This is a genomic window from Lysinibacillus sp. GW821-FHT14F06, assembly GCF_058803665.1.
This window is the reverse complement of record NZ_JBXAPF010000004.1, coordinates 1-230,686: the sequence shown is the minus strand read 5'-3', so window position 1 is coordinate 230,686 and position 230,686 is coordinate 1. Positions and strand designations below refer to the sequence as shown.

Below are 230,686 nucleotides of genomic sequence, written 5' to 3'. Positions count from 1 at the left end.
ATTCTCTCCAATTATTGCTGTAAAAGGTTTCAAAGGGATAGTAAACTCCTTTTCACCTAGACTCAGATAAGGTGTTAATATTCATACCACGTTCTAGTCGCTGTTTAAGGGCTTCTAAAGGTGTTATATTAGATAATCCAAAATGAGGTGTAGTGTTGTATTCCGCAATCAGTACATCCACCAGTTCTTCAATATGTTCTACAGATATATTATATTTAACTGCAATTTTTTCATTATTTTTTAACTTTTTAGGATCTTGAGGATTATTTCCAGTAGTAGACACTATACGTTGAAAACCATTTTGTTCAAGTGTTCTAAAAAACCTTTCAATGTGAGGTCGACTAATCGGAGTAGCAACTGATCCCATATTAATTGAACAACCTATAAAATTATTTAATTGATCTTGTACAATTTTAGCTAGATTGGCTTTCGCATTGTCATAGAAAAATTCATCCCAAATTCCATATGCAGCTTCATGTATAAGATATGAGGGGAAACCTGCACTTTCACAATATTTTAAGTTGGGTATAGTAAGTTCTTTTGGTTTCCATGGTTTTATAGCATTCCTAATACACATTAAAACATCATCCGAAGAATATTCTTTATTTAGACATAAGTGATAGCCTAATATACAGCGGGTAGCAACATCTATTATTGATAAAATCCAAATTCTATTTAAGGATTTCGATACTTTAGACAAGAACTTTTAGACGTTTTATTTTAAGTATAGATGTAGGTTATGATCGATTTTATAAAATCCCCCTTAGGCATTGCGGATTTTGTAATCACTAACTAAAAAATTTGAAGTATCTCTTTACGATAAGCATATTAGACAGACATAAGCACTCTTAGTTAATTGTGCTTATGTCTGTCTTGTTATTTTAAACTAGTGTGTTTTAATAATTCCTCTCTAATCTCATTATTTATAGGTATAGATTTCTTCTCCTCAAAATTAAAATTAACTAAAACAGCCTTTCCACGAGCAATACAATTTTTATTTTCATCTTCAATTGAATGTTCTACATCAAAGCTAGATTTACCGATTCGGCTAACCCATGTATATACTTTAATTTTTTGAGCATATCCAATTTCCTGAAGAAAATCACAATTAGTTGATGCAACAATAAGGTTCCACGATTCTATACTCAAATTATGATTGAAAATTTGAAATAGTCCCTTTCTGGCTTCTTCAAAATAAGTAAAATAAACAGAATTGTTAACATGTCCTAAAGAATCACAGTCATTAAAGCGAACATTCAAATTAGTTTCAAACATATTATCACTCCTTTTTAAATTATTGAATAGTACTCCGCCCTTTTTCCTCCAGAGTCTTTTGCTCAGGAAGTAAAAAGGTGAAAGTTGCACCAATTAATAAAATAATTATCGATAGATAAAAAGAAGAATTATAATTGGCATGGAAATTATACATTAGACCTGGAACATATGCCCCTAATGCAGATCCAATTTGATGACTAAGAAATAGCCAGCCTATAATAAAACCTATTGAATAGTTTTTAAAATGTTGGGTTGCTAATAATTGAGTAGGAGCTACAGTTGCAAAATCAACTAAACCAAAAATCATAGCAAATATTATGAATAGATAAGGATTACTATTATCTAAAAGTATTAGAAGAGAAAGTGGCCGGACTATATATAATACAATTAGAAACTTACGACTACTCCATCGATCAGCTATAACACCTGATATTAATATTCCAATTATATTAAATGCGGCCAAAACACTGACTGCAATTCCTGTTATGCTTGTTGAAAAACCGCATAACTGTGCAATAGGGATTAAGTGAGTGTCCATTAATCCTGTAGTAGTAAAACCACAAATTGCAAAAGGTAAAATAATGAACCAAAATTGTTTTTTTCGATAAACTTCCCAATTAGAGAATGTGTTGCTTTTTTTCTTTTTACTATTTGTAAATTCTTTATTACGATGGCCTCCTATAGGTTCTAGCTCTTTATCTTCAGGATTATTTCGTATTAAAAACAAAACTATAGGAAAGATTACTATGGCCAAAATTAAGCCTAATACACTAACAGTTCCTTTCCAACCAATCCAATGTATTAAAGCAAGAGACCCTGGTACAAGTATCATTTGCCCTGCACCAAACCCAGTTTCTACTATCGCTAAAGCAAGTCCCCGTTTTTTATGAAACCAGTTTGTAACAATTACAGTTGCAGCTACATTTGATGCTCCTCCAACCCCAACTGATACAAAAAGTCCGTAAATAATCAACAATTGCCAAAAATCATTAACAAAAGCCATCAATAAAAAGCTAATTGCCACTAGAATAGTACTTAATGAAAGTATTAAACGTGGACCAAACTTATCAACTAATGTTCCAATAAATGGTTGAGATACCCCATAAACAATAAAGCTAATTGTTGAGATAAGTGAAATTGTTCCTCTGTCCAATTGAAAGTCATTTTCCCATGGCTCTATAAATGCACCAAATGATAAACGAACACCTTGAACAGCTAATAGGTTTATAAATATGACTAGTACAATTATCCACGCATAATGAATTTTCAATTTCATATTTTCACTTCTTTTCTGTTGTATAAATATTTTATGAAATATCCTTATCTATGAATCTTTTAATTCGTTGCATGGCTTCTTGTAACAGTTCAAAACGAGTAACATAACTACATCTTATATACCCTTCACCACCTTTACCGAATACTGAACCTGGTACCACAGCAACTTGTTCATCTATTAGTAATTTTTCAGCAAATTCTTCGCTTGATAAGCCTGTAGATGAAATGTCTGGGAATACATAAAAAGCTCCTCCTGGTAAATGGCATGAAAGTCCCATTTCATTGAATTCATTAACAATATAATGTCTACGGTCGTTATAACTTTGCACCATTTTTCTAACTTGCTCCTGACCATTTTTTAAAGCTTCTATTGCTGCAAATTGAGACATTGTAGGAGCGCACATTATGGAATATTGATGTACTTTCAACATTCCTTGAATAATTTCTGATGGTCCACAAGCAAATCCTAATCTCCCTCCTGTCATAGCAAAACCTTTTGAAAATCCATTCATTAAAATGGTCCTTTCCTGCATACCTGGGATGGAAACCATGCTTGTAAAGGATTCATCATAAGAAATTTCTGAATAAATTTCATCGGAAAGGACCAGTAAATTATGTTTTGCTATTACCTCAGCTATTTTTTCAAGGTCTCTCCTATTTAAGACAGTTCCAGTGGGATTATTAGGTGAGCAAATGATTATTCCTTTTGTTTTATCTGTTATAACTTTTTCTAATTGCTCGGGTTGGAGTTTAAAATCAAAATTAGCCAATGCTTGGATCGTTACTACTTTTCCACCCGCCATTTCAATTATTGGAGAGTACGATACATAGCTAGGTTCTATCACTATTATTTCATCACCAGGGTTAACGATAGTTCTTATAGCAATATCAAGTGCTTCAGAAGATCCTACAGTTACTAAAATTTCATTTTCAGATGAATATTTGGCATTAAATTTATTGTATAAATAATCAGAAATTTCTTTTCGAAGTTGAATAAGCCCTGCATTAGGAGAATAAGCAGTATAACCTTTCTCTAGTGATAAAATGCTTGCTTCACGAAAATTTAATGGAGTTACATAATCAGGCTCACCTACTCCCAGAGATATAACATTGTTCATTTGATAAGCTAAATCGAAAAAGCGTCTAATACCTGATGGCTTAATTGTTTGAATATGATTTGATAAAAATTTTTTGGGGTCAAAGTCTTTGGTATTCATAGTTTAAAATCACCATTCTTATCTTTTACAATCTTAAAAATTGTTATTTTTTAAAGTGTTTTCCCTTTTATAATTGTAGATCCGCAATTGAATATAAGACAGCTGAACCACTAATCTTTACTCTAACATCGTCGTATTTACAGTATAGTGTTCCACCACGTTTAGATAGCTGTCTAGCGATCATTTCATTTTTTCCTAGCCGTTTTGCCCATAATGGAATTAAACTACAATGTGCTGAACCACAAACTGGATCTTCATTTACATTTAGTTTTGGCCAAAAGGCTCTAGAAACAAAATCAACCTCATTACCTTTTGCAGTCACAATAACAGCAAGTCCTTCTGGAAATTGCGCTAATTTAGTAAAATCAGGAGACAAGTTAAGTACATCTTCTTCTTTTTCAAGTACAAACACTAAATCTCTACCTAAAAAAGTTTCTACAGGTTTTATACCGAGTGCTTCCACCATCTGTTTTGTCAAGTCATATTCGTTAAGCTTTATACTTGGGAAATCTAATTCATAAAGATCATTTTTTTTCGAAACAATCAGTTCTCCACTCTTTGTTTGAAATCTGATTTTTTTAAGTTCTTTGTCATAAAAATTTGTGATAATATAAGCAGTTGCTATAGTTGCATGTCCACAAAGATCAATTTCTCCTCCAGGTGTAAACCATCTTAAATGATAACTGTCTCTATCTTTTTCTTTTACAGCAAATGCTGTTTCAGAAAGATTATTTTCAATAGCTATATTCTCCATCATTTTTTCAGGCAGCCATTCATCCATAATACAAACACCAGCAGGATTACCCTCAAATATTTTTTCCGCAAAAGCATCCACTACATAATATTTCATTAAAAAAACCTCCTGTTTACCTTTATTCAGAACTATTTAAACAGTACTTAATTCTATTTCAATATAAACTCACCCACCCACTCTATACATAGCAAAGCATCCTCCTTGATGTTATAATGTGTTCATTTGAATCACCTTATTTTATAACTAAACTAGGTATAACACTCAATACACTTCTATAACACTTTATGGAGGATAGACATGCATATTGAAATTCAACGAAAATCAGAGACTTCTCTTTCTAAACAAATTTTCCAATCAATAGTTGACCATATACGATCAGGCCTATTACCAGAAGGAAGCCAGTTACCTTCTGTCCGGGAATTATCTAAAAAATTAGAAGTTAGTTTTGTTACTGTGGTCAAAGCATATAAAGAACTCGAAAAAGAAAATTATATTATTTCTATTCAAGGAAAAGGAACATTTGTGAATATTGGCGAAACAGATATAAGAAATTCAAAAACAGATGAACCACCGTTTAATTGGCAGTTATCTATACAAGATTATCTACCAAGAGCTCAGTTTTCTCGCTTTCATCACATTCAAGGCGAAATTCAACTCTCTTCATCAATGATTGACCCAGGGCTTCTCCCTAATCAATATTTAGAAAAAGAAATTCATAAAATGCTTTCTGAAAACCCAAGGATATTATCTCGATATAGTGAAATTCAAGGTGAGTATGAACTAAGAGAAGCAATGTCTAACTATTTAAAACAGTTTGATGTACCTACTACACCTGAAAACCTTTTAGTTACAAATGGATCCCAACAAGGAATAGATCTTATCGCTCGTACATTTATTGGTCCAAATGATGTGGTGATAATGGAAAGTCCTACGTATCCAGGAGCGATAGACGTTTTTAGAGGAAGAGGTGCTACCATACTTACTGTTCCAGTAGATAGAGAAGGTATGAATTTAAATATACTTCAAAATTTGTGTGATAAATACAAACCAAAGATTATTTATACAATACCTACCTTCCATAACCCCACTGGTGTAGTTATGTCACAAAAGCGCCGTAGACAAATTTTAGAGATCGCAAAAAGTATTCAATGTATTGTTGTAGAAGATGATCCATGGAGTGAGATTTATTTTGATAAAAAGCCACCTGCCCCTATTAAAAGTATGGATAATGATGGTCATGTAATTTATTTAAAAGGGTTAAGTAAAACGCTAGCTCCAAGTTGCAGAATTGGAATTCTCTCAGCATCAGGTTCGATTTTCAATCGTCTATTGGCTGCTAAATCTAATGCAGATTTGGGTAGTCCTTTATTAACACAGAAATCATTATTACCCTTTATTACTTCAAAGAAAATGATAGATCATATGAAAAAATTAAGAACAGCATTAAAAGTAAGACGGGATTTGTCACTCGAATTACTATCAAAATACTCTCCTGAAGGGATTACGTGGATGATACCTAATGGGGGATTAAACTTATGGATTACACTTCCGATTTGGATAGATACAAATCAACTTCTGATAGAAGCAAAAAAAAATCTTGTATCATTTTTACCAGGTTCTGTTTGTTTTCCAGTAGAACAAGAAAAATGTCATTTACGATTAAGTTTTTCATTTATGAGTGAACAACAATTACAACAGGGAATTAAAACTTTATGTATGATTTTTAATGCTGAAATATCTTCGAAAAAAAATAACACTCCAGATTTTTGAGATTATTCTAATGAGTAAAAAAAGGTTCTTTTAATATAGAAAAGGATTTCCAGAAAGAAACATTTACTGAAGTCTGAAGTTTGATTTTATGGTTATATTAAATAAGCCAGAAAATTTTAGAAATAACGCTATGAGGCGTATCGATATTCAGTTACACGTACCGTTGCCCATCTCGATCGCTCTCACAGTGCATAATAAAAGCCTTCCACAATGATGTTGAAATTTATGATTGCTTGTGATTTTGTTCAACTTCAGTTAATTAAACCTTTATTTAACAGCTTGAATAATAGCTGAGACAATATAATTTTCTAAATCATAATAAGGTTCTTATTCACGGTTAAATTCTTTGGTATCATTTTTGGTTCAATTGAGATATTTGAAAGCCTGCATCTTTTAAAAGTACTATCTTTCCCATAAATCTTTAGGATTTTATTATATGCACTTATACTATTTCCTTTTAAAAACAGAGAATGGATATATAAAACGGATTCTATTAATAAATTCTTTGAACTTTTATCTAGAAAATCACTTATTAAATTAATACTATAAAGCATAATATAACAAGAATATTTGATACGAATCATACATATATTGATTTTAGTATTTCATTATAACAGAAGTCTATTATTATCCTAAGATGGATTTATAATATATGCGAAAATTATCTATAAAGATAGGATGATGACAATTATTGAAAAATCGGTTCTTGCTATGGTTATTTTACGTGTATTGTCTGGAAGTATTGAAGTAAGTGCTGGATTGTTGATGCTAAAGTTGAATAATTTAGAAAAAGCATTCTATATTAATACAATGCTTGCATTGGTTGGCCCAACAGTTTTAATCGTAACGACAGCAATTGCATTATTTGGACTAGCTGATAAAATTCCTGTGACGAGAATCATTTGCCTATTTACGGGAATAACACTTATTATTATTAGCTCACATATTAAGTAATATGGACATACCATTCTTAATACTTGTTAAAACCTTTATTTTAAACCTCACATTTATTAGCCATAATTTTTTGTCCTTTCTGAACAATATCTTTTGGATTATTCATCCTAATAATAATGTTCATTAGTTTGCTGTAGCCTGTGACGACACTGCGCCTGCAGACTGTCGCACTTAAAGGGATAGTCAGATAAACTCCCCCAATCATAACTAATCTATACTATTAAAAAAGATGTTCAAAAAGGCTCTCCTTTTTGAACATCTTTACTTTATTGTAGTGGAATCTTCAGTTCTATATTCTTTCCAATAGGATTGAAGAAATAGTTGATATATATTTTTGCTTTGCCATCATAATCCTCAAATTGCGTCGTTTCAATATTGTACTGTTCATCTTGTGAAACAGTGATACCTTTAACGTCTAACTCCGTACCATCTTCTTTTACAGCATCAGTTAGCAATACAAATCTACTTTCAGCCTGTTTATTAATAGCAACTGATACATCTTGTTGCGTTACGGAAATGTCCATATCGAAATAATCGGGCTTCGTAAGTACTTCTTTTGTGCCAAAATCAACTTCGATAAAATCCTTACCCTTTGGAACGGCATGAACAGCTCCAATTATAATTTTGAGTGCATCAGGATTATAGAAATAATTGCTCTCCAAATATAGCGTAAATTTGCCGTCACGAATATTTTTGGATATTGGTCGATGTCTACTGCTTTCTCTTCGCTCTCCATCTTGCATCTCGACCGCAATATCATCAAACGATAATATTTCCATCGTATTCGCTTTGTCTACTTCAATATCGAGAGCCATTTCTAATGGGGAACGACGAATTTGTGTAATCGTAAATTTCTGACCATCAACATTTACAGTACGATTTAGAGTGAAAATTTTCTCCTTTGCGATTTCATTTTGTAGTGTAAACGGTACCGTAATTTCAATGTTCCCCTTATCTTTATCATTAAAATGAAAAACTGCTTTAAAATCTTTTGAAATATACGCGAAAGACTCTAAAAAATCAAATTCTACTGAAGAAGAGATGTGCGTTTGATTTCTTATGCTTTGAAATGAACCATTACCAATAATTTCGTCCCCTTGGAACAACTGAATTTCCTCTAGGTTTAATTTCGGACTATCATATGAGGCATCGGCGTCATAGAAAAGTACTAATCCAGTACGATCTGCTATCACGCCTTGCAATGTAAGCGATAGACCCTTTTTAGACTTCGTCACATTGATTTCTTCATAGTATGCATTGTCGACAATATCTTGTATCCCTTTATCTCTTGCAACCGCTGATACAAGTACTTCAAAGCCAGGTATTTTTGCGACTTGGCTAGCAATGGTAGGAGAAACGCGAATTGAAAATAAAAAGCTTAGGCAAAACAAAGAAACTATTGCAACCGAAAAAATGCGCTTCTTTGTTCTTTTTTCTCGTTGAACTTTACGAAACATATCCATCCGAATTTGTTGAAGTTTCTCCTTTGGAACATCAATAGGTAGTTTACTCATAGCCAGTCCTCCTTTTCTCCAGCGAAGTTTCTAAGCTTCTTTAGTATGTGATGAAGCTTAGACTTTACAGTACCCTCAGGAATTTGATTTAGCTCTGCAATTTCTTTGTTTCTTAGTTGCTGAAAATATTTCATATAGACGAGTTGCTGCTCTGACAAGGATAAATGTTCCAATAACTTCTCTATATCAGAGTAGATGACCCAATCAACTAGATGATGTTCCTCAATTGAAACGGTTGGTTGGCGTTTTCGTAAATGGTCTTTACAACAATTGATTAAGACGCGCACGAGCCATGTTCTGGCATATTCGTGCTGTTGAACGGTATGCATTTTTTTCAGTGCCTTGTAAACCAGCTCCTGCATCACGTCTAAAGCGTCTTGCTCATTTTTCAAGTATGTAAAAGCCATGCGATATAAAATTTCTTCATCCATTTCAATAAGAGAAAGTATCGCTTGATGATCCCCACGAATAGCACGCTGTACGATTTCAAATTCCATCCATTTCGCCTCCTTCCTTAATTAGACTCAACGTTGCTCCGTTTCGTTCAAAAATTTTAAAATTATTTAGGAAGCCGTCATAAAAAATATAAACTTCAGGAAACATATGACGATTAGATGTAGCTGTTGGATTATTTGCATGTATCATGACTTACTTCGAGGCGTTTTCTTAGAGGAAATGGGGTACGTAGAATAAGTACAAACAAAATTAACCAATTCTAAATGATTCTATGGAATACTCTGAATCTGGCTATAATTGTATGAGCAAAGCACCTTTAGATGATGCTGTTAGACATCAAATCCACATCATTGTATTGTAGGAGTACAATCGTCTTTACTTGTTGATGCTGCAGGAAATCGTTGGAATGGCTTGAGGGTGTATGCACATGGAAACCTCATCGTAGATTTATTAGATAATTTAGTTCTTGAGTTAACTGGTGTACTTCAAAGAACAAGCATTTATAAAATGAGCTGTAATCATACATTAGGTAAAGCATTAGAAACCTAAGACGTAGATTGGAGCAAACTATTCCCTGTACCAAACTACGATATCAATAAATATCCTGAGTGTAGGAAGTTCGTTGAAATAGGCTATCATGCTCAATTTAACTTTAGATTAGATCGAACATGTAACGGTGAAATCTAAAAAAGAACAAACTCCAAGTAGCAATGGCGGAGGACTAAATGAGACTCCTACACCACCAGAAGGATTCCTAGTACCAGTTGTATCCAATTTACATCTAAGCTGTATCATGTGAAAAAGATTTGGTATATAAAAATTTACATACTAAAAGCACCTTCTGGACAAACTAATTTCAGGAGGTGATTTTCAATGGCTAACAACAATCAAAATTTAAACTCAAATATTCCCAATGCAACACCAAATGCAATGAACGAAGAATTTGGAAATGAGACTGATGTTAATCAAATTAGACAACAAATTCAACAAGCGGAAGCTAACAAAAAATTTGCTTCTGGTTCACTAAACTCCATGAATGAAGAATTCGGGACCGAGACTGATGTTAATCAAATTAGACAACAAATCCAACAAGCAGAGGCTAACAAAAAATTTGCTTCTGGTCGATTTGCAAACGAAAACAATACAAAATAATTTTACTACCACCCCCAACCGGCAATCTTTTTTGTCGGTTTTTCCCAATTCACTCATCTTACCCTAACTTAGGTTAACCCTGCATTCGCTTCAACGGTGTAGCCATCCTGCACAGTGATTAAAATTCAATGGCTACCTTTCTACTTAAATTGATTTCTCCTATAGCTTTTCTAGCTGTAGTTCTTGGACCAAAGCCAGGCTGAATGGTAATTTGATTTTTATATTCTCCAAGTATCCTCTGACAAGCTTCATCATTTTTGGCTAGTGAGAATTTCATTTTGCAATCTTCTTGCAAAACGCACCTGGTTATTGCTCAAATAGATATAATATTGGAAGCAAAATTAAGCCTAATAGAAAAAGCATTGGAATCGAGGAAACAATTAAAGCAAAAATTCGTAATTTACCCTTTTGGCTAAAAAATGCAGTTAGAAATGATGCTACAATTAATGAAATGACCACAATGTCCCCAATTTCCGAGGTTCCATTCACTACGATTGGTGTAATAAAAGCAAATATAATGAACAAAGTAAACAATAACAATGAAATAATACTCAAATATCTTTTTATCACAATTACTCCCCCTCTTCTCTCTTTTCTACAATTGACTATATTTAACATAAAAAGTTTCCTTTTGTTAAATTAAACTTCATTTTTAGTTTAGTACGTTTCTCTACAATTTGAAAATCACCTCACCACTAAGAAATCAATAGAGGTAAGATGATTTTGATCAAACTTTATAATATTTTATAAATAACACATAATTAAGCTGCTGTTTCTAACATTGCTTCAAATCAATCGTATCTTGGATTTCTTCATTAGCTAGGCTTTTTAGTGCATTTGTAAATCGATTTTTTGAGCATTGGCATTTCACATCAAATAACTAGATTTTTGTTTTATGCATTAAAAGCTACAATTATACTCTCTCATTATTGAGTTCGTAACGTTTGTATTTGACCATCGAGAAAATTCCTAGAATAGGTCCAATTGCTAAAATTGAAAAACCCCACTCCCAACCAAGGAGCTTCTGAATAATAGGGATGAGATTGATAGAAAATATAGTAATTAGGAAACCAATGCACATTTGAAAAGTTAGTGCTGTACCTACATATTCAACTTCTGCTATTTCTGAAACTGCTGCAGAAAATTGGGCGGAATCGGATATGACAGACATCCCCCAAATCATAGAAATGATTAGTGTGAACCAAATAGATTGTCCAAATGTAAAGCCTATTACTATAGAACAGCTAGCACTGATTATCATAGAAATAATCGTTAAATTGGCTCTTCCGATTTTATCTGAGATCAGTCCACCTACCACACACCCTATCCCTCCTGCAATTCCTATTGAAATAAATGACGATAATGCAATGAACCAATGCGGAGTTTCTGAAGAATAGGTTAAAAAACTAGCTGTCAAAAAAGCGGGAAGCCATGTCCACATCGCGTATAATTCCCACATATGGCCGAAATAGCCGTAGTTTGCAAGCATTACTGGTTTATTCACTACTACCTTTTTTATTAATTGAAACGAGAAAGGCACTTTTTGTGATATTACTGGAGCATCGTCTAAAATAGTAGTGATGATAATAGCTGATAATAGAGCCAAAACTGAACTACAAACTATCACGAATTTCCAACTTAATGAAGAAAAGAACATCACAACAAAGTGGGGTAATGATGAGCCTAATGTTAAAGCTGCTATTAAAATTCCAATTGCCAAACCACGTTTTTGGGGAAACCATTGGGATAAAATCTTTACAGCTATTGGGTATACACCAGCAAGGGTTATGCCAGTTAAAATCCTTAATAGAATACCAAAGAAGCTGGAATTGACTAGAATGAGTAGGGCATTCAATATTGCACCTAGAAATGCTGATATTGCAAAAACTTTTCTTGGATTAAAGCGATCAGCAATCCCAAAGTATGAACTAAATAATGCTCCTATTACAAATCCAATAGGAACAGATGCAGAAAGCCATGCTTCCGAATTTGAGCTCAGATTCCAAATTGTAATTAACTCAGGCGCAATCACTGATGCACTATACCATAAGCTTAAAGCACATAATTCTGATAAACCTATCCATAACAATGCTCTCCAAGAACCTCGAACCATCATATCCCCCCTTGAAGAATAAATTCTTTTGATTCATTTTTTGGAGCACTTATATTGTTGAAAAATGGAATATAATCCTTTGCTTAGATAAGCCATTTTAAACTTTGCATTTATCTGTCTATATTAAATTTAGACCTTTAGTGAGCCACGGAAGCCCCTAGCCGCATAGTAGGAATCTGCTCCATTATGGTATACAAAGACAGTGTCGTAACGATAATCACAAAATATGGCCCCACCGAGATTTCTAATATTTTCAGGTGTTTGGACCCAGCTAGACGTTTTCATATCGAAGTTTTCAAGTTTCTGCAACTCCCGGTATTGTTCTTCTGTTAAAAGTTCTATGCCCATGGCAGTTGCCATATCAATAGCATTATTTTCTGGTTTGTGTTTTTTCCTTGACTCCAATGCTTCACGATCATAACAAACACTTCTGCGTCCTTTAGGACTTTCCACTGAACAATCATAAAAAATGTATTCGTCCGTCTTATTATCATGGCCAACTACATCTGGTTCTCCACCAGTTACTTCCATTTCATTGAGTGACCATAGTTTTTCAGTATTTGCTTCAAGCCTAGCTTGTATTTTAGCCCATTCAAGTCCTTTATGGCGATTCATGTTTTTCTCAAAACGGGCTTCCAAAGTTCTTAGTAGTTCCTCTCGTTGTTCTAGTGACAACTCCATCTTGCTCTTTGTCATGTAATTTCCCCCTTATTGTTTTTCCTCATAAAATTCCGATAGCAAAAGAAAATTCTAGTTTTTTCAGTTACCTCTCTTCAATATTACATTATTTTATTTTGGAGATTCAGTGTTTTCTTTAAAAATAATAAATTTCTATGATGAACGTACATGAGAACAACTAAAAATCAATTCATCAATACAGAAACTTTCCTTTTTATAATAATTTTAATCAATTCCTACTATTATTAATCACAATAAATTTGTTCTGAAATGCTTCACATTTTTAAAATACGAATAAGGGATTATGGATTTAATACTAAAAAACTCCTCTTCTTGACCCTTTGCCTACTATAAAATTTATTAAGATTCTAGTTAATTCTGTTTTCAAATTTTCAATTTATGTTACTCATTTGTTTTTTTAACAGCCTGAATAATAGCTGAGACAATATAATTTTCTAAATCATAATGAGGTTCCCATTCACGAATAAATTCTTTTGACTCATCTTTTAGTATGATTGTGATATTTGTAAAGCCTGCATCTTTTAATAGTGCCTCGTACTCTTCAATCGAAATGGCACCAGAGACACAGCCCGAATATAGATTCATATCTGATAAATAACTCTCTGGTAAGGCTACCGTTAACACTACATCTGAAATTGCTAAACGACCGTCTGTTTTTAAAATACGGTAGGCCTCTTTAAATACCTGAGGTTTGTTTGGCGATAGATTGATCACACAATTTGAAATGATAATATCAGCGGTATGATCTGCAACAGGCATATGCTCAATTTCACCTAAACGAAATTCTACTTGTTCATATCCAGGCTTTTCCGCATTACGACGTGCCTTGAAAATCATTTCAGGTGTCATATCAATGCCAATTACCCGACCGTCTTTCCCTACCTTTTGGGCAGCCAAGAAGCAATCGAAGCCACCACCTGACCCTAAATCAACAACAATTTCTCCAGGCTTCAAGTCCGCGATAGCTTGTGGATTGCCACAGCTAAGCCCCATATTAGCCCCGTTTGGGATAGAAGCTAGTTCCTCTTTTGTATAGCCCATTTTTTGCGAAATCTCTTCAATGGAAACATTTTTATTCTCTTTTGGATTACAGCAGCTAGGAGCTGGCGTACAGCATCCCTGTGTACTTTCTAATTTCAATGCTACCTTCGTATAACTTTCACGTACATTTGCACGAATATCATCTTCTCTTTTCATTTAAAAACCTCCCTTAATGGTTTTAAAATATTTTTTCTGCCAGCGTAATGCAACCCATACAAGTCCAATGAGTACTGGTACTTCAACAAGAGGTCCAATAACAGCAGCAAAAGCCACACCACTGTGGAGTCCAAAAACACCTACAGCTACTGCAATGGCTAACTCAAAATTGTTACTAGCTGCTGTAAAAGATAGGGCTGCTGTAACAGGATAAGATGCACCTGCTTTACGAGAAGAGAAGAATGAAACAGCGAACATCACCACAAAGTAAATAAATAATGGAATAGCAATTCGTATTACATCGAGTGGTAGTTCAACTAATTGCTCACCCTTTAATGCAAACATCATCACAATTGTGAATAGAAGTGCTATTAAAGTAAGTGGTGAAATTTTTGGTAAAAACTTTTCCTCATACCACTGTTTTCCTTTTGTTTTCATACTGATCCATCGTGTGAGGAACCCAGCAGCAAATGGTATGCCTAAGTAAATAAGTACACTCTTGGTAATCTCCCACATGGAGATGGATACATTAATTTTCTCTAAACCAAACCAACCAGGTAATATATTTAAGAAAAAGTAAGCAAAAATCGAATACGTCACGATTTGAAAAATGGAGTTAAAAGCAACTAAACCAGCTACATATTCACGGTCTCCACGAGCCAGATCATTCCATACAATCACCATTGCAATACAGCGAGCTAATCCAATCATGATGAGCCCAGCCATATACTCTGGATAATCACGTAAGAAGATGATCGCTAAAAAGAACATCAAAAATGGTCCAAGTAACCAGTTTTGAAAAAGTGAAAGTAGAAGCACCTTCCAATCCTTAAACACTCGCCACATTTCCTCATATTTCACTTTCGCCAATGGTGGATACATCATCACAATTAACCCTATAGCAATCGGTATCGATGTTGTGCCAATAGACATGGACTCTAATGCTTCACCAATATCGGGCATGATGACACTTAATAAAACCCCTATTCCCATTGAAAGGAATATCCAAAGCGTGAGGTAACGATCTAGAAAAGATAGCTGTTTAGTTAAGGGTTCATTATTCATTTATTTCTCTCCTTCATGGCAACAATCAGAAACACAATTACACCCATTTAAAGGCTGAATTTGGTCTAAAATCCCCTTCATCAGTGGGGTTTGATCTTCCACTAGACGATAATGCTTCCAAGTCCCTACTTTTCGCTCAGTAATAATGCCTGCCTCCTTTAATTTTCGTAGATGCTGACTAACTGCGGGTTGTGAAATGCCTAGAACATCTACAAAATCACATACACATACCTCCCCATGTTTCATACATGCAAGTAATTTAATGCGATTTAAGTCAGCTGCTGCTTTTAATTGTTTTTCAATGAGTATATTGTCCATGTTCTTCCTCCATTTATATAATCATTTACTTATATACGATTTAAAAAAACACCACATAGTATTGTTTGTTAAATATGTATATAACTATATACTTATATTATGAGCCGGAAATCAAAATTGCAATAGGAAATTAATTTTAATGATAATACCAATTAGCTACTTAATGTACCAGACTTCCTGTAAGTTAGCAAATCAGGTTAAATATATCATTGACAGCTATTCAAACCCATCTCAGAAAAGGTTTAAGGTATGATTTATCCCCTCCTCTCAAGCTATAAGTTTTGTTTCTGACAGTAAATAAGTTATCTAAAAGTATCATTCAGAAAAAATATTGGGATTTGTCTTTGCCTCCCCTCACTTATAAAGAGATTGTGCCACTGCAACTAACCTTTTTACCCCTTCCCTTAGTTGTTTTTCATTTACATAAGAATAGCTTAAACGCATCCAGGATGATAGTTGTTTTAATGGATCACAAACTTGACCTGGCACAAAGGATATAGATTGCTCGATACTTTTGGTTAATAATAATTCAGTTGGAAGTGTATCTGGGAGCTGCACCCATAAATTAAGACCACCTTTCGGACTGATCCATTTCCAATCTGTTACTGCTAGCTCTTTCTCCATGATTTCCTTTCGGATCTGTAGGGCAATCCGAATTTTCTCCAAGTGCTGCTGCAATCTTAGTGATGAAAAGTAATGGAGAAAAATTTTTTGATTGAGAAGCGGTGAACCATTATCAGCTAACGATTTTACTGCTAGTAGTGAATTCATTAATGATGATGATTGACAAATAACAGCCGCAATTCTCAAACCAGGTGAGATATATTTGCAAAAGCTCCGGATATAAATGACTGTCCCAGTAGTATCATATGTGTAAATTGGTGGTGGCGGGGCATGATCAAAATAGATGTCGTGATAGGCATCGTCCTCAATTAATAGACATCGATACTGTTCAGCTAATTCTACTAATTTTTTGCGCTGCTCGACTGAAACAGTATAACCAGTCGGGTTATGGAATGTGGGATTGAGATAAAATAGGCGTGGCTTGTATTGTTTAATATAGTATTCAACCTGCTCTAAATCGTACCCGTCTGGATGGATATCAATCGTTACAATCTGTGCTCCCTGTGCTTTAAAAATATCAATCGCAGCACTATAGCTTGGACGTTCGAATAAAACGACATCTCTTGGCTTAATAAAGGTTTGAGCGATTAAGTGAATCGCTTGCTGTGAGCCAGAAGTGATTAACAGATCGTCTGCACCCAGATGAGTTTTATACTGATTGATAAAATATTGAGTGAGTGTTTCACGTAGCTCTAAATCACCTTGCACAGTTGAGTAGGTTGCAAGTACTTTTGGATAAAGATCAAACACTTTCTTCACGTAATCTGAAAAATAATGATTAGGCAAAAGATTTGGATCAATTAACGCCTGAGAAAAATGATAGGAAACAGGTAATTGATGGATTTCAGATAAATGATTATTCTGTACGTATGCAGAAATAATTGGATTGTCCAGATCTAGATATTCAAGGTTTTTCGTCACATTTGATTGGACAAAATAGCCTGCTTTATCTTTTACATAAACTTTGTCATGCTGTTTCAGTAATTGATAAGCCTTTAAGACAGTTAATCGATGAACATTCATTTCAGATGCTAATTGCCGAACGGAGGGAATTTTTTCATGTTCTTTCCATTCTTTACATTCTATTCTGTGAAGTACATAATCGTATACTTTCTTAAAAAGATAGTCCCCATTTTGAATCGCTTTGCTCACATCAATTCCTCCTATTCAAAACGATTGTACCATGATCCATCTAATCTGTTCTATCTTTTTCAATCTGTTCTACTGTCTGTCTTTTATGATAGAAAAAGAGGAGGAGTTTTATATGGTTATTATTAATTATTTCTTTATGTGTTTGATTTTTGGAACGACATTTTTAGCGATTAAAATTGGTGTTGATGCAGGCGTGCCCCCATTTTTATCAGCTGGACTTCGTTTTTTCATTGCTGGTTTGCTGCTATTTAGTTTTATGGTTTGGAGAGAAAAAACGACAATAGGGTTACTATTTCGGAAAGAGATGTTTTTTACAGGAATAGGTTTAACCTTTGGGACGTTTGCCACATTATACTGGGCAGAACAATATGTGACATCAGGGGTCGCAGCTGTCTTATCTGCTACAGGTCCAATGATGATTATCGTTATTCAGACATTCATCTTGAAGCAAAAAGGAAATCGGAAATCATTTATTGGTTGTGTCGTCGGAGTCATTGGTGTCACGCTCTTGATCTTACCTAGTTTTTCAATTGAGATTAGTCCCTTCTGGATGGTTGGTTGTTTCGCGATTATATTGGGTGAAGTTTTTTACGCATCTGGAACGATTTATACCAAGTATGTCATCCGAAAATTTGAAACGACATCACCGATTGCTTTAAATGCAGCGCAAATGATGCATGGTGGGATTTTATTAATCATTTTGTCACTTTTTACCGAGAGCATTCAGCTTGAGTATCTTTTAAGCCCAGCTTCAATTGGCTCTCTACTTTATTTAACTATTATTGGTTCAATGATTGGGCATAGCATTTATTATTGGCTTGTTTCACGGACAAATCCTATTTTTCCTTCTACATGGCTGTATATCTCACCATTAATTGCCGTTATACTAGGTGTTACCTTCTATCATGAATATATTTCTTGGGTAACAAGCATAGGAACTTTGACGATTATTGTAGGAACGGTTTTAGTCAATTTCGAAACATTACAGAAGCTGTTTTGGGGGAAGAAGACTGTTCTTCAGGATATTAAAAATTAATCTGCTAGATTTTGTTCTGGTAAATTATGTGAGTTTAATATTAAATAGGATAGCATAAAATCTCGGAATTGGACCAGATTGTCAAAGGACAGCAGTAACTTTTATGAAGCAAGTCAATGTTAATAGCATGTTTATGCTATTCAATTAATTTGTGGTTAGTGTGTTAATGAGTAATTAGTGTACTACGTAATTTATTATATTACGTACTAAATAAGCTTTATTCTTTCGACTTTCTTATATAACTAATTATATCAATAAAATTTAATTTTAAAGGAGACTAAAATTATGGAAATTTCTAAGGGAGTAGAGATGCTTCAGCTTGATTTTCACGGAAATATTATTCATCCCACTCTTTTATGGGATCAAGAAATGGCTGTATTAATAGACACTGGGTTTCCTAGTCAATTTGAAGATTTACGCGCAGCAATGGAAAAGGTAGGAGTGTCGTTTGACAAACTAAAGGTTATCATTTTGACGCATCAGGATATAGATCATATAGGTAGCCTTCCTGAGATATTACAGGAGTGTGGAAGGCATATTAAAGTTTATGCTCACGAACTAGATAAGCCCTATATTCAAGGAGACTTACCTCTTTTGAAAGATGGGCACATAGAGAATCCACCAAAGGGAAAAGTGAATGATACCTTGATTGACGGTCAAGAACTGCCGTATTGTGGCGGAATTCGTGTCATTCATACTCCGGGGCATACTCCAGGCCATATTAGTCTCTATTTGAAACAAAGTAAAACACTGATTGCCGGGGATTCGATGTACAGTGTCAACGGAATAATTGAGGGAATTCATGTCCCAACCGTACTGGATTTAAAAGAGGCTCAACTCTCTTTGAAGAAATACCTAGACCTCGACATTGAATCTGTGGTTTGTTACCATGGGGGATTAAGTATGATAAATATTAATGATCAGATACAAAAAGTAATTTCATATTAAGTTAAGGGGTATTCAATAATGAAAAATGGCGAGACAAGACCTAGATGGTTAATGATTCAACTAATTCGTCGTCTTGAAACTACCTTATTCTGCTTTACCAGTTCTTTTTTATTTTACGTGTCTTGTAATTATTACGGCTTTGTTTGAAGATGACATAAATAGCCACTTGTAACTTGGCTTCTTGTGCTGGTTTTTAATCCAATGATCCATTGCAGATGGTGTAATATCATACTCTCTCGCAATATCTGCATGAGAATTAAAATAGAGGTTTAATCTACACTATTCATAGATTAAACCTCTATTCTTATTTTACATCTTAATAGCAACAGCCTTTTTTAAAAAAAGGATTACTTTATCGCATCGGTTTATCTTCATTCAGCAAAAGTTGTTTGTATCGAAAGCATAGTGGCAGATGTTTTATGCACGTAAGCGTAGCGGCAGCGGCAGATGTTTTATGCGCGTAAGCGTAGCAGCAGCAGATACAGAAGACTCCCCCCTTTACAGCTGGTGAGATGAATGCAGTTTTGGTTCCTTTTCAGTGGGCGTCCAAGTTCTTTGATAAAAACAGTATGTTCTTTTTCTTGGTGTATCCAAAATTCGGCTTCATCCTCTTTTTAATTTCTTCTACATCTCTTTCTAAGAGGCTCTCCCCCATGATTTTTCATAAATAATTGTAAAATATGTTGACCTATAAACATATGAAACTTATTCATCTAAAGTTGGAGGAAATATAAAAAATAAACCATATTTCCCTGTATATCTATTTATTTCATATATTTTTAGTAAATTTACCCATGATTATTGCAGATATTTTACACAGATAAAATTAAGGTTTCAAATTCACTATGAAGGAATAATCAGTAATATTAATGAAAAATCATACTTATATTTTTCATGTTATTCTTACTCTAGTCAAAAGCAAAAGCTATTTGAAAGGAGTAAATTTAATTGAAGAAAAAATGGTTACTACCAATTTTTGCTTCCTTTGCACTCTTTACAGGAATGGGTATAAATGACGCAAAAGCAGCGACAATAACAGATTTATCGAATACAGCAAAAGCATATATTGGCACTCCCTATAAATATGGAGGTACAGATATTAAGACAGGTGTAGATTGCTCAGCATATACACAATTGGTTTTTTCTAAGTTAGGAATTTCATTAGAACGTACATCAAAAGCTCAGTATCAACAAGGTTCTTCTATATCAAAAGACAATTTACAGACGGGTGATCTTGTATTTTTTAATACATCAGGAGACGGTGTTTCACATGTTGGAATATACATAGGTGATAGCAATTTTATCTCTGCAACTACAAGTTCTGGGGTTAAAATAGATAAAATTAATGACCCATACTACTGGGGATCTCGTTACATAGGGGCAAAACGTATTGCAAGCTTCTCTGAAAATGACAATGGTGAAGTAAAAAACGCAGAAATAGACTTTAGTATTTATGCGTCACGCGGAGAGGTTGCTCTTCGATTAGCTGAAATATTACATTTAGATACAAGTGATACAAATTCAAGTTTCCCTGATGTTAAACCATCATCTAAATATGCAGGTGCTGCTGGAGCATTAAAGAAAATTGGCGTCTTTACTGGTGATGAAAATGGAAAATTTAATCCAAGCTCCTCTATTACACGTGGTCAATTATCAAAAGTTTTAGTGGAAGCTTTTAAACTAAAACAACAAGGAAATGCACAGGAATTCGCAGATGTTCTCAGTACACATTGGGCCTCTAATTATGTAGCTATACTTTCTTCTAATAAAATTACAGTAGGTAAGGGGGATGGTACTTTTGGGGTAAATGATAATGTAACATTGGTTCAATTAGATACTTTTATCCAACGATTAGACAAATAATTTATAAAATGGCGACTCATGTATGAATGAGACGCCATTTCCTTTAGTATTATACTTTCTAATTTGTTTATAATTTTAAACTTGTTACTCCCATACAATATAAAATGATTGCTTGTTGCACATAAATCAAGTTCTTTTTAAATTGATATCCAACAAAATAATCTGATGCAATAGCGTCCTCACTAACCTCTTCATTCCTAAAAAATGGAGGACAAGGGTTTAAAATTGCATGTGGTTTAGCATCTTTCATTCTCTCTAAAGTAATTTGATAGTTATTTATATAATCATCTGTCCTTAAATCTTCTGGTAATGAATCCGTCAATATTACATCACTTGTTACTAATACATTGTCTAGCTCTGTAAAAAATTTATAATTAGGGGAATCCTTACATATTTCGTATCCAGATTTACAAACATGTTTGAATTTTAGGTTCATTACTTTTGCAATACTCACCCATGATTTTGAGATATTACTTGCAGGTCCAACGAATGTATATACTAAATCTTTGGGATTTTCCTTTAACTCACTTATAGAATAGAAGTCAGCTAATATTTCACAAGGATGATTTTGAGTCGTCATAGCATTTATTATGGGTATAGATGAATAGGTTGATAATTCGTAGATTTTAGAGAAATCAGTATGTCTTACAATGACACCGTCCACCCAATTTTCGATATAATTAATAACATCTTCTAATGCCTCTCGTTTATCAAGACTTTCTGGAGGAAATAAAATACACTCTCCCCCAAAATCTTTTATCCCTTTCTCAAAGGTAATTCTCGTTCTAATACTCGATGCAGGAAAAAATAACACAAAAGTTTTTCCTTTTAAAGGTTTTATCCCTTTGTTTTTTATAAGCTGATCTGTTAAATGAAAAATCTCGGTTATTTGAGATTCTGACAAATCATCGATACTTAGTAAGTTCAAAATAATCCTCCCTACTTCAATCTTTTTGTATAATTATACATATTTAATAATTGTTATGCAATGAAGTTCTATAAGAAAAAACCTCCAAAGAGAAAAAATGGAGGCTTCTTTATTCAACATCTTACATATTTACGTTTGAAACCCAGTCTCCCCTTATCTACTTCTTTCTGTATACTTTCGTATGCGTGTAGAATAGTGCTTTTTTTCTTGTCTCGTTTGAGTTCAACTGGACCTACTGCTTTGGCAATTTCGAGCGCTAAACCATGTAGTGGCACATATGAAATCCCAACAGTGTATAGAAAATTATTCATAGCTGATTTCGTTCGCTCTGGAGCATCGTGAATCGTATTTTTCACTATTTCAAGCATGCTGGCAATTTTATTCTCTGAGAATTCAACATCTGAGCGATTTCCTAAAAGCCAACAATAGCAGCTCCAGCCAGCTGACATTCTTAGCTCTTCCCCACTAACAATCCATTTATCTGCAACTTCTTGCGCAATATCTGCTTCTGCCAATGTTACTGCTACCACGTAATCAGATAGCATATAAAAATATGCCGAATCCATCCAACGATTAAAATCTGACGCAGTCATGGCTTTTGGATCTGCAATAATGCCTGCAAAGTACATCGCATCGTAGTTGCCTGAGGCATAAAGCTCTTCTGCTAAAGCTTGATCAATTTTTATTTTCTTTGCTATCGGCTTCATTGCACCTGTTGCCACGCCAAAAAGTGGTTCATGTGCACCATTGGACATATACATTTTTTTAGTCCGTTCCTTACCGAGGGCTTCAAGCTCTTGCATAATCATTTCTACATTCATCTTTTAGCACTTCCTTTTTTATGATTATCCTTAGTGCCTCATTCTTACTAAAATGAGCGTTAGGATGAACTCGTCAACATCTTCGCCACATGCTTTATCCCCTTTATTTTAAAGAAGATATTTTCTGACTTCAATGAATTTGTAGATTCTAAATCCTTTCTCTAATTCAATAAGACTTCTTGTCCTCGAGTAAATTTTCCATTTATTATTTCAATATTTATAAAGTCAGTACTAATTGTCCTGAATTAAAAATACACTTGCTGTTTCATCCTTTTTTAGATGGAACAAATAACGTTAAAACAAATGCAATAATTGCTAAGATGGTCATGAAGTAATAAGCATCACTTGAACCTAATATTGAAGCAAGTGTGCGGATAGTTTCAACCGCAGCATTTGGTGTTTCAACAAGCAATGTTTTCGCATGATTTGTCGTTTGTGCTGTAAAAATGGTAATGACTACAGCAGCTCCAATTGCACCTGAAATTTGGCGCAAGGTATTATTGACTGCTGTACCATGTGTTACAAGTGTTTTCGGTAATGCATTCAAACCAGCTGTGTTCAATGGCATTGTGATAAAGCTTAATCCAATACGTAGGAAAATAGTGCGTAGCATTAAAAAGCTAAAGGAAGTTGTTTCCGATAAATCTGTAACTACCCACATGGAAGGAATAATAAAAATCAAACCGATAATAAATAATGGCCTTGCGCCAAAGCGATCATACATTTTTCCTGTAACAGGTGACATAAAGGCATTTACGAGAGCACCAGGTAATAATAATAAACCAGCGTCTAATGCAGTGAATCCTCTACCGTTTTGTAAATAAATTGGTAATAAAATCATATCCGCGTACATCATCATTGTGACAATCATATTGATGGTAGACGTTAACGTGAATACTTTATTTTGAAAAACAGATAAGTTTAGAAGCGGATCACTGGATTTAATTTGTCGAAGGCAGAATATAGCTATTGTCACAATTCCCACAATTATAGAAACGATGACGACTTTATCATCCCAACCATGGCTTCCTGCATTACTAAAACCATATAAAATAAGACCAAAGCCAATGGTTGATAAAATAACACTTACTATATCTAGCTTAATTTTTGCTGTTTCTGAGACATTGATTAAATATTTCCATGCCATAAAAATGATTATTACAACAAAGGGGATGAGTCCGATAAATAACCAACGCCATGAATAATAGTCGATAATAAAGCCTGCAAATGTTGGTGCTATTGCTGGAGCGAAAATCATGGCAAGACCTATTAAACCCATCATACTACCTCTTCTTTCTGGTGGGAAAATAAACATTACGATACTCATTAGCAAGGGCATAATAATTCCTGCTCCAATCGCTTGAATCATACGACCAATTAATAAAGTGGCGAAGTTTGGTGCTACTGCACAAAAAATAGAGCCTATTAATAAAAATAGCATGGAGCTGATAAATAATTGGCGTGTAGAAAAGCGTTTCATTAAATAGGCAGTGATAGGGACTAGCACCCCGTTTACCAACATAAAGCCAGTCGATAACCACTGAACAGTTGTAGCAGAAACAGAAAATACAGCCATTAAATTACTTAAGGCAACGTTTAACAGTGTTTGATTTAATGTAGATAAAAAACATCCTAAAATTAAGACTGTTAATAATACTTTTTTATTGATTGATTCTGACATTACATAATTCCTCTTTCTACTTGTTTTATTAACACCGTGTCAATAAAATAGATAATAACATTTTAATTTTTTGATGCCTATTTACAATTTCTCAAGAAGTGTTAATTAAACAACAGATTTAAAACAACTATTAATGAAGTTTATATTTAATAGATAAAGGAGAATGAAATTGACCACACATAAAAAACAAGATCCACGAGCTATTCGCTCAAAACGGGTGTTTAAAGAAGCTGTTGTAGAAATATTAATTGAAGACCCGGATATTTCAAAACTGACTGTACAAAAGATTGCTAAGCGTGCTGAGCTAAATCGAGCAACTTTTTATTTACATTTTATAGATATAAATGATTTATTAAAGCAGGTAGTTTACGACATTTTCGACGACCTGTCGTTAAAATTATCTCCAACATTACAAATTGATGATATTAGTAACCAAGAGCAATTAATGACGTTTTTAGATTATTTTTATAAGCATCGAAAGATTTTAGCTGTTCTCTTTGAACACCCTGGTTTCAAAAGAAAATTTCATATGATGTTAACGGATTTGATTGTCATTCGTCGTGACAGGATTTCTGCGGAAATAACCTTATCAATGGATATTCTCGCATCTTCAGTACTGGGAATTATTATGTGGTGGCTTAAAGATGGGATTCATTTTAGCTCTGAATATATCGCTGATCAAATTATTGAGCTATATCGATAATTATTCATATACCAACAAAAAACGTTCATCATTTTTAGATGAACGTTTTTACGTATTTATTCTATCATTCAATTGATTTATGTTAGTGTACTAAAGAATGGTATTACTTCACTTCAATACCCCTTTTTTTAGACTAACAATTTTTCTATTCCCCTTGAACGTCTATCCCTTGATTAGGTTTGACTCTTTTAATAAAGAAAGCAAGAATAAGAGCAATCACAGTAATCAATGTTGAAATAAAGAAGGTAATATTAATACCATGTAGCATCGCTTCATTCATAATTTGTTGTTGTACTTCTGCTGCAGCCTGTGTAGATGATTGAGTTGCATTGGCACTCATATTGTTCATTGCTTTAGCAGCTAATTCCTCTGCTTTTACAGTTGTTATATTGTTCATGACGGTAATCAAAACCGCGGAACCTATAGCACCAGATACCTGCTGTAGTGTATTGTTCATCGCTGTTCCATGTGGATTATTATAGGCTGGTAACTGATTTAGACCATTCGTCATTACTGGCATCATGACCATTGACATCCCAAACATACGTAAAGTATAGAGCAGAACAAGAGTAGAATAAGCAGTATGCAAACCGATTTTGCTAAAGTAATAAGTTGTTATAATGGTAATGATCAATCCAATTACGGCCAAGGTTCTTGCACCATATTTATCAAAGAGTTTTCCGGTAATTGGAGACATAATTCCCATGACAATAGCGCCTGGAAGCATTAACAAGCCAGAATCCATTGGTGAAATTCCACGAATGGTTTGGACATAAATTGGCATTAGGATCATGGCTGAGAACATTGCAACCGAAATAACGATTGAAATGGTCGTTGATAAGGCGAACATTGGATATTTGAAAATACGAAACTCAAGCATGGGCTCATCCATTCGTAATTGACGAAGGATAAAGGTAATTAAAGCTAGTGCACCAATAATAATCGTACCGTAGACGAGTATATTATCCCATCCTTTTTCCCCTGCTGAGCTGAAGCCATAAAGCAAGCCACCAAATCCAATACTAGATAATACAAGAGACAGTACATCCAGCTTTATAGGACGTTGTGGTGTGACATTCTTTAATTTAAACGCTGCAAAAATTAAGGTTAAAATGGCAATTGGCAGTACAAGATCAAATAACATTCTCCAGCTATAATGCTCGATCAACCAACCAGAAAGTGTCGGTCCAATCGCTGGAGCTGTAATCATTACAAGACCAAACATCCCCATTGCCGCCCCTCGTTTTTCAACTGGAAATGCAGTTAGCATAACATTCATTAATAACGGCATCATAATTGCAGATCCTGCAGCTTGAATCATACGAGCCCCTAATAACACGCCAAATGTAGGTGCAATACTAGCTAAAAATGTTCCCAAAGTAAACAAGGCCATTGCGATAATAAATAGCTTTTTATCAGTAAAGCGTTGAATGAAGAACGCACTTGCAGGTATTAAAATCCCATTAATCAGCATATAGCCTGTTGAAAGCCATTGTACTGCAGTGGCATTGACCTTGAATTCTTCCATAATAGCTGGAAGAGCAATATTTAGTAATGTTTCATTCAAAATAGCAACAAATGCCCCGATAAATAAAATGGCAATCATGCCGTATGGCGGTTTTGTCTGAACAGAAATTGTTTTCTCTGACATGTAGTTTCAGTCCTACTTTCTTTCTCTTTTTCAGTTACATTCACATCTAAATAAAACTTTTCGATTGCCTTTTTAGATTTGAGCTACTTCACCAATGTGCTGAGTAGTCTTTTCCCCCAATCCGTTGTAGTGCCCCTTGTGATTTCATAGCAACCACCCCTTTAAATAAAAATGTTGACGAAAGAATAGAATGTATTGTATAATTAGAATAGGGATAATACGCGTTTTATAAATTATACAATGTCTATCCATATAAATTTATCATAAGACATTTTTTATTTCAATGTGTTCTACATAATTTTTTGCAAAAAAAGTCGATTCCTTCACTACAGGAGCTCGACTTTTTCTTTGCCTATTTTTTCGTTAATCCTTCACTAGTTAATTCATAAATGGTTGATGCTACTTCTTTTAGGTAGCGTCGATCATGTGAAACACTAATAATGGCTCCACCATATTGTGCTAAAGCCTGACACAGAACAGGCGTTGTCAAAGGGCTGAAATTTCTCGTTGGTTCATCTAATATCAATATTTCGCAACCATCCATAATCATTTTTAACAACAGTAGCTTTGCTTTTTGACCCCCACTCAAATGTCCAATTGTCTGCTGCATTTCATCACTAGTAAATTTCATACTGCCCAAAAGTGTGAAAGCTTTTGTCATGGCTTCCTTATCACCACTTATCTCTAGAAAACTAATGGGTGATTGAGCTGGGTCCAATAGATCCTCATAATTTTGTGGCATGTATCCTATCTTTAATGAAGAATATTCTTTTATCTTCTCCATAATTATTTTTAATAATGTTGATTTTCCTACTCCATTTTCCCCAATAATTGCTACTTTTTCTGGTCCAATAATAGATAACGTTATATTTTGGGAAAGTTGTTTATTTGCTATTTCAAGCGTTTCTAATGATAGCTCTAGAATTTTTTTATGTCGATGAACATGTATAGAGGAATCAAAGCTAAATTCGCTTGCCTCCTCTACAGTAGGTATCTCTAAAAAATCCTCTGTAGCTTTGTCCATACGTTTCTTTTGATTTTTTAATGATTTTATTTTCTTTTGTAATCTGGGGTCTGAGCGAGACACATTTTGATGCTGATGCTCAGCCTTATTCCATACCTCATGCCACCTACTAATCTGTTTTTTATAATCAGATGCTTGCTTTCTCGCCATCTGTTCTTGCTTTTGCAAATTGTTTTCTCGATGAAAAAGGTACGTTTCATAAGGCTCTCTTGTAAAGGTGTATTTAGGTATTTGCTTGCGATTGGTAAGCTCAATATGAATAATTGCGTTTGCCGTATTATTTATAAATGTTTCATCATGTGATACAAAAATAACAGGTATCGATGTTTGCAGAATAAATGTTTCCAGCCATTCGATTGTGTCTATGTCCAAATCATTTGTCGGTTCATCTAATAAAAGAATATCAGGACTCATGGCGAGTAGCTTTAAAAAACGATACTTAAATCGCTCCCCTCCCGAAAAATCACCTATCTTTTTATCTGAAACAAATGAATCAATTCTAAAATCATCCATTGCCTTTAACAATTCTTTGTTCCAATTGTTTTCTGAAAATAACTCAGTGATGGTCAACTTTTTTTCTTGAGCCGATAGTTCCTGTGATAGATATCCGAGTGAATAATCATTTTTAAGAATTTTTCCTTCATAAGTACAATAATCAACAATCAATTGATCATTGTAAATGCATTTTAATAATGTACTTTTGCCATTGCCCTCCTCCCCTATTATGACAATCTTATCTCCTTTTTGGGTACTCAGCTGAAGATGTTCTATTAACGTTCGATTATCTTTTATCGTTTTGATGGTAAGATTGTGTATTTCTATCATGTAATTTCCCCTTCCTTTTTCATGATGTAACTGTTTAATGTTAGTTGTTCATATCCATCACCCTAAAATTTGATAAAAGCAAAAAAAGATGCCTCTGTTTATAAACAGAAGCATCTTCTCGCACAACGAAAAAGTTTTCACCCTATGTGTAAAATCATAGAGTGGTAGAATTAAAATATGATAGGTGAAAATTAGCTTCTTGTTTATTTATTATGAGATTAGCTTTTTTAATAAATAAACAATTGCTCAAATTCTTCACCCTCCGTTCGTTCAAATTGTATTTTTAATTTAACATTTAATTCTATTTATTGTCAATTGTAATTGTATATTAGCGATTATTAATAAAAGATAAATACTCAAAAGCTGTTGTCCCAAAAATACTTTTAAATTGTTTGTTTAAATGAGGTAAATCAACATATCCACATTGTGCTACTGCGGCATAAATATCACCAGTTTGCTCAATGATGGATTTTGCCCGTTCAATTTTGCAATTTAAGAAGTATTGATAAGGTGTAATACCAGTATGTTTTTTAAAATAACGAATGAATTGGAATGTTGTGAAATCTATTTCCTGACATATATCCTCTATTTTTAGTACGTTTTCGAGATGTGAATGGATGATTTCTTTAGCTTTTTTAATAACGAAACCATCTTTTTTCATTGATGAACTAAAATCTTGTTTAACTAAGCTGTCTGTTAACTGTAAAAACAACTCGTGGCATAATGAAGAGTTTTCTTCTGTTAAAACAGCTTGCGATAGCTTTAGTATATGTTGCTTTAGCATATTATTATAGATAATAGGCTTCTCAAAACAGATTATATCCTTTTTTTGAATCGCCTCTAAAAATAAAGAGGGTTCTATATAGAGCATAACATACTCAAGACCTTCTCGATTAAAAGCCATCCCATCATGGACCTGTTCGGGATTAAAAAACATGACGCCGTTTTGATGAGATAGCTGTAGATTCCCATCTAAATAGTAATGTTGAATTCCTTTTAACGTGACACCAAAAGCATATTCTTGATGAGCATGTTTTTTGTATTTAAAATCTGTAAAACTAGCCTTTAATGCTGTAATTCCATCCATTTTTCTATATGTAAAACTTTGCATGTTTTCACCTCTCACTTCCCATTAAATCCAGATCATCACGGCTGCATAAATCAAGCATAGTGCCATAAATACATTGACGACTTTTTTATGTTCTAGTAAAAATTGTTTAAAGATAGCCCCAAACAATACCCATAATAAGAAAGCAATTAGACCAATAATGGTAATAGTTATTACACTTAATGATAACGCTAAAAACGAATTATAATAAGGTAAGATAAAGCTTGGAATTACCGTCATTGTAAATAATACTACTTTAGGATTTAAAAACTGCAACAAAAACCCTGAAGAAAAATTTCCCGTTTTATTATTGCTATCACTGGAAGTATCCATTTTGTAAATTTGGTATGCAAGGTATATCATATATGTCGTACCAATAATTTGCATAATCAGCAACACTCTTGGAATCCATGTTGAAAAAAGAGTATTTAGAAACGCTGATAATACAAGTAATATAAAGAATGCAATCGTAGAACCGTAAGAAAAATGTAAGCCTCTTTTTATACCAAAATGCTGTGTTGTTGATAAAATTACGATATTTGTCGGTCCTGGTGTAACCGTAATAATAAAGCAGTACATTAAAAAAGATGTAATATTCACGAAGTGAGCTCCCTTTCAAGTTGATCTCTGTGAATTATTACATCTATTATTTAAATCATAATAGTACAAAATTGCACATTTACTTTGTCCAATTAAATGGTTTCCACTTCTCTTTCATCCATTTGGGGATTGGTGCTTCATATGGAGCTGTTGCTTTTAATTTGTCTTGGTGCCATGTAGCAGCCTTAGATCGAATCATTTCATCCAGTAAAGGCTGTACAAATTCCTTGGGCTCTAAGCGGAAAGAGTGGACAGCGAAATCGTAAAACCAGCCACAACTTAGTAAATAAGGTGTGATTTCCTTGCTCGATAGTCCATCTCTAATCATCAGTGTAAAAGAAAAAATTCTTTTACATGCATGCCAAGCCATTTTTTCTGGAGACAACATCCATGTCTCGAGGCGTGTTCTCGCTTTATCAATCATTATCAAGGGGTCATCAATAACTCTACCGTGACCTGGGTATGCTCTTTTTATAGATAATTTAGAGAGTCTCTCTAAACTATCATAGGATCTTCTTAAGCTGTTAGTGCCTTCTCGGTAAATATTCAACCATCCCAAATCGTTATAATGAAATAAATCACCACAAATTAATATCTGCTGTTTTGGCTCATATAAAGCTATATGCCCTAAGGTATGTCCTGGTGTATGTAAAACCTGTAAAGCACTATGCCCAGTAGTAATCTCTTGTTCATCAACAAGTAAATGCTGAACGTTATATTGTTCAACAGGCTGATCTAAATAATGTGCACAGCAAGATTCTAAATCGCATCTATTTACCATTTCTCCCTCCCAAAGATGGGTAGCAATCGGTAGGCCATACTGTTTTTGAAAATAATGATTTCCTCCAACATGGTCACTATGATAATGTGTATTGATGATGCCATTTAACTGTTTTGGTAATATCCCAATATCGGTTAAAAGTTTCTCAGTTCGTATAACATCACTTCCAAAGCCAGAATCCACTAAAAATGTTTGCTCGTCTCGAATAACAATACTATTAGCACTTGGAAATGAACGTTCAAAAAACAGAATTTCAGTTTTCATATGCTACCCCCTCTATTTATAAAATAATTCCAGAAAAACTCCCTTTTAATACCACCTTGTCTAGTTGATTTATACATGTAAATGCTGCAGTAATGGCCATTCGATTTTTTTCATCTGGTTCATATTGCTCAATTATTACATCACAGCGGATTGTATCATCACTAAACACAGGACGTAAAAACTCGAAATTCATTTTGCGGGCTAATACGTTATTGTCACCACCCACCTTTGTAGGAAGTGTTGCTGTTAAAAGCCCTTGAACCACAAATCGACCTTGTTCGTCTGGTGAGATATGATGAATGCCTTCATCTCTCGATATCTTCGTAAATAATTCAACATCTTCCACTGTAAACGTACGTTCAAACGTGATTTTTTCACCTACTTGTAATCCCATCAATATCCCCCTTTGAAGAGTACAAAATACTACTATAATCAGAATATTAAAACTTATTATCCTATTACTCAACTATTAAATAAAATATCTATATTACTGTATAAAAAAACCAGCCACCTAGCGCGATTGAATATCGAAACTAGGTGGCTTGATGGTGTTTTTGACTAAGGTTTAATTGTGTATATAAGAAGTGCCTATTTTACTTATATACTGTTTTGGGAAACTTAAAATATAATAAGAAGTGACTGCCTTGATTTATTTCATCAGCAGTAAAAGCTAAAAAAATGAGATTGTTAGAACAGGTAAAACATAGAGACGAAATTAACGATACTTGTTGTGAATGATAAAACCTCTTTTTCAAAAAGTGGGTTTCTTACATGTAGCTTTTTTAATGACCCCATTAACATTTATCCACACTGAATTAGATAACTACCTCTTACCTAATGAAAAAATGGGTTTGTCCTATCACCTTCCCTACAATTTACAGATTTCATTACCTGTGTGAATAATTGTGAATCAATCCACACTTCAATGATAGTAGATAGCCTTTATGGATTTTTTTTGATCCATGTCCTTATCATAAATAGTTTACGTATATTTTTAACCATCCACTTTACCACTATTTTAGTCATCCACTTGTCTATAATTTACAAAAATTCTTCTTCTTACTTAAAAACTATTCAGAGCTTGTGCAAATCTTTTAATTCCTTCATCGATTGAATCCACATCTTCTCTAGCATAAGTAAAACGGACAAAGCCATTTTGGGATCCCATTGTGGAACCAGGAACATAAATGACGCCTCGTTTAATCGATTCTTCCAGTAATTGTGTTTCACTATAATTTTTCAGCACTTTACACCAAATGTGGATACCCCCTTGTGGAATAGAAAACTCCACCTGATTTTTTAAATAAGTATCAAGGCTTTGCACAATTGTATTTCGTCTTTTCTCTAATTCTCTAATTAAGCTTTTGATATGCAAATTAAAGTTTATTGACTCTAAAAAATCATTAGCTATCCACTGTGTAAAGCTAGAATGACCAAAGTCAATTTGTTGCTTTGCATCAGATAACCTTTCAATAACGGATGTGGGACCAACAATCCAGCCTATGCGTAATCCTGAGGCAACAATCTTGGATAAAGAGCTAATGTATAATACATTTCCGTTTTTATCTAGTGATTTCAGGGTAGGAATTTTATCCCCTGAAAATGATGTCAGGCTATAGGGATCATCTTCTACTACTGGAATACCAAGCTTTGAGGATATGTCTAAAATAGCCTCTCTTCGCTTAATATTTAACGAAGAGCCTGTTGGATTGTGAAAATCAGGATTTAAAAAAATCATCTTAATACGATGTTTTTTATATAGTGTTTGTAAATCCTCTGGGTCGATACCATCCTTATCAACAGATAAATAATGAAGTTGTAAGCCTGCTGATTTAAAAATGGGCAGATTATAATTGTAAGAAGGATCTTCTATTGCGATTGTATCCCCAGGCTTTAATAAGCATTGGACAATCAAATGTAAGGCTTGCTGCGCCCCTGATGTAATTAGTATGGAAGAAGGTTTTGTATCAATCCCTCTACTATTTTTAATATGCTTCGTAAGGGTAGTTCGAAGTATTTCACTCCCCTGTGGATGATCGTATCCAAGGCTGCCGATAAAGGAGCGAGTTGCTGTGATTTCTCTTAATGCGCTTTTAGGGAAAAGGTCTTCTGATAATTCTCCTGTTGCTAAATTTATTAATTTATGTTCAACTGCCTCTTTTCTTATTTTTTGTGTGACAGGTAGATTTGGTAAAAAGGAGCCCGCCTCAATATATCGATTCCAGCTAGGAATTCGCTTCCTTGTGATCCCCCAAATATCTTTGCTAATGCTCGTACCACTGCCTCTATTTCGTTCAATAAGCCCCATTGCTTCCAATTCGTCATATGCACTAACAACTGTACTTCTATTTACGTTCAGAGCATTTGCTAAGTATCGCTCTGATGGTAAAGGTTTATCGGGTGGAAATGTCCCATCCGCAATACCTTTTTCAATATATTCTGCGAGTTGTTTATAGATAGCCTTTTTTGCATGTCGATCGGGTTTCCAATCCATATATACTCACCTCAATTGAGCATAATAATTTTTTTAGCAGCATCAGATAAGCTAAAAAATCAATCATAATATAACATCTTCTGTAGCTAACCATCCACTTTATTATTACTTTCGCCATCCACTTTAACATTCAACCACTATCATCCTATGAAAACCCTTACTCTACGCGTATTTAACTCGATAAAGTTATACTGAAATTATTTTTCTCGTTTTAGAACATTCTGTGTTATCTTGCAAAACACCTTGTCTTTCAAAGGATGTGCCACTATGATAAAAATCAATTGTGAATCAAAATCCATACAAACCCATAGTAGCCGATAGCACTTCAAAGAATCAGTTAAAGGGGTTTGTTTATGAAAAAAAGTTGGCTTAAATTAGTAGGTCTTTTCACTATTGTCACTATGTTAACCGGTTGTGACCCGTTATTAGTATTAGATCCAAAAGGTCCTCAAGCTCAAGTACAAGCCAAAGATATTATGCTATCGATAGGGATTATGTCCTTTATCGTACTAACCGTTTTTGTGATTTTAGCTTATATGTTAATGAAATATCGTGCTTCTAAGCAAAGTCCCGACTATAAGCCTCCCCACATTAAAGGGAGTACCATGGTTGAAATAATTTGTGTAGGCATACCTGTTTTAATTGTTGCGTACATGTCTATTATTTCTGTTCAAAGTAATTATAAGGTGGAATCGACGCCAGAAAAATATAAAAATGAGAAGCCATTGGTCATTTATGCTTCAACCTCTAACTGGAAATGGCATTTTAGTTATCCAGAAGAAGATATTGAAACAGTAAATTATTTGTATATCCCTGCTGAGCGTCCAATTGAGTTCAAACTTTACTCGTATGGACCGATTACTAGCTTCTGGATTCCTCAGCTTGGTGGTCAAAAATATGCGATGGCTGATATGGTGAATACTTTGCATTTGGCTGCGGATATGCCTGGAGAGTTTATGGGGAGAAATGCAAACTTTAATGGCAAGGGGTTCGCCGAAAACACGTTTAATGTGACAGCGGTGACTCATGATGAATTTGATGATTGGGTAAAGGAAGTAAAAGAAACAGCAGATCTATTAACGGAGGAAAAATTTAATTCGTTACTAAAACCAGGACATGTAGGACAGTCCACTTACAATGGAACACATTTAACATTTCTACCAGCACCAGAGGGTGAAAATGGTGGACATCAGCATGGTTCTTCGCACGTAAAAGATCATGCATCTCAATAAAAAAATCTTGAAATTCTCGAAATGAACTAGTTTACGATAAGGTTTATGTCGAAAGGAGACATAGTCAGATGGATTACTTTGAAAGATTTGCAATACCCCATCCAAGCCCAGCTATTTATGCCTCAATGGTCGCTATTGGTCTTACGGTGATAGCGATGATTGTAGGATTAACCTATTTTAAAAAATGGGGCTACCTTTGGCGTGAATGGTTAACAACAGTTGATCATAAACGAATCGGTATTATGTATTTAATTTCAGCCATTCTTATGCTTTTCCGTGGTGGTGCAGATGCGATTATGATGCGAGCACAAATGGCAGTACCTGACAATAAATTACTAGATGCACAGCATTATAATGAAATATTTACGACACACGGAACTGTGATGATTATATTTATGGCCATGCCGTTTATTATGGCCTTTATGAACTACATTGTGCCACTTCAAATTGGCGCAAGAGATGTAGCCTTCCCACGTTTGAATGCTTTAAGCTTTTGGCTATTTTTCATGGGGGCCATGCTATTAAATATTTCCTTTGTTATTGGCGGCTCTCCTGATGCTGGCTGGACGAATTATTTCCCTCTAGCTAGTAATGAATTTAGTCAATCTGTAGGGACGAACTATTACTTGTTTGCTCTACAAATTTCAGGTCTCGGCACATTAATTACTGGTATTAACATGATTGTTACGATTCTCAAAATGCGAGCACCGGGTATGACATTAATGAAAATGCCAATGTTTACGTGGTCTTCATTCGTCGCAAACGTTATTATCGTTTTTGCCTTTCCAGTATTAACGGTTGCACTTGTCATGGGAACATTCGACCGCCTATTTGCTACGAATTTCTTCACAACATCCAACGGCGGTATGGATATGCTGTGGGCGAATTTCTTCTGGGTCTGGGGACACCCTGAGGTTTATATTCTAATTTTACCTGCCTTTGGGTTATACAGTGAGATTATTTCTACTTTCTCTGGGCGCAATCTCTATGGTTATAAATCGATGGTCGGCTCAATGGTAATTATCTCCTTCCTTTCGTTTTTAGTTTGGACCCATCATTTCTTTACGATGGGACAAGGTGCTTTAACAAACAGTATATTCTCGATTACAACGATGGCCATTGCCGTTCCGACTGGAGTTAAGATCTTTAACTGGTTATTCACCCTGTGGAAAGGAAAAATTGTCTTCACAACGCCAATGCTATATTCTATGTTGTTTATCCCTACGTTTACAATAGGTGGCGTAACGGGGGTGATGCTTGGTATGTCAGCAGCTGACTACCAATACCATAATACAATGTTTTTAGTAGCACACTTCCATATGGTGATTATTCCTGGTGTTGTATTTGCGATGTTAGCAGGCTTACATTACTATTGGCCAAAAATGTTTGGCTTTATGTTAAATGAAAAAATCGGCAAAGTGACGGCTTGGATTATTGCAATTAGTACCATGCTAGCCTTTATGCCTATGTTCTTCTCTGGCTTAGATGGACAAGCACGCCGTATGTACACTTACTCGGCCTCAACAGGTTTTGGTATGTGGAATATGATTTCTTTTGTTGGTGCAATTGGCCTTACGATTGGCTTTATCTTAATTGTATACAATGTTTATTATAGCATTCGTTATGCACCAAGAAACGTTGGCTCAGATCCATGGGATGCACGTACTTTAGAATGGGCTACACCAAGTCCTGTACCGTACTATAATTTTGCAAAGGTGCCACATGTAATTTCAACTGAGGCACTATGGGATGCAAAATATCGTCAGCATGATTTGTTCCCAGAGAAATATGAAAACATTCATATGCCAAATAACAGTGGTGTACCTTTCATTTTAGGCTGTATCTTCTTTGCATGGGGCTTCTCATTTGTATTTGGTATGTGGATTCCAACCATTGTTACAACGATCGGTATTTTTGTTTGTATGGCTCACCGTTCGTTGGAAAAAGATCCAGGACATTATGTTTCTGTTGAAAAAGTGAAAGCAACGGAATCGAAATTGCGAGGTAGTCAATCATGAAAATCGATCAATCACTTCCTTTAGAATATAGTACACAGCAAAACCAATTGAATATTTTAGGCTTTTGGGTTTTTATCGGTGCTGAAATCATGCTCTTTGGGACGCTGTTCGCAGCTTACTTTGTTTTGGTAGATCGTACTGGAAATGGCCCTACAGGAGCTGACATTTTTGAAATTACACCTGTTTTATTTGAAACTTTTATTCTTCTAACAAGTAGCTTTACCATTGGCTTAGGGATACACGCCATGCGCAAAGGCAACACGAAAGCGATGATTACATTCTTTGTCGTGACGCTACTGCTTGGTGTAACATTCATAGGCTATGAGGTTTATGAATTTATTCACTATGTCCATGTTGGTGCAGGATTGCAAACAAGTGCCTTTACGGCTACCCTTTTGACAACATTAGGGACACATGGTGCTCATGTAACATTTGGTGTGTTCTGGGGGCTGTTTATTGTTTACCAATTAAAACAACGTGGATTAACACCAGAAACAGCCAATAAGTCTTTCATCTTCTCCTTATACTGGCACTTTTTAGATGTGGTCTGGATCTTTATCTTCAGTTTCATTTACTTGAAAGGAATGGTATGAAATGAGTGATTTATTCCCACTAAAACAAGTTATGGGGTTTGCCCTGTCGATTATCCTTACGATCATTGCGGCGAGTGTGTATTTTTTTGGTGTATCACTCCCCATTACAATGACGATACTTTTAGTCACAGCATTTATTCAAGCTGGCCTACAGTTAGTCGTCTTTATGCACGCCAGTGAAACAAAGGATAAACCTGCGATCTATACAAATATCTACTATGCTTTAATAATTGCTCTCGTAACCATTTTCGGGACTTTATTATGTATGATTTGGGGCTATCTCTAGAAGAGAGTATGAAAAAAATCGTCCTTTACTTGATGAGTAAGGACGATTTTTTTTATGACAAAACTATCGAGTTGTATAGCTTAACGAGAGCATCAAATGTACTTTTTCGTTGGAACGATTGGTGTATGTGTGAAGCTCTTCGCCATTAAATTTAATGACATCCCATTGATTTAATTGGTGAATTTTTTCTCCTACCTTCATCTCCAATTGACCGTTTAACACAAGAACAATTTCTTCTGATCCCGCTAAGTGACATTCACTGTACTCACTATTTGGCTCGATACACCCTCTATACCATTCCGTTCCATGTGTATTAAATAATGGCTCGACAAACCAGTCATTATTATTATTACCTGAAAATTGGTAATCTGATCCAAACCGATGCACTTCTATATTTTCTTTAAATGATAATAAAGAGACGAGTGGAATATTAAGTCCTCTACATATTTTCCAAAGGATATTGACGGTTGGATTCGTTTCCCCTCTTTCAATTTTCCCTAACGTTAATTTACTAACACTACTTACATTTGCTAATTCATCAAGACTCATCCTTTTACTTTTTCGAATTTCTCTTAGATTAAGCCCAACTTGACTAGATAAGTCAATATTTTCCTCATTCAATGTGTCGCACCCCTTCCATTGACTTTGTACACTAAGTATATTATAGTATACAAATCGGTTAATTATAGTTTGTTTTACATATAAAAAGTTAACTATAGTATATCAAAAATTGATTAAAAGAGGTGTTTTTAGTGATGGTGAAATCAAAAAACTTTCCGATTATTTGGAGCATTTTTTCTTTGTTTATACTTTCTATGAATCTACGAGCTTCGATAACATCTATCTCGCCAGTATTGAAAAATATTCAAATGGATTTGCAGATGACGAGCGTTGTAGTCAGTTTACTAACGGCTCTACCTGTGTTTTGTATGGGGGTATTTGCACCATTGGCTGGTAAGCTGAGTGAGCGATGGGGCATAGAATTGACGATTGGGGTATCCGTTTTATTAATTGGTGTATCAACAGCGTTGCGCTTAGTAGCAACCTTTCCTTTGCTTTTATTACTAACAGCTATTCTCAGTGGGATAGGTATTGCCATTACAGGGCCACTAATCTCCGGTTATATCAAAAAAGAATTTCCTAAATATTCTTCTACCATGATTGGTGTATATTCAGCTGGGATGGGAATTGGAGCATCTTTAAGCGCCGGTTTAGTCGTGCCCGCCATGCATGCTTTTCATCAATCTTGGAACGCAGCTTTAGCAATATGGTCGGTATTCGCTCTTGTGGGTTTCATTGTTTGGATTCCTATTATCAAAAAATCAAAGCAAACTCAAGAGGCAATAGAGAAATCCGTCAGTCAAAAAAGCCGATTACCTTGGAGGAATCGATATGTTTGGCTCCTTATGGTCATGTTCGGTTTACAATCAGGTGTTTATTATTCCCTTGCGACCTGGCTCGCTCCAAAAGTACAGGACATCGGTTATAGTGACGCCTACGCCGCAACAACGGTAACTATTTTTTCCGTTATGCAAATGATCTGTAGCTTTATTATCCCAATCTTAATTAATAATAGTGTGAAAAGAAAACCTTGGATTCTACTATGTGCTTTAAGCTCCTTTATAGGCATTCTATTATTAATTGGCGGGATCTCCCCCATTCTCTGTGCCACATTAATGGGGATTGGTGCTGGCGGATTATTTCCATTGGCCATGATTCTACCCTTAGATGCAACTGCTACACCAAAAGAAGCAAGCGAATGGACAGCCATTATACAATTTGGTGGCTATATAATAAGTGGCATAATTCCGATGCTTGTTGGGGTCATTAAAGATATAACAAACACCTTTGATGTTGCCCTTTTCGCCTTATTATTTATTTTAATTGTCATCATGTTGCTAACTTCAAAAGTTAAAACAAAAATCGAATCAACTATTCGCATTCTTTCATAGCAGGCTTTTGTACAAAAAATATGCGAGTATCACTATATTTAAAATGCTCCATCTAAAGAAAGGCGCTGTTCTTTTTTCAGTCGGTGAGTCAAAGACGACACTGTTTCAATTTCAATGGAAAATGTTCAACAGAAAGAAAAACTCATTTGCAGTGCATCACTACAAATGAGTTTATTCTCAAATTAATTATTCTGAACAAGGTATTGATAAATCGCCATCATCTCTTGTTTATTTAGCTCTCTGATGCGATTGAAAATAGGAATATCGACAACAGCCTCAAGATGTGAGCCTTCTGTAACAACATCACTTACTGTACCAGTTAACCAAGTTTGTACGTCAACTCCATCGACGATTTCCTGCCTCCCTTCTTCATTGATGCCACTTGCTTCACAACTCACACAAGAAACAGATAATTTAAATACACCATCATGAAGATTATCTTCTGAAATAACCTTCTTCCCTTTACAGAAAGGGCATGGATGACTTGCTTTTACCTTGTTAATTTGCGTTACGATTTTTTTATAGCCAAATGCCTCATAGACATACGTTAGTTTTTTGAATTTTCCATTGGTGAAATATTTATCGATAATGGCTTCTCTAGTTTCATTTATAGTAGCAAAATCACAGATGGTAATTAGATTTTTATTGCTTATTGCTTTAATGTTGCCTTTAATGCGATCCCAGAATGGTAGCACGTTTTGCAAGACGATTTCATATCCAACAAAGCTTGCCAGCTCTAATTCAAGCAGTTTCAACGATACCTTTGTTTCCCTAGGTAGTAAGGAAACATCGGTTGTAAGAGATATATCTCCCCCAACAATTGCTTTGATTTTTTCTAGCTGTGGTAATGACCCTACTGTTTTTATGACTTCATCAATCGGTTGATGAATAATTTCACGGATATCTATATCACCGTATCTTAATTTCTTTTGGTGGTTGAGGACAGAGCCATGACAGATTGGGCAAGGCATCATCTCTCTAGTTTCTTTCATTTGCTCTTTAATGATTGATTTAGAGATCACGATATAGCGACCAATGATAAAATTAAAGCCTTCCCATTTTTTTGAGGATTTTGTTGCTTTATCATAAAAAGATTTATCCCAATAACCATATAAAAATGTATGCTTTTCATCTTCTGTCATGTCATTATAGCTTTTACTGATATCTTGACCAAGTTCATTTTTTATCTCTGCAAAGAGGAACTCCAGTTTCGAATGTTGATAGTATTTTAAGACCTCCATCACATCTGGATGTAGTAACCCATCCCAAAATGGCACGCTTTTATCTTGAATGACAAGGTCAAAATCAAATTTTTCAATTTCTAAACGGCCAGAACAGCTTGGGCAATGATTTTCTTGGCTAAAGAAATCGAAGCTTCTTGTATCCTTATTCGTAGGGTGTGCAGCGACAATATGATTGATAAGGCCACCGATTTCATACAAAAAACTATACTGGCTATACAGATGTCTTTCAAGGTCAATAGCAATGACGGGGGCTATCTTGTTTGATTCATATTCACTGTAAATAAGACGGGCCATTGAGGATAAGCTTTTTAAGATGCCACCTTTATAAATATTTTCTGCATTTTTAAAATAACTTATAGGATGGTTTTCTAAGTATTGAATGCCGTTTCTTGATTCGAGCGTTGATGCGATTTGTAATGGGGCTGTGTCCGTTGAATGGTTATCCTGATCAAAATAGTCTTCATGGCTAACCACCTCAAGGTGTGTCACAGGCTCCTGCTGTCTTTTACCAAAGTCAACAATAAAATCTGAACTTTCTAACATATAGGCATTGTGCTCTATCATAATGATGGATATGGATTCATCTTGTAGGATGTCTCTAATACTATCTATAAATTGATTTAAAATGTTTTGAGATAGCCCTTTTGAAGGCTCATCAAAGATAAAGAGTGTATGTGGGTTTCGAGAATTCGCAAACAACTCAGACACTAAATGCACACATTGGAATTCACCAGTTGATAGGGATTGTGTTTTTCTTTCCAGCGTTAAATAACCAAGTCCAAGCTTAATGAGCAAGCTTAAACGCTTATGGGCAATATCTTCATTCGGAAGCTCGTCAATAATATCCTCAATCGAGCGTTGAAAAATATCATCAATTTCCTCACTATATTTTGTCAGTTTCCTTTTAATATCAAGGAAGGTTGCAACAGTGGATCGGCTAGTAATCGATTGATTGCGATCCTGTCCTACCATCACTAGTTTATCTTTTGGATAGCGCTTCACAAAGTCCTTAGCGATACATTCATTGACAAGCGTTGATTTTCCACAGCCAGACTCTCCTGTAAAGGTTACCAGTCGGTTTTGAGGAATTTCTATTTCATCCATTTGAATATTTCGGCAATGTAGATCACGGAATTGATAGAAGGTAGTTGGTATAACCTGATTCCGTTCCCAAAAGATTGGTTGTGGTCGAGGGGATTCTTCGACAATTTCCCCACCATATTTTCCACTACCTGGTCCAAAGAATATAGGCTGATCAGCTGTGTCTAACACTGTATCCGAATGATCGATAAGCCAAATTTGATTTTTAGAACCTAATTGCTGTATTTGCTCTAAAATTTTTAATAAGGTATTATGATCTAAACCAACGGAGATTTCATCGACAATAATCACTGTATTTTCGCTCGTTGCCATAAATTCTGCTAAGTAAAGTCTAGTTAATTCCCCACCTGACAATGTCCCCATAATGCGATTTAATGTTAAATAGCCAATATTCATCTGGATAATATTTTGAAGAATATGTTGTTTCTCTTCACTAATATTTAATTCCTTTGACAGAGAATAGATCGTTTCGATACTTAAATTGTGGATGTCAGATATACTATATTGGTCATTCCATAAAGTTATTTTATGTTGTTCTACTTCCTGACTATAGCGCTTGCCCCCACATTTTTTACATTCTACATTTTTGGTTGTACCACGACCTTTACAAGTTGGACACCAGCCTAATGCATTGTTAAAGGAAAAAACCTCAGGAGATAGATGAAATTCATCCCCCAGTCGATCACGAATCTCCTTAAAAACACCCGTATGCGTGCCAATAGTAGAGCGTGGATTTGTGGAAATGGATGATTTCCCTAAAAAAAGTACTAAGGGCATATCTTCCATTTTAATGGCGCTGAAATTTGTTTCCATAATATCTGAAAATAAATATTGATATTCAGCCTTTGGTAATAAAGAAACAAGGCGTTTTTTTGATTCTTCTCCAATTGTTTGACAAAATGTAGTTTTTCCAGACCCGGATAAACCTGCAATACCTAGTGATAGATCTTCTGGTAAGACGACATCTAAACGGTTAATATTGTTGGCAATTAGTTGATTGATCTTCATTATGTTATCCTTCCATTTACTAAATTTAGAGGGTGCTTAAGGTTTTTAGGATGCCCCTTTCTTATCTTAGAAGAGTGCCCTTCAGAAAATGAAAGAACACAATTCTTGCTAAGGAATTGCGCTCTCATTTGTCTTAATTTTATTTGAACTAAGCTAATACTTTTTCAAGCTGTGAACTCATATTTGTCCAAGCGTATTTAGCCCCTTCAATGGCTCCTTGACGAGCTTTTGTTTCTTCACTAAATCCATCTTGATCAAGATGCAGCTGCGTAGTACCGTCTGATGCTTGTGTTAACGTCCAAGTAACTGTTGTAGTTTCTCCAGCACTTGTCCAAGTGTATGATAATTTATGAGGCTCTTCTATTTCAAGAACCTCACAATCGACAATACCATTCCACCATTCGTTTGGCTCAGCTCGGAACTGAAATTTATGGCCTACAATTGGTTGAAAATCATTGCTCCAAATCCATTTTGCAAGTGTATCCGAATCTGTTAGAGCATGCCAGACTTGCTCGATTGAACTTGTAAATTTAAAATCTAATGATACATCTGGTTTCATTTATTTTCCTCCAATAGTAAATGTAATTTTGATATTCTATCTTTCCAAAAGCCTTCATAAATTGATACCCAATCTTGAATTTCTTTCAACGGAGCTGCATTCAGCCGATATCTCGTTTCTCTTCCTTCTTTTCGAGCAATGACAAGACTAGCCTCTTTTAGGATGGCTAAATGTTTAGATACAGCCGTACGCCCCATTTCAAATTGAGCCGTTAATTCGTGTAGCGGTAACTCATCTGCATTAGCTAACAAATTTAGCAATTGACGTCTTGTTGGGTCAGCGATGGCTGCATAGACATCACGCTCTTGGTTAGTGTTATTCAAAACCACCACCCTTTCTAATAGGACACTAAATGGTGTCTTAATTATATGACACCATTTAGTGTCTAGTCAATTTTTATTTTGGGCAAAATGATATTGATTTTATACCTTTGAAAAACCCTAAATTAATGCTTGAAATGCAAAAAAGTACAGAGGTTTAACCCTTTGTACTTTTTTGCATTATCATTTAAAATGGACCTCCAGCCTTTGGAGCTACAGAAGGGCACTTCACCATGCGTTCATAAGCGATTTTTTTAAGGAAAGGCAAAATTTACTTTCGATAATTTAAAGGCTGATCGATAGGTTGGGCATTTAAATTGAGCATTCTTTGTTCGCAATTCAATATATTTGTAATAGAGTATAAAGATGAAAGCCATTATAATCAATGTCTGGAATAATCCTAGAATTGGGCTCATTGATTGACCTGCTTTACGAGTGACTTTTATGCAAGTTCCAAAGGTAAAAATGCGTATTCCCCATCTCTAATAATGGGACATTTACGAACAGTTATGGGATACTGGAAAAGAGGACCATCAATGACGGTTGTATGGAATTCTCCACCTTCACCGCAAGGATCAATGTTACGAGCTTCGAGTTCCTTTACATATTCAGGGGTAAGTACTCGTCCTAAATCTTCCTCTATCATGCCTAATGATAAATTGACAGTGACAATAACCGTAACAAATCCTAAGTGAATAAATTCATCGACAGCTTCTCGATGATTCATCTCCCATAATGGCATGCCGAGCTTTAATCCAACTCTTTTTGTGACCTCGTCATGCCAGCAGCCTTGTGCAGGAATATCTAAATCACCTGTAACTAATACCTCTGCCCCTTGATTTTTAGCATTTTCTAAAAGACCTAAAAATACACTTTCGTAATCTGCCCAACTTGCCGCAGCTGTATAGACGGGTAAACCAATCGAGTCAGCTTGTGCCCGTATAAGCTCAGGTGGCATTCCATGTGATCTAGAACGTTGGCCCTCTTCCTCGAACATCACGATAAGTCCAATCGCTCTTCCTACTTGTGATGCTTTATAAATTGCTAGGACACTATCCTTTCCTCCACTAAAGGAGGCTATAAATTTGTGTCCTTTAGCACTATTTTTCCAATTGATTAATTCTACCATTTATATTTTCTCCTTTTTCTTATTTTTAATCGTCTAAAAATAATTGTGCACTATCATCCACAAGCACACTATGTTCAAAGTCGTGCGAATGTAGAGCTAGTAATCTCTGTTGAATTTTATAGGAATATATTCATTGTATAGGTATTGAAGATTCATAGATATAGCCTCGATATCCACTTTAATTATGGTTATAACCAAACTGAATTGTTTGAAGCTTTTGTTTAAAATTGTTTTCGATCTCAATGGCCTCTAAGGCTGTGATATCTTTTGGTAGTACTTTTAAAATTGTATATTGGAATTGTAAATGTGCATTAGCGTTTTGTTGACCTAACTGTTCAAATGCTAGGTTGCCTCCATTGATTGTCGAGGCATATTCTGACCAACGTCCGAGCAAGCCATTTTTATTGTAGGAGGAGCCAATATAAATTTTTCCATTAGATCGATCAGTGATGGCGTAAATTCCATTGATTGCGCTTAATGCGATATGCCAATCTGCATATGGTTGAGGATTATCTATGATTTGTTTCAGCTCTTGAAACGTTAACAGGACATTTTCGTATCCTGGAAAGTCAAATTGACTCGTATTGACGAGCTGGGTAATGATTTTTTTATTGGTAGCTTTTTGATACCATCGTACAGCTGCCTTGCCCCATTCAATAAATAATTTATTTTCATAGGGCTGTAATGGATCATTTGGGATTTCGAACAAAGGATGCATAATTTCACCTTTATAAGGTTCTAGCAAAAATGGTGAGCAATCAGGGGATACGAGTGGTGACGTCCCATGTCTTACTTCATACGATGTTAAGTATTTCGCTGTCGTACTTTCATCCGCTGAAAAGACAATGACATGATCATAGGCAGCATAAAAATCGGGCATTTGTTTTTGTGTATATTCCCGTAGAAAGCCGTCACGATACGCTTTAATAAATCGTTCATGCTTTAAAGAATGGCGAATAAGTAAAGTTCTATTGACATTATAATTACAGCGGGTTAATAAATCAGATAAATAAAGATGAACCATTTTTAATCTCCTTTTTTAGACGATACTCTTTTTTTGATAAGACACATTTATCGTACTACATTTGTGAATATTCATAACCAAAAATTAGCATTATTTGATTTGATGGAGATGAAGTGTATTAGTGTCTGTTAGAAGCCTATCAATCCAAAGTTATGTAATAAAACACCCTCTTATTCGTTTTTCATAAGAGGGTGTTTGGGCACAGCCTTTTAATATGCTTGAGCAAACCAAACCGTATGCTTTGCCTCGTTTCCACAGCAAATACAAGAAGTCTTTGTTGTCGGCGGATTAAATGGAATATTACGAGTCGTATATTTTGTCTCTTCTTTCACTTTTTCCTCGCATGCATCATTCCCACACCATCCAGCAAGAACCCAGCCTGGAATAGTGCCGTTATCTTTGGCTGTTTTAATGTGCTGTTGTAATTGTAGTAGAGTGTCAATCATTGTATGAGCGTTTGCCTCACGGAATTGACGTGCTTTTTCCAATAAACGGGTTTGCATGGTTGTTAATTCTTCTTCAATGGCTGTAATGACATTAGCTAAGTCAATTGTTTGTTTATCTTCTTCATCACGTGCTTTCAATAAAGCTTGATTGTTTTCAAGGTCACGAGGTCCTAGTTCAATACGAACTGGCACACCCTTTAGTTCCCATTCATTAAACTTAAAGCCTGGCGATTGGTCTGAATCATCAAGACGTACTCGAATACCTTTCGCTTTTAGAGCAGCAAAAATCTCATCCAGATGCTCCATAATTTGAGGATTCTTTTTCCAAGGACCAACAGGAATCAATACTACTTGGGTTGGTGCAATTTTAGGTGGTAAAATAAGACCTTGCTCATCCCCATGCACCATTATGACAGAACCAATTAAACGAGTAGAAGTACCCCAAGACGTTGTGTGTACATATTCATGCTGGTTCGCTTTATTTAAATACTTAATATTAAAGGCTTCAGCAAATTTTGTACCTAAATAATGGGATGTACCAGCTTGAACTGCCTTGCCATTTTTCATCATCGCCTCAATTGAATACGTATCAATTGCACCTGCAAAACGTTCAGAAGGTGTTTTTTGTCCATCATAGACAGGAATTGCCAATACTTGCTCCACAACCTCCTTATAAATCTCTAGCATTTGCATCGTTTCCTTACGAGCATCTTCTTCATCTACGTGAGCCGTATGCCCCTCCTGCCATAAAAATTCAGATGTACGAATAAAAGGAAGTGTTTTCTTTTCCCAGCGGAAGACATTTGCCCATTGATTAATAAGTACTGGCAGGTCACGGTAGCTTTTGATCCAATTTGAGTAAAGATGGCCAATCATCGTTTCCGATGTTGGGCGAAGCGCTAAGCGTTCCTCTAATTGCTCTCCAGCAGCCTCTGTCACCCAAGGAAGCTCAGGTGAAAATCCTTCAATATGGTCCTTTTCCTTTTGGAAAAAAGATTCAGGAATTAACATTGGGAAGTAGGCATTACGATGCCCCGTTTCTTTAAAACGACGGTCCATCTCCTCTTGAATATGCTCCCAAATTTCATAGCCATCCGGTTTAAAGGCAATACAGCCACGAACAGGTGTATAATCCATTAAATCTGCCTTTTGGATGGTTTCGATATACCATTTCGAAAAATCTTCTAGTTGTTTTGACATATGTGTTTTCCTCCATTTTTTTTAAAATAAAAAGCACAAAGCTGTCCTCTGAACAAGGACGTCTTTGTGCTGGATAGACGTGGTACCACCTTTAATTTAGTTTTAAGTTGTCAATTTAAAACCCTTTAACGTTTGGTAACGAAAACGACTCGGTTATGTTTGTTGCATAACATCTCCGTGGTAGGTTTTCAGATAAGAAGCGGTGATATAGCTCTCAGCAGCTGCTATATTTTCTGGTTCACAATTCTTTCTTACTTGGCCACATCATCAATTGTATATTTTCAATAACTTTAGCAAAACAGTTAAAAAATATCAATCATTTTACTTAAAAATCTGATTTATTCACTGATACACTATCATTAATTAGTTTTGTGAAGTCTTCTACCGATAGTGGTTTACTGAAATAATAGCCCTGTACATATTCACAGCCATGCTCACGAAGCACTTTTAACTCAGCTTCTTCCTCTACACCCTCTGCCACTACCTCAAGGTTTAGTGCATGCGCTAAAGAAATCATCGCGGAAATCATGGCAATTCCTGATTTTTCTGGGACAATATCACGGACAAATGCACGATCTATTTTTAAAACATCTACAGGGAATTTCTTTAAGTAATTTAGCGATGAATAACCAGTTCCGAAATCATCTAATGAAATCGTTATTCCTAGGGCTCTTAATTGCTTAATTGTATCAATTAAATCCTCTGTGTAATCCAACATGCTCATTTCTGTAATTTCAATTTCTAAAAAATGTGGATTTATTCCTGTTTCTGCAATAACGTCTCGAACCATTTCGACAAAGCCTGTTGTACTAATATGGATAGGAGAAATATTGACAGCCACTCGTAAGTTTAAATGGTAGTTTTCGTTCCAAGCACGTGCTTGTGCGGATGCTTTTCGTAACACCCAAACACCGATATCATTTATAAGTCCACATTCCTCTGCGAAAGGAATAAAGCGGTCAGGTGGCATTTGACCTAAATCAGGATCATACCAGCGTAATAGTGCCTCCATTCCAATTACTTTATCTGTTTTTAAATCAATTTTTGGTTGATAATGTAGTTCTAAAATATCTTTTTTTAATGCTTGATGTAATTTTGTTTCGAGTAATAGCCATTTATCATTTGCTTCTTCCATATTTGGACGATATAAGCGATATTGATTGCCACGGGTAGATTTTGCTGCATACATTGCTATATCAGCATTTTTTAATAGCTCTTCAATAGAACTTGCGTGATCTGGGAAAATACTAATGCCAATACTAATGCTAGCATAGAACTCATACGTATCAACAATAAAGCTATCATTAAATACACCCATGATTTCCTTGGCCATTTCCTCAATGCGGCTAACATCGTTAAGAATCATCACAAATTCATCACTATTGTGACGGTAGAAGGAATTAGATGTATGATCAATATTTCGCAGTCGATTCGCCATCTCTACTAGAAACATATCCCCAATAATATGACCAAGTTCATCGTTAATGTTTTTAAAACGATTCACATCAATGAAAAACAACGCAAACTTTTCTTCTGTACGTCGAGATTGATGGAATTCATTTTCTAAACGCTGCTCTAATTTACGACGGTTTGGTAGCCCTGTCAATTCATCGTGATAAGCGATATGGGTAATTTTTTTTATATCCTTCTGAGCAGTAATATCAACTCGTATAGCAATATATTGGTATGGCTTTCCGTTATCATCAAGGAATGGAATAATTGTCGTTTTTACCCAATACAGGCTACCATCCTTTGCGCGATTACATACCTCGCCATTCCACATATTTCCCTTACCGATTGTTTTCCACATTTCTCTGAAGAAAGATTTTGGATGGAAGCCCGAATTAAGCAAACGGTGATCCTGGCCTAATAATTCTTCACGCGTATATTTTGATATTTTGCAAAAATGATCATTAACAAAAGTGATTTTTCCAGTTCGGTCTGTAATCGCTACGATGATTGAACTATTCATGGCTGAAAAAATATCTTGTAATTCTTTCAAACTGTAGTTAACTTGATTGATACTACTAGGCGTGATATTCATCATTTTCATTCTCCGTTCATTAAAATAAGAAGGGTTTGGTACTTTTGCTTTATCTTATCGCGAGGTATAAAGTTGTGGTATAGTGCCCTTTTTTATGTAATTATATTATAGTCCTAGAAAAGCAGTTAATTCAACCCAAATATCAAAAACATTCAAATCTAGATTTGATAAATTTCAAGGAAATCGACAAAATTTAGGTGTATTAAACATACATAGTTTCTCTTATTTTATAGATATACATTACTATAGTACTACTCGTAATGCTATCTTTAGGCTTTTTATCTTTAGAATATATGATTTTGCTGTTAATTTTACGATACTTAAATAAATTCTTCTTTTATGTTACATTCAAAAAATGCCTTACTGTCACATACAGGCAGTAAGGCATTTCATGAGCTAAGAGATTTCATATTCTATTCTGCCTCCCAATGCTTTGGCTTGTTCATTGTATGCATCTAACTGCTCCTGAGATAAATTTAAAATATAATAATGAAAATTGATTGGTTCAAGACCATGTTTCTCACATACTTGTTTATAAAATTCATAGCCTTCACGATAATCTGTCATCTTAATAACTTCCTTTCAAATGTGCAGCTTGTAAAAATAGTTTGATTGTTCTATAACAGAAACATTATTTTAAAAATAATATATAACAGTCGTGCTCTCAAGTCAATAAATTATCTGATATTTCTTTCAACAATTTTAAAGCCCAATCCATATGATTTAGTATGGCTGGGCTTTCATAAAATATTCACATCGGCTTCCGTAATAATCACATCCTTAAACGCCTAATTGTTTGGCTTGCATGTTATAAGCAGAAAGTTGTTGTTGAGATAACTGTAATACATAATAACGGAAAGAGATAGGTTCTAATCCATAACGTTCACACATTTCACAATAAAATTCATAGCCATCACGATACTTTGACATAAAAATTCCTCCTCTAGTTAAAACTGTTTTATAACAGTTGTTTTTATTTTTATTTAATATATAACAGTTTGCTTTACTCGTCAAGTATTTGCTTATAAAATAAATACATTTGTATGGAGGACAATAAAAAACCAATATCCCCATCTACAAATGGAGATATTGGATATTCTATTAAGTGTTAGAGGTAGACTCTAATGCACCTTTAATCTCTTTTATTTGTTCAATATGTCGCTGTTCATGTAAATATATTTGTTCAATCCATTGATCAAGTGGCAATTCACCAAGAGCTGGGTGCTTCACGGATTTTTCTGATAATATAGATGTATCCTCAATTGTATCAAGGAAAGTAATCAATTGTTTTCTTGACTCGTCCAATAAATGCATTATTTGCTGAACAGTAAATAGGTCCTCAGCCGGTTCAACAATTTTAGGCGCTGTAATTTTATTGGATCTGTCGACAATTAATTGAACATTTTTTCTATTTGTTTTTTTGTGATCTGTTTGCTTTAATCCCCATGTGATTGCTTTAATAGATGATTCCTCCACTAAGACTAAGTGATGGCAAATTTGAGCTATACTCCAACTGTTTGCTTCGTGCTTACCGTTCAATTGACTATTATTTAACAGTTCGATTTCAGCTACTAAATTATTTCTAGTTTCCATTAGTTGATTTGTTATAAATTGATTCAAAAGCCTCTCCCCTTACTTTGTGTTTATTGAACTCTATTCTGCATATGTTCTATTATGACATATTCTCTTAAGCGACTTAGAATTCCTTTAATTTTATAAGATGACTAACCTTTTATCTGTCACGGACGATATTAAATGGGTTATTTTCGAGAACCTGTTGAAGCTGTTCATCTTCAATATGCGTATAAATTTGCGTCGTCGCAACACTCGAGTGCCCCAGTATATGCTGAAGGCTGCGGATGTCTGCCCCTGCTTTATACATCATGGTAGCAGAAGTATGACGTAGTTTATGCGGTGTCAGTCTTTCTTTTTGAAGTCCTGATTGCTGATTAATCTGTTTTACTATTTTAGCTACGGTTTGCCGAGTAAAGCGTGTGCCCTTTTGGGAAACAAATAGCGGCTCATCCCCCTCTCCTTTATAGGCTGTCTTTCCACAAGCTTCATAGTCTGTGAGTGCCTGCATACAGCTGTCATTTAAATAAACTGTCCGTTCCTTATTTCCTTTACCAACAACAGTTAAATATCGACCTTGTATGGATGATTTATTTAACTGACAAAGCTCTGATACACGAATTCCTAAATTCAAGAAAAACATCATCATGCAATAATTTCTAGGGGAGGCATGATTCGATTGAATGCCGTCGATAAATTGCCTAGCTTCCTCAATATTCATATAAATCGGTCGTTTTCGTCCAATCTTTGGTGTTTCTAATTCATCGGCAGGATTTTCTTCGAGAAGGCGACGTTTACCTTTTAAGTATTTAAAAAATGATTTTAAAGTAGCAACCTTCCTTGCTCTTGCAGATGCAGAGTTTCCACGCTGCACCTCACAATATTCCATAAATAAATAGAGATCTTCCAGTGTGATGTCACGTATTTCTTCTATTGTAATGGTAGAAATATCGATAGAGGTAATGTTGCGTATATCTAAATCGTGTTGGACAGCTAAATGAAATCTGAAAAATAGTGTCAGATCATATTCATATTCTTTTCTTGTGCGCTGAGACTTTCCTCTAATGGTTGTTAAATAAACAAGGAAGTCCTTCATAAATTTTGGCAGCTTGGTCTTTTGCATCAAATCCCCCCTATTTGCTCTATTTTACCATGAAAAAACGTTCCCAAATATAAATTTGGGAACTTTATAATGAAAAAAATGCCCTTTTTTAGCATTCAGAACATACGTTCTTATATAAAACGTTAAAAAAAGATGATTCTCTACAGAAAGAAAATCATCTTTAAAAAATGTTTTTTTGAAAGTTCCCTGTTTCATGCATAAAGCGTTAGAAAAATGAATATTTAAATCTAGTATACTTAATTGCAATGAGACGATTTTAAAAAAGTCGATATGGGGTATTATACATGTCGATTCGTCTCACAGTGCGCATGGAATTATTTGGTTTTTTTGTTTGAGTAGGGCATTTCTTCTACTTAACGAATATGCTGTATGTTCCATCTACATGCTTTGACATTGTCCAATTCGTTGATAGCATTTGTTGAAGCTTAGCGATGGTTTCTTCATGACAATTTAAATACTGAATGCCTGTTTCTATCAATTGATAGTCCTTCCCTTCTTCTAATTGAAAACGAAGATGGAGTAAACGTTGAATACCTGGCAATGTTACATATTTAATACGATAGTTACCATGTAAGGCATCTAAGAACAAATGTTCCCCATCTTGAAAAAGTGCTATTGTTTCTAAAAATTCGTAGTTTGGTACCTTTTCTTTCCAAACCGACACATCCCCTGTGTGCAATGTTTGTACAATTTCCTCATCTGTAAAATCTAATTTTGAAAGCTTATCTAGCTCATATGCTTGCATTAAGTTAATGATTGTCATTTTACCTGCTCCTTTTATGTATTCGCTATTAGTTTAACATTTTTTCTTTATTACTTAAATTCGGAGGCGATCCATATGATGAATTTATATGAATCTGGTGTGTTTTTTGATGAAATGTTAGATGGCAATCAGCCGAAGCCCCATTATCGGTCTTTTTATCAAAAGCTGAATGCTTTTTCGAAGGCGCAGTTAGACGAAAAATACCAGCAAGCCCAATCCAGTTTTTTAAGACAAGGAATTACCTTTACTGTTTATGGAGCTCAAGGTGGAACGGAGCGTACAATGCCCTTTGATTTTGTCCCCATTATCATTCCCTACAAACAATGGGAAATAATTGAAGCAGGTGTTAAGCAACGTGTGCAGGCCTTAAATTGCTTTTTACACGACATCTATCATCAACAGACCATTATTAATGATGGATTAATTCCAAGGCAGCTCATAGAGAATAATCCTTATTATTATGACCAAATGCTTGGAGTAAAGGTCCCAATCAATAATCATATTTTTTTAGCTGGAATCGATTTAATTCGAGATGAGCATGGCACTTATTTTGTGCTGGAAGATAATTTACGTAATCCATCAGGTATATCGTATGTTTTTCAAAATCGATATGTGATGAAGGAAGTGTATCCTGAATTTTTCTCAAAGCATGCTATTCAGTCTCTTGATAAACAAATGGCCTATATGAAAAAGGCACTTCTCGCTCATCAACCACGTTGCTTGCCGCCTGATGCTGAGCCTAGGGCAGTCTTATTGACAGCTGGGATGTACAATTCAGCTTATTACGATCATGTTTTTTTAGCGCAGCAACTCAATATTCAGCTTGTAGAGGGTCGTGATTTAGTTGTTCAAAATGATAAAGTGTATAAAAAAACGATCTATGGTCTAGAGAAGATTGATATAATTTATCGTCGAATTGATGATGATTTTTTAGATCCCAGTGTTTTTCGAGAGGACTCATTACTTGGTGTTCCACATCTAATGGCTGCTTATAAAGCGGGGAATATTGCTATTTTAAATGCTGTTGGGAATGGTGTTGCTGATGATAAGGCCATGTATGCCTATGTACCTGATATGATTCGCTACTATTTAAAAGAAGAGCCTATTTTACAAAATGTCACGACCTATCACTTAAGTGATGACAGTCAGCGGACTTGGGTTCTGGAGCATATGAATGAGCTAGTGATTAAAAATGTGAGCGCTTCTGGTGGCTATGACATGCTTATTGGTCCTCATGCAAGTGAGGAAGAAATTGCTAGATTTAAACAAAAAATTAATGAAAAACCATCTCAATATATTGCACAGCCAACCATTAAATTATCCAGGGCTCCAGCCTTTCAGGATAGTAGGTTCTATCCTTGCCATGTAGACTTACGTGTATATGTGATGAAGGGTGAGGATATGAATGTGCTACCTGGCGGTTTATCTCGTGTAGCTCTTAAGGAAGGCTCGCTAGTGGTGAATTCGTCTCAGGGCGGTGGAGCAAAAGATACATGGATATTAAAGGAGGAATGGCAGCATGCTAAGCCGAGTAGCCGACGCACTATACTGGATGGCAAGATATAGTGAACGAACGCAAACAAACGCACATATATTACAGGGACAGCTGTTGAATATGTTGGAGCAATCTGGAAAAGAGCATGAATATATTGATCATTGGGAAGCTATATTAAATATTTGTGCGTCAAAGGAAGAATATTTGTCCTGCTTTGAAATAATTCGAGTAAATCCTCTTATTGAATATTTACTTTTTTCAGAAAAGAATTGTAACGCACTTTTAGCAACTGTGAGTGCTATTCGAGAAAATGCACGTGTTACTCGTGATAGTATCCCTACTGAACTTTGGGAATTGCAAAATGCATTTTATTTGTCTCTTAAAGAGGAAATAATGGGAAGGCAAAAGCCTATTCCTATTATTGTGCTGAATTCTTTTTTGCAAAATGTTCGTAGGACTTCTTTAACGGTTACAGGATTGATTGAGGGCTCCATGGATCGTGATTTACCTTTTTACTTTATGCAAGTTGGGAAATGGATGGAACGGGCAGAAAAAACGATTCGAATGATATTAATCGTAATGGAGCAACATAAACACGTTACAATACCAATTCATGAAGTGGATGGTACCTTTCTACTTGAATTATCAGAGGCAACAGAATCGTATTTACGCAAGCATCGTCAAACAAATTTGCTCTGTGTTATTCAATATTTATTACAGGATATACATTTCCCGCGATCTTTCATGTTTTGCCTACAAAAATTAGAGGAAGCGTTTATCCATATAGAAAAGGATTCTCTTTCAGGAAGATTTTTAGAGCTTCATCCTCCTTTGAAAAGTTCAGTCTTGTCCATGACGAATATGGATTTATGGAATTTTAGTATGGAGGATATTATTTTATTAATGGAGGAAAGATTGCGCCAATGTATTGAATTTAGTCATACATTCGCGACAGTTTATTATTTATATGAACCCAGCATACAACCTTGAAGGGAATCAAATACAGCTCCCTTTCAACAAGCAAGTCAGTAAACAAAAGGAAGCGGACACAATGAAATTTGAAATTCAACATACTAATAAGTTTCAATATGAGTCTGAAGTTGACCAAAGCTTAAATACAATCCGCTTAAAGCCGAGAAGCGATGAGCGTCAGCGCTTATTATCTTATCGAATTGCAATTGCCCCCTCATCCCTAACACGTGAGCATACGGATATTTGGGGTAATACTGTTGGTACTTTCTATATTCCTGAGCAGCATCAGGAATTAGAAATTCAAACTACTTCTATCGTTAGTATTCAGCGTGCGCCATTTATTCATCGCATTCAATATTCACCAGAAATGCAAACGATATTTCATTCTCAGCTATTTTATGAACATTATCTTCCTTATTTAAAATTCACCCATTTTACGTATATGACAGAAAATCAATTAGAGGAAGTGTATCATGCCATTGGTCACGCTGAAAACCCTGTCCTTTTTTCACTTAATTTAATGCAATATTTATATTCAACATTTGAGTATGACCCTGGTGCAACAGATGTGACAACAACCGCAAATGAAGCCTTTGTACTTAAACGTGGTGTATGTCAGGATTTCACCCATGTCATGCTTGCAGTATTGCGGGCTAAAGGGATTCCAGCTCGTTATGTAAGCGGCTATCTATACGTTGATGAACACTCAGCTTTAGTCGGTGATATTGCTACACATGCCTGGGTGGAAGTAATGATCCCAGGCATCGGATGGATTGGCCTTGATCCAACGAATAATGTAGAAGTGCTGGAAAATCACATTATTTTATGTATTGGTAGAGATTATTCAGATATTAGTCCTGTAGAAGGTGTTTATACGGGAGGAAAGCATGACTTAACTGTTAAAGTAAATGTCAGAGCATTAAATCATCTATGAGAAACCGTGCAGTAAAAATACTGCGCGGTTTATTCAAAACGGCCCTGTCTTTCTGTTAACACCCATTTTCGTACATAGCCCATTGTTTGCTGAATATGTTCAATTGTTTTTTCACTCTGAAACGCTTTCTGCATGACTGTATAGCGTAAATCTGTTGCTCTGACATTCATGCCAATATCCTTTGAAATAACCTGAAAAATTCGTTCAACGGTCTTTGTTGATATAGATTTTGATTGGCTAGCCTCACTGACCCACATCCACTCCCCTGCCTCTTGCTGATGCAGCTCTTCGGTTGCTACTTTATAATGCTTCAGCATGTCCACTAAAATTGGAGAAAGTTTAATTTCTCTACGACCATTATGATTAGCAATATAGATGAACGTTGAATCAGTGTGCAGATGCGTCCATTTCATACGCACAATCTCAGCTGGCTTACAACCTGTTTCCAGCAGCATTTGCACAATGCAACCATTACGTCTTGCCAGCCAAGTATGCTCTTGAGTCTTCGCATATTGAAAATAGGTTGGCCAGACATTTGCAATGTTCATCAATTGCTTCGTTGTCAGTAATTTTAATGCCTCTTTTTGTCTCTTCTTTGGCTGTAAAATAACCTCATAATCAAACGGCTCCACCCACTCTCGTAAAAAAACAAAATCAACAAAGCCTCGTAATGTAGCAATTTTATGATTAAACGTGTTGATATTTACATACGTTTCCCTTAAGTAATTACTATATATAAATAACAATTCTTTTAACTGGTGATCCACATTCAAGTAGTTTTTCTCATGGGCAAATGCTAAAAATTGTTTCCCATCTAAATTATACTGTTTTTTTGTGGCAGTACTTTTCTTTAAAGAATTTAAGAGTAATAAATAGCTGTTCCATGCCTCCTCTAATGTGACCAAGTTAACTCCCTCCTTATTAGCTGTGCGTGGTTAGTTTTATTTTACTATATTATGGGTGCGTAGGTTATATTTATTTTTATAAATGATAATGTCGGATAATCTGTAATAAACATACAAAATACCGCTTCTCGAACTAAAATGCCTTTTTTTACATAGAAAACAAACGTTCTATAGTTGCAGCCTCTATCTTTTACTTTCTTACAATAGCAACTCCTCTTTTTCCTGTTGTAGTACAATTTCTTTAAAATGCCATTATTCTTGTAACACAAAGCAAATTTACATGAAAATTCGTATAATTTAGTGTTTATCACTGTTTGTGTTATATAATAAACGTATGAACTTATCATGTAGGGGGCGTTTCGAGGATGCAAGTGAAAACAACTCGATTAGAGGCAGAAGATGCAAAAATAATTTATCAAGAAACAGCAGGACTAGCGATTATTACAATTCATCGGCCACAGGCGAAGAATGCACTAACTGCAAATATGTGGGATCAATTGGCTAAGATTGCTTTACAAGTTTTAGACAATCCTAAAAACAAAGTATTAATTTTACGCGGGTCCGGTGAAAATTTTACGGCTGGCTCCGATATTAAAGAATTTAATGCTATTTCTCTCGAAAAAGCCGAGGAAGCCTTTGTACATATGGAAAAAACCATCTCTACGATTGAACGTTTACCGATTCCAACAATTGGCGTTATTAATGGACCAGCAATGGGGGCAGGCTTAGAACTGGCATTAGCCTGCGATATTCGCATCGGCTCAGAAAAAGCAAAACTTGGAATCCCTGTTGGCAAGTTAGGAATTACTTTAAATAACAAATTTGCACAGCGTTTAGTTCAACTTGTTGGGCCTTCTACAACGAAGGATCTAGTCTTTACAGGCCGTATGTTTAAAGCAGAGGAAGCGTTTAAGCTCGGTATGCTTAATTATTTAGTTGCTGCAAAAGATATTAATAAATACATGATTCGAATGGGTAAGCTTGTGGCAGGAATGTCACCCGAATCGTTATTAGCGGTTAAACAATCTGTTCAAGAATGCGTAGACAGTGTACCAGCATTGTGGAAAGGCTCTACACCATTTGTTGGAAACGATTTTTCAGAGGGCTGCCGTGCATTCGTTGAAAAACGTCAGCCTCACTTTACACGTCAATCGAAATAAAAAACAGGTACTCTATACGCGTAAAGGCGAGTAGAGTGCCTGTTTTTTATGTTCTTCTCTTTATTATGGCTAATTTTATGTGAAGATGAATGGCATCTAGCTCATAACCAAAATGCTGATAAAAATCGACCTGCACATTCTTTTGTAGTGCATATAATTGATCTGGTAATGAATAATCAATTGGTACCTTAAGCTGTAATGTGATTGTGGTAAACGCTTGCTCCCCTAATGTTAATTGCACTTGCTCAACCTTGTGAACAATGTCATGCTGTGAACAACAATACGTCAAAAGCTGCACGTAGACATGCTTACCAATTTCTATATATTCCTGTTGGAAATCAGGACGAACAATCGTTGTCTCCCCTATTTTTTCACGCTTTGACGAAAAAATTTCCATTCCTCTTTGAACTAAGCGCTTAAAAAAGTTTTGCTCTACTTGGCGATATGGTATAGGCATTACATGTTTGCCTTGGGTTTGACGGATAAAACGTGCTTTGGCAATTTCTTTTTGAGATCGCACATCTTCCACATAGTAATATGTTTTGATTGACCCAAGCTCTAACTGACGGGCAATTGTATTTGTCATTTTATCAGACGTACCTATTAATAAAATAGTCTGTACCTTATATGTATCAAGTGCTTTTTTTACTTCCTCACGATGAGCATCATCTGTAAAAATAGCACGACGAACGGCTGTTATTGTGTTTTTTTCAAATTTTGCGGAGAGCCCTGCAACTTTCATACCGTTTACAATCAGTAGACCATCATCAATAATAGCCTCTACCCCTATTTTATGCGCGAAGACAAGTGCACTGGTACTTTTCCCTGTCCCGCTTGGTCCACTTAAAGAATACACTTCCATATTGTTCATCTCCCTTTCTTGTTATGATAGCAGAAATGTTTCCAATTTTCCGTCATTATTTATATTTCCAACATTCGCTAAAAGATTTCCGCTAGCCTAAGCGAACATCTTCTCCTTTTCAGAAATATATTCTTTTTTCAGAATAACTTTCCCTTTCTGTGCTTTAGTATGATAAAATGTGAACTACTATTCTGTTATACAACTATAAGGAGTGTACTAGTTTGAAAATTGTACCGTCAAAAAAAATGTCATTATTCACACCAGCAATTTTTGGAGATTTAAAAAACCATGCCAAGCTTCAGCAAGAAAAAGGCATGAAGATGATTGACTTAAGCTTAGGAAGCCCTGACCTTCCCCCACATGCTAAAATTCGTGAGTATTTATCCTATAGAGCGGGATTAGCAGAGTCCTATGGTTATACATTAACAGGTACGCAACGCTTTTACGATGCAGTAAGCCGCTATTATAAACGTCGTAGCAATATAGAGTTAGATCCCGCTTCTGAAATTATTCAAACAATCGGCTCTCAAGAAGGATTAGTGCATTTACCAATCGCCTTTTGTGACCCAGGTGACATTGTGTTATCTACGAATCCTGCTTACGTTGCTTATGATGCAGGAATTCATCTTGCAGGCGCAACACCTTATTATATGCCTCAAACAGCTGACAACGACTATTTACCAGATTTAGATGCGGTTCCTGAAGAAATTGCCCAAAAAGCAAAGCTATTGATTTTAAATTTACCAGGTAATCCAGTCCCTGCAATGCCATCATTAGCCTATTTCGAAAAAGTCATTGCCTTTGCTAAAAAATATAATATTATCGTCCTACATGATGCGGCCTATTCCGAGTTCTACTTTACAGGCGATGGTCCGATTAGCTTCCTTGCCGCTCCTGGTGCCAAAGAGGTTGGAATGGAAATTAACTCATTATCAAAAAGCTTTAGCCTTGCGGGTACACGTATCGCGTATATTGCAGGAAACGCTGAGATGATTGCCATTTTAAAGCAATTAAAATCAAATTTAGATTTTGGCATATTCGAGCCTATTCAAGATGCAGCCGTTGTTGCGCTTGATAATGCAGAGGAAATTACAGCAAGTTTACGAGCAACATTTTCAGAGCGTCATAAAACATTAATGAATGGTCTACGTGCAATCGGATGGGATGCAGCTCCTTCAAATGGAGGGATGTTTGTATGGGCGAAATATCCATACAATATTGATTGTACAGAATTAGCCTTTAAGCTGATTGAGCAAGTTGGGGTTGTAACAGTTCCAGGTACAGTATTTGGCTCAGCTGGACAAGGCTATTTACGCTTAGCATTAGTACAGCCAAAAGAAGTACTACAGGAAGCTGTCGATCAATTAGCACAAGTACAATTAGCAACACAATCTTAAGGGATCGTCCTGCTATATGGCACTTTGCCACAATACATTCCCACATAAAAAACAGTTACTGCTTTTTTGCAGTAACTGTTTTTTCTCATACTTCATATTGCTGATGTTCCTCGTCCTCATAACGATTATAGCGCTGTTTAAATAGCTTAAATAAATGGGTTACAAGCACTTTAAAGATGGCATAGCCTGGAATCCCTAAAATAACACCTGGTACGCCAAATAAAGAACCAGCCGTTAATAATACAAAAATAATGGTGATTGGATGGATACTTAGCGATTTCCCCATAATTTGTGGAGAAATAAATTTTCCTTCAATAAGCTGTACCACTGTCCAAACAATTGCGAGCTTAATCAGCATAAATGGTGATGTTACTAGGGCGATAATTACAGCAGGTGTAATCGCAATAACAGGCCCTAAATAGGGAACCACACTTGTAATCATTGCAAGGAACCCAAGTAATAAAGCGTATTTCATGCCAATAATTAAAAAACCGATTGTTACCATGGCACCAATACACATCGACACTAAAATTTGACCCTGTATGTAGGAGCTAATTTGCTTGTCCATATCGTGAAAAATTTCATGCACCTCTTTACGCATACGAGGTGGACAGATGTTTAACATAAACTTTGGTAACTTTTCACCATCTTTAAGTAAATAAAACAAAATAAATGGTACTGTTACTAATGACAGGATTATGCCTGTTAAAGTTGAAAGGAAGCCTGTAATACCAGATGCCACACCCTGTGCTAAGTTCGTCGCTGTATCTTTCACCGTTTCAAATAAATCCGTTGTGACATTCTTAACAACTTCGTCATAGTTAAAGTCTATTTTATCTAAATACTCATTGAAGCGAGAATGTGTTAAGTACTCAACAATATTTTGCGTCAGTGCCATAAAATATCCAGGAAACTCCTGCAATAAATTTGTAAACTGATCTCGCAGAAACGGATAAACTAGTACTACTAGTAATGTAATGAAACCGATGACAGCAATGTATAAAATCAAAATACCCCATATTCTTGGAATACGCCAATTTTCTAGAATCCCTAATAATGGGCGCAATAGATAATAGGCGATAATGGCAAGTACCCCTGGTAAAATCACTACCTCAAATAATACTTTCAGTGGGGTAAATATAAAGGAAACCTTTTGGAACATGAAAATAACACATGCCAACAATAATAAAGTAATGAGTGTAAAAAATAAGTTTTTCCCACCTAAAAAGCGGATGAACTTCGTTGAAAACAAATTAGACCGCTCTTTTGGTCTTTCTTTTTCCATATACCCACCCCAATCCAAATGCTTTACCTTTATATTACAGGATAATGTTGACTTATGCGAACCATCACTCCAGCTGCATACCCAAAAATTCACTTAAAAAGGCTTTATTTTTTTCAACATCAATAACGATTGAATCCCCTGCATGACTAAAGTTCTGGAATTGATAGCTTCCCTCAATTGGGATGGTGGCCTTTTCAATTTTGACCTTCCCTTTTGACACCATTTTGAGTACCTGCAGAATTTCCCCAGAGGAGGAATAGTCTGTTGTTACATACCCTTGTGCTGCCCCAACAAACTTTGGTAAGTTCAAAATATTTTGAGGTGCTAGCACTTCATTCTTTATGGCTTCAATAACCTTTTGCTGACGCGCCACACGACCAAAATCTCCCTCTGCATCGTGTCGGAAACGAGCATAACCAAGTAATTCTTTCCCGTTTAGGTTATGCACACCCTGCTTTAAGGAAACGCCTATCTTTTCAGACATATCTTTTTCAACATTTATTTCAACCCCATTTGGCGCTAAAATATCTACTAGTGATTCAAAATTTTTAAAATCTATAATGGCATAATGATGAATAGGAAGACTAAACATATTACTGATTGTTTCCTTTAATAATTGCACACCACCTAAATAATAAGCTGTATTGAGCTTATACGATTGGTAGCCAGGAATATCTGCATATATATCCCGCATTAATGATACAAGCTTGATATCATTTGTTTTCTTATCCCATGATAAAACCATCATGGTATCCGTACGTGATTTTTCTTCTCCACGACTATCTATACCTAATAATAAATAATTTTCTATATCCCCTTTAACCGTATCACCGCTAAAATCTTCTTGCGCTACTTTTGTGTCATTTGCCAGCTCAAGCCCGTTTCGATATTGCATCACTGAATAACCAACCAGAACAATGACACAAAGCAATAGCAATGATAATAATGCTCTACCTTTACGCAATCGACGTTTTTTGGGACGTTGTGAGCGTCTTGAATACTCTTGCTCTTCCATACTTCATAACTCCTCTATTGTAATATAGTTAATGTAACGATTCACCATAAGGAAAGTTTCATCAAAATATTATGCATGCTACAATTATCCATCTAATCGTTATTTTACACCTAAAGTGTCAGTCGAGAGCAAAATAATGCTATAATATTTTCACGTTAGAAAGGATGATAAACTATGATAGAAAAAGCTGCATTTGCGGGTGGTTGTTTTTGGTGTATGGTCAAGCCATTTATAGAATGGGATGGCATACATAAAGTTACTTCAGGTTATATGGGTGGCCATTTAGAAAATCCAACTTATGAGGATGTTAAAAAAGGCAATTCTGGTCATTTAGAAGTTGTAGAAATTGAATTTGACCCTGGCATCTTTAGCTATGAGCAGCTTCTAGATATCTACTGGATGCAAATTGATCCAACAGATGCTTACGGTCAATTTCATGACCGCGGTGAATCCTATACAACGGCAATTTTTACCTATTCAGAAGAACAAAAACGCATTGCCGAAGCATCCAAAGAGAAATTAGCAAAAAGTGGACGCTTTGATAAGCCTATTGTAACCACAATTCGTGATACTCAACACTTTTATCCTGCAGAAGATTATCATCAGGATTATTATAAAAAAGAGCCTGAGCATTATCAGAAAGACCGAGCGATTTCGGGTAGAGATCAGTTTATTACAGAGCATTGGAAAAAGTAAATATAGTCTAGTTTCGGACAAAAATTAAAGTTAGAAAAGCGCGAGAAATCAACGTTTCTAAATTGATTTCTCGCGCTTTTAGGTTTTGACCAGCTTTGTCCTAGCCTCTCCATATAATTAACGATCAGAAGCTGTTTTCAAAAATGATTGGAGTGCCTCGAAGAATCGTTTGCCATATTTTTCGAACTTTACTTCACCAATCCCACTAACATGTCGTAAGCCTTCAAGCTCCATTGGTTTTTGCTCACATAATTCACGTAATGTTTTATCAGAGAACACCACAAATGGTGGTACCTGTTCTTCATCTGCAATCTCTTTTCGCAATACTCTTAAATGCTCGAATAGTGGATCATTGTCTGCCAGTTTACGTACAATGACAGCTTCTTTTCGCATCACCTTGCGATTACCCAGTAAAACCGCTTTGCCTTCCTCTGATACATAGATGGTTGGATACGTACCGTGCTTTACAGCTAGTAATCCTTCCGCAATTAAAAATTCAATAAAACTGGAGACATCTTTTGAAGAGTATTGCCCTTTTAAAATGCCATAAGTAGATAAACGTGCAAAGCCAAATTCCGTCATCTTTTGATTTTTAGAACCAATTAGCACTTGGGCCACCATTGTCTTACCAAATTTTTGTCCCATCCGTACGACGCAGGCAAGCACTTTTTGCGCATCTACCGTTACATCCTTGACCTCTCGCCCATCATTACAATTACCACAACGACCACAAGGTTCTCCTGCCTTCTCACCAAAATACAGGAGAATTGCATTTTGTAAGCATCCCTCTGTATGACAATAATCCACCATCGTTTGTAGCTTTACTAGTTCTTGGGTAATTCGAGATTCATCCTGTGTTTGTTCAATTAAGAAACGCTGTGTTTGGACATCCCCTGATGCATATAGTAAAATGCAGGCACTTGGTAAACCATCGCGTCCTGCTCGCCCTGCTTCCTGGTAATAGCTCTCCATATTGCGGGGCATTTGATAGTGAATAACGAAACGTACATTGCTCTTATCTATACCCATGCCAAATGCATTGGTCGCCACCATAATACGCGCCTCATCTTTTAAAAAGCGCTCTTGCTCTGACATACGCAGCTCTTCTGCCAGCCCTGCATGGTACTTGGCGACAGATTCGCCAGAACGACTTAAGACGTCATATATTGCATCCACAGCCTTACGAGTTGCAGCATAAATAATGCCCGCTTCCTGCTTGTTCTTAGTGAGGTAATTTTTAATATAACGTTCTTTATTTTCACCAATTAATACTGACAAAGCTAGGTTATCGCGCGCAAAGCCTGTAATGACCGCTGATTGCTCGTCAATCTCTAATAACTGTCTTATATCCTCACATACCGCTGGCGTTGCTGTTGCTGTAAGTGCTAAGACTGTTGGCTTTTGTGGCCACAATGTAAATAATTTTTGAATAGCTCGATAGCTTGGTCTAAAATCATGCCCCCATTGAGAAATACAATGGGCCTCATCTACAGCTAGCAGAGGTACTGACAAATAGGATAGTGCCTGTAAAAACGCAGCACTTTCCAATCTCTCTGGTGCTATATAAAGCAGCTTTAAATAACCCGCACTTGCAAGCTGCATTGTTTCATCCACTTCCTGTACGGATAAGGTACTGTTAATATAAGCTGCTGGGATATTTGCTGCACGTAATGCCTCCACCTGATCTTGCATAAGAGAAATAAGAGGGGAAATTACGACAGTTAAGCCCTCCAGCATAAGAGCCGGAATTTGATAGCAAATTGATTTTCCGCCACCAGTTGGCATCACACAAAGACTTGATTGTCCTTGTAATGTCTGCTGAATAATTTGTGCCTGTCCATTACGGAATGAATCATAGCCAAAATGATGTTGTAGCATTTGTCTTGCTTGCTCCATCCAACTTTTCACTCCTCAGTAGTTAGACGAATAAGCTTATACTCGCCTTGTTCATTTTTTTTAATTTCATAAAGCATCTTCGAGTTAGCAAGTGCCTCCTGCCCCGCAGAATTCGTTAGTAAATATTCTGTTATTGCACGCACAACCATATGCTGCTCTACCACTTCAATGTTTTTTATAGTAGTCTTGGAAAAATTAATTTTTGCCTGCTTAGAGGCATAGTAAGAGACCATATTTTTCAAAGTTTCCTGTAAATCATCTGCTCCAACTATAGATTCCATTACACTAGCGTCCTGAATATCAACAGCAGCTTTTAAATGCTTATGGAATACATCTAAAAATTGCTTAATTTCATCTTCATTATATGCAAAAATATTTTTCCCGTACTTTTCTATAGCCTGCTTTACAGTTGCTTGATCCCCCTGCTCTATATAGGGGTACAAATTTTTGGATTGAGAAAGTCGATCACTAACTCTCATTCCCTCTTCAATCCATTCATCAACTAGCTGAGCTATGTCTTTAAATGGCAATATGTATGGCTGTGAAACATCGTTTTGCTGACGATTAAAGTAGATACCTACAAACTCACCATTCTCTGCCTCCAGTACAGGGCTTCCTAATGGTAATGATTGGTCTACATCTATATAATAAGCAGCAACTTTATCACTGTACTTATGAATGGTGTGTGGCAAACCATCGACATAAACCGAAAGCTGATTTAAATCTCCCTTATATATCGTCGGTACCTTTACTGATGTTTTATAGGATACTTGTAAGATGGCGATATTATGTGCTGTAGACATATAATGTACAGTCGCTTCCACAAGCTTATTATTCGCAAATTCAATGAGTGCAACCGGCTTAGAGGCTACGAGTGCACCATTTGTGACTATATAAAGCTTATCCTTATCCTGACTGACAATAAGCCCTGCACCAATACCGTTTTCACCAACAACTTTTACCTCTGGCACAATTTTCTCTTCCTGTTTTATTACTACTTTTTCTGATTTTGTCTCTGATTTTTTTGTCTGAAACAGTTCTGCCACTGTTTGATTACCACAGCCTGTTAATAGCATAGCTGTTGCTCCCAAAATGAGCATCTTTTTCTGCATAGCTTCACCAATACTTTCTTTCAGCTTCTTTCTTTTCTATCATAAACAAGGTTTATATACGTTTCAAGTTTACATAATATTATTATAAATTGAGTTATATTATAAAAATATTATTTGCTTCTTTTAATCAATTCATTTTACCTATAAAAATTATTTCTTTTATATCTTTGTTATGAAATTTGACTTATAATTTGTGGCAAAAATAATTTTTAAAAAAAGACATGCTTGAGTAATTAACATGCCATTAGAGAGAATTTTTCTTTAAACTATAAGTTGTTGCCATAATACCAAGCATTATGGTCATGAAAATAGTAAAAGTCACTGTGTGATTTCCAGTGATATCATAGCAATAGCCTATTACAATTGGAATGATAGCGCTTATTATAAATCCGCCAGACAACACCATAGACGACCAACTATTCGCCTCCTCAGTCGTTCTTGCCTCGTCCAATGGCAATAATAACCCGATTGGAAATAAACCACTTAAGACGATTCCAATGATAAACACTGCAAATAATAGCAACGTACCTGAGCCCACCCATAATAATGCAAATCCAAAGATGCCTAAAATGCCTAAAGCAAAAAGCCAAGCTATCCGGCTCGTCCATTTTTCCATCAGTATCGGAACAACAATATTACCAATCATTTGTATGAAAGACATACATGTTAAAATCGTGCTTGCTGCACCAAGTGAATAGCCCTTATCCTGCAATATTGGTACTAACCAGGACATCATTGAAAAAAATAGTGATGTTTGTAAGCCAAAATAAATTAACATTGTCCAAGCCTGGATGCTTTTCCACGGATTTCGTGTCAACTGTTCAGACTTTTCATCTTTTCTTGATAGCTCCTGCCCCTCTTTTTGGATCAACAGATACCACATCATCAGGGTGCTGAGCGCTAGGATTGACCAACTGCCTAGAGCTATCGTCCAACTCCCATAAAAATGGCTATAAAACATTACGGTTAGTGCTGCGCTCAGTGTTGCGCCTGTTCCTATTCCAAATGAATAAATTCCGACAACTGTAGTGAAACGATTCGGAAATTTCTTCTTGATGTAGGCATTTAGCATTGGACCAATAAGCGCAATCGCAAATCCTGCAAGAAAGCTTGTGATCACAAGTAAACCATAACTTTCTTTTAAAAAACGCAATCCATTTGCTAGAGCAAGAAGGAGAATTAAGAGCGTAATAGCTGTTTTTGTGCCAAATTTTTTTTGTAATGGTACAGCAAAGGGTGCAAAGAGTCCCATACAAAATACTGGTATTGATGTTAAAAAGCTCATTTTTGTATTAGATATATGTAATGACTCCAATAGAATATTATAGAGTGGTCCAATTGCGGTTACTGCTGGACGCATATTGAGGGCAATGAAAAAAATACATACAACTATAAGCACCGATGAAAGCGTCCATTGCTTTTTTATCATATTTATTAAACCTTCTCTCTAGTCTGTAAAATCTACCATTATTGTCAGACCTCTGATTTCTTTCTATTCCCTTTTATCATTTTTTCCAGTACTGGTCAATTTAAATACACATCTACCACAGTGTAGTAGATGTGTGCTTCGTTTACATATTCTTTGGTGCTGCAATACCCAATAATGCTAATGATTCTTTTAAAATGATACTGACACATTGACAGAAAGCTAATCGTGAGCCTCTAATACCATCTTCAACTAATATTTTATTTTGAGCATAGTATTTATTAAATAAACGAGCTAAGTGTAAGGCATATCTAGCAATTTGTGACGGATCTGCCTGCTCAAAAGCATTGGTAATTACTTTCGGAAACTGTTCTAGTAGTAAAATAACTGGCCATGCTTGCTCACCTAATTTTTCAAAAGATACTTCATTGCCAGGTTCATTTACTTTTTCCAAGAGGGATGATATACGTGCATAAGTGTATTGAATATATGGACCTGTTTCCCCTTCGAAATTCATCATTTGCTCAAGAGAAAACTCTATATCATGTAGACGATCATTTTTTAAATCATTAAATATAACCGCTCCTACACCAACTTGATGGGCAACAATATCTTTCTGCTCGAGCTTTGGATTTTTTTCCTCAATATTGCATTTTGCTGTAGTAATTGCTTCTTTCAGTACCTCACCTAATAAAACAATTTTACCTTTACGAGTTGACATTTTTTTACCTTCCTTTAGAATCATCCCAAAAGGCACATGCTGTAAATCTTTTGCCCATCCATACCCCATTTTCTCTATAACCCTAAATAGCTGATTAAAATGTAGGGACTGTTCATTGCCAACCACATAAAATATTTTTTTAGGGTCATAGTGCTGTTTACGATAGAAAGCAGCTGCCAAATCACGAGTTGCGTATAGTGTCGCACCGTCTGTTTTAGTAATTAAACAAGGCGGCATCTGTTCAACTTCCACAACAAATGCCCCATCAGATTTTATAAGTAGTTCTTTTTCTTCTAATTCCTTGACAACTGTTGCCATTTTGTCATTGTAGAAGGCTTCCCCATTGTATGAATCAAAGCGAATTCCAAGAAGTTGATAGATGGTATTGAATTCCTTTAAAGATGCATCTCTAAACCATTGCCATAGAGCTAATGCCTCTTCATTACCATCCTCCAATGCTTTAAATGCATTACGTGCCTCTTCATTAAGGGTTTCATCCTGTTCAGCTTCTTCATGAAATTTCACATAAATTTTTAATAATTCTTCAATCGGCGCATTCGCAATCGCCTGTTGATTGCCCCATCGTCTATAGCCAACAATTAACTTACCAAACTGAGTTCCCCAGTCTCCTAAATGATTGATGCGAATTGCTTGATAGCCATTTTTTTCGGCAATATTAGCTAATGCGTTGCCAATTACAGTAGAACGTAAATGCCCCATAGAAAATGGCTTCGCGATGTTAGGAGAAGATAAATCAATGACAATATTCCCTTTTGATTCCTGCTGACTTCCATATAAATGTTGTTCTATTAATATTTTAGTAAGCACCTGTTTTGTAACGATTGACTGATTAAAAAATATATTAACGTATCCTCCTATTGCTTGAACATCCTTTATGATTTCACATGTCAAATTGTTTTTTATCTCATCAGCGATACTGTGAGGTGATTTTCTAAATTCTTTAGCAAGAGTAAAACACGGAAAAGCTATATCCCCTAACTCCAATTTTTTGGGTTTTTCTAATAAATGTTGAATTTCTTTATCTGTGAGCTGATCCTTTAATGCAACAGCAATGCTTTTGGCTATTTGTTCCTTCATGTTCATTTTTCATCTTCCTCCTCTAAAAAAATAAAAAAGCTCCCGTCTCTAATAGATAGAGACGAGAGCATAGTTATCCCGTGGTACCACTCTAGTTGCCATTTTCAAATGACCACTTTCAATTGTTAACGAGGTGACTCCCCGATATTCTCTACTTCTTTTTCGAGAACCTTCTCCAAAGTGCGTTTCATTTATGGCTCCTGCATTAGGCTTACACTACCCCTAATTCGCTTTCCAGTTATCCATAAACTACTCTCTTTTTCATTGAATTTAACTGTAATTTCAGAATATTTTACAGTAACTTCTAATGAAAGTCAACTTTTGGTTTAAGAACATACTAGAATACTTGGCAGGATTACATTAGCCACACATCAAAGAATTTTATAGAAAAAATAAAACCAGTGCTAAGTGATACTCGTCTAATACATGAATAGGAAGGAGATGTAGAGATGGAGGAAGTGATAGCTGTCAGTGAATTATCACGAAATCAGCTGATAGAGGAACTAATGACGGATTATGGTCAAGAGGTTCTACAGCTTGTTTATACATATGTACATGATGTCGCACTTGCTGAGGATTTAACACAAGAAATTTTTATCAAATGCTATAAGGCATTATCCACTTATCAGGGAAATGCTAGTTTGAAGACATGGTTGTGGCGTATTGCAATTAATCATTCAAAAGACTATCTAAAGAGCTGGTACAAGAAAAATGTTGATGTCACCGAAACAAATGTCCTAGCACAAACATTAGAAACGAGTGATTTGCTTGAGCAAGTCGTAAAAAATAGTGAAGCTGAAGCATTATTTGACTTAGTGATGGCACTTCCTGTCAAATATCGTGAGCTTATTTACTTTTATTATTTTGAGGAATACTCGGTACAGGAGATTGCCTACCTTCTATCATTAAATAAAAATACAGTCAAAACGAGACTTCGTAAGGCGCGTTCTTTGTTACAAAAAACATTAGGAGGGAATCCATTTGACGGAATCACGTTTTAAACAAGCTATGAAAAGTCAGTTTCAAAAAGTGCAGTTTACAGAGAAGCATCGAGAAGTTGTACGTAAAGGTGTTCAAGAGGAATTTTTGGATCAGGTGCTGTTACCGATGCTGCAAACGATGCGTTCAGGATATGAGCTTACACAACTTCTTTATACAAAAAACAAAGCAGCAGTTCATTTTAACGAAGGAATGATTTATGCTATGCTACATCGCCTTGAACAGCAGCAACTCATTGTTAGTGAATGGCACAAAGATGAAAAACGATACGTTCTTTCACATAAAGGTATTAAGCTACTGACAAAGTTCAACAAAGAAATGCATGAGCGCCCTTGCATTCAGCAATTATTGAAGGAGGCACGTTATGCAAACGATTAAGCAATATATTCAACATACAAAGAGACTTATTCGTAACAAGGAGGCACATGATGTAGTTGAAAAGGAGCTGACCTATCATTTAGAGAAGTCGAAGCATGCCTGGCTGGAAAAGGGATATAGCGATATTGATGCAGAACAACAAGCTGTGCGTGAAATGGGTAATGCTACAAAGCTTGGTATATCGCTAAATCAGATTCATCAGCCAAAAATCGATTGGCTGCTCATTATTTCATTTCTGATAGCGGCATTTTGTAGCTTCTTACCACTTCTGCCGGCTGAATTCTTGCTAAGGGATTCTATTATCCGCAATATCGTGATTGTTAGTGGTGGCATTGTTACCACTATTGTCTTAATGCGACTCGATTTTCGCAAGCTAGAGCGCTATTCTATATATTTATATGTACTGACATGTGTGTTATTTCTCATTATCTTAAATGGTAATCAAGTGATGAATGGTATCATCTTTTTTAAAATTGGGCCACTTGAGCTTAAAGGTTGGATGACATTGCCTCTCTTTTTAATTGCGTTTGCAGGGCTTTTTGCTAAAGCAAAAAAATCATTTTGGTGGCTGCTTATTCTTTATTCTATCGGTGTGTACTTTTACATCCTTTTGCCAGACATTTCACTATTCTTTACATATACTGCGATTGTTGCCTCATTATTTTATGCAAGCAACTTTTCTCGCAGACAAAAGTTAGCATGTACTGTTGCTTTCAGTTTTCTGTTTATATGCGTAATCGGGTACTTGTTGATTGCACCATTGAAGCCATATCAACTTACACAAATGCAGACTATTTATACACCAGGATTAGAGGATGCTTCTACTGTCATTTATATTTCTAATATGATAAAAAAGCTCACATGGTTTGGCACTAGCAGTCAACCATTTGCTGGCGGGGCCCATACTGATTTTGTATTACTGACGATTTTACAAACGTACGGGATTGTTGCTGGAATATTCATTATATGCCTTTTCGCCTTCATTATTTACCGTATAGTCCGAATACTTTCCTTCATTCAGAACGAATACGGGCGATTATTAATCGTAGGTGGGGCTGCCTATATAACAACGCAAATTATTTATCATATTCTAATGCTGTTCGGACTTGTACCAATTATGTCAATGCCAATCCCATTCATAAGCCATGGTGTATTCCCAATGTTGATAGGCAGTGTTGCTATCGGCTTCACACTAAGTATCTATCGACGAAATTCATATATTTGAGATAAGTAAGTATTCAACAACATCATAGGGAGCTGGTCCATTTATTGGGGCTGCTAAACCTTGATTTAATAATGTTTATAGACTATGGAACATATTTCATGCTATACTAGAGCCATTGTGAAAAAAGGAGGAACTTGCATGATTCAAGTAAGTAATGTAGGTCTTCGCTATGGCGATCGTAAACTATTTGAAGACGTAAATATAAAATTCACACCGGGGAATTGCTACGGTTTAATCGGGGCAAATGGTGCTGGTAAATCGACATTTTTAAAAATTCTTTCTGGTGAGATTGAAGCACAGGAAGGTCATGTATCAATGGGTAAGGACGAACGTTTATCAGTCCTTAAACAAAACCATTTTGAATATGACGAGCACACAGTTCTCGATACTGTCATTATGGGTAACAAACGTCTATACGATGTAAAAACTGAAAAAGATGCAATTTATGCAAAGGAAGATTTCAGTGATGAGGATGGCATGCGTGCAGCTGAGCTAGAAGGTGAATTTGCAGAGCTAAACGGTTGGGAGGCTGACTCAGAGGCAGCAACATTATTAAACGGTTTAGGCATCTCAGATGATCTTCACTATATGCTAATGGGCGATCTTGAAGGCTCTGACAAAGTCAAAGTATTACTTGCACAAGCACTATTTGGTCAGCCAGATGTTCTATTACTCGATGAGCCTACCAACCACCTTGACTTAAAAGCTATTCAATGGTTAGAAGAATTCTTAATTAACTTTGAAAATACAGTCATTGTTGTATCCCATGACCGTCATTTCTTAAACAAAGTATGTACACATATTGCGGATTTAGACTTCTCTAAAATCCAATTGTATGTTGGGAACTATGATTTCTGGTATGAATCTTCTCAATTAGCGCAAAAAATGGCGCAAGACCAAAATTCTAAAAAAGAAGAAAAGATTAAAGAATTACAAGCGTTTATCGCACGCTTCTCTGCAAATGCTTCTAAATCGAAGCAAGCGACATCTCGTAAAAAAATGTTGGATAAAATTGAGCTGGATGATATTAAACCGTCAAGCCGTAAATACCCATTCATTAACTTCCAAATCGGCCGTGAAATCGGTAACGATGTCTTAACAGTAGATGGACTTACAGCAAGTCAAGAAGGCGAAAATTTATTTAAAGACATTCGCTTCTCTATGAATAAAGAAGATAAAATTGTTTTACTTGGTAGCCCAATGGCAAAAACAGCACTTCTTGACATCTTAATGGAAGAAAAGGAAGCGGATGCTGGTACATTTAAATGGGGTGTCACAACATCTCAAAGTTACTTCGAAAACGATCATGATAAATATTTTGAAGGCTCTGAGAAATCATTAGTAGAATGGCTACGTCAATATTCACCAGATGATGAAACAGAAAGCTTCCTACGTGGTTTCCTAGGTCGTATGCTATTCTCTGGTGAGGAAGTGAAAAAATCCCCCTCTGTACTATCAGGGGGAGAAAAAGTACGTTGTATGCTATCAAAAATGATGCTTGCAACAGCGAATGTGATTTTACTAGATGAACCAACGAACCATCTTGATCTTGAATCGATTCAGGCACTAAATGAAGGACTTATGCGCTTTAAAGGTGCGATGCTCTTCACATCTCATGACCATCAATTTATCCAAACAATTGCGAACCGTGTCATCGAAATCCGTGAAGACGGCTCGATTTTAGATAAGCAATTAACATATGATGAATTCTTAGAGTGGAAAGATAGCCAAGGCTTAAGTTAATTACTACCAAAAATCCTCTACCATAAGCTTTGGTAGAGGATTTTCTTGTTTATTTAAAATACCATTGAAGAGCATTCTTATAGAGAATTTTATCAGCCGCCTGTTCATCAAAGAGTTGTTGAATGGTTTCAATATCGGCATGTTCAAAAGGTCGCTTTGCTCTGGTAGACGGTAAATCTGTTCCAAACATCAGCGCATCTGGATTTACTTCATAAATCGATTTTAAAGCATTCTTTACATCCAGTTCTACACGACCAAAGCCAGTCGCTTTTACATGTACTCCTTTTTCAACTAGTCTTAATAAATGTGGTAATCCTTCTTCAGATAATCCTAAATGATCAATAGAAATCGCTGGTAACTTTTCAACAGTCGATGCAATCTCTGGTAATTCTTTTGCATCCATATAAAGTTCACTATGCCAGCCCACTAAATCATAAACTCTTCTTGCAAAGATATCTAGCTTCGATAGATCTTCTGAACCTCCTCGTTTAATATTAAACCGTAATGCTCATACCCCGTTGTTATGTAAATGAATAATTTCATCATCAGTCACTGTAAAAGGCAATTGAGTAACGCCGCAAAAAGCTGATCCCATTTGTTTCAATGCTTTCAACAAGTATTCCTGGTCAAAGCCTTGAAACGATCCTGATACAATCGCCCCACCTAAGACGTTGAAATCGGCAGTTTCATTTTGGTAATCGTCAACAATATAGCTTGGTGGTGTGTATCCTTGGTTTTCAATTATCGGAAATTCAAAATCAATAATATGAAAATGTGCATCAAAAATTCTCATCATCCATCTCTCCTTCTACACCTAAATTTAACACACAATGAATATAAGCATAAATATGAATTTTCACTGTAATGCCATAAGAAAAACTTATTGATGAGTTACACAAAAAGATGGTATGAATCCAAGTTCATACCATCCTTTACATATACAATCTATCGTTTCAAACGACTATTCCTCAAACTTTTTAAAAACCAATACGGCATTATGGCCACCAAAGCCAAAGCCATTGGACAAGGCAATATTGACTGGTTGATGTATCGCCTTGTTTGGTACATAATTTAAATCACATTCTGGATCTGGTACTTCATAATTGATTGTTGGCGGTACAGTACTATCCATTATACTTTTTAACGTAATAATAGCTTCTATCCCACCAGCTGCTCCAAAGAGGTGACCTGTCATTGATTTTGTAGAGCTCACCTTTAATTGATAGGCATGTTCACCAAAAACGCTTTTTATAGCTCTTGTTTCAGATTTATCCCCCTCTGGTGTACTAGTGCCATGCGCATTAATGTAATCAACAGCTGTCAAATCAATATCAGCCATTTTTAAGGCTAGATTCATCGCATTTGCTGCTCCTGTAAAATCAGGGGACGTAATATGATAAGCATCTGTTGTTGCGCCATAGCCTACAATTTCACCAAGAATTGTTGCGCCTCTTTTTTTCGCATGTTCATATTCTTCAAGAAACACTATACCTGCTCCTTCTGACATCACAAAACCATCACGTTGGCTATCAAATGGACGACTTGCCTTTGCTGGTTCATCATTCCTTGTTGACATGGCTTTCATACGAGAGAACCCAGCAAAGCTAAGTGGATTAATTGGTGCCTCTGCTCCTCCTGCCAAAATCCCGTCTACATAACCATGTCTAATATTTAAGAAAGCCTCCCCAATTGCTTGATTCCCCGTTGCACAGGCTGAAACCGGTGAAAAGCTTGGACCTTTAAAGCCCGTTTTAATCGCTACAATACCTGCAGCCATATTGCTAATCATCATTGGTACCATAAAGGGGGAAACTTTACGTGGACCATTATCCAACATGTTTTGATGATTTGCTAAAATGGTATCGATGCCCCCAATACCTGAGCCTATATAAACACCTAAACGAGTTTTATCAATACTCTCCATATCTAAATTTGCTTGCTCCAAAGCTTGCTGTGTAGCAGCTAGTGCATATTGAACAAAAATATCATATTTACTAATTTCTTTTTTATCCATATACTGAGCTGCATCAAAATTATTGATATTGCCTGCAATTTGGGTAGGGATGGTAGAAAATTCCTCTGATTGTATTTTCTTAATTCCTGAGTTTCCTTCTGTAATATTTGTCCATAAAGCTGATACTGAATTACCTAATGGTGATACAACACCATATCCCGTTATCACTACTCTTCGAACCATGAATGACTCTCCTTCAACTGTTTTCATAAATTATTGTAAAAGTCCTTTTAATTGGTCAAGCATTTTAGTAAAGAAGCTTTCTCCTAATACGCGCTTATATTGTAGTGCTCCCTTCGTACTTGAGATGAGCATTATTGCCAGCGCCTCCAAATCTTCAGTCGTTTTTAAGGAGCCCTCTTGCTTTGCATCTTTCAGTAAATCCACAAAGCAATCGATTTCCATTTGACTAAGCTGTTGAATTTTTCCCTGCATTTGCAATGGTAAATCATTATAGTCTGCCTGTAATGCAGAAATCGGACAAACACTGTCCTGCTCTAAAAATTTGACCCGTTGTAGAATAAAGGCGAAAGGCTTTTCTTCAACCTCTATAGTGGCTTCTTTAATAATTGTGTACGCCCCCTTAAGTCCATTTTGTATCCTTTCGCAAACAGCAATCCCTAAGTCTCCTTTCTTTTCAAAATGGTAATGAATACTTGCTTTTGTAACACCTAATTCTTTGGCTAGATCATCATAACTAAAAGCTGAAAATCCTTTTTCTTGAATTTTTTTCAAGGCTAATTCGATAATTTGTAATTTACGATTTGTCATGGCTATATACTAACTTACTAGTAGGTAAGTGTCAAATAAAAAAAGCAGCAGATCAGAATATGTCTGACTGCTGCCTTATATTTTATTGCATTTCCTTAGTAGGTCCCATCACACCTGGAACTGGTAGACCTGCTTGACGCAGCAGTACAGTCATTTGTCCACGATGGTGTGTTTGATGATCAATCAGTACGCGTAATAATGCACCTCTAGGCATAGGTTTAGTAAAACCATTCACTTCCTCTAGCAAATCTTCATTGGATAGCTTTGCTACTTCCTCTTGTATACTACTAGCAATCTTTTCATAAGTCGCAGCAATCTCAGCAGCTGAAGACGGAATCGGGTCTTCTTGTCGAATCATTAGCACCTTTAAACCTGCTAAATAACTAAAATAACCTGCTGCACCAACTAAATGCCAGCCTAGCCACCCTAATGTACTGTGGCCTTCTACGATGTTTTGTTCTAGCTTTTCATCTGATACAGCCTTTAATACTTGAAGCGTACCTTGTGATGCTGCTGACCACTCTTGTAAAAAATCATCTACTTGTCGATACATATAAGCGCCCCCATTTTTGATCATTTCCATTCTATCATATTAAATTCTATTCACTCTTACAAGTTTCAAATCAAGTTTACATAATAATATTATTTAAGTTATCTATCGCGATGTAAAAGTAGTTGCACATCAAATTGTAAAATCATGTATAATAGCATTTGACTGACAACAAAAAGAAAGAGGTATTTTATGTTTTCCCCTTTAAAAAAAGGCGATATGATCGGTATATACTCGCCTTCTAAACCAGCTACTATAACTGCAAAAGCTCGCTATGAACGTGGAAAGAAGCGTCTGGAATCACTTGGCTTAATTATTTGTGAGGGTGCTTTAACAGGTAAAAATGATTTTTATCGCTCTGGTACACCCAAAGAACGAGCTCAAGAATTTAATGCCCTACTACATGATCCTCAAATCAAAATGATTTTACCGACAATGGGCGGTACAAATGCTAATAGTATGTTGCCTTATTTAGATTATCAGGCATTCCAGCAAAAACCAAAAATACTTGTTGGTTTATCTGATGTGACCGCTATATTACTTGGCATGTATGCAAAGACGGAAATCCCAGTTTTTTATGGTCCCTCTGTTGCTTCAACTTTTGGTGAGTTCCCACCATTTGTGCAATATACGGAACAATATTTTAAAGATATATTTATGCACTCCCTATCAATTCCCTACAGTATGCCAATGCCACCCATTTGGACAGATGACCGATTAAATTGGTTAGAAAAAACATCTGAAAAAACACAGCATCCCAATTCTTGGATTACAGTGCAGGCTGGTATTGCTGAGGGACGACTAATAGGTGGAAATATCAATACGATGTACGGTTTTATTGGAACCCCCTTTTTTCCACAAGTAAAAGAAGGAGATATTTTATTGCTTGAGGATACATCCAAAACCATTGCAGTTGTCGAGAAAAACTTTACCATGCTTAAATTACATGGCATTTTTGACAAAGTAGCTGCAATAATTTTAGGCAAACATGAACAATATGACGATTTAGGAACTGGGAGAAAGCCATATGATGTCTTGCTAGAGATACTTGATGGTAACGATATTCCTATTATTGCAGAAGTTGATTGCTGCCACACGCACCCCCTTCATGCCATGCCTATTGGTTTACGTATACGTGTTGATACATCCCAAAAACAGATTAGTTTTTTAGAAAGCTGGTATTCATAACATTCGTATGCCTGTTAAACTTCACGTATAATGAAAGAAAAAATAGCTGAAGGAGTTTGCCTATGAGACAACAAGTACTTATACTTATACTTTCACTTGCACTATTACTCATTGGCTGTAGTGACGTAAGCAATACTGAAACGTTGAACAATACATCTGGAGTTGAACAACAAACACCTGAACAAGCTGCACTTGCATCCTATTTTCCGCCAGATGGCTCAACAGCTTACTTTCAGGGAGAAGGTAATGAATTTGCTAGTTTCACACTCGAAACAACCTATATCGATACCCAGCATATTGCTCAAGTAGAAGATAATGGTGGTGTCAGATTTTTAAAGATTTATCGAATTACAGATATGGCCATTGAACTTGTCTATAAGGAAGTGATAGATGGTAATCCCAAACTACCTTCCTCACAAGAAGTAGCCTCATTGCCAGTGATGGAAACCATCTTACAGAAGCCCTTAACAGTCGGTCATCGCTTTAATGGCTGGACAATCCAATCAACGACCGCTTCAATCAAGATTGGCACCACTGACTATCGTGATGTTATTCAGCTAACATGTACAATAGATACGCTAACGACTACAAAATATTTTGCGAAAAACATTGGCCTAATCCGTATAGAAGACACGATGGTGACACATAACGAGGAACCGTTTATTATTACGTCGACCTTGCAGAAAATCAATTAACATTTACTTTACAGGCGTCCTGCTGTGGCGCCTTTTAATTTGGGTAAGGGGGTAGTAAGAATGCATGATATACATAGGTCAACTGAGGAAGAACTAACGGAAGAAGAATTGATTGAGCTTGTCCTTGCTGAACAGCAAAAGGTGTTAGCACAAGAACAAGAAGAACACCAGCAAGGAAAAAAGCCTAAAAAACAAAAACCGATTATCAAATGGATTGTCTGGAGTATGGCACTTGTGTTATTTATTAATACATTTGCTGTGATCTTTCAAATTTACTCCATCCCAGCTATTGAATTTTTGAAGGTATCTACTAGGCTATCCGCGCAGGACGATATAAAAACCTATAAAAAATCAGTGGTGGAGGTATCTACAGGCACTAGTAAAGGTACAGGTTTCTCCATTTCACCAGACGGTCTTATCGTCACCAATGCCCACGTTGTAGAAGACGCTCATACTCTTTCGGTTATTTTTCCTGAGGAGGGCATTATGCAAGCAAAGTTAGTGCAAAGTTACCCTGATGTTGATATAGCATTATTGCAAGTAACTGGTGATGAACTACCTTCCCTTCCACTTGCTGAAGATCCTAGCTATAGTCAAAATGAACATGTCTATTTTATTGGCAATCCATTAGCCTTTACGGGCATTGCTAATGAAGGCACTCTACTTGAATCAACATATCTTGAGGATTGGCAAAAGCCTGTTATGATGATGAAGGCACCTGTCTATCGAGGAAACAGTGGAAGTCCTGTGTTAAATAATGATGGTGAGGTAATCGGAATTGTCTTTGCCACGATGAAAAAAGAGCCATATGGTCGTGTAGGTTTATTTGTACCTGTTCAAGAATTACATCGTATTATCAATAATTAAGACCCTTTGCTCCTGCTTATACTCTATTTTTTGGAGATAAGTCGGGTCTTTAGTTTACATAATATATTTATTATCATATTTTAAAAACCATTAATCTTAAAAAGTATGCAAAAAAAGGCATCCTATTGAAATAGGATGCCTTAAGTTTAACGAAAGTAATTTTAATTATTGAGAATTAAAGTTTAGTTACGTTAGCAGCTTGTGGTCCGCGGTTGCCATCTACAACTTCGAACTCTACTTTTTGACCTTCGTCAAGAGTTTTGAAACCTTCGCCTTGGATAGCTGAGAAGTGTACGAATACGTCGTTTTCACCTTCAACTTCGATGAATCCAAAACCTTTTTCTGAGTTAAACCATTTTACTGTACCTTGTTTCATTTAAGAAAACCTCCAAAAAATAAAAGTGAACAATATGTAATTTCTTCAGCGAATGAAAAAATTCACATATTACAAAGAGTACCGAACTAACGCGATCACTTTTTGTAATATGTGAATTCATGTTTCCGGTGAAGCAATTAAATTGTTAACTTAAGTATAACCATCATTCATAATTTTGTCAAATAAAGAAAATTGTTTTTTTATTTAATTTCTAAATTTTATTTCAATTCTTCTGATTTTAAAGCTATAATACCATGATAAACTTGTGCATCGTCATCACATGCTTCACAATAAAAGCTCTCATCCTCTGACCAAAAAGCCCAATATTTCTCTTCTTTTGTCGCCTCATTGTCGTATGTTAATCGAAAGTACTCTAATTTTTGCGCCAATGCCAATTTAAATTGCTCTTCTGTTGCAAATGTTTCATTCGTTTGAATAAAAGCTTCCCAGCCTTCAAATTTCCACCAAGGCTCATAATCAGCTTTCATGTAAAGTATTGTATACATATTTGCCCATTCCCTGCTGTCATAAGATATTCTCATTTTAGCAAACACACCTGAAATGTCTATTAAAACACCCTGAAATATGCTATTATTACCTTATTATTCATACTTTTTGGGAGGTATTTTTTTTATGTTTTCAAGTATTCGACCGAAGGCAGAACTCGAAGAATTATTAAAGCGTGGTACCAATTTAAATGCAACTGGCCGTTTCCACCAAACGCTAGCATTTAACCACTTTAATTCTCATGATGAGGAAAATTTAAAGGCTCTTTACAATAAATTAAAAGATATCACTCCATCCATGAATGCTATTTTTAACAATTATTTAAGTGAAATCTCCCCTTCCTCTCAGCAAACAATCAGTGAAGGAAATATTAATCGATATTTAACACAATTTTTCTTAGCTACCCGTGATGATGAGTATGTGGATGAAACAGTTAAATTCTTCAATTTATTTCGAAAAAATCAGTACGAGCCTGGTAAATTAATTGTTGTTTTTAATCAATTTGCCTTTTATATTACTACATATATTTTGCATAATTTTGGTATGAAACCGAATAAGGCTTTTGAATACATGAAATCCTTCCAATCTGCTGTCAATGTCGATCAAGAGTTACTCGTTGAAGTCCTAACAGAACGAATTATTGAAAATGTAGTCGCAGAAGTATCTTCTTTGATGGATGTTAACGCTAAAATTATGTACATGAAAGACTTAGTATTCAGTTTAGATAAACAAAATGAAGAAATCCAATCCTCTACTGCTGCAACAGAAGAAATTGCCGCTTCTATTAATGAGGTTGCCCGCATGTCTTCCCATATTTCTGAAAAAACAACGGAATCTGTAGACCATGCTGTAAAAGGGAAAAATGCTATTGAGCACGCATTATCTGAAATCTTCAAAACTGAAGAAACATTTACGACAATCGTTGAGTCTTTTTCAGAATTACAAAAACGAGTAAATGATATTGAGCATGTAGTAACCTTAATTAACCAAATTGCTGATCAAACAAATTTACTTGCTCTAAATGCTTCTATTGAGGCAGCACGCGCAGGTGAACACGGTAAAGGCTTTGCTGTAGTCGCACAGGAAGTTCGAAAGCTTGCTGAGGGCACTGTCTCAGCACTAAGTGAGGTTTCCACGAACGTCCATCATTTAAAAAGCTATTCGAATGATGTATCTAACTCCATTACAGAAACAACAGAAATCATTAAAGATGCAACCGTTGAGGCGAAAGAATCGTTGCCATTATTGAACGCTATTGTAAGCGCCATTGAAGGGATTAATCTGGATGTCACAAATACGGCTGCTATCTCACAGGAACAGGCAGCTGCAATTGACGAAGTATCTGCAAGAATGATTGAAATATCCAATTTACAGGATGATATTCGAGACTATAGTCATAATACATCTAGTGATATACACTTATTAGGAAAAGAAATTAACCGTTTCCGTAATGATATCGTTGCGAAAAATAATGTTCAGCTATCGTCTATAGCACTATTACAATTATCAAAGGCAGATCATATTTTATGGAAATGGCGAATTTATAATATGTTCCTCGGACTTGAAAATGTACAACCGAGTGATGTATCTTCTCATAAAGATTGTCGTCTAGGTAAATGGTATACGTCTCCACGCTCTGTAGAACGTTTTGGACACTTACAAGATTATCGTGATCTAGATGCCTATCATATACGTGTTCATGAGTCAGCAAAATTAGCAGCAGAGGCTCATAAGGCTGGGCATATACAGCAAGCCGAAATTCATTTAAAAGAAGTTGACCAGGCATCTGAGAAGGTTCTCTACTTTATTAATAATTTAATTACTCATTTAGAAAAAGAACGTGTAATGCACTAAGTAGAGGGGACTCTTCCCCTCCTTAACTAGTAGGAGGTTTTAGCGTGAACAAGCGAGCGCTGATTAAATTTTTTGGTGATGTATATGGTACAGGCTACCGTTTTTTCATTAAACAAAAAGCGATTGAACTAGGATTAAAAGGATATTGTAAGCTTAATGACCAGGAACAGATTGAAGTTGAAGTAGAGGGCTCTAAAAAAGCAATAGAAGAATTCCTTGTATTTGTTCAAAAAGGCGTAAGCCCGCAAGCTGATTCTAATTCATTTACTTTAGAGCTTTATGATGATTTAAAAGGATATGTACGAATGGAGTCAGACATCGTTTAGTCTGGCTCTTTTCTTTGGGTAAGGCTGTTATAGCAAGGTTTATTATCGAATGAATAAGGTATATTTTAATTGACGTTGCTGGGGGCAAGTTTTTTTATTAAAATTAAGGTTATTACTTCAATGCTTTTCACTCCGATATTTTCAGGAGTGGGGCTAATAATTAAGCTGGCAGTCTAAGCTCAATTTTGATTAGATCCATAAATTTGTAGATTCATCAAATTGTACGATTCCTCATTTTTGAAGAAGCCTGTCAAATAAGACTGATAAAAAGTCACTCAACAAACTGAAGAATGTGTAATAGTACTCACAAATTTATCGTCTAACTGACGTTTTGCACCGCTTCTATTATGTATAAGAAGTTAGAAAAAACTCAAAAGCGAAAGGTCACTTTATCCTTTCGCCTAATTTTGATCAGTTATCCTTTTTTAAAGCACCATTTTTTTAACGAATCTTACAATTCTCGTGCATGAATGTTAAGGTTATATTTGATTGTTAGATTCAAATTAATTTAAAGCGAAATTACAGAACGTTTCACATTTATTTTTATTAGTAAATTCCTTATCCATCAAAAAATGGTAGTTACTTAATGATCTCTTGGAAAAATAACATCACCATGACTTGAATCAGAGAGTAAGAAGCTAACAAGCACCTTAGAAATTTCATCAGGAGAGTATGGTTTAGTTAAATATTTTTCAATTTTATACTCTTCTACCTTTTCCTTTGCTTCGTCCAATGCGGAGGAGATTACTATTGGGATATTTTTGGTTTGTTCCCTTGCTTTTAGCTCTTGAATCAAATCCCATCCACTCATGTCTTCTCCAAGCATAAGATCTATCACTATTCCAATTAATGGAGTATGAAGTGCATCCTCAAAAGCTTTCTTCGGATCATTATGATGGATAACTGTAAAGCCTTTGCTTTTTAATTCTTCAGATAAAAGTAAAGCTAAGCTTAAATCATCTTCTACAATCAATACATTTAAGCCTTTTTGTTCATTAAATTCTTCATCTTCATCCAATATGAATTTTTGACCTTCAAGTGGCAAAGTAAAATAAACAGTTGTACCTTGTCCTTCCTCAGAATCTATCCAAATTTCTCCGCCATGTTTTATGATTATTTCCTTACATATCGAAAGACCTAAGCCTGTTCCACCTATTTCGCGTCTCAAGCTATTATCTATTCGCTTAAACTTTTGGAATAATTGAGCGACATCTTTTTTAGAGATTCCTATTCCGTCATCCTTTATGCTTACTTGAATCATGTTACTTTTGTTTTCCAGTAAAATAGCTATATCTCCACCATTAGGAGAAAACTTAATTGCATTTCCAATTAAATTTGTGAACACTTGGATTAATCTATCCTGATCAGCATAAATCTTCACATCTCTAGCTTTATCAATTAAATGAATATGATGCTTTCTTTCATGCCTAAAACGATTCACAAGCTCAAATACAATTTCATTCAATTGTAATAATTGCATATTATAATTTTGTTTACCTGACTCCATACGTTGTAAATCAAGGAAATCATTTATAAGGTTGGTCAAACGGACAGCCTCATTATGAATAGTTTGAATGTATTTATTTTGACGTTCTGGTTTTAAATTTTTAATTAAAAGAAGTTCTGTAAAACCAAGTACACTTGATAATGGTGTCCGTAATTCATGACTAACGGTACTAACTAATTCGGACTTCATCTGGTCAACTTCATACTCTCTTGTAATATCACGATGAACAAATATTGTCCCAACTTTTTCATTTCCCTCAAATAAACATGTCGCATATACTTCAATAAAAATTTGATTTTCCTCAACAATTGAATAACGTAACTTTCTTGTATCTGTAAAACTTTCTATAATGGTTGTCTCAAAGAATTCGATTAACTCCTCTGATTGTGCACTGAGATTTTGAAAATGCATTAGCCAGTCTTTTTTGAATATACAGTGCTTTTCAAATAAATCTTGATAATTCATAATGCTACAAAAAGCTCGGTTAATTAAGATGGTATCTCCTGAAGCTGATACTAGCTGTATTCCCTCATTTACATTGTCAATAATATTTTGATTTAACTTTCTTGACCTCTCCACTTCTTCATACATTAAAATTCGTTCAAATGCTATGGAAACACGATTTAATAAGCCATTTAAATTATTGATTTCTTGATGACTATGTGGATGTCCTTCACGCGTTGCCATCAAAACAGCTACTAATTCTCCTTTTGAATTCAAAACAGAAGAATAAAGATCATATGCATAATAAGGTTCAAGAGCTATTCCTTGTTTATTTAATCCCAATTCACGTTTAATAACGAATGTTTTCTCTTCTTCTAATCTGAAGCGTTTGTCTATATCGAGATTTTCTACAAGTGTTAAAGCAGTTTGCCTAGTTAAACCTTTGGTTGCATAAACATTTCCTTCCATCCAATAAAGTATACTCTTATCGTATTGATAAATGTCATTTAAATAATTATGAAGATTTTCTAGTAACTTTTGTTTATTTAACGTAAAAGTTAACACATGATTTAGCTGATTATATTTTTCTAAATGATTTAACGAATTCTGTAATTGTAATTGGTTTTCCTGTAATTCATCCTGCTGAGCTAAGAGTTCTTCATTTTGTGTAGTGAGTACCTCTTCTTTTTCTTGAATAGACTGTGTCATTTTAAGGAATGAATTAGCTAAAATCCCCAATTCATCTTCTTTTTGGACAAGACTCCCAAGTTCTATTGATTTACCAGAAGCAAGGGCATTTGTTGCAAGTGTTAATTGTTCAATAGGACGAATGATATTGTTTAATACTCTTCGAAGAATGATACTGACAGACAATAAAATTAATCCACTTAAAAATAAAGAAAAAATTGTAAATTTTTGTCCTTGATCAACAGTTTTTTCAAAAATATTGTTTAATTCTGCATCCGTTTTTTTCTTATATGATTTCGTATATGCTACTACTTTATTTACCAGGTCATTTGTTCCACCATTTGAAAGATTTCTTAAAGCTTCGTAGTCATTGGCTTTTACAAACTTAATAGCCTCTGGAAGAATAACCGTTTTATAATTATAATGGAAATCAACTAATTCGTTACAAAGTTCTCTCTCATCTTTAGAAAGAGACAGTTGAGAGAACTGCTGTAATAATATCTCAAATTCTTCCAAATTTTCATTTAATAATTTTAGTTCTTGTTCATTTTGAAAGGCATAATAACCTCTAGCACGAAAAAAAATACCATTAAAATTTTCTTCTAAATCCTCTACCAATAGAGCTTTTTTATATACTAAATCACGTTCCTTTTGCAAGTTTGTATTACTTGCGTTAAAAGCTAAAAAAAATATAAACAGAATCATTAAAAAGCTAAGTGTTAATATGACTAGCATTTTCAAAAATCGACTACGAATGCTTTTCTCCAGAAGTGGAATTGGCTTAAACATTTAAAATTTCCTCCACTAATTTCACTAGTTTAACTGGACTAAAAGGCTTAGACATAAAATAATCGACTCCCATATCGAAAACTTTATGACGATCACTTTCCTGTGATTTAGCGGTCAACATTAGTATGGGCAATTTCATTTTAATTTCTTCTGGTAATTGTTCGATCACCTCAATTCCTGTTAAATTTGGCATCATATAATCTAATATCATTAAATCATAGGAGTATTCGTTGACTTTTTTCAGTGCTTCTTTCCCATCCTCCGCTTCATCAATGTCAAATTCTAAATCTTCCAATGTATCACGTATTAACATACGTAATATTTCTTCATCATCTACAACTAGAATTCTAGTCATCATGCACCCTCTTCTCTACTTAAATATCAACTAAATACTCGATTAATTAATCGTAAAATGCGTTCAGATACTTCAGGCACATGGAAAGGTTTGATAATATAATCATCTGCTCCATTTTCTAAAGCTCTCATCACATATTCTTCTCCTATCCGAGCAGTTAGCATAGAGACAAGTACATCTCTAGAAGTATATTTTTCCCTGATTTTTTTAAGTACTTCGATACCATCCATATTCGGTAACATCCAATCTAATAAAATAATGTACTTACAATTCGGATCATACCAATTAGAATGAAGAAAACTTATACCATCACTAAATGCCATTACTTCAATCATATATTCTTCGCTTAATTCAAAATTTTCAAAGTGCTTTAAAAATAGATTTCGAATAATGTAAACATCATCAATGACGATTATCCTTACTTTTACTTTCTTTTTCACTATATCAGCTACACTATCATAGATAATCGTTTGATTTCTGCCATTTTGCTTGGCTGCATAAAGCGCTTGGTCTGCTTCTTCTAACATTTTTTTAGGATGAAGATTAAAAGGAGTGGCCTCAACAAGACCTGAAGAAAAAGTTACATTGAAACTTACTCCGTTCGCCAAGAAAAAATTGTGCTCCATTGATTTTCGTAATCTTTCTATTAAGGTATATGCTTCCTTATCCGATGTTTGTGGCATTAAAATGACAAATTCCTCACCACCATATCTACAAATAACATCCTCTTCTCGCTTAAAATTCATTACTAGAGCAGCAAATCCTTTTAATACCTCATCACCAACTAAATGACCATATGTATCATTCACCTTCTTGAAATAATCTAAATCTAAAATAGCAATTGATAATGGCTCTTTATTATAATTAAATTGATTAATATATTTTTGTAATTGAGATTCCATAAATTTACGATTATACACTTGAGTTAGTTCGTCAATGACAATCGCATGTTCTAATTCCTTTTTGTATGCTAACCGATTAGAAACATAGGAAATTAATATGTCTTGATCAATTGGCTTGGGCATAAAATCCAAAGCGCCCATTTCAAATGCTCGTAGTCTATTTTCTTTACTGTTATTACTGCTTATCACTGTAACAAACATCCGCTCTTTCTTGATTTTTTTTACATTTTTTAAAATAGAAAAACCACTAGTATCAGGCAACATAATGTCTAAAAATACGATAGAAGGCTGCAATTCATAAATTAGTTCCATTCCACGTTTACCATTGTGGGCTACCATAACAGAGTAGCCTTTTTTCTCTAAAACATTTTTCATATAAGAAATGAACACAATATCATCATCTATAATTAATATAAAATCTTGTTCATAGCAATTATGGGTAGCGTTAAATTCTATTTCTTCGCCAAGCTCCAAAATATTAGTTTCGTAAAATTTAATACCTTCAATAATCGGCACTAGATATGCCTGCCAATCATTTTTAGACCAATTTTTCTCACTAGTTTCATTTAACATTTCTAATTTTTCACTAGCAATAATAGTAAGTTCATCTAATCCAATAGAACCAGCTGTCCCTTTTAGATTATGTAAAAATGTATATAATTCTTTTTCTAAAATAAAATCATACTTATCCCATTTTTGAAAATTCTCATGTATCCGATTATAAATCATTTGATGATATTTTTCTGTTACCATAAATTATCTCCCCTATCAATATTTACTCTACATAAGTATAACTTACTATTTTAAAAAATCCATTGAATATTTTTGAACATTTTTTAGTATTAAAGACATAGTACAAAGGGATCTATTATCATTTTTTTATTTTTCAAAAAAACATTATTAATAAAAAAGCTATAAATTAATAAGAAAAAAATAGACACAAGAAAAATGGAAAAAGATAAAACTATAGTAATGCAAATCATTTAATGATAAATAATATTGTGTCGTGGATATCGTTAGACTAAATACCTTTTCTTGAATGATTAAAAGTAGAAGAAGATTTCACTCATTCTAAGTATTATCATTGAGAAAATTAACAATTAGCAGTAAAATTTATGTAAGGTTTATTTTTTTGATGAAACTTTGTGTCGATTATTTCGTATAAGAAGATAGACGTATTGAAAAGCAAGGAGGAAGAAACAATGCTTAGTGTCAAACAGTTTTTCACTAGACATACCGCTAGCTTCTTTATTTCTCTAACAACTGTTTCTATCTCAGCAATTGTGGCAAATCCAGGATACTTCCTTGGTAGTTTATTTTTTGCTGGAACTTACGCGACGAGTACAGCGTTGCTGAAACATAGACAGAAGAAGAAAGTTATGCAATTAACAGGTATAACAAAAGAAGAATATAAACATATTGAAACCCAAATTATAACAGCAAATAAACAGATTCAAACATTGAGCCAAAACTACTTACGTGTACGTTCTGTCGCAGCATTTAAGCAATTACTTGAAATGACGCGTATTTCGAAAAATATTGTAAAAATTGTCAAGACAGATCCCCGAAAATTTTATAATGTAGAGCAATTTTTTTATGCACATCTACCTTCAGCTGTAGAATTAACGGAAAAATACACAATGCTATCGAAACAGCCTGTAAAGGATTCAGAAATTCAAATTACTTTATCTAAAACGAGGGAAACATTGACAGATTTAAATGATACGATTCAGATTGATTTAAAGGATGCGCTTTCCAATGATATCGATCACCTTCAAATGGAAATCGAATTCGCGAATCGTTCCAATAATAGAAGAAGAGAACAATTGGAGTGGCGAGGCGATGATAAGTGACGGCAAATGATCATGCATTTCAGCTTAATACGATACAAGGGCTTTCTCCCCTTGTACATACTTATTTAGAAACAACAAATAACGAGGCGATGGCGACGTATGAAACGCTATCGCCTCTTGCACAAAGTCGTGCACTTCTATATGCCAGTCAAATTGATTTGGCAAATTTTGAATCTGTACTATCCTTAGGGCAAGATTCACAACGATCACTTTCTCACTTCGCTGATCGCATGCTTGCACAGGTGAAGCAGAAGGATGTAACCAAAATTGGACAAATGCTAGATTCGTTAATGCAAACATTAGATCGTGTAGATCCTAACGCCTTAGAGCCGAAAAAGCAATCTTTCATCAAAAAAATGTTTAGTAAAACGGAACGCCCAATTAAGCAAACATTAACAGAGTTTGAACGAATCAGTATCCAGGTCGAACGTATTGGTGTACAGCTAGAGCGTGCACAGATTCAACTCATAAAAGATGTAGAGATGCTTGAGGATCTTTACTCACATAATAGAGGATTTTTTGAGGAGCTTGCCACTGCGATTGCTGCAGGGCAAATGAAAAAGCAGCAAGCTATTGAGACAGAACTACCGACAAAGGTACAAAGTGTACAGGCAGCGAAGCAACCTCTTGCAGTCCAACAGCTTAATGACTTAGCCGCTCAAATCGAGCGTCTAGATCAACGGATTTATGACTTACAAGTTTCACAACAAGTTGCCTTGCAAACTGCACCCCAAATACGTATGATTCAGCAAGCAAACCAAACACTTGCAGAAAAAATTGAATTTTCAATTGTTACCCTTATACCGCTTTGGAAAAATCAGCTGGCCATGATGTTATCGATGAATATGGATCAACACTATGCACAGCTAGAGGAACGTTTGTCTCGTACACACGATCGCTTTACGAGCCCCTCTTTCGAACAGCAAGTTTCAAAATTTAGAGAAACCCAGCAAGAGCTCAAAACGGCTATTCAGGATGTCTTTGCTCTTCATACAGCTACAGAGCAAGAAAAACAGCATCTACAGGATGTCGCTGAATTAAAGGGTTATAAGAAAGACTAGTTCCATCTATTTCATGAAACAAAGGGTGGTTCAGAAATCCCCTGAACCACCCTACTCTTGTGAAACTTATTCAAAATAGTCTTTATAGTAGCCACCAATATTACCAGTATTATCGATTATAAAGATGAACTCTTCTGTTTCATTTTTAACTTCATAATTTTTTCCAACCGTCAATACATTGGATACTAAATATTTAGATGCATTTGTATGCTTGCATGTAACTGTGCGAAGTGTTGGCGCATCTTTCCATTTTAAGTGTAACATAATCTCTCTACCTCTCTTTACTAGCATGAAGCTAATGTCTACTGCTTATTTTATAATATTTTAGATCTTTTGTGGAGAAAAAAACCATAGAAGACCATATTTTCTTGATAAACAACCGTCTTTATCATTAATTTTTACTTTGAGGTGTTAATATGAGCTTTGGTGGTGTACCGCAATGGTTTTTTATCATTGCCGTAGCATTTGCAATTTGCTTTATTTTATATGCAGAATGGAATTCTAGAAAATAAGTGAGCCCAATTATTGGACTCACCTTTTTTCATTCCTATATGAACTTTATTTTAAAGTACGCTTTAAAAATTCTTTCGTTCTTTCATGCTGAGGTGTTACTAAAACCTGAGAAGGTGGTCCCTCTTCTACAATTACGCCTTTATCCATAAATACGACCCGATCTGCTACTTCTTTTGCAAACTCCATTTCATGTGTCACGATTAACATCGTATTTCCTGCATCTGCAAGCTGACGCATAACCTTTAATACTTCCCCTACCATTTCTGGATCGAGCGCAGATGTCGGCTCATCAAACAGCATTACATCTGGACTCATCGATAGTGCACGCGCGATAGCCACACGCTGTTTTTGTCCGCCAGATAGCTGTCTTGGCTTCGCATTTACATATTGATCCATACCAACAATTTTTAAATATTCTAAAGCTGTTTTTTCAGCTTCTGATTTTGAACGCTTTAATACTTTTATTTGACCAACTGTACAATTGTTCAATACATTATGGTTGTTAAATAAATTAAACTGCTGGAAAACCATACCTAAATGTGTACGATATTTTTGAATGTTATGTTTGTCATCCAGAATATTTTCACCTTTGTAGATAATCTGTCCACCGCTTGGCGTTTCCAATAAATTGATGCAACGAAGTAATGTTGATTTACCAGATCCAGAGGAGCCGATTAAGCAAACTACCTCCCCCTTCTCTACTTGAAAATTGACATCCTTTAACACTTGGTTACGACCAAATGATTTACTTAAATGCTTGATTTTAATGACTGTCATTTGTGCGTCCCCCTATATCGCTTCTTTCTGTTCTTTTTGATAGGCATCTGGTCCATCAAGTCGTTTTTCAACATATAGTAAAATTCGTGATGCCGTAAATGTCATAATAAAGTAAAGAACACAAGCTACAAAGAATGATTCAAAGTAGCGGAAGTTATTCCCTGCAATTGATTTTGTTTGGAAGAATAATTCCGTTACACCGATAACATTTAAAACAGCAGTATCCTTAATATTCATTATTAATTGGTTCCCTGTTGCAGGTAAAACATTTCGTGCAACCTGTGGTAATACAACATGCAGCATGATTTGGAAATGATTCATACCGATGGCTGAAGCTGCCTCATATTGACCTTTATCAATAGAAACAATTCCACCACGCACAATTTCGGCCATATAAGCACCTGTGTTTAGAGAAACTACTAAAATACCTGCTGTAATAAAATGCATGTCAATACCAAATGCTATATCTAATCCGTAAAAGACTACCATTGCTTGTACAATCATTGGTGTACCACGGAAAAATTCAACATAGCATGTTAGTATAAAATTAATCAGCTTTAAACTGTAGAACTTTACACCTTTTTTACGAACCGGAATGGTATGCATAATCCCGATGAAAAATCCGATAAATGCACCAATAATTGTACTAATACTCGAAATCAATAAGGTATAATACGCACCTCGTAAAAACATTTGCCAGTTGTTCTCTACAATAGAGATAATCCACTCAAGACTCATGATGTTCCTCCTAACAACGTTGTGTTGCTTGTTTCTTCTTTATGATCCTAGCTAACTACCATAATAAACACGCTTGTTCTACCAATTTATGAAATGTTTAGCTAAGACATTATCATTATTCAGAGAGGTTCTACTTGAATAATGATGAAATGACATTGCACGGACTAGCGAATAGTCCGTGCATTCTTGTTATTGTGCTGCTGGTTGTTGCTGAATCGCTTCTTCCATGATTGTTTGACGATCATCTTCTGAAATTCCTTTTAAAATTTCATTGATTTTGTCAAGATTTGCATCATTTTTACGTAAACCAACTGCGATGGATGTGTTAGAAGGATCTGTATCAAAGCCTTTTTCAAACGCTACATATGTGAATTTATCATTAGCTGCTGCTGCTGAAATACCTTCAGGACGTTCTGCTACATAGCCATCAATTTTGCCTGCCTCTAAAGCTACACGCATTGTTGGGAAGTTCTCCATAGCCGTTTGCTTTTGTACATCTTTGATTTGGTCAATTACATTGTAGTTTGAAGTGTTTAATTGTGAAGTAATTTTAGCACCAGAGAAATCCTGGATTGATTTTGCTTTTTCATATTTACTACCTTTTTTAATAACCATTACAAAATCAGAAGTATAATAGTTTTCAGTAAAATCAATCGTCTGCTTACGTTCTTCAGTAGGAGACATCCCCGCAATAATAGCATCAATTTTATTGGATTGAAGTGCTGGCACTAAACCATCCCATTCCATTTTTACAATCACTAATTCTTTGCCTAAACCCTCAGCAATTTTTTTCGCCATTTGTACATCATAGCCACCTGCATACTCAGCATTATCTGCAATTTTCACTGCGCCATTTTCATCATTTTGCTGTGTCCAGTTGAAAGGAGGATAACCTGCTTCCATCCCAATACGGAATTGCCCGCCATCTTCTGATCCACCTGTATCAGCACCAGCATCTCCAGACTTACCCGAATCCTTATTGTCGCCAGCACCACAAGCAGCTAGCACAATTGCCGTCATGATAGAGATCATTACTAACAACCATTTTCTTTTCATGAAAAACTCCCCTTTTCTGTAAAAAAATAAGACAACTGTACTAAAAAAGACCTAAGCTTTGAACTTAGGTCTTACCTTTAATTGACAGTTGCCCAAATCCTCACTATAATTTCCATGTTTCTGAGATAGCACAACCTAGTAAATGTGGAAAGCAAATTACTAGGACAGTCCTGCACTTATTCACTGCAGACCCAGTATAAAAGTACGAGCTCCTTTTATACTTCGGCGATATTTCCTTCTCCATTGCGTCTTCGCTTGCTTTTACTCAACAATGAACTAATAAATACCGCGCCTCTACCTCACAACAGAATGAATGTGAGGTTTGTTTATTTAATTGATAATTAGATACTACTATAAAACTAACTTATTCGTCAAGATAATTTTATCATTTTTCTGATTAATGACAATATTAGGGTTTTATCTATCTTAAATCCATTATTTACTTTTGCATAGTTAGTAAATATATTGAAGCTTCAGTGAAAAAAATCACAAATGATTACTATTAACAGCAATAATAGTAATCTAAAAGTAACTTATAAGCACAATGGTTTTTATCCCTACGATGTTTCTATCTATCACTTTGAGGATTCCCTCTCTCACTTTGGTTTTTCTATCAGGAAATTCGGCCGTTCTATCCGTCTCTTCCACTTTCTATCCTCCATACAAAAGAAAAAGCCCTGCAAATCGCAGGGCTTTGGAAATTAAGAATTTAATAATAAATCTTCTGGGTTTTCAAGTAATTCTTTAACTGTTTTAAGGAAGCCTACAGAATCTTTACCATCGATAATACGGTGGTCATAAGAAAGAGCTAGATACATCATTGGGCGAATTTCTACTTCACCATTTACTTCAACAGGACGTTTTTTGATAGAGTGCATGCCTAGGATAGCAGCTTGTGTACCATTCATGATAGGCGTAGACATTAATGAGCCGAAAACTCCACCGTTTGTAATTGTGAATGAGCCACCTTGAAGATCTGCTAAACCTAATTTTTTGTCACGAGCTTTTTTCGCTAGGTCTGCAATTGAATCTTCAATTTCAGCAAAGTTTTTACGGTCAGCGTCACGTACAACTGGCACGACTAAACCTTCTTCTGTAGATACAGCTACGCCGATATCAAAGAAGTTGTTTAAGTGAATTTCATCACCAACGATTTGTGCGTTTACATATGGGTATTTTTTAAGTGCCGCTACTACTGCTTTTGTGAAGAATGACATGAAACCAAGTTTAGAGCCTGTAGACTCGAAGAATTGGTCTTTTTTACGAGAACGTAAAGCCATAACATTCGTCATATCAACTTCGTTAAATGTAGTTAACATTGCAGTAGATTGTTTTACTTCAAGTAAACGTTTCGCAATTGTTTGGCGACGGCGACTCATTTTTTCTACAGTTACACGTGATTCATCTACAGCTGCTACCGCTTTTGGTGCTACTGGAGCTTGTGCTACTTGTGGTGCTGCTACTGGAGCTGTCCCATGAGCTGCCACGTCTTGGACACGTACACGACCTTGTGGGTCTACTGGAGATACAGCAGCAAGATCAATACCTTTTTCGCGAGCAAGTTTACGTGCTGCTGGAGATGCTATTACACGCTCACCAGAAGTTTCTTCCACAACAGGAACTACTGCAACTGGGGCAGGTGCAGCTTGCGCTGGTGTTGCTTCAGCTGGTGCTGCCGGAGCTGGCGTTGCTGCTGCACCTTCGCCTGCTTCTACAACTGCGATAACTTGACCAACAAGTACAGTATCGCCTTCCTCAGCTAAAATCTGAGTTAAGACACCTGCTTCTTCTGAAATGATTTCAGCGTTTACTTTATCTGTTTCAAGTTCAACGATGAATTCACCTTTCTCAACGCGATCGCCCACTTTTTTTACCCACTGTGCGATACTTCCTTCTGTAATCGATTCTGCTAATTCAGGGACTTTAATTTCAGCCACTTTCATTTCCTCCTTTAATTAACGTGCATAATGCACATAGAAGGGCCACCCGCCTAAGCAAGCAGCCCGGCTTCAAAAATTAATATGTGATTATTTAACCTTAACAGGCTCAGCAACCGCTTCTTCTACAACTGCGGCTTGAGCAGCTTTATGAGAATCAGCATCACCTTCTGAAGTTGAGCTCATTGCAGGACGACCTACATAACGAAGCTTTTTACCTTCTGAAAGTTCATATAATGTTTCTAATGCATAATTCCATGTACCTTGGTTTTTCGGTTCTTCCTGTACCCATACTACTTCTTTAACATTCGGATACTTAGCAATAATACCAGCAACTTGCTCTTTTGGGAATGGGTAAAGTTGTTCTACACGAATAATGTGTAAGTGATCGAAGCCTTCACCATCTTTTACGTGATCAGCTATATCAATCATGACTTTACCTGTACCTAGTACAATGCGCTCTACTGCGTCTGATTTTGCCCCTAGACCTGGTTGTTCAATTACTTCTTGGAATGAACCATTTGCTAATTGCTCAGCATTCGCTGCAGCTAATGGGTGACGAAGTAAGTACTTAGGTGATACTACCACAAGTGGACGAACGCCTTCAGTACCTAACAATGCTGCTTGACGACGTAATAAGTGGTAGTAGTTACCTGCGTTTGAACAGTTTGCTACGAACCAGTTATTTTCTGCTGACATTTGTAAATAACGTTCCATACGGCTTGAAGAGTGCTCTGGACCTTGACCTTCATAACCATGTGGTAAAAGAATTACTAAACCGGATTTTTGACCCCATTTAGCACGTGCACCTGAAATAAAGTTATCGAACATAACTTGTGCCATGTTAGCAAAATCACCGAATTGAGCTTCCCAAACCGACAATATATTACCATTTTCTAAATTATACCCATATTCAAAGCCTACTACCCCAGCTTCTGTAAGTGGAGAGTTGTGTACTGTGAATGATGCATTTGCACCTGAAATATGGTGAAGTGGTGTAAATACATTACCATTGTTTTTATCGTGTAACACTAAGTGACGTTGTGAGAACGTACCACGTTGTGCATCCTGTCCTGTAAAACGAACTGGTGTGCCATCTTGAATGATTGTAGCATAAGCTAATGTTTCAGCATGACCCCAGTCAATTTTTGCAGAAGCAAATGATTCACGACGTTTTTCTAAAATCTTACCAAGTTTTTTCTGTGGCTCGAAATTCTCTTCAAACACTAAAAGCTCTTCATTTATTTTTTCTAGACGTTCCGCACCAACTGCTGTATCAATTTGTGGGAACTCTATTTTTAATTCTTCTGGCATTTCTAAATGTTTGTGCTCATCTTTAGCAGCCATTTCTTTAACATGATCATAAGAAGCTTGCATTTCTGCATAAATTGCTGTATCTAATGCTGCTACATCATCTGCAGAAACAACTCCCTCTGCTACTAATTGTGCGCCATATAAAGCACGAACAGTTTCATGTTTAGCTACTAATTTATATGTCTCAGGGTTTGTTACAGTTGGATCATCTGTTTCATTGTGACCATGACGACGGTAACCAATTAAGTCAACGACAATATCTTTACCGAATTTTTGACGGTAGCTGGCTGCAAAACGACCAACTAATGATACAGCCTCAGGACTATCTGCATTCACATGGACAACTGGTACTTCATAGCCTTTTGCTGGGTCTGAAGAATACACAGATGAACGAGAATCTTGCTGCTCAGTTGTAAATCCAATCATATTGTTAGCAATGATGTGAATTGTACCTCCAGTTGTGAACCCTTCTGTTTTCGCAAAGTTAAGTACCTCTGTTACAATTCCTTGACCTGGGAATGCAGCGTCGCCGTGTACAAGGATACCTAATCCTTTTGTACGGTTATGAATTGCTTGCCCTGGCTTAGACGTATCATCTTGAGCCGCACGAGCAGAACCTAAAACAACTGGATTTCCAACTTCTAAGTGTGAAGGGTTGTAAGCGAGTTTAACATTCATACCAGATTCACGATTGTAAGAAGCACCCATATGGTATTTTACATCACCTGTCCAACCTTTCGTAATATCAAGTCGGCCATCCTCAGGCAAAAATAATTCGTTGGAAACATGTGCAAAATCAGAGAACATCATGTCATACGGTTTGTTTAAAATATGTGTTAATACATTTAAACGACCACGGTGTGCCATGCCAATACGCACTTTTTCTACGCTATTAGCTTCTGCTGTTTTTAAAATTTCATCAAATAAAACGATTTGAGTATCTAAACCTTCACCAGAGAAACGCTTTTGACCAACGAAAGTTTTATGAATAAACTTCTCAAAATTTTCAACACGTGTTAAGCGATCTAATAATGCTTTTTTCTCATCAGAAGATAATGCTTGTTTAAATGAACCTGCTTCAATTTGAGCTTGAATCCAATCACGTTCTTCTGTTGCTACGACGTGATTATATTCAAATGCCACTTTATCTGTATAAACAGATTTTAAGTAATCAATTGCATCCTTACCATTTTTCACGTTTGCTGGCACATCTTTGAAGAAGATAGCTGCAGGAATTTCAGCTAAATCTGCAGCGCTTAGATTGAACGCGCTTTCTTCAATTTGAGCTGTTTGTAGTTCACGGTTTTTCAAAGGGTAAATATCTGCTGCTAAATGACCTTGCGTACGGATTGCATCTGCTAATTTCACAGCTGCTAATACTTTTTTGTAATCGCCAGCAGGAGCCGCTGTGCTATTAGCTACCGCCACTTCACCTTCTACTACTACTGGTGCACCAAATTGTTGGAATAATAATACTAACTCCGGTTCTACTTCTTCAGGAGACTGTAAGAATAAGTCGTATTGCTCCATCACATATCCTAGGTTAGGACCAGAGAAAGCTGACCATGGAGAACTTACAGTTGTAACGTTGTTCGACATGAAAAATGACCTCCAAATTTTGCCTTTCGGCAGTTCCATTAATTAAATTACAATTAATTATATAATATTTTTCCGTTCTTTTAAAGGATGTTTGACACAACTTATCCATATATTAAAGAACGTTTTTTCCATCTCAATCTTACTACTCTTCACAAAAAATACAACTCTTTTTAGGAAATTAAGCAATTTTTTTCGCAAAGGCTAAAATAATTTAATAAAGCGTGAATTTTCCTTAATATTTTAGCGGGAATTTAATGAAGAAAACGGTTCCAATATTGATCTCGCTCTTGACTTCCACAGAACCATTATATTTTTCAAGTAACATTTTTGTGATACTAAGACCTAAGCCTGTACCTCCTTTTTGACGATTTCTAGCTTCATCAATCCGATAAAATCGATCGAAAATAAAAGGTATATTTTCCTGCGCTATCCCAATTCCATTATCTTCTATTTTTAAAAGCACCTCATTTCCAGCGGTTGAAAGAGAGATTTGAATCTCCGGTATTTTTTCACAATAACGAATAGCGTTCTCTACTAGATTACGAACAATTTGACTAAGCGCATTTTCTGTTATAAATAATAGACCAATTTCTTCATTTTTAGACAGCATAATTCGTGCTTCTGGATGAAGATGCTCCATTTCCTCCATTACACTTTCAATCACTTCTACCGCATTAGCCTCACTCCTACTGTCTTTTTCTTCCCGACGTGCAAGCTCTAATAATTCCTCAATCATTTTACGCATCCGTGCAATTTCTGTTAATGATGTATTAATAGATTCCTCAAGAATTTCTGGATCATTCTTTCCCCATCTTTTCAACAATGAGAGATGCCCTTCAATAGCCTGAATAGGTGTTCGCAGCTCATGGGATGCATCTGCAACAAATTGTTGCTGCTGGGTAAATGAAATTTGCAGCTCATTCATCATCGCATTATACATTTTTAATAGATCACCTATTTCATCATGAGACGTGTAAGTTAATTTTATTGGCTCGTTAAATCCCTTATCCATCACCATTTTCATAGAAGATCGTAATTCTTGCAGTGGTTTCATCAAATAGTTGGCTAAATAATAGCCAATCGAAACAGACAGCACTAATGCTCCTAGTCCAGCTATTAGCATGGCTGTCAATAAATAATGCATTAATGATTGGAACCCTGACAATGGATGAATCACCTGGATATATCCCTGGAAGAAGCCGAGTCGAATCGGTTCATTGATGACAAAGACATCTTTTTTATCAATCGTCATCTCATTAATTTCACGTAAAGTTGTCAGCGGTGCAGCTGGAGTAGTATCATTAATACTAAATATCTCAATATTATCCATATTAAATAGTCGGACAGTTTGATCACGATCTACAATGGAATTTAAAAGTCCCGTGTTTTGTTGAATTTGCTGTATTGTAAGATTTGGTCCTTGCGACTCTAAAAAAGATACTAAATCATAGCTTGTGCGTGTAACTTTACTTTCCTCATCATTTAAAAGCCATGTATGTAAGGAAATATAAACAACCATACATATAATTGCATAGCTAAAGAAGATAACAGCACTTGATGTGAGCATCCATTTTCTTTGTAATGTTTGATTCACTAGGTGTTTTTTCAATGATTTCATTCACGCATCACATACCCAACCCCACGTACGGTTTCTATATAGGCATTCATCTCACCTGGTAGTTTTGTTCGCAAATGTCTGATATATACATCAACCACATTTGTCTCAATATCTGTATCATATCCCCAGACAGAAGTTAGAATAAGCTCTCTTGTACAAACTTTGTTTTTATGTTCAATTAAAAGCTTCAGTAAATCAAATTCTGTTTTTGTTAAATCCAGCTTTATTCCTTGAACATAGACTTCATAAGCAGCCAAATCGATTTCAATATCACGGAATTGTAATGTCCCACTATTTTTTTCCTCTGGCATAGCACGACGTAATATCGTTCGAATTCTAGCTAGTAGCTCTTCAATGGCAAAAGGTTTGACAATATAGTCATCGGCTCCTGCATCTAAGCCCGCTACGCGGTCCATCACTGCATCTCGCGCAGTTAACAAAATAATCGGTACATTTGACTGTGTGCGTACCCTGCGACATATTTCAATGCCATTGATACCTGGAAGCATTACATCTAATAAGAGAACATCAAAATTTTCAGATGCAGCATAGGCGAGTCCTTCACGACCATCAAAAGCAACCAAGACTTCATAGCCCTCATGCTTTAATTCCAGTTCTACAAAGCGAGCGATATGCTTTTCATCTTCTACTAAAAGTATTTTTTTAGGCATTACTTTCACCTTCTATTCCATAATCACTTATAAGGAGGTGTCTCCTTCTTAACACTGTTATAGCATAACATCAAATAAAAAGTCTGTACCACAAGCAAATACTTGTTTGTACAGACTTTTTTCAATGAGCTTCCGTAATATAAAGTTTATTTTTTCCAAATTCCTTCGCTTTATAGAGAGCTTGATCCGCTAAATCTAGTAATTCGTCTAAATTTTTCCCATGATCGGGGTAATACGCTACACCTATCGAAGCAGTCGGAGCAAAGTAATTATTTTCGATAATCCAACCTTTTTTTAGTTCATCTCGAATGCGCTGAATAATATGCATCATTTGTGCCTTCCGCTTTTCATTTTCTTTGGTTAATCCCGTAAGTATGACAATAAATTCATCGCCGCCAATACGAATCACTAAATCATGACTTCTGACAGAGTTGATTAGAACTTGCCCAAACTTTTGGATAAAGTCATCGCCGGTGTCATGACCATATTTATCATTTACATCCTTAAAATCATCCCCATCAATATAAAGCATCGCCAAACAATTATTCGCATTTTGAGCTTCTGCTAGTAACTTTGGAAACTCCTTTAATAAATAACGTCGATTGGGCAGTTGTGTTAACGTATCATGGTAGGCTAAATATAATAAATCGTTCTCCCGCTCTTTTCGATGCGTAATTTCACGAGATACCATCATAATTTGAGAAACTTTTTCACGTTCAGGATCATGCACAACGGTTACGTTTCCTTCTGTCCAAACAGGTGTACCATCCTTTGCCTTGAGTAATAGCTCAAATTGTGTATCCGTTTGTCCAGAATAATTATTTAAAAATGTTTGCCATGCCATTTTACTTTCCTCGTCGACAATATCACTGTAAAACTGACCCTGTAAATCTACATTTTCATAGCCTAAGAAAATCCTATAGGACGGCGAAGCATAAATAATAATACCATCCTCGTTAGTTATAATGATTAAGTCATTTGTATTTTCAGTTATAAGACGGAATGTGCGTTCAATATTTTTTAATTCCGTTAACATTCTTTTCTTGTCCGTAATATCATAGTTAATGGATAAATATTGCTCTGTCTTGCCAAATTCATTTTTTAACGGAACAATCGCTGCTTCTACCCAATAATCTGCATGATATTTTGTACGGTAGCACAGCTCACCTCGCCAGATATTCCCCGCTCCAAGCGTTTTATTAATTAGATGCAATAAATCCTCAGTATGGTAACTAGGTTCGATTAACTTATAAGGTTGACCAATAAGCTCCTCCGCCGTGAAGCCTGACGCATTTAAAAATAGATCATTTACTTCATTTATTATGCCATCAACATCCCATATTGCAATGGCTGTTGCAGAGTTCAAAGCAGCCTTAAAAACTTCTAATCCATGTGATTTTGAACGTAATTCTGCTTTTTGCTCCGTAAATTGTGTGAAATCTTTCATAATAAGAAAAATCGCAAATGAATTATCTCCTTGCATCACCGGAGAAAGAGATATTAAATAAATGCGCTCTTTTTTCTCCAATGTATGAAGCTTGATAAGTTTTTCTCCAATATTTTCGCCCATTGCTGCTCTTTGTAGATAAGTTTGAATATTTTTTATCTCATCTTTAGGGACAATTGGTAAATCAATAAGCAATTTCTGTTTTACCGCGTCGTTATCTAATCCGAAATCTTCCATGAAGCTCGAATTTACTTCATAAACAGTCCCTTCTGCAGATAAAATGACAGTTGAGAAAAAGGCATGGTCAAACATTGAGCGCATAAATAAAAACTTATCCTCAATATTACGGTCATAGAGAATCTCTTTTGTGATGGCTAAAATATAGTTCTCATCCTTGTATTTAAGCGGACGAACAGATGTCTCATATTTTCGAATCTCCGATTTATAATAAGCATAATCCACATAATCGATTTGAGCATGTTTCATAATGGCTTGACAATAATATTCCTGAATTATTGAAAAATTGCGACTTGAGGTAACGGTAGAAAGCATTTTCCCAATCGCCTTATCTGATAACAAAGCTTGAGCTGCTTGATTTAAGCGAATATATTGATAATCGTCTCCTACCTTTTTCATAAGAAAGACAAAATCCTTGCCAATAAATAATTCATTAAATAATTCTTCGCTTAAAAGATACTCCATGCTGTCACCCCCATAAGTCGTTAAAGTTGAAAAAGAATTATTATATTAATGTTTATTTATACAAAAAAATCAATAATACTATTATAACATATTTTGAATGAAATACTTCGTTTGAATTACAGTTATTATATCCTTTTTAGGGTATTTTTTGATAGTTTACCTCTTTTCAAGAAATTAAATAATGCAAAAGAAATAGGAAGACTATTATACTTTAGTAAAAATTGATATGATAGACTTAATATTCCTAAAAATTTTTCATACAAAATTAAGTATTTATAGCATAATTTACTTTTTCAGAATTAACTGACTATTAAACTTAATTTTTGTTTTAGCGAGTAAAATGATTGCATTAAACAGTAGGAATGTTATATTATATTAAAAAAACTAGCCTTTTTTCGGTATGGTCGAAAATCAGTAAGACAGCGGGAAATTATGGATATCATAGTTATAACGTCTAGATCTTTGGGTTTTAATTCCAGTACGAATTTTAGTTTTCTTCTTTATGTTTCAACGGAATTGTTTTAACTACCCTAGTAAAGGAGGCGTTTCGTATGCTTAAACATCGAGACCTACATGAATGTACAGAGCTTTATGAGCTATTATCACACCCTTCTGTTTTCCCATTTGTTCGTCAAAAAGCCACATCTGCTGATGAATACTGGTTTATGACAAAACAACTGATTGAAGAAGAAGCGAAGGGATTCGCTATTTCTAGGACCATTACTGATGATTGGGGTCAACCAATCGGCACCATTAGCATTCATGATGTTGAGCAAGGTGCAGGCTTTTTAGGAACATGGATTGGGCTCCCTTATCAAGGCAAAGGTTATAACCAAAAAGCAAAGATGCTATTTTTAAACGAATTATTTTTTGACTATAATTTCCATACAGTTTTTCTCCGTATACGTGTTGAAAATAAAAAATCTCAACGTGCAGCTTTAAAGTTACCTTATGTCGTGAGTGCAAATGAAAGTCACCCTACATTATTATCACAGGTTAACAGTGGTAAAGCGCAATTTAATTTATATAAAATCCCAAAAGACTTGTTCTATCTGACAACAGCTAACGAAATGCTAGAGGGCGAAGAACAAGCGATGTAAACTCAATAAATTAATTTCTTCTATAAAATAAGCTATGTGTTCTGTCATATTGACTGGCACATAGCTTTTTTAGTGGTAATTAATTGAATAGGTTATGTCTGTTAAAAGACTACTTTTTATATTGTAAGATTAATTCTGCCATTTCTTTTGGTGTTTTTGGTCTTTGTGTTTTTTTCATGGTTGTTACCATGTCCTCTTTATGCTTAGTCAATACATGTACTGATTTTTTAAAGGATTCCTTTGTAAGTTCTTCCTCTTCTAAAACTTCTGCATAGCCTTGCCTTTTAAATAAATTTGCATTTAAGATTTGATCACCGCGGCTCTTTTGTGCAGATAACGGCACCAATAACATCGGCTTATGAAGAGCTAAAAATTCGAATATAGAATTAGAGCCTGCACGTGAGACGATAAAGTCTGCCGCATGCAATAAATCCGGTAACTCCGTTGTTACATATTCAAATTGCTTATACCCTGGCATAGATGTTAGTTCCTTGTCAAAATTGCTCTTACCACACAAATGTATAATTTGAAATTGCTTTAAAAGCTCTGGTAAATTTTGACGCAATGCATCATTTAAGACAACTGAGCCTAAGCTCCCCCCCATCACAAGTAAAACGGGTTTTAATGTTGTAAAGCTGCAAAGCGATAATCCCTTTGCCCTCTCTCCCATAAATAATTCTTGGCGAATGATAGATCCTGTGCAAGTTGCCTTTTCCTTTGGAAGATGCTGTAATGTCTCTTCAAAAATGGTAAAGATATGTGAGGCAAATGGCAAGGCAATTTTATTGGCCAACCCTGGTGTCACATCCGACTCATGAATAACCACTGGAACGCCTGCAAGTTTCGCAGCCATCACTACAGGGACAGATACAAATCCACCCTTTGAAAAGATCACTTGCGGTTTCACTTTTTTGATAATACGAAAAGCTTGCATCAATCCAGCAAGCACTTTAAACGGATCAGTAAAATTCTTCATCGAAAAATAACGACGCAATTTCCCACTTGAAATTCCGTAAAACGGAACGCTAGGAAATGCTTCGCCTATTAATTCCTTTTCAATGCCCTGCTCTGAGCCAATATAGTGGACATCATAACCTAGTTCTTGTAAAGAAGGGAGTATCGCCTGATTGAGTGATACATGACCAGCTGTCCCTCCACCGGTTAAAATGATTGTTTGTTGTTTCACTTAAATTCTCCTATTCCTAAAAAGCCATAGTAGCATCACTACTTAGTGTTTACAGTCTTTTATTTTACTATATGCAGATAAAAAGATATAGATGAAGCTTTTAACTTTCCAGCTTTTCATTATTGGAATAGGCTGTATTTGGCTTTCCTACAGTATTCCTTTTACTGAATTGACGTAATAACACTCTTTCATTAAAAGTATTTAATGCAAAGAAGAAATACCAATTACCCGATCAAGCAGCTTAGATATGTGGAAGTTTAATGGTACAATAGCTTAAAAAAGATAGAAAGGTTTTTATATGAAAATAATTGATTTAACGCATACAATAACTGAAAATATGCCAGTTTATCCCGGTACAGATCAACCATCATTAAAAATAATATGTAATCACGAAAGGAACGGATTTAAAGAGACGTCCCTGACTATGGCTTCCCATACAGGAACACATATGGATGCTCCTAATCATATTTTTGCACACAGAACTACTTTGGATTTAATTCCAGTAGAGCATTTCTTGGGTAAAGGATTAGTTATCGATTGTAGCGATCTTCAAGATGGTCAGAGAATAACAATTGAACGAATCAATAAAGTGAAGGAACAAGCTGATCAAGCTGATTTTCTTTTATTCTATACCGGTTGGAGTCGGTACTGGGGTACAGATAAGTATTTTGATAACTACCCTTACATGACTGTAGAAGTTGCTGATTACTTGATCCAAAGTAAGAAAAAAGGTGTTGGTCTCGATGTAATAAGTATTGATTCTATGTCGGATGAAAATTTAACGAACCATAAGAAAGTATTAGCTAATACCGATTTTGTCATCGTTGAGAATTTAACAAGACTTGGAGAAATTGGCCATGATTTATTCATGTTCTGTGCTCTACCTATTAAGTATGAAGATGCAGATGGTGCTCCTGTGAGATCAATTGCAATTTTAAGTAAATAATATCTAGTTACGATTCTTCCTATTAGCCCATCAAGAAATGGTCTTTCGATATTATATTGGTTAACTGTTGTTTGTCGGTTTTGTATCTAAACTTTGGACCATTCGGTTTTTGGATCAGACTTGTTGTAGGAATTACAACAGAACCAACTACTTTATTAATCAAATGTATAATATACTTCTTTAATAAAGAGCAAACTAAAATCATGGTTTGCTCTTTTTCTTTTGTTAGGAAATGATCACTAACGTAGAACACCCGTACGAATGATTTTGATCTTAACTTTAGGTTCTAATTGCAAAGATGCATATTCATTGTGCCATTCCTCTTTAAACATTTTTGGATGGTAAGCACGGAGATAACGCCCAATTCCAAGCGTATCAGATTTGTAGGCTTGTAGGATTTGCAACACTTCTTGAAATTCTGCTTGTAGCTTTTCTTGAATCATATTTTGAACATCTTGTAGAATATTTTCTTTATATAAATGGTCATGTGCAAATTCGTCCACTTCAATTTCAATTGTATAGTCCATGGTTATTTTCTTTAATTTTTCATGTACATTCCATTTTCGCTTCACATGTATCACTTCAGATGTGATGGGCATCTCTCGTCCATTAGTCTTCCACATATAGGTTAATCGTGCATGTTGACTTGCTTGGTTCAACAATAGCAGCATGATTAATGACTGTTTAGGTGTTAAAACTTTCCCTGTAAAAATTTGTCCTGAAAATAAAGCGACTCCTGCAACCTTTGCTTGCTTTCCATCCTCATTTAGCGAGATATAAGGAAGAGCAATATCTTTTGTATCCTCAAATAACATTGAGCCTACTGTCTGTAAATCAAGCTTAGGATAAATTGTATTATGCTCTGTACTTTCAATAAAACGCTGATAATAACCCCCTGCACTTTCTGCCAACTCTTTTGTAAGCTCAATATAAGGTTTTACATCCCCATCAGTGATCGCAATTTTGATAGATATAGGATTTTGGGGGTCACGAAAATATATATCTAATGCATCATACAATGGCGATTTAACTGTATCTGCAGAAATAAGTATAGTTGATAACTCTGACAAATCGAGCGTTTGATCTATTTTTAAATCAGCATTACTCCGAACATCACGTGGCGACATACCATTAGCTTCAATAATCATAATTTCACTTTGATTTTCAGTTATATTTGAATAAGCATAGTAGCCAGTATAATCACCAATATTTCCATTGATTCCAACCAAGGTCACTACAGAAGAGTTTTTATACAGCCGTTCATCCCAGCAGCCAACAAGTAATAATGTCAGAGCTGATGAAAGAATTATCCCCTTTCGGTACACTTTTTCCCCCTCCATTTATTCCAATAAATAATGAATAACGGTAACAAAAAGGAAAACAAAATAAAAAGATAATGCAATGAATTTTTTATGATTTCAATCCTTCTAAATTGTATAAAGAAATGCGGAATGATTGCCAACAATATATGATACACGACAATACCTAATTTCGGTCTTTTTCTATGCTTTCTAAAATGAAGTATTCGAAAAGAAAGTCCATAAATCATAACTGTTACGATTGACCATGACAACCAAATATAAACGAAAAAAATATCTAGTCTCTTTACAAATGTTACCTCCTGAGCCTTTAAAATATAAATCATAGGCTCAGGGATTAATTCAATCTCATCTAACGCAAAAAACATCTGTGAAAAAAGAACTGAAATCACATAAAACACAAAAATAATTGCTTGATAAATAAACAATGGTCTGCCCTTTACCTGTAATTCATGTTGTACAAAAGGACGATAAAGTAAATACATCTCAATTCCAAAAAAAGCATACGAGCTATGAATAATGCCTATTAATAGCTGTTCATGATGCTGAAAATCTAGTGGAAACAGATTGGTCCATTTTAAATCTGGTACTGCTAACATCAAAAAAATAACAAACAAAAGAATAATGGGAATAAGCATAACCCCAATGTTAATAACTGTTTCAGGTCTACTTAGATTGGCATATAGAGAAAGTGAAACAATGATAAGGATCACTACCCATTCAGGTGTCTGTGGTAAAACCCAAGAAGCTAATACATACTCCATATACGCTATAAACATGGCAGTTATCAAAAACCAGTAAATTGTATAAACCCATTGAAAAAACATATTTAAATTGAAGTACATGTAATTTCGTTCAAAAAAAACCAACAATCCATAGTGCATAAGACACGTAACTATAAATATAAACCAAGCATTATTTTTACTTTCACTTATTAGCGGTGTTTGAAAAGATATATAGACTATTCCAGTCTCTATAATAAATAACAATAAAAAAAATTGAGCCTTCGACAAAGAAAAATTCATGGTGTTTCCCCGTTCTTTACACGGTCATCCTTTGGTGGATTAAAAGATGAAACTTGGACAGTTGGTTTAATAAAGGGCCCTCTCGCAAAAACTTTATATACCTCCTTTGGTTGAAAAGGTACAATTGGTGAAAAATAGGGCTGTTTTAATGAAGACAAGTTGATGAGATGAATAAGCAAAATTACCACACCCACTACAATGCCTAAAAAGCCAAACAATGAAGCTAACACCATGAAAGGAAAACGTAACATGCGAATCGTTGTATTCATCTCTACAGAGGGTACTACATAGCTTGAGATAGCTGTTAACGCAACGACAATGACCATTAAATTAGATACTAAGCCTGCACTAACAATAGCATCTCCAATGACTAATCCCCCTACTATCCCAATGGTCTGACCAACAGATTGGGGCAATCTAATACTTGATTCACGAATTAACTCCATAATAATTTCTAAGATGAGTGCTTCGATTAAAGGTCTGTATGGAATATTATTCACATCATTTTTCACTTGATTGCTGAGTTCTAATGGTAGTACCTCAAAGTGGAAGCTAATAACCGCAATATAAAAAGCTGGTAAAAAAACAGCTGTGATAAAGGATAGTAATCGAACCAATTTGTAAAATGAACCTACCAAAACACGGCCATTATAGTCATCTGGCGTCTGATAAAAAGAAAAAAACGTCACCGGAGCAATTAAAGCAGTTGGTGAAATATTGGTCATGACAACAACCTTACCCTCTACTAAATTGGCGATAACACGATCTGGATGTTCAGTATTTAACAATTGCGGAAAAGGAGATAAAACGGAATCTTCCAAAGCATCACTAAGTTGCCCTAAACTATAAAAATAATCTATATTCATAGTAGCAATTCGCTTTTTCATCTCTTGTAACGTCTCTGGTTTTACAACTCCATCCATATAGAGGTAGTAGGCCTTTGTTTTCGTTTCATTTCCAATAGAAAAGGCTTTAACAACAAGTGCTGGATTATTTACCCGCTTTCGCAACAAAGCTAAATTAGTATCAACGCTTTCTACAAGACCCTCATGTGAGCCTCGTAGTATATGTTCATTATTAGGCTCATCAGGATTACGGTGCACTTCATTTAAAATAGTCAGGGTCAGCATTCTTTCAAATTCGGGCAAAATGACAAGTGTTTCACCTTTACATATACGTTCTATTGCATATGGTAAGGAAAAAGGCTCAAGAGTTGTTATTAATGATTCACTCCAAAAGGGCTTTTGTGTATCTAAACGTGCGTAAATCGTATCTAATACGCTTTGTACTTCTTTTGTATCTACAAGTGAGGAATAAAAGCATAAAATTGCAGATGTATTATTATGCCAATCCACCTGTCTTATTGTAAAATCAGTTGAATGATAGAATGCTTTTTGTAGACTTTTCATCATTAATTCCACCTTATCCATAAAACGCCCCCCATACTGGTGAGTATAGGCAATTGCGTCTATTTTCAAACAATCTCTCTACCGATTCATGATCAAATAATGTGACTTGAAATTTAAATTAAAACCGCTTTGCAGGAAGAGAGGTAGGACATCATAAAATTGAGGTAGCAACAAATAAGTTTAATTCTTTACATCATATGGGAAAAGCCATACACAAGAAAGCACGCAGAATCGTTTAAGTAGTACATCTAAGTGTTATTCTCTAAGAAGAAGATAATCAACAGAAGGCACTAAAAAAGCCAATTTACATCACATTTTTTGTGACAAATCGACTTCTTCAGTGCCCTCTTATCAAAATTGGAGCTTTTAAGCAGACTCTATCGTTTTTTAAAAAAAGCTTCTATATCTTCAAAGGTAAATGGTGTATCCTGTATTTTTTCATGATTATTGTGCAAGGTCGTCATACGATTTATGATAGGAGCTAATCTCCCCTCCTCTTCCTGCTTTATTTTAAACGCCACACCATAAGAGTACACTTCAAAATTTTCCTCAAGTGTCCATCGTAAAGTGCCTTTTAGCTCAAAGGATTGCTTCATTAATACAAAACTAAATTTAAATGTCATCCTACTATTTATCGGTAATTTTAATGAAGAACGGATTTTCATGCCGCCTAAACTAATATTCTCGATTAGAATCGGTGTGTTTCCAATGTCTACCTTCTTCTGATTGATCTTGATAATTGTCATCGTTCCCATCACAAAGGCAGGAAAATTAAATCGATAATAAGCTCGTCGCTCCACAATTGGTTTCTTGTTCTCCTTTGTGATTTGAGGTGTTAAAAAACCCTTTTGAAGCATTTTCTCAAAGATAGCTGCAGAAACTGGCTTTGAAAAAATATTGCCTTGAACAACATCACATTCCTGCTGCTTTAAAAACAGGTATTGCTCATAGTTGTCTACCCCTTCCGCCACTACTTTCATTTCAAGCATTTTGGCTAAATATATTGTGGAAGACACTAAACCATTATCTATTTTATGATCATGATGGATATTGCGGATAAAAGCTCGATTAATTTTGATAGATGTTGGTTTGAATGTTCTTAATGAGTCAAGTGAGGAATAGCCAGTTCCAAAATCATCTATAGCAATTTTCACACCAAGCTTTTGTAATTCTAATAGCGTGGTCAGGACACTCGTGCTATTTTTTAATAAGGTGCCCTCAGTTATTTCTAATTCTAAATAGCCCGCTGAAATATCATTCAATGCTAATTGCTCTTTTATTAGCTCAACAAACCCTTTTTTCATGAAGCGGACTGGTGAAATATTAATAACAATTGTACGTAATACATGACCGCGTTCACGCCATTCTTTCAAAGACGCACAAGCCTTTCGAATCACCCAATCTGCTATTGTATGGATCATATGATTTTCTTCAGCCAGTGGAATAAATTCGCCTGGTGAGACAACGCCCCATTCATTATGGTGCCAACGAATTAAAGCTTCTGCCCCATAAATATTCCCCTTCTGTGGCTCCACTAATGGTTGAAAATAAAGCTCAAATTCCTCGTTTAGAAGGACATGATGCATATCACGATCAAGTACAAATTGTTTATAGGAGCTAATATCATCAGAGATGGAATAGACGTAATAATTATTTCGTCCTCTCTGTTTCGCATAGCATAGTGCAGAATAGGCGTTTTCTAATAGGGTAACTCTATTCAAACCTTCCTCTGGATAGAAGGTGATGCCAATACTTGCTGAAATATGGAGCTCATAATCTCTGACAATGGTCATAGCTTCAAAGGATTTTAAAATACGATTTGCTAGGGCGTAAATATTATTTTTACTACTATATTTTTTAATAAGGATAATAAAATAATTGCTATTTAATCTTGCGATAAAGCCATTCTCAGGGATAAGAGAACTCAACCGCTTGGCAATGAATTGTAACACTTCATCCCCAATTTGAAAGCCCAGAGCCTGATTAATAACATGAAAGCGATTGATATCAATATAAAGCACTGCAAAAGGATCCATACTATGACAAAAGCTATCCATTTTTTCATATAAGCTTAAATGATTAGGTAAACCCGTCAATTCATCATAATGAACTAAAAAATTCAATTTTTCTTCACGTTCAATTTCTGCTGTTATATCTGTGACTAAGCCAAAAATATGATTAACCTCTCCATCCTCGTTAAGTCGCGGTACAATTTGCTCTAACAGCCACTTTGTAGAACCGTCTCTATAAAATAAACGATAGATTACCTGATAACTTTTCCCTAAAGCTAAATACTCTGTATATTCTAATACCTCCTGTAGATGTGCAGGGTGTATTCGTTTAATCCATGCTTCTGAGTCTTCGTATAATGTTTTTAACGGTATGCCTAATATATTTTCTAATCCTTGTGACGCATATAGTATCTTACCTCTTATCGAATCTCTCATCCAAATACCTGCATCTAAATTGTCAAAAATATAACGATAGCTTTCAATATTATCCTTTAATGCTTGTTCGAGTTCTTTAAAGGCTGTATTGTCCTTAACAACACCAACCATTTTAAAAGGCTCATTATTTTTCCAAATAACCTCTGCAACAGCTTTTAAATAACGTAATTCATTTGTTTTGCCATGATAAATCCGAAACTCACTGTCAAATTTCTCTTGTCTTAAAGATTGCTGAAAAGTTTGATACGTACTTTCATAATCATGCGGATGTATAAATTGAAATGGCTTATCAATCCCATCTTCAGAAGATTGATCAAAACCAAAAATACGGTAAAAATTATCTGAACAATACAACTTGTCCTGTTTTATAAAATATTCCCAACTACCTGCCTCTGCTATATGCTGGGCATCATTTAAATGCTTTTCGTGTAAAAAAAATTGATTTTTTAATTCTGTAAGTCTCGTTATATCTTCAATGATTAAATAGATACCCTCAGATCTATGATTGTCAATTTTAATCGGGATGAATGTTAAAGATAGCGTCTTATAGCCACCATCCTGCTGTAACATTTCAATTTCAAGCTTTTCACTCTTACCACGTAAAGTTTGATGGAACGCTCTCTTTAAACGTTTATAATTTTCTTCCGGGAAAATTTTTTTAAAATCTTCAGAATGCCGAGGTCGATAATGTAAAATTTGATAGAGTTCTTCTTTATTTATATAAATAATTTCACCATCTGACGAAAAGACGATAATCATATCGGGATGATATTTTGCTAAAGACAGGGCATATTCAAATAAAATAGTATTGTGAACAGGCTCTAATGCTAGCTGATGACTATTTTCATCCTTCAAAAAGAATTGTTTTAATAAATTATTTTTCTTCATACAATTCACCTCTTTCAGCTTTTTTCACCTATCATAAGAATAATTCCCTAAAAACAATTATAAAAACTAGTTAAAACCTCCTAATTACAGATTATAGCCTCTATGAAGAAACATGAACATGATTTTCGGATAGTTAAACAAAACATACTAACATTGTAGAAGTAATAAACCACCCAAGTGTCCATCAACATTCCCCTATTCTTTCTAATGGACCTGTTTTTTCTCCTAACGTTATCATTCTCAGTCTCATCTGTGACGTTAATCAACTTTTACAAATGGCAAACATTTTAACAAATGTCATCCACAACTTTTGGTGATGAGCCAATTAAAAATAAAATTACCAAAAAATGATTTACATATGTTTTTTTACAGTCTATAATGCAGTTAACATTTATTAACCGGTTAAAAAGGAGATTATCACATGAAGCAAAAGTCTATTTCAATTATTGAAACTTATGAACAATTAAAAGCTATAAGTGACCCACTTAGAACAAAGATGCTTATGTATTTGGTCGAACAGCCCTATACAGTACACATGCTAGCCAATGAACTTAACCTGTCCAGAGCCAAGATTCTCTATCATATTCGTGAATTGGATAAATATGGAATAATAAAGCTAGTAAGAACCGAAGAACGAGGAGGAAATTTATTAAAGTACTATCAAGCAATAGCAAGAGGGTTTATCCCTGCAGACCATTTGCTTAATTATGTTGAGTCTAAAGAAGCTACAAGACAATCATTTTTAGAAGTGTTAAGTCGTGCTAAAACGCGTGTGTTAACCGCACCTGATGAAACATTCAAATTACATTCTTCAAATGTTGAAGAATGGAACAATCTATCCCTCCAAAATGAATTTACAGTGAGCCAAGAAAAGTTCCTGGAATTCACCAAAAAATATAGAGCTCTTCTAGAAGATTTAATTAGCGATAACACTGAAGAAGAAAAACAACATTATTATTTAATGACGACTGCGTTTCAAATTGAAGAGCCTATTTTTACGAAAAAGAATTAAGGTTATATTATTTTTGTAATGGAGGGATTGGATTGAGTAATCAGGAAGTACTTTGGTCACCCCCGGAGGAAGAAAAATCTTCATCTCTATTGAAAAATCGCTCTTTTATATTTCTATGGCTATCAAGTACAACCTCTTTTGTGGCTTTATCTAGCTATTTATTTGCTGAACAATGGTATATTATCACTGTCTTGAAAATGGAATCGGCACTTGGAATAGTTTTGATGATAACGATGATTTTTCGCGTTCTCTTTATGACTGTTGGAGGGGTTTGGGCAGACCGGTATAGAAGGTCACGTATTATGCTTGTTTCAAGCCTTATCCGATGCGTCATAGTTATTGTTATGATTTTCTTCCTTCAAATGAGCATCCTTGAAATTTGGTCGCTTATTGGTTTTGCCATATTATTTGGAATTGTAGATGCCTTCTTTTCCCCAGCCAATACGTCACTGCTGCCTTTGTTAGTGCCGAACAGTTTAATAACAAAAGCTAATTCATTTATACAAAGCTCAAATCAGATTGCCATGTTTTCTGGACCTATGATAGGCGGATTGATTTTATCTAAAGGATCGTTTAGTCTTTTATTTTCAATTATTGCAGCATTTTTGTTCATGACCTTCCTATTTTCATATTGTATTGGTGAGCAAAAAAAGCAGGCTCCCTCAAATAATAGTTCTACTAAAGGCGAACTATTAGATGGGCTAAAGTATGTTTGGAATATGTCATTTCTGAAAAACATGCTCATAATTCTTATAATCGTTAATTTCTTCTTCTTTGGTCCTCTTCAAATGGGGATTCCTCTTATAATTAATAATGTACTTCATGGAGAAGCATTGCATTTAAGCTTTTTACAGAGTTCGTATCAGGGAGGAATGCTGGCAGGGGCGGTAACAGTAGGAATAGTTAATTTCAGAAAAAAAAGAGGTTTATCGATCTTAATAATTATCAACGTCCTTGGAATTTGTTTATCCTTACTTGGATACATTCATTTTCTTTGGCAAGGTATTTTTTTATTATCAATCATGGGGATACTTTCTTCTATCATCAATGTATCACTAATTTCAATCATTCAAGAAAAGAGCCAAGAAGATAGAATTGGCAGAGTGATGAGCCTCGTTAACGCATTTTCGAATGGACTTGTCCCACTCTCCTATGCTTTTGTTTCTATTGCCCTTGTTATGGAATTGACTATCTCCAGTATAATGTTGTATTGCGGATGTCTAATTATATGTATATCTTTGTTGTATATATTTAAGCCAAACGTTATTAAAAGTGTTGATTAAAAGTGGTCAAATGTAGTGGAATTTCAATTTCCGCTCCAGATTAGCGTTGAGCTAATTCCTAGCCTTGCTTTAATGCTTTAATTACTGTAAATAAGAGTGATATGCCAGTAGGCTCATGCTATATGAAATGGTTGATTGGAGTGGAGACTGGGCGACTCTTTGGGATTTGTGTCGAGGGCACTGAAATAGTTTCGCGCATCTAATATGAATATAAAAAAGATGTCCACTAAGCCTTTAATGACTAAGTGGACATCCTTTTATACTATGAAGCTATTCAATTTATACGATTATTTTTGAATAAATTGTTGTGTCCAGTAGTTACCTGTTTTCACATAACCAACACCAATATGTGTAAAGCTACCATTTAAGATATTCGCACGGTGACCTGGTGAATCCATCCAAGCTTGTACGACTTCTTGAGGTGTACGTTGACCTTGTGCAATATTTTCACCTGCACTCTTATACGTAATACCTAAAGCTTTCATACGATCAAATGGTGAACCAAAAGTTGGGCTTGTATGTGAAAAATATTTTTTAGATTGCATATCTTGTGATTTTTCACGAGCAGCTGCCATCAATTTATCATCTGTTTTAAATGGTGCTAGACCGGCTTTTGTACGTTCAGCATTCGTTAATTTTACAACTTCTTGTTCAAAAGCATTCACATCTGAAGTAGTTGTTGATGGTGTAGTTTGAGCGGGTTTAGTAGTTGTATTATCTTTTTGAGTCGTTTGTGTATTGTTATTTGTTGTTTGATTATTTTCTGGTACTTGTACTTCTTTTGATGGTGCTTGTGTTTGTGGTTGTTTAACTACCCACTTATGATTTGACCACTGATTTGACCATTTATAAGAATAAACAACTTTATTACAGTCTGTAGTTGTGTTCCCCTCTGTAGTATTTTCTGCAGCGGAAGCCATTTGAATTGGAGCTGCTAATAAAAATGTTGCACAAATTGCAGTTAGTGTTTTTTTCATTTTTGCAATTCCTCCTTCTCTGCCACTTATCGTAAATGATGATTTTATTTAATTTCTTACCAACATCTGCTAAGGTCACCATCGAAGCAAAGAATTCGCGTAAAACAGGGGTTTTTTTGTCATAATTTTTAGCAGGTTTCACCAATCTATGAAATACTTACGTTTTAAATTGGGTTGACACCTCTCAAAAGCTAGCGAATATTTTCAATATTTTAATAACGGATTGCTATTCAAAATCCTAGAAATTTTATCGAAAATATTCTCTTTGATTAATAGAAAATGGATGAAGATAGTAGGATCTATCGTTATCTGACGCAAAAAAACTGCCATTCTTGCTAAAAGAAAGACAATTACAACATGTCTATTTTAACAGGAAGCGGCAGATATGATTTTTTATCTTGATTTAGCAAATCTTTACTGTGTGAAAGCGCTGAGACAGCAACATACACTGAGTGACCAACATCACATTAGCTCAAAGTCCATGACGGAAGTCACGGATTTTGAAATATCCGGACGCATTGTTTACCTGTGCAAAAGCGAAGCGACAGCAACAAATGTTTTCAGTAACGAAAGCATAGCGGCAGCTACAATTACGCTGGGACGTCATTGATACTTGTTTAATGAATACCAATGACGTTTACATCCCCTACATTTTCTCCAATGATAACTAATTTTGCTGGCATTTTTACGTATTCAGGCAGCCATTGGACCATTCCATATGCATATTGAAATAACATGGGGTTTCTTATACCTTCAATTGGTACGTACCCTTTCATACGATAGACCGTATCAGGTAATGAACGTACCCAATTCTCAAAATGTTCTTGCGTAAAATCTATATCCTTAAATTCAACTAATCTTGACCCCAGATGCATGGATGCAATTGGTGATTTCACGATATCACTTTTGTCCACTTGTGCAGTTGCCTTTAAATCTTCTAAAAGTCGTAACGGTACTCGGCCATTTGTTGTTTGTAAAATAAAAGCATGTGGATTATAGCCCTGTAACTCATAAATTACACGAGCCTGCTCCGCCTCTGTTAATAAATCCATTTTATTGGCCAATAATAGATGAGCATGACGGATTTGCTCCATAAATAAAGAGCGCACTTGTGGTGTTAACGTCTCACGATTCAACCAAAGCTTTGAATCTGCCACAGTGACAATTCCCTTCACATTCAATTTTTCTGCAAATAACGGCGAATAGACGGCATCTAATGCTTCTACAGGATGTGCAGCACCTGTTGTTTCAATAATCAGTACATCAAACTCACTATCCATTAATAGTGATTGAATTTGTGCTTCTGTTTTTTCCGCACCAGAACAGCAGATACAGCCCTCTAGCATCTCTTTCAACGGAATATCCTTTTCAACAGCCTGTGAATCAAATGGCAGCTTCCCAAGTTCATTCATTATAACTGCTGGCTTTAAGTTTTTTTCCTTCAATTGTCGTATTACATCAGTGAGCATAGAAGTTTTTCCACTACCTAAAAAACCACTAAATAAATAAACGTCCTTCACAATCTTTACCTCCTATAAAAAAAGCTGTCGCACAGATCGTTTATAACGAATGCTGCGACAGCTACTTCTTTAGTTTGTAGTTTCCTCAGTTTTTGCTGGTGATCCAGTAAGCAGTTCTTTTGCTTTTAACAATTGAGGATCATCTGCTTTTATTTTTGCACGTAATGCATCCATTAAAGCATACGTCGTATCTCCAGTTAAAATGCCCGTTTCATCCAGTCCATTTTTATCTTGCAGTTTTTTCACTGCTCGTTCTGTATATTGATCGAAATTACCATCTACTTTACCAGGCTCGTATCCAAGAACCTCTAACATCTCTTCTGCCGCTTTTATAGAGTCAGACTGTAAGCCCTCTTTCATTTCAAGAGCTGGATCGAGATATGGTAATGATGCATAGGACGGATATGGTACTTTTACATCTGGCGCAATACCTTTTTCGTTAATCCAGTTACCATTTGGTGTTAGCCATTTGCCTGTTGTAAATTTAAGATTTGAACCATCTTTTAGTGGTGTAATATTTTGCACAGTTCCTTTACCGAAAGATGTCTCACCAACAACTTTAGCACCAATAGATTCCTTTAAAGCACCTGCTAAAATTTCAGATGCTGATGCACTACCATTATCGACAAGTACGGTTACAGGTAGATTGTATTTCTCCCCTGCAATAGCATTTGTGATTTTTGGCTCCTCGTCTTTTTGTTGTACTTGAACAATTGGTTTACCCTCTGGTACAAATAAATTAGAAATTTCTATTGCGGCCTCTAGGTAACCGCCAGGGTTTTGACGTAAATCTAAGACAATTCCCTTCATATCTTTCCCTTTATACTCAGCAAGTATTTTTTCAAGCTCTTTAGCTGTGTTTTGACTAAATGAAGTTATTTGGATATGTGCAATATTACCATCAAGCATCTCACCGTACACGGTTTCAACTGGAATATCATCACGAATAATTGTCATTGTTATAGGCTCCGTATTGTTGCCACGTTTTACAGTTAATTTCACAGGTGTCCCTTTTTCACCACGAATAAGGGCGACAGCCTCAGAAGCACTAAATCCTTGAATGCTTTTCCCATCTACCGTTAAAATTATATCTTTTGGTAATAGTCCTGCCTTTTCAGCTGGAGAATTTTTGATAGGTGACACAACTGTAATAAAGCCGTTACGTTCTTGAATTTCCGCACCAATTCCTTGGAAGCTAGAAGATAAGCCAGAATTAAATTGGTCTGCTTCTTCTTTCACCATAAAATCAGAATATGGATCATCTAACGCATCAAACATGCCATTAATAGCACCATTGACTACTTTTTCATCATCAATATCTTTATAATAATTTTTCTTAAGTAAATCAAAGGCCTCATATAGCTTTGTAAATTCCGCACGTTCAATCGGTACTTTTACTTCCACTACTTTCTTCTCGCCGAACGTTAATGCGAAAATCGTTAAGCCTGCAGTAATAAGGATTGTAAAGAACATCAGCATGATAAATTTAAACGGTTTTAATTGTATAAATTGTCCTGCTGGTTTTACTTCGTTCTGGGTTTGTTCTTCCTGCTGTTCTATACTATCTTTTTTCTGTTCATCCATCTTGATTGTCACCACTCTCATATACACTAACTTGTTGTCACACACTATTACCATCTTAACAGGTTATAGAGAAGACGAAAAGAAAAAGACAGTCAAAATTCACGCCAATTCTTGTCCGTCAACTATTCCCCAATAGCTTCAGCTGCTTACAATTATGTATCAATTGCGCCCTAGCGTAATTGTAGCTGCCGCTATGCTTTTGCTACAGAAAACATTTGTTGCTGTCGCTTCGCTTTCGCACAGATAAACAATGTGTCCGGATTTTTTTCGAGCTCGCTCGAAAAGCTCCTCTTCAAAATCCGTGACATCCGCCAGGGGCTTTGGGCCAACAGATGTTTTTTGTGCGAAAGCGTAGTGCTAACGCAGCGGCAGCAACATGATGTTGGTCACTCAGGCGTTTTCACATGAAGTGAAGTTCTTAGCCTGAGTTCCCCTATTTCAGTCGGCATTTGTACGCCCACTGAATAGAAAAATAATCGCATTCATCTCGCCACCCTATAGAGGTGAGAGTATTCTGTATCTGTCGCTATGCTTTCGATACAAAAACATTTGCTGAATCAAGATAAACACTTCTTCTGGTTACCATATAGAGAAAGATGTCTTTAGAGGCTTTACCTAGACACCTCTCTCCTCTGTTAAGTTAAGGTATATAATGGTACTGCTTTTCTATTTTACTCGATTCTTAGAAGCAGTCAACTATATACACATAGAATATTAGAATTCAATTAATGCTTAAGCATCTTTTATATACGTAACTTGCGCCAATCTTGCAGTTTTTATTTTATTTTCTGCGGTTTTTACTGCATTCATTCCTGTAAAAGTTCCCGTTTTAATACGATACTTTGTACCATCTTGCTCAATGTAGACAAGCCAGCCAAAAGTAAGTTTCATAACCTTTGCTGCGCTTTCCGCCGCCTGAAACGTATTATAGGTTCCTGTTAAAATACGATATTTTAATGTTTCAACAGGTGGATTTTGTGTATTACCAGCTTTTTTAATCATCTCTATAAATTGAGACCAAGAAACTTTTCCAGCACGCATATTCCGAGGACAATTTTTACCGCTAAAATAATGATGCTGAACAATGTTTTCAATAGCTATATTTTCATCTTTAATAATTTTAGCGATAAGAGCAGCAGCATTTTGCACCGCTTTTACATAATCGCCATCACTATTTACACATATTTCAACTTGGATTCCTTGATTGTTGCCACTATACGTTCCTGCACCCCAACATTCCCAAAAATGTTGGAATGATTGTACAGCCTCTTGATCATCAACTTGCCAATGCCAACTTGCTTGTCTGCTATTGCCGTTTATTTGTAGGCGTGCATGTGCATCCGCATCAGCTCCAATATTGGTATTATCTGTTTCATGAACAACAATATATTTTTTTAAATTATTTTTGCCATTTGTCATGTTCACAGCTAGAGAAATTGGCACTAATTTCTGGCGTATGGTTACCAAAGGTTTCCCCTCCCTTCATTTTATTTGGCGTCGTGTTTAGTATCGTCATCTATCAAAACTACAGATCATCCTAGAAATAAATGACGATTTAAAACTATTTTATGCACCTTTAGTTACTTGTATTGTGTTTTTATAAGTATTAATAACTATAGCAAATGATCCCAAATATGTTTTCTTAATGATGACAATTAAGCTCTTTTAATTTCTTGACTACAGAATGAACTGTTAGCCTGTGAAAAGTAAGTAGCTGCCCCTTATAGATAACAGAAAAAATACCGTAGGGCGTTGGCGATAATGTCATTAACTGGTCTCTATTCTTAAAATCAATTACTTCCACTGGTAAATCTAATTCCGTTGCCCCCTCAACTATATTTTCTGTGGCAACTTCAACATATGGACATTGAAAGGAACGCAAAATCGTTAACTGATTAAATCTTTTTAATCTCTCCTCCCAATCTTTTGGGAAATAAGGTTGCTCCAATTCTTGTCTAAATGAATAGGCAAGTAATTCAAAACCGTAAGGAGCACTATCAATACATTGAAAGTTATTTTTTAAAAAAATCTCTTTACTAGGCGTCCACGATGTCGTCGAATTTGTCACAACCACCACACCTTTTTTGACTAGCCTCTTTGCATCTGTCAGACATTTTTGAATAAGTTCTGTCCCATAGCCTTGTCCAGTTTCAGTGACCCACAAGCAATGAATAACTAAATAGTCATTCGCAAAGACAACCCTTGAAGAATATTCAGCTGCTGTATATTCAATAAAGCCAACTTGCTTATTATTTTTAAAGATCTGGACATATTTCAAGCCTTCCTCAAAGCTGTTTTGAAGCCAATTATTCTTTTGTCTATAGCCTTTGGAATTCTTTTTACTTCTAGGCAATAACTCCCTATACCTTCTAATAGCTCATAAGTTAAATCAATGAATTCAAGTTTAGTCGCTCGCCTAATCCCTCCTTATCTTATTAATGGTAATTATACCTTTATTAAACACTTAAAGTAGTGAAATTCCACACAAAAAAACACCTCCAATATGGAACCGTTGGAGGTGATATCCGAATTTACTTTGATTCGATTCCCTTTTTTCATGTGACACGCATATGATGAAAGTAGTAACGATCTAACAATTTGCTTAAAGGAGGCATAACAATGCAAAGAAATGAAAATAATTCGAATCAGCCGACAGACTCTTTGGAAATTTATGCAGCAAAGCTAGCCTATATTGGAACATCCATATCGACTTTAGGTGATGGTATTCAAACAATTGCCGCTGGGCTTGCATTACAGGCGTTGCAAAAAAGCAACAATGATAATTCCCAAAACAATAATGATCAGGCAAAGCAAGCTGAAAATATGCAAAAGCAAATTGATTATTTAATTTCTGAGTTAAAGCAAATTAAAAGATCTTTAAAATGAAAGACTCCACTATTCTTTACTTTATCGGCTGCATATCAAGTAATTCGGAAACCGTGACAAATTCATAGCCCTGTTTTTCCAGCTCTGCCAAAATACTGTCCATTGCCTCCACGGTTTGCTTACGGTTACCGCCTCCATCATGAAACAGGACAATATTTCCTTCCTTTACCCCTTTTAAAACAGTATTGACAATTCGGTTCGTACCTGGACTTTTCCAGTCTAATGTATCTAAATGCCAAGACCACATTACAACTTTATAGCCTTCTTTAGAAATTGCTTCAATCATGGCATCAGAATATTGCCCTTCTACAGGTCTAAATAAAGTGGGAGCATATCCTGTAATTTTTTTTATAGTTTCATCTGTTTGCTTAATCTCCTTTAGCAGGTTTGGAACATTCGTTCTTAATGGATGGGAAAAAGTATGATTGGCAAGCTCATGGCCTTCCTTATACATTCTTGAAATAACCTCTGGATTTTTCTCTGCATTTTGTCCAACTATAAAAAAAGTGGCTTTGGCATTATATTTTGCTAATACATCTAAAATCTGAGTGGTGTACTTCTTGTGTGGTCCATCATCAAAAGTAAGGGCCACAATTTTTTCATCCGTTTTAATTTCCCATACAATTTGACCTGCTTCTTCATAAAACTTTCTTCCTTTATTTTCGTAAGCACTAGCATGGACATCAAAGGAAATCATAAAAAAACAAATCGGTAATACCATCTGGAAAAATTTTTTCAAATTTTCACTTCCTCAAATAAAATTTTTCTTATCTTATTATTTGAGGATTTTTAAAATAAATGCTTTATTTTTATCATTTTCTTTCGTATAAATCATACAGCTTTGCGTATTATTTATGAAGTAAGTGAGGAGCTATGTTCCTGTAACCTATAAATTGGAGGAAGTTTAAAGATAATTGGCATCGGTTGTGAAATTATTTTTTATAAAAGCTTAAGTAATATTCAATTAATTTTATGACCGCATAAATTTTTTTATATTCTTTTTCAATTTTATATGAAATAAATAAAACAGCTACATTAAAGCTTAAAATTGTTAGGGCGACTATTTGAAATAAAGATATACCAGGCATCAGTCTCATATTAATAGCGCAGGCAATAATGGCGAACAATGATAACAGAACACCACTTAATGTAATATAGATCGGCTTAGAGCGAATAATTTCATCTGCCTGAACTTTTAACAAATCTAATAAATATCGGATTTCTTTTAGCTCATATTTTTGGTCAAAAATCACAAAATATGACATATAGACATCATTCGAAATATTCTCATTCAGTATATTTTTATGAATCTTAGTCACTAATTGATCACAAAAATCTTTATTCAAAGCTTTCTCAGGTATAAATAATTCCTCTTTATTTTCTAATATATTTGTACTGGGATGCTTCAAACCCCCTCATCCTCTCATCGTGTTCTACCTGATATAATGATTATAAATAGAAAACTTGTTTATAGTCAGATTAAAGTTCTCTGAAATGTTTCAGACACTTAAATTATATGAGGGATTGAGCATTGTATGCTATTTTCGACAAAATACACCTTATATTTTGTATAAATACAATTGAAAACCAGGACTACTCATAGGCGCCTGGTTTCATCATGTTTAATATAGTTTCTGGTATACAGCTAATGCATCTGTAATATTGAACTGCTCTGAACGTGGATCACCTTCTGCACCAACCGTTACGAGCAAATATTCTTCACCATTGATGGATGCTAAACTTGCAAGGCAAAGGCCAGCCTGCTCTGTATAGCCTGTTTTCCCCCCAATAATCTCACCTTTCATTACTTCATTGGTATTTAAATAATTAAATAACCTGCTTGTTAATGTAAAACCCTCTGGATGAAGATTCGTTGGTTTTATCGAATATCTTTCAGCTGTATAAATTTCCCTAAATGTTGGATTTGCGAGAGCAGACTGTAAAAGAATTGAAATATCTTTCACCGTTGTATAGTGGTCTGGGTGATGCAGTCCAGTAGCATTCATAAAATGACTATTCGTCATTCCAAGCTGTTGGGCCTTTTCATTCATTAGCTGGACAAACTCATTCTCTGATCCAGCAATAGATTCAGCTAAGCCAATAGATGCTTCTGCTCCTGAGGGCAGCATCGCACCATAAAGCAAATCCTTTGCAGTTACTTCCTCATTAGGGAGAAAACCTGCCATAGAAGCATTTTCTTCATATAAGTTTGTAAAAATACGGTTCTTAAGAAGAATCTTTTCCTTTAAATTTGGTATATTTTCAAGTGCTACTAGGACCGTCATCAACTTCGTTAAAGAAGCTGGATAAATGGTTTCCTCACTATTTTTGTCCAATAAAATAGTATGATCCTGTAAGCTCACTAATATGGCATTGGAGCTATGTAAATCTAAATTAAACATATGATCACTTTTCTGTAGCATCTCTAGCTGAGGTGATTTAAATGGATCAAGGTTTGGCTGAAGTGGATTATCTTTGATAACCATGAAATAAATAAACAATAGTATTACTACAAGAAATACGCTAAAGAATCCCTTTCTTTTCAACAAATACAACTCCTTCTTTCTATGCCTGTTTCCCAATTAGAGCCCCAATGCAAGATGTCAATATTGAGCTGGGAAATTATCAGGATATTACTCACACAAGTACTTTCACAAGAAGGAAAGGCTTTGTGTAGTTCCTCAATCGAGTAAGGTTGAGGAAATGCCTCACTGATTATAGTTTTATTGAAACATAAAAGAAGGAGTTCTTTTTTAATAATCTATTATAGAATTCTTAAGGTTTCTTAAGAAATTGATGGTAGGCTAACAGTAAACACAGTTTTTTCATCGGTACTAATTGCAGATATCGTTCCTCCATGCGCTTGTATAATCTCATTGGCAATAGCAAGTCCTAGCCCCGCTCCACCCGTTTGTGTAGACCTTGACGAGTCTAAACGATAAAACTTTTCGAAAATCATGGTTAATTTTTGAGGGGGAATGGCCTTTCCCTTGTTTGAAAATGAAATATGAATCTGATCATTTTGTTTTTCAGCATGAATATTAATAATGCTGTTTTCATCGCTATAGGCTATCGCATTTTTTAAAATATTATTAAACACCCTAGCTAATTTATTAGCATCAGCAAAAATCTTTATATCCTCCTCAACATTCACAATTACTTGCTGCCCTTTAGGTGCCAATAGCGGATAAAATTCATCTGCCAATTGCATCAACATATAATGTAAATTAATGACTTCTTTATCTAATATAATGGATTGTAAATTAAATCTCGTAATTTCAAAAAACTCATTAATCAATTGTTCTAATCTGTAGGATTTATCTAATGTAACCTTTACATATTTTTCTTTTTGCGCTAAAGGCATATCCTTTGCCTCATCCAGCAGGCTTAGGTATCCCATAATGGATGTCAGAGGCGTTTTAATATCGTGTGCCAAATATACCACGAGGTCGTTTTTTCGTTGCTCAGCCTCTTGTGCATCCTTTGCTCGTTTTTCTAATGTATTTTTCACAGCATTTAATTTCTTTTCCATAAATTCAAGCTCAGTTGGCAGTTCAATGTCTTTATCAGATTCCTCTGAAAGGCTGTTGACACCTAAGGCAATATGATGAAAATACTTTGTAAAGCGTGAAAGTGCAAAGTAAAAGATTACTAATAATAAAAGTATTAATCCAATTGCTAACCAAAGCTGTTTATTTTGCTGAAATAAAATCGAATAGGCTTTCTGAGCAGCATAATAATCTAGCTGAAGCACATTTTCACAAAAATGAATAAACGCATCGGCGAATGGAGCCTGTAAAACACCATCAATTACTAGTGAGCTAATCCAATAGCCGCTGATTAATGCTAGAATTAGGATAAGAAGTATTTGAAGCATTATTTTCCTTTTTAGTTTTCCAAAATCATTTTTCAATGGTATACCCCACTCCCCAAACCGTCTTTATAAATTTTGGGTTTTCTGCAGGGTCATTCATTTTTTCTCGTAAATGTCTGATATGGACCATTACGGTATTATTACTGCTATAATATTTTTCTCCCCAGACTTTTTGAAATAGTTCCTCAGAAGAAACGACACGTCCCCTATTGATACATAAAAACCAAAGGATTGAAAATTCTGTAGGTGTAAGAGACAATTGTTTTTCATGCAGCATACATTTCCGTGTGTTTTGATCTAAAATAAGCCCAGAAAAATCAATAATCATATCATTGTGCGAGGTTTCCTGCTGATTGTACCTTGTAAATCTTCGAATTTGAGCTTTCACTCGTGCAATTAGCTCCAATGGTCGAAATGGCTTCGTAATATAATCATCAGCACCTAGCGTTAGTCCTGTTATTTTATCAATTTCCTCATCCTTGGCTGTTAGCATAATCACTGGAAAATGATAATGTTCTCTAATTCTTCTGCAGATTTCAAAGCCATCTATGTCAGGCATCATCACATCAAGAATGGCGAGATCTAATTTTATCGTCTGAATACAAGTTAGTACCTCCTCGGCATTATAAAATGTAAAGACATTAAAGCCTTCATTTTTTAAATAAAGCTCTATTAAATCTGCAATTTCCCTTTCGTCATCTACGACGAGAATATTAATAGTTATTTTCATCTCCCCCTTAGAGTTGCGAACATTGCTTCAAATGTAACAATCATAATACCATTCCGTTAATCAACCTGCCATGTAAAGCTAGAGATTTAAGAAATTCTAAAGAATTTACGCAACAAAAAACCACTTCTCTAAATAGACGAAGCGGTTTCAAATGCATTTCGTTTTTTCATTAGCTACCAAAGGCAAAAATAAGCTCTGTTTCACACACTAACTCTCCATCAACAGTAGCTATTCCACGTCCTTTTCCAATAGCTCCTTTTAAGCGTGTAATTTCTACTTCAAGACGTAGCTGGTCACCCGGTTTTACTTGTTTTTTGAACCGACATTGATCAATACCGGCAAGTAATCCAAGTCTCCCTTCATTTCCTTCCTTTGTAAGCATGATAATGGCACTCACTTGTGCTAATGCTTCTATAATTAGCACTCCTGGCATTACTGGATAATTAGGAAAATGCCCATTAAAAAATTCTTCATTTATGGTAACATTTTTAATTGCTACGGCTTTCTTACCCTCTTCTAATTCCAATACACGATCCACTAAAAGAAAGGGATAACGATGTCTAATAGCTGCTTGTATTTGCTGAATATCCAGCATAGTAACACCTCCAACTGAATTATCACCTAATTCTATCACTAATTATTATTAGTTGGTACTATTTTTAAATTTTAAAAATAAAAAAATCACATTCCGAAAAAAATGTGATTTTAGATAAACTTAATTTATGTACCCGATTATTGACCAAAACCATCTCCTAATTTAATGGAATGCAGCTGTCCACTGGTTGCCCAATTGTCACGTTCATATTCCTCAAATATAACTGTTACCCATTCTTCTTTAACATTTAACTTCTTTCAACAGTAGTCTACCACCTTTATAGGTAATGGGATGAATGCGAATTTAAGCTACTTTTCAGAGCGTGTCCTAACACCCGCTGAAAGAAGTTAAAGCCTCCGGCGGATGTCACGGAATCGAAAAGGAGTTCTTTGTGTAAGCACAAAGCCGATTCCGGACGCAATTATGCCGAGGCATAATTGATCGTTTTCACTGCCTCTTGCGTCACCATTTCAACAAATTGTTGTTTTTGTTCTCTTGTTCTTCCTTTTGCAAGTTTAATTGTAATAATAGGCATAACAAGCCTCCCTTATTTATTTTAAGTGTTTTGTACACAACAATAAGAATGCTATTTTTTTCGCCAAGTCATGATTTCATATTTTTCGAACTATTCTATAACTATTTTTTTAGTATTTCATTATCGACAATAATAGATTAGATAGAATATAATAATTTTTGCACTCATTAACCCAATCTTATGGTTGAATATTTAGTTAATTACACATAATCATTGAGGAATTAAGAAAACCCTCATAAACGATTCACTTTATTAGAATAGGATGGTCAAACATGTTATCGTTTATCGCAATAGTACTTCTGTTATTTTTAATTCCTGGCCCAGCTGTGATAATAACCATTACACAAACATTGAAAAGTGGTAAAAAGAACGGTGTTTTCACAGCATTAGGTATTGGATTGGGTGATTTAGTCCATACCTTAGCCGCTGTTTTAGGTCTTTCAGCTATTTTAATGAAATCTGCCACAGCTTTTGAAGTAGTGAAATATATTGGTGTAGCTTATCTTGTTTATTTAGGTATTCAAATGCTCCTAACAAAACCTCAAAAAATAGAACAACCAACAGTTGAACAAAGTCCAGCAAGTACTTCGTTCCGCCAAGGTTTTTTAGCAGAAATATTAAACCCTAAAACAGCACTCTTTTTCTTAGCCTTTTTACCTCAATTTGTGCAGCACAATGGACAATCCGTTACGGTGCAACTTCTAATTTTAGGGATTACATTTGTTGTAATGAGCGCCTTGTATACTATTTTATTAGCTATAGTGACAAGTTTCATTGGTGATAAAATATTTACAAAAACAACCAATAACAGTTCACGTTGGATAGAGAAGGCAGTCGGTTTCGTATATATTGGTTTAGGTGTTAAGTTAGCTCTTCAAACTCAAAGTAGATAAATAATCCCTATGGTGGAGGACACTTTTATGGTGTTCTTCCTCGTTTTTATAGAGTCTGCTATTTATTAAAAATATGTGTAAACAAAATATCCGAACTGCTCACTCAATAGGAATTATCATTTATCGCTGCTGATTGTTCGTGATTGCTAAAGGTCTTTTTTATTTCTTCCATTTATTATAATCCCTTTCTCCACCAGGAAACGTTCCTTCATAAAGACAAATGATGTTTCATATTCAACATCATTTGTCTTTATTTTTAACTTTTTTTCAAGCCTCAAGTACCAGACCCATTTCAATTCTGACTTCTTTATTTTCCATATCTGTATTGGAGTAGCTTAATAAATCACAGCCAATAAGCTGAAATCCGTGGCTTCTATAAAATTGGATAGCAGGATAATTGGAGGTTTGCGTTTCCAACACGATTGCCCTGGCACCTAGTTCTTCAGCTCTTGTTTTTACTAATGCAATGAGTTGACTACCAATTCCTTTATGTTGATATTGTGGATTTACATGAATATCATTGATTCTTAGAACATTATTCCACTTCTCATGACTACAGCTTACAATTCCCACTTCTTCACCGTATATTTCTGCAATATAACATTCAATTTCCTCTATATAATCTGCAAAAATTTCTCCTTCCAAATATTTATGAAATGGGCTGTCAAAATGCTTTAATGTAAAATCCATTATCCAACCACTGTCTTGCACTTGATAGGAAACATCGTAGAATTTATCTGAATGATATTGATAAATAATTTTCTTACCATTGGGATAATCTTCTTTATATATTCTTTTAATATGCAACATAATTAATCTCCCTTCTTTTTTTATTTTACAGCATGTAGAAATAGCTAAAAAACTATCTTCATTTACTTGTTCACAGAATTTTTGAAATTAATGGTGTTAATTGCTATAAATTTGAAGTATATATCTACTATTGGTTTACAAACCAATACAAATTTAACTAGAGGTGGTTTTTTTCTATGACAAATCTTGACTTAAAAATGGAAAGTTGGTTAGCACTAAATGATATTTCTCTACATCAAAATTTAGAGCCTGTTGCTATTAAACTCGCAACATCAGATCAAACAGTTGTCAGTCAAGGAATCTTTGTAGGGAATCAGTTGTCGGAGGCTAGAATTGCTGACAATCAGGTTCAGCAGGCACTTCAAAGCTTTGGACGCTATAGTACTGCTGTAAAAGAAGCTGCTAAAGTAGCTCCAACAACTGGATTAACAACTATCCTTGACATTGCTAGAATCGTTTCTAATTTCAATCCGGCATTACCAAACGATAAAAATAATGTACCTGCCTATGAAAAATATGTTTCAAAAATATTACAAAACCCACTTATCCATTTATTAAATAGCAGTGTAAAATCCTTCAAACGTACGACTTCCGATTGGAATGAAGCAATTGACCAAATTGCCAATTTATATAATGGCATTTCGGCAGCTGACAAAGGAAAAATTGTAGAAAGCTTAAAAGCATTAGCAAAATCCGCCTCCTCTTCTAGCTCTGAAAAACAAACGGAAAAACTATTTACTCAAAGTACGATTAACTGTGAGGAAAATATAGATATTTATATTTACTCTAGCTCTGTCACAATGGAGGAGCACAACGGTAAGCACAATGTAAAGCAGGTTGAATTTGAAATACAAGAAACACAATTAAGATTTACAAAAGAATTGTGGAGTTTATACTCTGATGCTGTGTTAGCTAAACATCTAGCTCTAATGGATGATTGGCTAAATGGCATTGATACAAAAGCAGACAATCGTTTATCCACTCTTACATGCTTAGTTTAACTTCGTGATAGAGATACTGCTTTAGTTTGATTGATATGGAAATACATCTAAAGATATTATTCAATAAGTCCTTTTATATCTTATCTTTTGCATTGTAATACAGGCAAAGCCGTAAGAAGCAATAATCGCTGCGCGTGGTTTGTTGTGACTTACGGCTTGTGCTGATTTAGCAGGAACTTCTGCGGAGAATATACATATTAAAAAAAAACAAACTTGCAGTACTTGAATGTTACTATTTTAACTTTAAGGTATTACGACTTTAATCAGACTTAATCTTTCTCAGTTTGAAGATAATAAATTATTCAAAACAGCAAGCAATTCACAGTTTGATCTCAAACTACAAGCCTTTCTGTTACGTTACTTATAGATTATCAAGTTTCACTCCATATTTATTAAAGATTGCACTGTATTTGTTTTCGAAAATGGACCATCTTTTTTCTGTTCCGTACTTTTCCTGTAAAGCCTTTAAAAAATGTTTAGCTGACACTACATCATTGGCTTGTAACAATAAATGTAAACTCTCTTCGCTAAGATGTAAAAATGGACCTGAAATATAATACTTTACAATGGATTTGGCGCTAGTCATCGTATTATAGAACTGAATAACCTCTTCTAAACCATTTTGCAGCGTTTCTCTTACATCATCCATATTTGTAGTAGAAGTGATTGAAAATCGTGCAGGAACAGACTTAGTAATTTCCCCCATTCTTGCTCTGAAGTGACATTCTGCCTCTTTGGGTGCTGTCAAAATCTCTCTCGATTGTATCTGGGCTAACTCAGCAGCATAAATCCCACAGTTCACATAAAACATTACATTATTCGCTGAATTACCAGATGATTTTTGAAAATTGAACATATATATGAGGCTGTCTGTTATTTTATAGAAATTCAAACTCTTCTTTGAAAAGCCATGTTTGGAAAGAAACGGTCTTATGTCCTGCTTTATCATCTCATTAAAGAGCTGTTGCAATATGATCTCCCCCTTAAAAATTGCTCCAAATACGTAATTGTTCTTAACATTCAAGATCATTCCTCTACTTCCGGTTTTTATGGTAAGAGTTCTATCAATCCTAAATACAATTATGGAACAGCCGAAAAAGGATACTCTAAAAAGTATCCCTTAATAATAGTTAATAATATTTATCAAAAAAATTCTGTATGGTATGGTTAATTGTTTGTAATTGATTCTCAGATGGAAAGTGCCCCATATTAAATGAATGGAAAGCTGTTAAATTCTGAATGATTTGTTCGGCACTTTTTTTCACCTTATTTTCTGGAAAAAAGATGTCCTGTTGACCAGCAATGATTAAGGTAGGTGCAGTGAAATGCTCTAATTCGTTTCTAGTTGTTAATTTAGGCATCCCTTGCTCTAATTTGACACACCGAAAAATATCTCCAATAATTTGCTGATCACTCTCTTTCATATTACCTGCAGACATACAATCCGTTATTTGTTTAAGATACTTGATGGACGCCGTTTTTTTAAATTGCAGTAATGGCATAAAAATCTTTTGCAGCATTTCGATTTTGGAGCCTAGCTTAATTCCTGCTGGTGAAACAAGAACAGCACAGTCAATCCTATCAGGCATATAGGTCGCTAACCTTAAAATGATACCAGCTCCATAGGAAGGACCTAAAACAGCACATTTCTGAATTTGGAAATAATCCATTAATTGGGCTATCCATTGGGCAAAGCTTTGATCTTTTGCAGAAATTCTAGTTTGTGTACTATAACCAGGGTGTCCAATTGTATCAGGCGCATATATTCTATATTTTTTTACGAATGGCTTAAACCAAGATAAAGTCATAGGATTTATGCAATTACCACCTTGAAAAATAAACAAGGGCTTACCGTTTTCTGGTCCTGCCATTAATACATGGGTTTTTCCAAAGGTTGTTTCCACCATGATACGTTCTATTGCAAAATCAAAAGACTTTAAATATTGCTCATAATGCTTTAAAATAATCAATCTACCTTTATCACTTGTATAAATTGTATGTTTCATTTAGACACCTCTCCCCGTTTCAATCTTACAGGATTTAGCATCAGTATTATATATAGAAATTTATGAATACGATTATTTATTCATAAATAGAATACATGATTGAAAGGGATTAGCATCTAATTTCTTTAGAACGTATAATGCTCACCATCTTCGGGAACAAACACATGATTAGTGATTTCCTTTTCATTTAAAAAGCTACGTAATTCTTCTCTAGATAATGTCCAATGATTTATAGTTTCCATATGGCTTACAACAATCTTAGCATTTGGTGCAGCACGATAAACTTCATAAATATCATCCTTTCCCATTTAAGAGAACCCCCAGGAAATCAGATTTCGCTAAAAAACAAGAAGAATATGCAGGCTATTAAAGAAAAGATTCCAGTCCCTAAAGCAATAGTTCCATTAACATCGGTATATTTATTTTTCTTTCTCAGTTTAAACATTAAAAGTAGTCCCGTGGTCGTTGAAATAAGGAAAATTATAAAAAAACCGATAGGCACAATATACATCTAATTCCTCCATTTTTAGGCTTTTTGTTCAAATAAACTGCTCCGTTCGTTTAAGTGTAATCTTTCACAGTACCAATACAATTAAATATAAATATTTATTTACACTAGCATCGCATTAAAATAATGCCTCATTCAAATTAATCATAATTTTCTGTAATTACATGTAAGCACAAAAAAGTCCTTTATAATGGTTTGGTGGTAGTAACCTATCCAAATCCAATAAAAAGGACCAATCTCATGGATAAGATTACACGAAAAACATCATTTGAACAATGGTTTTCACCGATTTCAACAGAAAAAATACAGGAATACGTGGAAAGCCACCAATTAATCTACTATACAAAGAAGCTATACATGTGTTTTTTTACTTGTTAAACTAAAGCACCCGTTAGCCATCCATGAAGCCCCAAAATAAGCACTTCACCACAGAAAATGAAAGATGATTAAGTTCTTTCATGGGAGTAGAATAGGGATATTTTTTTAGATTGTTTCCAAAATCTCTTTTGCAATTTCATCAAGTTCTTCTGCGAGTTCATTATCTGTAGGTGTTTCAGCCACTCTTGTTAAATACTCTCTAAACTGAACTCTTGACTCTACTGGTAATTTGATAATCAAAAAATGTAGAATAAACCACTTCCAGTTATCATCATCTGAAGATAAAACATCTTGCACATGTGGGGCAATTTCTTCTGGAAAAGTTAAAAGTAATTCTAATACCCTTGGTGCCACTGGCCAATTCATATCTTGAATCCATTTGAGAAGGTTAGGCAGTAAAGGCAATATTTTATCTCTATCCATTTTTTTAATCATTTCTATTCTATCATGATCATGTTTATGTCTTGGCAAAAGATCTTCAAAGTTTTCCATTTGCGTCTCTCCCTTAGATTTTTATACATGGCAATCTATTTATTCTATCAGTCTTTATTAAACTAATCTGGCCCGTTATTTAAGTTTAATCCTTCACAGTACCAATTCAATTAAATATAAATATTTATTTACAATATTCAACAATCTGGCCCTTTCCATGAATAAAGACGCTTTCCCTATTAAGGAAAAGCGCCCGTTTGTGGAAAGGTTAATGAAATCTAAACCAAGCAAACCATTGCCCTTGTTTGATTTTGGTCACAAAAATTTGTCTGTGTGATGCATCATATGCCAGTAAATACTGTGGAAACAGTACCTCCACAAACCAAGAATTGTTAGCTATTTCCTCCCCACAATAATATTTCGCTATTGCATAATAAGCCTCCGGATGTGGTGCTTTTGAAAGATGTGCTATAGTTTCTATTTTCCAACCTTTATAATTATCTTCTTTATAAACCTCAGGAATAATTGTATTCAATGCATTTATAAGACTTTTATCTGAACTGACATGTCCCAAATTTTACGAGTTCGGACATTTACCATTGTTAATTAAAAAGGGTACTTCCTGATCTGTTTCAGCAAATGATATTTGAGCGTGTATCAATATTCTTAAAAAACACATGTAAATAATAACTCTTAAATAATTCATGATTCATCACCCTTCGAATAGTTATTATTCATAAAGAAGGGGTTTTTATGCTAACCTTTATAACACTCTGGTCCATTAAAAGAAAAAGACGCGTTCCTTCATAAACGCGCCCGTTAATTGAATAACCCAATATATAATGCCAAGACTGGTATCTCCTTATTCCGATTACACTGCTAATGTTAATTCTTCTCTTTATCAGTCCATAATACTCTGTATAAAAATGCGAGCTCAACTTCTTCAATGCCAGCAGGTAATTCGCCATTCTCGCTTCCTACAGAACGCAGCTCATTTTTTGTAGTGCCTAGCATACCGCTAAATAAACAGGTTTGTTTTTCTTTAAAGTAACCTTTTCACCTACTAAATTACTGAAAGAAGAAGACGTCATGTTATTTGAATAATTCGTTGTAGCAAGCCCAGAAGGTATACCAGATATCAATTTTAAGGGACGAACTTCATCGTTAAAATCACTTATTCCAAATGAAATGAGGATATCTTTATAATTTTTTTCGGGGTCATCCCAGGTCTTTAGCAATTCTTCTTTAAACTTCCCTTTTTCAAATACTTCCACTGAGATTTGCAAATCATCATCTTCAGCTAAAGTTCCATTTAGTTTAAAAAATTCAATATGCCCTACCCCCGATTTGCTAATAAGCAGACTTTCTTTTTCACTCATGTTATATGGCTCAATAGTTATTTTCATATTTGAGGACGTGTTATCTTTTTCCACACCCGCACACCCTGTTAACAACAAGATAAGAATTACAAACGAGCAGTAGCGTTTAAAGCCTTGCATTTTTACTCCTCCAATCAATTTGTCAGGAACTATTTCATATTACTCCTATGTTCACAATGAATTACTTTATTAATTGGCCCGATTGCAGAACAAGATCAATCCTGTATATCAACCTCTGTTCTAAAACTCGTATATAAAGTTTCTTCAACAACTCATCTTTTGGTGCTCAAACACTCTCATGTTTTCAGCCAACTAAATTGCTAATCAATTGAAAAATCTTTCATCATATTTGTCTGTCGGACGTTCAAATGAAATCTCTTCATCATTTCCCTCCTCAATTACATATCCGAACTAATATAATAAGGCGTTCTTAATTAATAGATAATGAAATTATATTGAATGATAATCTTCCAGAAAATGAGCCTTTAGCTGAATAACTCTCCTCTATAATAACCTTTTCCAATTAGAGTCTTTTTTGTCTTTTTCATTAGGTTATCTTACAAACTCAATACACCTTTCTTCACAAGCTCCAAATTCAATAAAGTTTTTTTTGTGCTTGCCTTAAGGATGGAATATTAGCTCCTCTATAGGATCGGGGTCATCAAATTGAACTCCATCATCTTCCAAAAAACAAACTTTTACATATTTGAAATGAGATTTGATTTTAAGACAAGTTTTGAAACTTATAACATATCATTATTTCAATATCAAATGGGGATCATAAAAAAGTCTCAAAAACGGAGATTTCTGAGACTTTTTGATTTATTATCAGCTATCTATAAAGTATAAAGTACTAAACTTTCGATATGAAAGCTTATATCCCTGTATCATAATTTTTATAGAAGTGAAAACGGAAGCCCCAAAGTAGCAACTTTATAATAAATGAAAATTACTCTTTATGTTTTATTAGACCTTCTGATAAACATTCGATCATCTTTTTCATCATCTTCGAAAAAGTCGGTTCTCCAATCTCTTGACGATGTAATGGAATAAGTATGGTTGTCCGAAAAAGGCCAATAAGTACTTCAGGATCATCTTCTGTAACACCTTTTTTCTGTAAAAATTTTATAAACTCTAAAGAACTATTTAAATCTTCCTTTGCATGTTTATCTAGAAGTTCCTTTGGAAGTCTTTTCATAATTCGATCATATTCACCTCTTTGATAAAGATTTTGGAAAAATGGGTTTAGTTCTATAGTTTTAAAAGATAATTCAAAGAAACGAATTAAAAGTTCTTTTGGCGGTAGAGACTCACACATAATTTCTGAAATAATTGCACTTTTTACTTCTTCCTCTTTTCGCAATACTGCGTAAAATAACTCTTCTTTTGATGTTGATAGAATAACATATTTGAAAAAAGGTCATTCGCCTTCACTCAAATTACTAGATTAAACCCTCTTCTAATAAAAACTCTTTTAAATACCTACTAGATTTCTCATGAGTTAAATCATTTTCTTTTAATTTATATTCCCTGACCATATAGCCAAAGTGAGTATCAAACAAGTCATATTTATTTTTCATTGTCATATTATAAAATTTAGTATTGAAAAATAAACACCATTTATCCATTTTTTTCACCTTTAAAAATATACCTTCTAAATCAAAACCATTATCGTAAAACCCTACATGTAAATGTTTATCTTCCTCAAAGTTCATCATTTATACCCCTTTTATTTAAAATATAACATGTTGCTAATCTACATATGGGAGTTTAAGTAAAAAAGGCTCTACTCCATACTTGAAGTAAAACCACGGTTAGTTCAATTTTTTTTATACAGAATTTTTAAAATATTTTTTGTAAACTCTTCATATGAAGTATTCTTTCCCCGCAGGTTATACCATTTTCGAATGGCTTCTACTAACCAAAACGGCACAGAATTTCCATCTATTAAATGATAATATTGCTCATATCCTTTTTTTAAATGCTCCCATCGAAAATCATTACCTTGTAGTGTGTATTCAGAGACATCAATTATTTTTACTCTTCCATTTTGTAGTAAAATATTTTTCAAATGAATATCACGGGGGTTAAGGCCCTTATTCCGAACATATTCTCTTGCATCCTCGACTTCATTTACAACCTGTTTTGGAATGTGAATACCTTGTAGAATGCAGTCAAAGAGCGTTTTTCCTTCTTCGTAACTTAAAACGAGGTATTCGTTGGATGAAGCAAAACATGTTGAAAAGAAAGGTGAATCATCTAATATTTGATAAACATTTGCTTCAACTTTTGCTTTGTGTACTTTGTCCTTGGCATATATTTTAAATGCATAAGCTGGGGCGGTAAGAGACTGAAAAACAGCTGCATCTGTCCCGACACCTATACACCTCAAATCATCAGCTTCACCACTTATGGTTACTGGCTCGTTATTTGGATTTGAAAAAACCTTAATTTTAGAAAGAGAACCTATAGCTTTGTCCCAGTCGTTTTCCATATAATCTCTCCCTTCATTAGTATTGAAGAAAACTACACTATCCAATTTACTTTAATAGGGACTCTATATCGCTAATGGGCAGCAAGGCTCTTAAAAGTTGTTTAATTCTTATTGGGCTAAAGATCTCATTAGTTGAACACCGTATATAGTTTTAAAAAATTAACGGTTTAAAAGTAATGAAAAATCATAAAAAGCACTTAATACATCATCACCTAATGGATGAGCATATTCTTGAGTTTTTAAAGGTAATATTCCCTCCTTTTCAAGCTGTTGTAAATATTTCTGGAATTCTGCATAAATAGCTTCGATATACTCTTTCAGCTTAAATTGATATTTAAATATACCATCTGGATAATGACTTATATGTGCAATAAAAAGGTTTGTACCATCACTTGAAAATATATAGTAATCAAAGTTTCCGTGACAATCCAATTTCGTCTCACTGATTTCTCCCTTATATAAAGAGGAAAGAGTTGAGAAAAAATGTGGAATTGCTACAAAACCTATACCTGATTTATAACTAAATAACTGTGTGTCACTCGAAACGTCAAACTGAATATCTCCACCACTGAAACGAATATCAATAAAACATTTATAATTAAAATCCATAAAATCAACCTCCATTAACACTCTTTCTTTAACTGACAATGCTTATATTTGTAATTATAAGGTCAGCCTGAGATTCACTTTTGGCGATATCCAGACCAACTAATAGATTCATGGATTATTTCCTCCTCATGTAGTGTATATACCAATAATCTCAATCTAGCTTGTTATATGGGATCCTTTTGTCCCAACTAGACTAATTATGCATTAACAAGTAGAGGGTGAACTGTTTAATTAATTACACTTCTATTTACTAGATTTAGAGCGTCAAACAGGCATGAAACGATCTGTTGTTTTGGAATCAACTAGTTATGATTGATCTTGCTTCAGTCGTGCAGTGAATCGCAGGAATAAACTGTAATTATTGTGAATCCCTCTTGTTTCATACCGAGCCAAAAGCTCAGTTGTTTTTTGTCTTTCACTAAATAAAGGGAGATTGGTCATTCAAATAACAACCTAAAATAAAAAAAATTAATATGTTTTCACTTTACTTCATAATCATGTTTCATAATAATTTGAATCGTCAAGAATGCACTAACGAAAGCAGTTATCAGCAGTAAAATTCCATCAGCATGAATGAAATTAAAGCCATAAATGATGCTCCCACAAATCACACAACTTACTGTATTCAAGCCGAATAAAATGCCCCACACGACTTCTTTGAATCGTTTGTAAGCTCTATTGCCTGTTAAAAACTTGATGTAACAGAAACAAATCAATCCTATGCCCAACACTACTATCAAAGAAGTAACGAAAGATGCTGTAAAGGTAATCGGTTCCTCCCAAGCCATATCAACAGCAATAAATTCGCGAAATTAACTATATTGAAAGCAACTATACAGAGAAAAACATAAAAGAACAAAACCCATTCGGCTACATACACCATCGGAACAATAAATTTCTTCAATACAGAGGTACTAACCATATAATCACACCCTCCAATTTGTCTCGAAAATAAATTCTAGGTTATACGAACTTACAAGTGTCGAAAAATCTAAATCATCAAAAGGTTATTCCAACTCAATTAAATTAAGAATTTTCCCCTCTCCATCATTTACATTTTTATCTAAGAATACTTAACACTATGCATATGTCGAATTGTTCTCGTATTTTTGGGATTCAAAATGTAACACCTTTGAAAAATAACTTAATAACTGTGCTTTTCTTACATTAGAAGTCTAACAGATGAATTTATGTTAGACTTCTAAAAATTATAAAATTTAATTTAATAAATCACTTAAACCTAACTCTTCAAGAATATCTTCAAGCTCTTTACCTCCATTCTCCTTTTTCGGAACAGGTGTACTTTCTACATTTTCATTCGTACTTAAGTAATTTTCAACTATAATTTCCATATCTTTGGCATCGATAGTTCCATCTTGATTAATATCTGCTTTTTCTGGTCCCTTACCTGGTTTATTGATATGATTTTTCAAGAAAAAAGCATCTTTAATATCTATAATATTGTCATCATTTACATCACCAATAAATTTTTTTGGATTCTCAACATCATTAACATTTAGATTCATAGTAAATTGGTTGTCGGCACGAAACAGCTTGTTCTTCTTAACTGAATACCAGTTTACTTCTACATCGTTGCTTCCCTCTTTAAAGGTCATGAGCATCATCATCCCTAAATCATAAGGCTTCATAAACTGTGCATCAACTAATATTTGTTTAATGAAATTACCATGATCACCAATATCTTCTTTAACAACTAAATCCTCGCTACCAATATGTCCAGCCGTTACTAGAATAATATTTTTATGCTTCCTTACAAACTTGTCCCATACTTGATCTCCATTATTGGCATTAGATATATATCTTCCTGGGTTATCCATATGGTCAAGCGATTGATGTTCGCCATTGTGGTATAGGTATGAGTGAGTGTTTACGATAATTTTTTTATCTGTATTATTTTTTGCTAATTGGTTAGCCCACTCCAAAACTTCATCTCGTGGTCCATACTCCAGGTTAATCACCATGTATTCAACTCCATGAATATCAAAGTAAGAATATGTATTTTCCATTTTTCCTACCTCAAAAGCTCCACCAAATGTAGAACTTTTTGAATACTTTTCATAGGAGAAGTATTGATTATAATAAGTTGTAGTACGTTTAATTTGATCGTTATAATCATGATTTCCAGGTACAAAAACATACGGTACAACACCATCTAATAAAGACATACCTTCTTGAACTGTCTGCCATTCTTTTATACTTCCTGGATTATTAACTAAATCTCCTACTTGCATCACAAACTCTATGTTTAAATCATCTTTATTGTCTTTAAACCAAGTCATATATTCCTTAAATTCATTTGGGAAATGTTGAACAAAATACTGAGTATCAGGAATTACAGCAATTGAGTAGTCCCCTTTTGCAAATTCGGGATCAATCCAATTGCTAGCCTCATTATCATATTCATATGCATGGTTCTTCTTATTTGAATGATCCGGATACAAACCATCTTTTGCATCATCCAACTTCCAATTCCCTATTAATCCTTCTTCATTTCCTTCTAAACCTTTATTATAATTAGCTTTGATTTCTTCTGAAGTTCTAACAGTAGACCATAGACGAACATCAGCTATTTCACCATTAAAATTATACTCAGGCTTTCCATCAGCTGTGTAACCTCTATAATCCGAACCAATTTTTAGTTCTTCTCTAGGAGGGATACTTGGGATAGGTGTATTAATGGCTTGTTCGTTAATTTTTTCTCCGTTTATATATGTCGCTCCAATATTCTGTTTGTCATCCAATACCATAGCAACATGTACCCAATCACCTAAATTGACATTCACATTTGTTGAATAATCAAGTGTATGAGCGGTATGAGCTTGCCAATAAATTCTTGGATTACCGTTGCTAGTAATTTCAAAATTGAATCTGGATTTGTCTTTATAATATTCATGGTAATAATTCCCGATGATATTCCCTACACGTTTTTCTTTTGGTGTATCCGTTGGAATTTTCACCCATGCTTCTACTGTACGAGGAGCTTCTGTAATAGGTTCATCTGCTGCAATTTCCAATTCACCCTTTGAAAAATCAATACCTGATCCTTTATAAGCACTTTCATCTGGTATTTCTATCACAGATTCTTTTTGGAACCCAAATGCCACTCCATCAATTTTTCCAGCTTTATCATAGATTACATTAAGACTATCAAATACGGAATCATCTAACATCCAAGTATGCATTAACCCTTCTTCTTTACCTTTAATGACTTCATCAACGTTATCTTTAACCTCTTCCAACGTACGAACATCGTCCCATAAACGAACTTCTTTTATTTCAGCATTCGGGTGATACTGATCCCTAGTATCTTTACCGATACTATGGTAATTTTCAAAAGCAAGATCTTCCACTAAATCTACGTTATCAAACGAAGCTATTTCTTTTCCATCTTGAATAAAGACTATTTTTTTATTCGCAACGTCTCTTATTACAGCAAGATGTGTCCATTCCCCTGTTGTAATATTTGCTTCTACTGTTTTTTTATCAATAGTACCTAACTGATTTATTTCATAATATCTAAGTTGATTATCGGCTGTTATTTCAATATTATATGCTGTTTTGTTTCCTGATTTAAAATTCCCAAATAATATTTGACGTTGATTTAGATTTGGCTCAAATTTCACATTCATCTCATAAGTTGATGGAACATTTTCCAATTCTTTATTTAGCTGCACTGAGTTTTTCTTTGCACTGTCAAAGAATAGCCCTTCTAATTTGCTTGTTTCAACAAGTAGCTGAGTAAGTGGTTCCCTCTCAGCCATTTGAGATTCTGCTAATACTGAGCTTTGACCTAACATTAATAATGCTAAAGTAGAGGATAATACTGCTTTTGACTTATTCACGAAAAACTTCCTTCCTTTTAAAAGAGTTTGTGTAGTTCATAAATTATTTCCATCATTGCTTTGCTGAACAATATATCTTACTTATCATTTTGAATACACCTTAATTCCTCACCTACTTTGTTGTTTTTTGCTTTATAATGCAAGAATAATCCGCTTTTTGCTGTTTTACAATCTAATTAGGATTTTCTTTACATAACATTAACTTTATTCACATAGAAAACATGGAATAATTACTTTATAAACATTTTCTCATTTGCTGTATTTTGCATTTTTGAAATAAATGATAATATTTAGATTAGAGATTAGAGCAATTATTTATTGCAAGAATAATTGGAGGGCATAAATTTGTTACAAGAACATAGACATCAAAAAATAGAAATATATTTAAAACAACAGAAAGCTGTAAAAGCTACTGAACTTGCGACATTATTAAATGTATCTATAGATACGATTCGTCGAGATTTAGAAACTCTCGAAAAAAAAGGCACCATTAAACGGGTACATGGAGGAGCCATTTTGAAACAAAATAATAAAAATGTTCTTAATAAGTTATTTGTTGAAAGGGAAGTTGAAAATTTAGAAAAGAAACAAGAACTAGCCTCTGTAGCAGCTGAACTTATTGAAGAGGGACAGGCAATAGCATTAAATGGTGGTACAACTACCATTGAAATCGCCAAGGTTTTAGTAGAAAAATTCCACCGTTTAACCATAATTACAAACGATATTCGTATTCTAAGTATTTTAGGAGCGAATAAAAATTTCAAGGTCATTCTTTCTGGTGGTTTCTATAATCCAGATGAATATACTTTATACGGCAAACAATGCGAAGAAGTTCTCTCGAATTTTAATATTGATACTGCGTTTATTACCGTTAATGGGTTATCCCTAAAAAACGGCTTAACAGATTTTAGGATTCACGAAGTTGATGTTATTAAAGCCATCCTTTCTCGATCAAATCATAAAATAGTAGTGGCGGATTCTACAAAATTTGAGACTTCTTCTTATATAAATATCTGTCCTTTAAATGAAATTGATCTCATTGTTTCCGATAGTTCAATTTCATCTAAAACAATAGAAGACTATGGTAGTCATAATATAAGAATTATTTCTCCAAATTAAAGCTCTAAAGTAACCAGAGAAAGTAAAGCACGGACCTTTCAAATATATACACAAAATAAGCAACAATCGTTTAATGTGTTATTGAAAAGCTCCATGCCAATTGTTTACTGCACTCCGAATGTTAGACATATTCTAACTTTTGAAGGTGCAGTATTTTTATGTCACTGAATGAAGAAAAAATTTACGAAAGCATTGCTAACTTTGTGTAATTTCTTTACCTATTTAAGCGCTCATTTATTTTATCAATTAACTCAGGTAGCTCATTCATTGTACGAATTGTATAATGCGCCCCGAGGTCTTTAAATTTTTGAGCGGTCGTTTCAATAATTTCTTCCTTTTCCTCAGGAGTCAAAGCTTCATACTCTTCTTGGCTTAAGCCCATTTCAGAGCTTCCAATCACAACACCAACAGCCCAAACCCCTGCATTTAATGCTTCATTTATATCTGAAGCTGTGTCACCAATTTTAACAACCTGTTGTACAGCCTGTAATTGAAGCTGCTCCATATTACGATAAATCATGTATGGGTATGGCCTTCCTAAAGAATTAGTTGCATCAGGTGTAATATAAAAATCTGGACTATAGCCTTTTGCCTTAGCATTCGGCACAACGACATCCATCATCTTTTGTGTATAACCTGTTGTCGAACCAATTTTTAGTCCTTTACTACGTAATTGCGTAACAGCTTCTACTACGTGATCAATCGGATCTGTAAAGGTAGCCAATGTTTTCATTAAACTCTCTTCAAATTTTACATACAGCACCTCTACATCCTGTTCAGTAAAGGGGCTTCCATGTACATCCTGCCAGAGCTGTTCAATTCTTGGCATTTGAAGCATCGTACGAATATGATCGATTTTAAGCATACCCATCGGTTTTCTTGCTTCATCAATCGTAACTTCAACACCTGCATCCTCAAAAATTTCCACAAAAACATTGACCGGTGCCATACAGCCAAAGTCTACTGTTGTCCCTGCCCAATCCAAAATAATTCCTTCAATCGCTTTCATACTATGTCCTCCAAATAATCTTCCCTAATAAGCCTTCGCTGGGAAGAAACGTTTTTTTAATTGTGTTGACGTAATTTCTAATAGAATTGCGATGATTAAAATAAAGTATGTAATCATCCCTGCCTCACGTAAATCAAAATAGAAGCTTGATGCCATAAATAATTCAAAGCCAATACCACCAGCACCTGCTGCTGCTCCCATTGCAACAGCTACACCAAAGTTAATCTCGAAACGTAAAAATACCCATGATAGCAAATACGTAAATGTCGTAGGGATGACCGCATGAATAACGATATGCCACCAATTTGCCCCACTAGCACGTAAAGCCTCGATAATGCCTGAATCCATTTCCTCAAAGGCCTCAGAAAACGCTTTTACTAAGTATGCTATCGAATGCAACAGCATCCCTAATACCGCAGCTTCACTCCCTAGTCCAGCAGAAATCGCGAAAATCAATACCCATAAAACCGTTGGTACTGCACGAATAAACGCCATGACCATTCGTACTGCCTTTGACAGCCATTTATTTGATAAATTTGTAGCTGTCATTAAAGCTAACCCTAGTGCAATCACGGCCCCCATAATCGTTGATAAAAAGGCCAGACCCACTGTGATACCAATTTGGTAAAACGCTTCTCCCCAGCTAAAATGAGAAAGCCCTGGCTCTAAAACCATTACTTTAATATTACTTAACGTATCAACAATTGCGGTTTTTAGCTCTAGCCCTTTATAGTCAAATATAACGAACGCGAAAATTGTTGATAGAGCAAGAATTAGTAGCATTACACGCATGTAAATATCTGCTCGTGAATGTTTCTTTAACGGAATATGCCTTTTATGAGGTGGATTATTTTCCATAGCCTGTACCATTTATAAAATCACCTTTCGTACATGATTTGAACACACATCTATAACAATAACGGCTGCTACAATACAAAGCGTAATGAGTGATATTACATTGTAGTTCAGCATTTTATAATAAATATCAAACACATAGCCGATGCCAGTACCAGTTAAAATGCCTAGCAGTGTTGCATTACGAATATTTGTTTCAATCATGAATAAAATCCAGCTAATAACCTGTGGTAAACACTGTGGCAATACACCTTTAAATACGATTTGAAAATATGTTGCTCCAGTTGCTTGTAAACCTTCAATAGACTTATCACCTGCTTCATCAATAGTTTCGATAAATGCACGTGTTAAGAAGCCTGTTGAGCCTACAAATAAAGCTAAAAAACCTGTCACCGAATTTTGTCCAAACGATAACAATAATACAAGGGCCCAGACTACAACTGGAATATTTCTTGAAAGCGATGCTACAAATCGAGAAAATAGCATTAACGGTTTATTAATCATCGTTTTAGAAGAGCCAAATAACCCTAAAAATAGTGCTATGATTGCGCCAATTACAGTAGCAGCAATCGACATAAAAATTGTTTCAAATAAGGATGCAAGTATAATCGGTAATTTTTCTAATGACTCACCTGTTACAAATAAATTTGATAACATCCAGAACAGAGCATCTGGCAAGGTAAACATACCTTCTACAACATTAAATTGAGTGATGGCAACAGAGCCATAACTAAATAACACAATGGTGATTAGAAAAAACCATATATGCCAGTTACTACGTTTCAGTTTGTTGTCAATCATGTTAGATCTCCTTATATCATGATTAAATCTTGCATGTTCGAACTATAAATATTTTGGATTTCCACATTCGTCAGTACAGCACTGCGATCATTGAAGACAATATTGCCTTTGTTTAAACCAATGATACGATCCGAATAATGCTGCGCAATCTCCACCTGATGTAGATTAACGACTACAGCAATTCCTAGCTCAGAGGAAATCATCTTCAAATAATCCATAATAATTTTTGAAGAGCTCGGATCCAATGAAGCAATTGGTTCATCACATAATATTAGTGAAGGCTCCTGAATAAGCGCTCGACAAATTCCAACTCGTTGCTGCTGTCCCCCACTTAATTGGTCACAACGTTTATAAGCATGTTCCGCAATACCAAGCTTTTCTAAGAGGAAAAAGGCACGCTCCTTTTCCTTCTGCGTATAGCGATTAAAAATTCCCTGCAGAGTCGTTTTATAACCAAAACGACCATGCAGCACATTTTCTAATACAGAAAGACGTGGAACTAAATTATAATGTTGAAAAATCATTCCTATTTTCGTACGTACTTTTCGTAACTCCTTTTTATTTAGTTGCCCGATATTTTGTTCATCAAACAAAATTGTCCCTTGATTAAAATCCACCATTCGATTAATACAGCGTAATAACGTTGATTTTCCTGCACCCGAAGGACCAATAATGGAAATAAACTCTCCTGGAAAAACTTCAAAGCTAATATCCTTTAACACTTTTGTTTCTTCGTTATAAAACTTTTCTACTTTATTAACCTGCAATATTGGCATCATCTCGAAAATCCTCGCTTTTTAATGTAGCTAATTATTTTGATAACTCACGAATCGGGTTAAACCATGCATCCTCAACTTTAAGGAAACGCTCATTGTCTTCCTTTGTGAATAATGTTGCCGTCTCACTATCCTCTAAACCAAAAATCTTTTTGTTATTTGAAAATTCATCTGAAGTAAATAAAGCTTGAATTGTATCAAAATCTTCCTGACCCATCGTTTCTAAATTCGCAACGAATGGTTCGTTTAATACAGGCGTTACATTCATTAAAGCAAAATCTTTGCCTGCTACTGTGTTAAAAGGCTCTGCTGCATTTTCTTTTACAGTATAAATAGCACCTGGTGTGTTTGCTTCTCCGTCTTTTAGATCCACATATTCTTCTACGCATGTATCACAAAATGCAGCTACATCTACATCATCCTTTAATAAATTTACTGCTGATCCTTGATGAGAGTTACCAAATAATACTTGCTCAAATAATTCAGCACCTGTCATGATGCTTTCCTCAGATAAGTCTGCGTATTTATCCGTTTCTGAGAAATGCTTAATGATTGTTGAGGATGGTACTTTAAAGCCTGATGTTGAGCTATTTGATACAAATGAAATCGATTTCCCTTCAATTGTATCTAATGAAAATTCATCATCCTTTTTGAATGCATCCTGCTCATTTACATCTACAGCTAACCAGCTATAATAAATTGCATCATCTAATGTTCCAGATGCGCCTGATTGTACTGCTAACGGAATAACAGCATCATTTTTTTTCTTTGCTTCAATATAGCTGTTCGAACCCATAAAACCCATATCTGCATTGCCATTTGCAATTGTTTCAATCGCAATAGCATAGTCTGTCGTTAAGTGATGCTTCACTGCCTTACCTGTTGCTTCCTCGATTAATTCTCCGATTTCATCACGTGATGCTTTTAAATCAGATCCTGATTCATTTGGATACCAAACAATGTCGATTTTGTCGTCTACCTTACCTTCTGTTGTTTGTCCAGAGCATGCTGCTAAAGCGATTGATAGTGCTAAAACTGATGACATTAAAAGTGTTTTCTTCATTGTTCTATACCTTCCTATTCATAGATTGAGATTAAAATATTTTTTACATCTGCTTCTGTTAATGGGACTGGATTGTTATCCATACGACCTTTTGTAAACGCATTTTCTACAATACGATTGATACTTTCATGTGTTCCTTTGTATTGCACAAGTCTTGTAGCAAAACCCGCTCTTTCCTGCACGCTTTCTATCCATTGCTGTATTTCTTTAAACGAACGATGACCAAATGCTTCAAGAAGTTGTTGTTTTTCAGGAATACTCTCAAAATTAATAGCTAACACTTTTGCTAATGTTAAGCTTGCTGCCACACCATGTGAAATCCCAAGTTCCATCGTTAATGGGTAAGAAATGGAATGGCAAGCTGTTGTACGTGTATTACTAAAGGCCAAGCCTGCATACATACTTGCTAAAGCAATCTCACGTCGATATTCTATACTACTTGGTACTTCAATTAGCGGTTCTAAATATTGCATAATTCGCTTAATGGCCTCTGTTGCATAAACTCTAGAAATATTATTCGATTTATTTGACCAATAGGCCTCTGTTGCATGACATAGTGCATCCAATGTTGTCGAAACAGTAATACTTATTGGTAATAAAGTTGTTAGTGTATGATCAATAATTGCTGCATAGGCATATAATGATAGGTTATCAATTGAAAGTTTAATTCCTTGCTTTTCATACCAAATTGTTGCCCAGCATGTTAGCTCCGAGCCAGTTCCAGAAGTAGTAGGAATTCCAATCCAAGGAATTGTCTGCTCGTTATTTTTGTAGTCTTTTTGCTCAATAATTGTCAACAGTTGTTTAGAATTTTCAATTTGCATTCCTTTAATCGCTACTAATGATTTAGATAAATCTAATACACTTCCCCCTCCGATGCCTACGATACAATCAAAATCAAATTCTTTTGTCTGATCGAACAACGCGAATAGATCATCTACAGTAGGATTTGAAATTTCAATATCTACTTGCTGCATTTTATAATTCTGTAGACAGTTTCTCAGTTCAGCGCTTTCTGGCGAGTTATTAAAATTACCCCCACGAGTAAGTAAAAGCACTTTTGTTACCTTTTGGGGCATTTCTTCAATTACTCGCTTTAAAACCTTTATTTTCCCGATATTTATTTTCACTGGATTAAAAAAAGTTCCCATTAAATCACTCTTCTTCCTATTAATCTACTACTCTTATGCATCTACTTATTTAACTCCTTGCTTATTTTTGCTTACAATTGCAATAATAATCGCCTTTTTGCTGTTTTTCAATCCATTCCGAAATATCTTTACATTAATTTATAATATTTACAATACGTTAATATCTCTCTTTAAAACACCTACATAATAACAATAATTTTGTTATTTTTATCATTAATCATAGAGGAAGGAGTATGCATCTTTTCGCAAGAAATCATACATACTTAAATTGTATACTCAAAAAAGAAGCAAAAAACAGCAAAACATCTCATCTTGCAACTAGTTTAGTAGGGGCAGTATTAAAGCGAAAGGAAAATACGTATTTTTGCATCTGATAATAAAAATACCCTTTAGTAATAAGAACTAAAGGGTTAGGATATCTAAACAATTTTTATTCATTTGAGGATGGTTAATAGTAATTTGATTTAAGCATTATTTGAACATTTTAATTTACTAGGTGAATACCATTTTTATTAGGAGAAAATCGTTTCATTAGGTTCTTTAAAACCACTAAATTAAATGTTGTTAAAAATAGGGAATCGTCTTGTAAATATGCTTAGCATTGTAAAACTGCATTATCCTGACGATACCGCTAAAATAACAGGTGCTAAAGCCTGGTATTTTTTTAACTCATTTTTTCGGGTTCTAGTTCAATTAAAAATGTTAGGAATACATTCATTTGTAAGTTCATTATCTTTAGCTGTACCTTTCCCCTTCATCATTTTCACTATCAAACTAAATATTATTGAAATTCCGTTATATTCTAAATGATATTGGTGCACTCTAAAACGTAACCACTAAACAAACGGAGGTTATAATAATGAAGAAATTACTGTATTTAGGAGCAATGTCAGCACTTCTTTTATCAGCATGTTCTTCTCATGATGAAGCTCCAGCTAGTGAACAGGCTGAAGCGAAAGAAAAAACTGTCAATGCTGAAACAAAAGAGACACTTGAAAGAAATGCTCTCAAATAATTGAATCAATTTAATTTACAGACAGGTACTAACTACTACTTTCATGGCTGTATCCATCGTTTTTCTGATTTTATCCACTACTTTTATAATTCTATCCACCATTCCAGCTCTGTTATTCATCAACTTTCTTTTTAAGAATTTTAAACGATATGGATGTCCCCTGATTAGGTTGACTGTTGATTTGAAGCCCTGCTCCGTAATGCTGCTTTAATCGTAAATCCGTATTCAGAAGACCTACGCCAGTCGATTTATTCAGCCTTCTGACCAGCAATTGTTTTTTTGTTTCTTCATTCATTCCAATTCCATTATCAGATACTGTTATTTCAATATATGTATCGGAATCTAAAATTTGGATATGAATATTTCCACCTCTTACACGTTTCAAAATGCCATGTTCTATGGCATTTTCAATTAATGGCTGGATGGTTAAAGACGGAATCATTACATCAGATGAAACTTCTAGCTCCCATGTTGCACTGATTCGACTTCCAAATCGCTCCTGCTGAATATAGAGATAGGATTGAACAAGCTTTAACTCATTCTCTAAGGGGACAAGTTCATCAATATTTTGAAATTTAAAGGATTCCCGTAGAAAATCACTGAGCGCCTCAAGTAGCTTATTCGTACGCTCCGTATCAATTTCATGTAAGGTCATAATGGCATTTAATGTATTAAATAAAAAATGTGGATGTATTTGTGCCTGCAGCCAAGCTGCTTCCATTCGAAGACGCTCTTGAACAGATTGTTTAACATCTGTAAGTGCTTTTACCCTTGATCTTAATTCTAAAGGATCGACTGGTTTCATTACATAATCATTCGCACCAGATAAAAAGCCATTCTCAATATCCTGTGCTTGACCTCTAGCAGTAAGAAGTAACACTGGTAGCTCTGAAATTGACAGCTGTTTACGTATTGTCCGTACTAATTCATAGCCAGACATATTTGGCATCATTACATCTGAAATAACTAAGTCAAATTTTTGACATGCCAATTCCTCCAGCGCCTTACTACCGCTAGTAACTGTTCTTAAATCATATTTTTCTGTGGACAGAATTGTTTCGATCACTCTTAAATTAACTGGATCATCGTCCACAACCAACAGCTTTGGTCGATTTGTTTGCATGATTGATTGGATTGTTGAAGAACGATTAAAGTGATTAGAAGACGTTGTAACATCGAAGTCCTTATTCGTTTGCAATGATGAACTCCCATCTTCTGTATCATTTTGTTCAGATAAGTTAGAAATAGGTAAAGTAAACGTAAATTCAGAACCCTTTCCTAATACTGAACGTGCTTGTAATGTGCCTCCATGTAGCTCAACTAAACGTTTACTTATACTAAGCCCTAGCCCAAATCCACCTTCAATTATGGCCTTACTAAGAGTTCCTTGTTCATAAGGCTTAAATATATGCTGAATAGTTTCATTATCTATGCCTATCCCTGTATCTGAAATCACAATTTCCACCATATTGTTTTTCACATGACCAGCTATTATAACATGACCTTCATTTGTATATTTCACTGCATTATGCAGTAGATTAAAAACAATTTGAATAACTCTATTTTCATCAGCCATGACTTTTGGAAAATCTTTTGGAATTTGATTTATTAACTCTACTTGCTTTCCTTCCCTCATAAAATAGAGCATATCTAATACGCCAGAAACAATTGTATGAATGGAAAATGATCGCAGCTGCAGCTTTGTGGTATTTTCTTTTAAGCTCATTACATCTAGTAAATCGTTTAACATAAGAGACATTCGTCGCCCAACCGAAAGAACGGTTTCTAAATCCTTGACGCTATTATCACTTAGAACCGTTTCTTCTCTTTCTAAAACAGCCTTCGACATGTTTAAAATCCCATGTAGAGGATTTCGTAGTTCATGGGACGTATTAGCAAGAAATTCATCCTTCAATCTGTCAGCTTCTTGAAGCTTTACAGCGAGTGCCTTTGTATCTGCATACACTTGAGCATAATCTTTAAACCATAGTATTGCCAAACAAGCCATCGTGATCATAAGGTCAAAAGGATAAAATATTGTTTTTACCCCAGTTAAAAGAAAGATACCGTACCAAGCAATATTATTCACAAAAGCTATTATTGCCAACAATAACAAAATATTACTTTTTATCTCTTTGATTGATTTTACAATCATTGTTACTATCGTTAAAATCATTGGGATTCCTAAAAGCGTAGCATAAATAGGCTGTATGATTGTAACATAATGAGCAGACAATAGTATTGCAAGCAATGCAGCAATTCCACATAAAGTATTAAACCAAGGAATTAGTTTAAGTAATGTCTTTGGCAACCACTGTTTGATAGAGTGAAGTAGTGAATAGCCAATGCCAAGCATAGAAAGATGAACTAATTTAAAGCCCCAATCGTAATTAATTGGAAACCAATAAGACAATAATTTATCATCACTTCCTAAAAGATAAAAAAATGTAGTGGCTAACGTTAACATAGAAAAGTAAAGTAATCTTTTATCTCTGTTTCCTACAAAATATAAAATAATAGAATAAATAGCATGTATAAGGAAAACTAAAGCCACCATTTGCTGCATCGTTACAGATAATTGTGTCTCTCGATTTATTACTTCTTCTTTGCCCAATTTAATGGAGCGAATGATTCCTCCATTACGAGAATCCTTATAATTAGCAACTTGCACAATAATTTCAATTTCACTATGTCCATTTACTTCAAAAGAAGCGGAATATGGAATGTTTTTGGCAATGGTTGTATCCGCATTTTCACCAATTTTACCTGATTTCGATAGTTGTCTACCATTCACATATATTTCAGAAGAGCTCCGAACACTTGGCACCCTAATACTGTAGGTACTATTATCAGATGGATTAACAAGAACTTTTAAGCGATAAGAACCGTAACCATATGGAGTTACTTTCCCCTCCTGTAAAGAAGAATCCCACCCCTCTGGAACATGTATGTATGTAAGATTTTTTCCTGTTGCTTCATTTGATGTTTTTTCATTAACTAACCACGTATAAGGGTAGAACTCCCATTCCCCGTCCAATGTAATAGAATGATTGTCGTTAAAATTCCATTCTCGTAAGTCTATTTGTCCTTTTACTGCATAGGGTTGATTTGTATTATTTAAAATGTCCAACCAGAAAATACGTAAGCCTGTTAGTAATAGTACAAATAAACTAACAATAAGAATAATTTTCTTCTTATTCATTTATATAAATGTCAAAAAGTCCTTGCACTTTCTTTTTTTAGCACAATTTCCTTAGGCCAATTGCACCTCCTTTGCACTATTATCCTATCATGCTCAGAGATACTTTTAAATCGAAATATTTATTGCTATATAAAAATAGACTATATTTCTATAGTCCATAACTTAATGGTAAGGTTACTTATTTAACTGCTTTTACATTATGTCGATATATAACAACACTACTTATTAATCCAAGTACACCGACTAACAGAATCCATGTGTTGTTGAAAAAAAGTCCATACATTAGCATTGCACTAGCAAAAATACCACTTGAAAAGGCACTGGACACCATAGATTTTTTTGTTGGTTTAGGGAATGGAATAGAGGTCCCCAGATTTTTATTTCCCCATTTACAAGCCGCATCCATGATTGTATACATTTTGTCTAACATCATTTCCCCTTCTTTCCTCCAAATTTAAAATACGATGTAAGCAAAAAAAGCATTAGATAGAGCACCCAAAAAAGCTAACATTGAAATTGATAAACACATCAATCCGACAACCTTTTTCGTCTTCTGTTCTCTATTCTTTTGTGAAATTAATATTACCCCTGAGATCAGAAGCACGAGTGCTGCAATGATATTTATCACGATAAAGAAAGATGCTGTTTCTTTAAGAAAGTCTATAATACTCCAAAATAAACTCATCGTTCATATCCTCCCATTTTATATTTGAAATAAAGCATCTACTCAAAGATACTTGCTACCAACTGCTTAGTCATAAATTGAAATGCAGCTAGATGATCGCAGTTTTTTGAAATTCCTTCTTTACTTGCAATACTGGAAAGAAGTACGGTGAATGTAGAGAAAGCTAACTTTTCAGAAACCCTTAATTTAAGATTAGCTTGTTTTATTGCAGCTCGAAAAAAATCAGAACTATCAAAAATTAATTTTTCCTTCATTTCCTCTGATAGTTTACTGTAAAATGATGTGAAATCAACCGTTTTTACATCATAAAGAAATGGTTTGCTTTCGTATTCATCGTAAAGTTGAATAATCGCTGTTTCAAAACCAGACTTTTCAGGGCATTGTTTAATTTGCTCCATAAACTTTCCATAAATAGTAACTTGAATGTCATACAAAACTTCAAAAAAAAGCTCTTCCTTACTTGAATAAAAATTATAAAAAGTACCCGTTGATATTTCTGCCTTTTTACATAATGCACCAATACTCGTTTCTTTATAACCTGCAGAAATCCAAAATGCCATACACTCATCTTTCAATTTACTTTTAATCTGAGTTTTATCTTCTTCTGAAAAAACCTTTTTGCCCCTTGCCATAGCTGAACACCTCCTTTTCATGAATATTTTATACGAATATTCATGAAATATATTCATATAATATCATTAAAACTGATTATAAACAAGAGATTAAAAATATGTTATTTCAGAAAAGTGCTTGTAATAACTCAACTATCCCCCTTTTCTGCTAAAGTTTTAAAGATTTCTTATTTCACTAACGGTGCAGCATTCCTGTAACCATTGCAGCATCATCGTAAAAGAATTGACTTAATGGAATAGATAAATTTAGTAAAGTAAGGGGAATTGAAATAAAAAATAAAAAATCAAAAATCAAATATTATTCTGTGTGATATTTTTATCAAGTTGTTGATTGGAAAAAAATCCGTTTATAGTTGGAAATTTTCACATGGATTTAAGCATATGCATAAATAATGAAGGATTTTTAAACTGTTCTTTTTCTAAAAAGGGAGGGGAAAAATGACTCAAGCTTTTGAATTTAAATCAAATGGGAAGTTTATTGTAAAAGTAGATGATTATACAGTAAAAATTCAGCCTAAGGGGTTCTCAAATTTTATCAATAAAGGGGGCTCGAAGGGGGTAAAATCCATCCCCATTAAATCCATAACCGCTATTCAATTTAAAGAACCTGGTTTTTCTACGGGATATATCCAATTTGCCTATTCTGGATCAAATGAAACAAAAGGCGGTACATCGGCAGCTATCAAAGATGAAAACTCTATAACCTTTTTTAAAAGAGAGTTGAAAAAGGCCAAAGAATTAATAAAGCTAATTGAAATGAAACGACATGAGAGTTTATCTCCCTCCATCACCTCACAAAGTGCAGCAGATGAAATTTTAAAGCTGAAAAAGCTAATGGATGCAGGTATTTTAACAAAAGATGAATTTGAAGCGAAGAAAAAACAATTATTAAATATTTAACCATATAGAAAAACTGAATTTTATAAGGCACTTCACTAAACAAATGTTACATTTCATCATAAAAGTAGTGTAATGCAAATTATCATCCTTACTCATCAGGATTAGTTATTCCTTAAAATACTTTTGCCTTTCAGAATTTTTAGTTGGATAAATAACACGCTTCCTTTCTACTACAAGGCATATTATAGATGATAGAAAGGAGGAATTTCTCATGGGATATTCAGGAAATGTAGGTAGTTGGAACAATGGCTGCTGTGGTGGAGGCAATAGTGGCTCTGGCTATGGCTCTACATTCGTTCTAATTGTTGTTCTATTCATTCTTTTAATTATTGTTGGCGCTAGCTTCCTTTATTAATCACATCAACATTTCCAACTATTAAATAAATATTAGGCTTTAGTTTTGTCTATATGGATAAGACTAGAGCCTTTATTCATGAAGTTATAAGATTTTCCATTGAAATCAGTGAATAATTAGCAATCCTATATGGCACATTACATATAGGAGGTGGAAGAATAATGTCTAGAATTATTGGTGTTGAACAATCATTATCAAACGTAGAGCAAGCTTTAAAGGCAAAGGGGTATGAAGTTATTCAACTGCGGAATGAAGAGGACGCTAAAAGATGCGATGCTTGCGTCATCACAGGCCAAGACAAAGATGTTATGGGAATTAGTGATCCGATTATTGCAGGACCAGTTATTGATGCGAATGGTCTTTCTGCTGACGAAATTCTACAGCGTGTAGACAAATATTTTCATTAACAACAAATGGAGAGGTGCTGTCTTTAGTCTTTATGAACTATTGACTAGCACCATCTACAATTTATATAAGTCGATTTCTTTTACAAATAATTTATAAAGAAATATACAAAAGAATGTTAGACCAACCAATAATAAAATTCCTCCCACAATGAGATAGGATAAAATGTATCCTTTTGTTATAACAAGGAAACTCTCTGTATCCATTGATCCCCCATTGCTGTTCTTAGATATTCATTTGCAGAGTCTTACCCATTTCAACACTATTTACTAATAGTATGGAACCAATGCAGATTAAAATAACTGTAAACAAGATTTTTACATACTTTATTATTTCCTCTTGTTTCAAATGATATCCCTCCGTTTTACGCATTAATTTATAACATATTTCCAAATATCGATTCACAAAATATTCCAAAAATTATATATCTATAATTTCCTCCAACCAGTATTACTCGAATAAAAGCTTTAAAAAAGAAATTCCTGCAATACACACAAAAAAACCTAGCTTCAAATGGAAACCAGGTCTTTTTGTGTGTTGTGTGTTTGTTTTTGATTACATGGCTAGTGTACCAAATCGTTCTAAACAAATTCTAAACAAGATTTAAGCCCATCATAAAGTTATTCACATGATTTCCGTTATTGTCTATTTTTCTTTACAAGTAAAATAATATTCACTTGTTAAATTATTATAAATTTTCAATATGACGCTGCCCCCCTTTTCATAGCATCGTGAGCTAGCCAAATCTATTTCTTTTGTATTAAAATAATGAGTTACATTTATCAAAAAGGACATTCCTAATAAAAGAATCAGCAAAAGCCAAATGACTCCATTTAAATTTTTCTTGTTAATCATTTCATCCTCCATGTTTCTTTTATTGTGAAGTAGTTTTTTACATTTCTTGAGGTGGTATAACCCCAGTAATTAGTAAGATAAAAAGGAATAAACCCACTAAAAGGAATATAAATGAAGCCCAGAACATTGGACCTACTTTCACAGTAAACCGCTCACTTTGCTGAATAAAACCCGTATGCCCGCTTACCTGAGCGTTAAAAAACCTAGACATGGCTCCCCCACTGCTTGAAAAGTAGTAAATGCCACCAGCAAATAAGATACCTGTAAAAAACATAACCTCAATTAATCGAACAGAGAAAAACGAGGCAATATAATATGTAATGATTACCTCTACTATAAGTGTTATCATCATAATAATTACGCTTTTACCTTTTATATAAACTCCCCCTTTTTGAATGAGCTTCCTTATTCTACGAGCATATATAAATAAAGTTTCATTTTTATAATTTCTTCCATAAATTATTACTATACAAACGCAAAAATTCCAGGCTCCACATCTATGTAATACCTAGAATTTTTATGTCTGTTTAAACTATATGTATGTTTCTAACCATCTGATCTGTAAGTTAAATTTCTGAAATAAGGTTATTCAATTTCTGTTGATTGATTTGACCTTTGATTGTATATTTTAAAACGCCTTCTGCATCAAAGATAAAAGTAGTTGGGTAATTTATGACTTCAAATGATTTTTGAAGTGCGCCATCTCCATCAAGAAAGATAGGAAAATTCAGTTTGTAATTCTCTATAAATTTTAATGCATTCTTATAACTATCATAAGCAGTTGCATTAATGGCTAATAGCTCCACATGATCTGATTTTTGGCTATAAAACGCTTTTAAATCTGGTACTTCATCTTGACAGGGACCACACCAAGATGCCCAAAAATTAACAATTAAAACTTTACCTTTGTATTTTTTAAATGTTGTTGTCGTTTTATCAAAATTCATTAGTTTTGTATCATATGCAATTTGTTTTGAGCCATTTGCTAATTCGACCATTGAGGGATTTAGTTCTTCTTTGAAAATTTCATCTTTTAAGGCAGCGCCAATTAAGAAAACTACTACTACTAGTGATATTACTAAACCTATAAGTTTTTTCCGTTTCATTGTACTTCTCCTTCATTAATTTGATTATACGCCAATTTTACAATACTTCCACTCCATATTACCTCATTTAGGTATAAAAGGTTAGATTATACATCATTAATTTATATATACTTCTCCTTTCATCATCTGTAAAATTAAAACGAAATCACTTACGCTAATTGCGAATTTTTTCGAGCTAGCTCGAAAAGCACCTCTTCAAAATCGGTGACATTTTCTGCGGGCTGAATCAAGATAAAATTTTACGAGGGTGAACAAGATGGGAAGATATTTTAGTTTGTTTAAAAAGGCATGTAAAAGCCTCCATTTATGGACTTATATCTCTAAAATGAGAGGAGGCAATTATACTTCCTCAAAATTTACTTTTATAGATTCTTTCATTAGTTGTGTTGGCGGTATGTTATGTATTTTCATCTTACTATCATTAACTAACTTTATGAACGTACCTTGGCTTATGGCATCTTTTGGTGCAAGTATAGTCCTAGTTTTTGGAGTATGGTATGCTCCATTTTCACAGCCAAGAAATGTTATATTGGGCCATCTTCTTACGGCTTTAACAGGCTTGTCTTTTTTTTCATTATTTGGCTCAAATCCGTATGCGATAAGTCTTGGCGTTGGTTTAGGGATATTTTTAATGGCAATTACAGGATTCATACATCCACCAGCAGCATCAAATCCAGTAATTATTATGTTAGGGGGCTATAGCTGGAGCTATTTGTTTATGCCAGTGTTGATTGGAACACTGATAATCGTCTTTATAGGATTAATATTCAACAATTTAATTAAAACTAGAAAATATCCATTATTTTGGTGAAAAACAGTTTGTCATGCTGTCATTAAAAGAAAGAATCATAAAATTTTGTGTTTAACATTCATTAAAAAAATATATTGGTTCCCTATTCATTTATCTATCAACACAAAATCCCACAGATAAGCAAATCGATCAGCTTTTCTGTGGGATTTTGTGTTAGAAACAAATTAATATTCCTAAAGTTAGATAAAAAATTTATAGGTTATTCAATATTCACTTTGCTTATGTCGTAGGTAAAATAGTAAAGCGATAGCCCTCTGCTTCAATTGCTGTAATAACAACGTTTGGAGGGATATTTTCAAAACGAATAATGATGCCACTTCCATCATCAGCTGTCGCTACAGTACCACTAAGAGCTTGCCCACTTTGTAATATAAATGTTAGCTCTGTACCCATAGTTAGCTGGGCACTATCTGCAGTAGTTGTCAGTAGTAGACCCTCATTCGTCCATTGCATGTCTGTAATCGTAATATTTCGGACAATTGTTAGCTGGGCTGTGATTGCTGGAATAAACTGAACCATTGTCATTGTGCTTGGGTTTATACATTCAATGGCATCATGTAATGTGACCTTTACTTGATTGCCTTCAATTTGAACTTGTTCTTGCTGTAATTCTACTTGCGTTCCTTCCAGAATTTCAGCTATTTTAGTGAATACTTGCCCTTCATGCGCTATAACAATTTGTTGATTTGCTAATTTTTGTTGTGCTTCTACGATTCCCTTCAAGCCATTTAGCGGTTTGATGTTTCCTGTTAAACCATTAAGTTTAGCAATCATTGGTTCAACTTGTTGTTGTAACAGTAATTGGCTATTGACTAGCTTCTCCGCTTCCATCACTTGTGCCTGTAGCGCTACTACAATCATTTCGGGCATCCATTGCTTTTCTTTTGGAATATCTGGAACATCCTTACCATCTGCTGAAAGTAGAAGCACTCCATTTTGTTTAAGTTGCTCAATCCATTGCAATTTCTCTTTTGCTAGACGAATACTTGTATGCAGTTCTTCTATATATGTAGGTGCTTGCGAACTGCTGTTACCATACTCTACTACCTCTCTGGTTGGTGCGATCAGTCGATTCACGATATCATTGATATTTCCATTTAAACGTACATTTGAACGTGATAATATGCCATGTTCTCTTGGGTCAACAAACACAAATTGATCTACCGTAAAATCGCCTGTAAAAGAAATTAGTTTCGATTTTTGATTTTTCTTAAAACCCGAAAAACTTTCATCTTGACGTGGAGCTAAAGTAACTGCAATTTTAGTTAATTGCTCTTTCGTTATTTGACTACTTGGTAAATCATCACCTAGCATAACGCCCTTCTCTTTTGCTACCTTAATAAAGCTATCTGTCCAACCACCTATGAGGACATCTGAAAAAGCTGTTGTCGTTCCAAAAAATGTCGTTTCGCTTTCATCTATCGCCCTTACAAATAATGCGAAATCCTGTCTTGTTATTAAAGCTGTAGGTACAAAAGGATTACCGCTAGTTCCATCCAATACACCTAAGCCTGATAGTTGTGCTAGTTTTCCTGCTACATCATCTTGTGGATTATATGGCAATACATACATGTTCAATGCAGAAGAACCTGCAGTGGATACTTCGAACACAGTATCTATCGTATTAGCAAGTTTAACCTTTGATAAGGAAGCCGTCACCGTTGACTGTTGCTCATATATAATGGTGAAATTTTCAGCCCTTAGCTTGCTCATTACCAAATTTGTAGCTGCTTTTGGAGTAACGACGATATTTTGGGTAACAGTTATATTTTTTAGCTCCACAAAATCTGCATTAACGAATAAATTTCCTGCAAACGTACTGTTCGCACCATCAAATACGACATTCTTTCCCTTAGCACCTGATGTATTTAATGCAATAGCCAAAATATCAACAATTTGACCATCGATGATCACTACCTGTATACGTCCCCCAGTTAAGGCTGGCGCATTTTGCTCATTTAGCAATGTTTGTACGTTCTTCGCAACTGTCCATTCTCGTCCTGCTGCTGATAATTTCCCTTGTTGAATGGCTTCAATTGTTAATTTCGCCTCCATAATTTCAACCATATTCCGTTGCTCTGCGCGAATAATAAATGATGCCAACTGCCCCCTCGTCACAAATTTTTCTCCACTAAATGTAGTTGCTGTTGTACCAGTTGTAATATGGTTTGCAAATAATGTTTCTACTGCTTGTTGATTTTCTGTCGCTACATCAGTAAAGGTGTTTGTGATTGTATCAGAAGTAGGTAACTGTAAAGCCTTCGTAATCATCGTTGCCATTTGATAGCGTGTCACAGGTGTATTCATCTTGAACGACTTCTCCAAAATTCCCTTTTGCTTTAAAGTAGCTATTATTTCCTGTTCACTACCCTTTAAACCAATTACCCCTGCCACCATTTTTGCTGCTTGGCTTTGTGTGACTACCTCATTTGGCTTAAATGTTCCATCAGGATAACCGTGAATAATCCCACGCTGTGAAAGCTCCATAATCGCCCCGTAATGACTATGCCCTTCCTTCACATCTGAAAACTTTAAGGAATCTGCCTCAACTACTGACACTACCCCCATTGCAGCAATCGTAGTCACCATACCTGCCATAAATAACTTATTCTTCATGCCATTATTCCTCCTTTCCTTTAATTCTATCAATCTATAAAAAGGGTTTTCTTAATGAAATCTTAATGGATTATAAAGTTCCTATTAGACTCGATTTTTTTCTTCTATAATAGTAAGTAGTTTTAATACGATTTGAGAGGGGAATGATCAACGATGAATCAAATTCTAATTGTTGATGATGAGAGCAGTATTCGCCAATTAATCCGACTACATTTAGAAAATGCACAGCTAAAAGTGATAGAAGCTGAATCAGGTCAAGACGCCATTGGACAATTGCAGCAAAAGCCATTTGACATGATTATCCTTGATTTAATGATGGCCAATGGTGATGGATTTGAGGTACTACACTATTTAAAAGAAAAATATTTACAGCCGCTTGTTATTGTGTTAAGTGCTAGAAGAGAAGTTGAAGATAAAATTACGGTACTTGGATTAGGCGCAGACGATTATGTGACAAAACCGTTTAGTCCGATTGAACTTGTTGCACGCGTACAGGCCCAATTAAGACGACATTCCATCAAACATCACTCCGAACGTATACGTTTAAACAAGTTAGTGCTTGAAATGGACAAGTCGATGCTACATTATGATGGACAAAAACAAAGGTTGACGACAGTAGAATGTCAACTACTGCAATTATTCATGCGAAATGTTGACCGTGTGCTAACGAAAAGAGAAATCTATCAACATATTTGGCAGCATGAACATTATGATGATAATAATTTAAGCGTTTTTATTAGTCGCCTTCGTAAAATACTTGAACAGATGACTGGTCAACATTCGATCCGTAGCATTCGTGGTGTTGGCTATCAATTTTCGGGTGATGGATTTTGAAAAATCTAACAAAACTTTGGCTTCTTATGATTATCAGTATCTTTGGCAGCATCATTATTTTTATTACATTAAGTTTAGCAGTAGGAAGTATTTGGGATAAAGGCTACGATTTAAACAAATTAAATACACTAGCTGACGATATTATCGCATCAATTCGCCAAAAAGGGACAGGAAGGGAGCAGGAAATAAAACCGATTTTGGACTCCCTTCATACGGAACATACAGCGATTCACTTTGCATGGATTCAAGCAGATGGCACAAAAATTTATGATACTTCTGGCGATTTAGAGGATTATAATTTCTCGAAATTAGCAGATCGTTTTATAAATATGCCAAGTAATTTTTGGGCAGAAGATGAAAATATCAGTTTGATTTATAGCATCACCCTAGACCAGCAAAGATACTATCTATTAATGAGCCTACCTAGCGAGGCAATGAAACAGGGGCAAATTTATTTCTTTATACGCACTACAAAGGTACTTATGACACTTCTTCTTCCTTTACTTGCAGCTTTTATAGTTCCTTATTTACTTGCCATTTTGTTTTTTTCTTGGATGAATCGACGCATTAGTAAGCTAAATAATGCCCTCGCCCAAGTCAATCTTCAAAGTAATAGTATTGTACTTGAGGATGAGACAAAAGATGAAATTGGGCAACTGACACAGCATTACAATTCGATGGTACAACGGATTCAAAGCCAAGTTGTTGAAATTGAGCAATTTGAAAATAGACGAAAGCAATTATTGTCTAATCTTTCGCATGATTTACGCACACCATTAACGATGATTTTAGGCTATGCTGAAACGATTCGCAACGGATTATATAAGGGTGAACGAGAACTACAAGCCAGTGCTAAAATTATTTTGCAACGTTCTCGCTATATGGACCGCCTGCTCGATCAATTACTGGATATCACTAAACAAAATACCAATGCATTGACATTGCAACTGGCATCACATAATTTATCTGAAATTTTACGGAAGATTATAGCCGATTATTTATTATTTATAGATGGCCAAGATTACGATGTAGATATTGATATTGCGGATGCTGATATTGTGATGTGGATAGATGCTGCATTGATTGAACGGGCTATACGTAACTTAATTGACAATGCCATTCGCTATGGGAAGGAGGGACGCTATCTTGGTGTAGTACTTGTAGAACATCAGAATGAAGTATGGATTACCATAAAAGATAAAGGACAAGGAATTGCACTAGAAGAACAGCAACGAGTCTTTGAACGATTCTATCGTAGCAATCAAGGAAGACATGGTGAAGGACTTGGAATTGGGCTATCGATTGTTCAAGAAATTGTGGCATTACATCAAGGTAATATACGATTATCAAGTACTCCCTATGTGGAAACGATTTTTCAAATACAGCTTTTTAAAAGAAACTGCTCGCCATAAGCATTGACGAGCAGGATTGCTGTGTAGGTTTTGTATGAACTAAACTAGGGTAAAGCTTGCAAGTTTACTTAATTTCAGATACATTTTCTTGAAATCTCATCAATAAATTAGAGAAATTTTCAGCATCCTCCTCACATAACCAATCCAATGTGTTTAGCTTTAAAGATACTTCAGATACTAATTTTTTAATTTCTTTCCTAGAATCCTTAAGCTTATTGCTATCCATTGTTAATAGAGTCTCCATCAATTGACCATCAAACAGACTTCCAGCTAAAGGATCCTCCTGTAAATAATTTATAGCCTTCTTAATGGCTAGCTCTACCAGCAGATGCTGCTGTAACATTCTAATTACATCTAAAATAGTAATATCTTTAGGTTGTTTGTTATAAAGTTCAATGTACCAAAGCTCCAAGCTATACTCAGCATTTAAACAGGGAGCAGGTAAATTATAGATTACACCAATTGACTTGTTAATTGTCATTTTTTCCTCCAAGTCTGCAATATAGTCTTCAAGCATATAAATACTTTGCTTATACTTATCCTATCATTAACTCAGAGCAACTTCTTGGATAATAAGGATCAATTATGCCTCGGCATAATTGCATCTTGAATCGCCTTTGTGCTTAGGTCTGCGTGATGCAGGTCATAATACTGTGATACCTCCCCTATTTACTGGAACCGCTCCAAGAAATCCAAAAACTTCTCTCCATATCTTTACTTCAAACTGATTTTAGATGAAATTAGACCTATAAATGATTGACTTATAATTTATCCAATGCTATATTTACTAACGCAGTAATTTACTAAATTACTAAATATAAAAAAGGAGTTTTAATAAATGAAAATACCTACACATTTAAAACATAAACCTGTAATTGTTGCAGAAAACTATGCCAATATTGATGGACGTACTGCCTATCATACTGATGCACAGGGCCTTTCACTTGGCTTAGCTCAATGGAATGACCGAGGGAAGGTTGATATTTCTGCCAAGGTGTGGCGTCATACAGGTGGCAAATGGTCTCGTCAATCGGAGGAACTTCCACTTCATCGTGTACTTGATCTCGCTATTTTAGTGTGCGAAGCCCAACTTTATTTTAAGGATGCATACCGCTATGAAAATTTATATGATGAAAACAACCCGGTACTAAAACGTGTTGGCTTACAGGGCGATGCCATGACAGTGGAAGTTTGCACAGAGAACGAACAAATTAATGAGGATATTCAGCTCTTTCAACAAGCATTGAGTGATGATGGTGAGCTTATTGGAGAACGTTTGCGCACATTATCACGTATTTTAAAGGATATGGGCTATTAATGTCATGACTTAAGGAGATAACATAATGAATGAGCAACTACTACAAGATGATAAAAAACTTCAAAAATCCTTTTTTAACTTTTTAATTCCTGTTATGTTAGCGAATGTCTTGCAATCATTAGGACAGGTATTTGCGATGTTTATAGTTGGACGCAATTTAGGCGTCGATGCACTTGCAGCAATTTCTGCATTTTTTCCATTTTTCTTCTTTTTAATGGCATTTGCGATTGGCATTGGCTCAGGTAGCTCGATTTTAGTTGGGCAAACTTACGGAGCTGGCAATCATGAGAAAATGAAGGAGGTTGTTGGGGTAACCCTTGCCTTTACGACAATATTATCAATTGCTGTTGCCATTTTCGGAGGCTTTTTCATTGAGTGGATTTTACGCTTTATGCAAACACCTGCCAATATTTTAGAGCCGAGTATTAGCTATGCACAAATATTATTTTTCACACTTCCAATTATGTTTTGGTATTTTGTGTATACAACCTTTATGCGCGGGGTTGGCGATTCAAAAACACCCTTTTTATTTTTAGTAATCAGTGTAATTTTAAATATCGCCTTTCTTCCACCATTAGTATTTGGTTGGTTCGGACTGCCTGAGTTTGGTTTAAACGGTGCTGCCTATGCTTCTGTTTTATCCAATCTTGTAACAATGCTATTATTACTAGGATACCTGCACAAAACAAAGCATTTGTTGCGTTTAGACAAATCGATTTTAAAGCATTTCAAATTAAAGAAAGATATTTTAACTTCCTTATTAAAATTAGCGATTCCATCAAGTATTAGCATGGTGGCAATTTCTGTAGCGGAAATTGCTGTTATTGGCTTCGTTAATGTCTATGGCTCAGATGCTACTGCTGCCTATGGTGTGGTTAATCAGGTAGCGAGCTATGCACAAGTACCAGCGATGAGTATAGCGATTGCAACCTCTGTATTTGTTGCACAGGCTCTTGGAGCAAACTCTACAGAAATGATCAAAAAAATCCGACTTTTAGGTGTGCGTATTAACTATATTTTAGGCGGCGCGATTATTTTAATTATGTATTTATTTGCGGAGCCTATCCTATCTTTATTTATAGATTCACATAGTACAGTGCTAATTGCTAAGGATTATTTATATATCACATTCTGGAGCTATTTAATTTTTGGACATACACAAACAGTTTCAGCTACGATGAGGGCTACAGGAGTAGTTTTATGGCCAACTATATTCTTAGTTATAGCTATTTGGGCAGTTGAGGTGCCATTAGCGTTTATTTTATCACACCACACTTCATTCGAGCTAAATGGTGTTTGGGTAGCCTACCCTGTAACCTTCTGCGTGCATTTTGTGTTACAGTATGCATACTTCAAGCTAGGGTGGCAAAAACGAACTTTAAAAGCAATGCTAAGTGATTAAACAAAGATTTATCTTTTGCTTTATCAAGGAAAATAAAAAAACCAGGGCTCCAATATGAGTTCCTGGTTTGATTTTATGAATTAAGAATATTTGTTATTAATTTTCACACCAAACATGACAAGGTTTACTCCTCCCAGAACAATTCATCTAGTGTTTTATTTAATGTTTTACATATGGCCAAACATAAATTTAAAGTTGGATTATATTTGCCTAATTCAATTAAACCAATTGTTTGTCGAGTGGCCCCTACTTTTTCAGCCAACTCTCCCTGTGAAAGATCATGTTCTATTCGAGCCATTTTCAAACGTATGTTTTTCACACTTTTCACCATTTGCTATCTTTCTCTTCTAAAATATGCTCCACGACTTTATCACTTTTCTTTTTAGCAGCCACATACATCAACATTAAAAAACCTGCAAAAAATAGTGCATACATGAACAATGAAATAAAGAATACAAGAAAGAAAAAATAGATAGCTTCTTGAGTGCTATCTGCATAGTTAAATGCACTATTAATACCTAAAATAATGGCAAAAAACATGCCTATAACAACACCAAGAATTATATATTTAGTACTTAATTTAATTTTATTCTTACTATCATGCAGCTCTACTTCATCAGTAAAAATGCCAAGAAAAGCAGATCTTATAAAATAATAAATAGATGTGATTAAAATAATGAGCCACTCTGTTGTTACATTTTGTAAGGACATTTCCATTGTCGTAAATTTATATAGGATGGATAGTATGCAGGCTATGATAACAATCACATAGATCTCTTTATATATCTGGTTTTGCAGGTTTTTCACACGTTCATCCAAATGTTTCGTGTTCCAAATCATATTCATTTCCCTCCTCTATCTAATAATTCCATTATACATAATACCTGTCATTATGCAATATATATATTGCTTTAAGGTTATTATAATTAACATTTATGTTTGTCATTATTTCAGTCATCTTCTGCCTTGATATTCCTGTAGCAAATTTTCATGAAACTAATAAACGTCGTCTGTTTTCTTACACTTATTCTGCTTATATAAGCTTATTTCAATACGTATCTGCATTTCTACAATTAACGTTGTTATATCATAATTCCTTCATCTAAACATCAGGAGTATCCCTCTTCTCCAGTAGATAGTTTTAATGAATTACTTTGAAACTTAAAATTTGTAATACTTAAGTCTCAAATAAATAAAAAATGTTTTTCTTATTTTTGATAAAACTCTTCTGCTTGTGGAAACTTCTCAATAAACATTTTATTTGCTTCTTGAAGCCTATTACAATACTCTCGATAGGAATTGCTTAAGATTTTTAAGTTTTTAATAAAAATTTCATGGTATCCATTGCTTTGCTGAAATTCTACTAGCAATTGCTGCATTTTGTATACAGGTGTTGCTTTAAATTTTTCAGAATTACGGAATTTAATGTATGATTCTATACTATGTTGTTGAGTTTTAAAAAACGATTCATCCATTGTATTTTGCATAGAAGTGGACATCTTTTTTATATCATCTGGTTCGATCAAAGGAATAGCACTTTCTAAATACTCTTCCAATTCGTTTGGAATATTGAGATGATCCAAAAAGTGGACAATTTCTGCATAAGCTTCTTTCTTCTCTGTACTATCAATTTTCTCGTTTAGGAATTGTCCGAAATGAATGGACAGATACATACCATATACACTTGGAAAAGATTGCACTAATTTTTCTTTGATTGTAAAAGAATAGTCAAGGTATCTGGAAACATAGTCCTTCATTTCATTAATATTATAATTTTCAATTAAACGATCAAAGCAATTCTTTTGTTCGATAATTTTTTGCATCCTTATATCCACCAAATATTTGTATTTAGACAATGCTGACGACTTATTGCTACTCACAATTATCTTTTTTATTTCTTGTACACCTAATCCCAATTTTCTAAGAACAGCTATTTCATTTAATAGAGATATATCTTCATTACTATAATTTCTATAGCCGTTTTTTTCAATTTTAGGATGAACAAGCCCTTGCTTTTCATAATAATCAATAGCTTTCTTTGTCAGTGAACATTTTTTACTGACCTCATTAATGTACATATTTATCACCTCAACAAAATAATAAGCTAACCTCTAAGGGAATGGTCAATATTCTGCGACTTATTCAAATCGAACATTTTCTGAAATCTCCTCAATTTTACTCCAGTTGATAATTTGAATCATTTCATCTTTTCGTTGAAGAATTCCTTCATCTGCCCACTGCTTTAATACCCGATTTATATGCCTTTTTGTTGTACCTATCAGCGAAGCCACCTCATCCAATGAATTTGTCATAATATATTCCTTAAAAAGTGAAGTCGATTCAATTGTACATAAATACGCAGCTAAACGTATGGAGACTGAAGAAAGAGCGTTCACTCTTGAGGAAATTGTGCATGTGCGAAGTTTATATGCCAGCTCTTGTAAAAGCATTTGTGTAAATCCACTGTCATGTTTTAAATGTTGTTCATAGAGAGCATATGGAACAAATAGTAAATGGCATGTTTCTGCAGCTATACAATTTGACTGCACCGAGCAGTTTTGAAAGATTTCAACATCCCCCATAATGGCAGGCTTCTGACAGTATCTTAATAATAATTCTTTCCCCGTGATTTCAGGGCTAGAAACATAATATTTCCCCTGTAATAAAAAATAGAGACCAGTGATTGCTTCTCCCACTTTTAAAATATAGTCATTTGATTCATACCTACGAATTTCTATATTCTTTTTTAACTCCCCTTGAAAGGTATAACCATAAATTTGAGTAAAGGTTTCGAAATGCATTGTGTTACCTCCGGGACATCTGTCCTTCAAAATAATTTTACTATACATTATACTCGAACTAGGAGCTGATAATATGAAATTTGTATTTGATATTGATGGAACGATTTGTTTCGATGGAAAAACAATTGATGAGACTATTTGTGAAGTCTTCAATGAGTTGTTAAAAGCTAAGCATGAAATTGTCTTTGCCTCTGCAAGACCCATTCGTGATCTACTACCAGTCTTACCTGAGCAATTTCGACAAATGTCCATGGTTGGTGGAAATGGAGCATTTACATTTGAACGTGGGAAAATTCAAGTGGAATATTTTAAAATTGATATTTTACAACAGCTATTCGCTTGTATTCGCTCAAATCAATTAACTTATTTAGCTGATAGTGATTGGGATTATGCGTTTACAGGAGATACTGAGCACCCGGTTTACATAAATATCGATAAAACAAGTGCAAAGAATCGCGATATTGCTGAATTGCAACAAATATGCAAGCTAATCCTGTTTCACCCAACACAAGAGGTGCTACAGGAGGTATTAAAATTACCTGTTTCAGTTGTAGCATATAAAAATGAACATGCAATTGATATTAGTCCACTTGGTGTGAATAAAGTGAAGGGGCTTCATAAATTAAAGATTGATGAATTTATTGCGTTTGGAAATGACAGTAATGATCAATGTTTATTTGAACATGCCATTCATAGTGTTTGCATTGGAAATCATGATGTCCAACGCTATGCTACTGAAACGATTAATAGAGCAGAAATTCCTGCTACAATTAGAAAAATCATAAAAAATCTGGAGGAACGTAACGATGAGAATACCAATGAAATTAAAGCACGGTGATGAAATTCGAGTTATTGCACCTAGTCGCAGCATAAAAATAATATCTGAGGATGGTATCCAGTTAGCAAAGAAGCGTCTTGAACAATTAGGATTAAAAGTGACCTTTGGAAAGCATGTTGAAGTCTGTGATCTACAAAGTTCTTCCTCAATTGAACAACGCATTGAGGATCTGCATGATGCTTTTTCAGATAAAAATGTAAAGGGAATTTTGACGGTAATTGGTGGTTTTAATAGTAATGAATTACTTCCATATATAGATTATGAATTACTAAAAGCAAATCCAAAAATACTATGCGGTTTTAGTGATATTACGGCACTTGCAAATGCCATTACAGCGAAATGTAATTTTATCACATATTCAGGCCCACACTTTTCAAGTTTTCAAATGACAGGGTTACAAGATTATCAAACGACCTTCTTTAAAAATTGTTTGATGAACGAAGAGTCATACTTATTACAGCCATCAGCAAAATGGAGCGATGATTTATGGTTTTTAGACCAAGAAAATCGTGTTTACGAAGAAACAAAATGGAAAATTTATTCAAAAGGAAGTACTACAGGAACGCTATTTGGCGGAAATCTATGTACACTTAATTTATTGCATGGAACAGAGTACATGCCTCATTTAAAAGATTGCATTTTATATGTGGAAGATGATGAATTAATAATACCTGAACTGTTCGCAAGAGATTTAACCTCTTTATTGCAAGTTAGCGAAGGCATAAAAGGTTTATTAATTGGGCGTTTTCAAAAAGTGTCCAACATGACAGAAGAACAACTTCATTTTATTTTAGATAAGCACCCACAATTAAAAAACATTCCTGTTATATATGATTTGGATTTTGGTCATACACAGCCTATTATGACATTACCTATCGGGGGCACTATCAGTATCGATACACAAGATTTTAAATTAAAGCTAATTAGTTTTTAATCAAGGAAAAGCAATGACCTCCTATCCAATAAAATTTATAGGAGGTCACAGCATTTAAGGTTAATTGTTTTGAAATTTTTGAGCATTATCTTTATCTAACCTTCCGAAGCCTTCACCTTCATTATTACTAATAATTGTTTCAGAAAAAATAGAATGAAGTGGAAGGGATCTATGTCCTCTTTTCTATATTGTCTTAGGTATAAGCGTTCGCTTTTTAAAATAATCATAATAGCACCACTCTCCTAATCTTTTTATAATATTGAACTATCAATTTGGAAGAACATCACATCCTTTACCTAATTATAGAACAGGTACTCACATTTTAATGTACGATTTGCGATTGTTTATTTTTCTATTTGATTGCTTTTCACTTGAAATTTAATACTACATTCCTATATCTTTGAAAAGAAATCATTAAATTATTTAAGGGAGAAACATTACATGGCTATTTCAGTACAACATATTCGACATGCTACATCAATTATTGGAATAAACGGAAAACGTATACTGGTTGATCCCATGCTAAGTGAAGTTGGCGAGCTTTCGCCTGTTCCTTTTACTAGGAATTATCGTAGAAATCCGTTAACCTCACTAACTGTTTCATTTCACATTTTTGAAAATGTGGACGCTATACTTCTAACTCATCGCCATTTTGATCATTGGGATAAAAAATCTATAGCTATCTTAGATAAAAATATCCCTATAATTTGCAGCCCTAGAGACAAACCCTCTGTTCAAAAAGCTGGATTCACGAAAATAATCTCAATAAATGATTTTTATGAATGGGAAGGAATTAAAATAAGAAGAATTGAGGGTCCACATGCACCTGGCCTTACTGGTAAGATACTTGGGGTAGTCTCTGGTTTTTATCTGAATACTTTGGCGGAGGGTTCCATTTATATCGTAGGTGATTGTATTTATACACCAGATATTGAAAAGACTTTTCAAGACTACTCGCCCGATATCGCTCTATTGAATGCGTCAGAGGCTGAAATGATATGGGGAACTGTTATTACAATGACACGTGAAGATATCGCACGTATTGCTTATGTATCTCCCAAAACTAAGCTGCTTGCAGTACATTTAGAAACTATTAACCACTGCAAATTGACTCGAAAACAACTTTCAGTATTCCTTAAAGATCACAATCTGTGCGATTCTGTATTAATTCCTCAAGACGGTGAAATTATTTCCTTTTAATCGTCTCTAATTATTCGTATCATAGAGATTAAGATGGAGAAAAAATGATAAAAATATATACATTAGAAAATTTACATGGAAAAAGTGATGTTTTTGAATTTATGCAAGGCGACTTTAAACATGTACACTGGCATGAATCTTCTATTTTTCTAACAGAGGAAGCCTTTGCTTTTTTACTTATACCTGTAGCAGAAGTTTTACCCAATTTTAATTACTATGGTCCAAATTCCGTTACTTCTGAGCAATGGAGTCAAGTCACTTTAAAGTGTTCTTTTTTTCATGCAGTAGATCTCAACGTCATCCGATTTTTTAATAAAATAGATAAATGGGTACAAAAAAATTTTGAGGAACACACATGTTTCTCAATTTGTGGTCCATAGAATTTAGATGTTGGTCCCTTTTTCGTTACATAAACAACAATAAAGACCATCGCGGCGTGGTCTTTATATAATTTAACACTATGAAAATTTTTGAAGCTCCTAATAAATATCTGACATACTCTGCCTATTTAAAATTTTACGTTCCAGCTATACTAATTTTCAATTCGTAAATTTTATTTTGGTGGCTTTTTCAATAGACCTAAGCACTTCATCATTTCCAAGTAAAGAAATAGTCTCTATGTTAATTAATTGGTCTATCAAGGTTCTATTTCTATGATCCTTTTTAATAGGCATATCTAAATAATTCTAAGCTATTCGAAAATAACACCGAAACTAACATTTTTAAAATTCAAATATGCCCTGCAAATATCAGAAATATAATAGGGTTCAAGTTCTTCGATTTTTCTCCTAGTAATAAATAATCCAACTCCAGATACATCGTTACAATTATTTTCAAATACTCGGATTTCCGAATCTGTATCATCATTTGCAACGATGATTTCTACTTTTTGATTAATTGATTGAACTACTTTTTCGTGAAGTTTAATCAACTTATCAATTTCTTTAAAAATATTATCCTTTTGAAATTCTATGCCAATCACATCAAAATCAGTTTCATAATATTTACGATCATCATATTTATAGTGAAACACTTCAATTTCTTCAGTATATTGTTTCACAAATAAGTTATAAATTACTTCAATATCCTGTTTGTTTAATTTTTGTTCAGATAGATAGGTATTAACTAATCTCACACTCTAACAACTCCTTCCTCTTTTGAACTGAATCGTTTAATTAATGATGCAATTTTTTCATCTTGTTAAATTTGGAACTCCAGTATGAATATAAATTACGAAAAAAATAATCATAGCCCTATAATGACTTGACTATCGCAAATGCCTTCTCTGATGATTTTTTATTATAAATTACCACCTTATTGCTTTTGATCATTTTTTTATACTCTTCTGTAACCTTTGGATTATAATGAGTTAAGAATATAGTCTTTATTGTGGATTAAAAATATAAGCTAATCGTCTATTTTTTATTATAAAATAATGTGATACATTTATATCCATGAAAAGGAAATATTATCTTAAGAAGAGGTAGATAGTCGTTGGTTACTGTAGAAAAAAGCACTGCATTATTCAATAAAAAATATAATATCGAAGAGATTAAAAATGCTTATGAATATGCTTTTAACAAGATTAAACTAGATTTGTCTGAAAGGAAAAATACTATGAATATCACGATTGAAGATGTCCATACAAAAGACGCTATAACTGCTGTTAGAAAAACAATTGAATTAATAGGGAAAATTAAATCTATTGATCATCGATATATAAATGAAATATATGGTTATGAAACTGCTTTCAATGGAGTAAATGGGCGAATAATTGTAAAGGGTGGATTTTCTTCTGGTTATCAAGGTGAAGGTCCCCAGGGGCTAAAAAAGATCCTTACAGAACTTGGTGTTAATGAGTCAAAAATTGAAGAGAACGTAAATAGTGTTCAAAAGAAATTTACATTGTTTATATAAAAGCTGAAAGCAAAACTAGACTATAGCAGTAATTTTACTATTTTATTTCAAGATTATTAAGATAGTCAAATACATATTCACAACAATCGTATTGCTTAAAGTCACACATACATATATCGCCAGTGACCTACCTCCATCTATTTTTTGTTGTATGTGACATTGGGTTCAGCCCCAAGAACTGCCACTAATAATATCAATTTAAATACATAGTCTTCTATCTTAAATTATTTGACGGACTCCTTTTAAATATTCTCTTACACCTCCCTATATCTTCCTTAAAGAAAACACCCCAAAAGATAGACTTTTAACTCTAACTTTTGGGATGTTGCGCAGAATACCGAACTCATTTGAGCAACCGCCTAGTGAAACAGTGTCTATATTTTTGATGTCACTTAGAGACAGATAAATAATAAACTTCAGTTCTTACTTAATTTTAAAATAGCTAAATCATAGATTTTAAATAAAAATTTTATTGTAGCGAATCCAGCTAAATTTAAAATAATAATATATGTGGAAATATAAATTATACCTTTAAAATCACTAACCACAGGCTGGTTGACAAACGCTATAGCAATTACAAAAGCCAAAATAAAAATAAAAAAATTATTATCTAATAACTTCATTAGTTAAACCCTCCTTAGCTGTTTAGATTTTAGAGCTATTAATACTTTGCGATAATATTAACCTTTAGTTCATAAACTAGATTTCGAAACATTCACATAACCATCTCATTGTTTAAATAGCTATAGCAAATATTTTCATAGTTCACTTATATCCTATCATTACCACAACTTACAATTCAATGGTAATTAAAAACCGTAATAACTTTACACAAATATTTAGTATTAAAAATTAAAATAAAGGGGCTTCATTTCCCATTATTAACAGGATTTTCACTGATCGTTAAAGCGCATGTTCAAAATAATCAATATCAAGATGGCTTTTTTAAATATCTTCAGATAATCGTCTGGCTTCATCAGTAAGTCCCATATTAATCATTGCCTTCACTACTATCTCATGTAGCTCTAGATGGTCATGCAATACATAATTAAGCTGAATATCCCTAAATAACGCAAGTCGTGAGGCAACTGGTGCAGAATAAAGGTATTTCTTCAATAGCTCCAAATTGGGTTCTGTGTGCGGTTGAATCTGGAATAGTGTTTGCTTTTCACCTGGAAGAAGTGGAGTTGTAATGCCCAATCCATCCTGCGTTTGAATACTTACTTTACTTTGCCTATCCAATTCAATGCTTCTAACATATAGATATGGGTTGTCAATAATAGGTAACAGTAGTTTCTCTAAAAATAACTTTGTAACTTTCTCTTTAACTAATTTATCATTTTCAGAAAGTTGATATAGAGCTTCTTCAGCCCATCTTTTTTTAACTGCAGAATAATTCTCTTCACTTTCAAACTGGTTGTAAAACAACTCTTTATCAGTCATATTTACTCTTAAAAATTCACGTAGATTGTTAGCAACTATACGAGTTGGACGTTCAAAATCCATAGGACAAATGCAAACAATTGGTGCCAACTCAAGATCAGTTATAGAACTATAATCCGTGAGGAATCCAAAATGAATACCGTCTACGCCAATATTTCCAAATACGACTACATCACTAGGTGTATTAAAATATCTAAAGTTCTCAAGAGAAAGATAAAAATGAAGTCCAAGATAAACTTGTTCAGGGTCAGCTAGAACATTTTGAAAGTTAATTATTTTTTGAAGTGTAAGTGGTATATTATATTTGCCGAAATTTTTATTCATTGAGTTAGCCCCTTGTGTTTTCCATAATATTACCATAACAACTTTTACAAAATCATCCTTTATCGCGCTAAACCACACCTTTAGCACAAGAAGTGACTGCTCTAATTGAATAATCGCACTCTTTAATGAAACAACCCACTCAATATTTGATATAATTAAATCTTTTTTCATTTGAATTTACGAATACAATTACCTCTTTTTTGTTTTTATCTATTCCTTGAATTACAAAATAAACAGGTGTTCTATCTTTTGCTTCTGCAACGGGTATATTGTCAAATTCCTTCTCGCTTAAGTGTCTTAATTCAACACTATTGATTGTAGATATTTTAAAATTATTTTTAGCTATTTCCTCAGCTTCTTCTGATGTCACACTAGGTCCTAGCAAATCTTCATCTTTCTCATTACAACTGATTAAAATAAGTATCGGTACTATTATTGACAACAACATGACGATGCTCCTCATTTTCTACCTCGTTTCGAATTGATTTCTTTTAACTAAACTGCACTGTTCGTTTAATAATATCTTATATCAGTTTCATTTGGATAACTATTTCCATTAGCTATTTTCAACGTCTATGCTCACTCTATTACATATTTGGTCGGTTTTTTTATCAGTTATGTCGGTTGACTTTTATCAATTAAGTTCCATCACATGCTGCCTTTATTTGGATAATCAATAGAATTTGCTATCTCAATAAGTTCTTCAGATGTTACTTTATCAGAAACATCTTGATCAATACTAAACACATACTGCCAATTATCTCTTTCAACGACTAACATATTAAAACCAAATTTCGAATTGTCTGTATATACTGCATTACTTCCATCTTTCAACTTAAATACATCTGAAATATATTTTTCAAAGGGGATTTTATGCTGAATAGGACGAACATCAATTTTAAAATGATTTTGAGGGAGTCGGTCATTTATCATTGTTATTTCAAATGCACCATTCATATCGCCATCTAACTTATTAAATCTTCCAAAATAATGAGTAAAACTTATTGGCGGTACTCTAAGTGGCAGCTTAAGTTCTTTTTTGTAATGTTCTTCAAAATCTTTTAACGCAGACGCTACAGTTTTATATCCTATTTTAGGAAGAAATTCTTCAAGAGGTTGTGGGGAATCACTTGTTTTTGCAACTACTGTTTCATGAATGGATATAAAAATTAATAATAATAATAATAAAAATATGTTTTTATTCAAATTTATCACCCCTAAATCATTTAGGTTTATTTTCTCCAATTGAATTGCAAATATGCTTTTACCAGTATTCATGCAAAGTCAACCACCCACAAGTGTTAACAACCCTAAAATGACAGCACTAATAATAGTTTTTGAAATCCACCAAACAATTTTATCGACGGTAGAATATGAAATTTTAATTACTATTCGAAATTAATGTACAGAAAGGTTTAGTCAATGAAAAACCCGAAATATTTACAAAACTCTAATTTAGGGTTTCTAAATAGTTCGGGTTTTCTTTTATATTGCTTTGTTAATTTAAGAAATTAGTTACGACCCAGCCTCTATTCTTCAATTATTAGTAAATTAAACAACCGCTTCCTGCATAAGTGGTGGAATGCGGTCTTACCTTAATTTACTTACCTCGTCTTTGTTGAATCATAATATACAAGCGAAGCAAACAATCTGTGGGCACTGTACTATTCTGTAAATCCTTCAAATGCGATTCCTGAATAACACCGTCTTTAACCGCCTGTGCAATACCGTAAGAAAGGCCCTCTTGGTTGAGGTCGAAGTCATTGCAGTTAAACGGACATTTTATGAGCCAACACAATGGCATTAACCGATGATACGGTATCCTTGGCTACCAGCTGTTCATCCAGCTTCAAATGAAGTTGTAAGGTGGAGTCTTGTGGATTTTTAGTAGAAATCATGAGCTCAACCTCATGAGATGAAAGCACCTTCGCTTGCATGATTTGTAGCCATGGGATAAGATCCGGTAATGATTTATCCTTTGAAAAGCCGGCTTCCATGCCATCCACTCCAATAGGTGAATACCCATTGAAATACTCAATCCTAAGCTCAGCATAAGAGGGGGTCCTGTTCCTCTTCAAGGTTGTGGCCGCCTCCAGCTGATGGCAGGCGTTTTTTTTAGAACCGCTAATCATATTCCACAAAACGATAAACAGTGAGGGGCTGAGGAAGCCGAGCACCGCCAACCAACCACTCGAGGTATTGACATAGACAATAAGAAAGAGGGCTGCGGACAGAATCGCAAGCAACCATATGTATAGCTCCTGCCGCCATTTGGGCTGGCGCTTCCCATATGCTGGAGGAATGGACTGTGCTGGTTGAATTTCCAGAGCTTGCTCCGGTTGAGCTTCCGTACTTTCCCTCCATGGTAAATGCTCCCCATACAGCATATAGCAGTTATTGGCTGCTCCCTGCCAGACCTTCTCCTGCGAGGGATCTGGCGACTGCCAGAGGGTAACGTATTCTTGAATGTCTTTCAGATAGAGAACGGGATCGCCCGTAAACAAGAAATATTGAGAAAGCTCCAGATGAATAACAGCAGCAGAATACCGCTGTACATGGGTCTCTAAGGTTTCTAGCCACTCATGCACAGGAACGGCAAGTGATGGGAAATGGGCCAGTGTGCCGGGTAAGCTCAAGCGCAACTGCTCTGTAGCATCCGCCCATGGAATCTGCCATTGGAATGCCTCTGAAAAGCATTCCCACTCTGGTAGATCCTCCACATCTGGTTGGTCCATATGGGGTTGAATCTTGCTCCATGCTTGCATAATCTGTCCGCTATAGCGTTGGAACTGCTCTTGGCTGACCAGACAAAACCATACTGGAGCGAGAAAATTATTTGTCTCAAAAGCTGTATTCTCATAATAGACCGAATCTGTATCGGCATTTGTAACGCTCAGAAATGTCCGGTTTCCCATATAAGATCCTTTCCTCCTTCCTTTGTTTCACATACCATTATGGAATCAAAAAGCGATTTTAACAGTCCATGGTTTTTTGTTGGAAATTAAGTTTCAGACTTTAGATGTTGATCCGATGCGGTATTTTGAATTACAAATTGGTAGCCTTCGTAATTTTAATCACTGAACCCTTGTCCAACAAAAGTAAAAATTGAATAAACAATATAACTCAATACTAACCACCGACCCACCCTTATAAAATTAATAATCTATAAAACTAATTTACTGATTATAGGAAAAATAATAAAATATGTATAATAATGTGCATTATTAATTTTCCAATTTCAATACACGTATATCTATCTGATTATTTGATTGCTCATCTAAGTGTGGTCTAATAATTTCATTTTATTAAGTCTGGCATTTATTCTTCTACTGTATAAACTTTAGCAACTGTATTATCTTCATTAAAAACAAAAATCCTATCACAATGATTAAATCTCCAAACTTCTTTCTCAGGATAAGGTATAGCGAACACGTCTATAGTATCACCCATATTGATAATATCTTCCCATTCTTTATCTGTATAAACACGAAGTTGAACATCATTCGGCGCTTGCACAGTAGATAAGATCTTTCCACATTTACATTTCATTCTAGCCAAATTTAGTTTCCTCCAAATTTGTTCCTTTTTCTATTTATATTTCTACTTTCTCAGAAAGTTGCTTATCAGAGTATGTTCCTTTAGCATTTTGTTTAAATGCATCTTGAGCCCTCCCTATTTCAGTACTCACGGAGTGTTGGATTAAAAAAATTATACCTTCTTGAAAATGCTATCAAAGTAATCACGCCAATAATCAACTAGCCAATTATTATATGTATGATACAAGGGTAGCAACTTCTCAGCATCCTTTGAATGTATTAAGCAACCTCTATCATCATACATATGAAATATTATGTGCTTATCAGTACTAATAAAGTACACAGATTGTCCAATAGAAGGTTCTCTCCCTTGTTCATAATTCCCTATACCTTCAAGTATTTCCTGGTAGGGAATAGACTCTAATTGTGCGTATAAAAATTTCACTTTGTACTCACTCTTTACTTTTATTGTTTGAGCTGTTTCCTCATCATACTCCTCATCTATATCGAATAAATTTTTCTCTTCTATATTTTGGTTACTTAATAAGTCATACAGGCGTTCTGGAGTGGTATTTCCAAACATAACATCCCCTGTTACTTCCCAATCCTTTATATAAACATAAATTAAATCATCTGGCTTGAACACTTCTTCAAACAATGTGGTAACTCTTGTAACAACTTGATGTATTCTATCCTCAGTTCCGTTTTCATATGGCTCACCTAGTTCGAACCTTAGATGCAATTCACTTGTTAGATTAGGAAAATTGCTCTCTACGTACTTCAATATTTTTTCCTTCATTGGAGTTACTCCCTTATATAAATTCTGTAAAATCTCCTGCCTGTCTGTAAATTCGAGATCTCCAGTCTTCAACTAGACTGCTCTGCTAGTTTAATAATACTTCATATTACTTTCATTTGGGTAAGTATTGCCATTTCCCATTCCCCCATCATCTAACAATGGTCCACCATACACTATTGTGTTGGAGGGCTATTAAGCTCTTTTTGATATTTCTAGCAAAATTCAATATTAATTTAAATGAGGATTTCAAAATGAACTAATAACCTAAGAATTACTGGAAGCTGGTTATACGATTGAGGAATTTAAAGCAGACTTTGAGGAAGTCATTGAACAGGCTAAACAGCCCAATACAGAACGTGGAAAGGGTGACCTTTTTTTAGTTAGAATATTATTTTTAATAAGTAGTATATTTATCTCAATTCCTATTAACGACTATTCATATGATAGATTATAGAAAGGAGGGAAATTATTATGTCTCAAGATTATGGTAGTAATTATGGCGGCTCTCGTTCAAACTTTGCGCTAATTGTAGTTTTATTCATCCTTCTGATTATTGTCGGCGCTAGTTTTATGTCAAACTATTATTAATACCTAACATTGCCTTTATAGCTCATAACTAAGAAAATAATACAAACTTACCTTTTTTAAATTGTTATTTAGGGGTCACTATCCTCCGTGTGACCCTTTTAATATTTTTCCTTTTTCAATATCACACTCAACCTCTCAGACATAAAAAAAAGCCATCACTCATTGTAAGCATGACTTCTTCTTAAGCCTCTAATATTCACTTTTCAATATTGAAAAGATGACAAGATCAACATACTTCCCTTTTTCAAATTCATGTTGTCTCAAAACTCCTTCTTGACTAAAATTTAATTTTTCCAACACTCTTATAGATGAAGTATTTTCTGGTTCTATTTTTGCCTCGATTTTATTTATCCCCATCGACGTAAAGGCAAAATGGATTATGTTACTTAAAGCCTCTTTCATAATACCCTTCCCCCAATATTCAGGGTTCAAATCATACCCAATTTCTATGCGGTTATGTTCTTTTTCATAATTTAAATAACCACATGTTCCAATCACTTTTTTGGTCTTAGTTTCTTCGATTACCCATCTTAAGCCAATCTGTTCTTTGAAAATTTTCTCATACCAATTTATTTCATCTATTGCATCTTCAACTGAATCAAATAGTTTTAATGGAAGGTACTTAACCACTTTTTCATTAGAATAAAGCGCAAATATATCTTTGCAATCATCAATTATTCCTTTTCGTAAGATAAAGCGTTCTGTTTCAAATTTAGGAAAATCTTTAAATTCGAACTCTATATTCATAATAAACTCCCCTTTGCAATTCAAAGATGAAATTCCAAGCCTTCATGCAATATAAAAAGCTATACCTAGATGTGATTTAGTAATGTTGACGTCTCAGCAATCATCTATTTTAATTTTTAATGCCTGTTTCTTCATCTGTCAATATATAACTTGCCAAAATACTATATCTATTTTATAGTAATAATACTATTTTATTAAAGGGTGAACTTTTTGTTAAATGTAGAATTCTAATCTAAATCAACGTTATAGCTTATTTTTGATGAACAAACCACCTTTAAACGGGTGTTATTTGTTATGCAAAAAAGTAAGATTAGAATTAGTTAGCTTTGTATAAACATTTAGCGCGACTAATTTTAGTCGCGCTTTTTCTATTCGTTGATTTAGACAATTTTAATTTCATTCCAGTTAAAATTGAGAGGACGAATCTACAATGCAAAAACAATTACAACAAATTACAACTAATATGCGGCTTGAAGAACATTATCATACATTAGAAAAGGCATTACTTGCTTTATATTTCCATAAAAATTGTACAACTAAATCTTTAGCTTATATGACAGACTTACCAATACCTATCGTTTCAGCAATGAAGAGTGAATTTGCTAAGCAAGGCTGGGGTAAACATAGTTTAACGAAAAAGGGACAACTCGCTATCTCACAGTATTTTCAACTCTCAGGTGCTGATACTGAACTTTACCTTCAATTAACAACAGATTATGCATTTCATACTGAATGGATTGCACAAAATATTAGTGAGTTAAGCACGATTTATGATGCGAGACCCACAGCGGACGTAGCGCTAGATCAAGCCAAATGTACAGTAGAGACAGCCTTAAAACGTGCATTGCTCGCACTAAACTATACGATGCTACTTAATAAGCGCATTTTATGTTTAGGAGATGATGATTTCATCAGTATTGCATTAGCATTTTTACTTAAAAAAATCGCTCCACATTCTACAACTAAAATTATTGTATTAGATATTGATAGACGAGTTTTAAGTACGATTAGCAAAATAGCTAAAGATTATGAGCTTCCGATTAAAACAGATTATTATAACGTTCAGGAGCCTTTGCCTAAAACATACGCCCATCAGTTTGATTGCGTATACACAGACACACCGTATACCTTGATTGGCGCACAGCTCTTTTTATCACGCGCAATTAATGCACTAAAGCCTGAAGCAATGCGACATGTGTTTTTTTCCTACGCCAAACGCAGCTATCAAAAGCAGTGGGAGCTACAGCAAAGCTTACATGCTATGGGCTTTGTGATTAATAATATTCATTACGACATAAACAACTATGAAGGTGCACAGATTTTAGGCGCTACAAGTCAGTTATTCGTATTACAAACAACAGACCAAATGATTTCCTATATTCCTAATCAGCGTAAATTTATGCGACCAATTTACACAGGAGAAGTTGAGCGGAAATCTGTTGTTTATCAGTGTAATCATTGTAAGAACTCACTTACAGTCGGAGCTGGCAATGAATACATTACGATTACTCAGCTCCATTCCAGTGGGTGTCCAAGCTGCAAAAATAAAAAGTTTTCACAAATAAAGAGAATAGTACAAAAAACACAGTCCCAGCATGCATTAGGTCATCATATTTTATTAGAGTTGCATGATTGTGACGTTGCATTACTTAATGACGTGCAAAAAATTAAAACAATTATGTGTCAAACTGCCCACAAAGCAAAGGCAACAATTGTAACCGAACATTTCCATCACTTTTCACCTTATGGAGTTAGTGGTGTAGTCATTATTCAAGAATCGCATTTGACAATTCATACATGGCCAGAATTTGGTTACGCGGCAATAGATGTTTTCACTTGTAACAGTAAATTAGCTTTACAAGAGGCTGTACAATATATTACTGAGCAATTTAATGCAGGAAATGTCACACAGCATTACGTACATCGAGGTAAATAAAAAAATCGGTAAAAAAACCCTTAAAATGCAAAAGAAAAAACAAGTTGTTTAATATGTTACCCATGTCAAGGACACAATAAAAAAGAGATTAAGCACCTAGAAGATGATTCCTATATTGAATAGGGATCATCTTTGATGTTGGTCGCTTGAAGTCGCCTCTTTTCTATTGAAACAAACTTTAAGAACGCCCATCATGAAGTGACCCGTAAAAGTTAGACATAGTTTGTTCATTATAATCATAAATCACATTTTACTGTTGCTATATTTTTTTATTACAGTTGCTAAAATTGCAATAAAAAAAACAATGACACTATTTATTAGCAAATAATAGGCAAGATTCAACCCATAGAATACTGCAAAGGCATCACGAATAATAAATAGTGCTAGCATAACTCCTATTCCACCAAATACACCTGCTAATATAAATATTGTGAAAGAAGCAATATATAAACTTTTCTTTTTTTTGAAGTATATAAATCCAATAATATTTGCAAAAATGATAAAAAAGACCATTAATATTAAGAAAAAACTATTCATTTAACTCCCTCTTTTCCATTCAATCTTTATCCATTCCTTTTACTAAAGCACCTCGATAAATAGCAAAAGGAAGTATAGAACAGCTATCATAAACGAAAATAAAGCAACCACTTTATTACATATGTGCGACACCAAAAAGGATCCCCGTTGCTATAAAACCAACAATTAGTAGACTATATAAGCTTAACTAGATTGTTTTCATTCTTCCTTTTTCACTAAATATCGCTAATAAAATGGAGACTCCTACACCAGCTAATAAAAAGTTTGTTCCTACCCTACCAGAAACTTTTCCTACCATAAAAAATTTCATAATAAGAATAGTCACTATAAAAATAATAATAGATACAAGTCCTAAATTTTTTCTCATTTTCATTATCCCCCATCCAAATACTACTCGCTTAGTCACTATATATTCCTTGTTCCACGGGACATACAAATAATTGGAGCAAGTTTTTTTATCAGAATTTCACACCCCTCTATGTGTAACGAAATGTAAAGTAATGGGTTTCATGATCATCTTACTCACCTTGGAACCGTTCTTTTTCTTTTTGCATTTCTTCAATCTCAAAGTCTCAGCATTATCTGCCTTGATAATTGATTTCTTGAGCCCTTCTTCCTTAAGTTCATCTGCTGTTTTATCATCAGTCATACCTCGTTATTACCTGGTCGTGTGGCTTTGTTTCGAATTGTGGTAGAACAAGAATACCGTTCACACCGAAACCTCCTTTACGTGCAATTCTGTGTAAATCAGGGTCATATAAAGTCATCTCTTCAAAGCTGCTCGATATAGCTCGCTGGCAAAAACAAATGATCATCAGCTGTTGAGTGATGATAATACGTGTTGTTAACTATGATTACTCGTTGCTTGTACAAATCCTCATCATCTAAGATAAAATATCCTTCCAATTGATTTTTGAAGAAATGTTTGAAACCCAATTCCCTTTGGAAACCAGATTTGTAGAGAGAATGATAAACAGGTCTAATGTTGGATGCCTTAAACGACCAAGCAACTCTTTAATCCCTGCATACCTGCATATTTGATCTCGCTACACTCCTCTGACCAAATCAGCGAAATATTGTTAATGGACTTTAGCTTTTCAGGTTTATCCATGCCTCGGAATACAATCTTCGAGCCATTTGGGAACCTTACTGTCATTGGTGATGAACTTGTCTTTATCTTTCCAGATAAACCGAGGTCCTCAATGATTTCTGTAAACAAAGAAAACATACTGTCTCTATTCGTATCGTAAACTTCACGAACGACTAGAGCTGTACGTTTTTCTCAAGTAATTTTTATAGTATTTTAAGTGCCACATGATAGGATCTCGAAGAACCATACCCACCGACTAATAGTTGAGTTTTACAACGCCCATTTCGAAAAGGAAATCTTCGAAATGTAGGTTTACTTCTTTTTCTAATGTTGTCGTCATTTACTCAACCCCTTTCATAGATTTAGTAGTGTTCAGTTGTTAATTATTGGAAATATAAGCAAACATTTTAGTAACATTACCTTTCAATTGATCATCCCATTTATCTTGGTTCTTCCACTTACGTATCTGTGAATCTGATAACTCTAACTGTTCGGTAATATCCTTTAAAAGCATTTGCCCTTTGCTTTCGAGCCACATTGAAACGCTTCATCATATATCGGATTTCTTGGTTTAACCATATCTCATACACCACCAACTCCATCATTTGTTTGTTTTGTAATCACCCCCACTTGTGCTAGTTGCTAAAAAAATAAAAAGCACTGTTTAAAAGTGCTTTAAATACTAGTTGTATTGCCTATATTTGTTCGGCTATATCTTTTGCAAACTGATGTGAAATTTCCGTATCCATTTCTCTTAAAGCATAAGCTAAATTAATTATAAGTTCTGGCCGTTGTTCAAAATTGATCAATTGCATCAAAATAACTAACCCTATCAGTAATTCATGATAATTAATCTGATTACTTTTATAAACAACGGTATATTCATCCCTATCTAAATAATCTCCGATTACAATTCTGTGCCTACAAGGATGATTTTCATTCTCTTTTTCTAAAAATAAAAAGGCTATTTTTAATAAGTCTTCAATACTATAATTTACATACTTATTTTTTAAGATATTCACAATTTCTTCTCCGCCTTGTTCCATAAAAATATCTTCCCAAATCAATATTAATTTTCTATTATTCAAAGTTACTTCACCTCCCACTTTACGATAATCCAAAAATAGGGAAATGTGTAACAATTTTTCGCTCCAAAAAATCCCAAATACAACACGTTTGTCGCATTCTGGGATCTGTATTGATTTGGATACAGTTTCATAATAAAAATCACGCTCAAATGAATGTGACTATAAAAACTTATTTCGATAGCTTATAAAAAATATATTGATTCAATGATACGCCCTCTTCTTCAGCTTCTTGAGCCAGCTGCTTATGCAATGTCTTAGGTACACGCACATTAAATTTACCACTGTATTCATGGTCAACAGGCTCAGGTATTGGATCACCATACTCTAACTTTGTCTCAATAGTCATTTGTAAGACCTTCTCTAAGTCTTTATAAGCTTCCTCAATTGTTGATGCAGGTGTATGACAGCCATCTAACTCTTTAACATTAGCCCAATACCCATTCTCTGTTTTACGCACTTGAAATGTATACGGTAACAACAAATAATAATGTAAGTCTTTTTGATTTTTCATGTGTTATGGCTTAGGATAGAAGGGAAAACAGAAGGGGGAGTTATTCGCCTATTCTGTTTAGTGCATCCTTCACAACTTGAAAATCTACTGGATATTCAAGCTTGACGATTGTTACAAGTCCTAGTTCATTTTGGAAATGGTGATGAAAGCCTCTAATTCTAATCTCCTTATACCCATTGTGTTCAAGGTTTTTTTTATTTCAGTGAAGGTTATTCCCTTTGGTTGGTTTTTTATCTCTATGATGATTTTTTCTATCTTTGCCATGTTTCACCTCCCACAATATCACTACAATATGCAGGACTAAATTACAAGCTTTTATGGATATATTTATATGGTTATTTTCATAATAATAAGCCACACCTAGTTAGGCATGACCTTCATTTCTCTTAATGACCTGTTTAGTCTTCCAATGTACTATAAAGCTTATAATCGATACTACGATAGCTACTACATATAATGTTAATGTTAAATAATGTACTTGTTCAATTCCTTTATTTAGGACAAGCTTTATAAAAAAATAAGTTGATACTAACATAGATATTACTGTAACCATATTAGAATATTTTGCTTTATTTTTCACACTCATTTATTTCACCACCTTCAACATCAATCATAATGCGTATGGAATGATAGTCACTATTAGAAATATGCAAGATAATGTAGGCTAGACATGACTTTGACTACTCTTGATTATTTGGTTAGTTCTCCATTGATAGAACCAGCCGAAGATTGTAATACCAACAGCAAATACATATAAACCTGTTGACAAATAACCAACTTGAGTGATTCCTTCTCTTAAAACAAGTCTTATATAGGAAAAGGTCATCAATACAATTAATGCTACACTAATAATATTGTTTATTTTCAATTTCTTTTCTATATCCAATACCCACACCTCCCATCTACCTATATCATAGGATAAATGGAATGTATTGTCATTATAAAGAGAGACAACCAATGTCTGTAAGGAGAACCTTTAATTGTCTAACCTAGGGATAGTCTCTCCGAAAACTATCACAATATCAATTTACTACGTTTTAGCTAAGTTTTACTATAGCTGACAATTTCGATATAGATGTTTGAAATATGCAACTTTTGTTATAACCAATGCAGCATTAGAATAAGCAATGTTTTCAGTTGCACTAGCGATGGAAACCCGTTACCCAATAAATCTACTATGTAAACTTTAAAATTATTCAAGAACAACTTGGACATGTTAACATTTAAGAAACGATTAATACCTATAGCCACTTAACTATGAGAAAAAGCGACTGACCAAAAAAGCGACCATTTATAAAAAATGGTCACTTTTTGGTCACTTGCCTTATTTTTGGTATTTAATCTATGCTGAAAACTCTGTTATATCAACTACTCTTGAATAGCAGCCTCTAAAGCAACAACCATCGTGTCATTGAAGTATCCGTGTTATCACGATAAAACATGACTGGTCAAAAGCTTGATATAACAGTTTTTTATTGTCTACAAATTTTCATTAATCCTCAAGAATAATCATAAATATTCTTTAAAAATCATGATTTGGTCGGTTTTTAGTCGGTTAAGTCGGTTGATTTTTCATCAATTAAGACCACCCATCGCAGGAGTGGTCTTTTATGGTTTATTCAACTAAAGCCTTCGTTTGCCATCCATGTAACCCAAAATCAACACGACACCACAGAATATGTAAGATTTTTACGTTCTTTCATTGAAGTTTACAACACTTATTTCTTTATGTACGGATGTCTGAAAAACAAAAATAACGGTAATGCCAATGATAAACCAACTGTAAACAAAGTTAATAGACATATCCACTTTTCTTTAATGTTATACTTTCTTGACTCATTAAACATAAAGATTATAAAAACAAAGCATGAAATAAAAAAGTCAACAGCGAAGAAGGTTGATATCGAGTTTGTAAATAATAAATCTATTAATAACCCTAAATCAAATCCGTTTTCGTTCAAGAATTTCACCAAAAAATAATACGGAAATACTGTACCAATAATCGCAAGTAACAGGTATACTTTTCTCATTTAAAATAAATTCCCCTCTCTATGATTTTCACAAATATTATACTTCTTAATTAAACTCTTTTAGTTTAATAATACCTCATATAAAATTTATATGGGTAGCTTTTTCCATTCCAACCAATTATTTAACGATGGTTCACTGTACACAATTGATTGTGGAAGGCTATCACGATCATTAAGCCAAAATTAAAAACGAGTCTGGTGCAATACCGAACTCATTTTACCCAAGCTGCCTAATGAAATAACCGTGTCTAACTTTTGGGGGTCACTTCAATCACGGAGTGGTCTTTTATAGTTTATTCAGCTAAAGCATTCCGTTAGTTCAATAAGGATTATTAATCTTTATCCAAAAACTTGGGCAGCAATCGCAAATAATTCATGGTTCCTAAATGGCATATTCATTGAATTCTTTATCATTATTGGTGGTTCACTAGTTTTTGCAAATCCGCACTTCTCCAAGAATGACATTAACTCATTATTACCAGAGGGCATGTCAATTCTTAAATTCCCTGGATGTTTAGATGCTAACTCTTTTATTAGTAATGCTGCTGTTTCAAAATTTGGAGCTACAATAGGTCCTAATATTAAATTTAAAGGTCCTAATATGGATAATCCAAAACCAATAATCTTACCCGTTTTATCTCTTACAACTAAACATTGTTTTGATTGATTTATTCGATTTAGAAGGAATTTGCTTCTTTTATCACCAAAGGCAGCCGAATCTAATTCTATTATTTTATTAAAATCATTTGAATTATATCTTTCTATAGTTACTTCTTTATTAACAATTAACTTATTAGGAATATAACTTTCACATAAAAGCTTATGTACATAGTCTACAGTTTTAAAACCTAAGTTTTCATACAAGGGTTTTCCTTCTTCAGTCGAGATTAGCATAATTGAAGTCTCTTTAGAGACACTATCTATACATTTCTGAGTGACCTTTTTTCCTAAGCCTAAACCTCTATAATCTTTATTAACAATGACCATGCCAATTGATGCTAAATCAGTATCATAAGGTATTATTGCTGCGCTAGAAACAATTTTCCCCTCAGCATTTTTATGTCCATATATTTTACCTGATGTAATAACAGTATTAATTTCCTGTTCATCATAATCCCAGCCAACTGATGCAGAAAGGTCTCTTAACCCTAATATGTCATTTTTATCAAATTGCTCTAATTCTAATTCAACTCTATTGTCTGTATACATTAGCTCTCCCCCTTGTTTTAACTCTAACTCATATTATACTTTAAAAGTTTCTATTATTTAAATAACCTGCTTCTAACTAACCTACCTTCGTTAGTTTAAAAACACATTACACTAACTTCTTTTGGTTAATTTTTTCCATTTACCATTCCAGCCAAATATCTAACGATGGTTCATCATGCACTATTGTTTGTGGAAGGTTATCTCTTTCCTCTCTCCAATTATAAAGGTACTGGCTGTTTATTGTGTGCTTTGTCCTCCACAGATGATGAATTTTAGCTCTTTTGAATTTATATGAAGTCGCTTCTTGTAATCCTTCACGTCCACCTAATATTTCATTCTCCAGCTATAAAAAAGTTTGATTATTTAATGAAAACCTTGCACACAAATCACTGATAATATAGTGTCATTCTTCGAATATTGAAGGATGTAGTTTTAACTCAAGTGGATGTTTACTTTGCCCCATAAAAATACTCCCCTTAGATAAACAGATTTTATTTTTTAATCTGTTTACCTAATAGGGAGCATATCAAATTGAGCACCTGGGCTTTGTATTATTTACCTTGTCCTCCATTAAAATGTCCTTTACAGAGGGTACACTTTACTTAGAGCGAATGCTTTCAAAGGTCATAATTACACTAAACTGTTACCATTTCTATTATTACAATTTAACATAAATACAAAAGATTAAGACCCCCCCGAGTGGTCTATTTGATTTTAATCAGATAAGCACAAGACATCGATAAACATCCTATTCGCATGTCAACAAACCATAAAAAATAGCCCCTTTATCAAATAAATAAGAGGGCTTTATATAATTCTTAATCTATCACTTATCTCCAACTGGCTTTAGTGAATTCATTGGAAGATAAACAGCATTATCGAGTCTTCCTTCTAATTCATCGGTTACATATATATAACCATTAATTTCATGATCATACCTTGAAAAAACAGTACTTCCCTTTTTCATAATTCTTTCAGTTTTAGATTCTTTTAATGGAACGCCCTTCCCCTCTTCATCTCTTGTTAGTTCATAACGTACACCTCTTTCTCTCGATATTGTCTCAGCGATTTTAAGGTCTGTACCAGGATACGTATAATTCTGTTGGGAACTACCATCACCGCTATCGCCAAAAGTTATTAATTGTTCACTTTTTGTATCCGAGAAAGAAATATCCCATTGACCGCTACGGAGGTAAAATCCGTAACTTCCCATACCATAATTACCATCACGATTAATAATAATATATGTTGGATTGTTATAGAAAGATGAACGAATTTCTATTGGTACTTCTTTGAAAACTACCAAATCCGTTGCTTGTACCCGATATTGCCCCATTTTATAGAATGTTTTTCCATCATACTTCTCAATATCATACGTTCTAAAAAAGTTATTTCGCTTAACCACTAACGAATCAAACGTACCATCCGAATTTTTCTTGTACACCTTGATGTCTTTTTTAAAGGTCATTTTTCCTGTTTGCCCTTTTACAACCTCTGCTCCATCATACATCACTTTTGCTTCTGATTTTGTTGGATTTACTACCGCAAATACAAATGCTGCTAGTAACACAATAAATAATTTTTTCATTATTCTCCTCCTACTCAGTTTTAAAAACATAATTTCTTAATATTATATACCAGTAACTTAATATTCTATCAACGGATGTTAAAATCCCTACAAAAGTATAGTGTTTTTCCATAACATTATTTCTCCCATCTACCATTCTACCCAGTTCTCTAAATTATATGGTCTACTACCTATTGATTGTGAAAGGTTATCTCTTTCCTTTAACCAGTTATAGAAAGGTACTGGCGTTCTTTATATGGTGTATATAAGATGATTTTACTATTCTTTATTTTAGAACGTTCTACAGCCTTACTATACGCCCCTACAAATACGGCTCTTTTGATATTTCAAGCAAATTTCAATATTATTAATGTTGGAGATAAAAAACATAAAAGAGGATAATTAAATGAACAGATTAGAACAAACAACCCAAGAATTACTGGAAGCTGGTTATACAATCGAGGAAATTAAAGCAGCCTTTGAGGAAGTCATTGAACAAGCTAAACAGTCCAATACGGAACGTGGAACAGATAACTAAAAGGTTGTCTGTTTTTTATTATGGTAAATAAGTATAGTTATGGTTAAAGTTGTTATTATAGGTTATTTAAAGTAATGACCTTCAACAATTTTAAAGGAGGCTACATAAATGATTAAATTTTTTAAAAGAGGTTTTATTTTTCTAGCATTAACGTTATTAGTACTAGTTAGTATTAGTGTTGAAAATGCATCTGCAGCAGATATCGTTGATTATGAAGAAGGCGTGACAAATTTAAATAATACTCCTGAAAATAGTGCGAAAATTGGAGATCTGTTACTTAAACCTGAAAAAGGATGGAAAAGATATGATGATAGCAACCCCAATATAAATTATATTGGATGGTGGAGTATAGCTTCTGTCTATGGTGATTACAATAAAACTCAAAGCTATACTACTTACGGAACTCAAGCTGCTAAAGATTCTTACTATAGCTTTAACTTTAAAGGAACGAAATTTAGAATTATCTCTCCACAATGGGCGACTTCTTCATCACAAATAGAAGTTACAATAGATGGGGATATCGTTGAAACTTATTCTGCTTATAGCACTAAACAACAAAGACTAACTTTAATCTATGAAAAACTTGGTCTAGAAGATAAAATACATGAAGTAACTATTAAAAGTAAAAGTACTGGTCATATAGTAGCAGACGCTATTGATATAGATGAAGGCGGATATATTGTAAAAAATCCTTCAATAGAATCTATTACATTAGACAGAAACACATTAGAGCTAATAGAAAACAGCCAAGATAAATTAACAGCTACAGTTTCTCCAGATACAGCAAAAATAATTTGGACAAGTAGTAATGAATCAATCGCTACTGTTGATCAGAACGGGAATGTAACTGCTATTCGTGAAGGTCAAGCAATTATTACAGCAACAATAGAAAACACAGATATTTCAGCAACAAGCACGGTTATTGTTAAGAAACCAAATAATGACTTCTCCAGTGCTATTCTAAGCATTACTTTGGTGAATGGTATAACAAAAGAATATGATGTAACGAATGCAGTTTTAAACAATTACTTAAATTGGTTTGATAGTGCACAAGGTACTTCTACTTTCAAATTCTCAAAAACAATTTCACCTTATAAAAAGGTAACTGAATATGTCGTACACGATAAGATTGCTTCTTTTGAAGTAAGAGAATATTAGACATAAAAAGCCCAGGCTCAAAATTAATTGAGTACCTGGGCTTATTGTTTTATATCATAATAATAATCTCTAATATCGATTTAGAGTGTAAAAATAAGAAATTTTTGGATTTAGTACCAACCACCTTGTTCATAATTACATTCTATTAAAAACGCTCCCATAGTACCAGCAATTACATAAATATTACCTTTAACACCTAATTCTAATAGTTTTTTTGCTGCAGAAATATAATTCCCTTCATTTATCCACTGAAAAATCAGAGTAAGAGTTGACGGTAAAATAAATACACCAAAATAATCTTTTACCTTTTTTCCCATACATGCGTCAACAGCAGCATTAAAAGGTGTAATGAGACCTGATTGATCGTTGTCGTAAATCAAATCTGTATCTAAAGCACTTCCATTTGCTAAATTAAAATTAACAATGGCTTCTAAAGCCTCTTGATCTTGACTAGTACTAGGTCCATATTTATTTTCTATTTTTTCTATATCAATACCGATTATGTTTCCTGACTCATCTCTAATAGATGCTTCTTCCCAAATAAATTTTAATTGGTCTGCAACTTCATCAATTTGTTGTTCCTCAGATATGTTTGGACTTACCTGTGCATTTGCGATAGGACTAACTATAAATGCAAACATCATAACAGATACAATAATAGATACTAGATATTTTTTCAAAATGTAAAACACTCCCTTTTTTTTATAATAATTACATCAACAACTATACCACTTGAATTATGTAAAATAAATCCTTTATTGTAAAATAATATACTGTTATACTTATTATAAAGTTGATTTTTAATATGGGGGGCGTACATTATCAGGGATGTAACTATTAGAAAAGTTATTTTAACAATCATATTTTTCTTTTTAATCTTCGCTTCTTTTGTTGCGTATGATTATTTCAAGTTTGATAAGTTTGAATGGGGCATGAATTTTTTAAAAACCTTCTTGACCTTTTTCTTCATGTTCCTATATAAATGGGCGTCTAATGATAAAAAACAAGGAAGAAAGGAGCAAGGTGACCGTTAGGCTTTCTTGCTCCTTTCTTTTATTTATTACTTCTTCGCTGCTGTATCGTAATATGCAACCCAATTAATCTGTCAGTGGTCATGGTACCATTCTGTAAATCTTTTAAATGCGATCCCTGAATAATACCGTCTTTAACCGCCTGTGCAATAAAGTTTTCTGCTTCAGTTTTCATAGCTGGCGAACCAGGATTCCATGCTTGAGGCAATTTGATTTCCTCCTTAGGGTTAAAAAGTTGTCGCTGGTTTCATAGCCTGTTCAATCCGTTTCAGGAAGCTATTCCAGCGTTCTTCGCTCAAAATTCGATGTGGACAATATTTGCCGTTCCAATCTTGATGTTTTTTCACTCGATCAATGCCCCAGCCATTCTCTTTTAACAACTTAGCGATGTATTGTACTGCATTTTCCTCAGCAGCAGTATAACGACCTCCACCACTTTTGCTGTAGCAGATTTCGATTCCGATTGAAATACGTTTACCTTTCTTAAGTACTTTAAGATCTTTACTTCCACCACCGTCACCACAATGCCAAGCGTTGCGATTGAATGGGATAGCTTGAATGACCACTTTATCATCAACAGCAACATGCTAAGATACCTCGTTGTTGTTAGATAACATGTATTCAATTTCGTTTTCTGCAGGCGCATCATTTGCTGTATTGTGAACTGTGATATATTGAGGCACCATAGAGTATGGTGCCTTGATTGAATACTTCTTTGAATGTAAAAAGTATTGTTTAAATGTGTAAGCCATTATTCATCATCCTTTGGCTTGTCATATTTTAATGCCTGAGAGCTATCATTAGTACCTTCTGTCGTTGGGTCAACTACCACCCCAATGAGCACTAAAAAAGCGAGCACAGTGTTAAATAACTCTGTTACTCGCTCATTGTAAATTGTTGTGTCGTAACCAATTAATGCCCCAATTTGTTGTACTAGTAAAAGCAATAATGCAAAGGCAACCACCAAAAATGGCTTATGCTTTAGACGTACTTTCCAGTTAATTTTCATGTTACATCAATCCTCCTAATTTGTTTTAATAATAAGTGCTAATAATGCTAAAATGACAGCTTCAATAATTGTTGTAGATACCCACCTCACGATTTTATCTATCTTATCCAAACGATGGTGTGCACTTTTTGTGCTCGCTAAAGCTTCATCAGCTTTGTCTTCTGCCCGGTTAGCTGTATCACGAATATGGTAAATGCCATCTAATTTTTCACCAATAGCACCTAAACGTTCATAAACATCTCTAACTAAATCATCACTCATGAGACATCTGCTTTCACTAAAATAAAAACCCTCCACAATCATCAGTGGAAGGCTTAGCGCTAAATTCTTATTCATTTTTATCTTTGAGTATTTTAAAGGATAACACTCCTACTTCACTGTTTTCTAAAATATTTTGTGGTTTAACTTTTAAATATGCTTTATACCTTAGAGGAAAATATATGGCTTTAAAAAGTATTTTTAGTACAGCCATTAAATGGCAAGTTATAGAAACAATCCGATGATTGGTGTAGAAAGACCCACTCAATCTAAAAGGTATAAGGAAATTGAGTTTTATGATGAGGAACAATTGAAATCACTCTTAAAAAAGACGAAAGAAATGTACCCTAAACATGCATTACAGATTAAACTAGCAGCACTAGTGGGCTTACGAATGAGCGAAATTGCTGGAATAAGACATGAAAGCATAAATTTTATAAACAATACCATACTTATTGACTCGACACTTCAATATGATAAAGAAGTAAAAAATTTTTCTTAGGTCCCACAAAAACAAAAAGATCACGTACTGTCAATGACCCTATTGAGTTAATGAGAGAAATAAAACAATATTCAAAGGATCATAAGAAGTTACAACTTGCATCCGGTGAAGCTTGGACATCGATGAAAGATAATGGGGGCAACCCAATAAATCTACTATTTACAAAAACAAATGGTTTCCCTTCACATCCAGATAGTATGTCTGGAAGATGGCGTGAGATTGTAGAACATCACAATTTACCTAAACTAATATTTCATGGTCTAAGACACACCTACGCATCTTTTATGATTAGTAAAAATGTAAATTTTAAAATTATTCACGAACAACTTGGACATGTTAACATTCAAAAAACGATTAATACCTATAGTCACTTAACTAAGAAAGATAAAGAAAAAGCAACCGACTACTTTAATTCCATTTTATAAAAAATGGTCGGTTTTTGGTCGGTTGCTCTATTTACGGTATTTTATATTTGCTGAAAACGTTGTTATATCAACTACTCTTGAATAGCTGCCTCTAACGCAACAACCATCATGTCATTGAATGTTGTTTGGCGTTCTTCTGAAGTCGTTACCTCACCTGTTAGGATATGGTCGCTTACTGTTAGAACAGAAAGAGCTTTACGGCCGAATTTTGCTGCTAATGTGTAAAGAGCTGCAGATTCCATTTCAACTGCTAGTACGCCGTATTGGGCTAATTTTTCGTTTTGATGCTCATCAGAATAGAACAAATCTGCTGTGAAGATATTTCCTACTTGGAGGTTTAGTCCAGCCTCTTTACCTGCATTATAGGCTTTTAATAGTAGGTCAAAGTCTGCGATTGGTGCGAAGTCGATAGCACCGCCCCAAATAATTTGGTTCATACGTGTATCAGATGTTGCAGCTTGCGCTAAAATGACATCACGTACTTTTACATCTTTTTGAATTGCACCACAAGTACCTACGCGGATTAATTTTTGAACATCATATTCTTGCATTAATTCTGTTGCATAGATGGAAATAGATGGCACACCCATACCAGTTCCTTGTACAGAAATACGTTTGCCTTTATACGTTCCTGTATAACCAAACATATTGCGTACTTCGTTATAGCAAGTTACATCCTCTAAAAACGTCTCTGCGATGTATTTTGCACGAAGTGGATCTCCTGGAAGTAAAATTGTGTCAGCGATTTCGCCTTTTTTTGCATTAATATGAACACTCATACTGCAATCCCTCTTTTCTGTCAGTTATCACTTTAAATAATACTGTGTTTCTTCTATTTTATCAATGCTAGACGTCTAGCAACTTAAAATAAATTCATTTCCTTCCTTGTGTCACCCTTGCTCAACATATAATGCCCACAATTCATCGAATGCTTCAGTAGTAAGGTTGTCAGTCGCAAACGATTCAATATACGTTGAAAGCTCTTCAAAATCTGTGCCTTGCTTTGGAAAATTATGCTCATGAAACATCTCCTCTGCAAATCGAACCTTCTGATCTGACCAATCCCCACCGCGGAAAGTTAATACATATAAATAAAAGCTCTTTTTCATCTAGAAATTCCCCTTTTTATACTTATCTGCCTTCCGCTAGTTTATCAAAAAATCACATTCCCGTCATAAAAATAACAATTAAGTATTTTTTCCTACTAAAGTTTATTCAACTATTTTTTCATACCTTTTCGACTTGTGTAGTAGAAATTTAATAGGTGTTTTTATCTGAAAAATGAAAATTTTGCGAAATAACAATAGAAAAATATAGAAAAATAAGATAAAATTGAAATCGACTATTTGAAAATAGGAAGGTGATGGCGATGAAAAACTCACAAAAATTCAGTAACTCTCCGAAAAAACGCCCGTCTCTCTTTAAAACTAGCTTTTCCGCTAAAGAGAAAGCAATTGATTTAGAGGATAGTAGGCATAATCTCCCTCCTATTAAGGAAAAACGACAACGTTTTTATCATTTAATACGGGGTAAAGTGCTTATTATATTTACTCTTCTAATTCTTATTAATGGCATAATGGGTATATTGTCTTACGTCGATATACGGAATCTTCAGCGACAGATGGATGATTTTACTGAGAAAAATGTCCAAGAACAATTAACGGTTAATCAGCTTGCCTATGAAATTGCAAGACTCACAAATTTAGAACAAACATATTTAATTACTGGTAATGGCACTTATTCCACCTCATACCACATGAAAATAGACTCGATTAATAAAAAAATCAGCGAACTACAAAAACAGTTTTCAGATCGAGAGCTTGAGCTTGGACATATGCAGGCAATTGGTCAGTATTATAAAAATTACCTCGATTACTCTGAAAAAGTTATGACAATGCGTGATGATTTTGGGCTCGAACAGGCTCGAAAATTGATGATGGGTGCAGTTGGAGAAACAATGAAAACGCATATTGATAAAAATATCGAATCCATCAATACAGTGATGGATGAAGCAAATAAATCCAAATTAAATAAGCTGAACCAGCAAGTCAATATCTCTATTGTTTCTTTCTTTATCATTTCAGTAGTTGGCTTTATTGCCATCATTATATTTGGTTATATGTTATTTAAATCATTAAAAAATAATACACAAGCAATTAACAATTCTATTTTGGATATTGCGCATGCTGGCGGCGATCTGACAAGGCGCGTTAAAGTACGGAATCATGATGAATTTTCAACGATTGCCACTTGCACCAACACTTTAATAGAGTCCATTTCAAATCTCATAAAACGTGTAAGTGACCTAGCTGATCATGTTTCTAGCAGCAGTCAGGAATTAATGTCATTAGCGGATGAAAATGCTCGTACTATTCAGGATATTGCAGATGCTACAGCTGACATTGCAAGCGATAGTGACAATACAATTTCCAGCATAAACAGCGCCCAGCAAAAAATGAGTGATCTTGAGCATTCTATGCACCATTTAAATGAACAGGCCAATGCCGTTCAACGTGCATCCTTTGCTATGCAGAAAGCAGCTGATGATGGCAGTCGCTCAGTTGAACAATCTTCGCTAGTGATGCAGGCAATTGAAGAAACAATGGCCACGACGACAACTACAGTGGAAGCACTTGGACAAAAATCAGCCGATATAACATCAATCATTGGTACGATTACCGCTATATCCGAACAGACTAATTTACTAGCACTAAATGCCGCAATTGAAGCTGCACGCGCTGGTGAGCATGGACGAGGCTTTGCGGTTGTAGCTGATGAAGTTCGCAAGTTAGCCGAGCAATCTCAAAGCGCTGCGAAGGAAGTTACAGCAATCGTAACGTCCATTCAGGATGAAGTATCCTCTATTATTACACAAAACTATGAGGGGGTAACTTCGGTTATTCGCGGAGTAGAAGTGACAAATGAAACAAATCAATCATTAGCCAATATTTTATCGCATACACAGGAAACTACCTCCATTATTACAGCAATGGTAGAAAAAATTTCATTAACCCTTGAGTATAGTAATGCCGTAGCAAGTGATTTTGTCCATGTTAACGCCTTTGCTGAACAATCCGCTGCGAATACAGTCACTTCCGCAGCAGCAGCAACACAAGGCTCCGCTTCCATGCAAGAAATCAATGCTGCTGCAGTAGAACTAGCCCAACAAGCAGATAATCTACGTAGTTTAGTGAGTGAATTTAAGGTTTAATTACCCGAACTAACGAGGCGATAGTTTTGACTGACACGACGGACAAAAAAACTCCCAGCACAAAATTTCATGCTAGGAGTTTTCTTTATTATTTAAACAATGAACGGTATTCAGTGTAGCCTTCCTTTTCTAAATCCTCTTTTGGTACAAAGCGTAACGATGCTGAGTTAATGCAATAACGTAAGCCTCCAAGTTCCCTTGGTCCATCAGGGAAGACATGCCCTAAATGTGAATCAGCGTCCTTACTACGAACCTCCACTCGGCGCATTCCATGAGAACTATCAAAATGCTCGGTTACTTCCTCTTTTTCAATTGGCTTTGAAAATGCTGGCCAGCCGCAGCCTGAATTGAATTTATCAAGGGAGCTAAATAACGGCTTCCCTGAAACGATATCGACATAAATACCCTCTTCAAAGTGTTGATCGTATTCATTGCGGAACGGTGGCTCAGTTCCACTTTCTTGTGTTACATAATATTGCATGTCAGTTAGTTCTTTTAATCGTTGTTCTTTATTCATTTTTCTCGCCCCCAGTGTTGCTCCTGAAACGCTTTGCGACCCGAACCAATCGAATAGCGCTCGTAGTGCATTGGATTTTTCTTATAATAATATTGATGATAATCCTCAGCTGGATAAAATGTACTTGCTGGTAAGATTTTCACTGCAATTGGTTTATCAAATTTGCCAGATGCCTCTAAATCTGCTTTAGAACGTTCTGCTAATTCTCGTTGCTCCTCATCATGATAATAAATTACCGTTGTGTAGGACTCCCCACGATCATAAAATTGCCCACCAACATCTGTTGGATCAATTAATGTCCAAAATGTCGCAAGTAATTGCTCATAGGAATAGAGCTCATCCTCAAAGGTAATTTGTACTGCTTCCACATGTCCTGTCGTTTCAGAGCAGACTTGTTCATACGTTGGATTCACAACATGTCCCCCCGTATAGCCAGAAATAACTGATTCAATTCCAGGTGTTTCGTCAAAGGGCTTGACCATACACCAAAAACAACCACCTGCAAATGTTGCATATTGCTTTGCCATCCATGTCACTCCTTATTCACCTGGAACAATAATTTCCAATAAGATTTTATCTTTCGGTAAATTTAACTCTTTTGCTCGAATACGAGAACCAGAAGCTATATTAATACGTGATAAATCAATATAAATTTCTGCCTTATTTGGATTCACCGTAATCCAAGAAGGAAATTCCACCGAGTCACGCATAATTTTCATAGTCGTCTCAGGTGGAATATTTAACAGTCCTACATTCATACCTGTTTGCTTTAGAATGATGTTTCCTTTGTCATCAACAATCGGATCAAAATTCATAGTGATTGGTATTTCTGTATAAAAAACCGTCAGCTTACTTCTTAGCTGAATATCATCACCAATCGTAAAATCCAATGGCAGAGGCGATCCTTTTGCCGCGTCCTTTAAATATTTCTTTGATATCGATTCTAACTCCTTCGTTGTTGTTTGAACAACGAGGACATTCCCTTTTACTTCACTTTCACCTTCTGAACTCTTTGCTACAATTACTCCGTCTACAGGTTTTGTTGCTAAATACACAACGAGGAGGATTGCAAACAGCACTGTGCCTGCTAAGGCGAAAAATGCGATCTTCCATTTATTCATTTTGTCACTCCTCGAAGCCTATTTCCTTGTTAATTTTTTCTTCCATTTTACACTGCTCCATTGCTGCTAGAATTCGTTCCGTCATTTTCTCATAGCCTTTTGCATTTGGGTGAAAGAAATCGGTATGATATACGAGCTCTTTGTTTGAATCAAATAAATCCTCTACAGAGATATAGCAAGCATTCGTATCTTCACTTGCGATGTCTTTAATGACATTATTCCACTCCGTGATGATTGTATCAAATTCATTGGCCTCATTTGTCACGATAGAGAACGGATTATAAAAACCAATCAGCAATAAGGGTACCGTTGGGTTTTTCGCACGAATGCCAGCAATAATTTTACTATAACGTTCCTTATACGCCAGCAACTCTTTATCAAAAGCATCTCTTTTCAAGTTAAACAAATCCTGCCTAACTACCTTCATGACATCATTTCCGCCCATAGTTAATGAAATAAGCTGTGCATTTTGCAACTCTTCATCATAATGCCCTTTTTTCACTAATTTTAATAGCTGATCACTGCGTCTTCCTCTTTTTCCTCGATTGTCAACCTCTATATCAGAAACAGAGGGCCAAGCTAGCAATGAATCTGTTAATCTACCTACAAAACCGTCTTGACTATACTCATCACCGACACCATCTGTTAATGAATCACCCAGTGCCAAGTAATGTAGTTGTTTTGCGTTTTCATCATCAATTTTCCGTAAATCCTCTGGTGATGGCTCAAAAAAATGCTCAAAAATTTGCGTCAACATATTCTTAGAGGTTTTCTCCTCATCTTCTGTTTGTTGCTCATCCTGTTTCATATCTTGCTCCGTCCCTGCTTGCTCACCTTCAGGCTCTGCTTGCGGATTCGGTTCATCTATTGATATAGCACAACCACTTAGTACTAAGACGGTCAAACATGACAAAATAAATATTCGCCAAATGTCCATTTGACCACCTTCCATCATTTGCTGTTTCTTCTATTATAGAATAGTTCATACCGCAATGAAAAGTGACGATACCTAGCTAATCCATAAAAAATAAGTGTTTTTACTGTAATGTCTACTTTTTCCAGCACTCTAAAAATCAATTTCGCCTTGGCATAATTGCGTCCGGATTTTGAATTGTGCCTGCACAATTCATTCCTTTGAAAATCCGTGACATCCGCCGGAGGCTTTATCTTCATTCAGTAGGTGTTTGGAAACCCACTGAAAAGAAACCAAAACCAAACCGCATTCATCTTACCACCTATAGAAATGGGAGTCTTCTGCTGAATGAAAATAAAAAGCCACTACAATACTTATGTAGCAGCTCACATCTATTATTCTGCAAAATAAATAAAACCGATGGCTCCTGGACCAGTATGTGTAGAGATAATCGGTGATGTAAAGGCAATTTCTACGTCGTTAAAGCCTGTTCCTTCAATTAACGCTTTTAATGGTTCACCCATCGTACTTAGTCCATCAGCATGAGAGATTCCTACTGCCTTTACGGTTTTGCCAGTAGTATCCGCTTGAAATTGTTTAAATAAGTAATTTACAACCTGTTTATGACTTCTTACTTTAGAAACAGGGTTGTATACCCCGCCCTCTAAATTTGCAATTACTTTGATATTGAGTAAAGATCCAATAAAGCCTGTTCCTTTACCAATTCGCCCGCCCTTAATTAAGTTTTCTAGCGTGTCGACAATAACATATAAATAGGTATTTTCACGCACTTTTTCTAGACGTGCCACGATTTCTTCGACAGTTGCACCCGCATCACGCATTTTAATTGCCTCACGTAATTGAATGGCTAGTCCAATTGCAATAAAGCGTGAATCAATCACAGTGACATCTGCGTCTGTCATTTGTGCTGCCTGACGAGCTGATTCAACTGTCCCACTCATACCGCCAGTCATATGAATGGAAATGATTTGATCTCCATTTTGTCCTAGCTCATCATACAATTCTTTAAACTTCCCTGGTGCAGGCTGGGAGCTTTTTGGTAGATTTTTAGCATTTTTCATTAAACCTAAAAAAGACTGTGGTTCTAAATCAACACCATCTATATATGTTTGCCCATCAATTTGAATCGTTAAAGGCACGATATGTATACCATGCTGTGCTACTTCTTCCTTTGTTAAATCACAAGTTGAGTCCGTTACAATATGAATTCGTCCCACTTCGACACATCCTTTTACTTCATTAAAATTTATTATATAGACTAATGAAACATTATGTAAACATGACATTTGTCATTAGGTATCATACGAGGGTATTTATTTTGAAAACGCTACCTTTGCTACTATAGCGCTTTGTCGAGTACTTGTCTAACAATGTCCTTCATGGATTTAGACATTTATATGACACTTTTGATACTGAAAATATGACAAATGTAAATAGTAGGATGAAAATTATTGGGGTATAGTAAAAATATGAACGAAAGGAGTGTTTATAATGATGGATTCATTTGACTATAAAACATGGAGAGAAGAATTGTGGAATGCCATTACACATGGTATTGGATTTATCGCGAGTATTCCAGCACTAATTGTTCTAATTTTAGCTGCTGTACAAACAGGTGGAGCGCTTCAAATTACAACATTTAGTATTTTCGGTGCCTCTGTCATCATTTTATTTTTAATGTCAACACTGCTTCATAGTATGCCTGAAAAATACAAGTACTTTTTCTCTATACTTGATCATTCTTCTATTTATATTTTAATTGCAGGAACCTATACACCTTTTCTTTTAATTGCGATTGGCGGAACTTTGGGCATGACTTTATTATGTATTATTTGGTCCCTTGCCCTATTAGGCGTTATGTTTAAATGCTTCTTTATTAATCGCTTTGAAATACTTTCTTTAATCTTTTATATCGGTATGGGCTGGTTGATTATTTTTGCAATAAAGCCCATCTACCTATACTTAGGATTTAATGGCTTTGCTTTACTGTTAGCAGGTGGGCTTTTTTATACAATTGGTGCCATTTTTTACGCTTGGCGGTCACTTCCCTACAATCATACAATCTGGCATCTATTTGTATTAGCTGGCTGTGGATCAATGTATGCTTGTGTTTATTTTTACTTATAAATATTCAACATGAAAATCGCTCTTTTTTGATAAAGGAGCGATTTTTCACGTTAATGTGTATTAGATTGTCCAAATTTGTTCATCTATTTATATCGGAGCACCATCCGTATGATACTATAAATCATTGTAATTCAATAGCATCACTCTGTTCTTTTTCCAATATTATACATTCATGATGTATTTTGAGATTTGCTGTTCTTTTTCCTTTTGACCAGCTACACCAGTTTTAAGAAGTTTCTGATGGTTCTGTGTATCTTCAACTGATTTTAACAATTGATTTGCTAATTTTTGCGTAATCATATCTTTTATATCGCCAGAAGACACTTCTTTTTCTTCCTTCTTTGATAATTTCACTTCTCTAATAATTATTTTTTCTCCATTTTCTTTCGTTACTATATGGCGTATATAACCATTTTCTTTTTTTATTTCATATGTTGCTTTCTTTTTATTGTTTCTAAGAAATAAATCATCCGATAAACGATTAAAACCGTCTTTTTTTAATACACTAAAATAATTACTACTCCCTAATTGAACATTCAGTGCACCCATCCCCTAACTTTACAACCAATATTTATATACTTTCTATCGTCATAATAATTTTTATTTAAATATTCCTTTCTTTTTTCTCAAAGCTTAGGTTTATTCTCAAGATTCCTGAGCCTTTCTGATAGTGATTTTTTGTAGCTCAATCTTGTTCAATGCGTTTACTCGTTATTGCCCAAATATCTAATGCTATTCATTAGGAATACTTTTACAGTGATTTACCTATTCAGCCCATCTCTATTTTTTGCGTTCAAAAATCTGATATTCGAATGTATAACCTTCTGGTGCCGTTTCTGGCTTTTCTGAAGATATTTGTACAAAATCCTGTTCATATTTCGGGAAATAGGTATCCCCATTAAAAGAATGATTAATTTGTGTAATATACAAACGGTCAGCGATAGCCATCGACAGGCGGAAAATTTGCTCACCTCCTATGATCATAATTTCAGGAACATCTCCAGCAAGGAGGAGGGCATCCTCTAAACTTGTCGTTGTTTCAATCCCTTCTGCATGATAGCTTTCGTCACGAGAAATCACGATATTTCGACGACCAGGTAAAGGTCTGCCAATCGATTCAAATGTTTTACGTCCCATAATCATAGGTTTGCCCATCGTTTTGTTTTTAAAATATTGTAAATCTCCTGGTAAATGCCATGGCATACCATTTTCATAACCAATCACATAATTAGTATCATGTGCCACAATTAAAGAAATCATATTGTCCCTCCAAATACTTTCATTCATCTTATTATAAACAAATTTTACTGTGACAATTAGTATATTTCTGCTCATTCATCAAATAATCTTCTTTTTCGGTATTAAATCCTAGTAAAATTATATGAATAGTTTATAATAGAGTCATCGAATATAAAAAAGGATGGATGATGATGACAAAACTAACAAATGAGGCTATTCACTACATTGAAGCAAATGACTCTTCTATTCCGTATTATAATTTAACACCTGCAGAGGCTCGTGCTATTCGAACAGTGCCAAAATGGGAGTCAGCACATGCTCCTCAGCTTGCTTCTATTACGGATAGAAAAATAACTGTACGAGATGGAGCTAAAATAAATGTTCGTATTTATAAACCTACTTTTGACAAATTACTCCCTGTCATTGTTTATTATCATGGGGGTGGTTGGGTTTTTGGTAATTTAGAATCTTCTGATGCGGGATGCAAGCTATTGGCAGAAAAGGCTCAAGCAATTGTTGTATCAGTTGATTATCGTCTAGCGCCAGAATACCCATTCCCTATTCCGCTTCACGATGCCTATGATAGCTTAGTATGGATTTACGAAAACATCCTGCAATTTGGTGGGGATGCAGCAAGAATAAACGTAGCTGGTGACAGTGCAGGTGGAAACTTAGCAACGGTGGTTACCTATCTAGCTGCTACATTAAATGGACCAGCCATTCAAGCACAGGCACTTATCTACCCTGTCGTGAATGTAGATTTTACAACAGCATCCTACAGTACTTATGGAGAACATTATGGTTTAGACAAACAAGGGATGCAATGGTTTGCAGGACTTTACACAGATGGGCAAAACTTTAAAGATCCACTTGTTTCGCCGCTTCAGATTGAGGATGTAAGTGTTTTGCCAAAAACAATTATTATTGCTGCAGAAGCAGATGTTCTCTATGATGAAGGTCTTGCTTATGCACAAAAACTTGTCGATGCAGGTGTAACCGTTGAGCATATCAACATGACTGGATTAATCCATAGCTATTTCAGCAAAATGAACTTTTTTGAAGAGGCGACAATACAAACAGCTGAAAAAATTGCTAGTTTCATGAAATAAGTTTGTCTATCACCATAAAAGAGTGCGATAATAGAGCAAAATGCTTTTTAAAGGATGACAATATGACACAAACGATTACTTTACAAATAAAAAATCCCTTTGCTGATCAATTAAAAAAAGGCTATCCTCTTATTTCAAAGGATGCTGTTGACGCAGGTCAACTTCCTAAAAAAGAAGGTTCTCTATTAAGACTGCTGGATAGCCATCAACGTTTTCTTGGCATAGGCTATTATGGCATACAAAATAAAGGCATTGGTTGGGTGCTAACAACTGATGCTAACGAAAAAATAGACAAAGCTTTTTTTATTAAAAAATTTACAAAGGCACTTGCAAATCGTCAGGCCTTCTTCGATGATCTTAATACAACAGCTTTTCGTATTTTTAATGGTGAAGGCGATGGCATAGGTGGGATCACCATTGACTATTTTGATTCTTACTATCTAGTGAGCTGGTATAGTGCGGGTATCTATTTATGGAAGGATATGATATACGAAGCACTTGCTGAGACGGTAAGTTACTCAGCTATTTATGAGAAAAAGCGATTTGATCTTAAAGGGCAATATATAGAACAGGACGATTTTGTTATGGGAACGTCTGGTGAATTTCCAATCATTGTTTTGGAAAACGGCATGAGCTATGCTGTTCATTTAAATGATGGAGCAATGACAGGTATTTTCCTCGATCAACGAGATGTAAGGCTTGCAATTCGTGAACGTTACGCAGATCATAGGAACATGCTCAATACATTCTCCTATACTGGAGCATTTTCGGTTGCGGCAGCACTCGGAGGAGCAATCAAAACGACAAGTGTGGATGTAGCAAAACGCAGTCTAGCCAAAACAATTGAACAATTTAGTGTCAATGAAATTGATTATGAAACACAGGATATTAAAGTCATGGATGTCTTTAACTATTTTAAATATGCACAGCGCCATCAATTAAAATATGACCTTATTGTTTTAGACCCTCCTAGCTTTGCACGGACGAAGGAAAGAACGTTTTCTACAGCGAAAGACTATCCAAAATTGCTAATTGATACGATAGCCATCACTGAGAAAAATGGTATCATCGTTGCTTCAACTAATAACGCAAGCTTTGGTATGAAAAAGTTTAAAAGCTTTATTGATCAGGCCTTTAAGGAAACTCGTACACGCTATAAAATTGTTGAAGAATACAGCTTGCCGAAGGATTTCCGTGTACCACGTGAGTATCCCGAATTTAATTACTTAAAGGTTGTTTTTATTAAAAAAATGGACTAAATTTAATTGAGACAGAGTCACTTAAACGATTCTGTCTTTTTGTAAGGATAAAATTCTAATTTATTATAGGTAATTGGAGATGATTGAATGGAGTATATTCGTGAAAAATTAATGATTACTACCGAAAGGCTAGTCCTTCGATTATTTCAAGCATCAGACGCAGAAACGGTAGCAAAGCTTTGTAATAACTATAATATTTATAAAAGTACAATGTACCTGCCTTATCCATATAGTTTAGATGATGCGTTGTCATGGATTGAACGCCATTATGATCATTTTATGGAAGATATTTCGTACGAATTTGCAGTAACAGATAAAGAAACTGGTGAATTATATGGAGCAATTGCATTATCGAATAACAAACGTTTTAATCAAGGAGAAATTGCCTATTGGATTGGTGAGCAATACTGGGGAAAAGGCTATGCAACAGAGGCAGCGCAGTCGATCGTCCAATTTGCTTTTGAAGTAAAGAAACTGCATAAAGTGTTTGCTCGATTTTTTTCATCGAATCCTGCATCAGGAAAAGTAATGGAGAAAATCGGTATGACACAAGAAGGAATATTAAAGGATCATATTCTAAAAGACGGTAAGTATAAGGATTTAGTGTTTTTTGGAATTATAAATCAATAATTTTGCAATCTAGTTTCTCTATTTTAAAAAGGTGGCCTAAGGAGCATTTTACCTTCTTAAGCCACCATCCTCAATGATTTTTATAAATATTCCACAAACCAATCTCGAATGTATTCTAATCTTTTAATTCTTAACGTTGGTTTTCCGCTCCTTGAAAGTTCATGGTTAGATTCTGGGAAGCGAACAAATTTTGCTTCTTTTTTACGATGCTTTAAGGCGATAAACAATTGCTCTGCCTGTTCAATCGGGCAGCGATAGTCTTTTTCACTGTGTAAAATTAACAGTGGCGTTCGAATATTGTCCACATATTTCAACGGTGAATGATGCCATTGCTTTTCAATATCGTCTAGTCCTGCTTGGATTTGCCAGTCTGTAAAGTAATAGCCAATATCACTTACACCGTAAAAGCTAATCCAATTAGAGATGGAGCGTTGTGTAACGGCCGCTTTAAAACGGTTCGTATGACCAACAATCCAGTTTGTCATAAAGCCCCCATAGCTTCCGCCTGTAACACCGAGTCGGTTTTGATCAATGTAATCATAATGCTCCAATGCGTAATCAACAGCGGCCATTAAATCATTATAATCATTGCCACCATAATCACCTCGGACTGCATCAACAAATTTTTGACCGTAGCCATGGCTTCCGCGAGGATTCGTATACAGTACTGCAAAACCTTGTGCAGCAAGAATTTGGAATTCGTTAAAATAGGTGTTGGCATACATTGCGTGCGGACCGCCATGGATTTCAAGAATAAGTGGATATTTTTCCCCTTCCTCATATCCGATTGGCTTCATTATCCAGCCGTTTACCTTCCAGCCATCTGCCCCTTCATATTCAATGGCTTCTGGAATAGATAATTTTCTCGACTTTAAAAACTCTTCATTAACTTTAGTGAGCTGTTCCTTTTCACCAGTTTTTAAATTGACGGAAAATAGATCACCAGGATTTGTTGTCGTGCTGATGGCAACTACTGCTTTATCACGTTGAGAATCAAGTGAAAAACCATAGACATACTGATCGTCATGAATTGCTGGATATATTTCACCAGCAGTATTTCCAAAATAAATGGCTGTATTTCCGTGATCTGTTACTTGGAAGTAAAAGCTATGACTATCCTCCATCCATTGGACACATGGAGCCACGACACCTTGTAGAAAATCTCCGACTACACAATCACCAATAGGGGCGTCAAAATCACTCGTTACACTGGTTAAATTAGTTTGTTCTAAATCATACATCCATAGCTTTGCTTGTGTTGCGTTTTCAAATTCTCTCTCACTTCCAAGAAAAGCAATGTATCGACTGTTTGGGGACCATGAAGTTAGGTAGAACATCCCCCTTCCTTCTGTTAGCTGGCACGTTTGTTTTGTTTCTATCTCCAATAAATAAATATCATTATTGAAAGAAAAATCTACATCCTCTGTTAAATCAGCCAGATAAGCCAGATATTTTCCATTTGGTGACCATGTATCCAAATGGAAATGATGGCTTCCTGTCGTCACTTGTTCCAGCTCCCCTGTTTCAAGATGGACAATGGCAATGTGAGTATATTGATCCATATCGATAAAACCAGCAGCATCTGATTTATACTTCATGTTGTCTACTTCAAGTGGTTTAAGTTCTTTTTCCTCTTTCTTATCATCTTCTGCTTTATCAAAGATGTCTTCATTTTTACCAAGCTTTACGGAGAAGGCAATTTTTTTACCACATGGAGACCATGCAGGTGATGTCGCACCGTTTTTACAATGTGTAATTTGTTTGGCCTCTCCACCTGCTTTAGCAAGCACAAAAATTTGTGGCATACCAGTTCTCGTTGAGACAAACGCAATTTTACTGCCATCAGTAGACCATACAGGTGAATTCGTTTTATCATCACCGAATGTCCATTGTTGAGGATTTTTTTCATTCAAATTTATATAAAATAAATTAGATACATAGTCTTTCTTCTTTTCATCAATATAAGTTTCTACATAAACAACTTCTGTTCCGTCTGGTGATAATTGTGGATCTGATACTGATTTTAATCGATATAAATCTTCTGGTTGAATCCCATGTTTCACTGTTATTCGCTCCTTCTTGTTGAAATTCTTACATAGTACTTTATTTCGATGCCCTAAGTATTTTCCCTGCTTAAAAGAGAAATATTTTTAAGCCCAATAATCTTTTATATGTGAAGAAGTATTATACGATAACTAGGTTAGTAACAAAGGAACGGGATATATAACGCTAACTAGTTTTCAGAATTCCCGTGCAATGTCCCAATAGGCAGCCGTCTTTGTTCTACGATAAAATTTATAAAAAGGTTCATTTGATCGAGCATGTTCCTTGTAGAGCAGAATAATTGCATGGAGATAGTTTTCAATATGGTTAACTGGGATTCGTTTAGCAAACAATGTCCCCGCTTGAGCATTTGCCCCCATAGGCACAGCTCCCAAATAAACATCAAAGCTATCCTTTTGATAAACTAGACCAATATCATCATAGACAGCATTATAGCAAGCCGATGCACAGCCATTGACATTTAAACGTAATCTTGCAGGAACTGATATCCCTTTTATTGAAGAATATAATTGCTCTGTTATAGGGGCTGCCTCCATTTTATCGCCATCACAGAAGTCACATGCCTTCATTGCAACAATTGGACCTTGTTTAGCCAAATACAGGCCAGCTTTTTGCAGCTTGTTAAGTGCTTTATCTAGATCAACAGTAGGAATTGATAGTAATATACTGTAGGATGCAGAATATTTAATAGCACCCGTGTCTCCAACGACCTCTGCAATTATTTGAAATTGTGTAGGAGTAAAGTGCTTATTAATAATTCCAGGACTTACTGCAAGACGAGTAAACTCTCCCTGCTGATTTAGCTTTTCAAAGGTTTTCTCTGGTATATTCATATTAAATGCATTCATGTATGATGTCTCCTTATGAAAAAGGAGCCAGCAAAATGCTAGCTCAACTATTAAAAGTTATCTGGATAAAAGCCTTTTGCCAAAATTTGAATCGCTTCTGCGGCACGTACTCCTTCAGATGCTGCTGATAGTGGTAAAATAACAAAACGTTCATTTTTCACAGCTACTGTTTCTTTTAATGCTGGGTCATTCTTTAAGAAATTAATTTTTTCCTCAGCAGATGTCTCTCCATAATCAATGACAACGATCATCTCTGGATTACGCGCAACTGCCTCTTCCTTTGAAACAGTTGTCCACCCAGATTCTACATCACCAAAAACGTTTTTACCTCCAGCAATCGTTACCAATTCATTCATAAAGTTTTGCGCTGCTGTAAAAACATCCTTATCACCGCTATCAAAAACTAAAACTGGCAGCCCCTCTCCATCCTGTGGCAATTTGGCACGAACATCCTCTACATCTTTTGTCATTTGGTCGATTAAAGCTTCACCACGATCTTCAACACGGAATATTTTTGCGATATTACGAATATCTGTGAAAATATCCTCTAAAGTTGGCTTCGTCATATTGGAAGCTGTATGTAAATATGAGTGAATTCCTAATGCCTCAAGCTCTTCAGGAGTGCCAACACCTTTTTCACCAAAGGCACTTTTCCATCCTCCATATAAAAAGTCTGCCTCTACATCAATCACCTGCTCCTTTGTAGGATACTGGTCAGCTAATACAGGTACTTTGTCATAAGCAACTTGTAAAGGCTCATAAATTTTATCATCTAAATAGGCTGTACCAACCATTGAATCTTCTAAGCCTAAAGCTAGCATAATTTCTGTCACATGTTGGTTTAAGCTAATCGCTTTTTTGGGAGCTTCTTTATAAATCTGTGTTGTCCCATTATTGTCAATCGTTACTTCTGACGTTGCCTCTTGGGATGGTTCAACCTTTTCACCCTGTGTCGCTGATTCATTATCTTCCTTCGCACTGCATGCACCTAAAATAGCCATCAATGCCAGTGCAAAGACAAGCCACATGCTATTCCATTTCTTCATGTCTTTTTCTCCTTTGATGTTAAATCTATAGCAAGAAAGCCGCAGACTTCTTAACTACCATGTATTATGTACTGTGTAACAAATTGAAAAAGGGCATAAAAAAATCCCCTTGTTTCCAAGAGGTTCGCATAGTGAAAAAACGGCTTTTGACCTGAATCACTATCCCCATCCTCGTGGTTGAAGTAAAGATTAATATTGGCAGGTATCCTGGCTTAGGTTCATCATCTATACGCCTTCCCATAGTATGACTATAGTGGCATATTGTATAGACTCCCCATTTACAGTTGCGGGACAGCATCGGATTCTCACCGATTTCCCTTTTAAGCAAATGACAAAGGCCATTTGCACCAATATAAAGATTTATTGTTATAAATATTATTGATAGACTAGCAAAAGTAATTTCTGTTCGCAATCTCACAAAAAAATCCATTTACTTATTATCTTTATTATTATAGCACTATTCTTACAAAATCGAGAACTATTTTACATTAATTATTTTTCATAATCATTTGATTTGGAGTACTATTATGACATATTCGTATTTCTTGAATTCAACAAAATTCTGTTACAATGAAGTAGACGGATTTATAGAAACGAGGATTATTTATGCACAAAACTATTGGAGTCCTTGCTCATGTGGATGCAGGAAAAACAACATTCTCAGAGCAATTATTATTTCATACAAAAAGTATTCAGGCTCGTGGGCGAGTGGATCATCAAGATACTTTTCTGGATAATCATGAGCTGGAGCGTCAACGTGGCATCACTATTTTTGCAGAGCAAGGCCGATTGACAATTGGCAACGATACATATACATTAATCGACACACCTGGACACGTCGACTTCTCTCCTGAAATGGAGCGTGCGATCCGTGTTATGGATTATGCCATCATTGTGATTAGCGCAGTTGAGGGGCTACAGGGGCATACTGAAACAGTCTGGCACTTATTACGTCAGTATCACATTCCAACCTTCTTTTTTATCAATAAAATTGATCGTGAAGGTGCAGCGGTGGATCATGTTATGGCACAGCTTCAAAAAGATTACTCTGAGGATGTACTACTAGTAAATGAAATGTTCCATTCGGATTATATGCCTTCTAATATAATGGAATGGCTAGCTGAACGTGATGACAATCTTTTGGATGCTTTTCTTAATGAAACATTAGATAACACTCACTGTCTTGCCCACCTCCAAGCGTTGATTAAACAGGAGAAAGCCTTTTTATGCTTTACTGGCTCTGCATTAAAAGATATGGGGATACAGGAATTCCTAGCACAGCTCCCACTGCTTACTGAAACACATTTCGATGCTGCAGCACCATTTCAAGGTGAAGTCTTTAAAATTCGACATGATGGCCATCAACGCTTAACTTTTATCAAAGCATTACAGGGAACCTTACATATTCGAGATGAATTTTCATTTGGAGACGTAACCGAAAAAGTGACGGAGATACGATTGTATAACGGACATCGTTTTGAAGCCGTACAAGAAGTTACAGCTGGTGAAATTTTTGCTGTAAAAGGGCTTAGTTTAGCAAATATTGGTGCAATCCTTGGAAGCTCCAGTAACCCACAGCCCTATGAGTTAGTGCCAACCCTGCAGGCCAAAGTACAATACGAGGGTGAACAGCATATAAAGGAAGTCTTAAAAATCTTTCGTATACTTGAAGCGGAAGAGCCGTCATTACGTGTGATTTGGCATGAAAAATTTCAAGAGATTCAAGTACATATTATGGGTGTTATCCAGCTTGAGGTACTTATCGATGTGCTAAACAAGCGTTTTTCATTAGCCATTTCATTCGGGGAACCACAGATATTATATATGGAAACAATTTCATCAACTGTTACAGGATATGGTCATTTCGAGCCTTTAAAGCACTATGCGGAAGTACATTTATTAATGGAGCCAAGTGCACGCGGTACTGGTATTACATTTGTCAATGCATGTCATACGGACGATTTATCCGTTGGGCATCAACGACTGATTGAAAAGCATTTATTCGAGCGAGAACATCATGGATTACTAACAGGCTTTCCCGTGACTGATATTTGCTTTACGCTTGTAACGGGCCGTGCTCATATTAAGCATACCGAGGGCGGCGATTTTCGCGAGGCCACATTCCGGGCATTGAGGCAAGGGCTTGAGCAAGCGGAGAATGTCCTTTTAGAGCCGTATTACCGCTTTAAGTTAAAAGCATCTACCGATTTTATCGGCCGCATGATGACTGATATTCAGCAAGCATTCGGTACATTTGACCCGCCAATTATTTCCGAAGATGATGTCGTGATTACGGGCCGTGCCCCTGTCGCGACATTTATGAGCTATAGTACAACCTTTGCGGCCTACACTAATGGTAAGGGTGTCCTTTCTCTGCAATTTGATGGCTATGATGTGTGTCATAATACGGAAGAAATTATTATGCAAGTCGGCTATGATAAGAATGCCGATCCTGAATATACATCTGCCAGTATTTTTTGTGCAAAGGGGAAAGGCTATTCCGTTCCATGGCATGAGGCACAAGCAGCAATGCATTGTATAAAATAATTCAGAAAATAGAAACAGGGCATGGGAAATTACTTCCATGTCCTGTTTCTGTACTAAGATTGTATTAATTGGTTTTGCTATTGAGAAGATATTGACTAATTTGGGTTGTATTCTCTTGGACCTGAGCAGTTCTTGGGTTGACCAGAGCGATTTGCTCTTGAACCTAAGCTGTTCTAGGGCTGATTGGAGCGGTTCTCCCTTGTACCCGAGCTATTTTTGAGCTGACCGGAGCGATATTCACTTGTACCAGAGCCGTTTCCTTTTGAATCTGAACAGTTGCTTTTTCCTATAATGCTCGTACATTTTGCCTTGTGTCTTTGAAAAGACGATAAGAAGGTTCTACAACAGCATAGCTATGTGAATTAGAAAAGTCTGTTAACACTTTGCCTGGTCTACTTTTCAAAAGTTGCAAATTATCAATTAATTGCAGCAATAGCTCATGACCATTGCCGCGTGGATGCCAGTTTAAATGATAATCATTTAGTTCCTTTACGGCTAGTAAAAAATGCTTATATTCGCGTTCTACAAAACTAATAAGTTTGCTATCCTGTGTGATTCGTGATAAATCTTCCAAATAAGTTTCATAAAAACGCATCACAATCGAGCACAATAAATCATTGACACGAGCAGCACTTAATACAGGCTTAGGCTCTACAAAAAGTCGTTCTAGATTTGGTTTGGCACGGGTTGAATCGATGCGTGTAATTAAATGATAAAGTTCGCCATCAACCTCATACACAATTGGATTTGTTGGCATATACATCATAAAGCTATTTGTTTTTGTTTTCAGGTTCTCTGTTATCTCTGCCCTTGCGAAAAGATGTCCATTAAATTCCTCATTTTGAATCCAAATAATGTCCTTGTTATATAAAATTTGATCAAATAGTCGCTGATTACTAATAAGGCTGGTTGCAAGTATTTGATCAACAAGTGATTCCACAGCCATTCTTGTTTTTGCTTGCTTGGCAACTTCAGTGCGTGGCTGCTTACAAATTTTCATATCCTCAAAGTGCGTTTCCTGTGCTGACCATACATGAATATTCGTCATAAGTGCATCCTCTTTTCGTACATATTTTCAAAACGGAAGTCATCAGTAAAAAAAGGATTTCCTTCATTTAGAGGAAACCCTTCGATTTATTGTTTTCGTTCATCACAAAAAGTCAAACAATACCCAAACCTAAATGTATGGGAATTTATCCACATACCTTTATTTAATTTGGGCGTCTGACGTACTGTGACAAACAGAGCATTCTGTTTTGTCAACATGCCACCTCCTATTCCTCGTAGGGTTATGGTGTGTACTCATAATAGGCAGGTATCCTGACTCATGATCATCGCTACTTTTCCCCTTCCCGTCGTTAAACAGTGGTATACGAAAAGTCGCTCACATTTACAGTTGCGGGACAGTGTCGGATTTGCACCGACTTCCCTTTTCAGTAAATTGCACGCAATTTACACCTATTATTACACGCTATTCAGTTGTTAAGGAATCGTGTTTACTTCACATTCCTTATAGCTTACTAGTATTAATTGTAAAGTAGTATTTTTCTAAAGTCAATTACCACAATATATAGTATATTCCTAAAAAAAATACTTTCTTCATTAAATAATTGGAAAAATGATTGTTACGATTATTGTTTGAAATTGTATGACATATATTTTCAACAAGCCATTTTATCCTATTAACTGCTTTTCAGTTGGTTCCGTATCATGATTTTGAAGCCCCTCAAAAATATTTGCATGTTTTACAAAAGAACTTTCATTTCATCCCTCCATTTTGCATTTGCATGGATATAATAATAAGCTCAAAATAGAGATACATTAAATACCTTTTAGCTTTTCATAATATTGAATATCTATAACTTACAAGCCATCAATAATCAAACACCCCACCATTTTCAGGTCTTGTCGAATGGGTAGCACATCATTCTTTATTGAGCTCATACAAAATACATGTACCTGAATATCTTTGATGATTCTTTAATTCAAATAGCTATAGGTATTGATATAAACTTCCTTGCTATTCTTCAATTCATACATGTACCCAGCAAGCCTTTGACCCTTCTCATGGTAATCTGTCCATTTCGCACCCCTTCTTCTTTTGCATAACAAAAAAGCCTCGCTTAAGCGCGGGCTTTTTATAATCTTGAAAGTGTCACAGGCAATGGGCCATTTATTTCAACATTGTACAAATGTTGTAAACTCCATAAGTTATATTTATAGTAGAATCTTCTATTACATAATTAAGCCTTAAATCGCTGTGTAAGCTGCTGTAAATTTTCTGCTTGTACACATAAATCTTGTGATACTGTATTGACCGCTTGCATGGAGGCGCTTTGCTCATCTACTGATTGTAGAACAACTTCTGTATATTGTGATAACCTATCCATACCAGAAGCAATTGTCATAACAGATTTTGTCACCTCAACAGCACTACCTGAAAGCTCCTCAGCCGTAGCAGAAATATCCTCCAGCTGACTCGTCATTTTACTTACATGTTGAGATATCGTACCAAATGACTTTGTTGCTTCATCAATAACATAGACACCCTGCTGAACATTTTTTAAATCCTCTTCAACCGATGACGCTACCTGTGCTGTATCATTTTCAATTCCAACTACTAGCTCAACAATCTGATGTGCTGAATGTTTGGATTGCTCTGCTAATTTACGAACTTCCTCTGCTACGACCGCAAAGCCTTGACCATGTTCCCCAGCCCGTGCTGCTTCAATTGCTGCATTTAATGCTAGTAAATTCGTTTGATCTGTAATGGTTGTTATCATATCAATCATTGTTTTGATATCCATCATTTTATTTGTTAACTGCTGCATTAACTGACTTGTTTTTTCAGTTGAGTTCGAGATAAATTGCATTTGATTTTTAGCCACATGTAAAATTTCTGCACCGTTACCTGCAACATCATTTGCTTCCTTTGCATGGTCAAAAACATCTTGCGTTGCTACAGTAATCCGTTCAATGCCATCTGCTGTTTCTTGCATAGCCACTGCACTTTCATTGGCTGATTGAGCTGCATGCTTAAGTCCATCTGATGTTTTTTCCATTTGAGAATCAACTTCATCAACAGCCATCGTAATTCCATTTGTACTGGCAGATAGCTCCTCTATACTCGTAGATAAGTCTGAAGAGCTATGGGCAATTTTTTGAGTGATAATTTGTAATTGTTCTTTCATCTCTATGAATGCTTTTGTTAACGCTGAAATTTCATCATTGGAATTCACTTCAATAGGAGCAGTATGCAAATTTCCCTCAGCAATTGCCTGAGCAGATGCTGCTAATTGGTTGATGGGCTTAATAATTTTATACTGTACATAGACAATATAGGAAAGTGTCATTGCAATTCCTAGTATTGTTAATATTGTGGATAACCAATCCAATGATGTAAGATTTGCTAGGTCTATGACTAATATAATAATCATAAGAACATTTAAAGCAGAAAAACCAATTATACTTCTTTTTCCTAAACTCATACTAAATTCCCCCAACTATAATAATATTCCAATGTAGTTATTATAGTTGAATTTTCCTTCGATTCACAGAAAAAAGCCCCACTATTGTAAGAAACAAGTCATATAAAAAAGCACTTTACGCTAGGCAAAGTGCTCTCTATAGTCTATTATTTCAATTTCATAATACTTGACCCTGCAATACCAGGATGTGTCATTTCATATGGATCTAAAATTAAATCCAATTGTTCAGTTGTTAGTACGCCTTCTTCTAAACAAAGTTCACGAATCGAACGACCAGAAAGAATTGCTTCACGCGCTAGACGAGCAGCCACTTCATAGCCAATATGTGGATTTACAGCCGTTAGGACACCAACACTTTTCTCCACATATTCTTTCATACGCTCTTCATTTGCTTCAATATCTTTTAAGCAGTTTTCAGTAAATGCACGGAATACATTATTCATTATGCTGATAGATTGAATTAAGTTAAATACTAACACAGGCTCCATCACGTTTAATTCTAATTGCCCTGCTTCAGATGCTAGAGAAATTGTATGATCATTACCGATTACTTGGAAGGCAACTTGATTTAAAACTTCTGGCATTACTGGATTTACCTTACCTGGCATAATTGAAGATCCTGGTTGGCGAGCTGGTAAGATAATCTCTCCTAAGCCGGCACGTGGACCAGAAGCCATTAAGCGAAGGTCATTCGCAATTTTAGACATGTTGATCATACAGATTTTTAATGCACCAGACACTTCTGTATAAGCATCCGTATTTTGTGTAGCGTCTACTAAATGAGTAGCACCTTTTAACGGTAATCCTGAAATTTCAGCAAGATGCTCATCGACAGACTTAATATAATCAGGGAACGCATTTAAACCTGTACCTACTGCTGTTGCCCCCATATTCACATCATATAGATTCGGGCGAGTTTGATGGATGCGTACAATATCACGGTTGATAACGCGGCAATAAGCTTCAAATTCTTGTCCTAATCGAATAGGTACTGCGTCTTGTAAATGAGTACGTCCCATTTTAATCACATGTGCAAATTGCTCTGCTTTTTGGTGGAATACCGCTTGCATATTATCCATTGTTAGCAGTAATTCATCTATTAAATTTAAAACAGCGATATGAATAGCTGTTGGGAAAGCATCATTTGTTGATTGGGACATATTCACATGGCTATTTGGACTGATTGATTGATAGTCCCCTTTTTCTTTCCCTAAAATTTCTAGGGCACGGTTTGCAATTACTTCATTGGCATTCATGTTGATCGATGTACCTGCACCGCCCTGAATTGGGTCTACTATAAATTCTGCATCCCATTTTCCATCAATCACTTCTTGTGCTGCTTCGACAATTGCCTCACCAATTTCTTTTGATAATAGGTGTACTTCCATATTGCCCAATGCTGCTGCTTTTTTGACAATCCCCATTGCTTTAATTAATGCAGAGTGAATTGTGTAGCCTGTAATAGGAAAGTTTTCAGTCGCACGTAGCGTTTGAATCCCATAATAAGCATTTGCTGGTAATACACGTTCACCTAAAAAATCTTTTTCTATACGTTGTGTTGACATCATTGTCGTCTCCTTTTATGCAATACTCACACTTGATAGTAGCTAATTAATGGCGGATTGTAAACAGTCATTTTTCTGTAAAATAAAAAAATCCTTTAAAAAAGTAAATTATTCGCTAAAAACCGAGCGCATTCTATACGCGCTCGGTCCATTATTCCGTATTATGATGTGAGTGTAGTAAAGAAAAGGAGCAAGTTATCAGCTACTCATAGGTACTGTTTGGTTACTATTTCTTTTCCGATAAATCCAACGCCTTCTTTATTATTTATCGGAAGTGACAGTAAAACGACTATTTATATGAGTTGGATTTTCAATTTCATCTACTACAGCTATGGCATAGTCCGCATAGCTCACATAGCTTTCACCAGCAGCATTCACCAATAAATGATCAGCACCCGCTTTGTAGCTTCCTGTTCTTGGACCTTCTGGATCAAAGAATGCTGATGGACTTAAAAATGTCCAAGTAATTGATGATTGTTGTAAATCATGTAGATTTTCACCTTGGTTTTTAGCTGTTGCATAAAACATTTCAGGAAAGTCCGGTGTATCCATTACACGTACAGTTTTTTCTGGGTCTACAAACAAGCTACCTGCTCCACCAACAACAAATAATTTTGTATCTATGCCAGTTAAAATTTCAATTAAATGACGACCTGCTTTTACATGTAATTCTTCCTGACCAAATGGGGCGCCAAACGCATTAACAACAACATCAAAGCCTTTTACATCCTCTTGCGTTAAAGCAAATACATCTTTCTCCATAACAGAAATATTTCCCACTACTTTCGATGCAGAGCGTACGATGGCTGTTACATCATGACCACGTTGTAATGCCTCCTCTACTATTCTTTGTCCTGCTTTCCCTGTTGCTCCAATTATACCAATCTTCATTATGTGTTCCTCCTAGTTTATAGTTGTAACCAATTAAGTTACAGGGTGGGTACAAAAGATCGACTTCGTTTAAAGACGAAGTTGATCTAGCACATCCTGTAAAGTTTGTGCTTGTAACTGTTCTTCCATTGCCTGCCAAATAGATGTATAAACACCCTCCAATGTATGTTGGATTTTTCTCCCCACCATACAGGCTGGATTTGGCTCATCATGAATCGCAAAAAGCTGCTCTGGCCCATCAATTGCCTGGTAGATAGCTAATAATGTTAAATCTTTTGGCTCTACCAATAACTCATAACCAGCGATGCCTGTTTGTGAAGACAGCAATCCTGCTTTTTTGAGAGTACCAATCATGCGTCTTACCACAACTGGATTTGTATTGACACTCCCTGCCATAAAGTCAGATGTTAACTGACTTTTATCAGATGTAGTTGCAATGAGCGAAAGTATATGGATCGCTACCGAAAATCGACTGTTCACCATATGTATCACCACCTGTTGTAACTATTATAGTTACAGGTGTAGATAAAGGCAAGAAAATTGCTTTATATACACCTGCCTTTATTTTTTCCATTTGAATGCTTATTATTCTTTTCTCTCGTGTAAACACGAAATCAATTTCGGCTTGGCGTAATTGCGTCCGGATTTTGAATTGTGCCCACACAATTCATTCCTTTGAAAATCCGTGACATCCGCCGGAGGCATTATCTTCATTCAGTAGGTGTTTGGACACCCACTGAAAAGAAACCAATACCTTATTCATCTCACCACCTGCAGAGGTGGGAGTCTTCTGTATCTGCTGCTATGCTTTCGATACAAAAAACATTTGCTGAATGAAGATAAAATTTAACCTAAAAATAGAGTAAGACATTTACCGCATGTAAAGGTTCAAGTGAATTGGGCTACAAATTGAAGTTCAACTTTAAATTCTCTTTACGTAAATAACTAGCTCTTGCCGGATTTCTCCGTTCTCCTCATAAAAATCTAAGTTATGAAATTCATACTTAAAGTGGCCTAATGGGAATGTTACACTCTCCCCTTGTGCTGCTGCTAATATGCCCGCCACATCCTGTGACACCATATGTAAAAGCTCTGTACCTGTAAACGTTTCTACAAATATCACATTCATCTAAAACACCTCCTAGGCTATTATAGCTTAGAAGGCGCTTACAATTATAATATATCTTCATGTCTTCTAAGACGAATTTCATCAATCACCTGCATCATTTTCTTAATTTGCTCCTGTGTTAATTTTGTAGAGATATAGGATTGCTCATGTTGTTGAATAGCATTTATTTCTGGTTGAGGCGGATGGATAGGCAACTTCCTTCTACGTTGTTTTTCTCCTCTTCCATCTATTTGAAACATCATTGATCTCCTCACACTATTCACCTCTACATTATTTTAGTCCTAAAGATAACTTATAACTAATTATTAGTATATATCCTATAATTGCCATATTCAATATAATGGAAAATTCTCTTTCGAACTTTTAGCAACTTTTTCTTAATGTATTTTATTCCGAAAAATTCGATTAAAAAAACAGCAACCAAATCGGCTGCTGCAAAAATTAAACGGCGATGGGTGCTTTAATTGCTGGATGTGGATCATAGCCCTCAATTGTTAAATCTTCAAGCTCCATATCAAAAATTGACGTTTTATTCGGATTAATTTTCAAGGTTGGTAGGTCCTTTGGTTCACGAGAAAGCTGCTCTTTTACTTGCTCCACGTGATTAATATATATATGAGCATCCCCAATGCTATGAATAAACTCGCCAACTTCTAATCCACACTCATGAGCAATTAAATGTGTCAATAATGCGTAGGAAGCAATATTAAATGGACAGCCTAATAGTGTATCCAAACTTCTTTGCATTAATTGACAGCTCAGCTTACCATCTGCAACATAAAATTGGAACATCACATGACATGGAGGTAATGCCGCTTTACTGCCTTTTGCTCCAGCGTCAATTACATCTTCTGGATTCCATGCATTGACAATGATTCGTCTTGAATCAGGATTATGTTTAATTTGATGGATTACATCCTGCAATTGATCGAGGCTCTCCCCTGTCGATGTTGTCCAATTGCGCCATTGCTTGCCATAAACATTCCCTAATTCCCCATATTTACGTGCAAATTCATCGTCCGATAATACACGCTCGCAAAATGATGCTAGCTCTTTTTGGTAAATTGCGTTAAACGATTCATCTATTAAACAGCGTCTACCAAAATCGGTCATATCAGGACCTGAATAGTCATCAGATTCAACCCATTTTTTAAAGGCCCATTCGTCCCAAATATGGTTATTATTCTGTAATAAATATCGAATATTAGTATCACCTTTAATAAACCAAAGGAGCTCACTGGCTACAAGTTTAAACGGAATACGTTTTGTCGTTAAAAGCGGGAAGCCTTTACTGAGGTCAAATCGCATTTGATAGCCAAATACACTATATGTCCCTGTTCCTGTACGATCTTCCTTTTTAATGCCATTCTCTAATATATGTTGTAATAAATGTAAGTACGCAGTTTCTGGATGCGTCATCGTTTCTCAACAGCTCCTTCATGTTTGCTGTTGACCATTATAACATCTAACAACTATATTTGGACGAGCAAAAAGAAAAACCACCTCTAAAATAAATCATACTATGACATACCTGAATCAAAGGAGTTATTGTTTAATTCTTTTGAGATTTCACTCTCAGTCGTGACGAAAAACGTAGGCAGCAAAATAATATTCAATAAAATCGGTCCAACAATAAATAATAAATCAATGCCTGGATTAAAATAAAGACCAAATGCAGTCAACAGCCCAGACATAATTAGAAAAACAATTTGAGCAATGATTACCATTAAAGGAACGATTTGATACAGATAGTTTAACTTTCGGAACTGATGCATATTTTCTGGATCATGAACGATTCTCTTTTTCAAGCGTCTTGACATTACTATGCAAGTCATTAATTGCACTAATATAAAGCTAAAATAGATAACACTATTCAGCACCAATTGACCTTTCATGACAGTACCATCAAAATGACCCACCCGCTGTTGTAAAAGCTCGTAGACAGCTCCCTCATAGACATATTCCTGGTCACTTAAAAGCGTGAGAGGTGCTACGAAGCCGAATGCTGCCCAATCATTTGCATTGACTTTCCAATTCGTTAATTTACTAGCTAAAATACGTAATTGAATAGCTTCATCTTCACCAAACATTCCTACAAGAATGCTATATGGAATCGCTACTTTCATTTGGCCACTTTGCTTTTCTTGAAATAAATCCTTAATGAAGAAAGTATACGCAACATCTGATTGGTTCGCTTCATAATGAGCCTCTTCTACCTTCCAATGACTTGCTAACGAGGATTCAATTTTATTCCTCATCTCAACATAAGGCTTATCTTTATGTAAACGCTTAGGAATTTTATAGACAAAATGATTATCACTCCCGATAATACAAATATCAACTTCGACCTTATCTTTTTCAAAGGCATTAGCAATTGCTGTCATTGGATACAACATTATGCCGACTAGGAAAAAAAGGATTAGCGACAATCCGCACTTTTTCACGCAATGCTCCCCCTTTCCGTCATATATGCTAGATTTACACTATCATAGCTTTTACCGAAAAGACTATTTCGTTATTCCGAAAAAGCAATAGTGGTTTTCCGAAAGACCTGATTTCGGTATTCCATAATTGCCATTAATTATGGATAATGTATAGCATACTATTTAATGAAACGGGGTTTATTCGATGAAAATAAATGAGAGAAAAAGATGAACAAATGGACATATAGTATTTTCATTGCATATTTAGTAGTAGGAATTTATGTACTTGCCGTAACAATAAAGGTACCTTTTATTGGTATTTTAGTGGACTCGTCTAGTGGGCAACTGGTTATAGATGATCTCTATTATCCTGATTGGGCACAGCAACAAAATATTGAAACTGGTGATATTTTACTGACAATTGACGGAAAACCTGCGCAAGAAAATAGTTCCATTCAATTTCACTCTGTCGCAAGAAGTGCCAAAGACTTAACGATTATCAAACCTAGTGGCGTTGTTCACGCTATATCAGTTCAACATCAGGATATACCTGAGGAATTATTTTTACAAATTATTTTTCCAATATTTTATTTCGTTTTATCTTTTGGTATTGCACTCTACTTATGGAGAAAAAATAAAGAAAATCAACAAACAAGACTACTAGTACTATTTCTATTAACCTGTTCTTTAGCTTATACTAGTTCAGGCGCTTCCTCTAGAGAGAATCTTCTCGGTATGCTAGTTATAGGGATATGCATCATTTTATGCTTAGTGCTTTTTATTCACTTTTTGCAATCATATTTCTGCTACTTACATCTAGAATGGAGATATCTCGATACAAGATGGCTTTATTTCATTCCACTAGCTTTTTTATGTTGTAATGTTTTTGAATTATTTAATCGAGAATTGAGGGAAGTAATTGCCTCTATTAATTTAGGCCTATTTGCTGTGCTTGTCCTTTATGCCATCTACATATTACTTACAAGTTATTTACGCACAAAATTGGCAAAAATTCGCCTAATAGCTATTGCTTTTATCACACCATTCTTACCATTTTTACTTTTTTTCGTAATACCTGAAATTTTAGGTCACGAACCCATTTTACATGCGGAGTTTGCTGCACTATTTTTATTATTTATTCCATTTTCCTTTATCTTCATTCAAGTGAATGAGCGACTCTTCGATATTGAATATCAATTATCTCGTTTTCGTTATTATTCTACCCTTGCTTTTTTTAGTGCCGTAATACTGACTTCAAGCATAGCCTTACTATTTTTAAAGGACATTTCGCTTGTTAAAATGACGAGTATCTTTATTCTTATTTTTCTCGTTATCATAGCGAGCTTCTATATAAAAGAGCAGCTTGATTTTAAGTACCGAAAAATTATTTTTTCATCCACTGGCAATTATGTACATAATTTATATGCTGCGGTTAATAGAATGGGGAAAGCAAAAAATCAACAAGAATTATTGAAACTATTCAAATATGAAATCACCGAAAAACTTGGTACCACAGCCTTTATGATTACAACCGAAACAGAAGTTGTACCATTCGTTCGTGGTGAGATTATAGAAAAAATGGGCACGATTCAACTGCTGCTACACGATACAGGTGAAGAAAAAGTTGTTTTAAAAATAAGACACCCCCTACAGAAAGAAGAACTTCTTTGGTTAGAGTTATTATCACTTTATGTCTCTATGTTTATAGATAATTTAAAGCTTATTGAAGATTTAGTGCAAGAAATTCAACATATGAAGGATTCCAATGATACGCAGCTACCTTGGCTCGATAAATTATTGTGGAATATTATTGAAAAGGAAAAAAGTATTTTAGCGCAAGAATTACATGACACCATTTTACAGGAACAGCTTCATTTAGCGAGAGAGCTAGATGTGCTTGCTGGATCACCGCTTATAAAAAAAGAAAAGGTATTAGATATTCGGGAGCAATTGCTGAATGCCACAAAAGATTTACGGGAATATTGCGAAAATCTAAGCCCTCCTTTACTTGACACATTTGGATTACAAATGGCTTTAAAAAAATTAATACAAAAGGTAAAAATACGAGCAGATTTTTTGTTAAGTGCTCATATAGAACGTGTCCAATTTCAGGATGTCACCTTACATTTAGTCGTTTATCGCCTAGTACAGGAACTGTTAAATAATGCGATAAAGCATGCTGAGGCAACTGAAGTATCATTAAAGTTACAAGCTATTCCACATGGTTTTATCCTACAATACGATGATAATGGCATTGGCTGTAATATTGAAGATTTAATGCAATCTTCAGCTTCCATGGGGATAAACGGAATTCGTGAGCGTGTACGCGCATTTAATGGTGAGATCAACATTGCCTCCAGTCATAATGAAGGAATGCATATATTTATTCAAATACAAGAGGACGGAGATTCGTATGATTAATATTCTTATTGTAGATGACCATCCTGTCGTTTTAGATGGTACTAAAACACTATTACAGGATTTAACAGATGTAAATATAGACACCGAGCAGAATTGTGAAGCAGTATTATCAAGAATGGATGTTCAAGCTTTCCAACTATTTTTAATCGATATTAATATGAAACCAACTAATGGCATTCAACTTTCTGAGATGATTAAGAAAAAACAACCAGAAGCCATTATCTTACTGTATACAGGATACGAGCTTTCCGATTATTACGAATTACTTGTGGAGAAAAAAATTGACGGACTACTTTCAAAGCTAGCCACCAAAGAGCAAGTGATTCAAACCATTTTAGCTGCATTAAGAGGTGAAATTCTACTGTCAGCAGATTTTTTAGATTTCGTTCAACAGCGTACGAATATGCCAAATAGGAAGCAGGAAGTTTTTCTCAGTGACAAAGAACAAGAAATTTTACAGCTTGTCTCACAAGGCTGTACGAATAAAGCTATTGCATCTGCCATTGGCGTAACACAGAGAACTGTAGAAAACTATTTATCTAAATTATTTGTTAAGCTTAATGTAGAATCAAGAGCTGAGGCAGTGATTGTAGCGAAAGAGAAAGCGTGGATTGACTAACAAGAGTCAACGTCATAAAGTATATATTACAAATGTAAATTTTCCCTTTCTAAAAACGGAATATACTGGATAAATGTATAAAACTGTTATATACTAAAACTAATAATTACATTACTTCTTTTATGTCATTAAAATCACGTATTCAAAAGGAAATACGGGCTTTTGAATACGTGATTCTTTGCAAGTGATGGAAGGAATATGATTGTTGAATTTTTTTGGGAGGGTGTTCACACATGACACAAGGTACAGTAAAATGGTTTAACGCAGAAAAAGGTTTTGGCTTTATCGCAGTTGAAGGTGGAAATGATGTATTTGTACATTTTTCTGCAATTCAATCAGATGGCTTTAAAACTTTAGAAGAAGGTCAAAAAGTGGAATTCGGTGTAGAAGAAGGAAACCGTGGACCACAAGCAACTAATGTTGTCAAGATTTAATGTAAGCCATAGCATTTATAGTGCAAAAATTCAAGAGACATCCTTTGTTTGGATGTCTCTTTTTCATGTTATTACCCCTGTGTATTATCAGCGCTTAAAAAACGACACAGGAAATTTAAAATTGCAATATAGAACGGAAATAAAAAGATCATTGCAAAAAGGATTAATCCTTGCACAGGTGCTGGTGAATCGCCTTGATTGGTAATTGGAAAAATACTTGTAAATAGAAAAGTAAAGATGATTGAATATGGCAGCCAAAGAATAGTTGTTACATAAACTAATCGGTGACGAGCAAGCCATTTAGCTGTTAGTTTATACATTACAATACTCGCTACTATCCAACCGATTGCGTGCACCAGAAATAAAAAAATATCAAACTGCTGCCCTTCCCATCCAGTTAGTCTTACCATTCGATAATAATTCACTTGTAATTCAATCGAAATAAAGAACATAAGCCCATAATATATACTCACTAGATTCAGCTTAAGAAAATAACTCATTTCTTAGCTCCTTATGCATACGAATGTAAACCAGCAATCACTAAATTTACAAATACTTGATTAAAGATGATAATGCCAAAGCCAATAATCGCTAACCAAGCTGTTTTTTCACCCTCCCACCCCTTTGAAAGTCGAAAATGAAGGAAGGCTGCATAAAATAAAAATGTTATTAGTGCCCATACTTCTTTAGGGTCCCAGCCCCAGTATCTACTCCACGCAATTTG

226 protein-coding genes, 5 pseudogenes, 3 riboswitches and 1 other annotated feature are annotated in these 230,686 nt (G+C 34.9%); of the genes and pseudogenes, 69 read left to right on the top strand and 162 right to left on the bottom strand.

What is annotated here, in order from left to right:
- Positions 1-52: 52 nt before the first annotated feature.
- From AC1RNS_RS06055 to AC1RNS_RS06035, 5 genes are all read right to left on the bottom strand, one after another.
- Positions 53-700, bottom strand: coding sequence for a TnsB C-terminal domain-containing protein (locus AC1RNS_RS06055; protein ID WP_492991435.1), 648 nt, complete (start codon positions 698-700; stop codon positions 53-55).
- Between the two features lie 176 nt (positions 701-876).
- Positions 877-1,365, bottom strand: coding sequence for an acyl-CoA thioesterase (locus AC1RNS_RS06050; protein ID WP_492991443.1), 489 nt, complete (start codon positions 1,363-1,365; stop codon positions 877-879).
- Positions 1,295-2,551 carry an MFS transporter gene (locus AC1RNS_RS06045; protein WP_492991434.1) on the bottom strand — a complete coding sequence of 419 codons (1,257 nt, stop codon included), beginning with the start codon at positions 2,549-2,551 and terminating at the stop codon, positions 1,295-1,297. Before AC1RNS_RS06045 ends, AC1RNS_RS06050 begins: the two co-directional genes overlap by 71 nt.
- A 31-nt stretch (positions 2,552-2,582) precedes the next feature.
- Complete coding sequence (locus AC1RNS_RS06040; protein WP_492991433.1) at positions 2,583-3,767, bottom strand: aminotransferase; 1,185 nt, start codon at positions 3,765-3,767, stop codon at positions 2,583-2,585.
- 67 nt (positions 3,768-3,834) lie between these two features.
- Positions 3,835-4,617: a PhzF family phenazine biosynthesis protein gene (locus AC1RNS_RS06035; protein WP_492991432.1), complete on the bottom strand. Its 783-nt coding sequence runs from the start codon at positions 4,615-4,617 to the stop codon at positions 3,835-3,837.
- A 201-nt stretch (positions 4,618-4,818) separates the two neighbouring features.
- Between AC1RNS_RS06035 and pdxR (AC1RNS_RS06030) the strand changes: the two genes are divergently transcribed.
- Together pdxR (AC1RNS_RS06030) and AC1RNS_RS06025 are read left to right on the top strand one after the other, a co-directional pair.
- Complete coding sequence (gene pdxR, locus AC1RNS_RS06030; RefSeq protein ID WP_492991431.1) at positions 4,819-6,291, top strand: MocR-like pyridoxine biosynthesis transcription factor PdxR; 1,473 nt, start codon at positions 4,819-4,821, stop codon at positions 6,289-6,291.
- A 678-nt stretch (positions 6,292-6,969) separates the two neighbouring features.
- Positions 6,970-7,245, top strand: coding sequence for a YqhV family protein (locus AC1RNS_RS06025; protein WP_009371666.1), 276 nt, complete (start codon positions 6,970-6,972; stop codon positions 7,243-7,245).
- 266 nt (positions 7,246-7,511) lie between these two features.
- On the opposite strand, the gene AC1RNS_RS06020 is transcribed toward AC1RNS_RS06025, so the two are convergent.
- Both AC1RNS_RS06020 and AC1RNS_RS06015 read right to left on the bottom strand, forming a co-directional pair.
- Positions 7,512-8,759 (bottom strand): DUF4179 domain-containing protein, encoded by a 1,248-nt coding sequence (locus tag AC1RNS_RS06020; RefSeq protein WP_492991430.1) that lies wholly within the window; start codon positions 8,757-8,759, stop codon positions 7,512-7,514.
- Positions 8,756-9,256 carry a sigma-70 family RNA polymerase sigma factor gene (locus AC1RNS_RS06015; protein WP_492991429.1) on the bottom strand — a complete coding sequence of 167 codons (501 nt, stop codon included), beginning with the start codon at positions 9,254-9,256 and terminating at the stop codon, positions 8,756-8,758. Before AC1RNS_RS06015 ends, AC1RNS_RS06020 begins: the two co-directional genes overlap by 4 nt.
- A 142-nt stretch (positions 9,257-9,398) precedes the next feature.
- On the opposite strand from AC1RNS_RS06015, the pseudogene AC1RNS_RS06010 reads away from it, so the two are divergent.
- Positions 9,399-10,014, top strand: a pseudogene (locus AC1RNS_RS06010) (manganese catalase family protein); the annotation flags it as partial.
- A 74-nt stretch (positions 10,015-10,088) separates the two neighbouring features.
- Positions 10,089-10,367 carry a gamma-type small acid-soluble spore protein gene (locus AC1RNS_RS06005; protein ID WP_492991428.1) on the top strand — a complete coding sequence of 93 codons (279 nt, stop codon included), beginning with the start codon at positions 10,089-10,091 and terminating at the stop codon, positions 10,365-10,367.
- A gap of 118 nt (positions 10,368-10,485) precedes the next feature.
- On the opposite strand, the gene AC1RNS_RS06000 is transcribed toward AC1RNS_RS06005, so the two are convergent.
- From AC1RNS_RS06000 to AC1RNS_RS05960, 9 genes are all read right to left on the bottom strand, one after another.
- Positions 10,486-10,644, bottom strand: a complete 159-nt coding sequence (locus AC1RNS_RS06000; protein ID WP_492991427.1) for a hypothetical protein — start codon at positions 10,642-10,644, stop codon at positions 10,486-10,488.
- A 29-nt stretch (positions 10,645-10,673) separates the two neighbouring features.
- Complete coding sequence (locus AC1RNS_RS05995) at positions 10,674-10,937, bottom strand: histidine kinase (RefSeq protein ID WP_492991426.1); 264 nt, start codon at positions 10,935-10,937, stop codon at positions 10,674-10,676.
- A 205-nt stretch (positions 10,938-11,142) separates the two neighbouring features.
- A complete protein-coding gene (locus tag AC1RNS_RS05990) occupies positions 11,143-11,238 on the bottom strand; it encodes an Hsp33 family molecular chaperone HslO (RefSeq protein WP_492991425.1) in 96 nt (31 codons plus the stop codon).
- A 42-nt stretch (positions 11,239-11,280) separates the two neighbouring features.
- Positions 11,281-12,480, bottom strand: a complete 1,200-nt coding sequence (locus tag AC1RNS_RS05985) for an MFS transporter (protein WP_492991424.1) — start codon at positions 12,478-12,480, stop codon at positions 11,281-11,283.
- A gap of 129 nt (positions 12,481-12,609) precedes the next feature.
- Positions 12,610-13,176 carry a DUF4256 domain-containing protein gene (locus AC1RNS_RS05980; protein ID WP_492991423.1) on the bottom strand — a complete coding sequence of 189 codons (567 nt, stop codon included), beginning with the start codon at positions 13,174-13,176 and terminating at the stop codon, positions 12,610-12,612.
- Positions 13,177-13,560: 384 nt separating this feature from the next.
- Positions 13,561-14,376: an arsenite methyltransferase gene (locus AC1RNS_RS05975; RefSeq protein ID WP_492991422.1), complete on the bottom strand. Its 816-nt coding sequence runs from the start codon at positions 14,374-14,376 to the stop codon at positions 13,561-13,563.
- Positions 14,377-15,441, bottom strand: coding sequence for an ACR3 family arsenite efflux transporter (gene arsB, locus AC1RNS_RS05970; RefSeq protein WP_492991421.1), 1,065 nt, complete (start codon positions 15,439-15,441; stop codon positions 14,377-14,379).
- Positions 15,442-15,759, bottom strand: a complete 318-nt coding sequence (locus tag AC1RNS_RS05965; protein WP_492991420.1) for an ArsR/SmtB family transcription factor — start codon at positions 15,757-15,759, stop codon at positions 15,442-15,444. It lies immediately after the preceding gene.
- 354 nt (positions 15,760-16,113) lie between these two features.
- Positions 16,114-17,535 carry an aminotransferase-like domain-containing protein gene (locus tag AC1RNS_RS05960; protein WP_492991419.1) on the bottom strand — a complete coding sequence of 474 codons (1,422 nt, stop codon included), beginning with the start codon at positions 17,533-17,535 and terminating at the stop codon, positions 16,114-16,116.
- Positions 17,536-17,647: 112 nt separating this feature from the next.
- On the opposite strand from AC1RNS_RS05960, the gene AC1RNS_RS05955 reads away from it, so the two are divergent.
- The 3 genes from AC1RNS_RS05955 to AC1RNS_RS05945 all read left to right on the top strand — a co-directional run bounded on the left by AC1RNS_RS05955 (position 17,648) and on the right by AC1RNS_RS05945 (position 21,382).
- Positions 17,648-18,571: a DMT family transporter gene (locus tag AC1RNS_RS05955; RefSeq protein ID WP_492991418.1), complete on the top strand. Its 924-nt coding sequence runs from the start codon at positions 17,648-17,650 to the stop codon at positions 18,569-18,571.
- Between the two features lie 285 nt (positions 18,572-18,856).
- The gene (locus AC1RNS_RS05950; protein WP_492991417.1) at positions 18,857-19,519 is read left to right on the top strand and encodes an MBL fold metallo-hydrolase; all 663 of its coding nucleotides are present in this window, start codon (positions 18,857-18,859) and stop codon (positions 19,517-19,519) included.
- A 948-nt stretch (positions 19,520-20,467) separates the two neighbouring features.
- Positions 20,468-21,382, top strand: a complete 915-nt coding sequence (locus tag AC1RNS_RS05945) for a C40 family peptidase (RefSeq protein ID WP_492991416.1) — start codon at positions 20,468-20,470, stop codon at positions 21,380-21,382.
- 67 nt (positions 21,383-21,449) lie between these two features.
- On the opposite strand, the gene AC1RNS_RS05940 is transcribed toward AC1RNS_RS05945, so the two are convergent.
- The 3 genes from AC1RNS_RS05940 to AC1RNS_RS05930 form a co-directional block, all read right to left on the bottom strand.
- Positions 21,450-22,310: an ornithine carbamoyltransferase gene (locus tag AC1RNS_RS05940; RefSeq protein ID WP_492991415.1), complete on the bottom strand. Its 861-nt coding sequence runs from the start codon at positions 22,308-22,310 to the stop codon at positions 21,450-21,452.
- Between the two features lie 113 nt (positions 22,311-22,423).
- Positions 22,424-23,131, bottom strand: a complete 708-nt coding sequence (locus AC1RNS_RS05935) for a DNA alkylation repair protein (protein WP_492991414.1) — start codon at positions 23,129-23,131, stop codon at positions 22,424-22,426.
- A 265-nt stretch (positions 23,132-23,396) separates the two neighbouring features.
- Positions 23,397-24,812 carry a DHA2 family efflux MFS transporter permease subunit gene (locus AC1RNS_RS05930; RefSeq protein WP_492991413.1) on the bottom strand — a complete coding sequence of 472 codons (1,416 nt, stop codon included), beginning with the start codon at positions 24,810-24,812 and terminating at the stop codon, positions 23,397-23,399.
- A 163-nt stretch (positions 24,813-24,975) separates the two neighbouring features.
- Between AC1RNS_RS05930 and AC1RNS_RS05925 the strand changes: the two genes are divergently transcribed.
- Entirely contained in the window at positions 24,976-25,515 is a 540-nt protein-coding gene (locus tag AC1RNS_RS05925; RefSeq protein ID WP_492991412.1) for a TetR/AcrR family transcriptional regulator, read from the top strand.
- Between the two features lie 145 nt (positions 25,516-25,660).
- Here the strand turns inward: AC1RNS_RS05925 and AC1RNS_RS05920 are convergent, their stop codons facing one another.
- The 7 genes from AC1RNS_RS05920 to pdxR (AC1RNS_RS05890) all read right to left on the bottom strand — a co-directional run bounded on the left by AC1RNS_RS05920 (position 25,661) and on the right by pdxR (AC1RNS_RS05890) (position 34,262).
- The gene (locus tag AC1RNS_RS05920; RefSeq protein WP_492991411.1) at positions 25,661-27,166 is read right to left on the bottom strand and encodes a DHA2 family efflux MFS transporter permease subunit; all 1,506 of its coding nucleotides are present in this window, start codon (positions 27,164-27,166) and stop codon (positions 25,661-25,663) included.
- Positions 27,167-27,518: 352 nt separating this feature from the next.
- Positions 27,519-29,015 (bottom strand): ATP-binding cassette domain-containing protein, encoded by a 1,497-nt coding sequence (locus tag AC1RNS_RS05915; RefSeq protein ID WP_492991410.1) that lies wholly within the window; start codon positions 29,013-29,015, stop codon positions 27,519-27,521.
- Positions 29,016-29,343: 328 nt separating this feature from the next.
- Positions 29,344-30,126 (bottom strand): AraC family ligand binding domain-containing protein, encoded by a 783-nt coding sequence (locus tag AC1RNS_RS05910; RefSeq protein WP_492991409.1) that lies wholly within the window; start codon positions 30,124-30,126, stop codon positions 29,344-29,346.
- A 21-nt stretch (positions 30,127-30,147) separates the two neighbouring features.
- Complete coding sequence (locus AC1RNS_RS05905) at positions 30,148-30,723, bottom strand: LysE family translocator (RefSeq protein ID WP_492991408.1); 576 nt, start codon at positions 30,721-30,723, stop codon at positions 30,148-30,150.
- 79 nt (positions 30,724-30,802) lie between these two features.
- Positions 30,803-31,768 carry an MBL fold metallo-hydrolase gene (locus tag AC1RNS_RS05900; protein ID WP_492991407.1) on the bottom strand — a complete coding sequence of 322 codons (966 nt, stop codon included), beginning with the start codon at positions 31,766-31,768 and terminating at the stop codon, positions 30,803-30,805.
- A gap of 16 nt (positions 31,769-31,784) precedes the next feature.
- Entirely contained in the window at positions 31,785-32,162 is a 378-nt protein-coding gene (locus AC1RNS_RS05895) for a hotdog family protein (protein WP_492991406.1), read from the bottom strand.
- Positions 32,163-32,831: 669 nt separating this feature from the next.
- Entirely contained in the window at positions 32,832-34,262 is a 1,431-nt protein-coding gene (gene pdxR / locus AC1RNS_RS05890) for a MocR-like pyridoxine biosynthesis transcription factor PdxR (protein ID WP_492991405.1), read from the bottom strand.
- A 353-nt stretch (positions 34,263-34,615) separates the two neighbouring features.
- Here pdxR (AC1RNS_RS05890) and qoxA point away from each other — a divergent pair, with 353 nt between their 5' ends.
- The 4 genes from qoxA (at position 34,616) to qoxD (ending at position 38,391) form a co-directional block, all read left to right on the top strand.
- Positions 34,616-35,494 carry a cytochrome aa3 quinol oxidase subunit II gene (gene qoxA, locus AC1RNS_RS05885; protein ID WP_492991404.1) on the top strand — a complete coding sequence of 293 codons (879 nt, stop codon included), beginning with the start codon at positions 34,616-34,618 and terminating at the stop codon, positions 35,492-35,494.
- Between the two features lie 68 nt (positions 35,495-35,562).
- Positions 35,563-37,512: a cytochrome aa3 quinol oxidase subunit I gene (gene qoxB, locus AC1RNS_RS05880; RefSeq protein WP_492991403.1), complete on the top strand. Its 1,950-nt coding sequence runs from the start codon at positions 35,563-35,565 to the stop codon at positions 37,510-37,512.
- Positions 37,509-38,105, top strand: a complete 597-nt coding sequence (gene qoxC, locus AC1RNS_RS05875) for a cytochrome aa3 quinol oxidase subunit III (RefSeq protein WP_492991402.1) — start codon at positions 37,509-37,511, stop codon at positions 38,103-38,105. Before qoxB ends, qoxC begins: the two co-directional genes overlap by 4 nt.
- 1 nt (position 38,106) lies before the next feature.
- The gene (qoxD, locus tag AC1RNS_RS05870) at positions 38,107-38,391 is read left to right on the top strand and encodes a cytochrome aa3 quinol oxidase subunit IV (protein ID WP_492991401.1); all 285 of its coding nucleotides are present in this window, start codon (positions 38,107-38,109) and stop codon (positions 38,389-38,391) included.
- 63 nt (positions 38,392-38,454) lie between these two features.
- Here the strand turns inward: qoxD and AC1RNS_RS05865 are convergent, their stop codons facing one another.
- Positions 38,455-39,012, bottom strand: coding sequence for a helix-turn-helix domain-containing protein (locus AC1RNS_RS05865; protein ID WP_492991400.1), 558 nt, complete (start codon positions 39,010-39,012; stop codon positions 38,455-38,457).
- Positions 39,013-39,146: 134 nt separating this feature from the next.
- Here AC1RNS_RS05865 and AC1RNS_RS05860 point away from each other — a divergent pair, with 134 nt between their 5' ends.
- Positions 39,147-40,343 (top strand): MFS transporter, encoded by a 1,197-nt coding sequence (locus AC1RNS_RS05860; protein ID WP_492991399.1) that lies wholly within the window; start codon positions 39,147-39,149, stop codon positions 40,341-40,343.
- Between the two features lie 182 nt (positions 40,344-40,525).
- Here the strand turns inward: AC1RNS_RS05860 and AC1RNS_RS05855 are convergent, their stop codons facing one another.
- The 12 genes from AC1RNS_RS05855 to AC1RNS_RS05800 all read right to left on the bottom strand — a co-directional run bounded on the left by AC1RNS_RS05855 (position 40,526) and on the right by AC1RNS_RS05800 (position 53,876).
- Positions 40,526-43,696 (bottom strand): ATP-binding cassette domain-containing protein, encoded by a 3,171-nt coding sequence (locus AC1RNS_RS05855; protein ID WP_492991398.1) that lies wholly within the window; start codon positions 43,694-43,696, stop codon positions 40,526-40,528.
- 148 nt (positions 43,697-43,844) lie between these two features.
- Entirely contained in the window at positions 43,845-44,255 is a 411-nt protein-coding gene (locus tag AC1RNS_RS05850; protein ID WP_492991397.1) for an SRPBCC family protein, read from the bottom strand.
- Positions 44,252-44,578: an ArsR/SmtB family transcription factor gene (locus AC1RNS_RS05845; protein WP_492991396.1), complete on the bottom strand. Its 327-nt coding sequence runs from the start codon at positions 44,576-44,578 to the stop codon at positions 44,252-44,254. The genes AC1RNS_RS05850 and AC1RNS_RS05845 overlap by 4 nt, the downstream gene beginning before the upstream one ends.
- Positions 44,579-45,017: 439 nt before the next feature.
- The gene (locus tag AC1RNS_RS05840) at positions 45,018-45,704 is read right to left on the bottom strand and encodes a Dph6-related ATP pyrophosphatase (RefSeq protein WP_492991395.1); all 687 of its coding nucleotides are present in this window, start codon (positions 45,702-45,704) and stop codon (positions 45,018-45,020) included.
- A 178-nt stretch (positions 45,705-45,882) separates the two neighbouring features.
- Positions 45,883-46,728, bottom strand: coding sequence for a GIY-YIG nuclease family protein (locus AC1RNS_RS05835; RefSeq protein ID WP_492991394.1), 846 nt, complete (start codon positions 46,726-46,728; stop codon positions 45,883-45,885).
- Between the two features lie 209 nt (positions 46,729-46,937).
- Positions 46,938-48,374 carry a proline--tRNA ligase gene (proS, locus tag AC1RNS_RS05830; protein WP_492991393.1) on the bottom strand — a complete coding sequence of 479 codons (1,437 nt, stop codon included), beginning with the start codon at positions 48,372-48,374 and terminating at the stop codon, positions 46,938-46,940.
- A 325-nt stretch (positions 48,375-48,699) separates the two neighbouring features.
- Entirely contained in the window at positions 48,700-50,421 is a 1,722-nt protein-coding gene (locus AC1RNS_RS05825) for a putative bifunctional diguanylate cyclase/phosphodiesterase (protein ID WP_492991392.1), read from the bottom strand.
- A 393-nt stretch (positions 50,422-50,814) separates the two neighbouring features.
- On the bottom strand, positions 50,815-50,985 hold the full coding sequence (locus tag AC1RNS_RS05820) for a transcriptional regulator (protein ID WP_427542444.1): 171 nt from the start codon (positions 50,983-50,985) through the stop codon (positions 50,815-50,817).
- Between the two features lie 213 nt (positions 50,986-51,198).
- Positions 51,199-51,348, bottom strand: coding sequence for a transcriptional regulator (locus AC1RNS_RS05815; RefSeq protein ID WP_283868035.1), 150 nt, complete (start codon positions 51,346-51,348; stop codon positions 51,199-51,201).
- 171 nt (positions 51,349-51,519) lie between these two features.
- Positions 51,520-52,038 (bottom strand): DinB family protein, encoded by a 519-nt coding sequence (locus AC1RNS_RS05810; protein ID WP_492991391.1) that lies wholly within the window; start codon positions 52,036-52,038, stop codon positions 51,520-51,522.
- Between the two features lie 112 nt (positions 52,039-52,150).
- Positions 52,151-53,113 (bottom strand): tyrosine recombinase XerC, encoded by a 963-nt coding sequence (locus tag AC1RNS_RS05805; RefSeq protein ID WP_492991390.1) that lies wholly within the window; start codon positions 53,111-53,113, stop codon positions 52,151-52,153.
- A gap of 349 nt (positions 53,114-53,462) precedes the next feature.
- Entirely contained in the window at positions 53,463-53,876 is a 414-nt protein-coding gene (locus AC1RNS_RS05800) for a hypothetical protein (RefSeq protein WP_492991389.1), read from the bottom strand.
- Between the two features lie 75 nt (positions 53,877-53,951).
- Here AC1RNS_RS05800 and AC1RNS_RS05795 point away from each other — a divergent pair, with 75 nt between their 5' ends.
- The 3 genes from AC1RNS_RS05795 (at position 53,952) to AC1RNS_RS05785 (ending at position 57,277) form a co-directional block, all read left to right on the top strand.
- The gene (locus AC1RNS_RS05795; protein WP_492991388.1) at positions 53,952-55,442 is read left to right on the top strand and encodes a circularly permuted type 2 ATP-grasp protein; all 1,491 of its coding nucleotides are present in this window, start codon (positions 53,952-53,954) and stop codon (positions 55,440-55,442) included.
- Positions 55,396-56,361, top strand: a complete 966-nt coding sequence (locus AC1RNS_RS05790; protein WP_492991387.1) for an alpha-E domain-containing protein — start codon at positions 55,396-55,398, stop codon at positions 56,359-56,361. Before AC1RNS_RS05795 ends, AC1RNS_RS05790 begins: the two co-directional genes overlap by 47 nt.
- A 61-nt stretch (positions 56,362-56,422) precedes the next feature.
- Complete coding sequence (locus AC1RNS_RS05785) at positions 56,423-57,277, top strand: transglutaminase family protein (protein WP_492991386.1); 855 nt, start codon at positions 56,423-56,425, stop codon at positions 57,275-57,277.
- A gap of 29 nt (positions 57,278-57,306) precedes the next feature.
- Here the strand turns inward: AC1RNS_RS05785 and AC1RNS_RS05780 are convergent, their stop codons facing one another.
- Positions 57,307-58,182: a tyrosine-type recombinase/integrase gene (locus tag AC1RNS_RS05780; protein ID WP_492991385.1), complete on the bottom strand. Its 876-nt coding sequence runs from the start codon at positions 58,180-58,182 to the stop codon at positions 57,307-57,309.
- A 365-nt stretch (positions 58,183-58,547) separates the two neighbouring features.
- Here AC1RNS_RS05780 and AC1RNS_RS05775 point away from each other — a divergent pair, with 365 nt between their 5' ends.
- Positions 58,548-59,342, top strand: a complete 795-nt coding sequence (locus tag AC1RNS_RS05775) for an enoyl-CoA hydratase/isomerase family protein (protein ID WP_492991384.1) — start codon at positions 58,548-58,550, stop codon at positions 59,340-59,342.
- Positions 59,343-59,388: 46 nt separating this feature from the next.
- Here AC1RNS_RS05775 and AC1RNS_RS05770 read toward each other — a convergent pair whose 3' ends face one another.
- Positions 59,389-60,204 carry a hypothetical protein gene (locus tag AC1RNS_RS05770; RefSeq protein WP_492991383.1) on the bottom strand — a complete coding sequence of 272 codons (816 nt, stop codon included), beginning with the start codon at positions 60,202-60,204 and terminating at the stop codon, positions 59,389-59,391.
- Positions 60,205-60,425: 221 nt separating this feature from the next.
- On the opposite strand from AC1RNS_RS05770, the gene AC1RNS_RS05765 reads away from it, so the two are divergent.
- Positions 60,426-61,601 (top strand): aminotransferase class I/II-fold pyridoxal phosphate-dependent enzyme, encoded by a 1,176-nt coding sequence (locus AC1RNS_RS05765; protein WP_492991382.1) that lies wholly within the window; start codon positions 60,426-60,428, stop codon positions 61,599-61,601.
- Positions 61,602-61,686: 85 nt separating this feature from the next.
- On the opposite strand, the gene AC1RNS_RS05760 is transcribed toward AC1RNS_RS05765, so the two are convergent.
- Positions 61,687-62,886, bottom strand: a complete 1,200-nt coding sequence (locus AC1RNS_RS05760) for an AI-2E family transporter (protein ID WP_492991381.1) — start codon at positions 62,884-62,886, stop codon at positions 61,687-61,689.
- 64 nt (positions 62,887-62,950) lie between these two features.
- Positions 62,951-63,901, bottom strand: a complete 951-nt coding sequence (locus AC1RNS_RS05755) for an LCP family protein (RefSeq protein ID WP_492991380.1) — start codon at positions 63,899-63,901, stop codon at positions 62,951-62,953.
- Between the two features lie 174 nt (positions 63,902-64,075).
- On the opposite strand from AC1RNS_RS05755, the gene msrA (AC1RNS_RS05750) reads away from it, so the two are divergent.
- Positions 64,076-64,597 carry a peptide-methionine (S)-S-oxide reductase MsrA gene (gene msrA, locus AC1RNS_RS05750; protein ID WP_492991379.1) on the top strand — a complete coding sequence of 174 codons (522 nt, stop codon included), beginning with the start codon at positions 64,076-64,078 and terminating at the stop codon, positions 64,595-64,597.
- 117 nt (positions 64,598-64,714) lie between these two features.
- Here msrA (AC1RNS_RS05750) and recQ read toward each other — a convergent pair whose 3' ends face one another.
- The 4 genes from recQ to argS form a co-directional block, all read right to left on the bottom strand.
- Positions 64,715-66,493 (bottom strand): DNA helicase RecQ, encoded by a 1,779-nt coding sequence (gene recQ, locus AC1RNS_RS05745; protein WP_492991378.1) that lies wholly within the window; start codon positions 66,491-66,493, stop codon positions 64,715-64,717.
- An 8-nt stretch (positions 66,494-66,501) separates the two neighbouring features.
- Positions 66,502-67,605, bottom strand: a complete 1,104-nt coding sequence (locus AC1RNS_RS05740; RefSeq protein ID WP_492991377.1) for a TcaA NTF2-like domain-containing protein — start codon at positions 67,603-67,605, stop codon at positions 66,502-66,504.
- Between the two features lie 244 nt (positions 67,606-67,849).
- Positions 67,850-69,034 (bottom strand): MFS transporter, encoded by a 1,185-nt coding sequence (locus AC1RNS_RS05735; RefSeq protein ID WP_492991376.1) that lies wholly within the window; start codon positions 69,032-69,034, stop codon positions 67,850-67,852.
- Positions 69,035-69,176: 142 nt separating this feature from the next.
- Positions 69,177-70,856, bottom strand: a complete 1,680-nt coding sequence (gene argS / locus AC1RNS_RS05730; protein WP_492991375.1) for an arginine--tRNA ligase — start codon at positions 70,854-70,856, stop codon at positions 69,177-69,179.
- A gap of 48 nt (positions 70,857-70,904) precedes the next feature.
- Positions 70,905-71,124, bottom strand: a binding site (T-box leader).
- Positions 71,125-71,299: 175 nt separating this feature from the next.
- Here argS and AC1RNS_RS05725 point away from each other — a divergent pair.
- From AC1RNS_RS05725 to AC1RNS_RS05710, 4 genes are all read left to right on the top strand, one after another.
- Positions 71,300-71,851, top strand: a complete 552-nt coding sequence (locus AC1RNS_RS05725; RefSeq protein WP_492991374.1) for a sigma-70 family RNA polymerase sigma factor — start codon at positions 71,300-71,302, stop codon at positions 71,849-71,851.
- Positions 71,832-72,227 carry a helix-turn-helix transcriptional regulator gene (locus tag AC1RNS_RS05720; RefSeq protein WP_492991373.1) on the top strand — a complete coding sequence of 132 codons (396 nt, stop codon included), beginning with the start codon at positions 71,832-71,834 and terminating at the stop codon, positions 72,225-72,227. The genes AC1RNS_RS05725 and AC1RNS_RS05720 overlap by 20 nt, the downstream gene beginning before the upstream one ends.
- The gene (locus AC1RNS_RS05715) at positions 72,214-73,452 is read left to right on the top strand and encodes an FtsW/RodA/SpoVE family cell cycle protein (RefSeq protein ID WP_492991372.1); all 1,239 of its coding nucleotides are present in this window, start codon (positions 72,214-72,216) and stop codon (positions 73,450-73,452) included. Before AC1RNS_RS05720 ends, AC1RNS_RS05715 begins: the two co-directional genes overlap by 14 nt.
- A 138-nt stretch (positions 73,453-73,590) precedes the next feature.
- Positions 73,591-75,195 (top strand): ABC-F family ATP-binding cassette domain-containing protein, encoded by a 1,605-nt coding sequence (locus AC1RNS_RS05710; protein WP_492991371.1) that lies wholly within the window; start codon positions 73,591-73,593, stop codon positions 75,193-75,195.
- Between the two features lie 49 nt (positions 75,196-75,244).
- Here AC1RNS_RS05710 and AC1RNS_RS05705 read toward each other — a convergent pair.
- The 4 genes and pseudogenes from AC1RNS_RS05705 to AC1RNS_RS05690 form a co-directional block, all read right to left on the bottom strand.
- A pseudogene (locus tag AC1RNS_RS05705) lies at positions 75,245-75,988 on the bottom strand (amidohydrolase family protein).
- Positions 75,989-76,156: 168 nt separating this feature from the next.
- Positions 76,157-77,392 (bottom strand): beta-ketoacyl-ACP synthase II, encoded by a 1,236-nt coding sequence (gene fabF / locus AC1RNS_RS05700; protein ID WP_492991370.1) that lies wholly within the window; start codon positions 77,390-77,392, stop codon positions 76,157-76,159.
- A 30-nt stretch (positions 77,393-77,422) separates the two neighbouring features.
- A complete protein-coding gene (locus AC1RNS_RS05695; protein WP_492991369.1) occupies positions 77,423-77,980 on the bottom strand; it encodes a TetR/AcrR family transcriptional regulator in 558 nt (185 codons plus the stop codon).
- Between the two features lie 82 nt (positions 77,981-78,062).
- A complete protein-coding gene (locus AC1RNS_RS05690) occupies positions 78,063-78,533 on the bottom strand; it encodes a DinB family protein (protein ID WP_492991368.1) in 471 nt (156 codons plus the stop codon).
- 189 nt (positions 78,534-78,722) lie between these two features.
- Between AC1RNS_RS05690 and AC1RNS_RS05685 the strand changes: the two genes are divergently transcribed.
- The 3 genes from AC1RNS_RS05685 to AC1RNS_RS05675 all read left to right on the top strand — a co-directional run bounded on the left by AC1RNS_RS05685 (position 78,723) and on the right by AC1RNS_RS05675 (position 81,280).
- Positions 78,723-79,718 carry a S66 family peptidase gene (locus AC1RNS_RS05685; RefSeq protein WP_492991367.1) on the top strand — a complete coding sequence of 332 codons (996 nt, stop codon included), beginning with the start codon at positions 78,723-78,725 and terminating at the stop codon, positions 79,716-79,718.
- 62 nt (positions 79,719-79,780) lie between these two features.
- Entirely contained in the window at positions 79,781-80,413 is a 633-nt protein-coding gene (locus AC1RNS_RS05680; protein WP_492991366.1) for a hypothetical protein, read from the top strand.
- Positions 80,414-80,473: 60 nt separating this feature from the next.
- Positions 80,474-81,280 carry a S1C family serine protease gene (locus AC1RNS_RS05675; protein ID WP_492991365.1) on the top strand — a complete coding sequence of 269 codons (807 nt, stop codon included), beginning with the start codon at positions 80,474-80,476 and terminating at the stop codon, positions 81,278-81,280.
- 175 nt (positions 81,281-81,455) lie between these two features.
- On the opposite strand, the gene AC1RNS_RS05670 is transcribed toward AC1RNS_RS05675, so the two are convergent.
- Both AC1RNS_RS05670 and AC1RNS_RS05665 read right to left on the bottom strand, forming a co-directional pair.
- Positions 81,456-81,656: a cold-shock protein gene (locus AC1RNS_RS05670; protein WP_004230088.1), complete on the bottom strand. Its 201-nt coding sequence runs from the start codon at positions 81,654-81,656 to the stop codon at positions 81,456-81,458.
- A 218-nt stretch (positions 81,657-81,874) separates the two neighbouring features.
- A complete protein-coding gene (locus AC1RNS_RS05665; protein WP_492991364.1) occupies positions 81,875-82,198 on the bottom strand; it encodes a DUF1033 family protein in 324 nt (107 codons plus the stop codon).
- Positions 82,199-82,289: 91 nt separating this feature from the next.
- Between AC1RNS_RS05665 and AC1RNS_RS05660 the strand changes: the two genes are divergently transcribed.
- Both AC1RNS_RS05660 and AC1RNS_RS05655 read left to right on the top strand, forming a co-directional pair.
- A complete protein-coding gene (locus AC1RNS_RS05660) occupies positions 82,290-84,017 on the top strand; it encodes a methyl-accepting chemotaxis protein (RefSeq protein WP_492991363.1) in 1,728 nt (575 codons plus the stop codon).
- Positions 84,018-84,061: 44 nt separating this feature from the next.
- The gene (locus AC1RNS_RS05655) at positions 84,062-84,343 is read left to right on the top strand and encodes an acylphosphatase (RefSeq protein ID WP_492447445.1); all 282 of its coding nucleotides are present in this window, start codon (positions 84,062-84,064) and stop codon (positions 84,341-84,343) included.
- A gap of 583 nt (positions 84,344-84,926) precedes the next feature.
- On the opposite strand, the gene AC1RNS_RS05650 is transcribed toward AC1RNS_RS05655, so the two are convergent.
- Genes AC1RNS_RS05650 through AC1RNS_RS05640 form a run of 3 tightly spaced genes read right to left on the bottom strand, consistent with a single transcriptional unit; the run spans position 84,927 to position 89,780 of the window.
- Complete coding sequence (locus AC1RNS_RS05650) at positions 84,927-87,770, bottom strand: ATP-binding protein (RefSeq protein WP_492991362.1); 2,844 nt, start codon at positions 87,768-87,770, stop codon at positions 84,927-84,929.
- Positions 87,763-88,125, bottom strand: a complete 363-nt coding sequence (locus AC1RNS_RS05645; RefSeq protein WP_492991361.1) for a response regulator transcription factor — start codon at positions 88,123-88,125, stop codon at positions 87,763-87,765. The genes AC1RNS_RS05650 and AC1RNS_RS05645 overlap by 8 nt, the downstream gene beginning before the upstream one ends.
- A gap of 26 nt (positions 88,126-88,151) precedes the next feature.
- On the bottom strand, positions 88,152-89,780 hold the full coding sequence (locus AC1RNS_RS05640) for a GGDEF domain-containing response regulator (RefSeq protein ID WP_492991360.1): 1,629 nt from the start codon (positions 89,778-89,780) through the stop codon (positions 88,152-88,154).
- 449 nt (positions 89,781-90,229) lie between these two features.
- Between AC1RNS_RS05640 and AC1RNS_RS05635 the strand changes: the two genes are divergently transcribed.
- Positions 90,230-90,880 carry a 5-bromo-4-chloroindolyl phosphate hydrolysis family protein gene (locus AC1RNS_RS05635; RefSeq protein ID WP_492991359.1) on the top strand — a complete coding sequence of 217 codons (651 nt, stop codon included), beginning with the start codon at positions 90,230-90,232 and terminating at the stop codon, positions 90,878-90,880.
- A complete protein-coding gene (locus AC1RNS_RS05630) occupies positions 90,877-91,941 on the top strand; it encodes a toxic anion resistance protein (protein WP_492991358.1) in 1,065 nt (354 codons plus the stop codon). The genes AC1RNS_RS05635 and AC1RNS_RS05630 overlap by 4 nt, the downstream gene beginning before the upstream one ends.
- A gap of 66 nt (positions 91,942-92,007) precedes the next feature.
- On the opposite strand, the gene AC1RNS_RS05625 is transcribed toward AC1RNS_RS05630, so the two are convergent.
- From AC1RNS_RS05625 to AC1RNS_RS05585, 9 genes are all read right to left on the bottom strand, one after another.
- Positions 92,008-92,205: a DUF6501 family protein gene (locus AC1RNS_RS05625; protein WP_492991357.1), complete on the bottom strand. Its 198-nt coding sequence runs from the start codon at positions 92,203-92,205 to the stop codon at positions 92,008-92,010.
- 294 nt (positions 92,206-92,499) lie between these two features.
- Positions 92,500-93,231 carry an amino acid ABC transporter ATP-binding protein gene (locus tag AC1RNS_RS05620; protein ID WP_283872676.1) on the bottom strand — a complete coding sequence of 244 codons (732 nt, stop codon included), beginning with the start codon at positions 93,229-93,231 and terminating at the stop codon, positions 92,500-92,502.
- Positions 93,232-93,243: 12 nt separating this feature from the next.
- Entirely contained in the window at positions 93,244-93,969 is a 726-nt protein-coding gene (locus AC1RNS_RS05615; RefSeq protein WP_283872673.1) for an amino acid ABC transporter permease, read from the bottom strand.
- 189 nt (positions 93,970-94,158) lie between these two features.
- Positions 94,159-95,025, bottom strand: a complete 867-nt coding sequence (locus tag AC1RNS_RS05610; RefSeq protein ID WP_492991356.1) for a transporter substrate-binding domain-containing protein — start codon at positions 95,023-95,025, stop codon at positions 94,159-94,161.
- 118 nt (positions 95,026-95,143) lie between these two features.
- Positions 95,144-95,330, bottom strand: a riboswitch (Lysine riboswitch).
- A 396-nt stretch (positions 95,331-95,726) separates the two neighbouring features.
- Positions 95,727-96,962 carry a 2-oxoglutarate dehydrogenase complex dihydrolipoyllysine-residue succinyltransferase gene (gene odhB / locus AC1RNS_RS05605; protein WP_492991355.1) on the bottom strand — a complete coding sequence of 412 codons (1,236 nt, stop codon included), beginning with the start codon at positions 96,960-96,962 and terminating at the stop codon, positions 95,727-95,729.
- Positions 96,963-97,052: 90 nt separating this feature from the next.
- A complete protein-coding gene (locus tag AC1RNS_RS05600) occupies positions 97,053-99,875 on the bottom strand; it encodes a 2-oxoglutarate dehydrogenase E1 component (RefSeq protein ID WP_492991354.1) in 2,823 nt (940 codons plus the stop codon).
- A gap of 232 nt (positions 99,876-100,107) precedes the next feature.
- A complete protein-coding gene (locus AC1RNS_RS05595; protein WP_492991353.1) occupies positions 100,108-101,493 on the bottom strand; it encodes a sensor histidine kinase in 1,386 nt (461 codons plus the stop codon).
- Positions 101,490-102,164 (bottom strand): response regulator transcription factor, encoded by a 675-nt coding sequence (locus AC1RNS_RS05590; RefSeq protein ID WP_492991352.1) that lies wholly within the window; start codon positions 102,162-102,164, stop codon positions 101,490-101,492. Before AC1RNS_RS05590 ends, AC1RNS_RS05595 begins: the two co-directional genes overlap by 4 nt.
- Positions 102,165-102,285: 121 nt before the next feature.
- Positions 102,286-104,313, bottom strand: a complete 2,028-nt coding sequence (locus AC1RNS_RS05585) for a diguanylate cyclase domain-containing protein (RefSeq protein WP_492991351.1) — start codon at positions 104,311-104,313, stop codon at positions 102,286-102,288.
- A gap of 551 nt (positions 104,314-104,864) precedes the next feature.
- Between AC1RNS_RS05585 and AC1RNS_RS05580 the strand changes: the two genes are divergently transcribed.
- Positions 104,865-105,413, top strand: coding sequence for a GNAT family N-acetyltransferase (locus AC1RNS_RS05580; RefSeq protein WP_492991350.1), 549 nt, complete (start codon positions 104,865-104,867; stop codon positions 105,411-105,413).
- Positions 105,414-105,522: 109 nt separating this feature from the next.
- On the opposite strand, the gene murG is transcribed toward AC1RNS_RS05580, so the two are convergent.
- Entirely contained in the window at positions 105,523-106,599 is a 1,077-nt protein-coding gene (murG, locus tag AC1RNS_RS05575) for an undecaprenyldiphospho-muramoylpentapeptide beta-N-acetylglucosaminyltransferase (RefSeq protein WP_492991349.1), read from the bottom strand.
- 298 nt (positions 106,600-106,897) lie between these two features.
- On the opposite strand from murG, the gene AC1RNS_RS05570 reads away from it, so the two are divergent.
- Positions 106,898-107,545, top strand: a complete 648-nt coding sequence (locus tag AC1RNS_RS05570) for a cyclase family protein (RefSeq protein WP_492991348.1) — start codon at positions 106,898-106,900, stop codon at positions 107,543-107,545.
- A gap of 239 nt (positions 107,546-107,784) precedes the next feature.
- Here the strand turns inward: AC1RNS_RS05570 and AC1RNS_RS05565 are convergent, their stop codons facing one another.
- The 4 genes from AC1RNS_RS05565 to AC1RNS_RS05550 all read right to left on the bottom strand — a co-directional run bounded on the left by AC1RNS_RS05565 (position 107,785) and on the right by AC1RNS_RS05550 (position 114,633).
- On the bottom strand, positions 107,785-108,870 hold the full coding sequence (locus AC1RNS_RS05565) for a Ger(x)C family spore germination protein (RefSeq protein ID WP_492991347.1): 1,086 nt from the start codon (positions 108,868-108,870) through the stop codon (positions 107,785-107,787).
- Positions 108,852-109,889, bottom strand: a complete 1,038-nt coding sequence (locus AC1RNS_RS05560) for a GerAB/ArcD/ProY family transporter (RefSeq protein WP_492991346.1) — start codon at positions 109,887-109,889, stop codon at positions 108,852-108,854. The genes AC1RNS_RS05565 and AC1RNS_RS05560 overlap by 19 nt, the downstream gene beginning before the upstream one ends.
- Positions 109,886-111,319 carry a spore germination protein gene (locus AC1RNS_RS05555; protein WP_492991345.1) on the bottom strand — a complete coding sequence of 478 codons (1,434 nt, stop codon included), beginning with the start codon at positions 111,317-111,319 and terminating at the stop codon, positions 109,886-109,888. Before AC1RNS_RS05555 ends, AC1RNS_RS05560 begins: the two co-directional genes overlap by 4 nt.
- 356 nt (positions 111,320-111,675) lie before the next feature.
- Positions 111,676-114,633 carry an EAL domain-containing protein gene (locus AC1RNS_RS05550; protein WP_492991344.1) on the bottom strand — a complete coding sequence of 986 codons (2,958 nt, stop codon included), beginning with the start codon at positions 114,631-114,633 and terminating at the stop codon, positions 111,676-111,678.
- 421 nt (positions 114,634-115,054) lie between these two features.
- Here AC1RNS_RS05550 and AC1RNS_RS05545 point away from each other — a divergent pair, with 421 nt between their 5' ends.
- On the top strand, positions 115,055-115,645 hold the full coding sequence (locus tag AC1RNS_RS05545) for an ArsR/SmtB family transcription factor (RefSeq protein WP_492991343.1): 591 nt from the start codon (positions 115,055-115,057) through the stop codon (positions 115,643-115,645).
- 32 nt (positions 115,646-115,677) lie between these two features.
- Complete coding sequence (locus AC1RNS_RS05540) at positions 115,678-116,928, top strand: MFS transporter (protein ID WP_492991342.1); 1,251 nt, start codon at positions 115,678-115,680, stop codon at positions 116,926-116,928.
- Positions 116,929-117,215: 287 nt separating this feature from the next.
- On the opposite strand, the gene AC1RNS_RS05535 is transcribed toward AC1RNS_RS05540, so the two are convergent.
- Positions 117,216-117,905: a CAP domain-containing protein gene (locus AC1RNS_RS05535; RefSeq protein ID WP_492991341.1), complete on the bottom strand. Its 690-nt coding sequence runs from the start codon at positions 117,903-117,905 to the stop codon at positions 117,216-117,218.
- 385 nt (positions 117,906-118,290) lie between these two features.
- Between AC1RNS_RS05535 and AC1RNS_RS05530 the strand changes: the two genes are divergently transcribed.
- The gene (locus AC1RNS_RS05530; protein WP_492991340.1) at positions 118,291-118,515 is read left to right on the top strand and encodes a hypothetical protein; all 225 of its coding nucleotides are present in this window, start codon (positions 118,291-118,293) and stop codon (positions 118,513-118,515) included.
- A 7-nt stretch (positions 118,516-118,522) separates the two neighbouring features.
- Here the strand turns inward: AC1RNS_RS05530 and AC1RNS_RS05525 are convergent, their stop codons facing one another.
- The 4 genes from AC1RNS_RS05525 to AC1RNS_RS05510 all read right to left on the bottom strand — a co-directional run bounded on the left by AC1RNS_RS05525 (position 118,523) and on the right by AC1RNS_RS05510 (position 123,362).
- Positions 118,523-119,425 (bottom strand): CobW family GTP-binding protein, encoded by a 903-nt coding sequence (locus tag AC1RNS_RS05525; RefSeq protein ID WP_492991339.1) that lies wholly within the window; start codon positions 119,423-119,425, stop codon positions 118,523-118,525.
- Between the two features lie 69 nt (positions 119,426-119,494).
- Entirely contained in the window at positions 119,495-121,009 is a 1,515-nt protein-coding gene (locus AC1RNS_RS05520; protein ID WP_492991338.1) for a lmo1851 family serine protease, read from the bottom strand.
- Positions 121,010-121,741: 732 nt separating this feature from the next.
- Positions 121,742-122,476 carry a peptidoglycan recognition protein family protein gene (locus AC1RNS_RS05515; RefSeq protein WP_492991337.1) on the bottom strand — a complete coding sequence of 245 codons (735 nt, stop codon included), beginning with the start codon at positions 122,474-122,476 and terminating at the stop codon, positions 121,742-121,744.
- Between the two features lie 175 nt (positions 122,477-122,651).
- Entirely contained in the window at positions 122,652-123,362 is a 711-nt protein-coding gene (locus AC1RNS_RS05510) for a GNAT family N-acetyltransferase (RefSeq protein WP_492991336.1), read from the bottom strand.
- Positions 123,363-123,628: 266 nt separating this feature from the next.
- Between AC1RNS_RS05510 and AC1RNS_RS05505 the strand changes: the two genes are divergently transcribed.
- Positions 123,629-123,895 carry a translation initiation factor 2 gene (locus AC1RNS_RS05505; RefSeq protein WP_492991335.1) on the top strand — a complete coding sequence of 89 codons (267 nt, stop codon included), beginning with the start codon at positions 123,629-123,631 and terminating at the stop codon, positions 123,893-123,895.
- A 16-nt stretch (positions 123,896-123,911) separates the two neighbouring features.
- On the opposite strand, the gene AC1RNS_RS05500 is transcribed toward AC1RNS_RS05505, so the two are convergent.
- From AC1RNS_RS05500 to AC1RNS_RS05470, 7 genes are all read right to left on the bottom strand, one after another.
- Positions 123,912-124,634: a polysaccharide deacetylase family protein gene (locus AC1RNS_RS05500; RefSeq protein WP_492991334.1), complete on the bottom strand. Its 723-nt coding sequence runs from the start codon at positions 124,632-124,634 to the stop codon at positions 123,912-123,914.
- A 193-nt stretch (positions 124,635-124,827) separates the two neighbouring features.
- Positions 124,828-125,304, bottom strand: a complete 477-nt coding sequence (locus AC1RNS_RS05495) for a hydroxymyristoyl-ACP dehydratase (protein ID WP_492991333.1) — start codon at positions 125,302-125,304, stop codon at positions 124,828-124,830.
- Positions 125,305-125,517: 213 nt separating this feature from the next.
- Positions 125,518-126,441 carry a D-alanyl-D-alanine carboxypeptidase family protein gene (locus tag AC1RNS_RS05490; RefSeq protein WP_492991332.1) on the bottom strand — a complete coding sequence of 308 codons (924 nt, stop codon included), beginning with the start codon at positions 126,439-126,441 and terminating at the stop codon, positions 125,518-125,520.
- A 239-nt stretch (positions 126,442-126,680) separates the two neighbouring features.
- Entirely contained in the window at positions 126,681-127,772 is a 1,092-nt protein-coding gene (vanS, locus tag AC1RNS_RS05485) for a vancomycin resistance histidine kinase VanS (protein WP_492991331.1), read from the bottom strand.
- Positions 127,773-127,797: 25 nt separating this feature from the next.
- Complete coding sequence (vanR, locus tag AC1RNS_RS05480) at positions 127,798-128,493, bottom strand: VanR-ABDEGLN family response regulator transcription factor (protein WP_492991442.1); 696 nt, start codon at positions 128,491-128,493, stop codon at positions 127,798-127,800.
- Positions 128,494-128,668: 175 nt separating this feature from the next.
- A complete protein-coding gene (gene fabZ, locus AC1RNS_RS05475) occupies positions 128,669-129,094 on the bottom strand; it encodes a 3-hydroxyacyl-ACP dehydratase FabZ (protein ID WP_492991330.1) in 426 nt (141 codons plus the stop codon).
- 421 nt (positions 129,095-129,515) lie between these two features.
- The gene (locus tag AC1RNS_RS05470) at positions 129,516-129,629 is read right to left on the bottom strand and encodes a tautomerase family protein (RefSeq protein ID WP_492991329.1); all 114 of its coding nucleotides are present in this window, start codon (positions 129,627-129,629) and stop codon (positions 129,516-129,518) included.
- A gap of 272 nt (positions 129,630-129,901) precedes the next feature.
- On the opposite strand from AC1RNS_RS05470, the gene AC1RNS_RS05465 reads away from it, so the two are divergent.
- Positions 129,902-130,522, top strand: coding sequence for a LysE family translocator (locus AC1RNS_RS05465; RefSeq protein WP_492991328.1), 621 nt, complete (start codon positions 129,902-129,904; stop codon positions 130,520-130,522).
- 267 nt (positions 130,523-130,789) lie between these two features.
- Here the strand turns inward: AC1RNS_RS05465 and AC1RNS_RS05460 are convergent, their stop codons facing one another.
- The gene (locus AC1RNS_RS05460; protein WP_492991327.1) at positions 130,790-131,332 is read right to left on the bottom strand and encodes a GNAT family N-acetyltransferase; all 543 of its coding nucleotides are present in this window, start codon (positions 131,330-131,332) and stop codon (positions 130,790-130,792) included.
- 176 nt (positions 131,333-131,508) lie between these two features.
- On the opposite strand from AC1RNS_RS05460, the gene AC1RNS_RS05455 reads away from it, so the two are divergent.
- Complete coding sequence (locus AC1RNS_RS05455) at positions 131,509-132,333, top strand: hypothetical protein (RefSeq protein WP_492991326.1); 825 nt, start codon at positions 131,509-131,511, stop codon at positions 132,331-132,333.
- Positions 132,334-132,694: 361 nt separating this feature from the next.
- Here the strand turns inward: AC1RNS_RS05455 and AC1RNS_RS05450 are convergent, their stop codons facing one another.
- From AC1RNS_RS05450 to AC1RNS_RS05440, 3 genes are all read right to left on the bottom strand, one after another.
- The gene (locus tag AC1RNS_RS05450) at positions 132,695-133,303 is read right to left on the bottom strand and encodes a DUF4304 domain-containing protein (protein WP_492991325.1); all 609 of its coding nucleotides are present in this window, start codon (positions 133,301-133,303) and stop codon (positions 132,695-132,697) included.
- 160 nt (positions 133,304-133,463) lie between these two features.
- Complete coding sequence (locus AC1RNS_RS05445) at positions 133,464-134,339, bottom strand: alpha/beta fold hydrolase (RefSeq protein ID WP_492991324.1); 876 nt, start codon at positions 134,337-134,339, stop codon at positions 133,464-133,466.
- Between the two features lie 125 nt (positions 134,340-134,464).
- The gene (locus AC1RNS_RS05440; RefSeq protein WP_492991323.1) at positions 134,465-134,647 is read right to left on the bottom strand and encodes a hypothetical protein; all 183 of its coding nucleotides are present in this window, start codon (positions 134,645-134,647) and stop codon (positions 134,465-134,467) included.
- A 440-nt stretch (positions 134,648-135,087) separates the two neighbouring features.
- Between AC1RNS_RS05440 and AC1RNS_RS05435 the strand changes: the two are divergent.
- Positions 135,088-135,216, top strand: a pseudogene (locus AC1RNS_RS05435) (IS4 family transposase); the annotation flags it as partial.
- Between the two features lie 114 nt (positions 135,217-135,330).
- Here the strand turns inward: AC1RNS_RS05435 and AC1RNS_RS05430 are convergent.
- From AC1RNS_RS05430 to AC1RNS_RS05395, 8 genes are all read right to left on the bottom strand, one after another.
- Positions 135,331-135,717 carry a DUF5071 domain-containing protein gene (locus AC1RNS_RS05430; protein ID WP_492991322.1) on the bottom strand — a complete coding sequence of 129 codons (387 nt, stop codon included), beginning with the start codon at positions 135,715-135,717 and terminating at the stop codon, positions 135,331-135,333.
- Positions 135,718-135,925: 208 nt separating this feature from the next.
- Positions 135,926-136,192 carry a hypothetical protein gene (locus AC1RNS_RS05425; RefSeq protein WP_492991321.1) on the bottom strand — a complete coding sequence of 89 codons (267 nt, stop codon included), beginning with the start codon at positions 136,190-136,192 and terminating at the stop codon, positions 135,926-135,928.
- A 472-nt stretch (positions 136,193-136,664) separates the two neighbouring features.
- Positions 136,665-137,156: a hypothetical protein gene (locus tag AC1RNS_RS05420; protein WP_492991320.1), complete on the bottom strand. Its 492-nt coding sequence runs from the start codon at positions 137,154-137,156 to the stop codon at positions 136,665-136,667.
- An 829-nt stretch (positions 137,157-137,985) separates the two neighbouring features.
- A complete protein-coding gene (locus AC1RNS_RS05415) occupies positions 137,986-138,399 on the bottom strand; it encodes a hypothetical protein (protein ID WP_492991319.1) in 414 nt (137 codons plus the stop codon).
- A gap of 79 nt (positions 138,400-138,478) precedes the next feature.
- On the bottom strand, positions 138,479-138,751 hold the full coding sequence (locus AC1RNS_RS05410; RefSeq protein WP_492991318.1) for a DUF3986 family protein: 273 nt from the start codon (positions 138,749-138,751) through the stop codon (positions 138,479-138,481).
- Between the two features lie 104 nt (positions 138,752-138,855).
- Positions 138,856-139,530, bottom strand: coding sequence for a serine/threonine protein kinase (locus AC1RNS_RS05405; protein ID WP_492991317.1), 675 nt, complete (start codon positions 139,528-139,530; stop codon positions 138,856-138,858).
- Between the two features lie 159 nt (positions 139,531-139,689).
- A complete protein-coding gene (locus AC1RNS_RS05400) occupies positions 139,690-140,139 on the bottom strand; it encodes a hypothetical protein (RefSeq protein ID WP_492991316.1) in 450 nt (149 codons plus the stop codon).
- A 1,217-nt stretch (positions 140,140-141,356) separates the two neighbouring features.
- Positions 141,357-144,002, bottom strand: coding sequence for a LamG-like jellyroll fold domain-containing protein (locus AC1RNS_RS05395; RefSeq protein ID WP_492991315.1), 2,646 nt, complete (start codon positions 144,000-144,002; stop codon positions 141,357-141,359).
- Positions 144,003-144,347: 345 nt separating this feature from the next.
- On the opposite strand from AC1RNS_RS05395, the gene AC1RNS_RS05390 reads away from it, so the two are divergent.
- Complete coding sequence (locus AC1RNS_RS05390) at positions 144,348-145,121, top strand: DeoR/GlpR family DNA-binding transcription regulator (protein WP_492991314.1); 774 nt, start codon at positions 144,348-144,350, stop codon at positions 145,119-145,121.
- A 214-nt stretch (positions 145,122-145,335) separates the two neighbouring features.
- On the opposite strand, the gene phnX is transcribed toward AC1RNS_RS05390, so the two are convergent.
- Genes phnX through AC1RNS_RS05360 form a run of 6 tightly spaced genes read right to left on the bottom strand, consistent with a single transcriptional unit; the run spans position 145,336 to position 150,776 of the window.
- The gene (phnX, locus tag AC1RNS_RS05385; RefSeq protein ID WP_492991313.1) at positions 145,336-146,130 is read right to left on the bottom strand and encodes a phosphonoacetaldehyde hydrolase; all 795 of its coding nucleotides are present in this window, start codon (positions 146,128-146,130) and stop codon (positions 145,336-145,338) included.
- Positions 146,131-146,154: 24 nt separating this feature from the next.
- Entirely contained in the window at positions 146,155-147,000 is an 846-nt protein-coding gene (locus AC1RNS_RS05380) for a PhnE/PtxC family ABC transporter permease (RefSeq protein WP_492991312.1), read from the bottom strand.
- The gene (gene phnE / locus AC1RNS_RS05375) at positions 147,001-147,786 is read right to left on the bottom strand and encodes a phosphonate ABC transporter, permease protein PhnE (protein ID WP_492991311.1); all 786 of its coding nucleotides are present in this window, start codon (positions 147,784-147,786) and stop codon (positions 147,001-147,003) included.
- Between the two features lie 11 nt (positions 147,787-147,797).
- Positions 147,798-148,562, bottom strand: coding sequence for a phosphonate ABC transporter ATP-binding protein (gene phnC, locus AC1RNS_RS05370; RefSeq protein WP_492991441.1), 765 nt, complete (start codon positions 148,560-148,562; stop codon positions 147,798-147,800).
- Positions 148,563-148,596: 34 nt separating this feature from the next.
- A complete protein-coding gene (locus AC1RNS_RS05365) occupies positions 148,597-149,625 on the bottom strand; it encodes a PhnD/SsuA/transferrin family substrate-binding protein (RefSeq protein WP_492991310.1) in 1,029 nt (342 codons plus the stop codon).
- A 14-nt stretch (positions 149,626-149,639) separates the two neighbouring features.
- Complete coding sequence (locus AC1RNS_RS05360) at positions 149,640-150,776, bottom strand: phosphonoacetaldehyde reductase (RefSeq protein ID WP_492991309.1); 1,137 nt, start codon at positions 150,774-150,776, stop codon at positions 149,640-149,642.
- Between the two features lie 859 nt (positions 150,777-151,635).
- On the opposite strand from AC1RNS_RS05360, the gene AC1RNS_RS05355 reads away from it, so the two are divergent.
- The gene (locus AC1RNS_RS05355) at positions 151,636-151,791 is read left to right on the top strand and encodes a hypothetical protein (protein ID WP_492991308.1); all 156 of its coding nucleotides are present in this window, start codon (positions 151,636-151,638) and stop codon (positions 151,789-151,791) included.
- Between the two features lie 112 nt (positions 151,792-151,903).
- On the opposite strand, the gene AC1RNS_RS05350 is transcribed toward AC1RNS_RS05355, so the two are convergent.
- The 4 genes from AC1RNS_RS05350 to AC1RNS_RS05335 form a co-directional block, all read right to left on the bottom strand.
- Positions 151,904-154,993, bottom strand: coding sequence for a hybrid sensor histidine kinase/response regulator (locus AC1RNS_RS05350; protein ID WP_492991307.1), 3,090 nt, complete (start codon positions 154,991-154,993; stop codon positions 151,904-151,906).
- Positions 154,994-155,171: 178 nt separating this feature from the next.
- Positions 155,172-155,426 carry a hypothetical protein gene (locus tag AC1RNS_RS05345; protein WP_492991306.1) on the bottom strand — a complete coding sequence of 85 codons (255 nt, stop codon included), beginning with the start codon at positions 155,424-155,426 and terminating at the stop codon, positions 155,172-155,174.
- A 21-nt stretch (positions 155,427-155,447) separates the two neighbouring features.
- Positions 155,448-155,678 (bottom strand): hypothetical protein, encoded by a 231-nt coding sequence (locus tag AC1RNS_RS05340; protein WP_492991305.1) that lies wholly within the window; start codon positions 155,676-155,678, stop codon positions 155,448-155,450.
- A gap of 38 nt (positions 155,679-155,716) precedes the next feature.
- Positions 155,717-156,310: a TetR/AcrR family transcriptional regulator gene (locus AC1RNS_RS05335; protein ID WP_492991304.1), complete on the bottom strand. Its 594-nt coding sequence runs from the start codon at positions 156,308-156,310 to the stop codon at positions 155,717-155,719.
- A 438-nt stretch (positions 156,311-156,748) separates the two neighbouring features.
- Between AC1RNS_RS05335 and AC1RNS_RS05330 the strand changes: the two genes are divergently transcribed.
- From AC1RNS_RS05330 to AC1RNS_RS05320, 3 genes are all read left to right on the top strand, one after another.
- Entirely contained in the window at positions 156,749-157,210 is a 462-nt protein-coding gene (locus AC1RNS_RS05330; RefSeq protein ID WP_492991303.1) for a DUF4429 domain-containing protein, read from the top strand.
- 211 nt (positions 157,211-157,421) lie between these two features.
- On the top strand, positions 157,422-157,565 hold the full coding sequence (locus AC1RNS_RS05325; RefSeq protein ID WP_492991302.1) for a YjcZ family sporulation protein: 144 nt from the start codon (positions 157,422-157,424) through the stop codon (positions 157,563-157,565).
- A gap of 161 nt (positions 157,566-157,726) precedes the next feature.
- Positions 157,727-157,972, top strand: a complete 246-nt coding sequence (locus tag AC1RNS_RS05320) for a YkuS family protein (protein ID WP_492991301.1) — start codon at positions 157,727-157,729, stop codon at positions 157,970-157,972.
- A 643-nt stretch (positions 157,973-158,615) separates the two neighbouring features.
- Here the strand turns inward: AC1RNS_RS05320 and AC1RNS_RS05315 are convergent.
- From AC1RNS_RS05315 to AC1RNS_RS05305, 3 genes are all read right to left on the bottom strand, one after another.
- Positions 158,616-158,825 (bottom strand): hypothetical protein, encoded by a 210-nt coding sequence (locus AC1RNS_RS05315; protein WP_492991300.1) that lies wholly within the window; start codon positions 158,823-158,825, stop codon positions 158,616-158,618.
- 37 nt (positions 158,826-158,862) lie between these two features.
- Complete coding sequence (locus AC1RNS_RS05310) at positions 158,863-159,177, bottom strand: hypothetical protein (protein ID WP_492991299.1); 315 nt, start codon at positions 159,175-159,177, stop codon at positions 158,863-158,865.
- Between the two features lie 214 nt (positions 159,178-159,391).
- Entirely contained in the window at positions 159,392-159,931 is a 540-nt protein-coding gene (locus AC1RNS_RS05305; protein ID WP_492991298.1) for a TlpA disulfide reductase family protein, read from the bottom strand.
- Between the two features lie 256 nt (positions 159,932-160,187).
- Here AC1RNS_RS05305 and AC1RNS_RS05300 point away from each other — a divergent pair, with 256 nt between their 5' ends.
- Positions 160,188-160,742, top strand: a complete 555-nt coding sequence (locus AC1RNS_RS05300; RefSeq protein WP_492991297.1) for an HPP family protein — start codon at positions 160,188-160,190, stop codon at positions 160,740-160,742.
- Between the two features lie 219 nt (positions 160,743-160,961).
- Here the strand turns inward: AC1RNS_RS05300 and AC1RNS_RS05295 are convergent, their stop codons facing one another.
- Positions 160,962-163,358 (bottom strand): S-layer homology domain-containing protein, encoded by a 2,397-nt coding sequence (locus tag AC1RNS_RS05295; RefSeq protein WP_492991296.1) that lies wholly within the window; start codon positions 163,356-163,358, stop codon positions 160,962-160,964.
- Positions 163,359-163,511: 153 nt separating this feature from the next.
- Between AC1RNS_RS05295 and AC1RNS_RS05290 the strand changes: the two genes are divergently transcribed.
- Together AC1RNS_RS05290 and AC1RNS_RS05285 are read left to right on the top strand one after the other, a co-directional pair.
- Positions 163,512-164,192 carry a response regulator transcription factor gene (locus tag AC1RNS_RS05290; RefSeq protein ID WP_492991295.1) on the top strand — a complete coding sequence of 227 codons (681 nt, stop codon included), beginning with the start codon at positions 163,512-163,514 and terminating at the stop codon, positions 164,190-164,192.
- Positions 164,189-165,604, top strand: coding sequence for a HAMP domain-containing sensor histidine kinase (locus tag AC1RNS_RS05285; RefSeq protein ID WP_492991294.1), 1,416 nt, complete (start codon positions 164,189-164,191; stop codon positions 165,602-165,604). Before AC1RNS_RS05290 ends, AC1RNS_RS05285 begins: the two co-directional genes overlap by 4 nt.
- Positions 165,605-165,668: 64 nt before the next feature.
- On the opposite strand, the gene AC1RNS_RS05280 is transcribed toward AC1RNS_RS05285, so the two are convergent.
- Positions 165,669-166,085, bottom strand: a complete 417-nt coding sequence (locus tag AC1RNS_RS05280) for a contact-dependent growth inhibition system immunity protein (RefSeq protein WP_492991293.1) — start codon at positions 166,083-166,085, stop codon at positions 165,669-165,671.
- A 357-nt stretch (positions 166,086-166,442) separates the two neighbouring features.
- On the opposite strand from AC1RNS_RS05280, the gene AC1RNS_RS05275 reads away from it, so the two are divergent.
- Positions 166,443-166,922 (top strand): DUF6530 family protein, encoded by a 480-nt coding sequence (locus tag AC1RNS_RS05275; RefSeq protein ID WP_492991292.1) that lies wholly within the window; start codon positions 166,443-166,445, stop codon positions 166,920-166,922.
- A gap of 25 nt (positions 166,923-166,947) precedes the next feature.
- Positions 166,948-168,324, top strand: a complete 1,377-nt coding sequence (locus AC1RNS_RS05270; RefSeq protein ID WP_492991291.1) for an MATE family efflux transporter — start codon at positions 166,948-166,950, stop codon at positions 168,322-168,324.
- A gap of 124 nt (positions 168,325-168,448) precedes the next feature.
- Here the strand turns inward: AC1RNS_RS05270 and AC1RNS_RS05265 are convergent, their stop codons facing one another.
- The 4 genes from AC1RNS_RS05265 to AC1RNS_RS05250 all read right to left on the bottom strand — a co-directional run bounded on the left by AC1RNS_RS05265 (position 168,449) and on the right by AC1RNS_RS05250 (position 171,125).
- A complete protein-coding gene (locus AC1RNS_RS05265) occupies positions 168,449-168,643 on the bottom strand; it encodes a helix-turn-helix transcriptional regulator (protein ID WP_492991290.1) in 195 nt (64 codons plus the stop codon).
- Between the two features lie 5 nt (positions 168,644-168,648).
- On the bottom strand, positions 168,649-169,164 hold the full coding sequence (locus AC1RNS_RS05260) for a DUF6773 family protein (RefSeq protein ID WP_492991289.1): 516 nt from the start codon (positions 169,162-169,164) through the stop codon (positions 168,649-168,651).
- Between the two features lie 368 nt (positions 169,165-169,532).
- Positions 169,533-170,402 carry a MerR family transcriptional regulator gene (locus AC1RNS_RS05255; protein WP_492991288.1) on the bottom strand — a complete coding sequence of 290 codons (870 nt, stop codon included), beginning with the start codon at positions 170,400-170,402 and terminating at the stop codon, positions 169,533-169,535.
- A 60-nt stretch (positions 170,403-170,462) separates the two neighbouring features.
- Complete coding sequence (locus tag AC1RNS_RS05250; protein ID WP_492991287.1) at positions 170,463-171,125, bottom strand: Crp/Fnr family transcriptional regulator; 663 nt, start codon at positions 171,123-171,125, stop codon at positions 170,463-170,465.
- Positions 171,126-171,198: 73 nt separating this feature from the next.
- Here AC1RNS_RS05250 and AC1RNS_RS05245 point away from each other — a divergent pair, with 73 nt between their 5' ends.
- The 4 genes from AC1RNS_RS05245 to AC1RNS_RS05230 all read left to right on the top strand — a co-directional run bounded on the left by AC1RNS_RS05245 (position 171,199) and on the right by AC1RNS_RS05230 (position 174,477).
- Entirely contained in the window at positions 171,199-171,963 is a 765-nt protein-coding gene (locus AC1RNS_RS05245; RefSeq protein ID WP_492991286.1) for an HAD-IIB family hydrolase, read from the top strand.
- Positions 171,932-172,897, top strand: coding sequence for a S66 family peptidase (locus AC1RNS_RS05240; RefSeq protein ID WP_492991285.1), 966 nt, complete (start codon positions 171,932-171,934; stop codon positions 172,895-172,897). The genes AC1RNS_RS05245 and AC1RNS_RS05240 overlap by 32 nt, the downstream gene beginning before the upstream one ends.
- Before the next feature lie 441 nt (positions 172,898-173,338).
- Positions 173,339-174,097, top strand: coding sequence for an MBL fold metallo-hydrolase (locus AC1RNS_RS05235; protein ID WP_492991284.1), 759 nt, complete (start codon positions 173,339-173,341; stop codon positions 174,095-174,097).
- 44 nt (positions 174,098-174,141) lie between these two features.
- Positions 174,142-174,477: a hypothetical protein gene (locus tag AC1RNS_RS05230; RefSeq protein WP_492991282.1), complete on the top strand. Its 336-nt coding sequence runs from the start codon at positions 174,142-174,144 to the stop codon at positions 174,475-174,477.
- A 311-nt stretch (positions 174,478-174,788) separates the two neighbouring features.
- Here AC1RNS_RS05230 and AC1RNS_RS05225 read toward each other — a convergent pair whose 3' ends face one another.
- Entirely contained in the window at positions 174,789-175,232 is a 444-nt protein-coding gene (locus AC1RNS_RS05225) for a hypothetical protein (protein ID WP_492991280.1), read from the bottom strand.
- Positions 175,233-175,591: 359 nt separating this feature from the next.
- On the opposite strand from AC1RNS_RS05225, the gene AC1RNS_RS05220 reads away from it, so the two are divergent.
- Positions 175,592-176,014 carry a hypothetical protein gene (locus tag AC1RNS_RS05220; protein ID WP_492991278.1) on the top strand — a complete coding sequence of 141 codons (423 nt, stop codon included), beginning with the start codon at positions 175,592-175,594 and terminating at the stop codon, positions 176,012-176,014.
- Between the two features lie 416 nt (positions 176,015-176,430).
- On the opposite strand, the gene AC1RNS_RS05215 is transcribed toward AC1RNS_RS05220, so the two are convergent.
- The 7 genes from AC1RNS_RS05215 to AC1RNS_RS05185 form a co-directional block, all read right to left on the bottom strand.
- Positions 176,431-176,637 (bottom strand): hypothetical protein, encoded by a 207-nt coding sequence (locus AC1RNS_RS05215; RefSeq protein ID WP_492991277.1) that lies wholly within the window; start codon positions 176,635-176,637, stop codon positions 176,431-176,433.
- Between the two features lie 322 nt (positions 176,638-176,959).
- The gene (locus AC1RNS_RS05210) at positions 176,960-177,952 is read right to left on the bottom strand and encodes a hypothetical protein (protein ID WP_492991275.1); all 993 of its coding nucleotides are present in this window, start codon (positions 177,950-177,952) and stop codon (positions 176,960-176,962) included.
- The gene (locus AC1RNS_RS05205) at positions 177,921-178,229 is read right to left on the bottom strand and encodes a hypothetical protein (protein ID WP_492991274.1); all 309 of its coding nucleotides are present in this window, start codon (positions 178,227-178,229) and stop codon (positions 177,921-177,923) included. Before AC1RNS_RS05205 ends, AC1RNS_RS05210 begins: the two co-directional genes overlap by 32 nt.
- Positions 178,230-178,429: 200 nt before the next feature.
- Positions 178,430-179,059, bottom strand: coding sequence for a hypothetical protein (locus tag AC1RNS_RS05200; protein WP_492991272.1), 630 nt, complete (start codon positions 179,057-179,059; stop codon positions 178,430-178,432).
- A gap of 491 nt (positions 179,060-179,550) precedes the next feature.
- A complete protein-coding gene (locus AC1RNS_RS05195; protein WP_492991270.1) occupies positions 179,551-180,696 on the bottom strand; it encodes a hypothetical protein in 1,146 nt (381 codons plus the stop codon).
- A gap of 403 nt (positions 180,697-181,099) precedes the next feature.
- Entirely contained in the window at positions 181,100-181,330 is a 231-nt protein-coding gene (locus AC1RNS_RS05190; protein ID WP_492991440.1) for a DUF8617 domain-containing protein, read from the bottom strand.
- Between the two features lie 159 nt (positions 181,331-181,489).
- Positions 181,490-182,116 (bottom strand): DUF3885 domain-containing protein, encoded by a 627-nt coding sequence (locus tag AC1RNS_RS05185; protein WP_492991268.1) that lies wholly within the window; start codon positions 182,114-182,116, stop codon positions 181,490-181,492.
- A 471-nt stretch (positions 182,117-182,587) separates the two neighbouring features.
- Between AC1RNS_RS05185 and AC1RNS_RS05180 the strand changes: the two genes are divergently transcribed.
- Complete coding sequence (locus AC1RNS_RS05180; protein ID WP_492991267.1) at positions 182,588-182,704, top strand: YjcZ family sporulation protein; 117 nt, start codon at positions 182,588-182,590, stop codon at positions 182,702-182,704.
- Positions 182,705-182,893: 189 nt separating this feature from the next.
- Here the strand turns inward: AC1RNS_RS05180 and AC1RNS_RS05175 are convergent, their stop codons facing one another.
- Positions 182,894-183,451 (bottom strand): GNAT family N-acetyltransferase, encoded by a 558-nt coding sequence (locus AC1RNS_RS05175; RefSeq protein WP_492991265.1) that lies wholly within the window; start codon positions 183,449-183,451, stop codon positions 182,894-182,896.
- A 430-nt stretch (positions 183,452-183,881) separates the two neighbouring features.
- On the opposite strand from AC1RNS_RS05175, the gene speD reads away from it, so the two are divergent.
- A complete protein-coding gene (gene speD / locus AC1RNS_RS05170; protein ID WP_492991263.1) occupies positions 183,882-185,387 on the top strand; it encodes an adenosylmethionine decarboxylase in 1,506 nt (501 codons plus the stop codon).
- A 243-nt stretch (positions 185,388-185,630) separates the two neighbouring features.
- Here speD and AC1RNS_RS05165 read toward each other — a convergent pair whose 3' ends face one another.
- The 12 genes and pseudogenes from AC1RNS_RS05165 to AC1RNS_RS05110 all read right to left on the bottom strand — a co-directional run bounded on the left by AC1RNS_RS05165 (position 185,631) and on the right by AC1RNS_RS05110 (position 193,440).
- Complete coding sequence (locus tag AC1RNS_RS05165) at positions 185,631-185,924, bottom strand: 3-isopropylmalate dehydrogenase (protein WP_492991262.1); 294 nt, start codon at positions 185,922-185,924, stop codon at positions 185,631-185,633.
- A 187-nt stretch (positions 185,925-186,111) separates the two neighbouring features.
- On the bottom strand, positions 186,112-186,291 hold the full coding sequence (locus tag AC1RNS_RS05160; RefSeq protein WP_492991261.1) for a hypothetical protein: 180 nt from the start codon (positions 186,289-186,291) through the stop codon (positions 186,112-186,114).
- A gap of 204 nt (positions 186,292-186,495) precedes the next feature.
- A pseudogene (locus AC1RNS_RS05155) lies at positions 186,496-187,354 on the bottom strand (PBSX family phage terminase large subunit); the annotation flags it as partial.
- 39 nt (positions 187,355-187,393) lie between these two features.
- Positions 187,394-187,552 carry a phage terminase small subunit-related protein gene (locus tag AC1RNS_RS05150; RefSeq protein ID WP_492991259.1) on the bottom strand — a complete coding sequence of 53 codons (159 nt, stop codon included), beginning with the start codon at positions 187,550-187,552 and terminating at the stop codon, positions 187,394-187,396.
- Between the two features lie 157 nt (positions 187,553-187,709).
- Positions 187,710-188,102, bottom strand: a complete 393-nt coding sequence (locus AC1RNS_RS05145) for a hypothetical protein (protein ID WP_492991258.1) — start codon at positions 188,100-188,102, stop codon at positions 187,710-187,712.
- A 169-nt stretch (positions 188,103-188,271) separates the two neighbouring features.
- A complete protein-coding gene (locus tag AC1RNS_RS05140) occupies positions 188,272-188,613 on the bottom strand; it encodes a type II toxin-antitoxin system HicB family antitoxin (RefSeq protein WP_492991256.1) in 342 nt (113 codons plus the stop codon).
- A 120-nt stretch (positions 188,614-188,733) separates the two neighbouring features.
- Positions 188,734-188,877: a hypothetical protein gene (locus AC1RNS_RS05135; RefSeq protein ID WP_492991254.1), complete on the bottom strand. Its 144-nt coding sequence runs from the start codon at positions 188,875-188,877 to the stop codon at positions 188,734-188,736.
- 100 nt (positions 188,878-188,977) lie between these two features.
- Entirely contained in the window at positions 188,978-189,199 is a 222-nt protein-coding gene (locus AC1RNS_RS05130; RefSeq protein WP_492991253.1) for a hypothetical protein, read from the bottom strand.
- A 78-nt stretch (positions 189,200-189,277) separates the two neighbouring features.
- Positions 189,278-189,499: a hypothetical protein gene (locus AC1RNS_RS05125; protein WP_492991250.1), complete on the bottom strand. Its 222-nt coding sequence runs from the start codon at positions 189,497-189,499 to the stop codon at positions 189,278-189,280.
- 832 nt (positions 189,500-190,331) lie between these two features.
- Positions 190,332-190,643, bottom strand: a complete 312-nt coding sequence (locus tag AC1RNS_RS05120; RefSeq protein WP_427550163.1) for a DUF2834 domain-containing protein — start codon at positions 190,641-190,643, stop codon at positions 190,332-190,334.
- Between the two features lie 339 nt (positions 190,644-190,982).
- Positions 190,983-191,852, bottom strand: a complete 870-nt coding sequence (locus AC1RNS_RS05115; RefSeq protein ID WP_492991249.1) for a GNAT family N-acetyltransferase — start codon at positions 191,850-191,852, stop codon at positions 190,983-190,985.
- Between the two features lie 826 nt (positions 191,853-192,678).
- The gene (locus AC1RNS_RS05110) at positions 192,679-193,440 is read right to left on the bottom strand and encodes a hypothetical protein (RefSeq protein ID WP_492991248.1); all 762 of its coding nucleotides are present in this window, start codon (positions 193,438-193,440) and stop codon (positions 192,679-192,681) included.
- Positions 193,441-193,825: 385 nt separating this feature from the next.
- On the opposite strand from AC1RNS_RS05110, the gene AC1RNS_RS05105 reads away from it, so the two are divergent.
- Positions 193,826-193,957: a hypothetical protein gene (locus tag AC1RNS_RS05105; RefSeq protein WP_492444972.1), complete on the top strand. Its 132-nt coding sequence runs from the start codon at positions 193,826-193,828 to the stop codon at positions 193,955-193,957.
- A gap of 108 nt (positions 193,958-194,065) precedes the next feature.
- Positions 194,066-195,115, top strand: a complete 1,050-nt coding sequence (locus AC1RNS_RS05100; protein WP_492991247.1) for an Ig-like domain-containing protein — start codon at positions 194,066-194,068, stop codon at positions 195,113-195,115.
- Positions 195,116-195,225: 110 nt separating this feature from the next.
- On the opposite strand, the gene AC1RNS_RS05095 is transcribed toward AC1RNS_RS05100, so the two are convergent.
- The 5 genes and pseudogenes from AC1RNS_RS05095 to AC1RNS_RS05075 all read right to left on the bottom strand — a co-directional run bounded on the left by AC1RNS_RS05095 (position 195,226) and on the right by AC1RNS_RS05075 (position 197,416).
- On the bottom strand, positions 195,226-195,795 hold the full coding sequence (locus AC1RNS_RS05095) for a hypothetical protein (protein ID WP_492991246.1): 570 nt from the start codon (positions 195,793-195,795) through the stop codon (positions 195,226-195,228).
- Between the two features lie 373 nt (positions 195,796-196,168).
- The gene (locus AC1RNS_RS05090) at positions 196,169-196,354 is read right to left on the bottom strand and encodes a hypothetical protein (RefSeq protein WP_492991245.1); all 186 of its coding nucleotides are present in this window, start codon (positions 196,352-196,354) and stop codon (positions 196,169-196,171) included.
- Between the two features lie 37 nt (positions 196,355-196,391).
- Positions 196,392-196,898, bottom strand: a pseudogene (locus AC1RNS_RS05085) (peptidoglycan recognition protein family protein); the annotation flags it as partial.
- Positions 196,898-197,155 carry a phage holin gene (locus tag AC1RNS_RS05080; RefSeq protein WP_492991244.1) on the bottom strand — a complete coding sequence of 86 codons (258 nt, stop codon included), beginning with the start codon at positions 197,153-197,155 and terminating at the stop codon, positions 196,898-196,900. The pseudogene AC1RNS_RS05085 and the gene AC1RNS_RS05080, both read right to left, overlap by 1 nt.
- Positions 197,156-197,170: 15 nt before the next feature.
- Positions 197,171-197,416 carry a hemolysin XhlA family protein gene (locus tag AC1RNS_RS05075; protein WP_492991243.1) on the bottom strand — a complete coding sequence of 82 codons (246 nt, stop codon included), beginning with the start codon at positions 197,414-197,416 and terminating at the stop codon, positions 197,171-197,173.
- Positions 197,417-197,630: 214 nt separating this feature from the next.
- On the opposite strand from AC1RNS_RS05075, the gene AC1RNS_RS05070 reads away from it, so the two are divergent.
- Together AC1RNS_RS05070 and AC1RNS_RS05065 are read left to right on the top strand one after the other, a co-directional pair.
- The gene (locus AC1RNS_RS05070) at positions 197,631-197,915 is read left to right on the top strand and encodes a site-specific integrase (protein WP_492991242.1); all 285 of its coding nucleotides are present in this window, start codon (positions 197,631-197,633) and stop codon (positions 197,913-197,915) included.
- A 50-nt stretch (positions 197,916-197,965) separates the two neighbouring features.
- Positions 197,966-198,340, top strand: a complete 375-nt coding sequence (locus AC1RNS_RS05065) for a tyrosine-type recombinase/integrase (protein WP_492991241.1) — start codon at positions 197,966-197,968, stop codon at positions 198,338-198,340.
- A gap of 71 nt (positions 198,341-198,411) precedes the next feature.
- Here the strand turns inward: AC1RNS_RS05065 and deoD are convergent, their stop codons facing one another.
- Together deoD and AC1RNS_RS05055 are read right to left on the bottom strand one after the other, a co-directional pair.
- Positions 198,412-199,119 carry a purine-nucleoside phosphorylase gene (gene deoD / locus AC1RNS_RS05060; protein ID WP_492991240.1) on the bottom strand — a complete coding sequence of 236 codons (708 nt, stop codon included), beginning with the start codon at positions 199,117-199,119 and terminating at the stop codon, positions 198,412-198,414.
- A 111-nt stretch (positions 199,120-199,230) separates the two neighbouring features.
- Complete coding sequence (locus AC1RNS_RS05055) at positions 199,231-199,449, bottom strand: YozE family protein (RefSeq protein WP_492991239.1); 219 nt, start codon at positions 199,447-199,449, stop codon at positions 199,231-199,233.
- 260 nt (positions 199,450-199,709) lie between these two features.
- Between AC1RNS_RS05055 and AC1RNS_RS05050 the strand changes: the two genes are divergently transcribed.
- The gene (locus tag AC1RNS_RS05050) at positions 199,710-201,551 is read left to right on the top strand and encodes a methyl-accepting chemotaxis protein (RefSeq protein ID WP_492991238.1); all 1,842 of its coding nucleotides are present in this window, start codon (positions 199,710-199,712) and stop codon (positions 201,549-201,551) included.
- An 88-nt stretch (positions 201,552-201,639) separates the two neighbouring features.
- On the opposite strand, the gene msrB is transcribed toward AC1RNS_RS05050, so the two are convergent.
- From msrB to AC1RNS_RS05025, 5 genes are all read right to left on the bottom strand, one after another.
- Complete coding sequence (gene msrB / locus AC1RNS_RS05045) at positions 201,640-202,068, bottom strand: peptide-methionine (R)-S-oxide reductase MsrB (RefSeq protein WP_492991237.1); 429 nt, start codon at positions 202,066-202,068, stop codon at positions 201,640-201,642.
- Positions 202,065-202,595, bottom strand: coding sequence for a peptide-methionine (S)-S-oxide reductase MsrA (gene msrA, locus AC1RNS_RS05040; protein ID WP_492991236.1), 531 nt, complete (start codon positions 202,593-202,595; stop codon positions 202,065-202,067). The genes msrB and msrA (AC1RNS_RS05040) overlap by 4 nt, the downstream gene beginning before the upstream one ends.
- A gap of 12 nt (positions 202,596-202,607) precedes the next feature.
- Entirely contained in the window at positions 202,608-203,189 is a 582-nt protein-coding gene (locus tag AC1RNS_RS05035) for a YpmS family protein (RefSeq protein ID WP_286926659.1), read from the bottom strand.
- 4 nt (positions 203,190-203,193) lie between these two features.
- A complete protein-coding gene (locus AC1RNS_RS05030; protein WP_492991235.1) occupies positions 203,194-204,144 on the bottom strand; it encodes a GDSL-type esterase/lipase family protein in 951 nt (316 codons plus the stop codon).
- A 353-nt stretch (positions 204,145-204,497) separates the two neighbouring features.
- Positions 204,498-205,340 (bottom strand): DegV family protein, encoded by an 843-nt coding sequence (locus AC1RNS_RS05025; protein ID WP_492991234.1) that lies wholly within the window; start codon positions 205,338-205,340, stop codon positions 204,498-204,500.
- A gap of 274 nt (positions 205,341-205,614) precedes the next feature.
- On the opposite strand from AC1RNS_RS05025, the gene trhA reads away from it, so the two are divergent.
- Positions 205,615-206,250 carry a PAQR family membrane homeostasis protein TrhA gene (gene trhA / locus AC1RNS_RS05020; protein ID WP_492991233.1) on the top strand — a complete coding sequence of 212 codons (636 nt, stop codon included), beginning with the start codon at positions 205,615-205,617 and terminating at the stop codon, positions 206,248-206,250.
- A 162-nt stretch (positions 206,251-206,412) separates the two neighbouring features.
- Here trhA and AC1RNS_RS05015 read toward each other — a convergent pair whose 3' ends face one another.
- The gene (locus AC1RNS_RS05015) at positions 206,413-206,799 is read right to left on the bottom strand and encodes a hypothetical protein (RefSeq protein ID WP_492991232.1); all 387 of its coding nucleotides are present in this window, start codon (positions 206,797-206,799) and stop codon (positions 206,413-206,415) included.
- Positions 206,800-207,030: 231 nt separating this feature from the next.
- On the bottom strand, positions 207,031-207,510 hold the full coding sequence (locus AC1RNS_RS05010; protein WP_492991231.1) for a dihydrofolate reductase: 480 nt from the start codon (positions 207,508-207,510) through the stop codon (positions 207,031-207,033).
- 170 nt (positions 207,511-207,680) lie between these two features.
- Between AC1RNS_RS05010 and AC1RNS_RS05005 the strand changes: the two genes are divergently transcribed.
- The 3 genes from AC1RNS_RS05005 to AC1RNS_RS04995 all read left to right on the top strand — a co-directional run bounded on the left by AC1RNS_RS05005 (position 207,681) and on the right by AC1RNS_RS04995 (position 210,487).
- Positions 207,681-208,598, top strand: coding sequence for an alpha/beta hydrolase (locus tag AC1RNS_RS05005; protein ID WP_492991230.1), 918 nt, complete (start codon positions 207,681-207,683; stop codon positions 208,596-208,598).
- A 62-nt stretch (positions 208,599-208,660) separates the two neighbouring features.
- Positions 208,661-209,857 carry a class I SAM-dependent rRNA methyltransferase gene (locus tag AC1RNS_RS05000; RefSeq protein WP_492991229.1) on the top strand — a complete coding sequence of 399 codons (1,197 nt, stop codon included), beginning with the start codon at positions 208,661-208,663 and terminating at the stop codon, positions 209,855-209,857.
- An 87-nt stretch (positions 209,858-209,944) separates the two neighbouring features.
- Positions 209,945-210,487 (top strand): GNAT family N-acetyltransferase, encoded by a 543-nt coding sequence (locus AC1RNS_RS04995; protein ID WP_492991227.1) that lies wholly within the window; start codon positions 209,945-209,947, stop codon positions 210,485-210,487.
- 80 nt (positions 210,488-210,567) lie between these two features.
- Here AC1RNS_RS04995 and AC1RNS_RS04990 read toward each other — a convergent pair whose 3' ends face one another.
- The 3 genes from AC1RNS_RS04990 to AC1RNS_RS04980 all read right to left on the bottom strand — a co-directional run bounded on the left by AC1RNS_RS04990 (position 210,568) and on the right by AC1RNS_RS04980 (position 214,445).
- Positions 210,568-212,556 (bottom strand): S9 family peptidase, encoded by a 1,989-nt coding sequence (locus tag AC1RNS_RS04990; RefSeq protein ID WP_492991439.1) that lies wholly within the window; start codon positions 212,554-212,556, stop codon positions 210,568-210,570.
- Positions 212,557-212,727: 171 nt separating this feature from the next.
- On the bottom strand, positions 212,728-213,399 hold the full coding sequence (locus tag AC1RNS_RS04985; protein ID WP_492991225.1) for a precorrin-3B methylase: 672 nt from the start codon (positions 213,397-213,399) through the stop codon (positions 212,728-212,730).
- Positions 213,400-213,449: 50 nt separating this feature from the next.
- Positions 213,450-214,445, bottom strand: a complete 996-nt coding sequence (locus AC1RNS_RS04980) for an ABC transporter substrate-binding protein (RefSeq protein WP_492991223.1) — start codon at positions 214,443-214,445, stop codon at positions 213,450-213,452.
- 180 nt (positions 214,446-214,625) lie between these two features.
- A riboswitch (cobalamin riboswitch) is annotated at positions 214,626-214,812 on the bottom strand.
- 239 nt (positions 214,813-215,051) lie between these two features.
- On the opposite strand from AC1RNS_RS04980, the gene AC1RNS_RS04975 reads away from it, so the two are divergent.
- Positions 215,052-216,992, top strand: a complete 1,941-nt coding sequence (locus AC1RNS_RS04975; protein ID WP_492991221.1) for a GTP-binding protein — start codon at positions 215,052-215,054, stop codon at positions 216,990-216,992.
- A 286-nt stretch (positions 216,993-217,278) separates the two neighbouring features.
- Here AC1RNS_RS04975 and AC1RNS_RS04970 read toward each other — a convergent pair whose 3' ends face one another.
- The 9 genes from AC1RNS_RS04970 to AC1RNS_RS04930 all read right to left on the bottom strand — a co-directional run bounded on the left by AC1RNS_RS04970 (position 217,279) and on the right by AC1RNS_RS04930 (position 226,509).
- A complete protein-coding gene (locus AC1RNS_RS04970; RefSeq protein ID WP_492991219.1) occupies positions 217,279-218,040 on the bottom strand; it encodes a hypothetical protein in 762 nt (253 codons plus the stop codon).
- A 245-nt stretch (positions 218,041-218,285) separates the two neighbouring features.
- Positions 218,286-218,469: riboswitch (cobalamin riboswitch) on the bottom strand.
- A 766-nt stretch (positions 218,470-219,235) separates the two neighbouring features.
- The gene (locus tag AC1RNS_RS04965; RefSeq protein ID WP_492991217.1) at positions 219,236-220,480 is read right to left on the bottom strand and encodes a methyl-accepting chemotaxis protein; all 1,245 of its coding nucleotides are present in this window, start codon (positions 220,478-220,480) and stop codon (positions 219,236-219,238) included.
- A gap of 146 nt (positions 220,481-220,626) precedes the next feature.
- Positions 220,627-222,048, bottom strand: a complete 1,422-nt coding sequence (gene aspA, locus AC1RNS_RS04960) for an aspartate ammonia-lyase (RefSeq protein WP_492991216.1) — start codon at positions 222,046-222,048, stop codon at positions 220,627-220,629.
- A gap of 258 nt (positions 222,049-222,306) precedes the next feature.
- Complete coding sequence (locus tag AC1RNS_RS04955; protein ID WP_492991215.1) at positions 222,307-222,936, bottom strand: NAD(P)-dependent oxidoreductase; 630 nt, start codon at positions 222,934-222,936, stop codon at positions 222,307-222,309.
- Between the two features lie 69 nt (positions 222,937-223,005).
- On the bottom strand, positions 223,006-223,419 hold the full coding sequence (locus AC1RNS_RS04950) for an Rrf2 family transcriptional regulator (protein ID WP_492991214.1): 414 nt from the start codon (positions 223,417-223,419) through the stop codon (positions 223,006-223,008).
- 439 nt (positions 223,420-223,858) lie between these two features.
- On the bottom strand, positions 223,859-224,065 hold the full coding sequence (locus AC1RNS_RS04945) for a thymidylate synthase (protein WP_492991213.1): 207 nt from the start codon (positions 224,063-224,065) through the stop codon (positions 223,859-223,861).
- A 44-nt stretch (positions 224,066-224,109) separates the two neighbouring features.
- Positions 224,110-224,304, bottom strand: a complete 195-nt coding sequence (locus AC1RNS_RS04940) for a hypothetical protein (RefSeq protein ID WP_492991212.1) — start codon at positions 224,302-224,304, stop codon at positions 224,110-224,112.
- A gap of 202 nt (positions 224,305-224,506) precedes the next feature.
- Entirely contained in the window at positions 224,507-225,484 is a 978-nt protein-coding gene (locus AC1RNS_RS04935) for a thymidylate synthase (RefSeq protein WP_492991211.1), read from the bottom strand.
- 101 nt (positions 225,485-225,585) lie between these two features.
- Positions 225,586-226,509: a hypothetical protein gene (locus tag AC1RNS_RS04930; protein ID WP_492991210.1), complete on the bottom strand. Its 924-nt coding sequence runs from the start codon at positions 226,507-226,509 to the stop codon at positions 225,586-225,588.
- 207 nt (positions 226,510-226,716) lie between these two features.
- Between AC1RNS_RS04930 and AC1RNS_RS04925 the strand changes: the two genes are divergently transcribed.
- The 3 genes from AC1RNS_RS04925 to AC1RNS_RS04915 all read left to right on the top strand — a co-directional run bounded on the left by AC1RNS_RS04925 (position 226,717) and on the right by AC1RNS_RS04915 (position 229,962).
- Positions 226,717-228,909, top strand: a complete 2,193-nt coding sequence (locus AC1RNS_RS04925) for a sensor histidine kinase (protein ID WP_492991208.1) — start codon at positions 226,717-226,719, stop codon at positions 228,907-228,909.
- On the top strand, positions 228,902-229,528 hold the full coding sequence (locus AC1RNS_RS04920) for a response regulator (protein ID WP_492991206.1): 627 nt from the start codon (positions 228,902-228,904) through the stop codon (positions 229,526-229,528). Before AC1RNS_RS04925 ends, AC1RNS_RS04920 begins: the two co-directional genes overlap by 8 nt.
- A gap of 233 nt (positions 229,529-229,761) precedes the next feature.
- Positions 229,762-229,962 (top strand): cold-shock protein, encoded by a 201-nt coding sequence (locus AC1RNS_RS04915; RefSeq protein ID WP_054771532.1) that lies wholly within the window; start codon positions 229,762-229,764, stop codon positions 229,960-229,962.
- A gap of 71 nt (positions 229,963-230,033) precedes the next feature.
- Here the strand turns inward: AC1RNS_RS04915 and AC1RNS_RS04910 are convergent, their stop codons facing one another.
- Both AC1RNS_RS04910 and ccsA read right to left on the bottom strand, forming a co-directional pair.
- Positions 230,034-230,462 (bottom strand): hypothetical protein, encoded by a 429-nt coding sequence (locus tag AC1RNS_RS04910; protein WP_492991204.1) that lies wholly within the window; start codon positions 230,460-230,462, stop codon positions 230,034-230,036.
- A gap of 11 nt (positions 230,463-230,473) precedes the next feature.
- Positions 230,474-230,686: cytochrome c biogenesis protein CcsA (ccsA, locus tag AC1RNS_RS04905; RefSeq protein ID WP_492991202.1), on the bottom strand; the 213-nt coding region annotated here is incomplete at its 5' end.

Excerpts from the sequence above, each read along its gene's own strand:
- AC1RNS_RS05340 (WP_492991305.1), bottom strand. The coding sequence starts at position 155,678 with ATGAGTTTATTTTGGAGTATTATAGACTTTCTTAAAGAAACAGCATCT.
- AC1RNS_RS05680 (WP_492991366.1), top strand. The coding sequence starts at position 79,781 with ATGAGACAACAAGTACTTATACTTATACTTTCACTTGCACTATTACTC.
- AC1RNS_RS05595 (WP_492991353.1), bottom strand. The coding sequence starts at position 101,493 with ATGAAATCATTGAAAAAACACCTAGTGAATCAAACATTACAAAGAAAA.
- AC1RNS_RS05805 (WP_492991390.1), bottom strand. The coding sequence starts at position 53,113 with ATGCAAAAGACCAAGCTGCCAAAATTTATGAAGGACTTCCTTGTTTAT.
- AC1RNS_RS05820 (WP_427542444.1), bottom strand. The coding sequence starts at position 50,985 with ATGACAGATTATCGTGAAGGCTATGAATTTTATAAACAAGTATGTGAG.
- AC1RNS_RS04925 (WP_492991208.1), top strand. The coding sequence starts at position 226,717 with ATGAACAAATGGACATATAGTATTTTCATTGCATATTTAGTAGTAGGA.
- AC1RNS_RS05930 (WP_492991413.1), bottom strand. The coding sequence starts at position 24,812 with ATGTCAGAATCAATCAATAAAAAAGTATTATTAACAGTCTTAATTTTA.
- fabF (WP_492991370.1), bottom strand. The coding sequence starts at position 77,392 with ATGGTTCGAAGAGTAGTGATAACGGGATATGGTGTTGTATCACCATTA.
- AC1RNS_RS05615 (WP_283872673.1), bottom strand. The coding sequence starts at position 93,969 with ATGAGTCTTGAGTGGATTATCTCTATTGTAGAGAACAACTGGCAAATG.
- AC1RNS_RS05180 (WP_492991267.1), top strand. The coding sequence starts at position 182,588 with ATGTCTCAAGATTATGGTAGTAATTATGGCGGCTCTCGTTCAAACTTT.
- AC1RNS_RS05910 (WP_492991409.1), bottom strand. The coding sequence starts at position 30,126 with ATGCAAAGTTTTACATATAGAAAAATGGATGGAATTACAGCATTAAAG.
- AC1RNS_RS05230 (WP_492991282.1), top strand. The coding sequence starts at position 174,142 with ATGATAAAAATATATACATTAGAAAATTTACATGGAAAAAGTGATGTT.
- AC1RNS_RS05120 (WP_427550163.1), bottom strand. The coding sequence starts at position 190,643 with ATGAGAAAAGTATACCTGTTACTTGCGATTATTGGTACAGTATTTCCG.
- AC1RNS_RS05250 (WP_492991287.1), bottom strand. The coding sequence starts at position 171,125 with ATGCATTTCGAAACCTTTACTCAAATTTATGGTTATACCTTTCAAGGG.
- AC1RNS_RS05430 (WP_492991322.1), bottom strand. The coding sequence starts at position 135,717 with ATGGAAAACTTTGAAGATCTTTTGCCAAGACATAAACATGATCATGAT.
- recQ (WP_492991378.1), bottom strand. The coding sequence starts at position 66,493 with ATGGAGCAAGCAAGACAAATGCTACAACATCATTTTGGCTATGATTCA.
- AC1RNS_RS05135 (WP_492991254.1), bottom strand. The coding sequence starts at position 188,877 with ATGGCAAAGATAGAAAAAATCATCATAGAGATAAAAAACCAACCAAAG.
- AC1RNS_RS05140 (WP_492991256.1), bottom strand. The coding sequence starts at position 188,613 with ATGAAAAATCAAAAAGACTTACATTATTATTTGTTGTTACCGTATACA.
- AC1RNS_RS06035 (WP_492991432.1), bottom strand. The coding sequence starts at position 4,617 with ATGAAATATTATGTAGTGGATGCTTTTGCGGAAAAAATATTTGAGGGT.
- AC1RNS_RS05295 (WP_492991296.1), bottom strand. The coding sequence starts at position 163,358 with ATGAAGAATAAGTTATTTATGGCAGGTATGGTGACTACGATTGCTGCA.
- AC1RNS_RS05755 (WP_492991380.1), bottom strand. The coding sequence starts at position 63,901 with ATGGAAGAGCAAGAGTATTCAAGACGCTCACAACGTCCCAAAAAACGT.
- AC1RNS_RS04980 (WP_492991223.1), bottom strand. The coding sequence starts at position 214,445 with ATGAAGAAATGGAATAGCATGTGGCTTGTCTTTGCACTGGCATTGATG.
- AC1RNS_RS04920 (WP_492991206.1), top strand. The coding sequence starts at position 228,902 with ATGATTAATATTCTTATTGTAGATGACCATCCTGTCGTTTTAGATGGT.
- AC1RNS_RS05300 (WP_492991297.1), top strand. The coding sequence starts at position 160,188 with ATGGGAAGATATTTTAGTTTGTTTAAAAAGGCATGTAAAAGCCTCCAT.
- AC1RNS_RS05860 (WP_492991399.1), top strand. The coding sequence starts at position 39,147 with ATGGTGAAATCAAAAAACTTTCCGATTATTTGGAGCATTTTTTCTTTG.
- AC1RNS_RS04965 (WP_492991217.1), bottom strand. The coding sequence starts at position 220,480 with ATGAGTTTAGGAAAAAGAAGTATAATTGGTTTTTCTGCTTTAAATGTT.
- AC1RNS_RS05035 (WP_286926659.1), bottom strand. The coding sequence starts at position 203,189 with ATGAATAAATGGAAGATCGCATTTTTCGCCTTAGCAGGCACAGTGCTG.
- AC1RNS_RS05925 (WP_492991412.1), top strand. The coding sequence starts at position 24,976 with ATGAAATTGACCACACATAAAAAACAAGATCCACGAGCTATTCGCTCA.
- AC1RNS_RS05665 (WP_492991364.1), bottom strand. The coding sequence starts at position 82,198 with ATGAGAATATCTTATGACAGCAGGGAATGGGCAAATATGTATACAATA.
- AC1RNS_RS05555 (WP_492991345.1), bottom strand. The coding sequence starts at position 111,319 with ATGGATAAGGTGGAATTAATGATGAAAAGTCTACAAAAAGCATTCTAT.
- AC1RNS_RS05545 (WP_492991343.1), top strand. The coding sequence starts at position 115,055 with ATGAAGCAAAAGTCTATTTCAATTATTGAAACTTATGAACAATTAAAA.
- AC1RNS_RS05580 (WP_492991350.1), top strand. The coding sequence starts at position 104,865 with ATGCTTAAACATCGAGACCTACATGAATGTACAGAGCTTTATGAGCTA.
- AC1RNS_RS05710 (WP_492991371.1), top strand. The coding sequence starts at position 73,591 with ATGATTCAAGTAAGTAATGTAGGTCTTCGCTATGGCGATCGTAAACTA.
- AC1RNS_RS05360 (WP_492991309.1), bottom strand. The coding sequence starts at position 150,776 with ATGGGAACTTTTTTTAATCCAGTGAAAATAAATATCGGGAAAATAAAG.
- AC1RNS_RS05010 (WP_492991231.1), bottom strand. The coding sequence starts at position 207,510 with ATGATTTCTTTAATTGTGGCACATGATACTAATTATGTGATTGGTTAT.
- AC1RNS_RS05005 (WP_492991230.1), top strand. The coding sequence starts at position 207,681 with ATGACAAAACTAACAAATGAGGCTATTCACTACATTGAAGCAAATGAC.
- AC1RNS_RS05205 (WP_492991274.1), bottom strand. The coding sequence starts at position 178,229 with ATGTTGTTGTCAATAATAGTACCGATACTTATTTTAATCAGTTGTAAT.
- phnE (WP_492991311.1), bottom strand. The coding sequence starts at position 147,786 with ATGATTGACAACAAACTGAAACGTAGTAACTGGCATATATGGTTTTTT.
- AC1RNS_RS05505 (WP_492991335.1), top strand. The coding sequence starts at position 123,629 with ATGCAAAGAAATGAAAATAATTCGAATCAGCCGACAGACTCTTTGGAA.
- AC1RNS_RS05975 (WP_492991422.1), bottom strand. The coding sequence starts at position 14,376 with ATGAAAAGAGAAGATGATATTCGTGCAAATGTACGTGAAAGTTATACG.
- AC1RNS_RS05920 (WP_492991411.1), bottom strand. The coding sequence starts at position 27,166 with ATGTCAGAGAAAACAATTTCTGTTCAGACAAAACCGCCATACGGCATG.
- AC1RNS_RS05050 (WP_492991238.1), top strand. The coding sequence starts at position 199,710 with ATGAAAAACTCACAAAAATTCAGTAACTCTCCGAAAAAACGCCCGTCT.
- AC1RNS_RS05695 (WP_492991369.1), bottom strand. The coding sequence starts at position 77,980 with ATGACAAATCGTAAATTACAAATTATCGAATTAGCCTTGAAAAAAATT.
- AC1RNS_RS05670 (WP_004230088.1), bottom strand. The coding sequence starts at position 81,656 with ATGAAACAAGGTACAGTAAAATGGTTTAACTCAGAAAAAGGTTTTGGA.
- AC1RNS_RS05915 (WP_492991410.1), bottom strand. The coding sequence starts at position 29,015 with ATGATAGAAATACACAATCTTACCATCAAAACGATAAAAGATAATCGA.
- AC1RNS_RS05130 (WP_492991253.1), bottom strand. The coding sequence starts at position 189,199 with ATGAGTGTGAAAAATAAAGCAAAATATTCTAATATGGTTACAGTAATA.
- AC1RNS_RS05320 (WP_492991301.1), top strand. The coding sequence starts at position 157,727 with ATGTCTAGAATTATTGGTGTTGAACAATCATTATCAAACGTAGAGCAA.
- AC1RNS_RS06020 (WP_492991430.1), bottom strand. The coding sequence starts at position 8,759 with ATGAGTAAACTACCTATTGATGTTCCAAAGGAGAAACTTCAACAAATT.
- AC1RNS_RS05520 (WP_492991338.1), bottom strand. The coding sequence starts at position 121,009 with ATGGATGAACAGAAAAAAGATAGTATAGAACAGCAGGAAGAACAAACC.
- AC1RNS_RS04970 (WP_492991219.1), bottom strand. The coding sequence starts at position 218,040 with ATGACGAATATTCATGTATGGTCAGCACAGGAAACGCACTTTGAGGAT.
- AC1RNS_RS05955 (WP_492991418.1), top strand. The coding sequence starts at position 17,648 with ATGGTTATTATTAATTATTTCTTTATGTGTTTGATTTTTGGAACGACA.
- AC1RNS_RS05560 (WP_492991346.1), bottom strand. The coding sequence starts at position 109,889 with ATGAATTTTTCTTTGTCGAAGGCTCAATTTTTTTTATTGTTATTTATT.
- AC1RNS_RS05635 (WP_492991359.1), top strand. The coding sequence starts at position 90,230 with ATGCTTAGTGTCAAACAGTTTTTCACTAGACATACCGCTAGCTTCTTT.
- AC1RNS_RS05195 (WP_492991270.1), bottom strand. The coding sequence starts at position 180,696 with ATGGGAAACCGGACATTTCTGAGCGTTACAAATGCCGATACAGATTCG.
- AC1RNS_RS05825 (WP_492991392.1), bottom strand. The coding sequence starts at position 50,421 with ATGATGAATATCACGCCTAGTAGTATCAATCAAGTTAACTACAGTTTG.
- AC1RNS_RS05305 (WP_492991298.1), bottom strand. The coding sequence starts at position 159,931 with ATGAAACGGAAAAAACTTATAGGTTTAGTAATATCACTAGTAGTAGTA.
- AC1RNS_RS05760 (WP_492991381.1), bottom strand. The coding sequence starts at position 62,886 with ATGGAAAAAGAAAGACCAAAAGAGCGGTCTAATTTGTTTTCAACGAAG.
- aspA (WP_492991216.1), bottom strand. The coding sequence starts at position 222,048 with ATGATGTCAACACAACGTATAGAAAAAGATTTTTTAGGTGAACGTGTA.
- AC1RNS_RS06005 (WP_492991428.1), top strand. The coding sequence starts at position 10,089 with ATGGCTAACAACAATCAAAATTTAAACTCAAATATTCCCAATGCAACA.
- AC1RNS_RS05405 (WP_492991317.1), bottom strand. The coding sequence starts at position 139,530 with ATGGAAAACGACTGGGACAAAGCTATAGGTTCTCTTTCTAAAATTAAG.
- AC1RNS_RS05280 (WP_492991293.1), bottom strand. The coding sequence starts at position 166,085 with ATGACAATTAACAAGTCAATTGGTGTAATCTATAATTTACCTGCTCCC.
- AC1RNS_RS05900 (WP_492991407.1), bottom strand. The coding sequence starts at position 31,768 with ATGAAAACTGAAATTCTGTTTTTTGAACGTTCATTTCCAAGTGCTAAT.
- AC1RNS_RS05150 (WP_492991259.1), bottom strand. The coding sequence starts at position 187,552 with ATGTGGCTCGAAAGCAAAGGGCAAATGCTTTTAAAGGATATTACCGAA.
- AC1RNS_RS05470 (WP_492991329.1), bottom strand. The coding sequence starts at position 129,629 with ATGCCTATTATTACAATTAAACTTGCAAAAGGAAGAACAAGAGAACAA.
- AC1RNS_RS05245 (WP_492991286.1), top strand. The coding sequence starts at position 171,199 with ATGAAATTTGTATTTGATATTGATGGAACGATTTGTTTCGATGGAAAA.
- AC1RNS_RS05420 (WP_492991320.1), bottom strand. The coding sequence starts at position 137,156 with ATGCAAGGCTTTAAACGCTACTGCTCGTTTGTAATTCTTATCTTGTTG.
- AC1RNS_RS05325 (WP_492991302.1), top strand. The coding sequence starts at position 157,422 with ATGGGATATTCAGGAAATGTAGGTAGTTGGAACAATGGCTGCTGTGGT.
- AC1RNS_RS05855 (WP_492991398.1), bottom strand. The coding sequence starts at position 43,696 with ATGAAGATCAATCAACTAATTGCCAACAATATTAACCGTTTAGATGTC.
- AC1RNS_RS05065 (WP_492991241.1), top strand. The coding sequence starts at position 197,966 with ATGAGAGAAATAAAACAATATTCAAAGGATCATAAGAAGTTACAACTT.
- msrB (WP_492991237.1), bottom strand. The coding sequence starts at position 202,068 with ATGAATAAAGAACAACGATTAAAAGAACTAACTGACATGCAATATTAT.
- AC1RNS_RS05935 (WP_492991414.1), bottom strand. The coding sequence starts at position 23,131 with ATGAATGTAGAAATGATTATGCAAGAGCTTGAAGCCCTCGGTAAGGAA.
- AC1RNS_RS05100 (WP_492991247.1), top strand. The coding sequence starts at position 194,066 with ATGATTAAATTTTTTAAAAGAGGTTTTATTTTTCTAGCATTAACGTTA.
- AC1RNS_RS05650 (WP_492991362.1), bottom strand. The coding sequence starts at position 87,770 with ATGTTTAAGCCAATTCCACTTCTGGAGAAAAGCATTCGTAGTCGATTT.
- AC1RNS_RS05210 (WP_492991275.1), bottom strand. The coding sequence starts at position 177,952 with ATGAAAAAAGATTTAATTATATCAAATATTGAGTGGGTTGTTTCATTA.
- AC1RNS_RS05260 (WP_492991289.1), bottom strand. The coding sequence starts at position 169,164 with ATGATTTGGAACACGAAACATTTGGATGAACGTGTGAAAAACCTGCAA.
- AC1RNS_RS05160 (WP_492991261.1), bottom strand. The coding sequence starts at position 186,291 with ATGAGAAAAAATTTAGGACTTGTATCTATTATTATTTTTATAGTGACT.
- AC1RNS_RS05675 (WP_492991365.1), top strand. The coding sequence starts at position 80,474 with ATGCATGATATACATAGGTCAACTGAGGAAGAACTAACGGAAGAAGAA.
- AC1RNS_RS05840 (WP_492991395.1), bottom strand. The coding sequence starts at position 45,704 with ATGGTAGAATTAATCAATTGGAAAAATAGTGCTAAAGGACACAAATTT.
- vanS (WP_492991331.1), bottom strand. The coding sequence starts at position 127,772 with ATGCTTCAAATACTTCTTATCCTAATTCTAGCATTAATCAGCGGCTAT.
- AC1RNS_RS04995 (WP_492991227.1), top strand. The coding sequence starts at position 209,945 with ATGGAGTATATTCGTGAAAAATTAATGATTACTACCGAAAGGCTAGTC.
- argS (WP_492991375.1), bottom strand. The coding sequence starts at position 70,856 with ATGAACATGAAGGAACAAATAGCCAAAAGCATTGCTGTTGCATTAAAG.
- qoxB (WP_492991403.1), top strand. The coding sequence starts at position 35,563 with ATGGATTACTTTGAAAGATTTGCAATACCCCATCCAAGCCCAGCTATT.
- phnX (WP_492991313.1), bottom strand. The coding sequence starts at position 146,130 with ATGAAAGCGATTGAAGGAATTATTTTGGATTGGGCAGGGACAACAGTA.
- AC1RNS_RS05570 (WP_492991348.1), top strand. The coding sequence starts at position 106,898 with ATGAAAATAATTGATTTAACGCATACAATAACTGAAAATATGCCAGTT.
- AC1RNS_RS05380 (WP_492991312.1), bottom strand. The coding sequence starts at position 147,000 with ATGGTACAGGCTATGGAAAATAATCCACCTCATAAAAGGCATATTCCG.
- AC1RNS_RS05015 (WP_492991232.1), bottom strand. The coding sequence starts at position 206,799 with ATGGGTGCACTGAATGTTCAATTAGGGAGTAGTAATTATTTTAGTGTA.
- AC1RNS_RS05985 (WP_492991424.1), bottom strand. The coding sequence starts at position 12,480 with ATGGTTCGAGGTTCTTGGAGAGCATTGTTATGGATAGGTTTATCAGAA.
- AC1RNS_RS05355 (WP_492991308.1), top strand. The coding sequence starts at position 151,636 with ATGAAGAAATTACTGTATTTAGGAGCAATGTCAGCACTTCTTTTATCA.
- proS (WP_492991393.1), bottom strand. The coding sequence starts at position 48,374 with ATGTCAAAACAACTAGAAGATTTTTCGAAATGGTATATCGAAACCATC.
- AC1RNS_RS05330 (WP_492991303.1), top strand. The coding sequence starts at position 156,749 with ATGACTCAAGCTTTTGAATTTAAATCAAATGGGAAGTTTATTGTAAAA.
- AC1RNS_RS04955 (WP_492991215.1), bottom strand. The coding sequence starts at position 222,936 with ATGAAGATTGGTATAATTGGAGCAACAGGGAAAGCAGGACAAAGAATA.
- AC1RNS_RS05965 (WP_492991420.1), bottom strand. The coding sequence starts at position 15,759 with ATGGACAATATACTCATTGAAAAACAATTAAAAGCAGCAGCTGACTTA.
- AC1RNS_RS05980 (WP_492991423.1), bottom strand. The coding sequence starts at position 13,176 with ATGACAAAGAGCAAGATGGAGTTGTCACTAGAACAACGAGAGGAACTA.
- AC1RNS_RS05105 (WP_492444972.1), top strand. The coding sequence starts at position 193,826 with ATGAACAGATTAGAACAAACAACCCAAGAATTACTGGAAGCTGGTTAT.
- AC1RNS_RS05315 (WP_492991300.1), bottom strand. The coding sequence starts at position 158,825 with ATGATTAACAAGAAAAATTTAAATGGAGTCATTTGGCTTTTGCTGATT.
- AC1RNS_RS06045 (WP_492991434.1), bottom strand. The coding sequence starts at position 2,551 with ATGAAATTGAAAATTCATTATGCGTGGATAATTGTACTAGTCATATTT.
- AC1RNS_RS05620 (WP_283872676.1), bottom strand. The coding sequence starts at position 93,231 with ATGACAGTCATTAAAATCAAGCATTTAAGTAAATCATTTGGTCGTAAC.
- AC1RNS_RS05200 (WP_492991272.1), bottom strand. The coding sequence starts at position 179,059 with ATGAATACTGGTAAAAGCATATTTGCAATTCAATTGGAGAAAATAAAC.
- qoxA (WP_492991404.1), top strand. The coding sequence starts at position 34,616 with ATGAAAAAAAGTTGGCTTAAATTAGTAGGTCTTTTCACTATTGTCACT.
- AC1RNS_RS05030 (WP_492991235.1), bottom strand. The coding sequence starts at position 204,144 with ATGATGGAAGGTGGTCAAATGGACATTTGGCGAATATTTATTTTGTCA.
- AC1RNS_RS04935 (WP_492991211.1), bottom strand. The coding sequence starts at position 225,484 with ATGACGCATCCAGAAACTGCGTACTTACATTTATTACAACATATATTA.
- AC1RNS_RS05440 (WP_492991323.1), bottom strand. The coding sequence starts at position 134,647 with ATGGGAAAGGATGATATTTATGAAGTTTATCGTGCTGCACCAAATGCT.
- AC1RNS_RS05345 (WP_492991306.1), bottom strand. The coding sequence starts at position 155,426 with ATGATGTTAGACAAAATGTATACAATCATGGATGCGGCTTGTAAATGG.
- deoD (WP_492991240.1), bottom strand. The coding sequence starts at position 199,119 with ATGAGTGTTCATATTAATGCAAAAAAAGGCGAAATCGCTGACACAATT.
- AC1RNS_RS05590 (WP_492991352.1), bottom strand. The coding sequence starts at position 102,164 with ATGCCTAAAAAAATACTTTTAGTAGAAGATGAAAAGCATATCGCTCGC.
- AC1RNS_RS04910 (WP_492991204.1), bottom strand. The coding sequence starts at position 230,462 with ATGAGTTATTTTCTTAAGCTGAATCTAGTGAGTATATATTATGGGCTT.
- AC1RNS_RS05460 (WP_492991327.1), bottom strand. The coding sequence starts at position 131,332 with ATGTTGCATATTAAAAGAATATATAAAGAAGATTATCCCAATGGTAAG.
- AC1RNS_RS05815 (WP_283868035.1), bottom strand. The coding sequence starts at position 51,348 with ATGTCAAAGTATCGTGATGGCTATGAATTTTATTGTGAAATGTGTGAA.
- AC1RNS_RS05535 (WP_492991341.1), bottom strand. The coding sequence starts at position 117,905 with ATGAAAAAAACACTAACTGCAATTTGTGCAACATTTTTATTAGCAGCT.
- AC1RNS_RS05850 (WP_492991397.1), bottom strand. The coding sequence starts at position 44,255 with ATGAAACCAGATGTATCATTAGATTTTAAATTTACAAGTTCAATCGAG.
- fabZ (WP_492991330.1), bottom strand. The coding sequence starts at position 129,094 with ATGCTGGATATTCAGCAAATACAAGCAGCTATTAGACATCGTTATCCC.
- AC1RNS_RS06040 (WP_492991433.1), bottom strand. The coding sequence starts at position 3,767 with ATGAATACCAAAGACTTTGACCCCAAAAAATTTTTATCAAATCATATT.
- AC1RNS_RS05365 (WP_492991310.1), bottom strand. The coding sequence starts at position 149,625 with ATGAAGAAAACACTTTTAATGTCATCAGTTTTAGCACTATCAATCGCT.
- AC1RNS_RS05350 (WP_492991307.1), bottom strand. The coding sequence starts at position 154,993 with ATGAATAAGAAGAAAATTATTCTTATTGTTAGTTTATTTGTACTATTA.
- AC1RNS_RS05410 (WP_492991318.1), bottom strand. The coding sequence starts at position 138,751 with ATGAACTTTGAGGAAGATAAACATTTACATGTAGGGTTTTACGATAAT.
- AC1RNS_RS05335 (WP_492991304.1), bottom strand. The coding sequence starts at position 156,310 with ATGGCAAGGGGCAAAAAGGTTTTTTCAGAAGAAGATAAAACTCAGATT.
- AC1RNS_RS05000 (WP_492991229.1), top strand. The coding sequence starts at position 208,661 with ATGACACAAACGATTACTTTACAAATAAAAAATCCCTTTGCTGATCAA.
- AC1RNS_RS06015 (WP_492991429.1), bottom strand. The coding sequence starts at position 9,256 with ATGGAATTTGAAATCGTACAGCGTGCTATTCGTGGGGATCATCAAGCG.
- AC1RNS_RS05770 (WP_492991383.1), bottom strand. The coding sequence starts at position 60,204 with ATGGAAGTGTATTCTTTAAGTGGACCAAGCGGGACAGGGAAAAGTACC.
- AC1RNS_RS05080 (WP_492991244.1), bottom strand. The coding sequence starts at position 197,155 with ATGAAAATTAACTGGAAAGTACGTCTAAAGCATAAGCCATTTTTGGTG.
- AC1RNS_RS05110 (WP_492991248.1), bottom strand. The coding sequence starts at position 193,440 with ATGAAAAAATTATTTATTGTGTTACTAGCAGCATTTGTATTTGCGGTA.
- AC1RNS_RS04985 (WP_492991225.1), bottom strand. The coding sequence starts at position 213,399 with ATGAATGCATTTAATATGAATATACCAGAGAAAACCTTTGAAAAGCTA.
- AC1RNS_RS05185 (WP_492991268.1), bottom strand. The coding sequence starts at position 182,116 with ATGAAGGAAAAAATATTGAAGTACGTAGAGAGCAATTTTCCTAATCTA.
- AC1RNS_RS05690 (WP_492991368.1), bottom strand. The coding sequence starts at position 78,533 with ATGTATCGACAAGTAGATGATTTTTTACAAGAGTGGTCAGCAGCATCA.
- AC1RNS_RS05775 (WP_492991384.1), top strand. The coding sequence starts at position 58,548 with ATGCAAGTGAAAACAACTCGATTAGAGGCAGAAGATGCAAAAATAATT.
- AC1RNS_RS04945 (WP_492991213.1), bottom strand. The coding sequence starts at position 224,065 with ATGAATGTGATATTTGTAGAAACGTTTACAGGTACAGAGCTTTTACAT.
- AC1RNS_RS05290 (WP_492991295.1), top strand. The coding sequence starts at position 163,512 with ATGAATCAAATTCTAATTGTTGATGATGAGAGCAGTATTCGCCAATTA.
- AC1RNS_RS05950 (WP_492991417.1), top strand. The coding sequence starts at position 18,857 with ATGGAAATTTCTAAGGGAGTAGAGATGCTTCAGCTTGATTTTCACGGA.
- AC1RNS_RS05240 (WP_492991285.1), top strand. The coding sequence starts at position 171,932 with ATGAGAATACCAATGAAATTAAAGCACGGTGATGAAATTCGAGTTATT.
- pdxR (WP_492991431.1), top strand. The coding sequence starts at position 4,819 with ATGCATATTGAAATTCAACGAAAATCAGAGACTTCTCTTTCTAAACAA.
- qoxD (WP_492991401.1), top strand. The coding sequence starts at position 38,107 with ATGAGTGATTTATTCCCACTAAAACAAGTTATGGGGTTTGCCCTGTCG.
- speD (WP_492991263.1), top strand. The coding sequence starts at position 183,882 with ATGCAAAAACAATTACAACAAATTACAACTAATATGCGGCTTGAAGAA.
- AC1RNS_RS05215 (WP_492991277.1), bottom strand. The coding sequence starts at position 176,637 with ATGAAGTTATTAGATAATAATTTTTTTATTTTTATTTTGGCTTTTGTA.
- AC1RNS_RS05070 (WP_492991242.1), top strand. The coding sequence starts at position 197,631 with ATGGCAAGTTATAGAAACAATCCGATGATTGGTGTAGAAAGACCCACT.
- pdxR (WP_492991405.1), bottom strand. The coding sequence starts at position 34,262 with ATGGATTGGAAACCCGATCGACATGCAAAAAAGGCTATCTATAAACAA.
- AC1RNS_RS05585 (WP_492991351.1), bottom strand. The coding sequence starts at position 104,313 with ATGGAGTATCTTTTAAGCGAAGAATTATTTAATGAATTATTTATTGGC.
- AC1RNS_RS05400 (WP_492991316.1), bottom strand. The coding sequence starts at position 140,139 with ATGGATTTTAATTATAAATGTTTTATTGATATTCGTTTCAGTGGTGGA.
- AC1RNS_RS05835 (WP_492991394.1), bottom strand. The coding sequence starts at position 46,728 with ATGGTTCATCTTTATTTATCTGATTTATTAACCCGCTGTAATTATAAT.
- AC1RNS_RS05075 (WP_492991243.1), bottom strand. The coding sequence starts at position 197,416 with ATGAGTGATGATTTAGTTAGAGATGTTTATGAACGTTTAGGTGCTATT.
- AC1RNS_RS05445 (WP_492991324.1), bottom strand. The coding sequence starts at position 134,339 with ATGAAACATACAATTTATACAAGTGATAAAGGTAGATTGATTATTTTA.
- AC1RNS_RS06000 (WP_492991427.1), bottom strand. The coding sequence starts at position 10,644 with ATGAAATTCTCACTAGCCAAAAATGATGAAGCTTGTCAGAGGATACTT.
- AC1RNS_RS05785 (WP_492991386.1), top strand. The coding sequence starts at position 56,423 with ATGAAATTTGAAATTCAACATACTAATAAGTTTCAATATGAGTCTGAA.
- phnC (WP_492991441.1), bottom strand. The coding sequence starts at position 148,562 with ATGCCAATATTGCAGGTTAATAAAGTAGAAAAGTTTTATAACGAAGAA.
- AC1RNS_RS04975 (WP_492991221.1), top strand. The coding sequence starts at position 215,052 with ATGCACAAAACTATTGGAGTCCTTGCTCATGTGGATGCAGGAAAAACA.
- AC1RNS_RS06025 (WP_009371666.1), top strand. The coding sequence starts at position 6,970 with ATGATGACAATTATTGAAAAATCGGTTCTTGCTATGGTTATTTTACGT.
- AC1RNS_RS05895 (WP_492991406.1), bottom strand. The coding sequence starts at position 32,162 with ATGGGATTACAAGTAGGTGAAAAAATCACGTTTGAACGTACGTTTACA.
- AC1RNS_RS05735 (WP_492991376.1), bottom strand. The coding sequence starts at position 69,034 with ATGATAAAAAAGCAATGGACGCTTTCATCGGTGCTTATAGTTGTATGT.
- AC1RNS_RS05610 (WP_492991356.1), bottom strand. The coding sequence starts at position 95,025 with ATGAAAAGAAAATGGTTGTTAGTAATGATCTCTATCATGACGGCAATT.
- AC1RNS_RS05175 (WP_492991265.1), bottom strand. The coding sequence starts at position 183,451 with ATGAATATAGAGTTCGAATTTAAAGATTTTCCTAAATTTGAAACAGAA.
- AC1RNS_RS05550 (WP_492991344.1), bottom strand. The coding sequence starts at position 114,633 with ATGAAGAAAAATAATTTATTAAAACAATTCTTTTTGAAGGATGAAAAT.
- trhA (WP_492991233.1), top strand. The coding sequence starts at position 205,615 with ATGATGGATTCATTTGACTATAAAACATGGAGAGAAGAATTGTGGAAT.
- AC1RNS_RS05455 (WP_492991326.1), top strand. The coding sequence starts at position 131,509 with ATGACAAATCTTGACTTAAAAATGGAAAGTTGGTTAGCACTAAATGAT.
- AC1RNS_RS05465 (WP_492991328.1), top strand. The coding sequence starts at position 129,902 with ATGTTATCGTTTATCGCAATAGTACTTCTGTTATTTTTAATTCCTGGC.
- AC1RNS_RS04915 (WP_054771532.1), top strand. The coding sequence starts at position 229,762 with ATGACACAAGGTACAGTAAAATGGTTTAACGCAGAAAAAGGTTTTGGC.
- AC1RNS_RS05275 (WP_492991292.1), top strand. The coding sequence starts at position 166,443 with ATGAAAATACCTACACATTTAAAACATAAACCTGTAATTGTTGCAGAA.
- AC1RNS_RS05660 (WP_492991363.1), top strand. The coding sequence starts at position 82,290 with ATGTTTTCAAGTATTCGACCGAAGGCAGAACTCGAAGAATTATTAAAG.
- AC1RNS_RS05310 (WP_492991299.1), bottom strand. The coding sequence starts at position 159,177 with ATGATGATAACACTTATAGTAGAGGTAATCATTACATATTATATTGCC.
- AC1RNS_RS05790 (WP_492991387.1), top strand. The coding sequence starts at position 55,396 with ATGCTAAGCCGAGTAGCCGACGCACTATACTGGATGGCAAGATATAGT.
- AC1RNS_RS05740 (WP_492991377.1), bottom strand. The coding sequence starts at position 67,605 with ATGCAGAAAAAGATGCTCATTTTGGGAGCAACAGCTATGCTATTAACA.
- AC1RNS_RS05725 (WP_492991374.1), top strand. The coding sequence starts at position 71,300 with ATGGAGGAAGTGATAGCTGTCAGTGAATTATCACGAAATCAGCTGATA.
- AC1RNS_RS05270 (WP_492991291.1), top strand. The coding sequence starts at position 166,948 with ATGAATGAGCAACTACTACAAGATGATAAAAAACTTCAAAAATCCTTT.
- AC1RNS_RS04940 (WP_492991212.1), bottom strand. The coding sequence starts at position 224,304 with ATGTTTCAAATAGATGGAAGAGGAGAAAAACAACGTAGAAGGAAGTTG.
- AC1RNS_RS04950 (WP_492991214.1), bottom strand. The coding sequence starts at position 223,419 with ATGGTGAACAGTCGATTTTCGGTAGCGATCCATATACTTTCGCTCATT.
- AC1RNS_RS05640 (WP_492991360.1), bottom strand. The coding sequence starts at position 89,780 with ATGGTAACAGAAAAATATCATCAAATGATTTATAATCGGATACATGAG.
- AC1RNS_RS05255 (WP_492991288.1), bottom strand. The coding sequence starts at position 170,402 with ATGTACATTAATGAGGTCAGTAAAAAATGTTCACTGACAAAGAAAGCT.
- AC1RNS_RS05190 (WP_492991440.1), bottom strand. The coding sequence starts at position 181,330 with ATGAAATGTAAATGTGGAAAGATCTTATCTACTGTGCAAGCGCCGAAT.
- AC1RNS_RS05530 (WP_492991340.1), top strand. The coding sequence starts at position 118,291 with ATGATTTTTTATCTTGATTTAGCAAATCTTTACTGTGTGAAAGCGCTG.
- AC1RNS_RS05115 (WP_492991249.1), bottom strand. The coding sequence starts at position 191,852 with ATGTATACAGACAATAGAGTTGAATTAGAATTAGAGCAATTTGATAAA.
- AC1RNS_RS05235 (WP_492991284.1), top strand. The coding sequence starts at position 173,339 with ATGGCTATTTCAGTACAACATATTCGACATGCTACATCAATTATTGGA.
- AC1RNS_RS05625 (WP_492991357.1), bottom strand. The coding sequence starts at position 92,205 with ATGTTACACTTAAAATGGAAAGATGCGCCAACACTTCGCACAGTTACA.
- AC1RNS_RS05800 (WP_492991389.1), bottom strand. The coding sequence starts at position 53,876 with ATGACAATCATTAACTTAATGCAAGCATATGAGCTAGATAAGCTTTCA.
- AC1RNS_RS05645 (WP_492991361.1), bottom strand. The coding sequence starts at position 88,125 with ATGACTAGAATTCTAGTTGTAGATGATGAAGAAATATTACGTATGTTA.
- msrA (WP_492991236.1), bottom strand. The coding sequence starts at position 202,595 with ATGGCAAAGCAATATGCAACATTTGCAGGTGGTTGTTTTTGGTGTATG.
- msrA (WP_492991379.1), top strand. The coding sequence starts at position 64,076 with ATGATAGAAAAAGCTGCATTTGCGGGTGGTTGTTTTTGGTGTATGGTC.
- AC1RNS_RS05795 (WP_492991388.1), top strand. The coding sequence starts at position 53,952 with ATGATGAATTTATATGAATCTGGTGTGTTTTTTGATGAAATGTTAGAT.
- AC1RNS_RS05715 (WP_492991372.1), top strand. The coding sequence starts at position 72,214 with ATGCAAACGATTAAGCAATATATTCAACATACAAAGAGACTTATTCGT.
- arsB (WP_492991421.1), bottom strand. The coding sequence starts at position 15,441 with ATGAATAATGAACCCTTAACTAAACAGCTATCTTTTCTAGATCGTTAC.
- AC1RNS_RS05685 (WP_492991367.1), top strand. The coding sequence starts at position 78,723 with ATGTTTTCCCCTTTAAAAAAAGGCGATATGATCGGTATATACTCGCCT.
- qoxC (WP_492991402.1), top strand. The coding sequence starts at position 37,509 with ATGAAAATCGATCAATCACTTCCTTTAGAATATAGTACACAGCAAAAC.
- AC1RNS_RS05600 (WP_492991354.1), bottom strand. The coding sequence starts at position 99,875 with ATGTCGAACAACGTTACAACTGTAAGTTCTCCATGGTCAGCTTTCTCT.
- AC1RNS_RS05055 (WP_492991239.1), bottom strand. The coding sequence starts at position 199,449 with ATGAAAAAGAGCTTTTATTTATATGTATTAACTTTCCGCGGTGGGGAT.
- AC1RNS_RS05165 (WP_492991262.1), bottom strand. The coding sequence starts at position 185,924 with ATGAATAGTTTTTTCTTAATATTAATGGTCTTTTTTATCATTTTTGCA.